Here is a 230,686-nt window from a genome sequence, read left to right on the forward strand (position 1 = left end):
TGGAAAGACGCTGTGCGCGCCGAACTATGTGGCACTGCTGCGGCTGGGTTCCGGCGGCATCGCGTGGGACAACCCCGCAGACTGGCGCATGGCGGACTTGCCCGCCGATGACGCACGAAACTACATCCAGTGCGTGTCCCTGATCATCCACGGTGTGCCGGTGGCAAAGCCCGACTATCAGCCCGACATGGCGTACCGCTGTGCGCGGGCGGCCATCGGACGCAAGCAGGGGCGCGTGGCATGGTACGCCTGCCGGGACAAGCTGACCCCGGAGGAACTGCGGGACCGGCTGGCATCCTACGGCTGGGAAGAAGCAATTATGCTGGACGGCGGTGGCAGCACGCTGTTCTTCAGCAGGGACGGCGGCAGCTGGCACTGCGACGGTAACCGGGTGCTGTACAGTTACATCGTGTTTACCCTTAAAAAGCCCGTGACGGCGCGGCCCACATCCACCGGCGCGGCCGGACTGGCACTGATCAAACAGTTTGAAGGGTGCCGATTGAAAGCGTACAAGCCCTTTGCCTACGAAAAGTATTGGACCATTGGCTGGGGCCACTACGGCCCGGACGTGAAGGCCAACCAGACCATCACACAGGCAAAGGCCGACACCATGCTGGTGGATGAACTGAAGAAGTACGAAAAGTACGTGCTGAACGCGGCGTACTGCCCGATTACCGCCAGCCTGACGCAGAATCAATTTGACGCGCTGGTATCGTTCACCTACAACTGCGGGCCGGGCTGCTTGCAGACGCTTTGCAAAGGCCGCACGGCGGCGCAGATTGCCGCCAAGCTGCCGCTGTACAACAAGTCCGGCGGCAAGGCCATCGCGGGCCTGACGCGACGGAGGGTTGCGGAACAGAAGCTGTTTAATACGTAAGTGTCCGAATCGGGCACAAATAGAACCCCCATCAGCCATTATGGTTGGTGGGGGTTCTTTGCTATTCTGCGCGGTTTAACGCCGCAATCATCTTAAAATTTTGTTCCTATAAGTGTTCCTATTTTTAAAAAAATGTTCCTATTTTAAGATGTGATTAGGCAATTCAAGCAATCATTAGATAAAAGAAAAAACGCTTAAAGCATTGCAGCTCTAAGCGCTTTCTTGGTGGAGACTGGGAGACTCGAACTCTCGACCTCCTGCGTGTGAAGCAGGCGCTCTAACCAGCTGAGCTAAGCCTCCACATCCGATATAAACTTTTCGTACCCATCAGCCGTCGTTTTCACAACGTAGGATAGGTTGGTGACCCGTACGGGATTCGAACCCATGTTACAGCCGTGAAAGGGCCGTGTCTTAACCACTTGACCAACGGGCCATATCAACTTTTTCGGAAATCCCCCACGGGACACAATGTGTCCCGTGGGAATTCTGGTAGCGGCACCTGGATTTGAACCGGGGACACTGCGGGTATGAACCGCATGCTCTAGCCAACTGAGCTATGCCGCCGAATGCAATCGTCTCATGACGGGCGAGAATTACTATATCAGATAACCTGCATTTTTGTCAAGGGGTTTCGCGAAAATTCTATAAAAAAGGAAATTGCACGACGTTATCAGCCCCCGCCGGGAGCGCCAAAGCGCTCCCGGCAAAGGGTTTTCGATTTTTTCTTAGTACATGCCGCCCATGTCGGGAGCAGCAGGTGCAGCTGCGGGAGGCTCGGGCTTATCAGCAACCAAAGACTCGGTGGTCAGCACCATGGCGGCAACGGAAGCGGCATTCTCCAGAGCGGAGCGGGTCACCTTGGCGGGGTCGATGATACCGGCGGTCACCATGTCGCAATACTCTTCCTTATAAGCGTCGAAGCCGTAGCCAACCTTGCCAGAGGTGCGGACCTTCTCCAAAATCACGGAGCCGTCCAGTCCGGCATTGGCCGCGATCTGACGAATGGGAGCTTCCAGAGCCTTGGCAATCAGACGCACACCGGTCTTCTCGTCGCCCTCCACGCTGGCAATCAGCTCTTCCACGGCGGGGATCACGTTGATGAAGATGGTGCCGCCGCCGGCAACCACGCCTTCCTCAACAGCGGCGCGGGTGGCGTTCAGGGCATCCTCGATGCGGAGCTTCTTCTCCTTCATCTCGGTTTCGGTAGCAGCACCGACCTTAACGACGGCCACACCGCCAGCCAGCTTTGCCAAACGCTCCTGCAACTTTTCCTTATCGTACTCAGAGGTGGTGTTGGCAATCTGCGCACGAATCTGGCCAACCCGGTCCTTGATCGCGGAGGAATCGCCTGCGCCGTCTACAATGGTGGTGTTTTCCTTGCTTACCTTCACCTGACGGGCGCGGCCCAGCATATCCACGGTGGCGCTCTTCAGCTCCAGACCCACTTCCTCGCTGACCACAGTACCGCCGGTGAGGGTGGCGATATCCTGCAGCATCTCCTTGCGGCGGTCACCAAAGCCGGGGGCCTTGACGCAGACCACGTTCAGCGTGCCGCGCAGACGGTTGACGATCAGGGTGCTCAGGGCCTCGCCCTCCACGTCCTCAGCAATAATCAGCAGCTTCTTGCCGGCCTGCACCAGCTGCTCCAGCAGGGGAAGGATATCGGCGATCACAGAGATCTTCTTATCGGTAATGAGAATGTAGGCGTCGTCGATGACAGCCTCCATCTTCTCCGTGTCGGTGCACATATAGGGAGTGATATAGCCGCGGTCAAACTGCATGCCCTCCACGACTTCGCTGTAAGTCTCGGCGGTCTTGGACTCCTCAATGGTGATGACGCCGTCGGCGGAAACCTTCTCCATGGCGTCGGCAATCAGATTGCCAATCTGGTCGTCGCCGGAAGAGACAGCGCCCACGCGTGCGATATCCTTGGAGCCGTCCACCTTTTTGGACTGCTTCTTCACCTCGGCAACAGCGGCCTCAACAGCCTTGGCCATGCCCTTTTTCACCACGATGGGGTTTGCACCCGCGGCCAGATTCTTCAGGCCCTCGGCGATCATGGCCTGCGCCAGCAGAGTGGCGGTGGTGGTGCCGTCACCGGCAACGTCGTTGGTCTTGGTGGAAACTTCCTTCACCAGCTGCGCGCCCATGTTCTCAAAGGGATCGGGCAGCTCCACTTCCTTGGCGATGGTCACACCGTCGTTGGTGATGAGGGGAGCGCCGTACTTCTTGTCCAGAACCACGTTGCGGCCCTTGGGCCCCAGAGTAACCTTGACGGTATCCGCCAGCGTATCCACGCCGGCCTGCAAAGACTTGCGGGCTTCCTCGCCGCGCAGAATCAGTTTAGACATATCGCATTACCTCCAAAATTTAGAAGATGTTGTTGTGATTCACGCCAATTCGCCGCAGGCGAATCAATCAAAATCATTTTTGGCAGGGCGTGTACCTGCCAAAAATTCCGCTGTCCCAGCCGCCTTGGGCGGCGGTGCCAGTGCGCGCACTGGCGAGGGGAATTTAAAGGGGAAACGAAGTTCCCTTCTTTACTCAACGATGGCCAGAATGTCGCTCTGGCGCACGACGACATACTCCTCGTCGTCCAGAGAAACCTTGCTGCCGGAATACTGGCTGGTAATGACCTTGTCGCCGACCTTCACGGTCATGACCACGTCCTTACCGTCCACATTGCCGCCGGGGCCGACGGAAATAACTTCAGCCACAGAGGGCTTCTCTTTGGCGGAGCCTGTGAGGATGATGCCCCCCTTGGTGGTCTCCTCGGTCTCAACCATTTTCAGGATGACACGATCTGCAAGCGGTGTGAGTTTCATAGAAAACTGCCTCCTTATTATATAAAAGAATTTACAAAATCAGCGTTAGCACTCAATTCCTTCGAGTGCTAACGGTGCTATCATAGTACATTGTCTTCCGTTTGTAAAGGGGGTAACTATGAAAAATTTGTGAATTAGCAAAAGCTAGGCGGGAAAAAACGCCAAAACCAAAAACGAAAGGCGGCGTTTTAATCAGCCCCGCATTCTTGGCGCCACCGATTTCCCTGTTTCACCGACGGACACCCAGCGGTTCGCCGCAGTTTGTCCCCGGATAAACAGCGGCCGCCGCCGAAAATCCGGCGGCGGCTGTTGTTCTTTTATTGAAACGCGGCTCGCAGATACTACTTTTTGTATTTCCCTGTCGAAAAATCACTTTCCGTACATAAATAAGTCGCATTTCAGCATCCCGTTATAGAGCTTGCGCTTCTTATCTGCCTGTTTGCCAAAGGTCCGCTCAAACTCTGTGTGGGACGAGAGCACCAGCACCCGCCACTTGGGCGGCAGCTCCCGGCAAGCCAGACCAAAGATACGGTACAGCTCCTCCGCCTCCGCATGCTCCATCAGCCGCTCACCGTAGGGCGGGTTGGTCACAAGCTGTCCATACTCGCTGTCCCGGTGGAATTTTCCCGCGTCAGCCACCTCAAAGCGGATGCAGTCCTCCACCCCGGCAAGCTCCGCGTTGTGCTTTGCCAGCGCCACGGCCTCTGGATCGATGTCCCCGCCCCAGATGTCATAGGTCCCGTGGAATTCCTTATCCATGGCCTCGTCCCCGGCCTCCAGCCAGAGCTTGGTGTCCATGTTTTTCCACTTCTGGGCGGAAAAGCTGCGGTCAAGCCCCGGCGCCCGGTTCTTGGCGATCAGCGCCGCCTCGATGGGAATGGTTCCGGAACCGCAGAAGGGGTCGCAGAAGGGGTCCTTTCCCCGGTAGCGGGACAAGGTCACCAGCGCCGCCGCCAGCGTCTCCCGCAAGGGAGCGACCACGCCCTGCGCCCGATAGCCCCGTTTATACAAGCCCTCGCCGGAGGTGTCAAGGTAAAGGGTTGCCACATCCTTGACGATGGAGAACTGAATCTGATAGCGGCTGCCCGTCTCCGGCAGCGTCTCAAACCCGTATTTCTCCCCCAGCCGCTTGGCGGACGCTTTTTTCACAATGGCCTGACAGGCGGGGACAGAGTGGAGCTGCGAATTAATGGTATACCCCTTTACAGGGAATTCGCCGTCCTTCGGGATATAATTTTCCCACGGCAGGGCGTATACCCCTTGAAACAGCGCCTCAAAGTCCAAGGCGGGAAAGCTGCCAAGCTCCATCAGCACACGCGCGCCGCAGCGCAGGTTCACGTTCAGCCGGGCAATATCCGCCATCGTCCCCTGACAGTGGACCCGTCCGTTCTCTGCCCGAACCTCTCGTAAATTCAGCCGTTTCATCTCATCCGCCACCAGACTTTCCAGTCCGAACAGGCAGGGCACCGTCAGCGTCATGGGCTGCGCCTCCTTAAAAATTACAAAATCCATTTATTTTTTTCTCACTATAACAGATATCCGCGAAATGTGCAACGCACCGCCAGTCTTCGGCATAATCATTTAAAAAAATTTTTGAAACCTTTTGGTTCTCTCCAGCGTCTTTTATCAATAAACTTAGTTTTCCAGTCTCTGGCGGCTTCACCAGAAGAAAGCGGTACGGCGGGCTGGTATTTCGCATGAAAATATGTTATGATAACTTCATAGGATGGAGGATGTGCTTTTTGCACATTTTTCAAACCCGAGAGATTCCTGTAAAGGAGGTTTTTACAATATGATGATTTGGATTTGGCTGGGAGGCATTGTGCTGTTCGGCGTGGTGGAAGCTGCCACGGCAGGCCTTGTGTCCATCTGGTTTGTGGCCGGAGCGGTGGCCGCGCTGATCGCGGCGATTTTGAACGTCTCCATAGGTGTTCAGTTCGCAATTTTTCTTGCCGTCTCCGCTGTGGCACTGGCAGCCACCCGTCCGCTGGTGCGCAAGCTGAAAGCAGGCAAGCCCGTTCCCACCAATTTGGACCGGGTGATTGGTTTGACCGGCAAAGTCACAGAGACTGTGGACAACGAAAACGCCACAGGAGCCGTCTATGTGGACGGCAAGACTTGGACCGCCCGCAGCGCGGACGGGACCGTGCTTCCGGAGGGTAGTCTTGTCACCATTGCGAAAATGGAGGGCGTCAAGCTCTTTGTTGAAAAAAATAAAATTTTGGAGGGAATTAAATAATGCCGAGTATTGGAACGATTGCAGTCATTGTTCTGGTGGTTTTGATTTTGTTGCTGATCGTCAGCAACATCGTCATCGTTCAGCAGTCCAAGGCGTATGTGGTGGAGCGCCTTGGCGCATTCCGCACGGTTTGGAACGTGGGTTTGCATTTCAAAGTGCCGTTCGTTGAGCGGGTTGCTAAAAAGGTGTCTTTGAAGGAGCAGGTGGCGGATTTCGCGCCCCAGCCCGTGATCACCAAGGATAACGTCACCATGCAGATCGACACCGTCATCTATTTCCAGATTACGGACCCCAAGCTGTATACTTACGGCGTGGAGCGTCCCATGAACGCCATCGAAAACCTGACCGCTACCACGCTGCGCAACATCATTGGCGACATGGAGCTGGATCAGTCCCTTACCTCTCGCGACACCATCAACACCCGGATGCGCGCCATTTTGGACGAGGCCACGGATCCGTGGGGCATCAAGGTGAACCGGGTGGAGCTGAAAAACATTATCCCGCCCAAGGAAATTCAGAACGCCATGGAAAAGCAGATGAAGGCTGAGCGGGAACGCCGCGAGTCCATCCTGCAGGCTGAAGGCCAGAAGGCCAGCCAGATTTTGGTGGCCGAGGGCGAGAAGGAATCCGCTATTCTGCGGGCAGACGCCGCCAAGCAGGCCGCTATCCTGAAGGCACAGGGCGAAAAGGAAGCCCGCATCATGGCAGCTGAGGCCGAGGCGCAGGCCATCGCTCAGGTGCAGCAGGCCACCGCCGATGCACTGAAGCTGCTGAATGCCGCCAACCCCAACGATCAGGTGATCAAGCTGCGGGCTCTGGAGACGATGATGAAGGTGGCCGACGGCCAGTCCACCAAGATCATTATCCCTTCTGAGATTCAGGGTCTGGCGGGTCTTGCCGCCAGCGCCAAGGCGCTGCTGGAAGACGACGGCTCCGCCAAAAAGTAAATATTTCCATTCCGGTGCCGGGCTGACGATTTTTGTCAGTCCGGCGCTTTTTTTGCGCAACGCGCGCTCTGCTTCTGGACAAAGCGCATAGAATCGAAAGATTATTTTCCGAATTTTCATATTCAAACCCCAAAAAAGCTGTTATAATACCCCTATTATAAAGAAATGGAATGAGGGATACCATGCGGGAGTTCTGGAAAACGCTGATTCACGGATTGGAGGGCCATCAGCCCGTGTGTCTGGTAAGTCTCTTGTCCTCCGCCGGGTCCACCCCCCGAGGTGCCGGGGCTATGATGGCAGTGCTGGCGGACGGAAGCACCGCCGGAACCATCGGCGGCGGAAATGTGGAATTTGAGGCACAGAAACTGGCGGCGGAGGTGCTGTCTTCCGGCTGCGACCAGCAACAGGATTACCGCTTTGTGCAGGGCAGCCACCGGAGTTTAGGGATGGTCTGCGGCGGTGATGTGAGCGTACAGTTTCAGTACATCTCCCCCTCAGACGAGGCCGCTCTGGGGGTCTTCCGCGCACTGGTGGAGGCCGACGCGCAGGGCCGGGACGCGTGGCTTGTTCGGCGGCTGGAGGGCAGTCGCGTCACCGCTATGGGGGGCGGCAGCGCGTCGGATTTCCGCTTTCTCCCGGAAGGTCTGCTGACGGACAGGGCGGTTTTGACCCAAGGCGATCCCGCGTGGTTCTCCATCCCAGCGGTGAAAGCGGGCTGGGTTCACATCTTTGGGGCGGGGCATGTGTCCCGGGCGCTGGCGGCGGCGCTGCATCCGCTGGGCTTTCGCTGCGCGGTGTACGACGACCGGGCGGAATTTGCGGATCCCACGTACTTTCCCACGGCGGCGCGAGTGTCGGCATGTGACTTTGAAAAGCTGAACCTGACCATCACCCCCAGCGATTATGTGGTGGTTATGACCCGGGGCCATCAGGCGGACTACGAGGTACTGGCGCAGGTGCTGCGGTCCGGGGCGCGGTATCTGGGCTGCATCGGCAGCAAGCGAAAACTGGACCTGTGCCGGGATCGGCTGCTGGAGGCGGGATTCACAGTGGAGGAATATGCCGTTCTTCACGCCCCCATCGGTCTTTCCATCGGGGCGCAGACGCCGGAGGAGATCGCCGTGTCCGTGGCGGCGGAACTGATCGCCGTTCGGGCAGGGCTGGATTGGCGGCAGGATTCGTAAACCTTGCCAAACGGCACAAAACTGTGTACAATAGAGGCACTTTCAATCTCCGGCGGATTCCGCCGGACCTTACGGGAGGGTCGTTTATGAACCGCATCAGCAAGGAAAACTATTATTTGGACATTGCGGAGACCGTTTTGGAGCGGGCCACCTGCCTGAGACGTGTCTACGGAGCCATCATCGTCAACAATGACGAGATCATTTCCACCGGGTACAACGGCGCGCCCAGAGGGCGGAAAAACTGCGTGGACATGGGGTATTGCACCCGGGAGATGGCAAAAGTCCCCCGGGGAGAACGGTACGAGCTGTGCCGCAGCGTCCACGCGGAGGCCAACGCCATTATTTCCGCCGCCCGGCGGGATATGGCGGGCGGGACATTGTACCTTGTCGGACGGGACGCCAGAACCGGTGAACTGCTGAGCGACGCCACATCCTGTTCCATGTGCCGCAGGCAGGTTATTAACGCCGGACTTCAAAAAGTGGTCATCCGGCGGACAAAAACAGAGTTTGACGTGGTTTACGTATCGGACTGGGTGGCAGAGGATGATTTTCCCGCTTTGGACTCTTTGGACCCTCTGGATGCTCCGGGCGATTTGCCGTCTCAGTTGTAATTTCAGGAAGGAGGCCTTCTCTTGAAAACGGGCCTTGTCACCTTTTTTCACATCCATCACTACGGCGCGGTTTTGCAGGCTTGCGCCACGCAGCAAGCCGTGGAGCAGTTGGGAAGCGAATGTGAGATTTTCAATTACTATGTAAATCAGAATAATGACCTGTTCCGCAAGCCCACCGGTCTTGGCTCCGCCGTGGCGGACGCACACACGGCGCTCCACTATCGCGCCATGAAGGAGCGGTACGATCGGTTTGAGGACTTTGCTGCCAGCCACCTGCGCATTTCGCAGCGGCGGTACGCCAGCTTTGAAGAGTTGAAAGGCGCTCCCCCCTGCGACGTGTATCTCTCCGGCAGCGACCAGATCTGGAACCCGAAAATTTTTCCGGACGGGCACTTTGACCCGGCATTTTTCAGCCGGTTTACGGCGGGGCGGAAAATTGCCTACGCCCCCTCCTTTGGCATCCCCCACATTCCGGACGGGATGGAGGAGGAGCTGAAGAACTATCTGGACGGCTTCTCTCATCTCTCCGCGCGGGAGGCCAGAGGACAGGCTATCATTCAGGAGATCAGCGGGCGGGAGGCCCCCGTGGTGCTGGACCCCACGCTACTTTTGCGTCAGGAAGACTGGGGCAAATTCGCGGCGGAGCCGGAGCAGTCCGGGGGTTATATCCTCTGTTACTGCATCAGCAAGCCCGGCGCGCTGGAGCCGTATATCCGCCGCCTGCAGGAGGAAACCGGCCTTCCCGTGGTGCAGCTTTGCGGCATCCGCCAGAAGGTTCATCCCAAGGCGGACTGCGTGTTTTCCGCCGGCCCTGCGGAATTTTTGGGTCTGTTCCGCCGCGCGGCCTATGTCTGCACGAATTCCTTCCACGGAACGGTTTTCTCCCTGCAATTCCAAAAGCCGTTTTTCACCGCCGCCTCCCCCGCTGAAATGGCGGCGCCGGAGCAGTCCCGCATATACAGCCTTTTAAATCGGCTGGGCCTTGCAAACCGCATCATCGGCAAGGGCGACGCTGCTGGGCTGCTGGACAAAATTGATTGGCCCGCCGTCACGGAGCGGCTGGAACGGGAGCGGCGGAAATCTTTGGATTATCTGCGCGCCGCTCTCTTTGACAAATCGGTTTCCGCCGCGCCGGAATCGGCAGAGGAATCGGGCCTTCCGGAGCTTGCCTCCCACGCAGCCTGCACCGGCTGCACCGCCTGCGCCGCCGTGTGTCCCAAGGACGCCATCTCCATGGAGCGGGACAAAGAGGGCTTTTCCTATCCGGTGATTCAGCCCGAAAAGTGCATCCACTGCGGACGCTGTGTTTCCGTTTGTCCCGCCCTGCACCAGCGGGAAAGCCGTCCCCTTCCCGCGGTCTTCGCCGCTTGGAACAAGGACGATACCATCCGCAGAGACTCCACCTCCGGTGGCCTTTTCTCCCTTCTGGCACAGGACACGCTGGAGAGCGGCGGCGTGGTCTTCGGCGCGGCGCTGGACAGCAAGCTGCACCTGCGGCACATCGCCTGCTTTGAGTTGGAGGACCTGCGGCATCTGCGCGGCGCGAAATATGTGCAGAGCGATCTGAACGGCGTCTTCCGGGAGATTCGGGAATTGCTGAAATCCCGCCCCGTTCTCTTCTCCGGCACCTCTTGTCAGGTGGACGGGCTGTATCATTTCTTGGGCTTCCGCCCGGAGAACCTCACCACCTGCGATCTGGTGTGTCAGGGCGTGCCCTCCCCCGGAGTCTGGGAGGAGATGGTACGCTCCATTGAGAGCCACAAGCGCCGTTCCCTTCAAACGGTGCGTTTTCGCAACAAGGTCACCGGCTGGAAGGACAGTCACTTTACACTTCTTTATAAGGACGGGTCGGTGGACTCTGCGCCTCTGTTTCAATCGGAGTGGGGACGGGCGTTTGGCCGGGCGCTGTTTTTGCGGCCCTGCTGCTATCGCTGTCCGTATACCTCCATGTCCCGGGTGGGCGATTTCACGCTGGGGGATTTCTGGGGCCTTCGGCCTGATGAACTGCCGGAGCAGCAGGAACGGGGCGTCTCCCTCCTGATGGTAAACACGCCTCACGGAAGTCATGTTTTCGACCGTCTCCCCTTGGCGCGTCAATCCTTCCCGCCGGAGCGGGCCATTGCGGGAAATCCCCGGCTGGCCTCTCCCATCACTCCTCCGCCGGACCGGGCCGCGTTTTTTGCAAGCTACGCGCTGGAGCCGTTTGACGAGGTGCGGAAAAAGTTCCTTCACCTCCCCTCTCTTCCGGTGCGAATTGCCTCCAAGGCGCTCAGCCCGGAGGCAAAGGCGAAAATCAAAGCAAAGCTGAAATAAAACGGCACGGTATCCACACGAATGTACGGCGGCAGAATTTGCGACATTCTTGCTTCTATAAAACAGATGAAGAGCCTCGGCGCACCATTTTTCAGGTGCGCCGAGGCTCTTTTTGCAATTCTTTCAGACGTAACCGCCTCTTTCCGGCGGATTTCTACGTCTGTCCTTACTCTCTCAGACTCATGCCCGCGGTGCGCATCACCTGCTCCACCTGACAGGCCGTGGCGTCCTCGCCCTCCTGACTGGCAACGATCACGTCGGCATATTTCGCGTACATCGACTCCCGCTGACGGTAAATCTCGCGGATGGTCATATCCCGCGGCGCAGCAATTCCCCGATCCCACAAATCCTCCGGCATCCGGCCCTCGATCTCCCGCAGGGGCGTTTCCAGCCAGACGGCGACACCGTTTTTCCGTAGATGATCCATTGCTCCGCCGGAGAGCACCATGCTGCCGCCGGTGGCGATTACCGTGTCATGCAGATCAAGGCTCTCGCCGATCTTGCCCTCCAGCACCACAAACTCGTCCACTCCCATTTCCAGCAGCAGCTCTTTCAGCGTCTTCCCCGTCCGCTCACGGATCACGTCGTCCACATCCAGAAATGTATATCCCAGGCGTTCCGCCAGGGCCTTGCCCACGGCGCTCTTACCCGTACCCGGCATACCGATCAGAATCAGATTTTTCACAAGTTCCTCCTCAAAATGCTTCGTTGGACTATCAAATATCTCTAACGGCAGATCGCCGCATCCTTCCGCATCGACCAAGGAATTGCGGATCAGCCAACATTCGACAGGAGTCATTATAATTGTTTCGCGGACAAATGTCCACCAGTAATTTACACAAAAATGCCGCGCCGCCACAGCAGACAATCCGCACAGGAACACAGCGGGGAATTCTGTGGATTTTGTCAGTTGCAGGCGGTTAAAAATACAGATATAATAGGTATGACCTTTAAGGTATTACCTATAAAAATAGCAGTTATCAAATTTGATTATGAGGTGAGCAATATGAGCAGTCAGGTTCCACAATCCCGCACCATCCGCACCCAGCTGCTGATTGCCATGCGGGAGGGGGCCTACTCCGACTGCGAACGCCTGCCCCGCGAAAGCGTTCTGGCAGAAAAGATGGGCATCAGCCGCACGCAGCTGCGAGACATTCTGGCGTCTTTGGAACGGGAGGGCTTTATTACCCGCCGCCACGGAGTGGGCACGATTATCAACCGGCATGTGCTGTGCGTTCAAACGCGCATGGACATTGAGCTGGAATTTTTGGATATGATTGCCCAAAGCGGCCACAAGGCGGCAGTGGCCTTTGTCCGGGTATCCGACGGCGAGGCGGACGAGAAGATCGCCCGCCAGCTGCAACTCACCGTAGGCACGCCCATCATCCGCATTTCCCGGCTCTGCACTGCCGACGGAAAGCCCGCCATCTACTGCGAGGACATTGTGGAAAAGGCACTGGCAAAGGCAGATTACTCCATCAAGGACTTCAAACTCCCCATTTTCCACTTTTTGCGCCAGTTCTGCGGCGTGGTTCCTTACATGGATTTGACGGATGTGCGCCCGGCGGCGGCCGACCCCAACTTGGCGGAAATCTTCTCCATTCCCATCGGCACGCCGCTTTTGAATATGGACGAGGTGGATTTCGATATCGACGGAAAACCGGTCTTTTGTTCCAACGAGTATTTCATCGACGGCATTTTCAATCTGACCGTCATGCGCAAAAAACTCTGAGAAATTCACCCGCAAAGCAGTATCCAATCCAACCTTGCGGCCCAGCCGCATGACAAAAGAGGAGAACGAATATGAAAAAAGTTGCCGTCATTATGGGCAGCGACAGCGACTGGCCCGTGGTCAAAGGAGCCTGCCAGCAGTTGGAGGGCTTTTCCATCCCCTATGAGGCTCACATTCTCAGCGCCCACCGCACCCCGGCACAGGCGGCGGAGTTTGCCAAAAACGCCCGGGCGCAGGGCTTCGGCGCAATCATCTGCGCCGCAGGCATGGCCGCCCATCTGGCGGGCGCCTTTGCAGGCAACTGTACGCTGCCGGTGATCGGCATTCCCATGAGGGGCGGGGCCATGGACGGGCTGGACGCTCTGCTCGCCACCGTTCAGATGCCCAGCGGCATTCCGGTGGCCACCGTGGCCATCAACGGCGCAAAAAACGCCGCCGTTCTGGCGGCACAGATTCTGGCAGTCGCGGACGAAGACCTTGCCGCCAAGCTGGACGCGGCCCGCACCGCCATGGCGGCGCAGATTGCGGAAAAAGAGAAGGCACTGCAAGCCGAATTGGGAAACATTTAAGCAGCAGATCGGTTCTTTATAAAATCAAAAAATATTTTTTGGAGGAACGCATGATGGAAAAGCTGGAACAGATTTATGAGGGCAAGGCCAAAAAGGTGTTCAAGACCACCGATCCCGAGCGCTATATCGTGGACTATAAGGACGACGCCACCGCCTTCAACGGCGCAAAAAAGGGCACCATCGTGGGCAAGGGCGTGATCAACAACCAGATGACGAACTTCTTCATGCAGCGCATGGAGGCGGCGGGCATCCCCACTCACTTCGTGCAGGAGTTGAGCGAACGGGAGACACTGGTGAAAAAGGTTTCCATTGTTCCTCTGGAGGTCATCATCCGCAACATCTCCGCCGGTTCTTTCGCCAAACGGTACGGCGTGGAGGAAGGCATCGTGTTCGACGCGCCCACCATCGAGTTCTCCTATAAGAGCGATCCGCTGGACGATCCCCTGCTGAACGAGTATCACGCGCTGGCGCTGAAACTGGCAACCAAAGAGGAGATTGAGACGATCAAGAAGTATGCCTTCGCCGTCAACGATGTTCTCAAAGCCTTTTGGGCCGAATGCGGCGTAACGCTGGTGGACTTCAAGCTGGAATTTGGCAAAATTTCGGACGGGTCCATTGTTCTGGCAGACGAGATCAGCCCCGATACCTGCCGTCTGTGGGACAGCAAGACCCACGAAAAGCTGGACAAGGACCGGTTCCGCCGGGACATGGGCGGCGTGGAAGATGCGTATGCCGAGGTCATGAAGAGAATGAAGGCCCATGACGCAAACTGAGAATATGATTTTCCCGGAGCGCCGCTCCGGCGCGACCGAAAGCGGCGTATTGGGGATTGATATCCCCGAACGCCATCTCCACGAGGAGTGCGGCGTATTCGGCGTATTTTGTAAAGAGCCCCGGGATGTGGCCTCTCTCAGCTACTACGCGCTGTACGCCTTACAGCACCGGGGACAGGAGAGCTGCGGCATTGTGGTGAACGACGACGGGGTGTTCTCCTCCTATCGGGACGTAGGACTGGTGGGCGACGTGTTCACGCCGGAGCGTCTCTCGCCGCTGGGACAGGGCAACATTACCGTAGGCCATGTGCGGTACGGCACCACCGGCTGCGACAACAAGCGCAATGTTCAGCCCATTCTGGTCAATCACCATAAGGGCCGCATGGCTCTGGCTCACAACGGCAATCTCACCAACGCCCACGAACTGCGCGAGGAGCTGGAGTCTAAAGGCTCCATTTTTCAAACCACCTCCGACACGGAGGTCATCGCCTACATCCTCGTGCAGGAGCGGCTGCGCCAGCCCTCCATCGAGGAGGCGGTCTACACCGCCATGGACCGCATTGAGGGAGCTTACTCTCTGGTGCTTTCCTCCCCCAGTAAGCTCATCGCCGCCCGGGACCCCCACGGGTTCCGCCCGCTGTGCATGGGCAGACTGAAAAACGGGGACATCGTGTTCGCCTCGGAATCCTGCGCGCTGGACGCCATCGGCGCAAAGTTCGAGCGGGACATCCAGCCCGGCGAGATCGTGGTGGCGGACAAGCACGGCTTGCGCTCCGATACCCGCCGCTGCAACACCGCACCGCGAAAGCTATGCGTCTTCGAGTTCATCTATTTCGCCCGGCCCGACTCTGTGATCGACGGCTCTTCCGTCCAAACCGCCCGGCAGCGGGCGGGGGCGTTTTTGGCGCTGGACCACCCCGTGCAGGCGGACGTGGTGGTGGGCGTACCCGATTCGGGACTGGATGCGGCGCTGGGCTATGCCCGCCAGTCCGGCATCCCCTATGCGCAGGGCTTTATCAAGAACAAGTACATCGGCCGCACCTTCATCTCTCCCACGCAGGCCATGCGGGAGAGCGAGGTTAACATCAAACTCAATCCCATCCGCTCCGCCGTGGAGGGCAAGCGGGTGGTTCTGGTGGACGACTCCATTGTTCGGGGAACCACCTCCAAGCGAATCGTAAATCTGCTCCGCTCCGCTGGGGCAAAGGAAGTCCACATGCGCATTTCCGCGCCCCCCTTTGTGGCCCCCTGCTATTACGGGACGGACATCGACGACCCCAGCAAACTCATCGCCAACAACCACACCGTGGAGGAAATCGCGGCGCTGATTGGCGCGGACTCTCTGGGCTATCTCAGCCTTGCGGATGTGGAAAAGCTGGCGGATCAAACCGCGCCGGGCTTTTGTACCGGCTGCTTTGGCGGGGGGTACGCCACCAGCATCCCCACCGGGGGCAAGGATCGCTTTGAAAAAAAGATCAGTGAAAACGAGGAGGACAGCCATGCGTAGTTTTTCCGACAGCTACCGCGCCGCCGGCGTGGACATCGAGGCGGGATATCAGGGCGTGCAGCTGATGAAGCGGGACGTGGAACGCACGTTCATCCCCGGCGTTGTTTCGGACTTGGGCGGTTTTGGCGGTTTGTTCGCTCCGGCGCTTTCCGGCATGAAGGAGCCGGTGCTGGTTTCCGGCACCGACGGCGTGGGCACCAAGCTGCGCATCGCCCAGCTGCTGGACAAGCACGACACCGTGGGCATTGACTGTGTGGCCATGTGCGTGAACGATATCATTTGCTGCGGCGCAAAGCCCCTGTTCTTTTTAGATTACATCGCTATCGGGAAAAACGATCCGAAAAAGGTGGCCGCCATCGTCTCCGGCGTGGCGGAGGGATGTGTGGAGTCCGGCTGCGCTCTCATCGGCGGCGAAACTGCCGAACACCCCGGCATGATGGCTGCGGACGACTATGATCTGGCGGGCTTCTCCGTGGGTCTTGTGGACAAGCCGCAGATAATCGACCAGAAAAAGATGCAGGCCGGCGACGTGATTTTGGGTCTTCCCTCCTCTGGCATCCACTCCAACGGATATTCTCTGGTTCGGAAGATTTTTAACGTGGAGCACGCTAACCTGAACCTTTATTCCAACGAACTTGGCGAGACTTTGGGCGAGGCCCTGCTGACTCCCACCAAGCTCTATGTCAAGCCTGTTCTGGCTGCGCTGGAGGCTGCTGAGATTCATGGCGTGAGCCACATCACCGGCGGTGGATTTTTTGAGAACGTCCCCCGCTCCATTCCCGATGGGCTGTGCGCCAAAATCGAGAAAGCCAGCCTGAAAACGCCTCCCATTTTTAAAATGCTGGCTTCCATGGGCAGCGTCCCGGAGCACGATATGTTCAACACCTATAACATGGGCGTGGGCATGACGGTGATTGTCTCTAAGGAAACCGCAGGCGCGGCGCTGGACGCCCTCCATGCCAACCGCTGCGCCGCCTATCCCATTGGAGAGGTGATCTCCGGCGAGGAGAAGGTTTCCCTATGCTAAAACGCATCGCCGTGCTGGTCTCCGGCGGCGGAACGAATTTGGAGGCCCTGTTTGCCGCTCAGGAGAGCGGGCGCATCCCCCACGGGGAGATTGTTTTGGTCGTCTCCGGTACTGCCGGGGCCTATGCCGTGGAACGGGCGAAAAGTCACGGCGTTTCCGCCGTGACTCTGCCCCGGAAAGAGCTGGGTCAGACGGGGTTTGAAGAGGCCCTTTCCAACCAGCTGATGGACGCCCGCGTGGATCTGATCGTTCTGGCTGGATTTCTCTCCATCCTCTCTGCGGACTTTGTGTCTTCTTGGCCGGACCGCATTGTGAACATTCACCCCTCCCTCATTCCCGCGTTTTGCGGCAAGGGGTTTTACGGCCTTCATGTCCACGAGGCCGCGCTGGCCCGGGGCGTGAAGGTCACCGGGGCTACCGTCCATCTGGTGAATGAAATTCCAGACGGCGGACGCATCCTGCTGCAAAAGGCGGTGGAAATTCTCCCCGGCGACACGGCGGAAACGCTCCAGCACCGGGTGATGGAACAGGCCGAATGGGTACTGCTGCCCCAAGCGGTGGAGCAGCTTTGCGAGCAACTCGCTCAGGAGGAAAGGAGAGACAGATGAACGAACTGGAACTGAAATACGGCTGCAACCCCAACCAAAAGCCGTCCCGCATTTATCTGAAAGGCGGCGGGGACTTGCCCATTACCGTTCTGAACGGCAAGCCGGGCTATATCAACTTTCTGGACGCGTTGAACTCCTGGCAGCTGGTAAAAGAGCTGAAAGCCGCCACGGGACTTCCGTCCGCCGCCAGCTTCAAGCATGTCTCCCCTGCCGGAGCCGCCGTGGGAAAGCCCCTTGGCGATGTGGAGCGGCAGATGTATTTTGTAGACGCTGAGGCGGAACTGACGCCCCTTGCCTGCGCGTATATCCGTGCCCGGGGCGCGGACCGCCTCAGTTCCTATGGCGATTGGGCGGCTCTGTCCGACGTGTGCGACGGGGCCACCGCGAGCTATCTCAAATATGAAGTGAGCGATGGTGTGATCGCCCCCGGCTACACCCCCGAGGCGCTGGAAATTCTGAAACGCAAGAAAAAGGGCAGCTACAACATCGTGCAGATCGACCCGAATTATGTCCCCGCAGCGCAGGAATATAAGGACGTATTCGGTATCACATTTGAACAAGGGCGAAATAACTTCAAAATATCATTTGAACTTTTGTCGAATATTGTCACAAATAATCGCGATCTTCCGGAATGTGCAAAGCTGGACATGCTGCTGGCCCTCATTACGCTGAAATACACCCAGTCCAACTCCGTGTGCTATGTGAAGGACGGACAGGCCATCGGCATCGGCGCAGGCCAGCAAAGCCGCATCCACTGCACCCGGTTAGCCGGAAACAAGGCCGACAACTGGGCCTTGCGGCAGCACCCCATGGTGCTGGCCCTGCCCTTTGTCGACGGCATCCGCCGTCCCGACCGGGACAACGCCATCGACATCTACCTCTCCGATGAGTACGAGGACATTTTGGCCGACGGGGTTTGGCAGAACACGTTTAAAATCCGTCCTGAGCCTCTAACGGCGGCGGAAAAGAAATTGTGGATTGCGGCTCAATCCGGCGTCACCTGCGGGTCCGACGCGTTTTTCCCCTTTGGAGACAATGTGGAGCGCGCCCACAAATCCGGCGTGCAGTACATAGCGGAGCCGGGCGGTTCCATTCGGGACGATCATGTGATCGCCACGGCCGACAAGTATGGCATGGTGATGGCCTTTACAGGAATGCGGCTGTTCCACCACTAACTCGTCGCAAGCTCCGCATCCCTTGCTTTCCCGCAAGCGGGAAACCGCGCTCACTCCACTGCTCCTCGTCTTCCCCGGTAAACGCTTCGCTGGTTTTCCGAGGAGAAGGGACGAAGACGCGCAAGCGCAAGCTCCGCATCCCTTGCTTTCCCGCAAGCGGGAAACCGCGCTCACTCCGCTGCTCCTCGTCTTCCCCGGTAAACGCTTCGCTGGTTTCCCGGGGAGAAGAGACGAAGACGCGCAAACTCCAAAATTGCAGCAACGGAGACGCGTGCAGACCTCGCACAACTCTATGAACATTCATTCAGGGAGGGTCTTATGAACATTCTCGTTGTGGGCGGCGGCGGCCGCGAACACGCCATCATCAAAAAGCTGAAGGAAAACCCCCGGGTCTCCAAGCTCTATGCCCTGCCGGGCAACGGCGGAATCGCCGCCGATGCGGAGTGCGCACAGATCAGCGCAACCGACATCTCGGCAATTGTGGACTTTGCCAAGTCTCGCGGGGTAGACTTTGCCGTGGTGGCTCCGGACGATCCCTTGGCAAAGGGCTGCGTGGATCGGCTGCACGAGGCGGGCATCCCCTGCTTCGGGCCGGACGCAAAAGCCGCCCGCATCGAATCCAGCAAGGTATTCTCCAAAAATCTAATGAAGCACTATGGAATTCCCACAGCGGATTACGCCGTATTCAGCGACCCGAAAGCGGCGCTGGACTATCTGAAAACCGCCCGCTATCCCATCGTGGTAAAGGCCGACGGACTGGCTCTGGGCAAGGGTGTTTTGATTCCTCAGACTTTTGCCGAGGCGGAGGCGGCGGTGAAATCCATTATGGAGGACAAGGTCTTCGGCGCGTCGGGCAACGAAATCGTGGTGGAGGAATTTTTGACCGGGCCGGAGGTCAGCGTGCTGGCCTTTACAGACGGAACCGCCATCTCCCCCATGGTTTCCTCCATGGATCACAAGCGGGCGCTGGACGGCGACGCAGGCCCCAACACCGGCGGTATGGGTACCATCGCCCCCAACCCATTCTATACGCCGGACGTGGCCAAGGTCTGCATGGACACGATTTTCCTGCCCACCCTTGCCGCCATGCGGGCGGAGGGCTGCCTCTTCAAGGGCTGTTTGTACTTCGGCCTGATGCTGACCCCCGACGGCCCCAAGGTCATTGAATACAACTGCCGCTTCGGCGACCCGGAGACGCAGGTGGTACTGCCGCTTTTGAAAACCGATCTGTTGACGGTGATGCAGGCGGTGGAGAGCGAGACGCTGGCCGATCTCAACGTGGAGTGGTCAAGCGGCGCGGCGGCCTGCGTCATTCTGGCCTCCGGCGGGTATCCCGGTACTTATGAAAAGGGAAAGGAAATCACGATCCCCAACACCCTTGCCGCCAATGTCACCCTCTATCATGCAGGCGACACGCTGGACGGCGGCAGGCTGGTCACCAGCGGCGGGCGGGTTTTGGGCGTCACCGCCTCAGCGCCCACGCTGAAGGAGGCCCTTGCGGATGCCTACGCCGCCGCCGAAACCATCCAATTTGACGGCGTTTATATGAGACACGACATCGGCCGCAAGGCGCTGGCCGTGATGGAGGAACGATGATGGTACAACGGGTCTACGCTGAAAAAAAAGAACCTCTGCGGCAGGAAGCCGCCGCGCTTTTGAGTGAATTGCAATCCGTTTTGGGCGTCTCCGCCTTGACAGGGCTGCGCCTTGTGAACCGGTACGACGCGGAGGGCCTGACAACGGAAGATTTTCAGCGGGCCGTGAGCGCCGTGTTCTCCGAGCCGCAGGTGGACGACGTGTATACCGGTCTTCCCGCAGGAGAAACCGTGTTCGCCGTGGAATCCCTTCCCGGTCAGTTCGATCAGCGGGCGGATTCCGCCGCCCAGTGCATCCAGCTGCTCACCGGCGGGGAGCGCCCCGCCGTCCGCACGGCAAAGGTTTATCTGCTTTCCGGCGCACTGACGGAACAGGCCGTGGAAAAAATTAAGAACTACGTCGTCAACCCTGTGGAGGCGCGAGAAGCCTCCCTTGACGAAGCAGGAACCCTCCGGGTGGAGCATCCCGCTCCTTCCGCTGTGGAAACCGTGACCGGATTCACAATGTTGGACGGGGCGGGCCTTGCCGCTCTGCTGGACAAGCTGGGCCTTGCTATGGACTTGGACGACCTAAAATTTTTGCAGGCGCATTTCCGGGATGAGGAACGCCGCGACCCCACCATCACGGAAATCCGCGTGGTGGATACCTATTGGTCCGATCACTGCCGGCACACCACCTTTTCCACCCACATTGACCGCGTGGAGGTGCTGGACGCCGAAGTGCAGGCGGCCTATCAGGAGTATCTCAGCGCTCGGGAGGAGGTGTACGGCGCGTCCAAGGCCGCGCTCCGTCCCCAGACGCTGATGGACATGGCCACCATCGGCGCGAAGACGCTGAAAAAGCGGGGGCTGCTGCAAAATCTCGACCAGAGCGAGGAGATCAACGCCTGCTCCATTCACGTCACCGCCACGGTGGACGGGGAAGAACAGGACTGGCTGCTGCTGTTCAAAAATGAAACCCACAACCACCCCACGGAAATTGAGCCTTTCGGCGGCGCGGCCACCTGCATCGGCGGGTGCATCCGCGACCCCCTCTCCGGTCGGGCCTACGTCTATCAAGCCATGCGCCTTACCGGCTGCGGCGATCCCCGCGCGTCCATGAGCGAGACGCTTCCCGGCAAGCTGCCCCAGCGAAAGCTGGCGCAGACGGCGGCGGCGGGCTACTCGTCCTATGGCAACCAGATCGGCCTTGCCACCGGCGTTGTGAACGAGCTTTACCACCCGGGTTTTGTCGCCAAGCATCTGGAAGTCGGCGCGGTGGTGGGTGCGGCTCCGGCGGCAAACGTGGTGCGGGAGCGGCCCGCCCCCGGCGACGTGGTGATTTTGCTGGGCGGGCGCACCGGGCGAGACGGCATCGGCGGGGCCACCGGCTCCTCTAAGAGTCACAACCAAACCTCCCTCGCCACCATGGCCAGCGAGGTGCAAAAAGGCAACGCCCCGGAGGAACGGAAGATTCAGCGTCTGTTCCGGGACGGAAACGTCACCCGCCTTATCAAACGGTGCAACGACTTTGGCGCGGGTGGGGTCTCCGTCGCCATCGGCGAGCTGGCGGACGGCCTGACCATTGACCTTGACAAGGTACGCAAAAAGTATGAGGGGTTGGACGGCACGGAGCTTGCCATCTCCGAGTCGCAGGAACGCATGGCGGTGGTGGTAGCCCCCGAAAACGCCGATGCCTTTATCGCCGCCGCAGAACGGGAAAATCTGGAGGCATATCCCGTGGCCGTGGTCACGGAGAGTCCCCGGATGGTTCTCACTTGGCGTGGGCAGACCGTAGCCAATCTGAGCCGGGAATTTTTGGACACCAACGGCGCGGTCAAGCACGCGACCGTGGAGGTTTCAGAGGGAACCCACAACGCCAGCGATCTTCACGGGGAGAACGCCTCCTCCCTCCGCACCGTTGCCGCCAGTCTGAATACCGCGCTCCAGCGGGGTCTTGGGGAGCGATTCGACTCCACCATCGGAGCGGGCAGCGTATTAATGCCCTTCGGTGGAAAGTTCCAGCGCACCCCTGCTCAGGTGATGGCAGCGCTGCTGCCCGTTTTGCCGGGACAGGAGACGGAGGACTGCTCTGTCATGAGCTGGGGCTGCGAGATTTTCCAAAAAGGGCAGCCCAACCCCTATGAAAGCGCGTTATTCGCCGTGGTGGAATCTGTGGCAAAGCTGGTGGCCGCCGGATGCGACTACAAGACCGCGTATCTCACGTTTCAGGAGTATTTTGAAAAGCTGCGGGAGGAACCCACTCGCTGGGGCAAGCCCTTTGCCGCACTGCTTGGCGCGCTGCACGCCCAGCTGGGATTAGGCATTGCCGCCATCGGCGGCAAGGATTCCATGTCCGGGTCCTTTATGGATATGGATGTTCCCCCCACCCTGATTTCCTTTGCCATCGCGCCTGAGAAGGCGAAAAATATCCTCTCCCCGGAATTTAAAGAGGCCGGACACCCCGTCTACCTCTTCGAGACGGAGCCAAATGCCAAAGAGCTGGTGGATTTGAATGGCTGCAAGGCCATGTGGGAGAAGTTCCACGCCCTGTGCCGCGCCGGGAAGGTAAGAGCGGCTTGGGCCGTGGACTCCAGCTCCGCCGCGGCGGGCGTTGTAAAAATGACCTTTGGCAACCGCATCGGCTTTGCCGGTGCGGAAAACACGGGGCTCTATTCCGCCATGCCCGGCTCCATCGTGGCTGAGTTGACGGAAGATGTGGACTTCGGCGTTCTGGCGGGCCACACCATTAAGGCGGAAACCGTCTCCATCGACGGAGAAACCGCCTCCATCGCGGAGCTGCTGGCCCTCAGCGAGGGCGTTTTGGAATCCGTCTACCCCACGCGGGCAAAAACGGCGGCAGACCCCGTCCCCGTGCTCGAGGCACCCGCGTTCCACCGCATCGCGCCGAAAGTCGGCGTGGCAAAGCCCCGCATCCTGATTCCGGTCTTCCCCGGCACCAACTGCGAGTACGACAGCGCCCGGGCCGCCGCGCGGGCGGGGCTGGAACCGGAAATTCTGGTTCTGAACAACCAGAGCGGGCAGGGTGTGGCGGACTCTGTGGAGCGGTTTGTGAAATCCGCCCGCCAAAGTCAGATTATTTTTCTCCCCGGCGGCTTTTCCGGCGGCGACGAGCCGGACGGCTCCGGAAAATTCATCACGGCGTTCTTCCGCAACGCCGCCGTGAAGGATGCGACCCACGACCTGCTGAACAACCGGGACGGACTGATGCTGGGCATCTGCAACGGCTTCCAAGCCCTCATCAAACTGGGCCTTGTCCCCTATGGCGAGATTCGGGACACCGATGAAACCTGCCCCACCCTCACCTACAACGTCATCGGGCGGCACCAGTCCAAGATCGTCCACACCCGGGTGGCGTCCAACCGCTCTCCTTGGCTGGCGAAGGCCGATTTGGGCGGGGTCTACACCGTTCCCGTGTCCCACGGCGAAGGCCGGTTCCTGTGCAGTGAAACGCTTTTACAGGAGTTGGCGGAGAACGGGCAGATTGCCACCCAGTATGTAGATATCGAGGGCAATCCCTCCATGGACGTGGAGTGGAACCCCAACGGCTCCGTCTGGGCCGTGGAGGGCATTACCTCTCCCGACGGGCGCGTCTTCGGCAAGATGGGCCACGCGGAGCGCATCGGCCCCGCCCTGTACCGCAACGTCCCCGGCGACTATCATTTGCACCTGTTCGACGCGGCAAGGGATTATTTCTCCATTTGACCGTTGCTTTTTCCTGCAAACGTGGTATCCTAAGGAACAAGAAAAATTTTTTCGCGGCGCATCTCCCCGGCTCTGCCGGGGAGATGCCGCCATTCCAACTGAAACCCGAAATTCAACGAAAGAGGTGGCCGCATGGCATATTTTTTTGAAGAGCCCTCCCATACCTTCAGTGAATATCTTCTGGTTCCGGGTTACTCCTCCGCGGAGTGCGTCCCGGCCAATGTGTCTCTGAAAACTCCCATCGTGAAATTCCGGCGGGGCGAGGAACCCACTCTCACCGCCAACGTTCCCATGGTTTCCGCCGTGATGCAGGCCGTCTCCGGTGACGAGATGGGCATTGCGCTGGCCCGGGAGGGCGGCGTGGCCTTTATCTTCGTGTCTCAGCCCATCGAACAGCAGGCCGAGATGGTGCGAAGAGTGAAAAATTACAAGGCCGGCTTTGTCACCAGCGACTCCAATCTCCGGCCCGACTGCACCCTGAACGACGTGCTGGCTCTGAAAGAGAAGTCCGGCCACTCCACCATGGCAGTGACCGAGGACGGCACCGGAACGGGGCGGCTCTTGGGCCTTGTCACCAGCCGGGACTATCGCGTCAGCCGTATGGACGGCACGGAGAAAGTCTCCGACTTCATGACTCCCATGGAAAAGATTATTTATGCTCCCGAGGGCACCAGCCTGAAGGAAGCCAACAACATTATCTGGGAGCACAAGCTCAACGCCCTGCCCATCGTCTCCGCCAGCGGCAATCTGGTGGCCTTCGTCTTCCGCAAGGATTATGACACCCACAAGGGCAACCCCTTGGAACTGCTGGACAGCCAGAAACGCTATGTGGTGGGCGCGGGCATCAACACCCGCGATTACGAGGAGCGGGTCCCCGCTTTGGTAGAGGCCGGAGCGGACGTACTGGTGATGGACTCCTCCGAAGGGTACTCCGAGTGGCAGAAGCGCTGCCTGAGCTGGGTCCGGGAAAAATACGGCGACAGCGTGAAGGTTGGCGCGGGCAACGTGGTGGACGGCGAGGGCTTCCGCTATCTGGCAGACGCCGGAGCCGACTTTGTTAAAATCGGCATTGGCGGCGGCTCCATCTGCATCACCCGTGAAACAAAGGGCATTGGCCGCGGACAGGCCACGGCGGTGATCGACGTGGCCCGCGAGCGGGACAAATACTTTGAGGAAACAGGCGTGTATATCCCCTTGTGCGCCGACGGCGGCATCGTGCAGGACTACCACATGACGCTGGCTCTGGCCATGGGTGCGGACTTTTGCATGCTGGGGCGGTACTTCTCCCGGTTTGACGAAAGCCCCACCCAGAAGGTGCTCATCGGCGGCAGCTATATGAAGGAATACTGGGGTGAGGGCAGCGCCCGCGCCCGGAACTGGCAGCGGTACGATTTGGGCGGCGACAAGAAGCTCTCCTTCGAGGAAGGCGTGGATTCCTATGTTCCCTATGCCGGGGCTCTGGCGGACGGCATGTCCACAACGCTGGCCAAGGTGCGCTCCACCATGTGCAACTGCGGCGCGCTGACCATCCCGGAGCTGCGGGACAAGGCCAAACTGACGCTGGTATCCTCTGTCTCCATTGTGGAGGGCGGCGCCCACGACGTGCTGCTGAAGGACACCACCAATTCCGGCGGCAGAAACTGATTTTTGCCCCTCTTTTCAGGAAAGAAAACGGCGCTGTCCCTTTTGGACAGCGCCGTTTTTGTTTTATCTACTTGTCAAGGAGCCGCATATTACACCGCCGCCTCGTTCTTCAATAGCTCCAGAATCGCCAGATCGGCGCTCCAAAAATAAGTGTCCTCGCCCACCAGCGCGGTAATTCCTGCCCGATCGAAATAGGAGCGGACCGCCTGTGTCATACCGCAGAACGCCACGGTCTTTCCCTGCTCCTTCAAGCTCTGGCACAGCTCCAGAACGGTTTGCACACCGGATACATCCACGCTGGGCATTCCCCGCAGGGACAGGATCACATGGTCATAGGCGGGCATCTCGCCCATGCGGCGGTTAAACTCGTCCACCGCGCCGAAGAACAAAGAGCCCGTGACATACGCTACGCCCGCAGTCTCCAGAATGGGGGCCTTTCCCTCGGCAGTGCGGAGGCGGTTCGCGTCGATGCCGGAGAAGTTGACGGCAATGCGGCTGGAACGAGCCACATGCAAAATCGCGGAGTACAGCACGCCCAGCAGAATCGCCACCGTCAGGTCAAACGCCACGGTCGCCAGCATGGTCAGAAGAAACTGGCTGATGCCGGACTTAAACCGGCGGGAGAAAATGTAGCGGATTCCCTCCCAGTCGTTCATACGCCATGCGGTGACCATCAACACTCCAGCCAGCGCGGCTAACGGCAGCTTTGCCATCACGCCGCCCAGCAAAAACATGGAGGCCAGCAAAAATACAGAGTGAAACACGCTGGTGAGCCTTGTCTGCTGGCCGGATTTCACTGCTACGCTGGTACGGGCGATGGCCGCCGTGGCGGGAACACCGCCGAACAGCGGCAGCAAAACATTGCCCACACCCTGCGCAATCAACTCCTGATCGGCGTTGAACGTCTCGTTTTTCATCCGGGCGGCGGACGCGCCGCACAGCAAACTTTCAATCATCCCCAACGCCGCAATGGTCACGATGGGTGACATCAAGTCCCCCAGCATGGTCAGGTTCAGACCGCTGAAAGAAAGCCGGTCGCTCAGCAGCAACGTCTGGGGGATGTCGCCCACCACGGCCAAGCCGTCCATTTGAAACACCGCGGCCGCCACGGCGGCAAGAATAATCCCCACAAGGGACCCGGGGACCTTTGCCCCCCATTTCTTGGGCCAGACCAGCATCACGGCCACCACCAGCACACCGATGGCAACCGCCTGCCAGTTGGGGTGAAAACCCAGCCGACCGTAGGACGCGATCTTTTCCAGATTGGAACTGCCCTCAGACACCGTTCCAAAAAAGTTATCAATCTGGCCCATGGCAATAATAACGGCAATGCCGGAGGTAAAGCCCATCACCACCGGCATGGGAATAAAGCCAATCAGCCTTCCCAGCCGCAAAATACCCGCCAACAGCAGCAGCACACCTGCCGCGAAGCTGGCGAAAAATACACCCTGAAGCCCATAAGTCCCCACAATGCCAATGAGTACGGCGCTCATGGCCCCGGTGGGGCCGGAGATCTGATAGGACGCGCCGCCCAGCAGCGCAATGACAACTCCGGCGATAATGGCTGTGACCAATCCGGCGGCCGCTGTGGCCCCGGAACTGACGCCAAAGGCAAGCGCCAGCGGCAGAGCCACGGCACACACGGTCAATCCGGCCATTACGTCCTGACCCAGCCGGGTGGCGTTATACCCCCGAAATTCATTTTTTAAATCGGACACAAACTGCGAAAACATGACAAGATTCCTCCCAAATTGTACTGAAACACGCAATTTTTAATTATAGCACAGTACCACGAGAGGAACAAGGTAAACTTTCCCCAAAAAATAGGAGCGCCGCCGTTTCTAAACGGCGGCGCTTGATGACTTTCTATGGGAAACAATTCGACCTTTACAGGTTTTCGTCCAGCACGTTGGTAAACGTCTCCGGAGGCATAACGCCCACCTTGCGGTCGAACTCTTTGCCGTTTTTCAAAAACACCAGCGTGGGAATGGACATAACGCCAAACCGCTGGGCAAGCTCAGGCTCCTCGTCAATATTTACCTTGCCAACCAGCGCTTTGCCGTCATATTCGTCGGCAATTTTCTCCACAAAGGGCGCCACCATTTTGCAGGGGCCGCACCAATCCGCCCAAAAATCCACCATTGCCAGAGGGGCCGCGTCCACCGCCGCGTCAAAATCCGCCTTCTTCAAATGCTGCAATGCCATTTTATTGATCTCCTTCTATTTTAATTTGGTTCTCTTTATTGTTTCCGCGCCAACGCATCCACATACGCTGCGGCGCTCTGACCGGCGATCAGTCCCTCGCCCGTGGCTTTTGCCACCTGCAAAGGTCCGCCGTTGCAGTCTCCCGCCGCGAACACACCGGGAAGTCCCGTCGCCATGCGGTGATCCACCCGCACATAGCCGTTTTCCATATCCAAACCGGGGAACAAGTCCGTGGGAGCCATGGCGGGACGAAGAATAAATACCCCATCCACCTTTGTTGTCTCCCCGCCGCAGGTGATTTGTTCCACTTTTCCGTCGCCGGAAATTGTGCAGTCCCGAGGTTTTTCCAGATAATGCACTTTGCAGCCAATCCCCCGCAGGAACTCCGCTTCCTGCCGGGCGGTTTCGCTGTATCCCAAAACCGCCACCGACTTTCCCCGGTACAGCATTCCGTCGCAGGTGGCGCAGTAACTCACACCGCGGCCCAAAAGCTCGGCCTCGCCGGGAAATTTTTTCCCCCGGGCCACGCCTGCGGCCAGCACCACCGCCTTTGCCTCCTGCACGTCGCTGCCCACACTCACGTACCACTGGTCCATCATGAACGAGGCCGAGATGGCCTTTCCGGTCAGAAACTCCACGCCGTCGATCTCCGCATGTTTATGCATCGCCTGCAGCAGCTCCGGCCCGGTAACGCCCGGCAGACCCAGATAGTTTTCCACACGTTCCGACCGCCACAGGGGGCTTTCTTCAATGGGGTTGGACACCACCAGCACGCTTTTTCCCCGCGCCCGAACGTTAATTGCCGCACTCAGTCCCGCCGGCCCGCCGCCAATCACCAACACGTCATAAGACATAGTTATCAACCTCTTCCTGAAACAGCGCCGCCACCAATCTGGCCACTTCCGGCGATGCCGCCTTATAATAGACCTCGTTTCCGCTGCGCTCCGCCGTCACCACACCGGCGGCCTTCAGCTTTTGCAGGTGCTGGGAAATGCAGGACTGGCTCATGCCGGTTCCCCGTTCCATACAGCCCACATTGCGGCAGCCACGATTGAGCAGGGAGTGGACGATCTGCAGCCGAGTGGGGTTGGCCAGCGCCTTCAGCAAATCCGCCTGATGGGTATAATCCGGTTCCATCGCTCACCCGCCTTTCTTTTTAATTCATTGGCAAGGAAGCCTTATTTACCCAATTTTGCTTCCATTTCGTATCATTAGAATATCCTAATATATCGATGTTGACAGTAGTTTTTGCAACATTTTAAAAAATATTTACAGCAAAAGAAAAACCGGGCGCTTTTCGCCCGGCTTTTCTTTTCAGCAGAATCATTTTATAGGAAAATATACGTGATAGAACCGTGTCTTCGGGCCAATCAGACCCGCTTCCATGCCGCGCCGCCGGGCACGTCGGTCACCTCGATGCCCTGCGCCTTCAGCTCGTCACGAATGCGATCCGCCTCGGCAAAATTCTTGGCCTTCTTGGCCTCCGCCCGCTGGAGCACCAGCGCGTCGATGGCCGGGTCGCCCTCGCCCTGCACGGTGAAGCCCCCGGCGGCGGAGGAAACGGACTTTGCGTCCTGCTCCCGCTTCTTTGCCGCTCGATCCAGAATTCCCAGACCCAGCACCGTGTCAAACTCGCCCAGCAGCTGCAGCTTCGCCCCGTCGGAGATTCCCGCCTTCAACACGTCGTACAGCGCGGTGATCCCCAGAGAGGTATTCAGATCGTTGTCCATAGCGGCCTTAAACTTGGCCCGCAGAGCGTCCACCGTATCTTGGTCGCCGACCTCTGCCCCTCCCTCTTTTAAGGCAGCAACTTTGGCTATCAACTTATCATAAGCGGTCTTAGCGTTATCCAGATTTTCATAGGAGAACACCAGCGCCTTGCGGTAATGGGACTGGAGGCAGAAGAACCGGTAGTCCAGCGGGTCGTATCCCTTCTCCTCCAACAGAGAAACGGTGAGAAACTCGCCCTTGGACTTGCTCATTTTTCCGCCGGAGGTGTTCAGATGCAGCACATGGAACCAGTAGTTGCACCAGTGATGGCCCAGATAGGACTCGGACTGGGCAATCTCGTTGGTATGGTGGGGGAAGGCGTTGTCGATGCCGCCGCAGTGGATATCCAGATCGTCGCCCAGATGCTTCATCGAAATACCGGAGCACTCGATATGCCAACCGGGATAGCCCACGCCCCAAGGAGAATCCCATTTCAAAGCCTGATCCTCAAATTTTGACTTGGTAAACCAGAGGACGAAATCGTTCTTGTTGCGCTTGTTGGTGTCCTCTTCCACGCCCTCGCGCACGCCCACGGCCAGATCGTCCGCGTCGTGGTCGTTAAACACGTAATACTGCGCCAGCTTGGAGGTATCGAAATAGACGTTGCCGCCTGCGAGATACGCATAGCCCGTATCCACCAGCTTGGTGATGATCTTGATATACTCGTCAACGCAGTGGGTGGCGGGTTCCACCACGTCGGGCCGCTTGATGTTCAGCTTGCGGCAGTCGTCGAAAAACGCGTCGGTATAATACTGCGCGATCTCCAAAACGGATTTGTGCTCCCGCTTTGCGCCCTTAAGCATTTTGTCCTCTCCGCTGTCCGCGTCAGAGGTCAAATGCCCCACGTCAGTGATGTTCATGACGCGCTTGACGTTGTACCCGGCATAGCGCAGGTACTTTTCCAGCACATCCTCCATGATATAGCTGCGCAGGTTTCCAATGTGGGCAAAGTGATAAACCGTGGGGCCGCAGGTGTACATCTTCACGATGTCGGGGTGGTTGGGTTTGAATTCCTCTTTCTTGTGGGAGGCGGAGTTATAGAGATACATGGTTCAAGCCGTCCTTTCCTTTATGGTTTTCAACTGTTGTTCCAAAGAGTCCATCCGCTGGAACAGCGCCAGCAACTCTTCCTGAACAGGGTCTTGCATATCATTAATCTGGTCCACGTCGTTGGCAAAATTAGCCACGACCTTGCGCCCGCTGACCCGCACCACCTGCGCCGGAACGCCCACGGCGGTAGAGTTGGGGGGGACCTCGCTGAGCACAACCGCGCCGGCCGCGATGCGGGAATTATCCCCCACGGTGAAGGGGCCCAGCACCTTGGCCCCGGAACCAACCATCACGTTGTTTCCAAGCGTCGGGTGGCGCTTGCCTTTATCTTTTCCGGTGCCGCCCAGCGTTACGCACTGGTACAGCAGGCAGTCGTCCCCAATTTCGGCCGTCTCGCCGATCACGATGCCCATGCCGTGGTCGATGACAAAGCGCCTGCCAATCGTGGCGCCGGGATGGATTTCGATACCGGTCCAAAAGCGGCTCCACTGGGACACGCACCGGGCCAGAAAGGGCATGTGTTTTCGATAGAAGAAGTGGGCAATGCGGTGGTTAATCAAGGCGTGAACGCCGGGATAGAGCAGGAAAACCTCCAGCTTGTTGCGGGCCGCGGGATCGCGGCGCTGATAGGCCTCCAGCAGTTCGGTTAAACGGTTCATATTCAAAAGCTCCTTTATACGGAACTTCAATTAAATTGAAGACTCGTATTCAAATTTAAAATGTCGCGGGGGGAGTCATGCCCGGGACATCGCAAAGCAGCAGTCTGCATCCAAATTCCTCCAAAAACAAAAAACGCCCCTCGTACCTCAATCGGTACAAGAGGCGTCAACGACGCGGTTCCACTCTTGTTCATACTCTGCCGGCCCATCAGCCGGGCAGCCCGATAACGGCGGCTCTGCCGGAGGCCATTACGCCTCTCGCTCCCGGATGCACTTCGCACTCCCCGCCGCAGGCCCGCTTCCAGCCGATGGCGCGCCCTCTCTGCCCTTTGGGGAAATGTTACTCTTTCCGTTCCTCACGTGACCATTATATTATCAGGATTCCCTCCGCGTGTCAAGAGGGCCGCAAAACAGGTCTGGGGCAGCCGGGCCGTCAAAGTATCCCAGACCGCCGAAAAAAGTCCCAAAGGACTTTTCCGGCGGCCCGGCGCCTGTTTATTCGTCCTTATAGCCCAGAGTCCGCACGTAATTCACGTTGTCTCTCCAGTTTTCCTTCACCTTGACCCAAGTTTGGAGGTAAACCTTCGTGCCCATAAATTTTTCCATGTCGTGCCGGGCCATGGTGCTGATCTTTTTCAGCATAGCTCCCTGCTTGCCGATGATGATGCCCTTGTGGCTGGACTTTTCGCAATAGATCGTGGCGTCGATCTCAATGACCTCGTCGTCCCGCTCGGAAAATTTTGTGATCTCCACGGCGGTGCCGTGGGGAATTTCCTTATCCAGACACAGCAGCAGCTTCTCCCGCAGGATTTCACCCATCACCTGCCGCTCCGGCTGGTCGGAGGTCTGCCCGTCCGGGAACAGTTGCGGCCCCTCCTGAGCATACTTGCCCATTTCGGTCACCAGATCGTCCAGCCCGTCTCCCGTGTGGGCGGAGATGGGAATGATGGCGGCAAAGCCGTCCCACGCCTCGTTGTATGCCGCAATCACCGGCAGCAGCTCGTCCGGCTTCACCGTGTCTGTTTTGTTGATGCACAAAATGGCGGGGATTTTCTCCTCCTGCACCCGCTGGATCAGCGCCGCCTCCGGCGCGCCCACATGGGGAATCGGCTCCACCAGCAAAAGCGCGCAGTCCACGTCGGAAAGGCTGGAGGTGACAATCTTCACCATATAGTCTCCCAAAGCGGACTTGGGCTTATGCAGGCCCGGCGTATCCATCAGAACGAACTGAGTGTCTCCCCGGTTCACCACGCCGCAGATGCGGTTGCGGGTGGTCTGGGCCTTGTTGGAGACGATGGCGACCTTTTCCCCCACCAGGGCGTTAGTCAGGCTGGATTTGCCCACATTGGGGCGGCCGCAGACGGTAACCATGGCGGCTTTCTTGATTTCAGACATAGATGATCCTCAACTTTCTTCATTTGAGCAATTTTTATTTTGATCCCGCTGTACCTTTGGGGCAAACGGGTTTGCAAACATTTAGATTTCCTGCCGCCCTTCCAGCGCGCGGGAAAGCGTGGCGTCATCGGCAAATTCCAGATGTCCGCCCACGGGGATTCCGTAGGCCAGCCGGGTAATCCTCACCTGAAACGGCTTGAGCAGACGGGCAAGATACATGGCGGTGGCCTCTCCCTCCGTATCCGGGTTGGTAGCCATAATGACCTCTTCCACGCCACCCTTGTTCACCCGGTCCAGCAGCGGCTTGATGGCCAGATCGTCCGGACCGATGTGATTCATGGGGGACAAGACGCCGTGGAGCACATGATAGTGCCCGTTAAACTCCCGCGCCCGCTCCAATGCGGCCACGTCCCGGGGGTCCGCCACCACGCAGATGACGCTTCCGTCCCGCTTGGGAGACGCGCAGATGGGACACAGCCCTCCAGCAGTGAAATTTTGACACACCGGGCAGCAGGTCACATTTCGCTTTGCGCCGATGATAGCGTCGGCAAACTCCTTTGCCTCCTCTTCCGGCAGACCCAGCACATAAAATGCAAGGCGCTGGGCGGACTTGCCGCCGATGCCCGGCAGACGGGCAAACTGTTCCACCAGTTTTTCCAGTGGCGCGGGAAAATACTCCATGGTCAGACCTCTTTATATGAATTTATGGGCGTACACGTCCACACCTGCGGCAAAATGGGGTTGGGGCGCGGAAAACACGCAAAAGCGCAGCAAAGCACAGCCAGCTGTCAAAAATCCGCTCTCAACCCAAATCCATGGCGAACAGGGCCGCCGCGCCGCCGGTGTGGACGAAAACCACCGCGCCGTCTCCGGAAAGGTTGCCCGACTCCAGCATTTGGCACAGCTTGGAATACGCCTTACCGGTATACACCGGGTCCAGCAAAATTCCCTCGTCCCAAGCCAGCGCCCGAATATAGGACGTATCCTGCGGGTTGGGAACGGCATACCCCGCCCCCACGTTTTCCACCATCTCAAAATCGCCCGGATTTCCAGCGGAGGCGCAGTCCAGAATCTCCGCCGCCCCGGCAGCCAGCTCCGGTACAATCTTGTCAAACGGATCGCCGGACACGGCCACGCCGGTGACCTTGGCCCCGGGCTGGAACAGCCGCGCACCCAGCAAAAGCCCCGCGGTGGTCCCGCCGGAGCCGGTGGCTGAGACGATGTGGTCAATCCGCACACCCGCCGCCATGGCCTGCACCGTGAATTCCCGGACACAGTTCACATAGCCCACGGACCCCAGAGGCGTGGACCCGCCCAGCGGGATCAGGCAGCCTTTGTGTCCCTGCGCCGCAAGCTCCGCGCTGCGGCGGCGCATCTCGCCGTAAATTTCCTCGTAGCTCTCAGCATCCACCATGTGGACCTCCGCGCCATACAGGTCATCCAGCACCAGATTGCCCCGGCGCTCTCCCGTTTCCCGGCCTTTCAGCACCAGCACGGCCTTCATACCCAGCCTTGCCGCGCAGGCGGCGGTGAGCGCCGCGTGGTTGGACTGAACGCCGCCGGTGGTAAACACCGTGTCACATCCGTCGGCCTTGGCCTGCGCCAGCAGAAATTCCAGCTTGCGGACCTTGTTTCCGCCAAGCGCCACGCCGCACAGGTCGTCTCGCTTGATGTAAACGTCCCGCCCGTATCGCTTGCTGACAGATTCCAGCTTGTAAAACGGCGTGGGGTACAGTCCCAGAGGCAGGCGGGGCAGATCACTGATATTCTTCATCTCTCGCCCTCTCAGCCCCGCAGCAGCTGGATGCGGGCGGGAATGTCCTCCGCCTGATACACCGCGCTGCCTGCCACCAGCACATCGGCCCCTGCGTCAATGCAGGCGCGGAAGGTGTCCGGGGCCACGCCGCCGTCCACCTCCAGCTCACAGGCAGGATTCTGTGCGTTGATGTATTCCCGGATGGCGCGAACCTTGGGCATCTGGTCGGTCATGAAGCTCTGTCCGCCAAAGCCCGGCTCCACAGTCATCACCAGAATCATCTCCACATCCTTGATAAACGGCAGCACCGCCTCTGCGGGCGTCCCGGGTTTCACCACAACGCCGGCACGCTTCCCCTTAGCGTGGACCTTTTGGATGGCCTCCCGAATGTTTTCCTCCGTGTCCGCCTCCACATGCATGGTGACAATGTCGGCCCCGGCATCGCAGAACTGGGCGGCGTACCGCCCCGGCTGGACAATCATCAGGTGAACGTCCAGCGGCAGATCCGTGGTGGGACGAATGGCCTTCACCACCGGAAGTCCGATGGAGATATTGGGGACAAACACGCCGTCCATCACGTCCACATGGACGTAATCGGCGGTAGAAATTTTCCGAATGTCCCGCTCCAGGTTTGCAAAGTCGGCAGAGAGGATAGACGGCGAAATCTTAATCATAAAAGGCCCTCTTTTCTTGAAAAATCAACGGCTCCCCGGTGGTCAACCTCTGTTGGACAGCAGGAACCGACGCGCCCAATCGGCATAGGATATTTTAAGCGGCAGAGCGCCCCGCGGCACCCCACGCGGTGTCCGGCCCCGACGCGGCGCCGCCGCTTTTTTGAATAGGGCCGGCAGGGCAGCCTGCCGGCCCACTGTTTTGTCCCTCAGTATATCAAATTGGGCGAAAAAAAGCAAGGCGGCGCTGTCAAACCGCGTGAAAGTCCGCGCGTCCCGTTTTCCCCTTCTTGACATTGCCCCGCCCATTGCAGCGCAATCATTGAAAAAGCCGCAGCCGCCCAAGTTGGGCGGCTGCGGTTTCCCCCGATCAGTCCCGCGGAAAGTCGGTCCGGCGGAGCAGGGTCACTGCTGTTTCATGGCCCGCTCCAGCAGAGCCATCATTCTCTCAGCGTGGAGGTACTCGTCCTCGCTCAGCTTATTGAGCAGCTTTGCAAGGCACGGGTCTGTGGTTCCGTCTGCGGCCCGGGCATAATTAAAACCGCCGCACGCCTCCGCGTGGTACCGCGCCCGCAGCGCAGGGCACAGCTGCCCGATATAAATGCGCTCGCAGCTGACCGCGGGATGATAGCACTGCCCGGTGATCAGATAGTACACCGTCATCAGCTGTCTGGCGTGGCTGCCCTCATCCTCCGCAGTTTCCCGCAGAGTCTGTCTGGCCCAAGAGGGGGCCTGTCGAGCAAAGGCCAGATAGTATCGCCGGTCCGCCAGCTCCTCTTCGATAAACCCCTGCAAAACCTCCAGCATTTCCATGGCTGCCGAACCCATGCAGCATGGGTTTTCCTGCGCGCCGGGAAGGTTCTCCTCCGCCTGTGTCGCGCTGTTTTGATTTCCGCTGGGCAGTTCCGGCACGGGGCACGCAGGGCCGGAGGCGGGAGGCTGGGCCGCTCCGCACTCCGAGCGCATCCCGGGATAGGGGTCCAGCGTGGGCGACACCCGCTGCCAGACCTGATCATATTGACGGTAATCGTATGTATTCTGCACCTGCTGCTGCATAAAGCACTCCATTCCGCCGCTTCGCGTCGGCAAAAGTCACGGATACGCGCATATACCCCGCCGCGCGAAGCTCTTTTCCGGCGGGGCCCGGTCTTCTCCTTCATTGTATGCGGTGGGGCCGTCCCATGTGCAATGTGGTAATTGCGGTAGATAAAATTGCCGTTTTCGGATAGAATATCCACAAGAATAGCTGGACGCATTGCTTTTTGGGAAAAAAGCTGGTAAAATAGCGGAGCGATTTGAAAAAATGCGCGAGGAGGAATGGCGCTGTGCTGGAGTTGCAACACATTAATTATTCCGTCCATGAACAGGACGGCGAACTGGGTATTTTAAAGGATATTTCCCTGACGATCAACGATCATCGCCTGATCGTCTTCACCGGACCCAACGGCGGCGGAAAGACTACGCTGGCAAAAATTGTGATGGGTCTTGTGAAGCCCACGTCGGGCCGGATTCTCTGGAACGGCGAGGATATCACCGACCTTGGCATCACGCAGCGGGCAAAAAAGGGCATTAGCTATGGGTTTCAGCAACCGCCCCGGTTCAAGGGGCTGACGGTTCGGGACCTGCTGGTCATCGCGGCGGGAGAAGAAAAGCTCTCTAAGGACCGCTGCTGCCAGTACCTCACAAAAGTGGGCCTTTGCGCCAACGATTATCTGGATCGGGAAGTGGACGCGTCACTCTCCGGCGGCGAGGTCAAGCGTATTGAGATTGCCACCATTCTGGCCCGAAACGCCCAGCTGATGATTTTTGACGAACCGGAGGCGGGCATTGACCTGTGGAGCTTCGCCCGGTTGACAGAGACTTTTGAGCAGATTCACCGTGCAGGCAGCGCCACCATGATCGTGATCTCTCATCAGGAGCGCATCATCTCCCTTGCGGATGAGGTCATCGTCATTGGAGACGGCGGCCTTCGCCACCGGGGCTCCGCTGACGAGATTCTGCCCAAGATTCTGGCGGACACCACCGGGACCTGCCCGGTTCTGACGAAAGGAGGCGCCGCGCTATGATGGATACGGAAGTGGACCGCGAACTGCTGGAAAAAATCGCGGATCTTGTGGGGAAGCCCGTGGGGGCCTTTAACATCCGAAAGGACTCCGGCTGCGACGGGCGGCAGAGCACCGAGCACATTGAAATCACCAGCAAATCCGACAAGCCCGGCATCGACATCCGGGTAAAGCCCGGCACGACGGGCGAAACCTGCCACATCCCGGTGATTATCACAAAACCGGGCATTGAAGAGGTCGTATACAACGATTTCTATATCGGCGAGAACAGCAATGTGGACATTGTGGCGGGCTGCGGCATTCACAATTGCGGTGAACAGGCCAGCCAGCACGACGGCGTACACACCTTTTACGTGGGTAAGAACTCCCACGTCCACTATACGGAAAAGCACTATGGAGAGGGCGACGGCAAGGGCGGCAAAATTATGAACCCCTCCACCATTGTGTATCTGGAGGAAGGCGCGTCCATTCAAATGGACACCACCCAGATTCGCGGCATTGATTCCACCAAGCGCTACACCAAGATCGTCTGCGGCAAGGACGCGGAGGCAGTTGTTACGGAGCGCCTGCTGACCCACGGGGAGCAGGTGGCGGAGAGTGACATGGAAATCGTGCTCGACGGGGAAAATTCCCGGGGCCGGGTAATCTCCCGGTCTGTGGCGCAGGACAAGTCCCAGCAGCTGTTTAAGCCGCTGGTGACAGGCAACGCCCAGTGCTTTGGTCATGTCCAGTGCGACTCTATCATTATGGGTACGGCGACCATTCGCTCCGTGCCGGAGATCGCTGCCAACTGTATGGAGGCCCAGCTTATCCATGAGGCCGCCATCGGCAAGATCGCGGGCGATCAGCTGTTGAAGCTGCAAACGCTGGGGCTTACCGAGGAAGAAGCGGAAGACTGCATCCTGAAGGGCTTTTTGGCATAATTTGTCCATGCCCTTGCATCCGAATTCCGATATACGAAAACCGCTCTGCGCAATTAGCGCAGAGCGGTTTTTTCATAGATTGCAGGATTCAGATTTACAAGCATAGCGTTTAGGCGGAAATTCTAAGCCCGGGTCTTCAGGCGGCGCCGCCATAGCGAATGCCGCAATGGCGCCGCATCGCGTTAAAATTCCAGCGTCATGTCATACCAAACCGCGCCGCCGTGGACCGACTGGGACACACCCTGATTTTGATAGCCGAACTTCTCGTAATAATGGATCAGCCTGTCCTTGCAGGTCAGGATGCAGCCCCGCCGTCCGGCGGTCCGGGCATCCTCTGCGGCGGCGGTGAGCAGTTGGCCCGCCAGTCCCCGGCGGCGGTAGTCGGGCAGGGTATTCACGCCGAAGATAGCCTGCCAAGCCCCGTCCTCCCGGTGCAAAGAGGCATTGGCATACATTTCATCCCGAATCGTTGGCTCGTCCGTGACCATGCCGTTGACGAAAGAGACAACCTCGCCATCCTGTTCCAACAGCCAGAAGTGATTGGGATAGATGCGGAGGCGCGCGGCAAAGTCCGCCTCCGTGGCGGCTTCCGCCACGGGAAAGCAGGCGGCTTCCACCGCCGTCAGCGCGCTCAGATCCGCCATCGTGGCAGTGCGAATGTTCATAGGGGTTCCTCCAGTCATATGTTGTTTCTGTCCGCTTGGGGAAAAGAAAAGGGCGGTCTCAATGGAAAAGGAGCGGTCCTGCGGGACCGCTCCCCACGCCAAAAAGCGGCATGAAAAAGCCGCGATCAGCGGAGCATCCTTTGCAGATATTGCCCCGTAAAACTGGACGGGCAGGCGGCCACGTCCTCCGGCGTGCCTGTGCAGACAATTTGTCCGCCGCCGTCACCGCCCTCCGGGCCAAGGTCAATCAAATAATCCGCGCACTTGATCACGTCCAGATTGTGCTCGATCACCAAGACGGTGTTTCCGCCCTCCACCAGCTTTTGCAGCACCTCCAGCAGGCGGCGCACATCCTCGCTGTGAAGTCCGGTGGTGGGTTCGTCCAGAATATAGATCGTGCGGCCCGTGGCGATTTTGGAAAGCTCCGTGGCCAGCTTCACCCGCTGGGCCTCACCGCCGGAAAGCTCCGTAGAGGACTGACCCAGCTTCACATACCCAAGGCCCACGTCGCACAGAGTCTGGAGCTTGTTTTTGATCTTCGGCAGGGCGGAGAAAAACTCCGCGGCCTCCTCCACCGTCATGTCCAGCACTTGCGCAATGTTTTTGCCCTTGTAGCGGACCTCCAGCGTCTCTCGATTGTAGCGTGCGCCCTTGCACACCTCGCAGGGGACAAAGATATCCGGCAGAAAATGCATCTCAATTTTAATGAGGCCGTCTCCTGAACAGGCCTCGCACCGTCCGCCTCGGACATTGAAGCTGAACCGGCCCGGGCCGTAGCCCCGGCTCTTTGCCTCCTGCGTGGCGGCGAACATATCCCGGATGTCATTGAAAAGACCGGTGTAGGTGGCGGGATTGGACCGGGGCGTGCGCCCGATGGGGCTTTGGTCGATGTCCACCACCTTGTCGAGAAACTCCAGTCCCTCAATGCGTTTGCACTTGCCGGGCCGGGTCTTCATGCGCATCAGCTCCGCGCCCAGCTTTTTAAACAAAATTTCATTCACCAGCGAGGATTTGCCGGAACCGGATACGCCGGTAACGCAGGTGAAGGTCCCCAGCGGAATCTCCACGTCCACGTTCTTCAAATTGTTTTCCGACGCGCCGATGACCTTCAAAAAGTTCCCGCTGCCGGTTCTCCGAATTTCGGGGACGGCAATTTTCCGCTTGCCGGAGAGGTACTGCCCCGTGAGGCTGTTGGGATTGTCCATGACCTCCTCCGGCGTTCCGGCGGCCACAATCTCGCCCCCATGAACGCCTGCGCCGGGGCCGACGTCAATCAGGTAATCCGCCGCGCGCATAGTGTCCTCGTCGTGCTCCACCACCAGAAGCGTGTTTCCCAAATCCCGCAGACGCTTGAGCGTGGCCAGCAGCTTGTCGTTGTCGCGCTGGTGCAGTCCGATGGACGGCTCGTCCAAAATATACAGCACCCCCATCAGCGAGGAGCCGATCTGGGTCGCCAGACGGATTCGCTGGCTCTCGCCGCCGGAGAGTGTGCCCGCGCTGCGGGAGAGCGTCAGGTATCCAAGACCCACGGACTGCAAAAATCCCAGCCGGTTGCGGATCTCCTTTAAAATCCGGTCGGCAATCAGCATCTGCTGCTCCGTCAGCGTCAGCGTGTCCAGCCATTTCAGCTCGTCCACCACGGACAGCTGCGTAAAATCATGGATGCTCAGATCCCCCACGGTGACGGCCAGAGCCTCCTTGCGCAGGCGCTGCCCCTTGCAGGCAGGGCAAGGCTGCTCCGCCATAAATTCCTCCAGCTCCCGCTTGACGGAGTCGCTCTGCGTCTCATGATAGCGGCGCTCGATGTTGTTACACACGCCTTCAAACGGCTGGTGCAGCACGCCCTTACCCCGAGGCTGGTCGTAGTGCAGATCCAGCTTTTCGTCCCCGGTACCATAAAAGATGATGGTCTTGATTTTCTCCGGCAGGTCCTTGAAGGGCGTATCCAAAGAGAAACGGTACTTTTTTGCCAGCGCGTCGAAATACATCCGGGAGATGCCGTCGCCACGGATATTGTTCCAGCCGGAGGCCTGAATGGCCCCTTCCAAAATGGACTTTTCCTCGTCCGGCACAATCAGCGCCGGGTCCACCTTTTGCTGCGTGCCAAGCCCCGTGCAAACGGGACAGGCGCCGAAAGGATTGTTGAACGAAAACATCCGGGGAGCCAGTTCTTCGATGGAAACGCCGCAGTCCTCGCAGGCGTAGTTCTGGGAGAACAGCAGATCCTGTTCCTCCCGCACCAGATTCACCATCACAATGCCCCCCGTCAGCGACGAGGCAGTCTCCACCGAGTCCGTCAGCCGCTGGCGCACATCCTCTCGGATGATAAGCCGGTCCACCACGATCTCAATGTTGTGCTTTTTGTTTTTATCCAGCTTAATTTCCTCGTCCAGCTCATAGAGCGAACCGTCCACCCGTGCGCGGACATAGCCGGATTTTCGAGCGTCTTCAAACGTCTTGGCGTATTCGCCCTTTTTGCCCCTTGCCACCGGGGCCATCACCTGAATCCGGGTTCCATCCGGGAGGGAGAGCACCTGATCGATGATTTGGTCAATGGTCTGCTGGCGGATTTCCTTGCCGCACTTCGGGCAGTGGGGCGTGCCCGCTCTGGCCCACAAAAGGCGCAGATAGTCATATACCTCCGTCACCGTGCCCACGGTGGACCGGGGGTTTTTCGAGGTGGTCTTCTGGTCGATGGAGATGGCGGGGGACAGCCCGTCGATATAGTCCACATCCGGCTTGTCCATCTGCCCCAAAAACATTCGGGCATAGGAGGAAAGGCTCTCCACATACCGCCGCTGGCCCTCGGCATAGATCGTGTCAAACGCCAGAGAGGATTTGCCCGACCCGGAAAGGCCGGTGAGCACCACCAGCTTATCCCGGGGGATGGTCACATCGACATTTTTCAGATTGTTGGCCCGGGCGCCCTTGACGATAATTTTATCCTGCATACGTGTCTGTTGTCTCCTTTGTCGATCTCTGTGGCCCGTTTTTGCGGGCAAAGTCTCTGCTGTGTATTCAATCAAGTTTGCTGTACATACTGCATTATTTTTTCAAGTGCCTTTTGCGCCGACTTCTGATAAAGGAACCCCTTCTTTGTCCAAATCGTGACGCAAAATATCTTGTCGGCAAGAAAAAGTTCCACTACCACCGGATTGAGCTTGGCGGCTCCACTGCCCATCACCACCTGTACGCAGTCCGGTCTGTCCGGCTCCAAGAACATGACCGGAAGATGGTTCAGCGCCACTGAAACGCTCTCCCACGAAAGGCTCTCCGCATCCCGCTGTGCACTGACAGATTGTGTTTTTAACCGGCGATAAACTTTACATGCAGATGCGTACAGCGGTGCGGAAAACAGTCTTTCGTAGCACGCGTTTAAAATCTCGCAGGCCCGCAGATTGTCCACTTCCTCATCCCTCGAAAATGATATCCGCAGTCTTCGCCCTTGTCAGTTGCAAAAGTGCGTCCGGCGGCAGCTCCACCTGCGCGCCGATCTTTCCGGCGGAGATGTATACCGTTTCAAACTCCAGCACCGTCTGATGGAACACGGTGGGAAACTGCTTTTTCATCCCCACCGGACTGCATCCGCCCCGGATATAGCCAGTGACCGAATTGATCTCCGCCACATGCACAAGCTCGATGGACTTCTCCCCCACCGCTTTGGCGGCCTTCTTCAAGTCAAGGTTCTCCGCCACCGGCACCTCGTATACATAGATGCTCTTGGACGCGCCCCGGGCCACCAGCGTTTTGAAGACCTGCCGGGCGTCCTGTCCCAGCGCTTGCGCCACATGCAGGCCATATTCCCGGTCGCCCTCAGGGCCGCCGGACTCCTCGTAAAAATGGGGCGTGTAGGGAATCTTCTTCTGCTCCAGAATCCGCATCACATTGGTTTTTTCATCTTTCTGTTTCATATGGACGACCATTCCTTTCGCTTCGCTTCAAAGCGCGAACGGCCATGAAAAGGAACGACCGTTCTGCGCATGTTTTTCGGTTGCCGCCTAAACGGCGAGAAAATGCACGGAAACAGAATAAAGTGCAACCTTGTTTCAAACGCTCACCTTAAAATCACCACGCCGGCCAGCACACACACGATTCCTGCGGCGGTCAGGCCGCTCATCGGTTCCTGAAACACTGCCACGCCCACCAAAGACGCCACCACCGGCTCCAGGCTCGCCATAATGGACGCCTTGCCGGACTCAACCTTGGAAAGTCCCGCCGTGTAGAGGAGGTACGGCGCCACGGTGGACACTGCCACCAGTCCCACCGCCGTCAGCCACATGCCCGGGACCGCCGCCGCGGCTGTCAGCTCCGCCGGGCGAATGAAAAACAACGCTCCGGTCCCGGCAAACACAAATGTCCAAACCGTCAAGGTCTGCGAATTGTACCCGGCCCGCAAGGCGTACCGGCCGAAAATACTGTACAGCGCATAGAAAAAACCTGCGCCAAGGCCCAGCAAAATCCCCGCTGGGGTGACGCTTAGATCGCCCGCAAATACGCCACACACGCAGGCGCAGCCCACCAGCGTCAATCCCAGCGCCAGCAGCTTCTTTTTCGTAATCGGCTCTTTCCATAGGACCGCCGACAGCACCACCACGATGGACGGGGCGGTATACAACAAAATGGAGGCCACTGCCAGCGAGCAAATCTTTTGGCAGGAGAAGTAGCACACGGTAAACAGCAGCACGCTCACCACGCCTGTGCCGAAAAAGTATTTCAAATGCTCTTTTTTAATGCGGAATACGCTGCGGTCCTTCACGGCAAAGATGGCCGCCAGCAGAAGCAGTCCCCCGGCGTTGCGCACCAGCACGATGGACCACGGGGAAAAGCCCCCGGCCATCAAGCGGCGGTTCCACAATCCGATGATGCCCCACAGCGCCGCCCCCGCCAAAATGCAGACATAAGCCTTCCAATCGGTGGGGTGGGGATTCTCCGATTCTCCGCGCGCCTTCTTCTCCTCCACGGATTTGGTTTCCTCCACAGGCATCGCTTCCTCCCGTCTGCCGGCTCATTGTGCCTACGCTTTTTCAAAAAGGCAGTCAAACCCGGCCAGAAATTTATGGCAGGCATGGCCGGGGGCCATCCCGCGGCCATACGGAACCAGCGGCTTTGAAAACTATTCGCCGCCCCGCAGCTCGATGATGCGATCCCGCAGAATCGCGGCATACTCGAATTCCAGCATTTTGCTGGCCTCCAGCATCTCCTTTTCCATCTTTGCGATCTCCGCCGACCGCTCCTGCGCGGTGAGTTTTGTCTTGCGGCGTTTTCGGGCAGTATCCGGATCGGCGGACTTGGAAATCTCCAGCGTGTCCCGCACTTCCTTGATGATGGTCTTGGGCACAATGCCGTGGGCCTTGTTATAAGCGTCCTGAATCGTCCGGCGGCGCTCTGTCTCATCCATGGCCGCCCGCATGGAGGGGGTAATCGTGTCGGCGTACAGCACCACCAGACCCTCGGCGTTTCGTGCGGCCCGGCCCATGGTCTGGATCAAGGATGTCTCGGAGCGCAAAAAGCCCTCCTTATCCGCATCTAAAACGGCCACCAGACTCACCTCCGGCAGGTCCAGTCCCTCCCGCAGGAGGTTGATGCCCACCAACACGTCGAACTCACCCAGCCGCAGGCCGCGAATGATTTCCATCCGCTCGATGGTTTCCACATCGGAGTGCATATACCGCACCTTGATACCGGCGTTTTTGAAGTACTCCGTCAAATCCTCCGCCATCTTCTTGGTCAGAGTGGTCACCAGCACACGCTCGCTTCTGGCGCTGCGGGCCTCGATCTCGGAAATCAAATCGTCGATCTGGCCCTCCACGGGCCGGACTTCCACCACCGGGTCGAGAAGACCCGTGGGGCGGATGACCTGCTCCACCACCTGTCCCGCCCGCTCCCGTTCATAGGGGCCGGGGGTAGCGGAGACATATACCGCCTGACCCACGCGCCCCTCAAATTCCTCGAACTTCAGCGGGCGGTTGTCGTAGGCACAGGGCAGGCGAAATCCATAGTCAATCAGGCTCGTTTTCCGGGCGTGGTCGCCGTTGTACATGGCCCGCACCTGCGGCAGCGTCACATGGCTCTCGTCCACGAAGAGCATAAAATCCTTGGGGAAAAAGTCCAGCAGCGTCATGGGCGCGGACCCGGCGGGCCGCTCGGAAATGATGCGGGAATAGTTCTCGATGCCGGAGCAGTAGCCCAGCTCTGTCATCATCTCAATATCGTATTCCGTCCGCTGGCGGATACGCTGGGCCTCCACCAGTTTATTCTGGTCTGTAAACCGCTGAACCTGTTCCTCCATCTCCTGGCGTATCTCGCCGATGGCCCGATCCATTTTATCCTTGGTGGTGACATAGTGGCTGGCGGGATAAACCACCGCGTGCTCCAGCAGACGATTGGCCGCGCCGTTGATGGGGTTGAACTCCGTGATGCGGTCGATTTCATCTCCGAAAAACTCCACCCGGATCGCCCGGTCCTTGTAGTAGGCAGGATAGATTTCCACCGTATCTCCCCGGACGCGGAACATGTTCCGTTCAAAGGCGATGTCGTTGCGCTCGTACCGGTCCTCCACCAGACGACGCAGCAGCTCGTCCCGGTCCAAACTCATCCCCACCCGCATGGAGATCATCAGCTTGGCAAAATCCTCCGGCTCGCCCAGACCATAGATACAAGAAACCGAGGACACCACGATCACGTCCCGCCGTTCCAGCAGCGCACAGGTGGCGCTGAGGCGCAGGCGGTCGATCTCGTCGTTGGTGGAGGCGTCCTTAGCAATATAGGTATCCGTATGGGGAATATAGGCCTCCGGCTGATAATAGTCGTAATAGGACACAAAATATTCCACCGCGTTGTCGGGAAAAAACGCCTTGAATTCCTCACACAGCTGGCTGGCCAGCGTTTTGTTGTGGGCCAGCACCAGCGTGGGCCGCTGAATTTTCTCAATGACCTTTGCCATCGTAAAGGTTTTTCCCGACCCGGTGACGCCCAGAAGAACCTGCTCGTCCAGCCCGTTTTCAATGCCCTGCGCCAGTTTTTCAATAGCCTCCGGCTGGTCGCCGGAAGGCTCGTAAGGGGAAACGACTTTAAATTTTGGCATAGGCCCTCCTCTCTTTGATTGGAGAAACTCCGAAGCGGCTTCCGCCTCTCCGTCCCGCCTGACGGCGTGAATCAAACTCGGCCCGTCCCGCGGGGCAGGGTCCGTTATTATCCAAAGTAGCCGGAGTCCCGCATGGAGACAAAGTCTCCGTCGGCCACAATGATATGATCTACCAGTTCAATGCCCACGCCCGCAAGGGCTGTGCGCACCCGGTCGGTGGTGGCGAAATCCTCTCCGGAGGGCAGAGCCACACCGCTGGGATGATTATGCGATAAAATCACCGCGCTGGCGTTGGCCAGCAGGGCGTTTTCCACCAGCTTGCGGATATTCAGCTCCGCCCCAGCCACATCTCCCTCGGTCAAGAGTTTGCACAGCAAGAGTTTTCCCTTTCTGTCCAGACACAACTCATAAATCAGTTCGTACTTCTTTCCGTCAAACCGGCGAAGCAGGAATTCTCCCGCCTTTTCCGTGGAATTTAGAATCGCGGGCGCGTTTTCCCGCACCCGGCTCTTCTCCGCCAGCATCGGAACCAGCCGCAGCAGCAGCGCCGCGCTCTGCCCAACGCCCTCCATCTTTTGAAGGTCTTCCACCGGCGCGGCCAGCACCGCCTCCAAAGATCCATACCGGTTCAAAAGCTGGTGGGCCAATGCGTTGGTATCCCGGCGGGGAATCGCGTAAAACAAAAGAAGTTCCAGTGCCTCATGATCGGCAAAGCCCGCAAGTCCGGTTTCCAGAAACCGGCGGCGCATCTTATCCCGATGTCCGTCATGAATGCTCATGCGTATGTCTTCCCCTCGTCGTTTTTAGAATTTACCGCATCATTTGCAAAATAAATCACTTTGTCCGTTAAATTCGGCGGCGGCGCTGAAATTCCCGCCCCACCGCGCACATCTGCCGCTTCGCAACCATTTTCCGCAGGCGCAAGGCGCTGTTGCGGCAGCTATATTAAACCTGTACTCTTGCCGCTCTGCGCCTATTGTACCACAGCCATTTTAATCGTACAAGTGTTTGTGTGCCGAAAATCTTACGGAAGCTGCGGATCGCACAGCGGCCCCGACAGCAGCAAGTGAAAAGGAGGTTTCCTTTCTTCCGAAGACCTCACCCCAATTTTCCGGACGGCCTTGCCAAGACCGTATGTCTCCTTTTTCAGGTAAATACTCAAGAAAACGATTGCAGACTGTTTGCAAGCATTTTTCCGCCGATTCTGCCGCTATTTTTCCCTTTTCTGTGATTTTACAGTTTCAAAGGTTGACAGGGTGCGATTTTTGGCATACTATGAAAGGGAAAAATTAAACAGCGTCCGGTAGGTAAGGCTACCACAGGGATATGGGTTGCTGCCGCAAAATGATGGAGACATCATGAGAGGGTTTGAACAGGCGATATCGAATTTTAAGGTATCATCTAATGCAACTTCACCGCCTTGTGAAGCTAAAGCTTGAACGGTGGAGAGGCCAGAAGGCCTTTCAGCAGTGTTTTTGAGATTTTCCTCAATCGTACCGGGTGGGACGATTGGGGGCTTTTTTATTGTTCGGGGCATTAGGCCCCATTGTAAAACGCAGAAAGGAGGACCCGCGTATGTTGGAATTTGAAAACGAGCGCACGGAACTGGTGGAAAAGATAGAGGAGTTCATCCGCCGAAAACAATATGCCGCTCTGCGGGACCTTCTTTGTCCCATTGAGGCGGCGGATATCGCACTTTTGATGGAGGATCTCCCGGAGGAGGACCTGCCGCTTCTGTTCCGTCTGCTTCCAAAAGAGCTGGCGGCGGAAGTATTCGTGGAGCTGGACTCCGACGAACAGGAGCTTTTGATTCAAGGCTTTTCCAACACAGAGCTGAAAGAAGTGCTGGACGAGCTGTATCTGGACGACGCGGTGGATATCGTTGAGGAAATGCCCGCCAACGTGGTCAAGCGCATTTTAAAGCACTCCGACCCGGAGATGCGTAAGAGCATCAACGAAATTCTGAAATACCCCGAGGATTCCGCCGGCAGCATCATGACCACGGAGTTTGTGGATTTGAAAGCCTCCATGACGGTGGAGGACGCCTTCAAGCGCATCCGCCGGACCGGACCGGATAAGGAAACCATTAACATCTGCTACGTCATTGACGATAACCGGCATCTGATCGGCCTTGTCACCATCCGAACGCTGCTGCTGGCCGAGGAAGACGCCGTGATCGGCGACATCATGGAAACCAGCATCGTCTCCGTTTCCACGCTGGACGATCAGGAATACACTGCCCGCAGTCTTTCGAAATACAGCTTTCTGGCCCTCCCCGTGGTGGACACGGAAAACCGTCTGGTCGGTATCGTCACCGTTGACGACGCCATGGACGTTTTGCAGGAAGAAGTCACGGAGGATATCGAGAAGATGGCGGCTATCCTCCCATCTGACAAGCCGTATTTGAAAACCGGTGTGTGGGAGACGTTTAAGGCCCGCATTCCGTGGCTGCTGCTGCTGATGATTTCCGCCACCTTTACCGGGCAGATTATCTCCAAATTCGAAACCGCTCTGGCTGCCTTCACGGTTCTGACGGCTTATATCCCCATGCTGATGGACACCGGCGGAAACTCGGGTTCGCAGGCAAGTGTCACCGTGATTCGCGGTATTTCTCTGAACGAGATTGAATTCCGTGATCTGCCCCGAGTCCTGTGGAAGGAAGCCCGGGTCGCCCTCTTCTGCGGCGCGGCACTGTCTGCGGCCAACTTCCTCAAGCTGATGCTGGTGGACCGAATGCTGTTCCACAATCCGCTGGTGACGCCCACCGTGGCTCTGGTGGTGTGCGGCACACTGGTATTTACCATTTTTGCGGCAAAGCTGGTGGGCTGCGCCCTGCCGCTGCTGGCAAAGAAAATTGGATTTGACCCGGCCGTAATGGCGTCGCCGTTCATTACCACCATCGTGGATGCAATTTCACTTTTAATCTACTTCCAGTTTGCCTCGATCATCCTCCACATTTAAACCTGATGTTCCACCGATAAGGGCAGGCGTCTGCGTTGCAGACGCCTGCCCTTGTTTTTAGCCGCAAGCGGGAATAAGACAATTTGACAAACCCCGGGGGGAAGGCTCTCACCGCGTATTTCAAGTCTTTTCCGGACTCGTCTCCCCTCTTCATAAACGCGAAATTATCCCGCAACCCGAGCGTACCCCTGCGGCGGAGCCGCAGGGGTACGCTTCTCTTCCAAATACGCAGCAGGGATTATTAATTACTTCTTTTTCTCCAGTTCTCTTGCAGGATCGGCAAAGTACTCTCTCACCAGTTTGACAACCACCGGCGACAGGAGCAGCAATGCGACCAGGTTGGGGATTGCCATCAGGCCGTTCAGAGTATCGGCGATGGCCCAAGCCAGATCCAGCTTCATGGTGGCGCCAACCACCATAAAGATGCAGAACAACACCTGATACGGCTTAATGATCTTGCTGCCGAACAGGAACTCTGCGCAGCGGGTGCCATACAGGCCCCAGCTGAGAACGGTGGACAGAGCAAACAGCGTCAAGCCAATCGCCACAACCACGCCGGAAGCCTTTCCGCCAAAGGTGGTGGAGAACGCGGTGATTGCCAGATCCGCGCCGGCGGCCTGCCCAAAGGGGATGTCGATGGCATTGTTGCCGGTGAACGCGCACATCACGGTCAGGGCGGTCAGGGTGCAGATGATGATGGTATCCGCGAAGACCTCAAACACGCCGAACAGGCCCTGCTTGACGGGGCTATCCGTATCGGCGGCGGCGTGAGCGATAGGAGCGGAGCCAAGGCCGGCCTCGTTGGAGAAAACGCCGCGGCCAACGCCCTTCTTGATTGCCTGAGAAATGCCGATGCCGATTGCGCCGCCCAGCACCGCAGAGGGATTGAACGCGCCGCGGAAGATATCGCTGAACACGGTGCCGATGTGCTGAGAATTGGTGACGATGACGATCAGGCAGCCCACGATGTAAATAACAGCCATAAAGGGAACCAGTTTCTCGGTGACATTACCGATACGCTTCAGGCCGCCCAGATACACCATCGCGGAGATAATCGCAACAATGATGCCGATTACCAGATAGACGATCTTCAGGGTGCTCTCGGGCAGAGCGGTAAACTGTGTGATCGCGGAGCCGACGGTTGTGGCGATGGTGTTGACCTGCGTCATGTTGCCAATGCCGAAGGCCGCCAGCATACCAAAGGTCGCAAACACAGCGCCCAGCCATTTCCAGTTTTGACCCAAGCCGTTTTTGATGTAGTACATGGGGCCGCCGACCCAGTCGCCCTTGTCGTTGCGCTCGCGGTACTTGATTGCCAAGGTTACCTCGGCAAACTTCGTGCACATGCCGAACAGTGCGGAAACCCACATCCAGAAAATTGCGCCGGGACCTCCGGCGGCGATTGCACCGCAGACGCCGGCAATATTGCCGGTGCCCACCGTGGCAGCCAGAGCGGTGGTCAGTGCCTGAACAGGCGTCACTGAGCCTTCCTTGGCCTCCACCTTATGGAAGCACTTGCCGATGGTGTGTTTCATTGCGTAGCCGAACTTGCGGAACTGCAGGAATCCGGTGCGGATTGTGAAGTAGACGCCCGTGCCGACGATGAGCAGCATCATCGGTACGCCCCAGACAAACCCATTGATTACATCGTTAATCTGAGCAATCATCTCTGCCATTGTAAAGTATCCCCCTCTTCCTTTTCGTTCGCGGTTCCTCCGCGGAATTTTTAGGTATCCACAGCTTGCGGGACATGCAAGACTGTATATACCCCTCACCGTTTTTATCTTACCACTTTTATTAAAATGTTGCAATAAATAGCTTAACGTTTTCTTTACATTTGTTTAATTGTAACAATAATTCCAAATTGAATTTCTGTATTTCACAAATTTTTCCAATTAAATGGCAGGTCACCCAAAAAACTGCATCGGGGAACGTCGCTTGTAACTGGCGATCTTCGGTCCGGCGTTAAGAACCTCGTTCAACCTTCCTAAAATTCCGTTTAGAGATTTTTACGCAGACCTCTTCGGCCATCTGCCTTTCGGACTTTTTCGGCTTTTTCCCAAAATTGTCTCCTTGTCAAATTGCACAATTTTGTGTTCTAATCCTCTTGTTTTCATGACACTTATCCTCCGTTTTGCACATTTCATTTCTTCATACCGCATATGATATTTGTTTGTTTTGTTTCCCAGTAGAAAACATTTGTAGTTCTCAGCAGGATTTTGTGAAATTTTAGGATTGTACTTTTTATGGTGAGGCGTATGATAACACCCAAATCAGGGACTCGCAGTCGGCGGCGGAGCGGCCGTCCGAGGCCGAGCCTGCGCGTTTTACCTGAGAGGGTTTGTGTGTATGAGAGAAATTCCCGCAATCAAACAATCAAGGATAAGGAGAGAGCGATCATGACATTTTCTGATTTCGTCGATCAGGTCGACGGATTTGTCTGGGGGCCTGTCATGCTGGTGCTGCTGGTCGGCACCGGTATCTTCCTGACAATCCGCACCGGTTTTCTTCCTTGGCGTAATTTGGGTTACGCACTTCACAGTGTGATGAGCAAGGAAGCCCGCACCACCCAGCACGGCACCGGAGACGTTTCCCCGTTTTCCGCACTGATGACGGCGCTGGCCGCCACCATTGGTACCGGCAACATAGTCGGCGTTGCCACCGCGCTGGCAACCGGCGGCCCCGGCGCGTTGGTCTGGATGGAGATTTCCGCCGCATTTGGCATTACGTCCAAATTCTCCGAATGCATGTTGGCGGTTAAATACCGTGAGCGCAACGAAAAGGGCGAGATGTCCGGCGGGCCGATGTATGTAATGAAAAAGGCGCTGGGCGGCAAGTTTGGCGTGGTGCTGGGCTTTTTGTTCGCCCTGTTCACGGTCATTGCCTCCTTCGGCATCGGCGATATGACGCAGGCCAACTCCATCGCCAACTCTGTCAATTCCACCTTTACGATTCCCAACTGGATCACCGGCGCGGTGATCACGGTGTTATCCCTGATCATTGTTATCGGCGGCATTAAGAGCATTTCCAAAGTTTCCTCCGTGGTGGTCCCCGTGATGGCCGTGTTTTATCTGATTGCGGGGCTTATCGTAATCTTCGGAAACCTCTCCGCCGTTCCCGCCGCCATCGTCACGATGTTTAAAATGGCGTTCAGCCCCCCAGCTGCCGCAGGCGGCTTTGCGGGCACCATCACCACCTCTATTCTGGGCGCAGCCCGGTTCGGCGTGGCCCGCGGGTGCTTCTCCAATGAGGCGGGCATGGGTTCCGCGGCGATTACCGCCGCCTCCGCCACCACGGACAATCCCGTCCGGCAGGGTTACATCAACATGACCGGCACTTTTTTCGACACCATCGTGATCTGCACCGTCACCGGTCTTGCCATCTGCTCTTCCGGAGTGCTGGGGGCAACCAATGCCGACGGCAGCGTGGTCAACGGCTCCGCACTGACCATTTTGGCTTTTCGCACCGTTTTGGGCGAAGTGGGTGCGGTCCTCGTGACAATCGGAATCGCACTGTTCGCCTTTTCCACCATTTTGGGATGGGAATACCACGGCGAAAAGGCCTTTGAATACCTCTTTGGTACAAAGCCCGTGATGCTCTACCGCGTCGCCTTTGCTCTTGTTGCCTTTGTGGGCGCCACACAGGAGCTGGCTGTGGTTTGGAACATCTCCGATATCTTCAACGCCTTGATGGCCATCCCCAATTTGATCACGCTGCTTCTTTTGTCCGGCACCATCGCCAAGGATATGAAGGAGTTCCAGCCGCAGGTCGTTTTGCAGAAGAAGGCTTGGAAAGAAGCCCGCCGCAGAGGCGAAAAAGCGGCTGCCTGAGCCGCTCTGACTTTTGTGTGAAATAGGTTCAGACCGGTGTTTAAAAGCTTCGCCCCGCGCGTTCAACCCTTCGTTCGCGCGATGGTTTTTTAAACGCTTCCCTCACAGTCTGCCTGTTTCCAAAGGCGGCGTCCCGAACGGGACGCCGCCTTTTTTCCTGCGCGGAGCCGCTTGGCCGGAAAAGGCGCGTTTTTTGCGCATACCGCGGAAGAAAAGAAAAAGAATTTGTGGACAGGGGATTAATTTTTATTGGAAACGTTGCAATTTCAGGAAAAAATGGTATGATACTGAATGTTGAGAAATCCTAAAATTTGAAAGCGAAGGACTTGATTCCATGACAAAGATCGACATTATTTCCGGCTTTCTTGGAGCTGGGAAAACAACGCTCATCAAAAAGCTGCTGGCGGAAGCCTATCAGGGAGAAAAGCTGGTGCTGATTGAGAACGAATTTGGTGAGATCTCCATTGACGGCGGATTCTTGAAAGATTCCGGCGTGCAGATCTCCGAGATGTCCTCCGGGTGCATTTGCTGCTCGCTGGTAGGCGATTTCAACAAGGCGCTCAAGGACGTGCAGCAGCAGTTTCACCCCGACCGCATTTTGATTGAACCCTCCGGCGTGGGCAAGCTGAGCGACGTGATTGCCGCCGTACAGAACACCATCGAGGAAGCTCCGGAGATGGTGCTGAACAGCTTTGTCACCGTGGCGGACGCGTCCAAGGTGAAGGTCTACATGAAAAACTTTGGCGAGTTTTACAACAATCAGGTGGAATCCGCCGGGACCATCATCCTCTCCCGGACGCAGAAGCTGTCCGCTGAAAAGCTGGACGCGGCGGCGGCCATGCTGCGGGAGAAAAATCCCAATGCCGCTATCCTCACCACCGCTTGGGATCAGCTGGATGGGAAAACCATTCTCTCCGCCATTGAAAAAGTCTCTTTGGCGGACGAGCTGCTCCAGCGCATCCGCCAGGAGCACGAGGCCGACGAGGCGGAGCACGCCCACCATCACCACGACCATGACCACGATGAGCATGAGCATCATCATGACCACGACGAACACGAGCATCACCATGATCACGACCACGCGTGCGACGATCCCAACTGCTCCTGCCACCATCACGGCCATGACGACGGGCATGAGCATGAGCATCATCATGACCACGACGAACACGAGCATCATCATGATCATGACCACGAGTGCAGCGATCCCAGCTGCTCCTGCCACCACCATCACCACGCCGACGAGGTCTTCACCAGCTGGGGTGCGGAAACGCCTAAGACCTTTACCGAATCTGCGATCCGGGACATCCTCAAGAAGCTGGACACCGGGGAATACGGCAAGATTTTGCGGGCCAAGGGCATTGTTCCCTCTGCCGACGGCGGCTGGATCAACTTCGACTATGTGCCGGAGGAAGCCGACGTTCGCAAGGGCAGCCCCGACTATACCGGCCGCCTGTGCGTCATCGGCGCAGAACTGGACGAGGGCAAGCTGAAAACGCTGTTCGGCCTGTAAGGACGAGGCGCAATTACTGTAAAGGACTTTTCATTTATGGATATTCCCGTTTATCTGATCGCCGGATTTTTAGACGGCGGCAAGACCAATTTTATCAACGGCATTCTGGAAGACGGCTTTGCCCGGGAAGACAAGACTCTTTTGCTCTGCTGCGAAGAGGGCGAGGAGGAATACAATCAAAAGGCTCTGGACAACGTCACGGTTGTGACCTTGGAGAACGAGGAGGATTTGACCTGCTCGTTCTTAAAGGAGTGCGAAAAAAAGTACAAGCCCCGTCAGGTGTTGATCGAATACAACGGCATGTGGCAGATGGAGCGGCTGTACCGGGATGTGCTGCCCGCCAACTGGGTGCTGTACCAGATCATGTGCATGGTGGAGGCGTCCACCTTTGAAAGCTATGCCAAGAACATGGGCCAGCTGATGATGGAGAAGATCACCAACGCGGACATGCTGGTGTTCAACCGCTGCACCCCGGAGCTGCGGGAAAGTCTGCGCAAGCGGAACCTGCGGATGGTGAACCGCCGGGCCGACATCTATCTGGAAAATAACGACGGCACCAGCGAGGACTATCTCACCGGAGACGAATGCCCCTTCGACATGTCACAGGACGTAATCGACATTCCCGACGACGACTTCGGCGTGTGGTACGTGGACGTGATGGACCATCCCGACCGATATAAAGACAAGATGGTTCACATGAAGCTGGTCATGTGCCACTCCAAAAACTTCCCCGGCATCGACTGCCCCGGTCGGTTTGCCATGGTGTGCTGTGAGAAGGACGTAACCTTCCTCGGTCTGATTGCCAGAGGCTCGGGATTGGATCAATATAAAAACCACGACTGGATGGAGGTCACGGCCAAAATGGGCGTGGAAAAGCACAAGGCCTATAAGGGGCTGGGACCGGTGATGAACGTTGTTTCCGTGGGTCCCTGCGAGAAGCCCGCGCAGGAAGTTGTGTCGTTCTGAGGTAGTCTTTGATTCCATTTTGTTGAACTATGTCGAAAAAATACCCTTCGTTGTCATTTTTGGCGACGGAGGGTTGTTTTTTTGACCGGCTTGGCAAAGAACACGGTTTCCGCCCTTATGAAAGGGCGTTGGAACTGCGGCGCGTTTCCTCTGTGGGGTCCGCGCCTCAGCTTCCCCGGCCTTGCAATTCTTCAAAATTCGGATATAATGGAAACACCAATTGTTGAAAAAGGAGCTTCGCTTTGAAGAAAGAAAATTTTCCCGTCCGCATGGGCATCCTCTCCTCTGTTCTGACGGCGGTGGCGCTGTCAGGCTGTATCACTTTACTGGCTCTCTGGCTTCAGCCAAATGCCTTACGCACCATCCTGTCGGTGTTTCGGGGCAGCCCTCTTTTGATTGTGCTGAACGCGCTGCCGGTAGGCCTTCTGGTGGTGCTGTTCGCATTCTTATTCCAAAATGTATTTTACAGCGCCGCACTGGTGAATCTGGTGGTGTGCGGTCTATCCATCGCCAACCGCATCAAAATTGAGGTGCGGGATGAACCGGTCTTTCCCCGGGATCTGACATTATTGAAAGAAGTCGGAAGTGCCATGGGGTCTTACGACATCCGGTTCCCCGTCTCCGCCATTGCCGTGGTCATCGGCAGCTGCATTTTGCTGCTTGTGCTGGGGATTTTTATGCGGTGTAAACCGTTCTTCCCTAACAGCACGGGCAGGCGGTGGGCCGTCCGTCTGGGCGGCGCGGCAGCGTCCCTCGCCATTTTGGTAGGGCTGATCTTCACGGTTTACGCCTCCAAAAGTCTTTACGACTCCTTCCCCGTTTCCAACGCTTACTATGTCCCTTCCGTGTTTAACGAACTGGGATTCCCCTACTGCTTCACCCACCACTTTACCACCTATACCGTGGACAAGCCCGCCGGGTTTGTCCGGAGCGAAGCGGAAGACTGGGACAGCGGTGAGACGGTCCCCGGGCAGAAGCCGCCTGTACACGTGGTCATGGTGATGAACGAGGCGTTTTCCGATTTGACGGACGACTCCGCCTTCACCTACACAGCGGAAAATGACCCGCTTCCCAATCTCCACGCTCTGCGCAGCGACCCCAACTGTATTTCCGGACACGTGGTGGTTCCCGGCTTCGCGGGGGGCACTGCCAACACGGAGTTTGACGTTTTGACGGGAATGCAGACCAACGCCCTTTCCGCCAGCACCACCTCGGCTTTCCGAGCCGTGAATCGGAATTTGGACAGCCTGTACCGTATTTTCGACGCCGACGCCTATCAAACCTCCTTCTTTCACCCCGGCGACTCTTGGTTTTACAACCGGGAGAACGTATACCGCTTTTTAGGCGCGGAGAAAATCGAATTTGCGGAGGATATGGAAAATCTGGAATACAAGGGCCGCTGGGTTACCGATGACTATATGGCGGGCCAGATCGAGCAGACCTTTGAAAACGCCGTATCCAACGGGAAATTCCTGTTTAACTACACGACCACCATTCAAAACCATATGTCCTACACCGCCGACAAGTACGGCGCGGACTCCGAATATTCTCCGGTGCAGACCTCGGCCACTCTTTCCGATGTGGCGCAGACGCTGCTCTCCGTCTATATCAAGGGCGCGCGGGATGCAGACACCATGCTGGGCCGCCTGAGGGACTATTTTTCCGCCAGCAGCGAACCGGTGGTGCTGGTGTTCTGGGGCGATCATCTGCCGTATCTGGGAGACAATCAGCTGGCCTATAAAGAGCTGGGCATGGACTTGACCCCGGAGGAAAACGGCTCCGCCAGCTTCCTGCGCTCTTATGAAACCCCATATGTGATCTGGGCCAACGACGCGGCGGCGCAGGCTCTGGACTGGGAGAAGAGCGTAACCGCTGCGGCGCTGCCCAAAGACGGAACCATCAGCGCCTGCTATCTGGGGGCAACGGTGCTGGAGCTAACCGGGCGGGCAGCGGAGTCCCCTTGGTTCCAGTATCTGACCGACCTGCGCCGGGAGCTGCCGGTCATCCAAAAGGAGACGGTGATGCTTTCTGACCAGAGTATCGTCCGGGCGGACGCACTCAGCGCCGACCAGACCGCTCTGATCGCAAAGCTGCGAAATTGGAGCTATTACAAACTGAAATACAAGGATGTAGGCTGATGGGTCAGCGAAGCCATGAGATTGCCTTTTGCGGCGTGTCCGCGGCCATAGGAACGGTGCTGCTGCTTTTGGGCGGACTGATTCCCGGAGCTACGTACTGTGCGCCGATGCTGGGGATGCTGCCGCTGCTGCCCGCTCTGGCGGAATACGGCTGGCGGCCTGCCCTCAGCGTTTACGCTGTGACGGCGGCGCTGGCGCTGCTGCTGGCTCCGGACAAGGAACTGGCGGGGGTTTATCTGTTCCTGGGGTATTACCCGGTTTTGCAGCCCGCGCTGGATCGCATTTCCAGCCGCCTTTTGCGGACAGTGTGCAAGCTGGCGGTGTTCAACGGGGCGGTTCTGGCGCTGTATTTCCTGCTGCTGCACGTATTGGGACTCAATCTTTTGGAATCGGAATTTGCCGCATATTCCAGACCGTTTCTGCTGGCCCTGCTGGCAGGAGGGAATCTGGTGTTTCTCCTTCTGGACCGGGCGCTGCGGCAGCTGGCGCTGCTATGGCGGTATCGGCTGCGAAGGCTCTTTTTCCGGCACTGAGTTTATTGTCGAAAGAAATTGCGCTCTTTTTTCCACCGGGACAGGCAGACGAAACGGCCTCTCCAAACGCCCATGGGCGTTTGGAGAGGCCGTCGCTTTTTTAATATGCGTTATCCTTGGGTGATTTCGGCGGCTTTTGCCGTCACTTCGCGGAGGTTTCGTCTCCGGCGGGCGTATTTTCCGCCTGCCCGTGGAAATGAAGATACGCCTTTTCCCCGGCGGCAGCACCGATCACCTCGGCCAGTTCCGCCGCCGTGGCGGCGCGGATGGCCTTGAGGGAACCGAAACGCTTTCGCAATGCCTCCCTGCGCTTCGGACCCACACCGGGAATATCGTCCAGCGCGGAGCGGAGCGCGTTTTTCCGGTGACTGTCCCGATTATAGGTGATGGCGAAACGGTGCGTCTCCTCTTGAATCTGCCCAATGAGGGCGAACACCGCCTGATTGGCTTGAATGCCGATCTCCATCCCCTCCGGCGTCACCAGCGCGCGGGTGCGGTGGCGGTCATCCTTCACCATGCCAAAAATGGGGATGGACACGCCGAAGTCTTGGGTGACCTCCAGCGCGGTTTTGGCGTGGACCTCGCCGCCGTCGATCAAAAACACGTCCGGCAGGGGCAAAAACTTTTCATCCCCGTCCGCCGCCCTCTGAAGTCTGCGGCGCAGGACTTCCCGCATGGAGGCATAGTCGTCCGGATGGCCCTGCACGTCCTTGATCTGAAAGCGGCGATAGGCGCTTTTCAGCGGCCTGTCGCCGCTGTACACCACCATGGAGGCCACGATCTCGCTGGAGCCGGTGTTGGAGATATCATAAGACTCCATCCGCTTAGGTGGCTGAGGAAGGCCCGTCATCTTTGCCAAAAGCTGTAAGGTCTGGCTGCTGCGCTCCTCTCGCGAGGTGGCCCGCTCCGCCTCCTCGGCGGCGTTTCGGCGGGCCATTTCCAAAAGCTCTGCCTTTTCTCCCCTCTGGGGAACGTGGACCCAGACCTTGTGCCCCGCCCGCTGGGTCAGGGCCTGAGACAGTTCCTCGCAGTTCCCGGAATCGGCAGGTATCAAAATCTCGTGGGGCAGCAACGCCCGCGGCAGGTAATACTGCGCGGTGATGGCGGAGAGCATTTCCCCCTCGTCCTCGTCACCGGGGACGGCAAAAAGCTCCGTCTCCCGCCCCGCCAGATTTCCCTCCTCCATGTGGAGGACGGCGTAACAGCATTTAGCCCCCTTGTAAATCCCCCAGATGTCCGTGTCGGCGCAAAGGCCCGCAATCACCGTCTGCTTTTTCCCCAGCGCACCGATGGCGGACACCCGATCCCGAAGAACGGCGGCCCGTTCAAAGTGGAGCGCCTCCGCCTCCCGGGCCATCTCCTCCGTCATCTCCCGGAGAAGCTGCTTGGATTTTCCCTCCAGCAATGCCGCCGCCTGAGACATACGGGCGCGGTAATCCTCCTCCGCCATGCCGGGGCGGCACCACCCATCGCACCGGCCCATGTGATAGTTGAGACAGGGCCGCTCACCGCCAATGTCCTGCGGAAATTTTCGGTTGCAGGTGGGCAGCTTCAACGCGGCGCACACCGCGTCAATGGCCTGTCGCGTTTCAAACCGGCCGCCAAAGGGGCCGAAGTAGCGCGCACCGTCCTCCGCAAACCGGTGGACCATGGAAAAGCGGGGATAGGCCCCTTTGGAAAGACGCACAAAGGGATAGCCCTTGTCGTCCTTAAGCAGAATGTTGAAGCGGGGCATGTGCCGTTTGATGAGGGAGTTTTCCAGCACCAGCGCCTCCCACTCACTGGAGACGAAGATCGTGTCGAAATGGTCTACCTCGGCCACCATTTTCCGGGTCTTCACCGTGTGGAACGCGCTGTCCTGAAAATACTGGCTGACCCGGTTTTTCAGTTTTTTCGCCTTGCCCACGTAAATGACCTTGCCGGTTTTGTCCATCATCAGATAGACCCCCGGCTTCAGCGGCAGGTCGTTGGCCTTTTCCCTCAGTTCGTCTTTCGTCATGCGCGGCCCTCCCCTCTTTTCAAAATCAGGCAAAAAGAAAACCCCGCGTCACCGCGGGGTGAAAGAGGTCACGGCGGCCTCTTTTTTTCTCTCTTTCTCCCAAAGGAGATTTCAAAGCGCGGGTAAAAAAGTTATTCGCCGAAGTTATTCTTGACCAGCTCCACCAGCGCGGAGACAGCTTCCTTCTCGTCGGTCCCGTCGGCAATCAGCGTGATGGTGGTCCCCATGACGATGCCAAGGGAGAGAACGCCCAGCAAGCTCTTGGCGTTGACCCGGCGGTCTTCCTTCTCCACCCAGATCCCGCTTTTGAACTCATTTGCCTTTTGGATAAAGAACGTCGCGGGCCGCGCGTGAAGACCCACCTCGTTGTTCACCGTGATTTCCTGCGTATACATATGCAGCACTCCTTTTCCCAAACGCCTTCATGAAACTCCGCATAACAGGCAATTTTCTTCCTTTATCATATCCGTTTTTTGCAAAAACGTCAACAGGGTTTTACAGAAACATTTTAGAAATACAACGGCAAAAGTTCCGTGTTTTCGTTGCTTTCAACAAACCGCGTCTACTATTCCGGCGTTCTTTTGTGCGTAATTTTATTTTGCCGAAAAGTTGTGAATTTCTCCAAATCCGGACAAATCAAAACCGGGGCTGTCGCTTCGCGGCAGCCCCGGTCCATCAGCGAAGAAACGGGAAATTAATAGTTGAGCGCTTTGATCTGGAAGAAGCTCTGGGGATGCTTGCACACAGGACACACCTGCGGCGCGTTTTCCGCGATCTCGACATGACCGCAGTTGCGGCAGAACCACATGACCTTTTCGCCCTTCTTGAACACTTCGCCCTTTTTCAAGTTGTCCAGCAGCTTCAGATACCGCTCCTCATGGGTCTTTTCGATCTTGGCCACGCCCTCGAACTGAGCGGCCAGCGCCAAAAAGCCCTCTTCCTCAGCGGTCTTGGCCATCTCAGCATACATCTGGGTCCACTCCTCGTTTTCCCCAGCGGCAGCGGCGGCCAGATTCTCCTCGGTGGTGCCCACGCCGCCCAGCGCCTTGAACCACAGCTTGGCGTGCTCCTTTTCGTTGCCGGCAGTCTCCTCAAAAATCGCGGCAATCTGCTCGTAGCCATCCTTCTTTGCCTGGCTGCCATAGTATGTATACTTATTGCGGGCCATGCTCTCGCCTGCAAACGCCTTCCACAGATTGGCCTCCGTCTTGCTTCCCTTCAGTTCCATAATAAAATACCCCTTTCAAAAATATGTTTAAGCCTTTTTTTCCTGTTTTCCCGCGCACTGCGGGCAGACACCATAAAACATGAGCGCGTGGCTTGTGACTTGACATCCCCCCGCACCCGCAAGAAAATCCAGCCCTGCGTCATACGGAATTTCAACATCGCTGACCTTCCCGCACGCTTCACAGGTGAAATGCGCATGAGGTTTGGTGTTGCAGTCGAACCGGACCGTGGGGCCGGGCAGTTCCTGAAGGCGGCCATCCTGCGCCATCTGATGAAGATTGCGGTAGACGGTGCCCAGACTCAACTTGGGCAACTCGGGCTTCAGGCTGGCAAATACCATTTCCGCCGTGGGATGCTCTTTGCTTTCCCGCACGATCTGATAAATCTTTTCCCGCTGGAAAGAGTAGCGATGCAAAAGCATGGATTCTCCTCTCTGAAGTTATTTAGTAATAATTTCTATTATTGTTATATCATGGTATTCTACAATATGCAAGCGCTTTTTTAAAAAGTACCCAGATTTTTTATCGCCGCAAAAAACCGCGCCCCCCACCAAACGCAGTGGGCAGCGCGGTTGAAAGCTGGAAATTGCCGGGCGGCGCTTTAAAAGTGAAATCTTCTGCGCACTTCTTCCCGAAGGGAGGGAACACGTCTCACTACCAGCAGTGGGATGCAAAGTCCCACGCAGCTGGCAGCCACGATCAGCGACCATCCCGGCGACCATACGCCGTGAAAATACAGGTCGCCGCAGGCCTCCATCCCCACGCAGAAAACGGCCACAGCGGCAAGGCTCAGCGTCACCGTGGTCAAAACGGAATGGCCCCGCCGCAGCAGAAAGCTCAATATGCAAACCACCGCCGCTGCCAGAAGCAGCATCGGCACGGCAAGACCCCGAAACCAGTCCCATCCATCCATTGCCAGCGCGATGAGCGCCACATACACCGCCACCGCGCCCACGTCCACGGTGAGCCGCGTCCAAACGGGTATCCATCGGTCTGCCAGCAGCGGCAGCACAAACCAGATCCACAGCATCGCCGCCGCGCCCACCACAAACAGGTGCCAGCTGTACTCGGGCTTTAGAGCCAGATTTAAAAGGGCACAGCAAAGGCTCACCGACGCCAGCATGGAGGTTGCCAGCAGCGCCACGGCCTTTCGCGGAACAGGAGCCACCTCTGCTTGCCTGGTGGGAAAAAAGGGCGGATGGTCCGCTGCCGGCTGGCTGGCGGGGTCGTTCACCGCCGTGCCGCACAGGGGACAGCTTTTCACGGCGGCGTCCAATTCCACTCCGCAGTGTACGCAATAAGGCATTTTATGACCATTCCTTTCGCATCGCTTCCGGGCACAAAAGGCCATGAGACGAAATGGCCCTATTGTGCCTGTTTTTCGGTTGCCCTCTAAGCGGCAAGAAAAACGCACGGAAATAAAGTCTGAACTTGTTTCAAATCCTATTCCCTTCTTCCCGTGTGCGTTCGATTGCTCTCAATGTGAACGGGAAGTCCCTCCCGCACCAGAAAACGGAAAAATTCCCGCTCCGTATCCGCGTCCACCTGTGTCCCCGCCACGGTGATCTCCATGAGATTGCCATAGCTGATCGAGGCCACATGGGGTCGGGGAACGGTGGCCTGCCCCAGCACCACCTCCATGTGGTGGATGTGGGGCTGCATGGCCTCCGGCACAGTAAACGCACCGGGGTTTGTAAATGTGGCGCTAAAGGGACGCACGCCCCGTGTCCGATAGTTGTGGGCCACAATGGGATTTTTCAGCACCCGGGGAATCAATTGCAGCGCGCGGTTGGACTGGTAGCGGACATTTCGGGTGATTTGGGCCTGCATCTCCTGCGGTGTGGTGTGCAGCTTCATATAGTGGCGCACCTGTGCCGCCACCTGCGCAAATTGGTATTCCCCCAGCGCCGGGTCGAAGCCGGGCTGAACGGTGACGAGGAAGTTTCGCAGCGTTTGCGACGGAAAATAGGGCCGCAGATTTACCGGGACCGCCAACGTCACAGGCCGCATCCGGTGGTAGTTCTCCCGCCGCTGCTTTTCCGCCAACACCCACAGCAGCGCCGCCGCCAGATATTCCGTGACCGACACCTGATAGCTTCGCGCCTTTTCCCGCAGCTTGTCCACCGGCACAAAGCCCATTGTGACATGAAACGTGTAAAACGGTTCCGCTTCCCCCCGGTTGGAGTAGGCCCGCTTCACCAGCGGCAGCCTCCGTGCGGCGGGGCCGACGTAACGGACGTAAGCATCCTCCAGCTCCTCCCGCCGGGGCGGCTCCCGCAGATCCAGCACCCCATCCCCCGCTGGAACATCCACGCCAATCTGCCGCAGATATTCCGCCAGCAGGGTGCGGAAAAAGGTCAGCGCCCCCGCACCATCCGCCAGCGCGTGAAAGGCCTCTATGGAGATGCGGTTTTGATAGTAATAAAAACGGACCAGCCACCCGGCGTCCTCATGGAACCGCACGGGCTGGCAGGGCGCAGATACATCCGCCTTCAAAAAAGGCCCCGGCGCGGTGTTGGGTTCGAAGTAATACCAGAACACCCCCCGCCGGATGCGCATGGTAAAGCCGGGAAAGCGTGGCATCACTTTGTCGATGGCGTTTTGCAGGGCGGCGGGAACCACCGGCTCCGTCATCACCGCCGAGAAGCGATACACCGCGGAATACTCCTCCCGCTGGAGCGCGGAGTAGAGCACGCCCGCATTGTCCAGCTTATACCATTGTTTCTTTTTCGCCATGGCGCGCCCTCCTTTTTTTATATATTACCATGCGAAGACCTCTGCCGCAAGAGTGAGCTGCCCGCTGTGGCCGCCCTCCAAGGCATATTTGCTTTCGGTGGGGCACAGAACGGACTGTGCCGCAACCCCAAAATAATTTGCCGGATACTATATTGTCTAACTTTTCAAGTGCTTCAAACCGAAAGCTAAGAAAAAGACGTGTGTTTTTTTGAAAACTATGCTATTATAGAGGCCCATTGATTGATTTTTATAAAGGAGGCCCGTTATGGATCCGTCCCGCAAAGTGCTCAAAGGTGCGCTGGCGCAGCAGCGCAAGTCCGCCGAGACTCGCCGCCTCGCCCCCGCCATGCGGGTGCTCAAGGCCCTTCACAGCGCCGGTGCGCCGGAGGCGCAGACAGTGGAAGAATTGGAAAAACAGCGCCGGGGGCAGGAGCTTTTGGGCAATCTCACCGCCGACATGGCGGACATGAGCTGGGAGCCCTTTGACCTTGCTGGGATGCCCGCGGCATGGATGCGGATGCAGCGGCCGCATCGGCGCAAGCGCGCCGTGCTGTACTGCCACGGCGGCGGCTACACCAGCGGAAATCTGGGATACTCCAAGGTTCTCGCCTCCAAGCTGACCAAGGCCACCGGTTATGATGTGCTGACCTTTGAATACCGTCTCGCCCCGGAACACCCTTACCCCGCTGCGGTGGAAGACGGACAGCGGGCATGGGACTATTTGATGCAGCTGGGCTACGGGGCGCGGGACGTGGTTTTGGCCGGAGACAGCGCGGGAGGCAATCTGGCTCTGGTGCTGTGCCACCGGCTGAAGGCCGCCGGGCGAATGCTGCCCGCGGCGCTGATCCTGATGTCCCCTTGGACGGATATGACCGCCTCCGGCCCGTCCTATGCGGAGCGAAAAGAGATCGACCCCATGCTGACCTTGGAATATATCCACAGCGTCCGGGCTGTGTACGCCGGGAATCAAGATCTGTGCAGCCCCAGCCTTTCCCCCCTGTTTGGGGATTTTGCGGGCTTTCCACCCACCCTCATTCAGGTGGGAACCCATGAAATTCTATACTCCGACGCAGAGCAGCTGCGAAACGCCATGCTGTCGGCAGGAGCAGAGTGCCGATTAGAGGTCTGGGAGGACATGTGGCATGTTTTCCAAATGTTTCCGATTAAAAAAGCGGCGGCGGCCATGGAACAGATTACTCGATTCCTGCTGGAACTGCTTTAAAATCCGGGCAAAAGAAAATTTGCGCCGTTCCCGTCAGATTCCAGTTGATAATTTGAAAAATTTATAGTAGAATAAGAGTGTTCTGAATCAAGTCCTCCGCTTGCAGCCGCGGAGCCGGTCTCGCGCAATGGACGCCCGCTAATCATGTCAGGCGGGGAACCGAGCAGCATCGTGCGGGATGTTCCATGTGCCGCGAGGGCGCCGGTTCCGCGGCTGCAAACGGAGGACTTGTTCTGTTTATTGAAAGGAGATGTGGGAGATGTATCAGGCGCTATACCGCAAGTGGCGGCCCAAAACGTTTTCTGACGTGATTGGCCAGTCCCACATCACCGAAACGCTGAAGCGACAGGTGGCGGAAGGCCGAACGTCCCACGCCTACCTTTTCACCGGCACCCGGGGAACCGGCAAAACCACCTGTGCGAAAATTCTCGCCAAGGCGGTCAACTGCGAGCATCCGGTAGACGGCGATCCCTGCAATGTGTGCCCCAGCTGTCTGGGCATTGAAAACGGCACGTTTTTGGATGTGCTGGAACTGGACGCCGCGTCCAACAACGGCGTGGATCAGGTCCGGGCCTTGCGGGACGAGGCGATTTATTCCCCTGCCAACGTGAAAAAACGAGTCTATATTGTGGACGAGGTCCACATGCTGTCCGTTCCGGCGTTTAACGCTCTTTTGAAAATTTTGGAGGAGCCGCCGGAGCATCTCATGTTCATTCTGGCGACCACGGAGCTGCACAAGGTTCCCGCCACCATTTTGTCCCGCTGTCAGCGGTATTCCTTTAAGCGCATCACGCCCCGGGATGTGGAGAAACGGCTCACCTTTGTCGCCGGGCAGGAAGGCATCGATCTGAAGCCGGACGGCGCGGAGCTTTTGAGCCGTCTGGCGGACGGAGCCTTGCGGGACGGACTGAGCCTTTTGGATCAGTGCGCCGCGGCAGGAGGGGTGATTGATTCCGCCGCCGTGCTAGAGGTTTTGGGCCTTGCTGGAAATCTCCAGACCGCCCAGCTGATGGACTGCATTTTGCAGCGGGACGCGAAGGCGGCGCTTCTGCTTTTGAACCAGCTGTACGCCGGGGGCAAGGACGTGGGTGCCGTTTTGAACGAGCTGTCCACCCTGACCCGGGACCTGCTTCTGCGCCGGACCGCCCCGGAGGGCGGAGCCGCGCTGCTGTCCGGCGGCTTTGACGCCGCCACACTGGACAGACTGGAACGGGACGTACCCGGCAGCCGCCTTTTGTATCTGGCCACCACCTTGCAGCGCTCCACGGCTGATCTCTATTATAGTTCCAACCGCCGCACGGACGCGGAGCTTTGTCTCCTGCGCCTTTGCGACGAAACGCTTTCCGGCGATCTCAGCGCCCTCACCGCCCGCATTCAGCGCGCGGAGGACACGCTGGCCCGTCTCCCGGCGCTGATGAGCAGCGGCGCTCTTCCCCAGCAGGAGGAGTCCGCTCCGGCCCGTTCCGCGCCGAAAGCACCTGTGCGGGAACCTGCGCAAAAGCCCGCCGTGAAAACATCTCCCGCTCCGGCGGATGCGCCCCCTTGGGACGAGGAAAAACCGCCTCTGCCAGAGGAACCGCCCTTTGACGAGGAGCGCCCCCCCCTTCCGGAAGAACCGCCGGAGACGGGTGATCCGTCTTTCCCGGAAAGGTTTACGGCAGTGGAACCACACTCAGAGCCTTTGGCTGTTCACGCCTCGGCTCCGCCTGCCGCACAGGAACCAACCGCCCCCCCGCCCGCAATCCGCGCGGCAGAATCCGCCCCGGCGGAAAGCGTCTCCGGTGCAACCGGCGGCGCGGCGTGGTGGCGAGCGTTGGCGGAGGAATGCAAGGGTCGTCTCCCGCCCATGTACCGGGCGTTTCTGGACAAGTGCAAGGGCGAGCTGAAGGACGGCACGGTCACGGTCTATGCCCCCGACGAAATTGTAAAGGGCCGGTTGGACAACGACCGGGTTCTGAGCGCTTTGCAGGAGCTTGGCGCGTTAAAGGCCGGCGGGCCGGTAACAGTTCGCTTTTCCGTGGGCAGCGGCCCCGTCTCCTCGCCGGAGGACAAACTGTTGGATTTGATCCAGATGGGAAGTCAGCTGGACCATTTCACCGTTCAGTAAAAACAGTCCGAGACTGTTTTTTGGCTGTGCGGCCCCACCGCTGCGCGGGGCCGGCGGCCGCCTATAAAGGAAAAAAACATCTTGATAAAGGAGCAGACAGTTATGAGTTACAGTGCCCGCCGCGGATTTACCAGCGGCAGTATGCGCCCCACCGGGGCCGCCCGCCAGCAGGAGATGCAGCAGAAGATTCAGGAGATGCAGGCAGCCATGACCGCCGCGCAGGACGCGGTGGAGGTTCAGGAATTTACCGCAAGCGTTGGCGGCGGCGTGGTCGAAGCCAAGGTCAACGGCAAGAAGGAAGTTCTGGGCGTGACCATTAAGCCGGAGGCGGTGGACCCCGAGGATGTGGAGATGCTGCAGGATCTGGTCGTCTCCGCTGTCAACGAGGCTCTGCGTCAGGCCAGCGAGGCCATGGAAAACAGCCTGAACACCGCCACCGGCGGCATGGATCTGGGCGGCCTGTCCTTTTAAAATTTACTACAAAAAGTCCGCAGGCTTTGCCGTGCGGGCTTTTTTCTAAATTGGAGGCAATATGCGAAGTACGCTTTTAAAATTATTCTCCGCCGCTCTGGCCCTTGTCCTGCTTACAGGACTGGGGGGCTGCGGCGGACGGAAGCCAGCATTTTCCGACGGCTCCGCAGCGCTTGCCTACGTGCCGCTGGATGACCGACCGGACAACGTGGAGCGGGCCGAATATCTGGCGGAATCTCTGGACTATGAATTGCGGATGCCGGACGTCGATCTGTATGCCACAAAGCTGGACGGCCAGCCCCGCAACGCCAACGGAACGCAGTCCGGCGACCGGGCCGCGCTGTACGAATGGGTGCTGGCCCAAGAGGACGCGGGCTGCGACCGCTACGTCCTCTCTTTGGACCAACTGCTTTCCGGCGGGCTGGTCAGCTCCCGCGCCATGACCGGGGAGCGCTCCGTGACGCTGACCGACGGCGCGACACTGACTGAGACAGAGCTTCTGGAAAACCTTATCACCCTGCTCTCCAAGGATACAAACAACCAAGTCTGGCTGCTGGACAGTGTGATGCGCCTTGCCCCCACGGTGGGATACGGCGGCTTCGGCCTCAACGAGTATAACGCTCTGCGGGATTATGGCATTGCGGCCCGGCCCCATCTGAGCGGGGACGCATTAAGCGTGGAAAACATCGTGGAGGACTACCGTCTGGGAGCCGACGGCGAGGAACTGACCATTTCTTCGGCAGAGCCACTGCCGGATGGCGCGGTGGAAACTTATCTGGCGGCCCGCGCCCGAAAGCTGCGGCTCAGCGCCCACCTGTTGGGCGCGCTGAACGGCGCGGCTCAATCCAACTTTCATGTTTTGGTTGGCGTGGACGATTCCTCCGCCGAGGACAGCATTCAGAAAAACGAGATCGCCTACCTCTCCGCAAATTTGCGGGACGGGGACGCGCTGCTCTCCGGCGTGGACGATCTGGCGTTTAAGGCCATTGCCAAGCTCTATCTGCAGGACTGCGGCTGGAACGGGGCAAAGGCCGCTGTGCGATACATCGGGGGGCTGGAGACACAGGCCGCCTGCGCCTACGACTATCAGCCGCTAAATGCGCTGGTGGACGCGCATTTGGCATTCTTTGGGATGGAGAAAACAGAAAAGCAGAAATCCGCCGATCTTCAGATTCTGGTGCTTACCGCCCCGGCAGAACCGGAACGGATTGGAGACTATGCGTGGGCGTTGACCAACGCCCTGAACGAGAATCAAAAAACCCATCTGCCCACCATTTTGATCGACGCGGCCAACGACGCCTACGGCACGGTTATTCACGACGCGATGACACAGCAGACAGACTTGGGGATGCTTCTGTCCTACTCCGGTTTTCTGGACATGGCCATCGTCACCGGAACCGCCATTTCCCACGGGGTGGCGCGGTACGCATGGCTGACCTGCACGCCGGCCCCAGAAAAAGACGACAGCGCCAATACAGCCTTTGTCAAAGCCCTGTCCGACAGCGTAGTGAAGGACTTTGCCTATCGCAACACCGTCCGCAACGACCTGTACGCCTATGTGCGGGATGAACTTGGCGGCAGCCCGGACAATTTCTATTGCCCGGAGATCGACCGCTTTGCGGTTCTCTCGGCGCTGGAGTCGGACATGGCAGTCTCCGCCGCGCCGGTTCTGGAAAATTTTAGGAGCGGAAAAATTCTTGTGAGCCTCTCCCCTTGGGCCGAGGCCGACTGCGGGACACTGGCCCTCTCGAATTACCGCTTTCCATGGAACCGGGTATTCGAGATCGGTATGGACATCAACCGCCAAACAGCGGCCGAGAACGCAGCACCCTGAGGTGTGCGGAAAAAGCGAAGTCTCCAATCGGGGACTTTGCCTCCTTTTCGGGGCGGCTTTTGTATAAAAACCATTCCGTGACTGCCGACGCTCGATGAAAGAACATTTTTTGTAAAAAACCGGCATGGGATGAAAAAAGCGGTTTTTCTTTACAAACCGGGTAAACTCCTATATAATATTTGGGCTGATGAAAATGTGGAATGGAGAATATGCCATGGCTTTGATCGAATATGACGAATACAAGCAGAAGCTGACCGCCCTCGGCCCGGAACTGGATAAGCTGGCCGCGGCGCTGGATATCGACACTGCCAAGCGGGAGGCCGCAAGTCTCGAGGCCCAAACCAGCGAGCCGGAGTTCTGGAACGATCTGGAACGCTCTCAGCAGGTGCAGCAGCAGCTCAAGCGCCTGCAGGGCAAGATTGGACGGCAGGAAAAAATGACCTCCAACTGGGAGGATTTGAAAACGCTTTGCGAAATGGGTCAGGAAGAAGACGACCCTTCTTTGCTGGATGAATTGAAAGAGGGCTATGCCAAGCTGGAGGAGGAAGTTTCCGAGCAGCGGCTCGCCACCCTTCTTTCCGGCGAGTATGACTCCAACAACGCCATTTTGTCCTTCCACGCCGGAGCCGGCGGCACCGAGGCGCAGGACTGGACGGGGATGCTCTATCGGATGTACACTCGCTGGGCGGAGCGTCACGACTTTAAATATCAGATTTTGGACTATGAAGACGGCGAGGAAGCGGGTATTAAATCCGCCGCCATCTCCATTGAGGGTGAAAATGCCTATGGCTTTTTGAAGAGCGAAAACGGCGTTCACCGTCTGGTGCGCGTCTCCCCGTTTGACGCAAACGCCCGCCGCCAGACCTCGTTCGCCGCGCTGGAGGTCATGCCCGACCTGCCCAACGACGCGGAGGTTGACATTCGCCCCGAGGACATTGAAATGCAGGTCTACCGCTCCTCCGGCGCGGGCGGCCAGCACATCAACAAGACCTCCTCCGCCGTCCGGCTGATTCACATCCCCACCGGGGTCGTGGTGGCCTGCCAGACGGAGCGCAGCCAGTTCCAGAACAAGGACAACTGCATGAAGATGCTGCGGGCCAAACTTTTGGAATTGAAAGCCCAGCAGCACGCGGAGAAAATTTCCGACATCAAGGGCGTACAGATGAAAATTGAGTGGGGCAGCCAGATCCGGTCCTATGTTTTTATGCCCTATCAGATGGTGAAGGACACCCGCACCGGTCACGAGACCAGCAATATCGACGGCGTGATGGACGGCGATCTGGACGGATTCATCAACGCCTATCTGACGCAGCTGGCTACCGGCGAGCTGAAAAAGTAAGCGTCGGCAGGCTTGACTGGCCGGCAGTTTTAACGGAAAGCATTTGCGCGAATTGCGGCGCGGCCTTCAAGCCGCGCCGCTTTCCAATTGTCATCGGGCACCCCTTCAAAGCAGACGGGAAAACGAAAGAAAGCGAGTATTTATGGAAGAAAGAAGCAAAAAATTAACTGAGAATAAAATGGGCGTCATGCCCGTGGGAAAACTGGTGTTCAACATGTCCCTGCCCATCATGATCTCCATGCTGGTGCAGGCGCTGTACAACGTGGTGGACAGCATCTTTGTCTCCCGGATATCGGAAAACGCACTAACCGCAGTGTCTTTGGCCTTTCCCATGCAGGCGCTGATGATCGCCGTGTCCACCGGTACCGCCGTGGGCATCAACGCGCTTTTGAGCCGCGCGCTGGGCGCAAGGGACCCCAAGCGGGCCCAAAGCGTGGCGCTGAACGGGATCTTTCTGGCGGGACTGAGCGTTCTCGCCTTTATTTTGATCGGATGGCTGGTATCCCCTGTGTTCTTTCGGTCCCAGACCGATGTGGCAGAGATCGTGGATGGAGGCATTACTTATCTCACCATCTGCTCCTGCGTCTCCTTCGGTCTGTTTTTCGGCATCACCTTTGAGCGTATCCTGCAATCCACGGGCCGGACGCTCTACACCATGTTCACGCAGGGACTGGGCGCGATCATCAATATCATTTTGGACCCCATTTTGATCTTCGGCCTGTTTGGACTGCCCCGGATGGGCGTGGCGGGTGCGGCTGTGGCCACGGTCATCGGCCAGATTTGCAGCATGTGCCTGTCCCTGTTTTTCTGCCTGAAGAAAAACCCCGAGGTTCCCTTAAAATTCAAGGGCTTTCGCCCCAACGGAGAAATCATTCGGGACATTTACCTCATTGGCGTTCCCTCTATCATCATGCAGGCCATCGGCTCTATCATGGTCTATGGCATGAACCGCATCCTGATCCCCTTTACAACCACTGCCGCCACCGTGTTTGGCGCATACTTTAAGCTCCAGAGCTTCATCTTTATGCCGGTGTTCGGCCTGAACAACGGCGTGATTCCCATCGTGGCCTATAACTATGGCGCGCAGAAAAAAAACCGCATTATGCGCGCATTCAAGGTGAGTCTCGCCACGGCGGCGTGCATCATGGTGGTGGGAACGCTGATCTTCCTGCTGGTTCCGGGCTGGCTGCTGGCGCTGTTTGACGCATCCGACGAAATGCTTGCCATCGGCGCGCCGGCGCTGCAGATTATCAGTCTCAGCTTTCCCATGGCCGCAGTCGGCATTGTATGCAGCGGCGTGTTTCAGGCGCTGGGAAACAGCGTCCTCAGCATGATTGTGTCTCTGGCGCGGCAACTGATCTTGCTGCTGCCCGCCGCGTGGCTGCTGAGTCTCAGCGGCAACCTGGACATGGTCTGGTGGGCGTTTCCCATCGCGGAGGTCGTCTCCTTGATTTTGACCATTGTGTTCTTCCGGTGGACGTATCACAAGCATATTGTGCCGCTGGCAGGGGCCCAGTCCTGAAAAGCAAAAAGGCAGCCGGAAAAGTCCCAAAGGCTTTTCCGGCTGCTTTCTTGATGAAACCACTGCTTTGTCTGCTCCGCAGAATGAAAAATCAGGTATTGAGATACCGCATCAAATTGTCCAGCTGCTCTATGCAGACCGTTCTTCCCTGCTGATACAGCGCCTCCAGCTTATCCGCGTGACGTTCCAACCGCCCCACCAGCACCGGGCCCGCCGGGCGGAGAAGGAACACTTTTCCCTCCCGCTCCAGCTGTTCCAGTTCGGTATATTGGGCGTTATACCGCCGGTTGCTCTCCCGCACAGTTGCAAGAAACGCAGGATACCTTCGTCCGTACAGCCGCCGGGCCGTCTCCTCCAGACCGCGGCTGATCTGCGGCTTTTTGCGATACCCCGCCGGGCGGGTCAGAACTACCACCCGCTTTTCATACCCCAGCGTTATGGCGCGGTGATAGGCGACCGGACAGGCACAGCCCCCGTCCAGATACGGTGTGCCGCCTATGTACACGATCTCGCTGAGAGCCGGCATACTGGACGAGGCCCGACAGGCCCGGTCAAAATCGGCCGGGGGAATCGTCCCCTTACGAAAATACGTCGGCTCACCGGAAATGCAGTTGGTGGCCACCGCTTCAAAAATCTGGGGGGAATCGGTAAACGTCTTCTTGTCCAGAGGGTTCAGCACATCGGCCACTTCTCCAAACAGAAAATTGAAATTGAAAACGCCGCCGTTTCGCAACAGATTGTTGAATCCCAAAAAGCGCCGGTCTGCGCAGAACGTCTCGTTGATATCCCGGGTACGGCCCGGCTGACGGGCGATATAGTTGTATCCGCACAGTGACCCGGCGGAGACGCCGTTGACATATTCAAACCAAATCTGCCCGTCCATCAACACGTCCAAAACTCCCGCCGTGAACAGGCCCCGGAGGGAACCTCCTTCCAGCACCAGAGCGCCTTTTTGCATGAATACGCCTCCCTTAGATGATCTTAAGCCAACACCGCGCAGAGATTGCATGCAGATTGCGCAGTCAGATTGTATAGGAATTTCGCCGCCATACTGACGTATGGTAAAAATTGCTGTGCAAGATGGTAAGAACTATGCAAGCAAGCTGTGCACAAAGCCGCAAGGCGTTCTTTGTGCGGTGTTGCCTTAAGTTTAACATGGAATGTTCCGGCGGACAACCCGAAAACAGCGGGATTTTACCGAACAAAAGCCGCGGCCTGCGAAAATCCACAGGCCGCGGCTTTGCGCGCACTTCCTTTAGTCCTTCAAAAATGTCTGGGGGTCCACCGCGTCTCCGTCCTTCTCCACGGCAAAGTGCAGATGGGACGCCACAGAGGCCTCTGCAATGGCGGTGTTGCCCACCGCGCCAATGATCTGCCCGGCGGAGACGGCGTCCCCGACCTTGACCGTGGGCACCGCCTGCAGGTTCGCATAGGTGGTGCGGTAGCCTCCGGCATGGTCAATCATCACGGTGGTTCCCATCAGAGGGTCGTTTTCCACGGCGCTTACCGTTCCGGCGCTGGCGGCCATGACCTGCGTGCCCGCCTCGGCGGCCAGATCCACGCCCGCGTGGGTGCGCCAGTCTCCCATTGTCTCATCATAGAGCAGTTCGTCCACGCTGAACGCAGACACCACAGCGCCCCGCAGCGGCCAGACGACCAGATTTGGTGCAGTGGCTGTCACAGGGGTATCGTCCACCTGCACCGAAGGCATCTCCACAGGCGCGTTCGCCGGGGCGCTCTCCTCATCCGGCTCCTTGATCGTCTGCGGCTCCAGAATCTCCAGTGACGGCCCCTCCGGGTCCAGATCGCCATAAAGATCCGCATCCGCCGAGGCTGCCGCAGCATCCGCCTCGGCCGCAGTGCTGCCATGAAACAGGATCATATAGCCCGAAACTCCCACGACCATCAGGCACAGGAGCAGGACTATGTAGAAGCCCGCTCCGCCCAGTGCAATTTTCGGTTTGTTCATACAAAACCGTCCTTTCCATTTGTTTGCCTGAAGTATGTCCGTGGAAAGGAAAAATTATACACAGTCTCATCCTTTTTCGGTAAAATATGGTAATCGTCGCCTCTTTTTAGGGTGAATCTCTGTAACAAAACGGTTCCGTAGGCGTTTACACTGCAAAACAGCAGGTTTTTATCCGCACAGTTCGACAGCCGGGAAAAATCCTCGTCAAAAAAAGCCTGCCGAAAAAGTCCGTGAGACTTTTTCGACAGGCCGGAATGACGCGCCGTGGTTTGCTGGGGAATTTATTTAATGATGAGGGTTGTGCCGGTCATTTCCGCAGGGGACTGGAGCCCCATCACGTCCAAAATCGTGGGGGCGATGTCCGCCAGCTTTCCGCCCCGGCGCAGCTCGCTGCCCGCACCACAGAGGATGAAAGGAACCAAGTTGGTGGTATGCGCGGTCATGGGGCTGCCGTCAGATTGCTCCATCTGCTCCGCGTTGCCGTGGTCGGCGGTAATCATGGCAATGCCGCCCATTTTCAGCGTGGCGTCCACGACCTTTCCCACACATGTGTCCACCGTTTCCACCGCTTTTACCGCCGCGCTGAACACACCGGTGTGGCCGACCATATCACAGTTGGCAAAGTTTAAAATAATCACATCGTAGGCCCCGGACTCAATGCGCTCCACGCACTTTTCGCAAACCTCTCCGGCGCTCATCTCCGGCTGGAGATCATAAGTCGCCACTCTGGGAGAGGCCACCAGCACCCGGTCCTCGCCGGGGAAGACCGTTTCGGACCCACCGTTGAAGAAGAACGTCACATGGGCATATTTCTCCGTCTCCGCAATGCGCAGCTGCGTCATGCCCAAGGAGCTGAGATATTCGCCCAATCCGTTGCGCACCAAGGTTCGGGGAAACGCCACTTCCACATTGGGCATGGTGGCGTCATACTCCGTGTTGCACACGAAGGTAAGCGGAAAATACTGGTGCGTAAACCCGTCAAACGCCGGGTCCACCAAGGTGCGGGTGATTTCCCGCGCCCGGTCGGGCCGGAAATTGAAAAAGATGACGCTGTCGTTATCGCCGATGGTGCCATCGCTGTCGCACACCACCGGTTCCAGAAATTCGTCGGTAACGCCCTTGGCATAGGAGTCCTTCACAGCGGCCACCGGGTCCGGATTTGTCGTCGCACCCTCGCCATATACCATGGCGTCATAGGCCTGTTCCACCCGGTCCCAGCGCTTGTCGCGGTCCATGGCATAGTACCGCCCCATCACGGTTGCGATCTTGCCAACGCCCAGCTCGCCGCACTTTTCCACGGTCTGCGCCACAAAATCAACGCCGGAGGAGGGGGACACATCCCGTCCGTCCAGAAACGCATGGATATAGACCTTTTCAAGACCCCTGTCTTTCGCCATTTTCAGCAGCGCAAACAGGTGGTCGATGTGGGAGTGTACCCCGCCGTTGGACAAAAGACCCATCAAATGAAGGGTCGTGCCCTTTTCCTTGCAGGCGTCCATGGCGTGCTGATAGGCGGGATTTTCAAAGAGAGAACCGTCCGCCACAGCGTTGGTAATGCGGGGCAGGTCCTGAAACACCACCCGGCCGCCGCCAATATTGGTGTGGCCCACCTCGCTGTTGCCCATCTGCCCGTCGGGCAGACCCACATCCAGTCCGGAGGCGGAGAGCGTTGTATTGGGAAATTCCGCAAAAAATTGATCGAGCCGGGGCGTTTGCGCTGCCCGGACCGCGTTTCCCCGCAGATCGCCGGACATGCCGAAGCCGTCCATAATAATCAGCGTTGTGGGAGTTTTATTCATAATCAAAGTACCTCTTTCTAACTCTGCCGATTGTTTCGACCGTTGCCGCGCGAAGCCATGAGAGGGCCGTGCCCTCGGAAATCGCTGCGTCCGCCGTCTCCCGCCCCCGTATTCCTCGTCCAAGATTTCCGCGGGGAAATCCAAGGCAGTTTCATCCGAATATCTGCCTGCGAAAAATTCCGCGGCCGCACTCGTTTTCGCTGGCTCAGGGGAGGTCGAGGGGGAGCGAGCTCCCCCTCAAATCAGTCAGTCCTGGTTTGCGGCGTTGATGATCTCCACAAACTGCTCCGGCTTCAAAGCCGCGCCGCCGATGAGTCCGCCGTCGATATCCGGCTGGGCCAACAGTTCCGCCGCGTTCTTGGGATTCATGGACCCGCCGTACTGAATGGTGACGGAGCGGGCAACCCGCGCTCCGTACAGGGCGCGGATGGTGGCGCGGATGTTGCTGCAAACCTCACCGGCCTGCTCTGCCGTGGCGGTCTTGCCGGTGCCGATGGCCCAGATGGGCTCATAGGCCACGATGCAGCGGCGCAGCTTGTCGGCGGGAACGCCGTTCAGCGCGCTCTTGACCTGCAGCGCAATCCATTCGCCGGTAACGCCGGTTTCCCGCTGCTCTAGGCTCTCGCCCACGCAGATGATGGGGTTCATTCCGGCGTTCAGAACAGCGTGGACCTTTTTATTCACGCTGGCGTCCGTCTCGCCAAAATACTGGCGCCGCTCGCTGTGGCCAACGATCACATACTTCACAGACAGATCCTTCAGCATGTTCGCGGAGATCTCGCCGGTAAAGGCGCCCTTTTCCTCAAAGTAGACGTTCTCCGCGCCCACGGAGATCCGCAGATCCTTAAAAGCCCGGGTGGCCACAGAAATGTTACAGGCGGGAACACAGATCAAGGTATCGCACCACTTGGCCTTGGGCATGATCTTCTTCATATCCTCAGCAAATTTCTTTGTCTCGGTGGCGGTCATATTCATCTTCCAGTTGCCGGCAATCACAGTTTTACGGTAACGACGATTCATGGTTTCAACTTCCTTTATGTCAATTTCAATTTATCCCGCCCGGTCACGGTGCGGTCACATGGAACGAGGCTGTGAAATGGTTTTATTTGTCCTGTAGGCAGGCCACGCCGGGAAGTTCCTTGCCCTCCAAAAATTCGAGGGACGCTCCACCGCCGGTGGAGATGTGGGTGATCTTGTCGGCAAAACCCAGCTGCTCCACCGCCGCGGCGCTGTCGCCGCCGCCCACGATGGTCACCGCGCCGCTCTCCGCCATGGCCTGCGCCATGGCGCGGGTGCCGCCGGCAAACGCGTCGAACTCAAAAACGCCCATGGGGCCGTTCCACACGATGGTTCCCGCACCCTTCACCGCGTCGCAGAACAGCTGCACGGATTTGGGACCGATGTCCAGTCCCTGCATATCGTCGGGAATCGCCATGGTGTCCACCACGACGGGCTGCGCATCAGGAGAAAATTCCTTTGCCGCCAGCGTATCCACCGGCAGAAGGAATTTCACGCCCTTGTCCTTGGCCTTGGCGATCATCTCCAGCGCATAGTCCTGCTTGTCGGCCTCCAGAAGGGACTGGCCGATGGAGCCGCCCTGCGCCTTTGCAAAAGTATATGCCATTCCGCCGCCGATAATAATGGCGTCGGCCTTGCTCAACAGATTGTTGATGACGTTGATCTTGTCAGAGACTTTCGCGCCGCCCAAAACCGCCACAAAGGGCCGCTTGGGGTCGTCCAGTGCCTTGCCCATGACCTCCAGCTCTCTGGCCACCAGAAGGCCGGAGACGGCGGGCAGATAATCCGCCACGCCCACGGTGGAGGCATGCGCCCGGTGAACGGAACCAAACGCATCGGAGACATACAGCTCCGCCATGGAAGCCAGCTCCTTGGCAAGGGCGGGATCGTTTTTCGTTTCGCCCGCTTCAAACCGGGTGTTTTCCAGCAGCATGATCTCGCCGGGCTTCAGCGCCGCGGCCTTGGCCTTGGCGTCAGGACCCACGGTATCGGCCGCGAAGGTCACGGGCTTTTGCAAAAGCTCGCCCAGCCGCTTTGCCACCGGCGCAAGACTCAGTTCCATTTTCCGCTCACCCTTGGGCTTTCCCAGATGGGAGCAGGCGATGACCGCCGCGCCGTTTTCCAGCAGATATTGAATGGTGGGCAGCGCCGCCACAATGCGCTTATCGCTGGTGATGGCCCCGGTGGCCTTGTCCTGAGGCACGTTGAAGTCGCACCGGAGCAGGACCTTTTTCCCGCTTACCTCCACGTCCTTCACTGTCTTCTTGTTATAGTTCATAAATATCCTCCCTGAAAATGTCGGTTCGATCTGTGCGGATAGATCTCAGCTTAGTATGTCCGCCGCTGGGATTTTACAGGCGGATAGGGAAAGAAATTCAGCGTTCACCGGCCATTTCCCCTTCGCTGGAAAGGCCGGGAAAGCCGGTCTGGCGCAGAGCCTCGTAAACACACACAGCCACCGTGTTGCTGAGATTCAGGCTGCGGGCCTCTTCCCGCATGGGGAGCCGAATACACCGGTCGGAATGCGCCTCCCGAAAATCCTTGGGCAGTCCCGCAGTTTCCTTTCCGAAAAACAGCCAGCAGCCGTCCCGGAATTCCGCCTCTTGATAAGAGCGGGGGGCTTTTGTCGTGGTGAGCCAGATATCCACGGCGTCTGGATTGCGATGAAAAAAGTCGTTCAGGTTTTCGTAGTCGAAGACCTGAACCAGATTCCAGTAATCCAGCCCTGCCCGTTTGACGGCCCGGTCCGAGATATCAAATCCCAGAGGGCGGATCAAATGAAGCCGCGCGCCGGTAGCGGCGCAGGTCCGAGCAATGTTTCCACAATTCTGCGGGATTTCCGGTTCCACAAGAACAACATTCAGCATTGAATCCCTCCATTTAATATGGCCGGGTCAATTGTAATCCATTACCTGCGCAAATTCAACCACTTTATATGAAAAAATCGTTTTTTTCAGAGAAAACCACTACAAAACTACGAGAAATTCTGCAAAATGCCGAAGTCAACGGCTAATTATCCGAAAAACTGTGGAAAATCTACATATTTTTTTGCTGAATCGTCGTTTTGCCGAAATAGAACCGGAATTTTCTGAAACAATTTACTAGGAAACACTGGATTTTCCTTAAATTTTTGTTATAATAGCTTTGCAACCGATCCCGCAGCGGATCTGGCCATGACTGCCGGGGTGTCCGCGCCCCGCAAATTATTCTCGAGGGAGGGGATACCGATGGATCAAAATCGCGCAGTCATTTTCCTGACAACTTCCCCGGACCCGGAACAGAAAAAACCGCTGATGCTGAAAGACATTCTGTTTTGCCCCATCCTTACGTGGGTGGTTCGCAAACTGAAGCGTGACGGCGTAGAGCGGTTTTTTGTTGTCTGCGGTCCGCAATATACCGACGAGGTTCGCGTCTGTTTTCCGGCAGACGCCGACGCAGTGATTTCCGACGAGCACCCCAAGCTGCTGGATTTTGTTTCCGGCGCGCGGCGGGTAATCGTCATTTCTCGTCCGGTGGTTCCGGCCAAGCAGGCCGGAGAGGGATATGTCTATTCTGCCGAAGGCTCCGCGCTGGCAGAGGGATGGCAAAAAGCCGCCACTGTCTTTTTCCAGAACGTGGACGGCGAGCGGGGCTGGATTGCCCTGAACTCCGACGCCGACATTCAAAATGTGGAACTGCACCTGCGGGATGAGATTGTCGCCGAGCACCTTGCAAACGGCGTGCGCATTCTGGACCCGAAGGCTGTCTATATCGACCCCCGGGTGGAAATCGGCCGGGGGACTATGGTCCTGCCCGGAACCATTTTACGGGGAGCAACCCGCATCGGCCAAGACTGCGTCATCGGCCCCAACGCCATGGTGCGGGACTGCACCGTGGGGGACGAGAGCGAGGTCAACGCTTCGCAGATCAACGAGTCCTCCATTGGCCGGCGGACCCATGTGGGGCCGTTTGCCTATGTCCGGCCAAACTGCCGCATCGGCGACGACATCAAGGTCGGCGACTTTGTGGAGGTGAAAAACTCCACCATCGGAGACGGGACGAAAATTTCCCATCTGACCTACGTGGGGGACAGCGACGTGGGCAAAAAAGTCAACTTTGGCTGCGGCACCGTTACCACAAATTACGACGGCTTCAAAAAATACCGCTGCACCATCGGCGATGAGTCCTTCATCGGCTGCAACACGAACCTTGTGGCTCCGGTCCGCGTGGGCAAGGGCAGCTATATCGCGGCGGGAGCGACCATCACCAAGGACGTGCCGGAGGATGCGCTGGCCGTGGCGCGGGTACAGCAGGAGAACAAAGACGGCTGGGCCGCGCGGCGGCGAAAGATGCACGGTAAATAAACGAATGATTCATTCACATATAACAGAAGAAAGAGGGCGTTGTTATGATTTCTCATGGCAAGGATATCAAGGTATTTTGCGGCAACTCCAACCCCCAGCTGGCGGCAGATGTCTGCAAACTGATGGGAACCAAACTGGGCGAGTCGGAGGTAGGTACCTTCTCCGACGGTGAGATTTTCGTTTCTCTGTATGAAACGGTTCGCGGCAGCGACGTGTTCGTGATCCAATCCACCTCCACCCCCGTCAACAACAATCTGATGGAGCTTCTCATCATGATCGACGCGCTGAAGCGCGCCTCCGCCGGACGCATTACCGCCGTGATGCCGTATTACGGCTATGCCCGGCAGGATCGCAAAGCCAAGGCCCGCGACCCCATTACCGCAAAGCTGGTGGCCAACATGCTCACCGCCGCCGGCGCCGACCGGGTGTTGACCATGGACCTGCACGCCTCTCAGATTCAGGGCTTCTTCGACATTCCCGTGGACAATCTGGCCGGCAACCCCATTTTCGTGGATTATTACGCCAAGAAGTTCGGCGCAAACTGCGAGAACATGATGGTGGTCTCCCCGGACGTGGGCAGCGTGGCCCGCGCCCGCGCCTTTGCTCAGAAGCTGCACATGAATCTGGCCATCGTGGATAAGCGCCGCCAGAAGGCCAACAGCTGCGAAGTCATGAACGTCATCGGCGACGTGAAGGGCATGGACTGCATTATTTTTGACGATATGGTGGATACCGGCGGATCTCTGTGCAACGCCGCGCAGGCTTTGATTGATGTGGGCGGTGCAAAGAGCGTCCACGCCTGCGCCAGCCACGGCGTTCTCTCCGGCCCGGCTATCGACCGGATCAACAACAGCGTGATTACCGAGCTGGCCCTGCTGGACACCATCGCCCCCATTGATGCAGGCAAATCCGACAAGATCAAGTACCTTGCCGTGGCGCCCATGTTTGCCGAGGCAATCGAGCGCATTTATCAGGAAGTTTCCATTTCCAAGCTGTTCCGCTGACTCGTCGGAGCAAAGTCCACTGCGTTCCGTTTCCCGCTTTGCGGAAAACTGCACTTCGTTTCCTTGCTCCTCCTCTTTCGGTCAAAACCCGCTTCGCCGGGCTTTTGACCGAATTGAGACACGGGACGGTAGACGGGGGACGAGGGACGGGAAACGCTTGGCACCTCTGCCCGGAATGCGGGACTACAATTTCAAATGATAGAAATAGACAAGGCGGGGGAGGCGACTTCCCCGCCCTGTTGGGCTTTCTTTTCTGCGGAGAATTTGGGTCGCCGTGAAATTGAGAGCACGGAATTTGATCACAGGGAGACAGGGCAATGTTGTTTGGAAACAAATCCTCCGGCGTGGACTGGCTGCTGGTCGGTCTGGGCAATCCCGGAGAAAAATACGCGAAGACCCGGCACAATATGGGCTTTCTCACCGTGGACCTTCTGGCGGAAAAACAGGGCGTCAAGCTGAACAAGGTGAAGTTCAAGGCCGCCTATAATATTCTGCATTTTGGCGGGGCGCGGGTGCTGGTGATGAAGCCCCAGACCTTTATGAATCTCTCCGGCGAAGCCGTGCACGAGGCCGCCCAGTTTTATAAAATTCCCGCCGACCATGTGCTTGTCATCTATGACGACGTATCTCTGCCCGTGGGAAAACTGCGGGTGCGGCCTTCCGGCTCCGCCGGGGGACACAACGGCATCAAAAACATCATCGCCCACTTGGGAACAGACCAGTTCCCCCGGGTGAAAATCGGCATCGGCGATCCCGGCGGGGCCGGGGAGGAGCGGGACATGATCGACTGGGTCATCGGCGTCCCGTCTCAGGCAGAGCGAAAAACTCTGCTGGACGTCTTCGCCCGCGCCATCGACGCGGCGGAGTGCGTGATTGAAAACGGCGACTGCCAGAAGGCGATGAATCACTTTAACTGAGCAAGGCTCAGAAACAGCGGCAGCAAAGGAAGATTTATGGAACAACTCCTGAAAAAACTGAATGAACTGCCGGAGCTTCGTGAAACGGTGGCCAGTCTTGAAAGCGGCAAAAGCCCCGTGGCGGTTTCCGGGCTGCAAAGTGCCCACCGCGCGGCCATCGGCGCGGCCATCGCCCACGCGATGGGCCGTCCGTCGGTCTTTCTCTGCGGGGACGAGCAGGAGGTCAAGCGCCTGAGCGGCGACCTTCATGCCCTGACGGGGGCGGAGCCGGTGACGCTGCTGGGCCGGGAGTGGCAGTTCCGAGCAGGGGCGGTGTCCTCCCGCGCTTGGGAGCAAAACCGTCTTGCCGCGCTGTATGCTCTGGCAAAGGGAAAGGCCCCTGTCTGCATCGCCACGGCGGACGCGCTGATGGCCCGCGCAATGCCCAAAAAGCAGCTATCTGCCGCCGTGCGGACACTGAAAGTCAGCGGAAAACTGGATTTGAACGAGCTGGCCGGACAGTTGACCGCCGCCGGCTACTCCCGGTGCGAGCAGGTGGAGGGCGTGGGCCAGTTTGCCATCCGGGGTGGGATTTTGGACGTGTTCTCCCCCCTGATGGAAAGCCCGGTGCGCTGCGAGTTGTTCGACGATGAGATCGACTCCATGGGCACATTTGACCCAGCCAGTCAGCGGCGGACGAAAAACATCAAGTCCGCACTGCTGCTGCCCGCTGCCGAGGTACTGCCCCATCAGGCAAACGGCGGAATCGAAGGGCTTGCCGCAACGCTTGACAAAGAGGCGGAAAAGCTGGAGAAAAAGGGCCGTGCCGCCGGCGCGGCGGAAACGTTGCGCACGGACGCCCAGCGGCTGCGCAACGGCGAAAATCTCGGCGGTGCGGACCGGTATCTCTGCGCGGTCTATCCGGAAGCAGCATGGGGCCTTGATTACCTGCCCGCCGACGCGGTGGTGTTTCTCAGCGAGACGGCGCGGGTGGAAGAGCGGGTCAAAGGCTTTGCCTTGCAGGTTCGACAGGACACCGAGGCTCTGCTGGAAGCAGGCGTTTTGACCGGGACATTTTCCCGGCTCTCACTGACCGGCGAGGAGTTTTTCTCTCATCTGGCGGAGTTTCCCACCGTGATGGAAACCTCTCTTCCCACCTCCCGCTACCCCATGTCCCCCAAGCATTTGGTGAACCTGACCACCAAGCAGCTGCCCTCCTACGGCGGAAGTCTTGAAACCGCGGCAGAAGACCTGAAGCATTATCGGACCGCAGAATACGGGGTTCTGATCCTCTGCGGCGGCGAAGCGCGGGCAAAAAACCTTTTGCGTCTGCTGGAAGAGCGGGACATTCCCGCCACGCTGGATCTCAAAAACGCGGCCATGCCCGCCCCGGGCGAGGTACGGCTCACCGCCGGTGCGTTGAGCGCGGGCAGCGAGTGGCCTCAGCTTCATCTGGCGGTGCTGACGGAGGGGCAGCTGACCCCCACCGCCCGAAAACGGCAAAAGCTGAAAAAGGACTCCAGCCGCCAAAAGCTCCAGTCCTTCACCGACCTCTCTCCCGGCGATCTGGTGGTTCACACCCAGCACGGCGTGGGCCGGTTCGCGGGACTGCGGAAAATGCCGGTAGACGGCGTGGAAAAGGACTATATCAAGATTGACTACGCCGCGGGAGACTGCCTGTATGTACCGGTGACGGCGCTGGATCAGGTGTCCAAGTATATCGGCAGCGGCGAGGACGGCGGCGAGCACCAGCGGCTCAATAAGCTGGGCGGAACCGAGTGGGCGCGGTCCAAGACCAAGGCGAAGGCCGCGGCCAAAGACCTTGCAAAGGGACTGATCGCCCTGTACGCCCAGCGGCAGAAGCAGCCCGGCTTTGCCTTCTCGCCGGATTCCCCCTGGCAGCAGGAGTTTGAAGACGCGTTTCCCTATCCCGAGACGGGCGACCAGCTCCGGGCCGTGGAGGAGATCAAGGCCGACATGGAACAGGCCCGGCCCATGGACCGTCTGCTGTGCGGCGACGTGGGATACGGCAAGACGGAGGTGGCGCTCCGGGGCGTGATGAAATGCGTGCTGGACGGAAAGCAGGCCGCCATTCTGGTCCCCACCACGATTTTGGCGCAGCAGCATTATGCCACCGCTATGAGCCGTTTTGCGGGCTTTCCCGTCAATGTGGAGGTCCTGTCCCGGTTCACAACCCCCAAAGAGCAAAAGCGGATTCTGGAGGCCACCCGCACCGGCGGCGTGGATGTCTTGATCGGCACCCACAAGCTGCTGCAAAAGTCCGTCCAGTTCAAGGATCTGGGGCTTCTTGTGATCGACGAGGAGCAGCGCTTCGGCGTGACTCACAAAGAGCGCCTGAAGGAGATGGCAAAACAGGTGGACACCCTCACCCTCTCCGCCACCCCCATCCCCCGGACGCTGAACATGGCCCTCAGCGGTCTGCGGGACATGAGCACCATTGAAGAGCCGCCCGCCGACCGTCAGCCGGTACAAACCTATGTGCTGGAGCACGACTGGGAGGTTTTGGCGGACGCCATCCGCCGGGAACTGAGCCGGGGCGGGCAGGTCTACTATCTCCACAACCGGGTGGAATCCATCTCCACCACCGCCGGTCGGCTGCAAAAGCTGCTGGGGCCGGAGGCCCGCATCGTCATCGGCCACGGAAAAATGTCGGAGCAGGAGCTTTCCGACGTGATGGGCCGGATGGTGGACGGCGAAGCGGACATTTTGGTATGCACCACCATCATCGAAACAGGCATTGATATTTCAAACGTGAATACACTGGTGATTGAGGACGCGGACAGGATGGGACTTGCCCAGCTGCATCAAATCCGCGGGCGTATCGGCCGCAGCACCCGCCGGGCCTACGCCTACCTCACCTACCGTCCCGGCAAGATTTTGCAGGAGACGGCCAGCAAGCGTCTGGGGGCCATCCGGGAATATGTGGAGTTCGGCTCCGGGTTCAAGATCGCCATGCGGGATCTGGAGATTCGGGGAGCAGGCAATCTGCTGGGTCCGGAGCAGTCCGGGTATCTGATGAGCGTGGGCTATGACATGTACCTGAAGCTCTTGGAGGAGGCGGTGCTGGAAGAAAAGGGCGAACAGCCCGTGCAGGCCGCAGAGTGTACCGCCGACCTGACGGTGAACGCCCACCTGCCCGAGCGGTATGTTCCCTCGGCGGAACAGCGGATGGACCTTTACCGCCGCATCGCCGCCATCCGCACACCGGAGGACTCCGGCGAGATTCTGGACGAACTGATGGATCGCTACGGCGACCCGCCCAAGCCCGTTTTGGCGTTGCTGGATGTGGCGCTGCTGCGGGCGGCGGCGCAGGCCGCCGGTATCACCGATCTGAGCCAAAAGGGCGACCGGCTGCGGCTGGAGCTGGGCCGGTTCTGCCCAGAGGCCTTGGCGTCGGTATGCGCCCTACCCAAGTACCGGCGTTTGCTGACGCTCAGTGCCGGGGACATTCCCATGCTGACGCTGCAGCTGCGCCCCGGCGCGGATGTGCTGGAAACAGCGACGGCGCTGGTGGAAGACCTTCGTCTGGCGTCGGACGATACGAAAGAAAAGGAGAACGGCCATGTCTGAAGAAAAGGACGGGCGGCAGGAGCTGCCCCAAAAGGCGGAAAAGCTCGAAAAGCCGGAGAAGCCGGAAAAGGGACCCAATGAGCGGGGGAAAATGACCTTTCGCCGTTTTATGCGCAGCTATGGCTACCTGTTCACCACGGTGATCGTGATGCTGGTGCTGTTTCGGGGCATTTTCCTGCTGGGCTTCGTCACCAGCGGTTCTATGGAATCAACCCTTCCTACCCACTCTGTGTTTTTGAGCTGGCACCTGAGCTACGCTTTGGGCGATCCAATGCCGGAGCGGGGCGATATCGTGCTGTTCGACAGCGACGAACTGGGGCAGACGCTGGTGAAGCGGGTTGTGGGACTCCCGGGTGAAACTGTTTCTTTCCGGGACGGGCAGGTACTGGTAAACGGCTCCGCGCTGGAGGAAACTTATCTGCCCGTGCAGGGGATCACTTATCCCCAAAACGAGGGAGACGGTTTCACCGTGCCCGACGGGTGCGTCTTTTTGCTGGGGGACCACCGGGACAATTCTCTGGACAGCCGTTTCTGGCAAGACCCCTTTATTTCCGTGACCAATATCCGCGCCCGGGCGTTGGTAGACATCTCCCTGTGGCCGGGCAATACGTGGCTCGGCGTGCGCCGGGTGGGATAAGTGCGCCCGCCTGCCCCGCCGAGAGGAAGGAGCAGGTTTATGAAACGGGCGTTGACTGCCGCGCTGGCGGCCATGCTGCTGCTCTCCGGCTGTGGAAAGCAGACGGAGCAGCCTTCCGGACTTTACTATGAGGCTTCCGGCATTGCGCCGGACGCGGTCCTGCTGACCGTGGACGAGCGCGAAGTCCCGGCAGCCCGATATTTCTATTGGCTGACCGCCGACTGCGACTATCTGGTGGATCAGGCGGCCGGCGAGCCGGACTGGTCTGAGGACGTAGGCGGGCAGACCTTGGACGAATATGTCAAGGAGCAAGCCCTGTCCTCGACGGTGTTTTACGCCGTTGTGGAATCTTTGGCGGAATCCCACAACTGTGTGCTCACCGCCGAGGACTTGGCCGCCATGGACGAAGACTGGGCAAATCAGGCGGCTGCCGCAGGCGGAACGGACGCATACCTTGCCGCTCTGTCGCAAAAGGGTTTGGATCAGGCGGGCGCGCAACTGTTCTCCGCGGATTACTATTTATACGAACATCTGCGGGCTTTGTCGCGGGCCGACGGAAGCGACCTGGCACCGCAGGATGGGGCTGTGGCCACCTATGCGCAAGCCGCCAGGCTGTACACCGCGGACACGCTGTTATTCCCCAATGCGGACTTGGCGGCGGTGGCCCGCTCCGAGCTTGAAAAGGACCCAAGTTTAGACCCCCAGACCTCAAAGGACGGCACATATGCCTCCGTCACTGCCGTGCCGGGAGACGGGACTCTCTCCTCCGCGGCAGAAAGCGCCCTCGCGGGACTTTCGTCGGATCAGTGGAGTCAGCCGGTAGAAACAAGCGCCGGGATACTCCTGCTCCGTCCCGCGCCGCTGGATGAAGACGCCGCCGCAGACCTCTGGTTTGACGCGCAGATGCAAAACCGGGCGGAACAGGCGCAAGTGACGTTCTCTAAGGAATACGACAGCTTTACCACCGCCTCGTTTTACAAAGGTGTGTGTACAGCGCGGCGCGGCGCGAAATAACCGCGCATCGGCTCTCCTAAGTCCCATTGTTTACATATCTTTCCCATGCCTGCAACCCCCTATTGCAGGGTCGAAAAATCACGGGATTTTACACGGCCCCTGCCGTTTTCGTCAAGGTGACGAAAACGGCAGGGGTTTTGTCAAAGATTTAACAAAATTTCCCCAAGTCCTATTTTAGCCATTGACGCAAGGCAGAAATTCCCCTATAATAAAAATAACGACGGCAAAGAAGAAGTTCATTTGCCAAAATTTTGACAATCATGTTATGGTTTTGACAAACTTCTCCCGCACCGCATTCCTATCGTTTTCCCGCGCGGGCGAAAAAGCGGCCCGCGTCCAATGAAGAATTTTATAAAAATGGAGGATCATCATGAAAGAACTTTATGTCGTGAATTGCTGCCGTACAGCCATCGGCTCTTTTGGCGGCACGCTGAAGAACACTCCTGCCACCGAACTGGGTTCCATTGTGGTCAAGGAAGCTCTCAATCGTGCCGGTGTGAAGCCCGAGCAGGTTGACGAAGTGATGTTCGGCTGCATTCTGACCGCAGGTCTTGGTCAGAACGTCGCCCGTCAGGTCGCCGTCAAGGCCGGCATCCCCTATTCTGTTCCCGCGTACACCGTGGGCATGGTCTGCGGTTCCGGTATGAAGTCCGTCATCGAAGGTGCCCGCTCCATTCTGGCCGGCGACGCCGACGTTATTGTCTGCGGCGGCACCGAGAACATGTCCGCCGCTCCCTATGCCGCTCCCGACGCCCGCTGGGGCGCTCGCATGGGCGACAAGAAGCTGGTCGACACCATGATCAAGGACGGCCTGTGGGATGCGTTCAACAACTACCACATGGGCACCACCGCCGAGAACATCTGCGATGTGTGGGGCATCACCCGTCAGGAGCTGGACGAGTTCGCCGTCTCCTCTCAGCAGAAGTGCGAAGCCGCTCAGGCTGCCGGCAAATTTGACGACGAGATCGTGGCCGTCCCCGTGAAGGTCAAGAAGGACATCGTCGAATTCAAGAAGGACGAGTTCCCCCGCGCAGGCACCACTCTGGAAGGCGTTGGCAAGATGAAGGGCGCTTTCCCCGTGGGTCCCGAGTCCCCCAATCCTCAGGTCGTACATACTTTTGAGGTCACCGGCGCCAAGGAAACCGACGACAAGGGTACTCAGCGTGTGACCGCAGCTTCCTCCTCCGGCATCAACGACGGCGCTGCCGCTATCGTTCTGGCTTCCGGCGAGGCTGTTGCCAAGTACGGTCTGAAGCCCATGGCCAAGTTGATTGGCTGGGGTCAGGGCGGCGTCGATCCCAAGATCATGGGCGTGGGTCCCGTGCCCGCCTCTCAGCAGGCCATGAAGAAGGCCGGCGTGACCATCGACGACATGGATCTGGTCGAGGCCAACGAGGCTTTCGCAGCACAGTCTATCGCTGTGGCTCGCGAGCTGCACTTCGATATGAGCAAGGTTAACGTCAACGGCGGCGCTCTGTCTCTGGGCCACCCCGTGGGCTGCTCCGGCGCTCGTATCATCGTCACTCTGCTGCATGAGCTGCAGAAGCGCGACGATGCCAAGAAGGGTCTTGCTACCCTGTGCATCGGCGGCGGTCAGGGTGTTGCCACGATCTTCGAGAAGTGCTGATTTTCTGATCTATACATAAAGGACGCCCGCGGGAAACTGCGGGCGTCCTTTTCGTTTGCTGACATTTTCAAATGGATTTTTTGTGGTTTATAGCAGCGTCATTCCGCAAAGATGTCGGCTAAAAGCTCCACCGTCTCCGGCAGACGCTCCTTTTCAAGCCCCGCGTAATTCACCACCAGCGTGTGCGCAAACGCCGTCTCCTGCCGCTGGGTATACTCGGACAGAAAGCCCAGCCGGACACCCCGTTCCCGCGCCCGGGCGGCAATTTCCTCGTCGGTTCGTTCGGTGTCCAGCCGCATCAGGAAGTGAAGTCCCGCCCCCTGCTCCGCTATATGAATGCACTGGGCAAAGGAGCTGCGTCCAAATGCCTCCAGCACGGCGGAGCGCCGGGCGCGATACTCCGTCCGCATTCGGGCCAAATGCTGCTCATAGTAGCCCTGCTCCAAAAATCGGGTCAGAACATATTGCTCCGTGGCTGGAACCGTGCAGGCATAAAAATCAAGCTCCCGGCGGTACTGCTCCAAAAGCCGGGGCGGCAGCGCCAAAAAGCCCACACGCATGGATGGGGCAATCGTCTGGGAAAACGTATTCAGATACGCTACCCGGCCTTCCCCGTCAATGCTTTGCAGCGGCGGAATCGGCCGTCCGGTAAAGCGCAATTCGCTGTCGTAATCGTCCTCAATAATCACCCCGCCAGTCTCATCCGCCCAACGCAGCAGCTCCTGCCGCCGCCGGATCGGCGTGGCCAGCCCGGTGGGGTACTGATGGGAGGGGGACAGGTGCGCCGCGCCTGCGCCCGCGGCGCGCAGAGCGTCCGGGTTCATGCCCTCGGCGTCCAGCGGCAGCGGGACGCACCGGACTCCGCTTTTTTCATATACCTGCCGAATTTTCGGATAACCCGGGTCCTCCACCGCCAGTACCGTGTCCCGTCCCAACAGCTGGGCCAGCAGAAGATAGAGATACTCCGCTCCCGCGCCGATCACGATCTGTTCCGGCGACACGGAAAGCCCGCGATAATTCCGCAGATCACTGCAAATCGCCTCGCGCAGGGCATACAGCCCCTGATTCGGCAGCGGAGAGAGGAGGGCAGGCCCTTCCTCTGCCAGCACCTGCCGCGTCAGCCGTGTCCATGTCGCCAGCGGAAAGCGGGCGGCGTCCACCCGGTTCGTTTTCAAATCCAGCCGCCACAATCGCTCCTGCCGGGGCTGAATATCCGCCGCAGGCCGCCGCGCCGGGGCGCTCCGCTCCACCTGAGCAACAAAAAATCCGCTGCGGGGACGGGTATGGACGTATCCCTCCGCCTCCAGCTGCTGATACGCCCCCTCCACCGTGATGACTGAGACGCCCAGATGCTCCGCCAGCGCCCGCTTGGAGGGCAGCCGCTCCCCCACATGCAAGGCCCCCGAGAGAATATCCTCCCGAATACAGCGGTATAGATACTCGTACAGGGGCAGTCCGCCCCGCTCCTCCAGAGAATATGTCAGCATCTGCTCTCTCCAATCTGACCTTATCGAAATTTTACAATTTGAGTATTTCAATCATACCATATACGCGCTACAATAAGCTCAATTGAAGCCGAGAGGAGTCAGAGAAACATGGAAAAAGCAATGAAACCCGCATCTTCTGCCGCCCCGGACACACGGGTGCGCACCATCGTCACCACGGCCCTGCTGGCGGCCTTGGCCTGCGCCGCCACAATGGTGATCCACGTCCCATCGCCCACAGGCGGTTATATGAACCTGGGCGACACAGTCGTGCTGCTGGGGGCATTTTTACTGGGTCCGTGGTACGGCGCGCTGGCTGGCGGCATTGGTTCCGCCATGGCGGACGCTCTGTCCGGTTACATGGTGTATGTCCCCGCCACGCTGATCATCAAGGCCATTATGGCGATTGTGGCCGGACTTGTGTATCGCGCCCTGCGGGAAAAATCGGTTGGTATGCTTCTCTCCGCGCTGGTTGGCGAAATCCCCATGGTCGTGGGCTACTGGCTGTTCGACGCACTGCTGATGGGCAGCTTTATCGGCAGTTCGGTAGGCATCCCCAGCAATCTGGTGCAGGCAGGCTTTGGCATCGTCGTCTCCGTTTTTCTGGCGACGGCTCTGCGGAAGAGCGGCTACGTGCGAAGCAAATTTTCCAATCTGTAACGTAAAATTTTTTTAAAATACATGCAGAGGGGGCGGAACAAAAGTTCCGTCCCCTCGTTTTCGGCGCATCTGCGGCTTGCAGCCATCAGGATCGCTTTATCCCATCATGCTTCCGTCTGCTGCAATGTGTCGAGATACCAGCTTCCCATCAGCAGCAGCGGCAGAATCAGGAAAACATGAAACGGGGGAAACAGCGCGACAGAAATTCCATACATCGCCGCGCCGCACAGCAAAAGTCGGTTTTGATTCCCAATCATTCCCGCAGCTCCAAGCAGCACGGCTAACGCCGCACAAATTAAGTGCGGCCAAACCACCCATGTGGCAATTCCACCCCACATCACGCCCCCGCTTTTCACAAGGTAGCACAGCGCACAAACCACGTATGCCGCCCCTGCCGCACAGGACAGCCCCAGTTTCATCTTCTTGGTTCCCGCCATCTTTTTTGAACATCCCACCATTTTGTTCACAGCCCTCCAATTTTGGTAATATATACAATATACATCCGTATTCATTTTCTTGCAAGGCGTTTTACTCATTTCCCATAACTTACCAAGGTCTTTTAAAGACGGTACTCCAAAAAATCTTTTCCGCGTTTTTCCGAATGGAGCGGGTTTCATCTGCGAAGACTATTGGAGTATCGCAAGAGGCGCTGTATCGGATCACACCATCTCCGCAGCACAGGCAACCGCTTATATCACATCTGAAAGGATCCATCATTTATGAAAAAGAAAATTCCGAAAAAAAGCGATATTAAGCCAGAAATCCAGTCTGTCAAGGCCATGCTGGACTTTTCTTCAGACAAGACTGATCCGCAGGGCAGTTACACCGGTTGTCCCGCAAATCCACACGAAAAGCCAGTGCAGGACGTTGACGATTTGTAATTCAGCCCGTATCCCTGTACGGATTTGAATCTTGTGCAAATATGGGGGAATATCCGGGGCACGGCGGCCCCGGATATTTTTTGCAAATTTTTCCTCTGGCTTTTTATTTATTTACGGTGCATAATTATATCACAAAATTATGGGAGGGCACCTATGAAATCACTGTATTGCATGACACAGAGCACATTCGGCGCGGAGGACGGAAACCATTACATCGCGTTCGGGATCAAACACGCCGAGGACAACAGCATCCTCTTCGATGACATTTCAACGAACCGGGAAATCGTTGAAACCATGGTACATATCCTGAATCAGCGGGAAGTGCCGACGGAAAAGGCGAAAGATGTGATCGACTGTATGGTATCAATGGATGCGCGGTACTTAAATCTGACGATGTCCCTCTGTCGTTAACCGCTGCGCGAAAAAGCCCCGGAGCCGCTGCTTGTTCAGCGCTCTGGGGCTTGCGGATTTGTTTCACAGCGTTGGAATGGCTTGAATAAGAAAAAATTTTTCCGCATTCGCCCGAAACCCAGCGCAAGAGAACACGGTCCACCCCGTTGGCTCAAAAAAGAAGATCACCCGATGGATGTTCTCCTTTGTGATAACTACGGACTTATGTTTTTGCGGTTAAGGCAGATTATGCACATAATCTGCCTGATTCTTTGGACTTTAACGGTCTATCATTTCTACTTTTGATGATCTTCCCATCAGTTCATAGTACCGCCGCCAATCGCTTAAAGACTGAAGTGGAATCGTTTCACCATTCAGTTGAATGTACTCTTCAATCTGTTCTGGGAATAATGAGCAGTCAACGTCTCTCCCATCTTTGACGATAACAAATCCAGCCATGACATCCACATCAATTCCATCTATCGTAAATTCTAAAAAGTGCCTTGTCTTATACAGCTTATCCGGCTTTGGCGGAGCCAATAAGCCCATCGGCAAAAGTTGCTCTTTCAATTTTTCCACATCGTCTTCACTGACCATAAGGTCGATATCATGGAAAAAGTCAGTCTTCCCTTTAAAATATAACAGCATGGACGCACCAACCGCCCAAACCACATTTTTTTCATTTAAAACATGTGCGATATCTGACAGTACTTTTAATTTTTTCTCTATATCATTCAATACAGCACACCCTTATCTAGAATTTATCGTTTTGTGAATTTACCATAAACCTTTGCTCTATCATTGTATAAAATTATATAAAATAAGACCTATTTTCCCCTTGACGGAAAATAGGTCTTTTGGAGCGGATAAAGGGAGTCGAACCCTCCTATGCAGCTTGGGAAGCTGCCGTTCTACCGATGAACTATATCCGCAAATTACGCGTGAGGATAGTATAACAGACCTTTTTTCATTTTGCAAGACGAAAAATGCCTCAGGGGTCATTTGTTTTTTTCTCCCCTCATAGACTGGGACAACAAGAAAAGGGGGAGCGTTATGAAAAAACTGCTGTTTGTGCTGGCGGCGGCGCTGCTGCTGACCGTACCGGCCAGAGCGCTGGAGGTGTCCGCGCCCTCGGCGCTGCTGATGGAAAAAGAGACGGGCACGGTTCTATTTTCCAAAAATGAGCACGAAAAGCTGGAGCCCGCCAGCGTTACAAAAGTCATGACCCTGCTTTTGACCATGGAGGCCATTGACAGCGGCGCGCTGCACTATGACGACGTGATCACCGCCTCCGCCCACGCCTGCTCCATGGGCGGCAGCCAGATTTGGCTGAAGGAAAACGAGCAGCTGAGCGTGGGCGACATGCTCAAGGCGGTGTGCGTAGTCTCTGCCAACGACTGCGCCGTGGCGCTTGCAGAGGAGATTGCCGGAAGTGAGGAGGCCTTTGTCGAGCGGATGAATGCGCGGGCGGCGGAGCTGGGTATGAACGACACCCATTTCTGCAATGCCACAGGCCTTCCCGCCGCGGGACATGTCACCTCCGCCAATGACATCGCCCTTATGAGCCGGGAACTGATTCTGAACCATCCGGATATCCGGCAGTACACCACCATCTGGATGGATACTCTGCGCCAAGGCACGTCCTCTCTGGTGAACACCAACAAACTCATTCGCTTTTACGAGGGGGCCACGGGTTTGAAGACCGGGTCCACGGACTCTGCGCTTTACTGCCTGTCCGGCACAGCGGAGCGGGACGGCATGGAGCTGATCGCCGTCATTATGAAAGCCCCTACCTCCGCCCAGCGGTTTGATGACGCAAAAGCCCTTTTGAGCTTTGGTTTTTCCACCTATGCGCTGGTGAAAGCCACGCCTGACGCGGCCCTGCCGCCGGTTCCGGTATCTCTGGGATCGCAGGCCACGGTGCAGCCCGTTGCGGCAGAAAGCTCTTTGCTTTTGGAAAAGGCTAAAGCAGCGAAGCTGGAAAAGTCTGTGACGCTTGTCCCGCAGGCGGAAGCCCCCATTGCCAAAGGCGATGTACTGGGCACTCTGACCGTCTCTGCCGATGGTGAAACGTTGGCCGAAGTGTCGCTGGTAGCAGGGGAAGATGTTCCCCGCGTGACTTGGGGCGCATTGGCCCTTCGGTTTTTGCGAACGGCGTTTTTAGGCGGCTGAACAACCACGGGAAATTTTCGCCGTATTTCCCATTTTTTTACTTGTGGCTGACAGGCGAAACTAGTATAATGACGGTATCATAAGGATCACGCATGTGATCTGGAAGGGATCGTTATTATGCTGGACGTTAAAACTTTCCATATGGACTCGTTTATCCCCATGCCTTATGAAGAGGCACTGTCTCCCCGGTTGAAACTGGCTCAGGATAAGCTGCAAAACGGCAGTGGTCAGGGCGGAGAATTCACCGGCTGGGTTCATCTGCCCCGGAATTACGATCAGGCGGAGTACGCGCGCATCAAAGCAGCCGCCGCTAAAATCCGCAAGAATTCCAAAGCGCTGGTGGTCATCGGTATCGGCGGGTCCTATCTGGGCGCCCGCGGCGTGGTGGAATGCCTGCAGTCGCCCAACTATAATTTGAAAAAGAAGGACACTCCCAATCTTTACTTTGTGGGCAACGCCCTCAGTTCCGACGCCATGGGCGAAGTCATGGATCTGATCGACGGTGTGGATTTCTCCGTCAATGTCATTTCCAAGTCCGGCACCACCACAGAACCTGCCGTCGCCTTCCGCTTCTTCCGAAATCTTCTGGAGGAACGGTATGGCAGAGAGGGCGCGCGGGAGCGCATTTTTGCCACCACCGACCGGCTTAAGGGCGCGCTGAAATCTCTGGCAGACAGCGAAGGATGGGAGACGTTTGTGGTCCCCGACGACATCGGCGGACGGTACTCCGTCCTCACCGCCGTGGGCCTCTTGCCCATCGCCGTTTCTGGAGTAGATATTGACGCGCTGATGCGCGGCGCGGCAAGCATGATGGATCAGTGCGCCGTCCCCGGGTACGAATGCCCCGCGTGGCGGTACGCCGCCGCCCGATACCAGCTGTACCGGGACGGAAGAGCCGTTGAGATTCTGGGCTGCTTTGACCCCGCGTTCCGCATGATGGCCGAGTGGTGGAAGCAGCTGTTCGGCGAGAGCGAGGGCAAGGAGGGCAAGGGCCTCTTCCCCGCCAGCGTGGAATTCACCGCCGATCTCCACTCCATGGGCCAGTACATCCAGCAGGGCAAGCGGCTGATGTTTGAAACGATTGTGCGCTTTGGCTCCTCCGCCCGCCAGCTCAACGTCCCCGAGGATGCGGAGGATGGCGACGGGCTGAACTTCCTTGCCGGCCGCTCCATGGACTTTATCCGGGACAAAGCCACCGAAGGAACGCTTTTGGCCCATACCGAGGGGGGCGTACCCAACCTGATTGTGGAGGCAGGAGAACGGAACGCGGAGACGCTGGGCCAGCTGATTTACTTCTTTGAATATGCCTGCGGCCTCAGCGGATATCTGCTGGATGTGAATCCCTTTGACCAGCCCGGCGTGGAAGCCTATAAAAAGAACATGTTTGCCCTTTTGGGAAAACCCGGATACGAGGCACAAAAATCGGAACTGGAAGCAAAATTGCAAAAGTAAACGAATGCCGGGGATGGTTTTTGTTCCATCCCCGGCATTATCCACAAAGTTTTTACAGGAATTTTTCGTTGTCTTTTCTTTGAATCTATGCTATGCTGAAGACATAGAAATCCACCCCGCGATTTCAGATGAACAGGAGTGATACACTATGGTCAGATTGATTATGGGCGTTAAAGGTTCCGGAAAGACCAAGCAGCTCATCGACCTCATCAACAGCGCGGCAAAGGACGAGCCGGGCAACGTGGTTTGCATTGAGGCAAATTCCGCTCTGACTTACGACATCCACTATCGCATCCGCCTGATTGACGCGCAGGAATATAAACTGAACAGTTACGAGTCTGTCCGCGGCTTTGTCAGCGGCCTGTACGCTGGTAATTACGACATTTCCCATGTGTTCATTGACAACCTGTGCAAGGTGGTCGGCGGCGAAGTGGGCCACGAGACTGAGGAACTTTTGAACTGGCTGGACGCTTTCGGCGAGAAAAACAGCATCAAGTTCACCGTCACGGTCAGCGGCGATCCGGAGCTGGCCACCGACGGTATGCAGAAATTCCTGTAAGCACGCCGGAAAAGGCTCTTTCTCAATAACCCGATAGGAAAAAAGCAAGCGTCTGCTGTGCAGGCGCTTGCTTTTTAATTTCGGACAAAAAGACTTATCTGCCGCCTTTATTGCAGTCCGGTAAGAATTCCGTTCTCCCCGTTTAACGGACCTGCAAGGTCGCTGATGCACAGTCCGCCGCCGCCAAAAAACGCCAGCAGCTGACGGCGGGCCTGCGCGGACCGGACGTCGTTATACCAGACCACCATACGAACGCCGGATTCCGTATAGCTGAGATAGGGCGCGGCGTACCGGCTGGACCAATAGCTGGTAACGCCGGAGGAAGATTGCAGCTGGGTGATCTTTGCCGCGGAGATATCCTGAATGGCCATGTTTCCCTGCCAAGCCGTTCCCGTGGCCGTCAGCCAAAGGCCCCGTTTTTCGGCCGGAATAGCGCCGGCAACGGTTTCCAGTGCGTAATAGACCTCCTCCAGCGGCTCCCGCGGCGAGGTTGGGAAATCGGAAACCAGCTGATTGTAGGAGGCAGCCCGCAGAATCACCCTGTCCGCCTGAGCCGCCAGCGCGGCAAAGTCGTACCCGTTATAGGCCGTTGCATTCTGCCAGCTGGGGGCTTCTGCCGTTACATAGAGCAGACTGTCCGTTCCCATAGCCGCGCGCAGCGCGGTGACAAGGGCGGAATAGGTCTTCTTCTCTGTGCCTTGCAGCTTGGGAATGTCCAGCAGTACGCCGTCCCAGCCGTCTTTTTTCGCGGCGGCGGCGATTTTTTCTGCCAGCGCGGTCGTGTCGGCATCCGCAAAACCGGTGCTGCTGCCGGAAACCTGCATCAGCCGCCGCTTCCCCTCCGCCGCCGCGAAAACGGCGGCAGCTTCCTCTGCGGAGAGATCACGGGTCAGCTGCATACTGCCGTTGTAAACCAGCTTCATAGCAGGCACTGCCACGGACCCCACGCCTGCAAGGCTTAAGTCGTTTGCCGTTCGCGCCACGCCGCAGACATCCGGCGTTTGGGCGTTGAGCTTGTCATAAACGCGCATCAGCACTGCCGCTGCCTGCTCCCGGGTGGCGGTTTTGTCCGGCTGGAACGCGCCCCGGGTATTGCCCGTCATAATCCCCAAATCATTGGCCAAAACAAGATAGCCAAGGCTGGAGGTCACGTCGGTAAAGGGAGATTTCCGCTCGCCCGCAAGGCTGGCCAGCGTCCCGTATCCCAGCGCGCGCACCAGCATCACCGCCATCTCCTGGCGGGTGATGGCGTCATGGGGGCGGAAATTCTCCTCCTGTTGGGTGACCGCTCCGCGAAGACACGCCGTCTCCACCGCACGGTAATACCACTTTGCGGAATCCTGATTGTCCGGGAAGGACCCGGACGCGGGGCTGACCAGTTCCCACTGGAACAGGCGGCACAGCACCGTGACAAACGCGGCGCGCGTCATGGGCTGGCCCAGACCAAAGGTTCCGTCGCTCCGTCCGCTCACCAGCCCCAGCTTTGCAGCGCGGGTGATGGATTCTGCCGCCCAGTGGGACGCGGGCACATCGGAAAATCCGGTCGCCGCGCGAGCCGGAACCGGCAGCACCGTCAAAAGGCACAGGCAGGCCAAAAGGGTCGCCGCCATTCGCTTCATGTTCTTTCGCAAATCAAATCATCTCCTTGAAAAAATTTCTCCGAGAAAGGATCGCCCGTCCTTATACGGGCGAGTCATCCGAACCTGTGTTAAAATATTCCAGAACGCATAACCTCGGATATTTTAGCAGAATCTGGCCATGCCGTCAAATTTGCCCCCCATGAGGGCAGAATTTTCTTTACGTTTCCCGGGAACTTTGATATAATAGTTAAGTTATTTTGGAAAATAGCACGTTTATGCCGCAAAATCTGTCGGAAGGAGGGACGCCGGAATGAAATTTGAGAAATGGAACATCGGTGCGCCCGCTCCCGGCGTGGTGGATGCTCTGCGCCAAGCGGGATACCCCGCGCTGCTTGCCGCGGTTCTGGCGGGTCGGAGCGTCTCCGACCCCGCGCAGGCCGCTCAGCGGCTGGAGTGCGACGACGTGCTGTCCCTCTCCCCCTTTGCCATGGCGGACATGAAGCGGGCGGTGGAGCGCATTCGCCGCGCCGTTTCAGAGAACGAGACTGTGGCGGTTTTTGGGGACTATGACGTGGACGGGATTACCTCCACGGCGTTGTTGCTGGACTATTTAAAGGGCTGCGGGGTTAAGTGCCTGCGCTACATTCCCCGGCGCATTGAGGACGGGTACGGCCTGAGCTGCGATGCGATTCAGGCTCTTCGGGATCAGGGGGCCACGCTGATGGTGACGGTGGACTGCGGCGTCACCGGCGCGGAGGAAGTTGCTTTCGCCAATTCCATCGGCTTGGAGGTGGTGGTGACTGACCACCACGAATGCAAAGGTCCTTTGCCCGACGCCGTGGCCGTGGTGGACCCCCACCGGCCCGACTGCCCCTACCCGTTCAAGCATCTGGCGGGCGTGGGCGTGGCGCTGAAGCTGGTACTGGCGCTGGGCGGCTCGGGCAACGAAGAGCGGCTCTTCTCCCGGTACTGTACGCTGGCGGCCATCGGCACCGTGGCTGATGTGATGCGGATGGAGGGCGAAAACCGGATTATTGTCCAACGGGGACTGGACGCGCTGCCCCGGACGGATTTTGTGGGCATCCACGCCCTTTTGCGAGAAGTGGGACTGGAGGGAAAACCCGTCACCTCCGTTCAGATCGGCTTTACGCTGGCTCCCCGGATCAATGCCGCCGGGCGCATGGGCGCGGCGGACTTGGCCGCCGACCTTTTGGAGACGGAGGACCCCGCCAAAGCGGAAGAATTGGCCCGGCAGCTGTGCGATTTGAACCGGGAGCGGCAGGCGGTGGAGCAGGGCATCTGCGCCGACGCTCTGCACCAAATTGAATCCCTGCCTGAATCCGCCCGCTCCGCACTGGTTCTGGCCAGCGAGACATGGCATCAGGGCGTGGTGGGGATCGTTGCCTCCCGCCTCAGCGAAAAATACGCCTGCCCCAGCTTTATGATCCATGTTCAGGAGGGGCTGGGTAAAGGCTCCTGCCGGTCTTACGGCGGATTTAATTTATTTGCCGCGCTGGAGGCCTGTTCCAGTCTGCTGGAGGGGTTCGGCGGCCACGAGCTGGCCGCGGGCTTTACCATCCGGGAAGAGAACATCGTCCCCTTCCGGGAGAAGATGAACGGCTATGTCCGCGCCCACTGCGGCAAAGGCGTGCCGGTGTCCGCGCTGGAAATTGACGCCGCCGTGGGGGACCCGATGGACCTGACCATGGACGAGGTGGAACAGCTGGGCCGTCTGGAGCCTTATGGCGCGGGGAATCCCCGGCCCGTGTTCGCCCTTCTGGGCGCGCGGGTGGAGTCCCTGCAAAGCGTTGGTCAGGGGCGGCACCTGAAATTGCAGTTGGGCAAAGGCCCCTGCCGATTTGACGCCATCTTTTTCTCCGTCACGGCGGAGGAATGCGGCATCCGGGTGGACGACCGGGTGGACGCCGCCTTTTATTTGCAGGGCAACACCTTCCGGGGCCGAACCACCCTGCAATTGCAGATGATTGATCTGCGCCTGAGCCGCGCGCCCAGCCGCCACGAGGCGGAAAATCTGGAACTTGTCCGGCGGCTGAGCCGGGGCGGTATCCTGACGAAACAGGAGATTGACCGGCTGAACGCCCCGCTGGATCAGTTCCGCGCGCTGCTGAAAGCCATGCGCCGTCTGCTGCCGGATGGGCAGGCGCGGGTAGCAAAACTGCCGTTTTTCCGAACCACCGGCGAGCTTGCCGGCGGCCGGGAGCCGTTTTTGCGCGCCGCGCTGGCTCTTTTGGTATTTGAGGAGCGAAGACTCCTGCGCATTACCGCCGTGGATGAAGAACTTTTGGATATCGCGCTGCTCCCATGGGAAGGCAGCGTGGACCTTTACGCCTGTCCCCTTCTGCAAAAATTGCGGGCCGGGGCAGAGACTTGGGAGGGGAGGGAGGCCCTGTGACCATCACAGAGCAATATCAAAAACTGGAGGACACCGTCCGGGCCTATAACCCCTCGGCGGATTTTGCCCACATTCGCTCCGCCTTTGAATATGCGGAAAAGAGCCACAACGGCCAGACGCGCAAAAGCGGCGAGCCGTATATCATCCATCCTCTGGCAGTGGCCCAGATTGTGGCGGAGGAGCTGAAGCTGGACTCAGAATCCATCGAGGCCGCCCTTTTGCACGATGTGATCGAAGACACTCCCGCCACCCACGACGAGGTGGCAAAGCTCTTTTCCCCCACGGTGGCCGATCTGGTGGAGGGCGTTTCCAAGCTGACCCGCATCCAGTACGCCACCAAGGAAGACGAACAGATGGAAAACCTGCGAAAAATGCTCATCGCCATGAGCAAGGACATCCGGGTGATTCTCATCAAAATTTCCGACCGGCTCCACAATATGCGCACCATGGAGTATCAGTCTCCGGAAAAGCAGAAGCAGAAATCTCTGGAAACCATGGAGATTTACGCCCCCATTTCCCACCGTTTGGGTATGCAGCGCATCAAGTGGGAACTGGAAGACCTGTCTTTAAAGTATCTGGACCCGGTTGGCTTTGAGGAAATTGTTTCAACACTTGACGAAAAGCGGGCAGAGTACGACGATTTCATGAAGCGCACGCAGGAGCAGATTGATCTGCGCTTGGCGGAGATGGCAATTCACCACACCGTCTATGGGCGGATGAAGCACCCCTACTCCATCTATCGCAAAATGTTCAATCAAAACAAGTCTCTGGACGAGATTTTTGACCTGTTCGCCTTCCGGGTAATCGTGGACAACGTGGGCGACTGCTACAACGTTCTGGGTGTGATCCACGACATTTATAAGCCCATTTTGGGCCGGTTCAAGGACTATATCGGAACACCCAAGCCCAACGGTTATCAGTCCCTTCACACCACCGTCATGGGCGGAGACGGCATCCCCTTTGAGGTGCAGATCCGCACACAGGAGATGCACGACATCGCGGAATACGGCGTGGCCGCTCACTGGAAATACAAACAGGGCGGACAAGGCGCGGGAGCCGAGGGAAAATACGAGTGGGTTCGGCGGCTTCTTGAAAATCAGGAGGGCACCGACGCCGAGGAGTATATCCGTTCCCTAAAGGTGGATATGTTCTCTGATGAGGTGTTTGTGTTTACTCCCGGCGGCGACGTACAAAACCTGCCCGCCGGAGCCACCCCCATCGACTTTGCCTATTCCGTTCACTCCGCCGTGGGCAATCACATGATCGGGGCCAAAGTCAACGGGCGGATCGTCACCTATGATTTTCAGCTGAAAAACGGCGACATTGTGGAGATTCTTACTTCCAAAACCGCCAAAGGTCCCAGCCGGGACTGGATGAAAATTGCCAAGTCCAGCGAGGCCCGCAGCAAAATCCGCCAATGGTTCAAAAAAGAGCGCAGAGAGGAAAACATCGCCAACGGCCGGGCCGCCTTTGAAGCGGAGATGAAGCACTGCGGCATTGCCATGAAGGACGTGCTGGCGCTGGAAAATCTGCCGGAGCTTTTGAAGCGGGTATCCTACGGGACTCTGGACGAGATGTACGCCGCCATCGGTTATGGCGGCTTCTCCGCGCAGAAGGCCGTTAACCGGATGCAGGGAGAGCTTCAGCGTATTCAGAAGCTGCACCAGCAGGAAAAGGCGCTGGAAGAGGCCGCTCAGGAATCTGCCAAGGCCGACGACGGGGCAAAATCCCTCCTGCCTAAGCGCACCCGCAGCGAACAGGGTATCATCGTAGAGGGTCTTTCCAACTGTCTGGTCAAGTTTTCCAAGTGCTGCACCCCCGTCCCCGGCGACGACATCGTGGGCTTCATCACCCGGGGATACGGCGTGTCCGTCCACCGGTGCGACTGCCCCAACGCCTCAGATGAGCGCCGCAGCCAGCCGGACCAGAAGGACCGCTGGATCAAAGTCACTTGGGGAACCGATACCAACGACAGCTACCACACCTCTTTGGAGATTATTGCCAAGGATCGGAACAATCTGGTGCTGGATATTTCCGCGGCACTGTCTGTCACCAACACCCGCGTGGTGGCGCTGAACTGCCGCACCACCGAGGACAATTTTGCAGTCATCACGCTGGAGGTAAACGTCAAGGACGGCAAACAGCTCCAGTCCCTCATGACGAGACTCAATCAGGTATCCGGGGTTTTGAAAGTCACGCGGCCCGCCGGATGACGTCGGCCGCCGCCCTTGCGGAACGCGATCCCGCCTGCGGGCAGGCCCGCTTATCCCTGCGTGCGCGGCCTCCTTTTTCGAGGAAAATTACCGTGTAATTTTCCTCGATGAAAGACAGGGACGTGAAAAACAAATTCCGTATCCTTCGCTTCCGCGCTTTGCGCGAAACCTCTCTCACTCCATTGCCCCTCCTCTTTCGGAAAAAACCACTCCGTGATTTTCCCGGGAGGGGACGAAGCGCCGGCGCAAACTGCGCATTCCTCGTATGGTCCTGTGGACCAAACTCAAGTGTTGACAGCGGGTACCGCTGAAGTTGAAAGGAGCGTTTTTATGCGCGCAGTCGTCACACGGGTCCGCCACGCCTCCGTGGCCATCGACGGAGCCGTCAAGGGCCAAATCGGCCCCGGCTTTCTCATCCTTCTGGGCGTGACCCATGAAGACACGGAAGCCGAAGCCGTGAAACTGGCCCATAAAATCTGCGGCCTTCGCATTTTTGAAGATGAAAACGGCAAAATGAATTTAGGGCTGGACGCGGTGAACGGAGAACTGCTCATCGTCTCTCAGTTCACGCTCTATGGCAGCTGCAAGCGGGGCCGTCGGCCAGACTTTCTGGCTGCCGCCCGACCGGAGGTTGCCATCCCGCTGTACGAAAAGTTTATTGCCCTGTGCGAGAGCAAGGGCCTTTCTGTCAAAACCGGCGAATTCGGCGCGGACATGAAGGTGGACTCTTTGAACGACGGCCCCCTAACCCTGATTCTTGACACCGATACGCTGTAAGGAGCTTTTACCATGAAGACGATCACTTTGCAGGTCGGCCCCATTATGACCAACTGCTATATCCTGTGCGACGAAGAGGCAAAGGTCTGCGCCGTGGTGGACCCCGGTGCGGACGCGGAGCGAGTGGCGCAGGCCGCCGCCGAAACCGGTTGCACACCCGTATGCATTCTGCTGACCCACGGACACTACGACCACACCGGCGCGGTGGAGGAGCTTTTGAAAAAGTTCCCCGGCATTCCGGTATATCTGAACCGACGGGACGTATGCGACGGGTCCGACCGCCGCATGGCCCAGCTTTTCCCGCCCCTGCCCACCGCAGTGGATTACGACGAAGGGGATACCGTTTCCGTGGGAAACCTGACGGTTTCCGTACTGGCCACGCCCGGCCACTCCGCCGGGTCTGTGACACTGCTGTGCGAAGACGCCATGTTTGCCGGAGACACGCTGTTTGCCGGTTCCTGCGGCCGGACGGACTTGGCTGGCGGCAGCACGGACGATATGCTCAAATCTCTTTCACGCCTTGGAAAGCTGGAGGGGGAATACCGCGTGCTTCCCGGCCACATGGACGCGTCCGTTCTGAGTCGGGAGCGGGCGTTCAACCCCTATCTGCTTCAAGCTTTGCGAGGCTGAGTTATGCGTCTGATTTTTGAGGGGCATCATGAGGTTTACGCCATCGAACAGACCCTCATGGCTCTTTTGCCGGAGGAACGGCCCATCTACGAGGGAGAAGACCCCAGCTGGGCCAAGGTCATTTTGACCCAGACCGGGGATAGGGCCAGCGCGGTGACAGAGATGTGCTATCGGGGCGACATGGGCCGGGGCGAATGTTCTCGGACGCTTTGCGGCACCGACTATGAGAAAGAAGGCCAGCGCCGCCGCCTTCTGCAAATGTGCTTTTTCAAGGCTGCACAAAGCGCGGCTCATATCACGCCCCCTTGGGGAAGCCTCACCGGTGTGCGGCCCGACAAGGTGGCGGTGGAGGCTCTGGACCGGGGAGAAACGCCGGAGGAGGCGCAGCGCACGCTGGAGGAGGACTATTTTGTCACCCCCCGCCGCGCCATGCTTGCCGCGCAGACCGCCGCCGTCACCCGGCGCGTGCGGGAGGATCTCGGGCCCAAGGATATCGGACTGTACGTCGGCATCCCCTTCTGCCCCACTCGCTGCGCCTATTGCAGCTTTGTCAGCTCCAGCGTGGAAAAGAGCTTTCATCTGGTGGAACCGTATCTGGCCGCACTGAAAGCAGAGATCGCCTCCGCCGGAAAGCTCTGCCGGGAGCAGGGCCTGCGGGTTCGGGCGTTCTATATGGGCGGCGGCACTCCCACCACGCTGACGGCCGTGCAGATGGACGAATTACTTGCCAGCCTCACGGATTCGTTTGACTTTGCGGTTTGCGGCGAGTATACTGTCGAGGCTGGCCGTCCGGATACGGTGACCCTTGAAAAGCTCAGGGTTTTGAAGCGCCACGGCATCACGCGGATTTCCGTGAACCCCCAGACCATGGACGACCGAGTGCTCAGCGCCATTGGCCGCCGCCACTCGGCGGCGCAGGTTCTCACCGCCATGGAGCAGGCGGCCGCCGTCGGCTTTGAACACATCAATATGGATTTGATCGCTGGTCTTCCGGAGGATGACCCGGAGGGCTTCCGCCGGTCGCTGGACACCTGCTTGCAGCTGGGGGCGGACAACATCACCGTCCACACACTGAGTTTGAAAAAGGGAAGCCGCATCACGCTGGAGGGCTTACGCATTCCCACCGCCGAGGCAGTGGGCCAGATGCTGGACTACGCCGATCCCACTTTGCGCGCGGCGGGCTACGGGCCTTATTATCTCTACCGGCAGAAATACATGTCCGGCAGCTTTGAAAACGTGGGCTGGTGCAAGCCCGGAAGCGAAAATCTCTACAACATTTATATCATGTCGGAGCTGTGCTCCATTCTCTCCTGTGGCGCGGGCGGGTCCACAAAGATGGTGGGCGCCGGACCGCGGGCGATCCACCGGGTATTCAACCTGAAATACCCCGTGGAATATACGGCAAGGTCCGAAAAAATTGCGGAAAATCAAGCAGCCTTTGCCGCTTTTTATGAGGAGCCGTCCGTTCCCGCCCCGCTGGGGGCCGGACAGACGGATTAAATCTAGGGAATACAGCGGCGTTTCGCCGCATTCCCGCACTGAAAGGGGTTTGCAAACATGGCGTATTCTCTCAACGATATCAACGAGGCGGTCCGCAGCGATCCCGAGGGGTTTTCCCAGCGCTGCGACGAGGATTTCCAGAAAAAAGTGCAGATGGCGGCAGAAAAAATCGCCGCGCACCGGGAGGAATCCCATATCATCCTGCTGTCCGGCCCCTCCGGGTCCGGCAAGACCACCACGGCCTTGAAAATTGAAGATGCTTTGAAGGCCATGGGCGTGATGACGCATACGGTATCCATGGATAACTATTTCAACACCGTCGATCCGGAGACTGCGCCCCGGAATCGGGAGGGCGGCATCGACTATGAGTCTCCCTTCTGTCTGGACATTGAGCTTTTAAACCGCCATTTTGCCATGCTGGACCGGGGTGAGACGATCCACGTTCCCAAGTATGAGTTTGCCCGCCAGATGCGCTCCGACATCATGTCCCAGCCTCTGCATCTGGGCCGCGACGAGCTGGCGATTTTTGAGGGCATTCATGCCCTGAACGACGTGATCATTGGCAAGAATCCAAAGGCCTTCAAGCTGTATATCGCCGCCCGCAGCAATGTGCTGGATGACGGGAAGGTGGTCTTCGACCACGCTTGGCTGCGTCTTTGCCGCCGAATCGTCCGGGACCACAAATTCCGGGGCAGCAACGCGGAGTTCACCATGAAGATGTGGGAAAACGTCCGTCGGGGCGAGAAGCTGTACATCTCCCCCTACAAGGAGAACGCGGACCTGATGTTCGACTCCTCTCTGGCCTGCGAATTCTCCGCGCTGAAGCCCTATGTGGTCCCCCTGCTGGAGGAACTTCCCCGGGGCAAATACCCCGTGGCAGAGCAAATTTTGGCGGCCTATGAAAAGATTGACGCCATGGTGGACACCTTCCTGGCCCCCGACTCTCTGGCCCGGGAATTCGTGGGCGGCAGCACCTACACGTACTGAGGGAGGCGCAGGATATGGATGAAAGATTGCAGGACATTCTGGACACCGTGCAAAAGACCGCCGTGGAGATGAGTTCCGCCGCGGGCGAGCTGTTCACTGCTGCGGGGCAAAAGGCATCCTCTCTTCTTTCCGTCAGCAAACTAAATGTCCGTGCGGCCGATTTGAAGGCCCAGCGCGCCGCCCTTTTGCAGGAGGTAGGTTCCATGGTATATGGAACCCACACCGGCGCGGTTGCTGACTCCGACACCCTGCTTGCCAAACTTCGGGAGATTGACGTTGTGAATCAGGAGCTTGACAAAATTGACGCGGAAATCGCGCGTCTGCGGCAGTCTGTGCGGGTATGTCCCCTGTGCGGAGCGGACGCAAAGCCCGGTGACGCGTTTTGCCGTCACTGCGGAACCCATCTTTAAGAACGTATTCATAAGCGCAGACAGCCGTCTGTGGGGCAGAAACTGCCCCATACCGCGTTGGAGGGACTTGAGATCCGATGGGATATCCGCGTCCTGCCGCCTTGTCTGGAATGCATTCTGTGCCCGCATCCAGCTGCCCCGCCTGCGAATGCGGGCATGCATTCGGAATGACGGTGCGCGGAGCGCATATCTTTGTTGAAGGAATATCTTCAACTCTGTAAAAAATTGAGGTAACTTCATGGCAGATCATGCGAAAAAGCAGTCCTTTTTGGGCGGCGCGGCCACGCTGGCCGGCGCTGTGGCGGTGGTAAAGCTCATCGGAGCCGTCTACCGTCTCCCGGTAAATAATATTCTCAGCGCCGAGGGCAAAACCTATTTCAACATTGCCTATAATGTCTATAATGTCCTTTTGACCATCTCCACAGCGGGACTGCCTTTGGCCATCTCTAAGCTGACCAGCCAGGCCCACGCTTTGGGGCGGAAAAATGAGCAGCGCAAGCTGCTGCGCACCGCCATCTGGCTGTTTTTGGGTCTGGGTGTGGTGCTGACACTACTGATGTTCTTCGGCGCGCCCCAGCTGGCGGAACTGATGCACCAGCCCAAGGCGGCTCCCTCCATCCGGGTGCTGGCCCCGGCGGTGTTCTGCATGTGTCTTTTGGCCTGTATGCGGGGTTATACCCAAGGCCAAGGCAACATGACTCCCACTGCCGCATCGCAGGTGATCGAGGTTCTGTTTAAGCTGGGTGTGGGCCTTCCCGTCGCTTGGTACGTAGTCAAGACCCTGAAAATGGGCGTGGACTACGGCGCAGCAGGCGCGATCCTAGGCGTCACGGTCAGCGAAATTGTGGCGCTGGGCTTTATGGGCGTTTATCTGTTCCGCCATCGGGACAGGTCCCTCTCCGACGACGTGCCGCCTCCTGCGGGAACGCTGATGAAGCAGGTGCTGACCATCGGCGTACCCATTACGCTGAGCAACTCCGCTATGAGCATCATCACCCTGCTGGACACGCAGATCGTTTTGAGCCGGCTGGATTCCATTTCCGGGCAGCTTACCTCCTCTCCCGCGGTACTCTATGGGCAGTATGGCCTTGGCACCGATCTTGTGAACCTGCCGCCCAGCTTTGTCTTCCCCGTGACTATGAGCCTAATCCCCTTTGTGGCGGCGGCTCTGGCCCGGAAAGAACACCAGCGGGCCAACCGGGTGGTGTCTTCCGCGTTCCGGCTGATCGCCCTGTTGGCGATCCCGGCGGGAATCGGTTTGAGCGTACTGTCGGAGCCGATTTTGCTGCTGCTCTATCCGGTGCAGCCCCAGGATGCGCTGGCCTGTGCGCCCCTTCTGCGGGTACAGGGCATTGCGTGCATCTTCATCTGCCTAATGAACCTGACCAACGCCATTTTGCAGTCCTACGGCAAGGAGAAGCTGCCCATCTGGACCATGATCATCGGCGGCGTGACCAAGATCGTCATGAACTACTTCCTCGTGGGCAATCCGGACATCAACATCATGGGCGCTCCCATTTCCACCCTGTGCTGCTATCTGGTCATCGCCGGACTGAACCTGTTCTTTGTGTGGAAATACTCGCCGGAAAAACCCAAGTACCTCTCCATTTTTGCGAAGCCCGCGATTGCTTCCGTGCTGATGGGTGTGGCGGCGTGGTCCTCCCATGGGATTTTGAGCCGGATTATCCGCGGTGAATCTTATTTCCGGAGCGCTCTTTGCACGCTGGGGGCCATCTGCGTCGCAGTTGTTGTTTACGGAATTCTTGTCATTGCCCTGCGGATTATGCGGGCAGAGGACCTCGAATCCATTCCACACGGAAAAAAACTGGCCAAAATTTTGAGACTCAAGTGAAAAAAACCTGAGAAATCAATGATTTCCCGCGAATTTATCTTGCAAAGGCAGAGAAGTTATGGTAAATTTTCAATGTAAGCCACATTATGATTACGAGGACCTTCTCCGCATTATGGAGCTGCTTCGCGCACCGGGCGGCTGCCCGTGGGATCGGGAGCAGAGCCACAAGTCTCTCCGCAGGAATTTTTTGGAGGAGAGCTGCGAGGCGGTGGAGGCCATTGACCGGGGTGACAAAGCCGCTCTTTGCGAAGAGCTGGGAGACGTGCTTTTGCAGGTCGTGTTCCACGCCCAGCTGGAAAAGGAACAGGGCGGCTTCACCATGGACGACGTGGCGGACGGTATCTGCAAAAAGCTGATCTACCGCCACCCCCACGTATTCGGCACGGTGGAGGTCAAAGACACCGCCGAGGAGCTGGACCGCTGGGAAGTTCTCAAGCGCAAGGAAAAAGGCCAGCAGTCCGCCGCAGACGCGGTGGACGCCGTGGCCAAAACGCTTCCCGCCTTGTGGCGGGCCGAAAAAATACAGAGCAAAGCCGCCAAGGCCGGGTTTGACTGGCCGGACGGCGCGGGTATCTTGGACAAGCTGGACGAGGAAGTCGGTGAACTGCGTCAGGCCGCAGAAGATTCCGCCCGTTCTCTGGACGCGCCTCACGGCGTGAAGGAGGAAATTGGCGACGTGCTGTTTATTGCCGCCAAGATCGCCCAGCGCAGCGGTGTGGACCCCGAAGAGGCTCTGCACGCAAGCTGCGATAAATTTGCCCAGCGATTTCGTTTTGTGGAAGAACATGCCTCCGCCGGACTCGATTCCCTTTCTTCCGAGGAAAAGCTGGCCCTGTGGGCGCAGGCCAAACAAGTGAAATCTTAAAAGCGGATCCCGCTTTAAGAGATAAAATCAAAGATGTGAATTTTATAGGAGGAAATACAAATGAACAAAGCTGAACTGATTAACGCTGTCGCCGCCAAGACGGAGGTTTCCAAGAAGGAGACGGAAGCCGTCATCGCAGCTACTCTGGACGCCATTACCGCCGCCATGCAGCAGGGCGACAAGGTGCAGCTGGTTGGTTTTGGTTCTTTCGAAGTGAAGAACCGTGCTGAGCGCATTGGCCGCAACCCCAAGACCAAGGAGGAGATCAAGATCCCCGCTTCTAAGATTCCCTCTTTCAAGGCTGGCAAGGCTCTGAAGGATTCCGTCGCGAAGTAAGCACCGTCTCCGCCAAATTATATCAGACGTTTCGCGCGGGGGGACAGTTGTCCCCCCGCGCATTTTTCCATTGCGAATTTTGCCGGATTTTAAAAGGAGGCGCAATTTATGCGGCTGGACAAATATCTTAAAACAGCGCGGCTGATCAAGCGGCGCACCGTGGCAAACGAGGCCTGCGACAACGGCTTGGTCTGCGTGAACGGAAAGCCCGCCCGTGCAAGCTACGACGTGAAAGTGGGAGACGTGATCTCTCTGCGGTTTGGCGTGCGCACCGTGACGGTGGAAGTTCTGTCGGTGGCGGAGAACGTCCGGCAGGCGGATGCCGCCGGTCTGTACCGCGAAGTGTCCGGCGGGGCATAATCCGCCGCCCCGTCCCATAGAATGGTGTGACCGCCGGAAAATCGGCGCGCAGACCGGGGAGGGACGGAAAATGAACGACTATGGAAATACCATGCCGCAGGCTCACCACATTGAGCTGGATGGCCGGGAACACTTGATCGTCTCCGGCGTGGAGGATGTGGAACGGTTCGACGAGACGGGGATTGTAATGTCCACCGCCGCAGGAACACTGATTGTCACCGGCGAGGATCTGCACATTGGGCAGCTGTCCTTAGAGGGCGGAGAACTGAAGGTGGACGGAAAGATTGATTCTTTGTCCTATGAAGAGCCTTCTGCGGGCCGAGGAGGGCTGCTGCGGCGGCTGCTGGGGTGATATGCGAAACTTTGTGGACCAGCAGCTGGAAGTCTTCCTCCAATCCATTCTCCTTGGGCTTTCCGTGGGCGTGGCCCATGATCTGCTGCGCCCCTTCCGGCTCCGTCTGCCCCGCTTTGCTTGGGCGCTGGATTCCGGATATTGTCTGTGCGCGGCTGCGGCACTGTTTTTATTCTGCCTGAACCGGACACAGGGGCAGCTGCGCATCTATGTGCTTTTGGGCGCAGCTGGGGGTGCGGCGCTGTTTTTCTCCCTGTTTTCAGACCTCCTGCGGCCGATTTGGGACTTTTGGGCCGATACTTTGGCCTTTTTGCTCCATCTGCTGCAAATACCGTGGATTTGGTTGAAAAAATTCGGTAAAAAAATTCACCAACATCTTAAAAACATCTTTCTTTTTACAAAAAAATGCTATACAATAAAAGAAATTGCGTATCGACGTTATCAGATTGGCAAAAGGAGGAACCGTCGTGGCAAAGGCAGGCAAACAGAAAAAAAGCCGCCAGCAGATTCGGCTGGGTCTTTTCGGAAAGCTCCTTCTTCTGCTGCTGCTCGCTGCGCTGGGGTGGCAGCTGTACCATCTTCAGGATCAGCTGGAGAGTGCCCAAGCCCAAAAGATTCAGCTGACTGCGCAAGTTCGCAGCCAGCAGCAAAGCAACGACAAGCTGCAAGAGGCCATCGACGGCGGCGGCACCCAAAGTCAGATGGAGGAGATCGCCCGCGATGAGCTGGGTCTTGTGGCCCCGGGCGACCGGGTGTTTTACGATGTGAGCAACTGAGCGGCATGGGGCGTTTTGCCCCGCGCCGGTCTTTTGAATACCCGCCGGTCATTTCGGCGGACAAACGAAACCTGAGAAGGGAGAAACTGGACACGGTATGGGAGTAGAGCCTGAGGTTGGGAGCATCATGGAGGGCAAGGTAACCGCCATCATGAAGTTTGGCGCGTTTGTCGCCCTGGAGGGAGGCCGCTCCGGCCTCGTACATATCTCGGAGATTGCGAACAGCTACGTAAACGACGTACATGACTACCTGCAAGAGGGGCAGACCGTCAAGGTCCGCGTTTTGGCCTCGGAAAACGGGAAAATCAACCTTTCTATTAAAAAGGCGCTGCCGCAGGAGGAAAACCGCTCTTTTGCGCCCCGCTCTGCGGGAGGTCCGCGTCCCATGGGCGGCGCTCCGCGAAGCGCTCCCTTCCGCCCGGCGGGAGGTCCGCGCCCCATGGGCGGCGCTCCGGCCCATGCGGTGCCGGGAAACCGGCCCGCTCATCCCCAGCCCATCCCACCTTCGGGCGATGTGGACTTCGAGGACAAGCTGAAAAAGTTTCTCTCCGCATCTGAGGGAAAGATGGCCGATTTGAACCGCAGCGTGGACGGAAAACGCGGCGGAGGAAAAAGACGGAAATCGTAAAAAAGAAGAACCTGCGGCTTTCACGATAAAAGCCGCAGGTTCTTTTTTAGTTTTCGCTCGACCGTTTTCCCCAAAAGCAGTGGAAAACCAACCAATTCCACCCCTTGCATTTTCCTGCCGGTTGCAGTACGATAATCGAGGAAGCTTTCCAATATCCCACCCGTTGGGCCGTCGGCGTTCAATTCGCTGGCGGCCCCTTTTTTTACTGAATTGCGGCGCACACCCGCAAACCTGAGGCAATGCGCCTCTTCAAATCCAGCCTCTCAGATAAGCTCAGTCCAATCCTCAAAAGAGCGGATGTAGTAATCCGCCTCCGCCTTCATGGCATCCTGATCCGGTTCCGACGGGTCATAGACCGCCACCGTCCGAAATCCGGCGGCTTTGGCGGTGCGCAGCGCAAACAGCGCGTCCTCAAACACCACCGTCTCCTCTTTCCGGCAGCGCAGACGGCGCAGCGCCATCTCATACACCTCAGGGTCCTCTTTGCCCCGGCCCGCGTCGCCGCAGGTGACCATTCCACGAAAATAATCCGTCAGACCGGCGTGATCCATAGCGATTTCCACCAGCGGATGATCGGTGGCAGTGGCCACATACATCCACACGCCCTCCATCTTCATCAGGGACAGCAGCCGCTCCACGCCTGCCTTCGGGGCAACGCGGAACCGGTAAAAATCCTCTATCTCCGCCCGCATCAGCTGCATGACTTCCTCCGGCTCCAGAGCCAGACCGTACCGCCTCACGCAGTAGGCAGCCCCCTCCTGAAAGCTCATCACCCGCAGCATTTCGTCAAGGTCCTCATCCGGCTCTTTCCCCTGCCGCCGGAGAAAGCTGGACCCCAATGATTTCCATGCCTGCATAGAGTCCACAAGCGTCCCATCCATGTCGAAAATCGCGCCCTGCAATCTCATAGTAGTCTCCATTTCTCTATTTTCGGTAATACCGCCTGTGTCGGCGGATTTCTCTCGCCCTCTTTCGCCCTCACAGGCCCCTCAGGAGGCTCAGCATCTCCTCATCAGGGTCCAGCAGGGGGAGACGCGTCCGAGCCGCCAGAGCGGCCTTAAAATACGGAAAATGCGTACAACCGAGGATCAGCTTCTCCGCGCCGCAGCTTTGAAACCAATCCGCCAGCGCCGCCAAATGATGGCGTTCCACCAGTTCCTCCGGCAGTTCCCCCGCCTCCACCGACAGCACGGCGGGCAGCGCGCAGGCCCCGTAAAGGTCCAATTGCGGATTGGCGGTCAGCAGCGTCCGCTCGATTCCCGCCAGCCCTTGGGCGTTGGCTGCAATCACACCAAGCCGCCGATAGGCTCCGGCCGCGCGGCGATAGACATCCATGGGTGTCACCACCGGCAGACGCAGTTGCTTTGAAAGGCTTGAAAAATCGACGGCGGCAGACATGGAGTTGCAGTATACCAGCGCTTTACGGCATCCCTGCTCCATACCGCGCCGCAAAATTTCCGCCACGGCCGCCTGTTTTTCCGCCTCGGGCAGAATCTGAAACGCAGTTTGTGCCCGAGGGTCCTCCGACACCGGGAAGGGGATTCCGGTCAGGCCGGCCTTTCGCAGAACTTCAACACCCATCCAGGTGTCCACCGGCGTCCCCGCCAAAACAGCAATTGGCTCGTTCACCCTCCCGCGCCTCTCAGTTGCCAAGATTCCGGGGGAAGTTTCCGTCCACCTGAACGCCGGACTGGAACACGACGAACGCGTGGGGGTCCAAGGAGTGAACCGCGCGGCGCAGTTCCTCGATCTCATATTTGGACAGGCACACATACAACACATGAACGCCCTCGCCGGTGTAAGCGCCCGTTCCCGTCCAATAAGTGACGCTGCGTCCAAAGTTTTGAATAATAAACTGGGACAGCTTTTTTTCGTCCTCCTTGGTGAAGATCATGGCCTGCATGGAAATGTTCTGCTGATGCAGCCGATCCATCACAATGGCGGTAAAATAGTTGTAGATAACCGAGTAAATGGCAATTTCCGGGGTAAACAGGAACAGGCATGCGCCGTACAGCACGGCGTTGAACCCAATGCTGAACCGCCCCACCGTGATGTTGCTGCCTCGTTTTGAAAGGCACAGCCCCACCACGTCCAACCCGCCGCTGGAACAGCCACAGGTGAGAATAATTCCGCTGGCCACACCCGCGATGATGCCGCCGAGCAGGCAGGAAGTCAGCATATCGTCAATAATCGGCGCAGTGGGCACGGGGATTAGGGAATAAAAGAGGGAGTAGGTCAGCGTGCAGATCAAGGTCCGCACCACCAGCCCCCGGCCCAGCGTCCGCCACGCATAGAGTAAAATCGGGATGTTTACGATAAAATAGAAAATACCTGCCACGTCATACTGGCCGAAATTCACGCCCATATACTGGGCCATCAGTGTCCGCAGGAGCTGGCAAAAGCCCATGGCGCCGCCGGTATACAGATTTAGCGGAACAATGAAAAGATTCAGCGCCAGCGCGGAGAGAAGTTCTCCGAATACGGCGCCCAGCAGGCGCAGCCAGCGGTTGTGCAACGCGGTGTAAATCATGAAGATCCTCCTTAATTGCCCTTTGATCCTCGCGGGAACACTCAAGGGTTAAAATGCGTCAATACAAAGCTATTATACGTGGCGTCCCGCAAAAGCACAAGGGGGATTGCAGGTAAAATGTACCGAAAATTCAGGCAAACCAAGCTCTGTTTTCCGGGGGTCTGCCTTCCTTCAAATATCCTGCGCCAGAGCGCTCACAGCGCGTATTGCAGCGCCCGGTGCAGCCGCGCCTTTGCCCGGGACAGCGTTCGCGACACGGTGGAAGGATCCACGCCCGCCTCCTCCGCAATCTCCCGCATACTCAGACCATCGTCGAAGTACCGCGTGAGAAACTGACGCTGGCGTGGCGTCAGCTCCCGCTCCCGAGCCGCCCGCAGCTGACGGCGAAGGCGGAGCATCTGGTCATGGTTGTCCTCCCCGTTTTCTCGCAGCCACACGGTCATGTCCCCAATCCATTCACTGGAGCGGGTGGAGTAGGCGTTAGAAACAATACTTTTCATTTTTGTGGTACCTCCGGTCGTAATAGCGGGCGGTTACCACCGCCAGTTCCCGTGCCTCCCGCAGCAGCGGCTCCAGTTCCGCGATCCGCCGGTCTAATCGGCGGGCGGCCTCCGGGTCCGTCTGGCGCTTTCTCTCCTCGCGCAGCTCTGCAATGCGCCCAAAAAGCGCCTCCGCGCTGGCCCGGTAAGTAACGGACAATTCCATCAACGTCTTCAAATCTCTCTCTCCTCTCCCCGCACACGGCGAAACGGCTCCAACTCAGCCGCGGCAAAATCCGACAAACACATGGCGCAGATGATCGCGCCATTGATTTGCCAATAAGACTCTCCCCGGCAAATTCCGTCTCCGCATTCACTGCAGCACAGCAGGTTTCGCGGCCCGCGAAAAAAACTTTTCAAAAAATCACGCTCCTGTCGAAAAATAAGGTTGACAAAGTCTCGATGGTCTGCTAATATAATCCTTGCTGTTGGATGCGCTGGTGTAGCTCAGCTGGTAGAGCAGCTGATTTGTAATCAGCAGGTCGGGGGTTCGAATCCGTCCACCAGCTCCAAGTGAATATGGGAGAGTTCCAGAGCGGTCAAATGGGGCAGACTGTAAATCTGTTGCCTTCGGCTTCGGTGGTTCGAATCCACCCTCTCCCACCACATTGTCGCGAGCCGTTTGGCTTGCGACAATTTTTTGATTATTTTACTGCTTTTTTGCTCACCACTTTTTCAATCCGCCTGCTCAGGCGGGCTTTCCGTTGGGTTCAGTTCAGCCTATGGGGCTTGTCCTCGTCAACTGTACCATATCTTCCAGACACCCCGCGCGTCCGGACTTGCGGTGGTTTTCTGGAGCTTTGCAGGCACTGCTCCAAACGAAAAATTATTTGGAATCTCTTTTGCGGCTTTTGACGCACCCATAGCGTTATACTGGTATACATCACAAGATTTCTGGGAACAGTTACAAGTTATCACAAGTATATTGTTTTGTCAAGGGTGTTTTTACAAGATTCTTGTTTTTATGATTGACAAATGCCAACGAGCACGGTAGGATATAGAAGAAAGAGTATCGAACTTTATTGAAAAACTTGCAGGGGGGCGCGGAAGATGAGTTTTGGAGAGCGACTGCGGGAACGGCGGGAGCAGCTGAATATGTCCCGCCGGGAACTGGCGGACGCGCTGGGCGTCTCGGTTTCGGCCATCGGCAATTATGAAACAGGAGTCAGCGCGCCGAAGGAAGAGGTGCTCCTGCGTTTATTTGACTGCTTGCAAGCAGACCCCAACACGCTGTACCGCGACCATTTCCGAGGCGGGAAAAACGTTATGACCCACGATGAGCAGGAGCTTCTGGACCGATACCGCAGCCTTTCCGCCGTTGGGCGAGACACGATCCGCTCCGTCATGAGCGCGCTGTGCGCCTATCGGGATGAAATCGAGATGGCCCGTCCTCTGGTTGAGGAACGGCGCATACCCCTCTATTGCAGCCCCGCCGCAGCAGGATTTGCCGCGCCGGTATTCGGAGAAGATTTCGACTATATTTCTGTGAGTGGAGACGTACCCCCGGCGGCGGAATTTGCCGTGCGCATTCAAGGCGACTCCATGTCCCCGTGGATTGCCGATGGTTCGGTGGTGTATGTCAATCGGGATCCGCTTCAAATCGGAGACGTGGGCATTTTCTGCGTGGACGGCGGGATGCTGTGCAAGCAATATTACCGGGATCCACTGGGAACCGTATACCTCTTTTCCCTGAACCGGGCACGGGCGGACGCGGACGTGGTGCTGACTGCCGACAGCGGACAGACGCTGATATCCTTCGGACGGGTTATGATGCACAGACTGCCTTTGCCGGGGAAGGGTAAAAAATAAGCGGCCCTAACCGGGCCGCTACGGAAAACCAGAGAAAACACACCCGCAAGTGCTTGTTATAAGAAAAACCCGGCGTGGCTATAAGCCACGCCGGGTCCCTTTCATTTCGTGATTATTTCGCATTTTCCACTCCGCTGTGTTTTCAGGAACCGAAGAAAATGCGCACTGCCAGCGCCGAGCCGACAAACCCCATCAGATCCGCCGTCAGCGCTGCCGGAATGGTATGTCTGGTCCGCGTAATTCCGGCGGCGCCAAAATACACGGCAATGGTGTAAAACGTCGTCTCCGTGCTGCCAAGCATGACTGCCGCAACGCGACCCGCGTAACTGTCCGGGCCGGAGGTCTTCATAATCTCGCTGCCCACCGCCAGCGCTCCGCTGCCGGAGATGGGGCGAATCAGCATCAAAGGCATCAGATCCGCCGGAATGCCCAGCCGCTCCAGCAGCGGTGCGCACAGCCCGGACAGCCAGTCCATGGCTCCCGAGGCCCGAAACATGGCCACGGCGGTCAACAGTCCCACCAGCGCCGGCGCAATGCGCAGCAGGATGGTCAGCCCCTCTCCCGCTCCGGCGGTGAGCGCACCATAAACATCCACACGCCGCCACAGGGCAATGATCGCAGTCGCGGCCAATAAACCGGGCACCAGCATTGCAGACGGACTCATGAGATCCTCCTACTGAAACGTGCTAAAATTTTTGCCGCCGTCAGCCCTGCCGTTACGCTCAACACCGATGCCAGCCATACCGCCGGTACAATATCAAACGGGGAGGCCGCGCCCGCAGCGGCGCGCACAGAGGCAATGGTAGCTGGAATCAGCTGGATGGATGCCGTATTCAACACCACCAGCAGACACAGCTCATCGCTGGCCACGCCGTCCTGCCCCCGCGCCATTCGTCTGGCCGCCTGAATTCCCAGCGGCGTGGCGGCATTTCCCAATCCCAGCAGGTTCGCGGAGACGTTGGCTGATACAGCGGAAAGCGTGGCATCATCCCGGCAGGCGTTGGGCAGTAGCCGCTGCAAAAGCGGCCGAAACGCACGGGCCAGCTTTGCCGACATTCCGCATCGGTTCATAATCTCCATAACCCCGCTCCACAGGCAGAGTACGCCTGCCATGGACAAGCAGAGCTGAATTGCACTCGAAGCGCCTTCAAGTGCAGCTGCGGAGACTGCATCCATTTTCCCGTTCACCAGTCCAAACGCAAACGATAAAACGACCATTCCGGTCCATAAAGCTGCCATTGCCAATTTTCTTTCCTCCTTCTCTTTTTTAACATCATTTTATAAAGAAGATCGCCGCAAAATCCATCCTTGTACTGTATCGCCAAAAATTGTTTTCCCAGCGAAAACAATAATATGAAAAAAGTATGAATTCTTGTAAAAAACGCCGAAAGGAATTGACAAATTATGACATTCTATGGTATTGTCAGATGTCCGAAGAATTTGTTAAATCACTGCGTAAAAGGAGATAAACTATGAAATCAACCGGTATTGTGCGGAAAGTGGACGAGTTGGGGCGTATTGTTCTTCCAATTGAGATGCGACGCACACTCGATATTGCTGAAAAGGATGCATTGGAAATCTATGTGGAAGGTGCCTCCGTCATTCTCAAAAAGTACAAACCCAGCTGCATCTTTTGCGACAGCAACAAGGACGTTATTCAGTTCAAGGGGAAAAATGTCTGCCCGAAATGTCTGCGTGAACTGAACGATCTGTAACAAGCGGCTTCTGTGTGCATATCCAGCGCATTGAAATCGGCTGCCACGGAACGTTCGCACACGCGCTCCCGCTTTCAGCCTTTTACATAATAGCGATGCAGTAAGAAGTTACTGCATCGCTTTACTTGTTTAGGTCCCCTTTCTCTGCCGCAAGGCACTCTCTACACAGCCAGAGCAACGGCGGCGGCTGCCCTGTTGGCAGCCGCCGCCGTTTGCGAATTCCAGCATTACTTTCGATGAATGGGTATGTGGATGGTCGGCAGGCGTGTGCAAGAAACCCCCATCCGCAATTTAATTGGCCGCGTCAAAATGAAATTACCCGGCGCAGCCTGAGCCGCGCCGGGTCGCTGTTGCAATTGAGTTTTCATGAAATACAGCCTGCCCACGGCGTTGCTTCATCCGCCGCGTTGTCTGAGCGGTGGGCAGACCGCCCTCATTTCAAATCTGCGCCGCCGCCATTTTGCCGCTCCAGCAGATCCAGCAGTGCCAGCGGAGACGCCTCTTCCTTCGCCGCGTCCTGATTCGCGTCCATGGCCTTGCGCAGCTCATTGCGCAGAATGGTCATGCTGCGCGGCGCGTCAATTGCCAGCCGGACCCGCCCCCCAGCCTCGACAGAAACCACGGTCACCTCGATCTCGTCTCCGATCAGCAGGGATTCGCCGGGCTTTCTCTGTAAGATCAGCATGGCGACGCCTCCCCCGACCGAAACTCCGACAAGCGGTGGCGCATCTCATAGTCCCCATCCTCCAAAATCGTCTGCAATGCCGCCCCGGTATCCTCATTCACCGCCACGGGGCATTTCAGATTCACCGTACTCTCAGACACGGGGCTGCGCACCACACACAGCGCATAGAAACTCAGGTCCTGACTTTTCTCGACCCCCAGAGATTCCAACTCCGCCTTTTGCAGCAACGGCGCGTAGTCCGGTTTTAGGGAAAACGGATTCATTGCCACAAAAGCAAGCTCCGGCGTTGCCACGCTCTGAAAGCACAGCAACGTCCCCCCGCCATCCGCAAAGGGGAGAAGCAAAAACTGCTTCTCCTGCTCAAAGCCAAACAGGCCGTTTTGAAAATGGAGCACATCGCCGGCCTCATACGTGACCTGCCCAAAATATTTCGTTCTGATCTGCATGAGGTCTCCTTTCTTTTTGCGCGGGACTCAGGCTTCCACGTCGATGGGCGTGTAGTCGGGGTCCGCAGAGGGGGGCACATACAGCGCTCCGCCCACATATTTGATGAGGACATCCGGCTGCTGCGTTACGGTGATCTGGATATCCCCGGGAGTAAATTTGAAATCTCCATGTTGATTTCGCCAATCAAAGTTCATTTTATCCATTTCATAGCGAATATTCAATTCACCCTTGTCCCAGGAAATATCGGGGCCTTGCGTGGGAATAAACCGAATGCCCACATTGGTCTTTAGATTTTTTGTCTGGGCATCGGCGGCAAATTTCGTAATCAATTCCTCTCCGATCTTCGCCTTCAGCAAGAGCTGCCCCTGCTGGGCATATGTGGCTGTCGCCTCATATGCGGCCTGTTTTCCGGCCTGCGCGCTATTTCTGATCTGCGTGGCCAAGGTCGGCATCACCGAGTTGCGGGCTTCAAACGTATCCAGATTCACGCGGATAGGCTTGCTCCGAATGCTCATGCCACCCTTGTCCCGGGTGATTTCCATATCCACCGCGGATCGGCTGTACTCCAATTTCGCATCGGTAACCCGCATCTCAATCTCGATTGGTACTGATTTGATTTCAATCAATGGGTAGGTCATTGCTTTCACTCCTTCTCGTGCTCAAAAAAGCCATCTTTAAAAGCTCTCTCACCTTTTAAAAACGCATTTATGCGCCCTATAATGAATTGCAATTAATTCATATAGTCGATCAGTGACTGAGACAAAATGCTGTTTCCCACCTTCAGCGCCGCGTTATAGCAATACTGCGCCCAAGAAAAGTCCGTGATGGCGGAACCCAGATCCGCCTGCTCAATCCCAAGAATCTGTTTGTTGAGATTGTCGGCCATCTCGGTGAGACGCGTCTCGCTGGTGGTCAGGTAAGAGGTTCGTCCGTCCAGTGCCGTCCACTGGTTCGTAACTTCACTGATGCCGTCCGTCAGCTTTTTCGTCAGCCGGGTGGCGTCCTCCTTGTCCTGATCCGAAGCCCAAGCGCCGGTGTCCGAATCGCACCGCTTAAAGATATCAGACAGCTCCAGCATGATGGACCCCATGTTTTTGGGGTCCCCGTCCTTGTCCTCGCCGTAGCCAATGAAACTGATGCCGGTCAGCGCACCGTTGAACGCGCTGGAGGAAATCAGCTCCCCGTCTACCTCTGTCAAACCGCTGCCCACGTCCACATAGCTGGTTTCCTGCGTCATGGCCTTCAGTTTTGCGTAATCCTCGGTTCCCTCCGCAGCGTTTACATTTACGCCGCGATAGGTGATGTATCGGCTTCCGTCGTCCGCGGTTGCCAGCTGGAACGGCGCCTCGCCCAGCGAGTCCTTTCCGCCAAAGATGAACGCCGAACCGTACTGCGAGTTCATAATCTGCACAATGGACTCCGCCGAGCTTTCCAGCACTCCGCCCAAGGGCTGGCGGCCGGAGGCGTTGGCATCGTTCAGTCCGGCCAGCGCCGAGATTTTCGCCTGCCCGTCCGCCAGATCACCCTTCACACTGCTCAGCGCGTCGCAGGCGGTGGCAAATTTTTTATTCAGTGCCTTTGTGCTGTCCAGCTGTGCATGGGTACGGGAAAAGGAACGCCGGAGCTTGAACGCCTGCGTCGCCGCTGCGGGGTCCTCCGCATAGCTGGAATAATTGCTCTGGGTCAAAACCTTGTTGCGTGCGGCATTCAGTGTGTTGGTTGCCCGCATCAGGCTGGACTTGTAGCCGCGCATAGTCCCGTTTGTGGTGACTCGAATCATGGGTATCCCTCCTTATCTGCCGGTCACGCCGGTGCCGTTGATGAGCTTATCCAGCGTCTCATCCAGCGTCGTCATCAGGCGGCAGGCCGCGCTGTACGACTTCTGGAACTGCATCAAATTCATGGCCTCGTCGTTCAAATCCACGCCGGCAACGCTCTCCCGGCTGACATTCAGCTGCGTGGACGAGACGGAATAGTTGTTCAGCATCGTTGTGGTGCTTTTCACGTCCGCCGCCAGAGTTTCTTCCACGTTGGTGAACATCTCCTCAAAGCTGCCGTAGAAAAACCGATCTCCCTGCGCCGCGCTGCCGACCACGTCGGTAGGCTTGTACTCCTGCTTTCCGTCAAACTCGGCGATGATGTGGAGGATGTTCCGGTTGTCGCTGCTGCCTACGACATTTTTGCCGTCCAACGCCTGAAAAGAGTTCTGAAGAAGCGACGCATTGGCGGACCAGCTGGAAGAGATGGAGATGTTGGCTGCGGTGATTCCTGTGGTATCGTCGCCCTTGGTGCTGTTGCTGAACAGCACACCGCCAAGCGCCTTGCCGTCCGTCTCCAGCTGTGTTTTCTGAGCGTCTGTCAGCGTATCCTTGAAGGAGAGGGGGCCTTTCACGGTCGTTCCGTCAGCCTGCGGGATATCGAATTTAATCTCCACGCCGTCCTTATCCACGTAATTTCCCGAGCTGTTATACATATAGCCGGTGTTTGCCGCGTTCAGCACGGATGCAAACTTTTGTGCCAGGGAATCCAGCGCGTTTTGATAGTAGGGGATGCCCCGTTTGGTGGATGCGTCCGGATCTGCGGCCAGCATACCTGCGTTGGTATACTCGCCCGACTCGGTCAAAAGCTCCCGACTGGATTGCAGCGAGCCGTACAGCTCCGTGTCTCCGAACTGGTAGGGCTGAGAACCCGTCAATTCGACACCACTTTTGTCCGAAAGCGCGGAAATAGTCACCGCATAGGGCAGCTTTGCCGCATCCGCAGCATCGTCGGTAGTCGTGCCATCGTTTTTCAGGTAACGGGGATTTGCAGCGCTGTTAACCGCAGTAGAGTCGAATGCGGGATTCTTTTGCAGACCGTCTCCCATGGTCAGTTTTCCTGCGTAGTTCCCGTCCACCAGCGTAATCGGGTTATCACCGGAGGTCTTGATAACCAGCTTGTCCACGGTCTTTCCCGCGCCCACGCTGACCGGCGAATAGGTCACATCGATCTTCATGTACTGGGAGAGGCTGTCAATCAGCAGGTTTCGCTGATCCCGCAGCTCCAGAGCAGAATCCCCGTAAATTTCACTTTTTAAGATATTCTCATTCAGATTCTGGATGCCCTTGAGAATGTCGTTGACGGCGGAAACATCGGTTTTAAGGCTGCTCTCCTGATTTTTCTTCACCTCGCTGATCCGGTCGGCGTAGTTGTTCAGCAGCTTTGCAAGAGAGTCGGCGGAGCTGCGCACCAGCGTCAAAAACTCATCCTCCGTTGCCTGATCGCCGGTCAGCTTCGCCAGCTGATCCCGCAGGTCCTGAAACTGGGCCGCCAGAATGCCCTCGCCCTTTTCACCATCATCTCCAGTTCCAACCTCGTCCAGAATGCCGCTCAACTGCTCAAGGCCGGCCAGTTTGGTATCCATGGCACCCACGTTGGAGTTTTCAGTGCGGTAGCGGATATCCAAATAGGGGTCCCGGAACTGGGACATCCCTGTGACGAGCACACCGGAGCCGCTGACTCCGCCGTTTGCGGAGGCATAATGGTTCGTCGCGCCCACGCGCAGGCTGACCTGATCAACAGTCTGCCGGCAATAGCCTGTGGTATTGATGTTGGAAATATTGTGCCCCGTGACCTCCAGCGACTTTTGTGCCGCGTAGATTCCCAGTCGGGCAGTGGTAAACGCTCCAAACGTCGTAATATTCATAAATTCCTCCCTGCCTTAGAAGTGTGGGCCGTCAGGCTCTGAAATCCGTCCTCAGACGGGGTGGGAGCTGCGGGGCCGTTTCCTGATATCCCGGCTGCATATCGCCATCGGAAGACTCCATATGCAGTACCTTTTCAATTTGATGCAGATTGCACTCCAGCGTGTCCTGAGCCACCTCAAAGGCGCTGCGAAACAGCGCGTACTGCCGGCAAAGCTGCTCCACCGTCTTGCGCGTCTCCTCCCGGTCCTCCGGGGGCGCGTGGTCCAGCAAGTCCCGCAGGGGAACACCTTCCAGACCCAGCAGCAGCAGCATTGCGTCCCGCTTTTGATCGCAGGACCGCAGGGTCATCGACAGCGCCTGCTCTCGTTTCATGCACTCGTTCAATCCATCCAGATCGTCCATGCGGACGAACTTTGCCTTTTCCTGCTCCACGGTCGTAATTTCGCCCAACGTGACGCCCAAATCCCGCAAAAATGCGAGATATTCCTTAAAATCCACTTCATTCATGGGCTTAACCTCCCAGCAGCATTGCGGAGGCAATTGACGAAGCATCCAGCCGATATGCGCCGCTGGCAACCTGTTCGTGCAGCTGCTGGATGTCTCCGGTGGTGGTGGCTGTGCGAACCTCCTGCACCAGACGGGCGGCCAGTTCCTTCTGGAACCGGGATTCGCCGGAGGATGCACCGGAGATATTCACCTGATCGAACGCGCCGCCGGACTCCTGATTCTTTCCAACACCGCGAGCGGTCTGAAAATTCTGCGCGCCGGACAGGGACTGTGCGTAGGCCGCCGCTCCGGCGGCCTCAGTTGTAATTCTCATCATTTTTCGCCTCCTTCGTTTAGTAAGATGTTTAGATTGCTTTTTGGCTGAAGTAGCTTTTCGGTTACTTTTTTCATATTTTTGTTCCTTTATCGAGGCATTCCGCCCTTTTGGCGGCATAATAACTTTCATCTACCTTTTATTTCGGCATCTCACAAAAAAACATAAGATGAAAACTGCAAAAAAACATTGATTTTATCCATTTATTTACCAACCGCCCTTCTTCTCCGGCATAAAAGGAAGAGCCTCCGGCATAGCCGGAGGCTCTTCCTTCCTGATTCGTATCAAATGCGGATTCCTCTGCTCTTGGCTCACAGGCTCTTCAAATACCGCAGCAGCACGCCGGCGATATTTTCGCAGGACGCCTGAATCTGCACTGCGCCGATATCAAAGGCCACCATGGGCATTCCGTATACCACCGAAGACTCCTTATCCTGCCCGATGGTATAAGCCCCGGCCTTGCGCATGGCCAAAAGCCCGTCAGATCCGTCGTGGCCCATGCCGGTCATAATAACACCCGCCATTTTGCCCTTCACGCTGTCCGCCATGGACTGAAACAGTACATCTACCGACGGACGGTGGCCGCTGACCTTATCCCCCGGCTTGCAGGACACCCGATACCGGTTTCCAATCCGCACCACGCGGCACTGGAAATCGGCGGGAGCCACCAGCGCAAGGCCGCGGTGCAGCTCGTCGCCGTCCACCGCCTCCCGCACCTCCATGGCGCACAGGCGGTCCAGCCGCTCGGCATACATCTTGGTAAACCCGACGGGCATGTGCTGCACGATTACCATAGGCGGAATGTCCGCCGGAAGGCGCTTCATCACCTCCAGCGTGGCCTCTGTCCCGCCGGTGGAAGCACCCAGCCCGATCACTGCCTGATCCAGCGTCAGCTTCGGTCCCAGCAGAGGAACGGCTCCCGGCGTTACCACGGTCTGCGCCGCCCGGGCCGGCGCGCTGGGCCGGACCTTGGCATAGGCGGCCACCACGATCTTCTGGCTGAGGGTGGTGATAAACTCATCCTTGCTCTGGCTTCCGTCGGGCTTGCGGACAAAATCCACCGCTCCGGCGCCCAGTGCATCGAACACCCGCAGATTCAGCGACGACACCAAAATCACCGGGACCTGATACACCGGCAGCATCTTTTTTAAAAGATCAATTCCGCTCATATCCGGCATTTCCACATCCAGCGTCATCACATCCGGACGAAGCTCCTGTACCTTGCGTTGGGCGTCCGCCGCATTAATGGCATAACCCACCACCTCAATTCTCGTCCTTGCGGACAGGCCGCTGATAATGTAACTCCGCGCAACGGCGGAATCGTCCACCACCAGCACACGGATTACTCTTCCAGTCAATGCCATGTCTTTTTCTCCTCCCCGCAGCAAACGGCGCTGTGCGCAGGACCGTTTGCAGTTCCTAACGCTTCTGGAAAGTTGCGGGTGCCAAATAACGATATCCGGGGTTGCGCCCCATCGTCTCTGAATGGCCGATTAAAAGATACCCGCCGGGTTCCGTCGCCTCGCAAAAGCGGGCGACCAGTTCGTCCTTTGTCTGCTGATTAAAATAGATCATCACGTTTCGGCAGAAAATCACATCAAATTTCAACCGAAAACGGATGGGGTCCATCAGGTTGAACGTCCGAAAAATCACGTTGTCCCGAATCACAGGCGCCACCTGAAACTGTCCCTCCGCGCCGGAGGGTATAAAAAATTTGGACTTCCATGTGGGCGGAATGGTGTCCGGCAGGTTATACGTTCCTGTCTGCGCCTTGGTCAGCGCCTGCTGGGAAATGTCGGTGGCCAGCACCCGGGTATCCCACTTTCCGGCTTCGGGGCCAAGGAACTCCTTGATGTACATGGAAATGGTATACGGCTCTTCGCCCGAAGCACAGCCCGCGCTCCATATAGACAGGGACTTGTCCTTCTGATGACGTTGAACGATGTCGGGCAGAATCGTGTTGCGGAAGAAATTGAAGTGTTCCTGCTCCCGCATAAAAAACGTATAGTTGGTAGTCAGCTTATTGAGCACCAGCTCCACGTCTGCCGGGTCCTGTTTCTGAAGCAGATGGTCAATGAAGGGACCAAAGCTGTCGTAACCTTTGCTTTTAATCGTATAGGAGAGCCGCCCGGAAATAAGCTGCTGCTTTTTGCTCAGGTCGATCCCATAGTGCTGCTGGATAAAATTCACCAGACGGTGAAAGTCCTTGTCGGTAATCGCCAGTGGGGCAAAGGAGGACTCGCCGTTCTTCAGCTCCGTTTCGCCCATACTCAATTCTCCAGCAGGGCTGCGCTATCCAGCTCCAGCATGGTTCCGCCGCTTGGCAGAGAACTCATGCCGCACATCAGCTTTTGTCTGTTGGTGGAGGGCATGGGCAGGATGGAGCTGCGTGGCAGCTTCACCATCTGATCGACTCTGTCCACCAAAATGCCCAGCTGCGTGCCGCTGATATTCAGCACGATGATGGACTTTTCCTCTGCGCTGGGCTTGCCCAGCCGCAGACGGACGCTGACGACGGGAACCACCTCGCCGCGCAGGTTGATGATGCCGCAGACATAGTTTGGCAGCATGGGAAGGGAGGTGATGCTCTGGTTAATCAGAGTCTCCACCACGCAGTCCACCCGGACGCCCACCTGCAGCGCGTCGCACTGGAATACCAGAAACTGCTCAAGCTCCTCCTCCATTTGTGCCCGTGCGGAGGTTCCGTCGTTCATCGAATTCATGGTTGCATTCGCCATATCTCATGATCCTCTCTTTCTGTTCCGCGCCGCGCTCACTGTACGGCCGAGTAGAGATTGGACACGTCCAGAATCACGCTGATGTTGCCATCGCCCAAAATCGTGCAGCCGGTGATCCCGTGTTGCTTGATGTTAAAAGTATTGATATAATTGGGAAGAGGCTTCACAACCACCTGCTGCTCGCCCATCAGCTCGTCCACAAACAGGCAGTAGGTACACTCGCCGGACTCCACCCACATCAGGATGCCGTCTTCAATTTTATCGCACCCGCTGTCCAGCCCATAGGCGTCCTTCACGCGGATCACGGAATAGAAATTGTCCATGACCTTTACCATCTCGCCCCGTGCGGCGTCGTGGATAATGTCGCTGTCGCTCATCTTGAAGGACTGGCGGACGTTGTTGATGGGAATTGTGAAGATCGAGGAGCCGACGGAAACCTCCATCCCGTCCAAAATCGCCATGGTCAGGGGGATCTTCAGCGTGGTGGTCATGCCCTTGCCCGGCTCGCTGGTCAGCACCACGGTGCCGCCCACTTCCTCCACGTTTTTCTTGACCACATCCATGCCAACGCCCCGGCCGGAAAATTCCGTCACCTCGGTGTTGGTGGAAAAGCCCGGCATCAGCAGGAAGTTGATGATTTCCTTGCGGCTGTATTCGATCTCGGGATTGGCAAGCCCCGCGTCGATGGCCTTTTTCAGCACCTTGTCATAGTCCACGCCCTGACCGTCGTCCTTCACCTGAATGATGACTTCGCCGCCGGTATGGCTGGCGGAGAGGATGATTTCGCCTTCCGGGTCCTTGCCTGCGGCGATGCGCTCCTCTTCCGTTTCCTCGATCCCATGGTCCATGGAGTTGCGGACAATGTGCATCAGCGGATCGCCGATGCCGTCTACAATGGTCTTGTCCACTTCCGTGTCTTCGCCCACAAGAGTCAGCCGCACCTTTTTACCCAGCTTTTTGCCCATATCGCGAACGATGCGCTGCATCTTCTGGAAGGTGGCCAGCACCGGCACCATGCGCAGGGACATGGAAACGTCCTGCAGTTCATCCGTGAGCTTGCGCAGCTGCCGGGCGGACTTTGTGAAGTTATCCAGTTTCATGCCCTTCAGATCGGGAGACGCCGTGACCATAGACTCTGTAATTACGATTTCGCCAACCACGTCCATCAGCTGGTTCAGCTTGCTGAGGTTCACGCTGATGAGGCTCTCTTTCGGATGATTTCCCATTCCCTGCCCGGCGGCGGGGGCGTCAGCGGCGGCAGGCGCACGCTTGTCGGTCGTTGTTTTCTGCGCGGGCTTGGGCGGGGTTGCACTGCTCTGCCTCGCGGCGGGCTGGCTTTTTTTCTCCGCCGCGGCGGCGGGTTCGGATTCCTTCTCCTGTTCGTGCGCAGTCGCGGGGCCATCAAATGCCTGATACCCCCGGACAGAACCGGACCCGGACACCACCTGAATGGCTCCGGCGCGATCCACCGCCTTTTTGAAAGACAGCACGAAGCCTTGCGCTACAATTGTCTCGGCCGTGGCGGGATTGGACTCCACATCCTCAGGGGAACATGTGAAGTTTTCCTCACCGCAGATACTGCGAAGCTCCGTCACCAGCATGAACGCCCGCAGATTCTCCATCCCCACGCCCTCGTCAAAGAAGACGCGCAGTCCATATGGGAATCCCGCTTCCGTCGTCTCCGGGGCGGCGGGCGCGGCAACGCTTGCAGGCGTAGATGCATCCGCATGTTCGCTGCTGTCCGCGTCGCCTTGAATTTTAGCGATCAGACTATTAATTTTTCCCAATAGTTTGTCGATGTCATTTGATAGAAGCTGACCGTTCTGGATCTTTTCCACTTCGCCGCGGAAAAAGTCGATTGCCATAAACATCATATCGAACAGCAGCGCCCGATCCGGGTCCGGCACCACGTCGATTGACTTTTCGCGGATGATGAAGAACATGTCCTCAATCCGATGCGCCACTGTGGCCAAAGATTCATACTCCATCATGGCGGAAGCGCCCTTAATGGTATGCATGATGCGGAAAATTTCGTTGACGTCGCTTTCCGTGAACGTGTCTGCCTGTTCCGCCGCAAGGACAATGCTGTCTAACTGCTCCAGCAGGGTATTTGTCTCGTACAGGTATGTGTCCAGGATGCTTTCGTTTCCACTATTGTCCATAAAAAGCCGCCTTTCTCTCTTTATCAGGGCAGAATGTTGGGGCCGCCCAAAATATCCGGTATTTATGTTGTATATCGTCAGCTTACGGAAAAAGTTAACACCTTCGGATGAGATTTCCGAAAGCGGATTTCCCCGTATCCAAGAGTTGCTAAATTCTCCTGTATTTTACATAGTATAATGTTTTTCGCGCCCGTCGTCAACGAATTGATTCTAAAATCATTTTGCAAGTGCAAAATTTTCAAAATAATGAAACGGAGCTGAGTCTATGCCGGAAATTATGAACGTCACCAATCCCGTCCCCGGGTATGATACTGCTGCCAGCAGCCGTGCGATTCCCAACGCGGCCAATGATCCCAACATTCAAAACGTTCCCAATCCGAGCCGGGTCAACCGTCCGGATTCCAACAGCGGCCAGCAGCACAGCGCCGGTGAGGACTCCGGCTCCTTCCCTCTGCGGTACGACTCCAACTTCCAGTCCTTCCTCCAGCGGGTCACAGAGAGCGGCGACAGCGTCTCGGCCGATCTGCTCCGTTCCCTGATGGGCGGGTCCCAAACCGTGGTGTCTTCCGGTCTGCGGGCCGGAACGGCGGGGGACCTCTCCCAGATTCTGCACATGCTCCAGATGAGCGAAGGGGAATTTTTGCAGTTCCTCCAGGATCAGGTCACCTCCGGCAGCCGCTTCGGCGGGCCGCTGTTCGGTGTTTTGCGCAACGCCTACCGCTCCAGCGACTCGCAGAGTCTGCGCAGCGATATCCTTCAATTCCTCAAGCAGTACAGCGATTATTCCTCCACCGGTCACATCGAGGATAATCTTCTGCGCAGTCTGAACCGAATTACCGCCTCCCTTCCCCGCAGCTGGGGCGCGCAGGTGGCGGATTTTATGGGGCAGCTGCAAAACCGGATGGCTGCCGGCGACCGGGCCGGGGCGCTGAAGCTCCTTCAGGGGCAGATTCTTCCCTACCTCTCGGACTATGTCTCCCGGTCCCACGACATGGGCCGGGTTCGCTCGGCCCTGTCCATGCTGACGCTGGATATCGCCCGGTATGAAAACGGATCGCAGGAAGGGGTTTTGCAGGCCCTGCGCCAGCTTTTAAACTACGGCTCTCTGCGGGACGCTCTGGGCGGCGATCTGCGGGGCGCGGGGGACGCGGTTCTTCTTCAGTTGCTCAAGAGCACTCCCTTTGAGCGGGTGGGACGCACCAACGTCTTTGCCGATCAGTTGGCGTCCGCCGCGGATTTGGCTCTGCGGGGCGCCGCCGGAACAGAGGCGCAGGCCCAGTTTCAGGCCATGGTTTCCTCCATGCTGGTGAATGAAAGTGTGTATATGACCGTCAACCATTATATTCTTCCGCTTGTATGGAATGGAAGAATGATGTATTCTGAGATGTGGGTAGATCCGGATGCGGACAAGGACACCGATCAGCCCTTTATCCAGCGGGACGGGGAGCGCACTCTCCGCTTTTTGCTGAAGGCCGATATCCAGTCTTTGGGGCTTTTTGATATCGTGGTCACCAGCCGCGCAAACTCTGTGGATCTGGCGGTGCGGTGCCCTGAATCCGTGGCCCCGTTCTCCGAGATCATCCGCGGGTCCCTGACGGCAATTTTGTCGGATAACGGACTGAGCATTGGGTCCGTGGACGTGAAAAAAATGACCAAGTCCTTGACGGTTTCCGAAATTTTTCCTAAAATCTTTGATGGAAAGGACAGTATTAATGTCAGAGCCTGAGAATAAAAGAGCGTCCGCCGGGCGGGCCGTCGCCCTCCAATATGGGAGCAATTCCGCGCCGGTGGTGGTGGCCTCCGGCATGGGATATCTGGCGGAAAAAATTGTGGAAGTGGCCGCGGACAGCGGCGTTCCCGTCTATGAGGACAATTCGCTGGCCACCATGCTCTCCCAGTTGGAGCTGGGGCAGGAGATTCCTCCGTCCCTTTATCAGGCCATCGTGGACATTTACGTGTATTTTCTGGAGTTTGACCCCGCCCATCCCGATCAACCGAGACGGCCGCATACGCCGCCATCCATTCCACAAAAGGGGGAGTGACCAATGCCCGGTTACCGATACCGCTACATGATCTCTGACAGCCAGAACGAACCGCTGGCCCGCGCCATTCTGGAAACACCGCCAAACAGCAAAATTTGGAACATTCAAATTCTGGATGATGATTTGGAGCAGGTTTTGGAGCATGAAATCATCAACCTGATTTCCTTGAACGCGGATCATCCGGATATGACCGGCCGCATTCTCTCCAGCGATCATGTCAATATGATCAAGGTGGAGCCGGTGAACCTCTTGGGGGAATCTCTGCGGCAGAATCTGCGGGTTCCCGCTCGGTTTGACAGCTTTCTCTATCCCGTCTCCGGCTCTTGGACCGGACGCGTTCCCATCATCTGCCACGATTTGAGCTGCGGCGGCATCGCCTTTTTCTGCTACTTCCAGCTCCGCATCGCGGAGGAGGTGGAGCTGGTGATCCCCATCACCTCTCAGCCGGTGATTTTGCGGGCGCGGATTCTGCGCCTGCGGCCCTCCAACTCCAACATTCCCCTTTACTCCGCCAAGTTTTTAGGTCTGATCCACGATGAGGAAGTCATCGTGCGGGAGGCTGTTTTTTCCCAGCAGATTGCAAATCGAGGCGCGCGGAAATAACGCCGCCCTCCATAGAGATAAAACGCACTTGAGATCAGAAAGGAAAGCCTCACTATGAAAATGAACGGAACCCGTCTGCACCGCATTGGAACGCGGCTGCTGTCCGCCATGCTCTCTTTGGTTATGGCGCTGTCTGTGCTGTCTGCGTCAATCGCCCCCGCCTCCGCGGCGGACTGGATGGAACCCTATCTTGAAAAACTGGTGAGCTGGGGGGTCATGCGGGGCGATTCCTCCGGCAACCTCCATCCCGACCGGACGCTGACCCGCGGAGAGTTCGTGGTGCTGGTAAACCGGGCTTTCGGATACGATGATACCAGCGCCGCCATTCCGTTTAAGGACGTGAAGGCTTCCGACTGGTACTATGACGACATCAATATCGGTTACACAACCGGTTACTTTAACGGAACCAGCAAAACCACCGCCGCTCCCAAAAACTCCGTCACCCGAGAGCAGGCCGCGGTGCTGCTGGCGCGCAACCTGGTGCTGGACGATGAACCCGGAGCAAGCCTCGACTTCACCGACAGCAACAATCTGTCCAATTACAGCCGCGGGCTCATCCGCAGCGCCATAACCGAGGGCATCGTCAGCGGCTATGGCGACGGGTCCTTTAAGCCCAAGCAGAGCATCACCCGCGGACAGATGGCCGTTCTTCTGGTGAAAGCCATCGGCACCCCCGTCAACAAATCCGGCACGCAGACGCTGGGCGGTGTGTACGGCAATGTCACAATCTCCACCTCCGGCGTGACGCTGCGGGACACCACCATTGCCGGAAACCTGTATATCACCGGCGGTCTGGGTCTGGGTGATGTGACGCTGGAAAACGTGAACGTGCTGGGCAAAATCGTTGTTTGCGGCGCGGGTGAGAGCGAAAAGGGCAAAAATAGTGTGATCCTCCGGGGCGTTACCGCGCCCACCCTCATTTTAGACAACTTGGCCAACAATGTGGTTTCTATCCGGGCGGAGGGCAGCACCAAAATCGGCAACACCTCCATCCGCACCCCCTCCTACGTGGAAGACACCACCGCCGACGGCTATGGTTTTACCAGCATTAAGGTTGAAGGAGAGGCCGGGACCACGCTCTCCGTGGCCGGAAACCTGAAAGAGGTCGTCACTGTCTCTCCCAATTCCACCGTCACCGTGGCCAAAGGCTCTGTCCACTCTCTGACTGTGGACGAGGCGGCCAGCGGGTCCACCGTTTCCGTCCTGACGGGCGCGGTGGTTGAAACGCTGAATCTGGATACCGGCACCAAGGTCACCGGCAAGGGCGATGTGGACAAGATGAACGTGAACACCGCCGGGACCACCTCCACCGTGCTGCCCGACACCATTGTGATCCGTCCCGGCGTTAACGCCAACATCAACGGTCAGGTGATGGACACCACGCTGGCGGCCGAGTCCTCCGCCGACCCCCGGCTGCTGGCCGGTTACCCCAAGGTCACCGATCTGGCCCCCACCTCCGCCAAGGGTCTGATGCGCACCAACAAATCCGGCACGCTCTATTGGGCCGTCACCTCCGTAACCGACGGGTCCGTGGGTGAAGCGGACTTGCTGAAGCCCAGCAACAACGCCAGAATTTTGAAAAGCGGCAATTTGAAAGCCGCCGCATCCAGCACGGACTATAACGCCGCAATTTCCGGCCTCACCTCCGGCGGGTCCTTCTATTTCTCCGCCGTGCTGGTGGACGCCCGGGATCAGCGCAGCCCGGTCAAAACGATTTCTTTCAGCACCCCGGACAACACCACGCCCAACTTTGCCACCGGCTTCCCTTACATGTCCAAGATCACCAGCAATTCCGGCGACGTCACCGTGATGCCCACCAAGACCTGCCGCCTTTATTACGCGCTGCTGCCCAAAAACGCCACTGCTCCCACCGCGCAGGACTTCAAGGCCAACGCCGTATCCGGCAATCTGGGCTTTGGCTCCCGGGACGTGACGAAAAACGTGACCGACACCTTCCGCGTCAATCAGAACGCGCTGGAAGAGCTGGGCAGCTACGATCTGTACCTCTGGCTCACCGATGTGGACGGCTCCCACAGCTCCGCCGTGAAAAAGGTTTCCTTTTCCACCATCGACGGAACGCCCCCCATCTTCCTCTCCGGCCCCACGGTCAACTCGATTAAAGAAACATCCGTGGGAATGAACGCCACACTGAACGAGGCCGGCACCATTTACTGGGTTGTGGTCAAAGAGGGGGAAGAATACCCCAAGCCCATGAACGGCCAGACCACAAAGCCGGAGCTGACCAGCGACGCGGCAAAATTGCAGGTGGCCAACGGCATGAACGCGCTGAAATCCGGCAAGGTCAGCGCAACAGCCAACAAAGACGCCGCCATCAATCTCTCCGGCCTCACCTCAGAGACGGCCTACGACGTGTATTATGTGGCGCAGGACAAGGCGGGGAACTACTCCACCCCCGTTGGCAAGCTGACCGTCCATACGCTGGATACCAACCCGCCCACCATCACACAGGAGTTCACCCGCACCAACGACACGGCGGGCACCTCTCCTCTGGCGGACACCGATGTCCGCCTCGTGTTCAGTGAGAGCATTCAGGATTCCAATACCAACCAGCAGCTGCTGGCCCTTTATCAAAAGTCCAAGGATACCACGCTCACGCAGGCAGAGCGCGACTCCGCCGCCGAGACGCTGACCGGGATTTTGCGGGACGATATCCAGCTCTACTCCGCCGACGTAACCCCGGCGGCTCTGGTGGTAGACCGGAGCAGCGACAGCGTATCCAACTGGGTGATCGACTACCGCTACGCCACCGTTACCGCCGAAGAGGGCAAAATTGTTGTCACCTTCAAGGCAAATGAAGCCTTGAAGCTGAAAAGCGGCGCAAAATACTTTTTCAAGATTCAAAACATTGCGGATACCTCCACCAATAAGAACATCATCAAGCCCAATCCCACCACCCTGCCGACATTCACCACCGTCTTTGCCCAGATTCAGTTCTCCAGTACGGATGCTTCCGCCACGGTGGATGGTGCGGCGGTGAACTTTGACATGTCGTTCCGCGCCGTCCCCGTCTCCACCGGCAACGCGGGAGAGGGCGTGTACTGGGATTTGCTGTTCCGCATGAACATCCCCGCCAAGTTTGAGCTTTACCAAAAGGTGGGCGACGGGGCATGGAAAAAATTCGACACTGTCGCCGAAATCAACTCCACCAATGGGACGCTGTACGGCACCAGTTACACCCGGAACTTCCGGGAGGGAAACACCAGTTCTTCCACCAATGCGGAGCTTCTCAAAGATGTGACCTCCCCCCGGTATTACGGCATCCGCTTTACCTCCATCAAAAACGTGAATACCCGGGAGACTTGGAGCGGGAAGGTTGAGATGCAGGTACAGGCCGTGGCCGGGTCCAGTTTAAGCGCTCTGCACAATTTGGCCGTCAGCAACATTGAGGACGATGCGCTCACCGAGGCCGTCAAAGACGGGATGGTGCAGGTGGGCAGTCCCACCAACTACACGCTCAAGCACACATTCAGCGACACGATGATCCCGGAATTTGAGCTGGGATATCCCAAATTTGACGCCAGCGATGTGAGCGGTTCCATCAACGTTCAGCTCACCCGCACCACGGGAAAAATTTATTATGTGATCGCTCCCGTAGCCACCATTACCACCAAGCTCACGAAGGATCTGAGCGGCAGCACCTCCCTCACCGCCGCCAACTGGGAATTTCTCCCCACAACAACCAGCGCCGACGACCCGGTGCTGTCCTCCGTTCCCACCAGCGGCAATATCATGACGCCGCCCTATAACGACCCCTCTATTATCAAGGGCAGCCTTTCTTATTACGGCAGCAATGTGTCCATTCCTATGAAGGGGCTGAACCCGGAGACAAAATACGTGGCCTACTTCGTTTTGCAGGGCAGTTCTTCCACGATCTACTCCGCAAATCCCTACGTCTTCGGCTTTAAAACCACCGAAGTCTCCCGCCCCATCATTGAGCTGACGGTCAGCAACCCCAGCGTTACGATCAAAGTGGACGCCACTTCGGATGTGGACTATCTGCTGGCGGTCAACGGCAACGAGCCGGGCAATCTTCGCCACCCCATGGCCAATTACGTTCTGGACGCGGACAAGCCGCTTTTCCAGTCCGGCGGGACCTATGGTTCCGGCACCGGCACCGGCGGCGTTTACACCGTGCTGGACGCGATGAGCAACAGCGCCTACAAGGACGGTAAATTGATCGGTTCCGTGTTCGACCGGTATGCCACGCAGGACGCCAAGGACGATTTCGCGGAATTTATCCGCTCCCAAACCACCACCAGCGGCGACGTGGTTATGAGCGGTACGGCTGCGGAAATTCCCGCCAACAGCTCCAAAACCATTAACTGCGCCTCCGCCATGGTGGGCACGACATGGTATACCTTCCTGGCCGTGGGCAAGAGCACCGCCAATTCCGGCGATGCGTTCCGGGCCATTCGTCCCGTGTTCAATATGGACGCCACACCCCCCATGATCACCGCGTGCAACTTTGTCATGACGAATACCACGCCCATTACCTCCCTGACCGGCATCTGCAAGGGAACGCTGACCATTCAGTTTGACGAGCCGCTATACTGGGTGGAAAAATCAGGCGTGAACCAAACCGTTATACCCATCGTCTCCTCGGCCGGTTCCTCTTCCAATGTCTACTCTGCTTCACTGGCCTTTGCTACTTACGGAGGCATCAGCTATTCCCCCGGTACCGGAACCAGCGCCATCGCTTCCGCGACGTTCGATATCACCGCAGGGCGAAACGGCTCCTACATCGTGGCGGAAACCAATGTTGGCGATAAGAGCGGCAACGTGCATACCGTTCCTCTGAACATCCAACTGAAATATGCTGCCAATGGCGACGGCACCTATACGCCCGAATTTGTTGTCGCCAAGGACTGGGACGGCCGCTGACAGCTTCTTCCGTATCATCTGCAAAGGAGTACGATATGAAAAAAACATTTTCACGCAGGGCTCTTTCCCTGCTTTTATCCATGATTTTGTGCGTCTCCCTCGCTCTCCCCGCTGTGGCGGCGGAGGGCGAGGCGGGCGGCAGTCCCGTCCCCGATTTTTCCAAACTCTCCGTCAGTCTTGGCAGCAACGCAGAGATGATTTTGAACGACAACAATCTCACCCTGTCCGCTACGATATCCGGTGTACCGGAAAATGTGACCCCCACCTACACCTATGAATGGTCCAGCGGCAACACCGCCGTGGCCACGGTGAGCGGATCGGACAGCACGGTGTCCATCGTCCGGGGCGGCACGCCGGGGCGCACCAAAATCTCCGTCTCCGTGACCGCCGCCGCAACTCTGGCTGACGGTTCCACCGTCACCAGCCCGGCATTTACCGCCTCCCGCGATGTGCTGCTTCCCGGCATCACACTGAGTCCCTCCTCCTTTTCTCTGAAAACAAGGGAAACTCAGCAGATCACCGCCAAGCTCTATGTGCCTTCCGGCAGCGACGAAACCGTGACATGGAAATGCAACAACGAGTATGTTGCCACCGTCTCCTCCGGCGGTCTGGTGACCGCCGCCAGCGCCGGAACCACCTTCATCACCGCCACGGCGGGCGCCTATTCCGCCGAGAGCACGGTCACGGTCAACGAGGTTCTGGCCACCACCATCACCGCCAGCGCCACCGCCGACGCCCCTTTGCCCTTTTCCTCCATCCTCGGGCAGATCGACGCCCAGTGCCGCCGGGTTTTGAACGCCCCCCTCAGCTATGCCACCAGCCTTTCCGTCCCCACCTCCGCCGGAACGCTGTACTACGGGTACACCTCTGAAAGCGAGCCGGGATCGGGTGTGGGTACCAACGAGAATTACTACTATTATGGCAGCGGAAACCGGGTGCTTTCCGACGTAACCTTTGTGCCGAAGACGGACTTTTCCGGCTCTGCCACCATCCGCTATATCGGGTACGACAGCTCCGGCAACTCCTTTCAAGGGGACATTGCCGTCTCTGTTGCCGCCACCACCGGCATCAGCTATTCCACCGTGGGCCGCGGCCGGGTAGACTTTATCGAAAGTGACTTTTCCGCCGTGTGCCAGTCCCGAACCGGCCATGAACTGCAATATGTCACGTTCTCCCTGCCCTCGTCCTCTAAGGGAACGCTGTTTTATAAGTACACCGGCAACGATCTGGACAACAAGGTGGCCTCCGGCACAGCGTATTACCGCAGCAAGACCCCTCTGCTCTCCGACGTGACCTTTGTGGCGGCGGACGGATACTCCGGCACCGTCACCATTTCTTACACCGGCCGGGACACCAACAACAACTCCTTCAGCGGCTCCGTCTCCATCGTGGTTTCCAGCGGCGCGGGCGGCAAGGGAAACATCCACTACTCCACCTCGAAAAACCGGGAGGCGGAGTTCGATGTGGACGACTTTGACGATCTGTGCGAGGACGTGCTGGACGTTCATCTGCGGTATGTCCGCTTCACCCTGCCCTCGTCCTCCATCGGAACGCTTTACTACAACTACACATCCTCCAACAGTTATGGAAGCAAAGTCTCTTCCGGGACCAACTATTACCGCTCGTCCTCCCCGTATCTGGACAACGTGTCCTTTGTCCCTGCCTCCGGCTGGACCGGGACGGCGGACGTGGCCTTCACCGGATACGGCACCAACAACCAGCGCTTCACCGGCACCGTCACCATCGAGGTGACGAATTCGTCTTCTTCCGGCAGGCTGACCTACTCTACCAAGCAGAACACCGCCGTGCGGCTGGACGTGGACGATTTTAATGATTACTGCGATAACCAGACGAATGAGCGTCTGAACTATGTCCGCTTTATCCTGCCCTCGTCTTCCTACGGAACCCTGCGCTATAACAGCAGCAACGGCAGCGCGATTTCCTCTTCCACCAGCTATTACCGTTCTTCCTCCCCGTATCTGGACAATGTGTACTTCGTCCCCGCCTCCGGCTATACCGGCACGGTGGACATCAGCTTCACCGGGTACTCCACCAGTGGTCAGCGCTTCACCGGAACGGTTCGGATCACGGTTCAGGGCACCAGCTCCGGCGATATCACCTATTCCACCGCACAGGATACCCCGGTGAATTTCAACACGGACGATTTTGATGCCCTCTGCAAGAATGTGACGGATCGGCATCTGAACTACGTGCGCTTCACTCTGCCCTCGTCCTCTTATGGAACGCTGCGGTATAATTACAGCTCTTCCAGTAGCACCGGCAGCACGGCGTCCTCCTCCACCAGCTATTACCGCTCCTCTTCGCCGTATTTAAGTAACATCACCTTTGTTCCGGCCTCTGGCTATACCGGCACGGTGCGCATCAGCTTTACCGGATACGACACCAGCGGCCAGCGCTTTACCGGTACGGTTGCAATCACTGTGAAAGCCGCGGCCTCCGCAGGCATTATCTACTATACTGTGGCCGCCGGGAAGAATGTGCCCTTCCTCCTCAGCGCGTTTCAAAACGCTTGCAGCGCACGGGGCGCAGGTACATTTGTCAGCGCATCCTTCTCCCAGCCCTCTTCCAGCGCAGGCCAGCTGCGGTATCAATATCTCTCAGCCAGCGAGCCGGGAACCGCCGTGGTTTCCGGGACGGCCTATTCCGCCAGTTCCGTCCCGCTGGTGTCCAACGTCTCTTTTGTCCCTGCCGCTGGCTATTCCGGGACCGCAACCTTTGCTTACACTGGGCGGGACAGCGGCGGCGCCACCTATTCCGGCTCCGTCGTCGTCACGGTCACGGCCGACACGAAAACCAGCTCTTTCACTGACATGGCAAATTACAGCTGGGCCAGCCCGTCTGTGGAATACCTGTACGCCAACGGTGTGGTTTACGGCACAGGAAACGGCGGATTTTCCCCTGGCGCATCCATCACCCGGGGCAGCTTTATGCTGATGCTGAATCGGGCATTTCATTTCAGTGCCTCGGGCGGCGCAGGCTTTGCCGACGTACCGGCTGGAAGTGTGTATGCCGACGCGGTGAAGATTGCGCAGGCGCTGGGCATCGCGCAGGGCAGCGGCTCCAACTTCTACCCCACCCGCCCCCTCTCCCGCCAGCAGGCGGCCGTGTTTTTGGCCCGCGCCATGCGGGCTGACGGCTGGACCATCTCCACGGGAAGCCGGTCCGAGCTCTCCGCCTTTTCCGACAGCGCCGCTGTCTCCGACTATGCGGTGAATGATCTGGCCTCTATGGTGCGTCTTGGCGTTTTTCAGGGCGACAGCAGCGGAAGATTGAATCCCCAAGCTCCCCTTACCCGCGCGCAGATGGCTGTGATCCTCTGCCGTGCAATCACTTTGTAATCTCATTTCAAAAGGAGCTGCAAGCTATGGCGTTCGCAACCACAGGCGCAAAAGGGAGTCCCGAACCCCTCTCCCAATCTCATCTGAAGGAACTGCGGGGGGCCGTGGGCCATCTTTGCGAGGTACGCAAGCCCGACAACACGCTCATTTTTTTGGGCCGTGTGCAGGACTTTGACGGCAGTTCGCTGAGCGTCTGGCCCGCCGGAGGACGGGAGGCTCCCCCCGTCATCTACAACGATGAATTCAAGCTGATCCTGCACATTCCCCGAAAGCCGGCCTTGGTATGGATGGGAAATATCTGCGGCAGCTCCCGCTCCTTTTGGAAGCTGAATCGTCTTGTCAGCTGCCACCGCAAGGAACAGCGCGTTAACTTCCGCCAGCCTGTCTCTCTGCGGGCAAACGCCCTTTGCATCAACGCACTGTATCCCGGCAGCCCCCGGGGAAAAGATGAGTATTTTGCCCGTCTGTGCAAGGTTGTAGACGTGAGCTTGGGCGGCATTCAGCTCCGGGGACAGGATGTCTATCAGCCCGGCGATCACCTGCTTTTGATGAATCTCTGGCTGGACCAGTCCCAGTCCCAGCCCTTTGTGTTCACCGTTCAGGTCCGATGGAGCGCGCCAATTAGCACTGTGGAAACGCGGCTGGGCTGTTCCTTTGAGTCCATGAGCATTCGGGACGAGGATCGGCTGTGCGCTGCCATTCTGGAGCTTCAGCGGCTGGATCTCGCCAGCCACAAAAATTGACGGCCATCCCTTTAAAAAACCGCAGCGGCAGGAGTGAGTATCCTGCCGCTGCGGTTTCCTATTTTATAAAAATTCAGTTTTTGTAAATATGTAGTCATAATATACCCGCCGGGACCATTGTATTTTTGCAAATCCCATGATAAAATTTCAATAAAGACTTATTTTGAGGGTGCAGCATCGGAGAGGAGTGGCCGTCGTATGTTCCATTTTTTCAAAAAAAGCGTCTCCCAGATCACAGAGGAGCCGGAGCCGCAGAACGAGTTTGAACGGGCCGCGCGCTATCACTGCGAGGTACGCGGGCTGGACGACCGGCCCATTTTCTTGGCAGATGTAAAGGATTACGACGGAGACTCGTTCCGCCTGTTCCCCACGCTGGACAGCGACGCGCCCTCCGTGATCTATAACAACCGCTATAAGCTGGTATTTCGCACACCCAGTCAGCCCACTCCCGTTTGGACCGGGCGCGTCCGGGGCAGCACCTATGAATTTTGGAAAATGGACGAATTGACCCGCCTGCGGGACGAACAGCGGGCCAGTTTTCGCCAAAGAGTCTCTCTGTCCGCCGTTGTGCGAAATCTGCTGGGCCTGCCGGAAAACGGCGAAATCCTGACTTCTGCCTACTACTCTCAGGACTATGATCAGTGTGAAGTGCTGGACGTTGGCATGGGCGGGTTGCAGATTTCATCCAGCCATCCTTTCCGGCAGAATGATCTTCTGGCGGTGACGGGGCTGCGGCTGCATCACGACCCGCAGCCCTTTGCCCTGCCTCTTCAGGTTCGGTGGGTCGCCGCCGAAGACGGGACTTATCGCTGCGGCTGTGCGTTCCACGCCGTTCCCGAGCAGGAGGAGCGGCGGCTGTGTGCCGCGATGTTCAGCCTGCAGCGCGCCAGTTTGGGCCGGATGTAACCTACCTATCAAAAATCGCTGCCCATCGGGCAGCGATTTTTTTAACCATTTTATTCAGCGCGAAACACATGGATATGAAACCCAATGCGGACACTAAGTCGATCCAATGCCGCCAGCCGCTCCGATCCCGCCTTCGGCGTCTTCCAGTAATAGGGCGTCATCTGAAACAGAGCGTGAATCTCCTCCTGAGAACAAAGCTCGATGCGCCCTTCCACGGCCGCCACAGTCTCATAGGCAAAGCCCTCATAGGGCGTTTGATGTTCCTCGTTGGGATAGGGCGTGTCGTAAAGAACCTCTTTCAGTTCCCACAGATGCTCCGCCGAAGGAACCACATAGAGGAACGTGCCGCCGGGGCGAAGCACCCGCCGGAATTCTTCAATTGCCAGCGGGGAAAAGCAGTCCAGCAGCAATTCCACGGACCCATCCGCCAACGGCAGGCGGAAGGAGGACGCCACGGCAAACTCCACGCTCTTTTCCCGCTTTGCCGCCAAGCGCAGAATGGATTTGGAGATATCCGTCCCCGCCATGCGGGGGCGCTTTCCCGCCGCGCAGAGGGCCTGATAGATCCCTGCGGTGTAGTATCCCTCTCCACAGCCCACATCCAGCAGCGTTGGCTCTGCCCCCGTGTGGGAGAGTGCCAGATCGCACAACGCGTCCAGCAGCGGGCGGTAATAGTCCTTGGAGAGAAAGTCCCGCCGGGCGGCCGCCATGCCGGGGTCATCGCCGGGCGCGGCGGAGTGCTTTTGGTTCACCGGCAGCAGATAAGTATAACCCTCTCTGGCAATGTCAAAGCTATGTCCGGCGGAGCAGGCGTAGGTTCGCTCCATCCGCTCCAGAGGCCCGCCGCACAGAGGACAGCGAAACAAACTGGTCACGCGTACTCACTCCCCCTCATGGATCGTCACGTCATTGATCCACTTCCGGCTGTGCAGCCGGATAATGCCCAGCGGCATTTTGCAGGTGTTCTCCGAGTAGATGCCAAAGCACACCAGCCAAATGGGCGCATCCAGCACCAGTCCCGTCAGCGCCGTCAGCGGCACCGACACCAGCCACAGCGGACAAAGATCCAAAATCGCCGCCATCCGCGCGTCGCCGCCCGCCCGAAGCACACCGGTGATGTTCGAGATATCATAGGATTTCAGCGGCATCATCACAATATAGACCACACACATGGTCACTGCCACTTCTGTGGCTTTCTCCGTCAGGCTGAACAGCGGGTAGAGGTACGGGATAAACACCGTGGGCAATACAATAAGCAATGCCAGCGCGATTACCGCGCCCAGCAGGAAGGACACCAGCAGCAGGCAGCAGCTCAGGTTATAGACTTCCTCCTTGTCCGCCCGCTCCCCGATCCGCTTGCCCACGATGACGGCAGTGGCTCCCGCCACGCCGAAGCAGGCCACTGTGGAGAATTTATCAATGTTGCCCATGATCGCGTAAGCCGCCAGCATGTCTGCACTGATGACCATGTGGCCCATGATGGCGGTCATCACCGTGGTGCCAAGCCCCCACAGCGTCTCATTCAAAATCACCGGCCCGGCATAGACCGCCGCGCTTTTCAGCATTGCCCGCCCGGGGCAAAACAGCGCCTTTGGAATCAGCGGGACCCGCTTGTTGCAAATGGCGTACACCAGAACGATGATAAATTCCACCACGCGGGAGGCCAGCGTTGCCGCCGCCGCACCGGTAATTCCCAGCCGGGGCGCGCCAAAATTGCCGAAAATCAGGCAGTAGTTCAAAAACGTGTTCAACAGCATGGACGTTGCGAACACCAGCATGCCAAAGCCGGGATTCTCCGTGCTCCGCTGCATACTCACATACACGGAGCTGACGGCGTTGAACACATAGGACACGCCCACAATGCGGACATAGGGTGCCCCCAGTTCGATGAGCTGCGCGTTGTTGGTGACAAGGGCCATCACGCCCTCCGGGAACAGAAACAGAAGCAATGCCGCAACGCCGGAAATGGCGATCCCGACGTACATGGCAACGCCCATCACGCGGTTGATGGAGGCCGCGTCCCCTTTTCCCCAGTATTGGCACACCAGCACAGTCAGCCCGCTCATCAGGCCGAAAATGATGACCTGCACCAAAAAGATGGGCGTGTTTGCGGCGGTGACAGCGGAAAGCTCTTCGTTGCCCAGAAGGCCCACCATGAAGGTATCCACAAATCCCAAGGATGTGGTAATTAGATTTTGCAGGATAATGGGAAGCGCCAGCCTCCATAACCGACTGTAAAAGCCGGGCTTTTGACGAAGTACGGAAAACATAGTTACCTCAAACAAATTTCTAAAGATTTCAAGTACGCCTTAGCCGTTGGGCAAAGCGAGGAATGCGCGGCTTGCGTGTCTTCGTTCCCCCGTCTCTCTCCTCGCCAAACCAGCGCAGCGTTTGGCGGGAAAAAAGGAGCCGCAGCGGAGCGAGTGAGCTGTGCCCGCAGGGCAAAGCGAGGGATGTGCAGCTTGCGGCGACGTTACAGCATGGGAAACCGCGTGTCGTGATGCTTTTTCAGAGCCTCTGCCGCCGCGTCGATCTCCTCTCTCGTCGTCTCCGGGCCAAAGCTCAGCCGCACCACGCCCGCCGCCACCTTTTTCTCAAGGCCCAGCGCCGCCGTCACCTGACTGGGCTTTCCCTGATGGCAGGCGGACCCGGCGGAAATGCAGATCCCCGCGTCGGAAAGATCGTTCACCACGTTTTGGCTGGGATAGCCGGGCATGGACACCGACAGCACATGGGGCGCGGTTCCCTTGGAGATGAGCCGCAAATCCGGGATCTCCGCCAGCCGCTCCATAGCATAGGCCTTGATCTGCGCCATATGCTCCAATTTCTCCGTCAAATGTTCCGTCCGCAGTTCCACAGCCTTGGCAAATCCCGCGATCTGGGCGGTGGCCTCCGTTCCTGCCCGGAAGCCGGACTCCTGTCCCCCGCCGGGAAGCAAGGGGCGGGGATTACGCACCCGTTCGCCGATGTAAAGCCCGCCAATGCCCTTTGGCCCGCCGATTTTGTGGGCAGAGAGGGAGATGAAATCCGCGCCCAGCGTTTTCGCCGCAAACGGCACCTTCAAAAAGCCCTGCACCGCATCGGTGTGCAGCAAGGTCTTCTCGTTTTTTGCTTTCAGTCCGGCGGCAATCTCCGCCACGGGATAGACGTTCCCCGTCTCGTTATTCACCAGCATCACGCTCACCAGCGCGGTGTCGGTCCGGACAGCCGCCAGCACCGCGTCCGCCGAAATATTCCCGTCCCGATCCGGCGTCAGATACGTCACCTCGTATCCGTCCTGTTCCAGCCAGCGGCACCGCTCCAAAATGGCGCTGTGCTCCACGGCGGTGGTCACGATGTGCTTTCCCACCCGGCGGTTCTGCCACAGGGCGGCGGTAAACGCCCAGTTATCGGACTCGGTTCCACAGGCGGTAAAGTATAGATTTTTTGCGGCGCAGCCCAGCCCATCCGCCACGGTTTGGCGTCCATCCGCCACCAGCTGCCGGGCCTGTCGGCCATAGGCGTACTGCGAGCTGGGATTGCCGTATTCCTCGCGCAATACGCGATACATCTCGTCCGCCACGGGCTTTGGCACCGGCGTGGTGGCAGCGTGGTCCAGATAGATCATATAACTATGCACTCCTTTGATTGGGACTTGCCCCAGCGGGAAATAAAACGTATAATAAAGATAAAACCACGGAAGAAAACACAGTTTTTGCTGCAATCTTATTATTATATAGAAAGCTATTTAAAATAGCAAGGAGAATCCATGAAAATCGCCATTTACACGCTGGGCTGCAAAGTCAATCAATACGAAACCCAAGCCATGGAACAGGAACTGCGCCGCCGGGGCCACGAGATCGTGCCCTTTACCGACAGCGCGGATGCCTATGTGGTCAACACCTGCTCTGTCACCGCCGTCAGCGACCAGAAATCCCGCCAGATGCTTGCTCGCGCCCGGAGGGAACATCCGCAGGCAGTGGTGGCTGTGTGCGGATGCTATGCCCAGACTCATCCGGAGGATGTGCGGAAGTTGGACGTGGACCTGATCGCGGGAACCGGCGACCGGATGGGCTTTCTCGATCTTTTGGAGCTGGAGCTGGAGGATCGCAGGCCCATGGAATCCATGGACCGGGCCTTTGACCGCCGGGGCTTTGAGATTCTCCCTGCGGGAGGGCTGGAGGGCCGCACCCGCGCCATGCTGAAGGTGGAGGATGGGTGCGTCAACTTCTGTTCTTACTGCATCATCCCCTATGCCCGGGGCCCCATTCGTTCCCTGCCGCTGGAGACAGCGGTGGAACGGACCCGGGAATTGGCGGCGGCGGGCTATCGGGAGATCGTTTTGACCGGCATCGAAATCTCCTCTTGGGGGCACGATTTCAAAAACGGCCAGAGCCTTATCGACCTGATGGAGGCGCTCTGCGCCGCCGCGCCGGAGCTGCGGCTGCGGCTGGGCAGTCTGGAGCCCCGAACCGTCACGGAGGACTTCTGCCGCCGTGCGGCGGCGTTGCCGGGCCTTTGTCCTCAATTCCACCTGTCCATGCAGTCCGGCTGCGACGAAACGCTCAAGCGTATGAACCGGAAATACGACACCGCCCGATATCTGGAATCCGTGACCCTGCTGAACCGGTACTTTGACCGTCCCGCCGTCACCACCGACATGATCGTGGGCTTTCCCGGCGAGACGGAGGAGGAATTTGCCCAGTCCTTGGCTTTCATTGAGAAATGCGGCTTTGCCAAAATGCACATTTTCCCCTATTCCATTCGTCCCGGCACTCCGGCGGCGGAGATGGAGCAGATGCCGAAATCCGTGAAGGAAGACCGGGCAAAGCGGGCCGCCACCGTGGCGGACAAACTCCACCAGACATACCTCTCCGGCTGCGTGGGGCAGGTTTATTCCGTGCTGTATGAACAGGAGCGGAACGAAAAATTCTCCGGCCACGCCCCCAACTATATGGAGGTTCTTGTGGATGGCGGCAAAGCGCTCCACAACCGGGTCCTTTCCACCCGCATTGTCGATACAGATGGCTCGGCCCTGCTGGGAATTTTGGAGGAAACGCCATGAAAAGTCATTTTTTTGCGTATCTTTCCCGTCTGCGGTTTATCTCCCGCTGGGCGTTGATGCGCAACACCGCCCCGGAAAACGTACAGGAACACAGCCATCAAACGGCGGTGCTGGCCCACGCGCTGGCGGTCATCCGCAACGAGAACTTCGGCGGTCAGGTGGATGCCGGAGCGGTTGCGGTGGCGGCGCTGTATCACGACGCGTCGGAGATTTTGACCGGCGACATGCCCACCCCCATCAAATATTACAATCCCGCCATTCGTTCCGCCTATCAGGAGGTGGAGGCGGTGGCCAATCGAAAGCTGCTGGAAATGCTGCCAGCCGAGCTGCGAACAGTCTATGAGCCGGTTTTGGAAAGCCCCGACCCGGAAATTCATACCTTGGTGAAAGCGGCAGACAAGCTCTCCGCCTATATCAAGTGCGTGGAAGAGGTCAAGGCGGGCAACGGCGAGTTCCGGGACGCCGCCGCCCAGACCCGCGCCGCGTTGGAGGGGTTTCATCTGCCGGAGGTGCGGTATTTTCTGGACACTTTCATGCCCAGCTTCTCCTTGACGCTGGACGAACTGAAGTAATCCGTTTTTTCATGTGGCCCCATGTAAAAAGACGCGAACCCCGGAAATCCCGGGGTTCGCGTCTTTATTCCTTTACATAGCGATGCGGACAGGACGCACGCAAGGCCGCAAAACGGACCCTGCGATGCGTTGTCTCAAATTTTTACCAGCTCATATTCCCGGGTGCCAAGGCCCAGTTTTTCCGCGTGCTCAAGGCAGACCCGCCAATCGGTATTCGTGTGGGCGGCGGTGAGGTTGTCGCCGCAGGTGCAGTCGTACCCCTCGTCAAACAACACAGAGCCGGGCAGTGCGGGCTGGGCATTCACCGCGTCCGCGCAGGCCTGATCCAGCGCCACCGGGTCAAAGGAGGCAAACATGCCCACATCCGGCGTGATAGGCGCATCGTTCTCCCCGTGACAGTCACAGCAGGGGGAGATATCCCGCACCAGCGACACATGGAAGCAGGGCCGTCCGTCCACCACTGCCTTGGAATACTCGGCGATCTTCTTGTTCAAAATGGCCGGCGCCTCATCGTTGTTGCTCTGCACCGCGTCCTTGGGACATACCGCAAGACACCGTCCGCAGCCCACGCACTTATCTTGGTCAATCGAAGCCCTGCGGTCGGTGATGTGGGGCGCGTCGTGCGCGCAGATCTTGACGCAGGCTCCGCAGCCAATGCAGTCCTCCTGATGGACAAAGGGCTTACCGGCGTTGTGCATTTCCATCTTGCCCGCCCGGGATCCACAGCCCATACCGATGTTTTTCAGGCATCCGCCCATGCCGGTCTGCTCGTGGCCTTTAAAGTGAGTCAATGTGACGAATACGTCCGCGTCCATCACAGCGCGGCCAATCTTGGCCTCTTTCACGTATTCGCCGCCCTCCACCGGGACCAGCACCTCGTCGTGGCCCTTCAAGCCGTCTCCGATGAGAATGTGGCAGCCGGTGGAATAGGGTGTAAAGCCATTGACATAGGCGGATTCAATATGATCCAGCGCGTTTTTCCGCCCGCCCACATACAGCGTGTTGCAGTCCGTCAAATAGGGCTTTCCCCCCTGCGCCTTGACGAGGTCCACCACGGCTTTCGCCCAGTTGGGCCGGAGGTACGCCAGATTTCCCGGCTCACCGAAGTGCATCTTGATCGCCACGTACTTCCCATCCATGTCGATGTTTCCAAATCCGGCGGTCATCATCAAGCGGGCCAGCTTCTGGGGCAGATTTTCCCGCCAGCTGGGGGCGCGAAAATCCGCAAAATAAACCTTTGCCTTCTCTGCCATAATGGCTTTCCTCCTCATTTTCCCTCTGCGGCGCGGCCGCGTCTTTTACTCGTCCAGATTTACAGAAATATTGTCCGTCCCGTGCTCCTCAAATTCGCCCATATAAGCGTCGATACGCTGCATCAGCTCGTTGTAGTTCTCCCGGGTCATCGGCTCCCCGTCCATGTCCCGCAGCGCCAGCTCCTCCGCCAAAATTTCATAAAAGATCACGTCCTCATAGTCCGCGATTGCCTCATGGATTCCACCGTCGGCAAAGGCGCGGGAGGGGATAATCTCCCCGTCCAGCCGCTCCACCAGCTTGCGCATCCCGTGGAGGGGGCACTGGGAGAAAATCAGACTCTCCACCTCGTCATATTCTTTGATGCGATCATCCTCCCGGGTGGAGTTGAGCACCCAATTTCCTATGTACACCAAGTCCAGCAGATAACGATACTGCTGTTCCGTCAGCTCGATCTTCACGGCAAACACCTCCCTGTTCCGGCTCCCTAGACCGAATCGCTGATTCCTTTCAGCATTATATCAAATTCACTTCTGAAATTCTACCTAAAAAACCGGGAAAAAAGCCTAAAATCTGACTTGCCGGGGGCAAATATACATAGTATAATAGTCAAGTTAAGGCTATATGATAAGATATCTCTGACCCCGCAACAGATTTGGAGGCACTTTGCATGGACATTCGACCCATCGGCGTATTCGACTCCGGCCTTGGCGGACTCACCGCCGTCCGCTCTTTGCGGAAAATTTTGCCGGAGGAGGACCTGATCTACTTTGGAGATACCTCCCGCGTCCCATACGGTGGACGGTCCCGGGAGACGATTTTAAAATATGCCCGACAGGACATCCGCTTTCTGCGCTCCTTTGACCTGAAGGCGATTTTGATCGCCTGCGGCACCGTGTCCACCACGTCGCTGCCAACGCTCCGGGCCGAAAACGACCTGCCCATGGTGGGCGTGGTGGAGCCGACCTGTGCCCGGGCCGCCGCTGTGACAAAAAACAAGCGGGTGGGCATCATCGCGACCCAAGCCAGCGTTCGCGCCGGAGCCTATAAAGAGACGCTGGCAAAGCTGGACGGGGACATTGAGGTGTTCGCAAAGGCCTGTCCCCTGTTCGTTCCGCTGGTGGAAAACGGGCGGTTCCGCACTGGAGACGTGGTAATTGAAACCATTGCCCGGGAATATCTGGAGCCGATGCGCCAAACCCGCATCGACACCCTGATTTTAGGCTGCACCCATTATCCCCTGCTCACGGAGATTATCGCAGACGTGATGGGGCCGGATGTAGAGCTGGTATCCGCGGGTGAGGAATCCGCCTTTGAGCTGAAGCGGATGCTGAAGGCTCAGGAGCTGCGAAACAGCGAGTCCCGTCAGGGGGAAGCCACATATTATGTCAGCGACCGGGTGGAGAGTTTCGAGGAGACTGCTTCCTGGTTTTTGCAGGAGGACTTGCGCCATGGAGCCAATCAAATTGACATCGACCGCTACTGATCCAACGCCGTTTCCGGTGGTTCTCTCCGTCCGGGGCGAGCAGTATTTTGACGGCTGCGACCCCGACAGCACGGAACTGATGACCGAGGGAACCATGACGCTGCTGCCGGACGGGATGCTTCTGCGCTATGACGAGAGCGCCCTCACCGGAATGGAGGGCACCACCACCACCTTTGAGCTGCGCGGCCCCCGGGTTCTGCTGACCCGGTCCGGCAAGGTGAACTCCCAGATGGTTTTTGAGGAAGGACGGCAGCACACCTCCCTCTATGAAACGCCCTTTGGCGAACTGAGCGTGGACATTCAAACCAGCCTGCTGCGCCATAATCTCACGGCGCGGGGCGGTCTTTTGGAAATCAAATATTCGATTGCGGTTGAACACACCGCGACGGGGAAGAATACGTTTAAGATCCGTGTGCGCCCCAGAAGCTGACGCATGGCAATCCCGTGCAGTCCGCAGCCAGCCCTTTTGGCGCGGGAGCACCAAAAAGCGCAGCCACCTTTCGGCCATGAGGCCCCTCCATTTTAAATGACGACACAAATGAAAGAGGTACGTGAACCATGATCCATATGATTCAGCGAGCAAAAGATCAGGCGGCGGAGCTGGCGATGAGCGCCTACCGCAAGGCCGTGTCCGACGGAGTTCTGCCCGAGGCGGAAATCGCCAAGGCCCCGGTGGAGATTCCCAAAGACACAAAAAATGGCGACTTTACCACAACCTTTGCGCTGGCAGCGTCCAAGGCGCTGCACCAGCCGCCCCGGACCATTGCCCAGGCGCTTTTGGAGCGGCTGGCTCTGGAGGGCAGCTATTTTGACTCGGCGGAGATCGCCGGTCCCGGTTTTCTGAACTTCCGCCTGGGAAAGGCGTGGTTCCGGGACGTGCTTTCCGCCGTGGAGAGTGAGGGCGGGGAATACGGCACCTGTGACGATCTCAAGGGCCAGAAGATCATGGTGGAGTTCGTCTCCGCCAACCCCACCGGCCCCATGCACATGGGAAACGCCCGCGGCGGCGTGCTGGGCGACACACTGGCCTCTGTCCTCTCCGCCTGCGGAGCGGACGTGAGCCGCGAGTTCTACGTCAACGACGCCGGTCATCAGATCGACAAGTTTGCCCAGTCCATTGAGGCCCGCTATCTCCAGCTGATTCAGGGAGAGGACGCAGTTCCCTTCCCTGAGGACGGGTATCAGGGCGAGGACATCCGGGATTTGGCCGCCGCCTATCGCGCGCAGCACGGGGACGCGCTGGCACAAGCAGACGTGGAGCAGCGGCGCGACACGCTGGCTCGGTTTGGTTTGGACATGAACCTGCCCAAAATGAAAACCGACCTCCAGCGGTACAAGATCAATTACGACGAGTGGTTCTACGAGTCCACACTTCACGAGTCCGGCTACGTGGCCGAAACGGTGGACAAGCTCACCGAGGCTGGGTTCACCTATGAAAAGGACGGTGCGCTGTGGCTGAAGACGGCGGAGATCCTCGCCGCCAACCTCCGCAAAGCCGGAAAGAAAGAGGCGGAGATTGAAAAGCTGGACCTGAAGGACGACGTACTCCGCCGCGCCAACGGGTTCTACACCTATTTTGCCGCCGACATTGCCTATCACCGGAACAAGTTCGCCGTCCGGGGATTTGACAAAGTCATCAACATCTGGGGCGCGGATCACCACGGGCATGTGGCCCGACTGAAGGGCGCGCTGGACGCGCTGGGTCTCAACGGCTCTGAAAAACTGGACATCGTGCTGATGCAGCTGGTGAAGCTCCTGCGGGACGGCGAAGCCGTTCGCATGAGTAAGCGCACCGGAAAGGCCATCTCCCTCAGCGATCTTCTGGACGAGGTTCCGGTGGATGCCGCCCGGTGGTTCTTCAACTCCAAGCCCGACACCCAGATGGAATTCGATTTGGGCCTTGCCGTTCGGGAGGACAGTGAAAATCCCCTGTACTACGTGGAATATGCCCACGCCCGCATCTGCTCTCTCCTGCGGGCTATGGAGGGCGAAGGACTGCGCGTTCCCGCCGCGGTGGAAATTGATATGACGCAGGTGAACGGTGAAACGGAACAAGCCCTCGTCAAGCAGCTGGCCCAATTCTGCGAGATCATCCGCATCGCCGCCCGGGACTATGATCCCTCCTTCATCAACCGGTATCTGCAAGAGCTGGCGGGCTGCTTCCACCGCTTCTATACAGCATGCCGCATCAAGGGAGAGCCTGCCGACGTGGCGGGCGCACGACTGAAGCTGGCGGACTGCACCCGTGCCGTTCTTCAAATGGGCCTGCGGCTCATCGGCGTGGACGCGCCGGAGAAAATGTAAGAACCCGCATTTGCAAACAAATTTTGAGCAACGGCAGCCGCGCCGGTCCATCCGGACCGGCGCGGCTTTTCCATTCAGGCTGAACGGTTCCGTTTGCGGCCCATGCCGAAAACCGTGCGGCACTTCCAAAAAAGAGAAGGGGTCCTTTATGAGTATTTTTGAAGCACTGATGTTGATCTGCTTCGGCCTGTCTTGGCCAATGAACATCTGGAAGTCTTGGACCACCCGGTCCGCGGTAGGCAAGAGCCTGCCCTTTCTGCTCATCATCGAGGTGGGCTACATCTGCGGGATGCTGAACAAGATTCTGGTTCACTTTGATTGGGTATTTTTCCTGTATGTGTTGAATTTCCTGATGGTGGGAACCGATGCGGTTCTTTACTTCCGCAATCGGCGGCTGGATCGGCTGCGGGCAGAACAGGAGGTCTGACGTGGGCAGCACTCCCTCCCATGAAACACCGCAGTGGAGGACCGCCCTCCGCGCCGCGTTTCCACACACCATCCCGGTTTTGACCGGATACATGTTTCTCGGGATTGCCTACGGGGTCTTGATGAACGCAAAGGGATACGGCCCCCTGTGGTCCGTTCTGATGAGCGCCATCGCCTTTGGCGGCAGTATGCAGTTTGTGGCAATCTCTCTCTTGACCGTGGCCTTCGACCCGGTTCAGGCATTCCTTCTTTCCTGCATGGTGAACGCCCGCCACCTTTTTTACGGGCTTTCCATGCTGGAAAAATACCGGGGTCTTGGCAAGGCCCGCATCCCGCTGATCTACATCTTGAGCGACGAAACGTTTTCCCTCGTCTCCACCGTGGAGCCGCCGGAGAACGTGGATCGCAGGCAATTCTATCTCTCCATCTCTCTGCTGGACTATTTTTACTGGGTCGGGGGCACGGCTCTGGGTGGTTTTTTGGGGGATTTTATCTCCTTTGACACCACGGGTCTGGATTTCGCGCTGACGGCGCCGTTTGTCGTGTTGTTTTTGGAGCAGTGGAAAAAGAAGGAGAACCGTCCCGCCGGGGCCATCGGGATTGGCGCAACCGTCCTGTGCCTTCTTCTGTTCGGCGCGGATAACTTGGTAATCCCCGCCATGGCGGTCATTGTGGCAATTTTGCTGGGCGGGAGGAAAAAGCTATGTACCTGACGCCGCTGCAAACCCTTGCCATGATTCTGGCCGTGGCTCTGGGCACACAGCTGACCCGGTGGCTGCCGTTCCTTCTCTTCCCAGAGGGAAAGGCCGTTCCAAAAACGGTGACGTATTTAGGAAAGCTTCTGCCTGCCGCCGCCATGGGCTTGCTTGTGGTCTATTGCCTGCGAAACGTCTCTCTCACCGCCGCACCCCATGGGATTCCGGAGGCGGCGGCAATTCTCGCCGTGGTTCTGCTCCACCGATGGAAAGGCAACGTGCTGCTGTCCATCGCCGGAGGGACTGCCCTCTACATGGTACTGGTACAGGCAGTTTTTGTAGGAATGTGAAAAAGCGGCGCTCCGCAGTCCAACTGGACTGTGGAGCGTCGCTTTTAGTTAGCACCCGGATTTAATTCGCACCTTTGGCGGTCTGTGTGGCGAGATAACGTTGGAACATCGCCGCAGCGGCGGCGCGGGTAACGGTGGCGTTGGGAGCCAGGGTCCCATCGGACCGCCCCGTGAGAACACCGTTGACCGAGCACCAAGCCACGCTCTCATAGGCGTACTCCGAAATGCTCTCCCGGTCCGGATAATCCAGCTGGAACATCCACGCTCCTTGGAATCCGCCGCCCCGGTGCTGCTCCCACCGGTAGAGGAACACTGCCAACTGCTGGCGGGTCACAGGGGCGTCAGGCCGGAACGTGTTGTCGCTGTATCCGCCCACCAGCTTATTACCCACTGCCCAAGTCAGCGCGTTGATGTAGTCTCCGCCGTTTTGCACGTCGGTAAATTTGGGCATGGACTGGATCACCACAGGGCTGCCCGCCATCTGATACAGAGCTTTCACCATCTCCGCCCGAGTCAGGGCTTCCGAGGGACGAAAGGCCAGCATCTTGTCGCAGCTGAGCAGTCCCTTGGACGAAGCGGAAAGGATGTCGTCATAGGCCCAGTGGTCGGCCGTTACATCGGTGAAGGGCAGGCCGTCGTAAGCAAACAGCATTGCTTTTTCAACGGCGCCGTTGCTGCTGTTCCATGCGAGGAACCACGTCCCGGGGATCAGGTCGCGGAAGGTCACTATATTTTTAGTCAGATAAGGCGTCACCTTGGCTGAGGCAGGAATCGTCATCTGCTTTCCCTCTTGGGTAGTGACAGTAATCCCGTCATCATTCACTACGTTCACCGCCGCTACCCGTTGATAGGACGGAACGGCAAAGTCGGCGGGAATCTTCGTCAGGATCAGCACCGCGGTGGTCTGGGGCGGCAGGCTCAGCGTCATGGCGGGACCGGCATAGACATAGGCTGTCTCTCCGTCTCGAATTTTGTCCAGAGCCACCGGCTCGCCGGAGACGGCGTTCAGAATGCGAGTCTCGTCGCTAATATGAAGGATCGTGTCTCCGCGCTCCTGATTGCTCAACAGCAGGGAACCTTTCTCTCCTTGGCTCAGTGTCCCCGTCAGCAATACGGGGCCAAGCGGAGCAATTTGTGTTTCCTCCGTGGCCACCGCGGCGGCGGGAATCGCCAGCATAACAGCGCACAGCAACAAAGACACCAGCTTACAGATTCTCTTTTTCATTGTTTCCGATTCCTTTCCAGTCAAAGATTTTTGTAGCACCTTATCGCTTTAGACGGCGCAACCCTTCAAAAGGTTCCCGTTGGTTGACACTTTAGGAAAAATCCGTTAAACTCTTTTTAGAAAAGCAGCTTTTTCCCATGCTCTGTGCTGCGGCATATTCGGAAAGGGGTACCGCTCATGGCAAAAACCACCGTTCTTGTGAAATTTCCCGGACAGGCCCTATGCTATACACAGGTCCCCACCGACCGCATTGAGGAAATCCACAAAAGCATTGCCGGTCTTCAATCCGCCGAGGTGGACGTCTTTTCTCTGTATCGCAATTTCTATTACATCCTGCTGGACAGAGATCGCATGAAGAAGCGCCTGCCCTCCAACATGACCGCCTTTTTGGTGGACGGAGCCGGAGAATCAACCATGATGGACATAGCCGGCGTTTTTGTCATCTGCAAGCTGCCAAAGGGGACGATGCATCCCCTTTCCGATATGACTCCGCAGGACGTGGAACAGGTACTCAAGCTCCTGAAAAAATAAATTGATTCTAAAAAATCCCGCGGGAGTATGCTCCCGCGGGATTTCTGCTTTTTCAGGTCACTCGGCAAAAACCGCGTTGCCTGTTTTATTTCTTGCCGTGGAGGGACTTCATGCGCTTTTCGTGGTCAAGAATCCGCTTACGCATCCGCAGACTCTTGGGGGTCACTTCCAGCAGCTCGTCGTCCGCCAAAAACTCCAAGCACTGCTCCAAGCTCATCTGCTTGGGGGGCACCAGACGCAGCGCATCGTCCGAGCCGGAGGCACGGGTGTTGGTCAGCTGCTTCTTCTTGCAGATGTTGACGTTGATATCCTCGCCGCGGGGGGAAACGCCGATAATCATACCGCCGTACACCGGTACGCCTGCGCCAATGAACAGAACGCCTCGCTCCTGCGCGTTGTACAGGCCGTAGGTAATGGACTCGCCAGTCTCGAAGGAGATCATGGAGCCGGTTCCCCGGCGCTGAATATCGCCCTTATAGGGTGCGTAGGAATCAAACACAGAGGCCATAATGCCCTCGCCCTTGGTGTCGGTCAAAAAGTCGTTCCGATAGCCGAACAGACCGCGGGCGGGAATCAGGAATTCCACCTTCATCCGGCTGCCCACCGGGGTCATCTCCAGCATGTCGGCCTTGCGCTGGCCTAGCTTTTCGATCACGGAACCCACGCAGTCACCCGGCACATCCACCACAAGGCGCTCGATAGGCTCGCAGTGCTTGCCGTCGATCTCCTGATACAGCACACGGGGAGGAGAAACCTGAAACTCATAGCCTTCCCGGCGCATCGTCTCGATCAGGATGGACAAGGACATCTCGCCCCGGCCCGCCACGTTGAGGGCAGTATCGGTGTCGGTTTCGGTGACTCTCAGGGACACATCCTTCAAAGTCTCCCGCATGAGACGGTCACGCAGCTGGCGAGAGGTGACGAACTTGCCCTCTCGTCCGGCATAGGGAGAATCGTTGACAGAGAACGTCATCTCCAAGGTCGGCTTGGAAATCTGAACGAAGGGCAGTGCCTCCACATTGTTGGAATCGCAGATGGTATCGCCAATGGTGATATCAGGGATACCGCTCATGGCAATGATATTGCCGGCGGTGGACTCGGTCACAGGATTTCTTGCCAGACCCTCAAACTCATAGATCGCGGTGGCCTTGGCCTTGCGCAGCACGTGTTCGGGATCATGGTAATTGCAAACGGCGATCTCCTGATTCTGCTTCAAAGTGCCCTGCTCAATGCGGCCGATGGCAATCCGGCCCACAAACTCGTTATAGTCGATGGAGCTGACCAGCATCTGGAAGGGCTTTTCCACGTCGGCCTCCGGCGCGGGGATATACTCCAAAATCGTCTCGAAGAGGGGCGTGAGATCGGTGCCCAAATTCTCCGGTGTATAGGAGCAGATGCCCTGACGGGCCGCTGCAAACAGCATGGGAGAATCCAGCTGCTCAGGGGTGGCGTCCAGATCCATCAGCAGCTCCAAGCACTCATCCACCACCTCGTGGATGCGCTGGTCGGGCCGGTCGATCTTGTTCACAACCACGATGACCCGGTGGCCCAGCTCCAGCGCCTTGCTCAACACGAAACGGGTCTGGGGCATGGGGCCTTCTGCGGCGTCCACCAGCAGAATGACGCCGTTGACCATCTTCAAAATGCGCTCCACTTCGCCGCCGAAGTCCGCGTGGCCCGGGGTGTCTACCACGTTGATCTTCACATCCTTGTAGCGGATGGCGGTGTTTTTCGCCAAGATCGTGATGCCGCGCTCCCGCTCCAGATCGCCGGAGTCCATGACGCGGTCCACAACCTCTTGATTTTCACGGTAAACGCCGCCCTGCTTCAGCATCTCATCCACCAAGGTGGTCTTGCCGTGGTCAACGTGGGCGATGATGGCGACGTTTCTCAGTTTTTCATTCTGCATAGCTGTTCTTCTCCTCCTGTATGGCGGGATATGATGATCTCCCGCGCCATGCGCCGCGGCAGCGGCGCGCGTATTCTTCACTATTTGCACAGCCTTATATTATATGGCAAGTTTCTCCATTTTGCAAGCAGAAAATTACAAAAAATCGAAAAATATTGCAAAACGTCGGACTTTTTTCGTGGCAAGAGGTGTAAAACCGCTCTCCGGCATAAGAAGTAATACCTTTTTCACAAAAACCCACCGCGGAGAGAGGTGGATTTCGCCTTTTCGCTGATTGACTGGAAATTTTCACCGTCCTATACTGAAGATGCTGCCACGGAAGCGGCGCTGAGCGCCGCACGTTCCGCCGCAAGTATTGCGGTCCGCTGGGACCGCCTTGGAGGCAAATTGCCATGTATCACATCAAGACATTCAACAAAATCTCTCCCATGGGACTGAGCAAGCTGGACCGGGAAACCTATGTGGTTTCCGACAGCGAGGAGAATGAGGACGGCATTCTGGTCCGCTCCGCAAAACTCTTGGATTATCAGTTTCCCCGGAATCTACTGGCCATTTCCCGCGCGGGCGTGGGCGTGAACAACATCCCCATCGACCGGTGCTCTGAAAACGGCATCGCCGTGTTCTCTACGCCGGGGGCAAACGCCAACGCCGTGAAGGAACTGGTGCTGTGCGCCATGCTGCTTTCATCCCGGGACGTGGAGGGTTCTTCCAACTGGGTCCGCAGTCAGGCCGCCGCAGGGGTGGACGTGACCACCGTGGTGGAAAAGGGAAAATCCGCCTTTGCAGGGCCGGAGATTTATAAGAAAACCATGGGCATCATCGGCCTTGGCGCCATTGGCGCGCTGGTGGCCAACATCTGCCTGTCCATGGGCATGAACGTGTACGGCTATGATCCCTTTCTCAGCGTGGACTCCGCGCTGCGGCTGGACCGCCACATCCATGTGGTGAAGGACGTGAACGAACTGTACCGTCGGGCGGATTATATTACGCCCCACATCCACTTTACCGAAAAAACCTATCACACCATCGACGCCGCCGCCATTGCAAACATGAAGCGGGGCGTGCGGATTATCAATCTGGCCCGGGGAGAAATCGTGGATGACGACGCCATGCTGGCGGCCCTTGATACCGGGAAAGTCTCTTGGTATGTAACCGATTTCCCCAACAACAAGCTGCTGCAAAGCAAACGGGTCATCCCCTTCCCCCATCTGGGTGCATCCACGCCGGAGAGCGAACAGAACTGTGCGGTAATGGCGGTGGAAGAACTGACGGAGTATTTGGAAACCGGCAATGTCCGCAACAGCGTGAATCTGCCACCGGTAAACTTTCCCCGCAGCGGCGTTATGCGGATGTGCATCATCCACAAAAACATTCCCGCCATGCTGGCGAATATCACGCGCCTGCTGAGCAAAGACAGCGCAAATGTAGCGAATCTGAGCAACAAATCCCGGGGGGACTACGCCTATACCGTGGTGGATTTGGACACCGAAATCGACCACACGGTGATCGACGACGTGACTGCCCTGAGCGGCGTGATCCGCGTCCGGGTGATTGAGTAAGCATCTCGGGGCAAAGTCAGCCGGCTTCTCTGCCGCCTGCGGCAAAAGTTGTGCCCCCTTCCCTTTTATAAAAACCGGCGTTCGGAACTTTCCCGAACGCCGGTTTTCTCGTTATGCGCCGGTATAGGGCGCCATGCTCAGGCGGATAAAGTACCCCTTGTCATGGTCGCACACCGGGCATTTTTCCGGTGCGCCCTTTCCGGTGAAGACATACCCGCAGTTCAGGCACATCCATCCGCACTCCACATCGGAGAGGAACAGCTTTCCCTGCTCCAGCAGATCCGCCAGGTTGCCGAACCGCTCACCATGGGTCTGTTCAATCTTTGAGATCATGTCAAAGGAATTGGCAACCTTTGCAAACCCCTCCTCTTTGGCCGTTGCGCCAAAGGCCGGATACACCGGATCAAACTCCTCAAACTCGTTGTGCTGGGCCATCCGCAGCAGCTTTGCCATATCCTGCGCCGCGTCCACGGGGTAGCCGCCGTCGATTTGAATCGTCTCTCCGGAAAGCTCCTTGAGATGGTTGTAAAAGATCTCCGCGTGTTCCTTTTCCTGATTCGCGGTGAAGGTGAACACCGCCTCAATCACATGGAGCTTTTGCTGCTTGGCCTGCCCCGCGGCAAAGGTATAGCGGTTTCTGGCCTGACTCTCTCCCGCAAAAGCCCGCATCAGATTGATTTTTGTCTCGCTGTTTTTTAATTCCATAGAAATGAAAACACCCCCTTTGCGTCAGAATGCGCAAAAGGGGCATTTTTATGCAGATCGTCCTTTTAAAATTAGAAAAATAACCCATCCGGCACGTAAATGTCCGTTTTGGGCACCTTTTCCCAGTCAAACTCCGGCAGCAGGCTCTCCGGCGATCTTGGCTCCGCACCGGGGTTCAGCCCCGCCAGATACGCAAGGCCGCCAATCATCGCCTGCGGCGTGCTCCGCTCCAGCAGCGCATCCAGACTCAAATCACCGTCCCGCTTGGAAAGGCGCCGCCCGTCAGGCGCAAGCAGCAGCGGCACATGATAAAATTCCGGCGGGGTCAGTCCCAGCAGATTGTAGAGGTACAGCTGTCGGGGCGTGGAGGAGAGCAGATCGCTTCCACGCACCACCTGCGTGATTCCCATGGCCGCGTCGTCCACCACCACCGCCAGTTGATAGGCCCACAGGCCGTCCGACCGGCGCAGGAGAAAGTCACCGCAGTCCCGCTCCAGATTTTCGGCATACCAGCCGAGGTTCCCATCCAAAAAGCCGATCTCCCGATCCGGAACCCGCAGACGCAAGGCCGGGGCACGCGCGGCGCTCCGCGCCGCGATCTCGTCGGCGGTCAAATCCCGGCAGGTACCGGGGTAAATCGTCTGCCCATCGTCCCGGTGCGGGGCAGAGGCGGCATGGAGCTGGGCGCGGGTGCAAAAGCAGGGATAAACCAGCCCCTTTTGCCGGAGCCGTTCCAGCGCGGCGGCGTATTGCTCGTTTCGCCGGCTTTGGTAATAGGGGCCGTCAGGTCCGCCGGAGCGGCCGCCTTCGTCCCAGAAAAGGCCCAGCGCCCGGTAGTCCGCCTCCACTCGTTCCGCATAGGTGCGGGTGCAGCGCTGGGCGTCCAAATCCTCGATCCGAAGGACCATCCGCCCCCCTTGAGACTTTGCGGAAAGCCACGCGAGAAGGCTGGAAAAGAGATTTCCAAGGTGCATTCGCCCGCTGGGAGAGGGGGCAAAGCGTCCCGTTGTTCCCTTCGCCATCACACCAGTTTGCGCAGGTCCGCCGTCAGGCGGCCGTCCTCAATTTTTACCACGGCGTAGGTGGGCTTGCCCCAGTATCCAATGCTGCCGGGATTGAGCAGCAAAGACTCTCCCGCCCACTCCTGCGTGGGAACGTGGGTGTGTCCAAAGCACAGCAGGTCCGCTTTTTGCTCCCGTGCCGCATAGCCCACATCCATCAAACCCTCTTTCACCCGGTAGGTGTGTCCGTGGCACAGCAGGATGCGCTTGCCGCCAAGACTCACCAGCTTCACCGCAGGCTCCGTCATGCGGAAATCGCAGTTGCCCGGCACCTGTTCCAGCGGAATGCCCGGGAACATGTCGTGGATACGCTCCGCATCCTGCCAGCCGTCTCCCAGATGAAAGATGTGGTCGGGACGCTCCCGCTCCACGGCCAGCGCCATATTGTCCACGTTGCCGTGGGAATCAGAAAACACCAATAGTTTCATAAAAGCCTCGTTTTTTGACAACCTGTATTCACAACCAAGAGATACCAGATGGGCAAGATGCTTTTTCGCCACACAAGGCAGAAACCCGCCGCCTTAACGCAAGGAAGCAGCTGACAAAGACCCAATGCCGAAAACACAGCCATGTGGGCGTTTGATGTAAGGCAGCACCGCGTAAAGAACACCTAGCGGTTTTGCGCACATGACGAAAAAAGTCCATTGCTCAAAGAAAGACGCCGCGCTCCAGCAGGTGGCTTTCCAACTGGTGGATATGCTGCGCGGCTCCCTTTTTTCGAGCCGCCCCCATGGCTCGGCAAATCAGGCTGATCAAGGACAGGCAGCCGGCATAACTGGGGAAATAATAGCCGGAGGCTATGCTGCAGTGGAATGCCAAATCCGCGTAAGGATGGCAGGGCGAAAGACCGGTATCTGTAATCAGCGCAATGGGGATTCCCGCTTCATGAAGATCGCGGATTCCGTCCACCACCTGCGCGGTGTATCTGGGAAAGCTCAATGCAATCACCAAGTCCTCCGGCTCTACCATGGAGAGCCGATCCAGATAATCACCGGCAAAGTTAATTGAAAACACTTTTAATCCCAGATAGCGCAAAATATTGGCAAAAATGTCCGCCATCATTCCGGAAACGCGACCGCCTGTAATGTAAATGTGTTTCGCGCGCTCCATCATCTCCAATAGCTGCGGCAGATTTTGCTGGTTGGAGGGATCGGTCAGCGTTGCGCGGATCGCCGCGGTATCATCCCCTAATCCCATGGCAAACAGGCTATTGTCGCTGGCTGTTTCTTCGCTGTCTGACAGCTTGTTATACATCACCAACTCAGAATGCGCATACTCGGAAAACATTTTTTTAAATTCTGCAAATTTATCATAACCCAGTTGATTGCAAAATTTAATCACCGAATTGTTGCTCACTCCAATATTTCTCGCCAATGCTGTAATGGATAAAAACGGTATCAAATGGTAGTTTTCCAATACATAGGCAGCGACCTGTCTTTGCGTGGCAGATAGAGAATCCTGTATCTGTTGAATCTTATCTAATGTTTCTTGCAGTGCCATTTCCATTCGCCCTCCTCTGTGCATTATGATCTGCAGAGCGTTCTTTTTTGTTTTTTTGAATCGCGAAATAAATTTTTTATCACGGCAGAGCCGCAGACCCAAGGTGCTGCCCGCAGCCACGCCGCAAAACTCGGCCTTCCTGATCACCGAAATTTCAAATAGCACGTTTTTTCCTGTAAAACGTGAGTTAAACGCACACGATCCATACTTTTTGCTAATTCCATAGACATTATAGCAAAAAGATATGCAAAAATAAAGAAATAAAAAATATTTTTAATTACCTATTGAAATAAAATAATTTATATGTTAACATTTAGAAAATAAATTTTTTATCGTCGCAGGAAGTTCTATTCCTACCTGGCAAATTTCAGAGCGGGACATCCTTTTGGCTGGGAGCAGACACAATCTGTGTGGCCACCAGATTGCCACTCTGCTGCATCATCTGCATTACCCAGAGACTTGCCCAAAACCTCTGAATTTGAGTATATCTTCATTCTTTGGACTTTAGAAGGGAGAAAAGCCATGGTACCCGTCGAAAAAATTGCAAGCGGCACATTGAATAATCTGCTTTTGTATGTGGCAATCGCAGGACTTCTACTCTTGGTTGCAACGCTGATCCGCCTGAAAGTTTCCTTCCTCCGAAAAGCATTTATTCCCGCATCTCTGCTGGCCGGTCTGATCGGATTGATGCTGGGACCCTATGCGTTAAAAGTCATCCCCGCCGACATGATGTCGAGTATCGGCGCACTGCCGACCCCCATGATTACGATTGTCTTTTCCTGTATGCTGCTGGGTATTAAAAAGGGAGAGACGGATAAGGGCATGATTCGTGATGCCGTAGCCGGTCTGGGCTGGTTGTGGTCCAACAGCTTCATGCAGGTGGGTGTTCCCTGTCTGCTGTGCGCCTTTATCCTGACGCCCGTATTCGGCGTCAACCAGCTGTTTGGCTCTCTGTTTGAAATCGGCTTCGCCGGAGGACACGGCACCGCAAGCGGCATGGCCACTGTTTTTGAAGATCCCTCTATGCTGAATTGGGCGGATGGCGCGGCGTTGGCTCCTACCACCGCGACCATTGGCCTGCTGGTCGGCATCTTTGTCGGCATGATTCTCATCAACTACGGAGTTCGCAAAAAGTATACCAAGGTGCTGACGGAACCCGCGACGGCCAGTGACGTAAAAGAAGTATTTCCAGAAGAAGAGCGCGAGCCCGCCGCGCACATGACGATCAGCCAGGATGTTGTGGAACCGTTTGCTTTCCATCTGGGCGTCATCGGTCTTGCCATTCTCATCGGACGAATCATTGTCTGGGGCTTTGGACAAGTATTTGGCTATGCAGGTCTGCCGCTGTTTCCCTTTGCGATGATCGGCGGCTGGATCATTAACTCCATTGTGATGCGCACCTCTTTGCGGAATCTCTTTGACCGTGCAACCTTCCAGCGGATTCAGGGTATGGCTCTTGAAATCCTGGTGGTCGGGGCCATGGCGTCCATTAAGGTTCCGGTGGTAATTGCCTATTGGGCTCCTCTGCTGATCACCTCCGTGGTTGTGGTGCTGCTGATGCTGGTGTGGTTCTTCTGGCTCAGCCCCCGCATTTTCTCCGACTGCTGGTTTGAACAGGGGATCATCCGCTTTGGCGCTTTCTGCGGCGTGGCGGCTGTGGGATATATGCTGCTGCGCACAGCCGACCCCAAGATGAAGACCGACGCGGGTTCCATCTATGCGCTTGATTGCCCGTTTATGAGCCCCTTCATTGGCGGCGGACTGATTACCACCATGTATCCGTATATGATTCAGAATATGGGTGCTTTGAAGACGGGATTGGTTCTTTGCGCCGGTTCGCTTGTCATCCTCCTTTTCCTGCGGCTGTTCTTCTGGAACAAGCAGGTGAAACTGGAGCAGCGTTGAGCGGTTGACTCCGCTTCTTTCCCACAAAGCGCACAATTTCCCGTCTTTCGGAAAACAGATTGACAAATAGGTTATTTATAAAAGATTGAGGGTATTTCGAACATTATGGAAACAACAGTTGCAATTATCGGCGCAGGCAACGGCGGTTCCGCCATTGCCGCTTATCTGGCAAGCCAAGGCGTTAAAATTCATCTATGCGACCTGTTCCCCCAATATTTAGAGGGAATTCAAGCCGCCGGCGGAATTGATTTGACCTTAGACGGCAAAACGTCCCATCATCCGTTGGAGATGGTAACGGGAGATGTTCCCGAAGCCATTCGCGGCGTACATTTGATTATGGTGGTCACGCCTTCCTTCACCCACAAAATGATCGCCGAAGCCTGTTACAGTGCTTTAACAGACGGTCAGGTGGTTGTTTTGAATCCCGGACGCACCGGCGGCGCGTTGGAGTTTCAAAACACCATTCGCAGCAAGGGCTGCACTGCCAACATCACCATTGCGGAAACGCAAACGCTCATTTATTCCTGCCGGAAAACCGGCCCCGCCTCCGTAGAAATTTACGGCGTGAAAAAGGAAGTGGAGCTGGGCGCTTTTCCCTCCAGCCAGACACAGCGGGTACTGGATTTGCTGCAGGGCTACTATCCGCAGTTCACTCCTGCCCAAAACTGCTTGGAAACCAGTCTCTCTAATATCGGCGCTCTGTTTCACCCCGCTCCCGTGCTGCTGAATATCGGCCGCATTGAAAGCGATTCCAAGGGCTATCGCTATTACTGGGATGGGATTTCTCCTTCTGTCGCTGTGCTGGTAAAGGCCATCGACAAGGAGCGGATGGCCGTTGCGCAGGCATACGGCGTGCGGATTCTCAGCGCCGAGGAATGGCTGCGCCAATCCTATGATACATACGGCGACAATCTGTACGATCTGATTCAACACAATCAGGCCTATGGAGATATCATGGCGCCCACGACCATTGAAGCCCGCTATGTTACCGAAGACGTTCCCATGAGTCTGGTCCCCATTTCCGAATTGGGGAAAGCCGCGGGAATTTTCACCCCCACCATTGATTCGGTGATTCAGCTCACCAGCACAATTTATAAGCGGGATTTTCGCGCGGAAGGCCGATGCGCCAAGAATCTGGGAATTGAGGGAATGAACAAAGAACAAGTGGCTCATTATTTTGAAACTGGAAAGTGCTGACGCACTCACGGATAAAAGGGAAGGAAGATTTTGCAGTATGAGTAAAGTCGATATTCTGTTCCTGAACAACAAGGACATGGAAACATTGGGCGTTGGCGATATGCCTGCGGCGATTCACGATGTGGAGCGGGCGTACATGCTGGTGGAACAGGGCAATGTGATTACCCCGGGAAAACTGCCGATGCGCTGGGGAAAAACAGCAGAGGATGAAAACGTGTACGGTCGGATTAACGCCATGCCCGGCTATCTTGGCGGCGAATATGACATGGCCGGGATCAAGTGGATCGGCAGCGGTCCCATGAACTATAAAAAGGGGCTTCCACGCGCCAGCGTCACCGTCATTCTCAACGACCCCGACACCAAGCTGCCCGTCTGCATTGCCGACGGCACCGAGGCCAGCGCCAAGCGCACCGGCGCTTCCGGCGGTGTGGCGATGAAGCTGCTGTCTAATGCGGACACTTCCGTCATGACCATTTGCGGCGCAGGAGCCCAGGGCCGCACGCAGTTGGAGGCGGCTTTGATCGTCCGTCCCGGCATTCAAAAGGTCTATGTATACGATATTCGTCTGGAAAGTTCTCAACGCTTTGTAGAGGAGTCCTCCGCAAAGTATCCCTATGTGGAGTTCATTGCCGTTGCCGAACCCAAACAAGCGGTGGAGGAGAGCGACATTGTCGTATGCGTCACGTTGGCCAATGATCCGTTTATTCAGGCCGACTGGCTGAAAAAAGGCGCTCTGCTTCTGAATTTGGCAGACTTTGAGGTCACCTATGACTGCGTAAAAAAAGCCGACAAAATTGTGGTAGACAACTGGGAAACTATTAAGCACCGCATGATCAGCACGGTGGCCCTGATGTGGAAAGACAGGATCATCAAGGATACGGACATTGACGCCCAGCTGGGAGAAATTCTGATGGAAACGAAAAAGGGCCGGGAAAACGACGAGGAAATCATCTATTTCAACGCCGTTGGCACCGGAATTCTGGATTTAGCCGTCACAACCCGCTGCTACCGCAAGGCTCTGAAAGAGGGCGTTGGCACCAAACTGGCTTACTGGGAGTAAAGATTTCCACTGTTGCAGCCGAAAAGCCGTTGTGTGAATGCCGAGGTAAATACAGCCGGGAACTCAAAAATTTAAACTACATCTAAAAATCACCAGCCGCCAAGCGGACCCTTTTTCGGTCCGCTTGGCGGCTGCTTGCGATGAATCTGTATTTCTTACGGGCGTGTGACTTGCGATATGTTCTTGCGTCGCGCGCCTATTGGTGCGCAGTGGTTTTGCCGGTCAAAGTTCCTCGTTTTGAACCATCACTTTTTCTCCGCGATGATGATGCGGACACGGCCGCCGGCCGTGGAGCCGAAGTTATCCACCCAGCCGGTGAGCTTATAATCCGTTGCATTCACAGAGGACAATGCGGTTTGGTAATACCCCATCGTAAGGGTAGCGCTGTCCCGCTGGCGCAGATAGACCTGTACGCCGGTATCCAGTGTATACGTGCTGCCGTCGCCCATGGCGCTGACGGAACTGAGACTATCCAGCGTCACAGAGCGCAGCTGGCGCATATTCTTCACCGTGCCGTCCGTGTTGAACTGAACGCCTGCGCCGCCGCCCGCAATGCTGAAATACTTGCCGTTTGCATCCAGAGTGGTGGTCTTTCCGTCCTTAAGTCCGGCATAGCTGACCTGAAGCGAGCCGTCCACCTTTTCGGGAACGGTGGTCATGTAGTAGAAGCTCCAGGTGTCGCCGGTAACGTCGTCCAAAAGCAGGTAACTGATCTGCCCGTCGCTGTTGGTGATGTAATAGCGCACGTCCGCCGCGTTGAGGGTATAGCCCGCCAGGCGGCTGGGGTAAATTTTTGCCCACGCGCCGGTATTGGTGGTATCCAAAATCTGCACGTCGGCGGCAAGGGTCAGATTGCCCAACTTTGTGCCGGCCTTATCCACCGTGCCGCTGAGCGTTTTGGGCGAGAGCGCCTTGATGGTGGTGCCGCCGTCCGCCATGCTGACGGAAACCAAACTGCCCACGGCAAAACCGCTGCGCTCGCTCACGGAGAAGGTGTGCGCCACGCCGTCCGTGCAACCCACGGTCACGTTCACCACTGCGGCGGCATTGGTTCCGGACGCCTTGCCCGTGCCGATGGAGGAAACCACACCATAATAAATGGTATCTGCCGCGCTGCCGTTGACCACGTCCACCACCTCGCCGTTCATGCCCAGCAGCAGCAAGGCCGTGTCGCCGACCTTAAACCCGCCCATGGAGGAGAGCTTGTAGGCCGCGGTGGCTGTTCCAATGGTGTAGCTGGTAGTCCCCACGGTGACGGCGGTGGGCGCCGCCGCGCTGGGCGTCAAAGCGGAAATCGTGCCGCCCGCCCGGTCCGTGTAAATCCACACGGTCTGCATTCCGGCATTGTAATAATAAACATCATACTCCTGCACGGAGGACAACGACGAGAGCGTCCCGTTTCGATAGACCTTTGCCGCCGTGGAGGCAAAGGGCAAATCCAAACTGCGCCCGGAGGAGACATAGGGGCCGCTGAGATTGGCGGACACCACCGCCGCATAATCCACATGCCCGTTGGTAACGGTATAGCCCAGTGTGGTCGCGTAGATTTTACCCTCACTGTTTTGCGCCGTCAGCGCGTTGTAGAGAAGGTACACGCAGTCTGACCGGGTCATGGTTCCTCCCCGGCTGAGGGTGATCTGATCCCGCAGTCCCAGAGAAGCCGCCTTGCTCAACTGCGCGGTGGGAAACGAGCCTGCCAGCTTGGAGGAGTCGTATCCCAGCAGACGCAGTACGCTGGTGCAGGCCTGCTCCAGCGTAATGGACTGGCTGGGCCGGAACGTGCCGTTGGTATATCCCACCATCCAGCCCTGCGTCACGGCAATTTTAATGTATTGGGACGCCCAGTGGTCACTCTTTACGTCCTTAAACAGGGAAACACCCTCGCCATCTCCCACACTGTCCTTATAGGACGAGGCGTTTACCAGCATTTTGGCGAATTGGGCACGGGTGACACTCCCCTCCAGATTCAGGTTCCCATTCACATCGCCCACCAGAATCCCCAGTGCGCGAATGGTCTGCACTTCTCCGCTGTCCGCTGCCGCCGTGGCCCCGGCGGGGACAGTGAGCAGCGTTACCGCCGCGCACACCGCCAGCAGCAGCGCCAATATCCGTCTTTTCATCATGTTGATGACCATTCCTTTCTGCTTCGCTTTTGGGCGCAGGACGACCGCTCTCCGGTCGCCCTGCGCGTTATTTCTAATGACCGCATCCACGGTGAACAGATTTCCGTCTGAAGCCTCTCTGTATCCCCATGCCGCCGTCAGTCATACCGCAGCGCGTCAATGGGATTGAGCCGGGCGGCTTTTTTCGCTGGAAGATAACCGAAGATAATGCCGATGGCGGCGGACACGCCGACCGCCAGCACAATGGAGCTGACGGAGGGCACAATGCTCAGTTCTGTTCCGGTAAGCGCCACAATTAAAAATGTTCCAATGGCGGAAAAAATGTAGCCAAATAGAATGCCGATAGAGCCGCCCAGCGCGGAGGTGACAATTGCCTCGATGACAAACTGCTCCATGATGTAACGCTCCTTGGCGCCCAGCGCCTTGCGAATACCGATTTCCCGCGTCCGCTCAGTGACGGAGACCAGCATAATGTTCATGATGCCGATGCCGCCCACCACCAACGAGATGCCGGCAATCACCGCCAGAACCATAATCATCATGTTATTCATGCTGTTCATCATATCCATCACCTGCGCCATAGACATGACGGTATAGGCATCCTCCGTGCGGAAGACCTTATAGAGTGCATTTTCCACCGTTTGTTTGGATGCGGAAGCGTTTTCCACACTGGGAATGGAGACCACATAGCTGGTCAACGTCCCAAGCTGGGCAATACGCGCCGCAGTGGAGTAGGGCATAAAAATCGCATCATCTGTGCCGCCCTTCTCCATTTTTTTGTTTTGCTGTTCCATCACGCCGATGATGGTCATGGTGTTTTGACCAATTTTGATGGTCTTCCCCACGGCATCCCCATCGTAATAGGTCTGCGCCACGTAGTTTCCCACCACACAAACATCCTTACGGGTGGTCATATCCACATATTCCAGCGCCCGCCCCTGCGTCATTTTGTAGCTCTTCATGGGGAAATACGCCTCGCTGACACCGGTGACGGAGGTGGTTTTCGCCTCAGTGGTTCCAATTTTCACCTTACCTGATACTGTCACCACGGGGGATAGGTTACTAAGAAGCGTCGGATTGTCCGCCACTAACTGATACATATCCGCCTCTGAGACAGTGCGGGAGGTTCCTCGCCCCCTGATGGTCACGTTGAGCGTATTGGAGCCCATTTTTGCAAATTCATTTTTTGTGTAGATTTGCATCCCATTGCCCATGCCCACAATGGTAATTACGGCGCTGATGCCGATGATGATGCCCAGCATGGTCAAAATGGTTCGGGTTTTGTTTGCCCAGATATTTTGCAGCGCCATGCGGACGGCTTCCATAATATTCATACGGTTTCCGCCTTTCCAGCAAGGCCCGGCGAAACCACGGCCTCCGGCGCGTGGGCGTCGCCGTCATAGACGATGCAGCCATCCTCCAACCGGATAATGCGCTGTGCCTGCATTGCAATGGAGTTGTCGTGGGTGATGAGCACCACGGTGTTTCCCGCCTCGTGAAGGTCTTTCAGCATTTTGAGCACTTCCCGTCCAGTACGGGAGTCCAGCGCACCGGTAGGCTCGTCTGCCAGAATCACTGCCGGGTTTCCCGCTAGTGCCCGGGCAATAGACACCCGCTGCTGCTGTCCGCCGGAAAGCTGAGAGGGTTTGTGCTGCAACTTGTCGCCTAAACCCACCATGGTCAAGGCTTCCCGCGCCCTTTCCCGACGCTGGGCACGGGACATCCCCGCATACATCAGCGGCACCTCCACGTTTTCCAAAAGCGACAGCCTTGGCAGAAGATTGTATTGTTGAAATATAAAGCCCAGCATTTCATTGCGGATTTCGGAAAGCTCATTTTTATCCAGCTTTCCCACGTCCCGTCCGCCCAGCAGATAGACACCCGAACTGGGAACGTCCAGACAGCCGATGATGTTCATACAAGTGGATTTTCCGGAGCCGGACTGTCCCACGATTGCCACAAACTCGCCCTTGTCGATTCTCATGGAGACGTGGTCGGCGGCGCGTACCACAGTATCGCCCATCTGGTAAGTCTTGCAAACGTCCAGAAACTCTATCAGCGCACTCATCCCTGCGGCCCTCCGCCGGATTCTCCGCCAGGGCCGCCGTCGTTTTCAGGTTCGCCCTGCATTTCCTCCCTCATCATCTGCTCATAGCTGTTGGTGGTGGATGCCGTGGGGGGGATGTAGGCAATGGTGTCGCCATCTTGTAAACCGGAGATGATTTCAATATAATCATTGTCGCTGATGCCGGTCTGCACTTCCACGTAGGCATAGCCCTTCGGCGCGGCGCCCTCCACTGCCTTAGACGCACTGGGAGAATCCGCTGTCACCAGCACCTTGTTTCCCCGCTCCACGGCACCGCTGGGGATAGACAGCGCATTGTCACTCTTGGCAACAATAATCTTGGCGTTAACATTCATCCCCGGCCACAGTTCGGTTCCTTGATCCACCCGCACAGTCACCGGATAGGAAGTGGTGCCGTTATTGGTGGTTCCGGCAACGGAGACCTTGGTAATGGTTCCCGTAAAAGTCTTCCCGCTCACCGCATCCGCCGTTAACTCCACGGTCTGCCCGACCTTCACCTTGGTCACATCCAACTCATCAATATTGATGATCATTTCCAGATAGCTCAAATCGTAAATGGTGCACATGGCCTTTCCTGTTTCCACCCGATCCCCTGCCTTATAGACCTTGCTGACCACCTTGCCGTCAATGGGGGACTTAATGGTATACTCCTCCATCTGATCCTGGGTGGTCTTCATGGTCAGCTCGGCGCTCCGCAGATTGTCGGAGGCGGACTGCACCTGATCGTTCTGTGCATTGCTGGAGAAGGTGACAATTGCCTGCCCGGCGGACACTTTTCCGCCCTCTTTCACGTTGATGGCGGAGACTGTGCCTCCTGCGGAGGCGGTCACTTCCACCGCCGCCTTGTATTGCAGCGTGGCGCTCTCGCTGGAGCCGCAGTTGTTAATGGTGGCCGTCGCCGCCTGCGTATCGGTAAGACCACCGGGATTGGAGACGGAGATTGTCACGTAGCGCACGATGCGGTTGCCGGTGAGCACCGTGTCGGCGGCGGAAACCATGGTCACCTTGCCGGTCAGCGTCTCAAAAGAATTGTCCAGCGTCACCGCGGCGCTCTGTCCCACCGAAAAACCCGCCGCATCGTCAGAGGCAAAGGGTACCTTCAGTGTCATGGTGGAGTTGTCCCGCACAGTAGCTACCGTCTGACCCGCCTGCACATTGTCTCCAGCCCGGACATTCAGCGAGGCTACCACACCCGCCACGGGAGCCTGCGCGTAAGCCGCTTTTTCGTAGCTCCGCTGGGCCTGATCCAAAGAAAGCTGCGCTTTTTCCAGATTGGACGCAACATCGGAGCTATCCAGTTCATAGAGGACAGTGTCCGTGGTAACCGTGTCGCCCTCCTCAAAATCCGCCCGCAAAATCTCACCCTGCTTCAGCGTGGTTACAACATAGGAGTTGGCGGGCTGCAGTGTGCCGCTTCCGGAGAGAGTCTGTGTGATGGAGCGGTACGCCGTAGGCTCCTCGGTATAAGCGGTCTGTACCGCCGCCTGCTTACTGCCGCAGCTTCGCAGTGCCAGCACGGCCATAATCACCGCGATAACCGCCAGCACAATCCACTTGCGCCGCTTTTTGTTTTTCCAAAGCTCTTTCAGCTTTCTGATAACACCAAATCTTTTCTTTTTAACCGACGCAGCGTCCGGCTCCTGTGTCCCGGTCTTCTCCTGCAATTCTTTGTTCATATGATTCCTCATTTCCTTACATCGTCACCTTCGGCTCAAAGCCGTGTTACACACCATGAGCCAGTTTCCATTGTTTACCTTAAACAGAACTTGAATTCCACGCCTCACCCTGCCAAATTCTTCTGCGTAAGAGCGGAAGCGCCCCGCCTAATGTACTAAGCTCGTAATACATTAACACAGATTTTTTAAAAGTCAAGTCTTTCCAGTTTAATTTTTTAACGCACGTTCTCCCGCAAGACAAACCGCTGAAGTTTCCGGTCACTTTATCCGCACTAAAATCTCCTTGTTTGAATGAAAATGTTTTAATCAAGCTTTCATCAATGCGCATCCGGTCTTTCACCAAAATTCATTAGTAACAAATTAATATCCATCGTTCAGTCATCATATTTTTATGAAACCTTAGCGTTGTGTTTTATCCAATATGAGCGGGGTTTTCATCGCTGACAGTATATAAATTTCACAGCGTTGCCTTGTGCCAAATTGCATTTTTATGCACTTTATATGTAATATTTTTTTATTTTTATCTCACAAGAAGCCGCCAAAAGCGAGTTTAAAAAAGGAGTGCGAAAGAAAAAAGCCTTTTGCTTTCAAGCGTTGAAAAATATGGTCAAAAAAACCATAAATGTTAAAATTTATCAAGGAAAAGTCTAGAGAGAGAAGGGTATACAGAAAATGGAAGATTTGACTTTTTACAGAAGTTCAAATGAGTAGTTGTTGTGAAACAACCAAATTTCATGGGAAATAAATGGTATTCGACCAATTATTTTCAAATATTGTATAATTCGACAAAATATGAAGATTTTTGTTGCTTTTCACGTGGGAACAATCTATAATTACAAATATTAATCTGCGTCATTCAAATGGGTGGAGCGCCCTATGCACTCCGGCGATATATTCAGCGGCGTGCATATGAAAAGCGGGAGGAGCTGGGAAAATGGATTTTATTACGAGCAATTCCGAGTTGATGATGGAAGGCTCGATGCGTTTTTTGTGGTCAAAGCAGTCTGCCATTTTGGACAACATCTCCAATGCCGAGACACCGGGCTACAAAACGAAATATGTCACCTTTGAAGAGTCTCTGAAAAAAAGCCTGCAATCCGCCTCCGGCTCGGCCAGTCCCTCGGGGGCGTTTCGTCAGGCGCTGGAAAGCGCCCGTCCCGTGGTCCACACCTCCGCCAGCGAGAGCACGCGCATGGACGGAAACGGGGTAAACCTGACGGAGCAGGGTGTAGAGCTTGCGCGGAACACCTATCAGTTGCGGTACGCAATGAACGCCATCAACAGCAATCTGAATATCCTGCGCACGGCGATCAAGGGCTGATCGCGGTCCGCGTCTGCGGAACAAACCTTTGGGGAGGAAACAGCATGGCATTTTTAAGCTCTATGAATATTATCGGTTCCGGCCTGACTGCGGAACAGCTGCGGTTGGACGTGGTTTCGGAAAATATCAGCAATATCAATACCACCCGCACAGAGGGCGGCGGAGCCTATCGCCGCAAAATGGTGGTGTTCGAGGCACAGGACGGACGGGATAGTTTTCGCAGCATTATGGCGAGCCGTTCTCGCGCCTCCAACGCCGGGTATAACACGGCGGGCGGCGTTCGCGTGACGGAGATCGCCGAGGACCCGTCCGATCTGAAGCTGGTCTACGATCCCACCCATCCCGACGCCAATGGGGACGGATATGTGGAGATGCCCAATGTGACGCTGGTGAAAGAGGTCACGGACGCCATGGCCGCCACGCAGGCATACTCCGCCGGAGTCACCGCGCTGAACTCCCTGAAGTCCGTGATCAATCAGGCGCTGGAGATTGGCAGATAACAGCAAAACACGCCGCCGCAAAGGCGGACGGCAAAAGGTATCGGGATATGATTGAGGGGGTCTTTTAATGAATACGGAGCCGATTTCCGGCATCAAACCAATTCAAAACGCAGTCGCGCTGAACACCACGCAAAAGGCGGGTGGAAGCGCGACCTCTGTGTCTGACGGAATTTTTGCGGACATCTTTCAAACCGCCATTAACAATGTGAAAACCACTGACGCGGACATGAACGAGGCGCAGTACCTTCTCGCAACCGGTCAGTTGGACAACCCTGCGGAAGCGACGATTGCCGCCGCAAAGGCAACCTCCGCTGTGGAACTGCTGGTCCAACTGCGGAACAAGGCGCTGGACGCATACAGCGAGCTGACGCGCATCAGTCTGTGACCGGTGGTTGCACAGAAGTTTAGGTGGGGGTAACGGAATTGCAGGAGAAGCTGAAGGGCTTTGGCACAAAACTGAAAGAGTTTTTTGCTAAAATGGGCAAAAAGACGCGAATCATTCTGGGCTGCGCGTTGGGCGCGCTGATTTTGGTTGGCGTAATTTTTGCCATTAGCATGAATAACCGGCCTTACGCCGTCCTATTCACGGGCCTGAGTACAGAGGAAATCTCTTCGATTTCCACATATCTGAACGACAACGGCACCACGGATTTCAAGATTCAGGGGACGGACACCATTTTGGTGCCGGAAGCGCAGGAGGCCCAGCTGAAAGCAAACCTTCTGATGGAGGGATATCCCAAATCCGGCTTTGCCTATGAGACTTATCGCAAGGGCGTGGGCACCATGTCCACGGACTCTGACCGGCAGATGGCGTATCTTCAGGATTTGCAGGATCGTATGGCGGGAGTCATCCGGTGTATGGACGGCGTGAAATCGGCGGTGGTCACCATCGCCCAAGGCGAGGACCGGCGCTATGTGCTGGACAGCAGCAATCTGGTGGACGCCTCCGCGTCCGTCATGGTAACCATGGAAAACGGCGGGACCCTTTCCGACCAGCAGGCCACCGCCATTCGCAATTTGGTGGCCCATGCGGTGAAGGGACTTGAAATTGATAACATTGCCATTTCCGACACCTTGGGCAATGTTTACTCCGGCGGCGACGGCATTGCCAGCGCGTCGGACGCCTCCAAGCTGAAACTTCAGCTGGAGGAGCAGGTGAATAACAAGGTTCGTATGCAAATTATGACGGTGCTGACTCCGATTTACGGCGCGGACAATGTCCGGGTGGCCGTTGCCAGCACCGTGGACCTGAACCATACCGTGGGCGAGAGCACACAGTACACTCTTCCCGACTGGGCCAGCGACGGTTCCACCGGAGGCGCGGGAATCATCGGCTCCAAGGTCTACGATCAGGAAATCGTCCGCGGAAACGAAGGGGCTGTCGGCGGCGTGGTTGGCACCGAGTCCAACTCCGACATCAGCACTTATGTTGAAAACCAGGCCACGGCCAACGGCGATGAAACCTACATCCGCAATCAGGGCGAGACGAACTATAACGTGGACACCAGCAAACAGCAGGTGGAGCGGGTCGCCGGAGTCGTCTCCGATCTCATGGTTTCCGTCAGCATCAACAGCGCCGCCTCCGGCAGCGTGAACACGACGGAACTGGTGAGCCATGTGGGTCACGCCGCCGGAATCGCGCCCAATGAGCAGACCGATAAGATTTCGATCCTGCTGGCGCCGTTCTACAATCCGGACGACGGCATCGTTTCCCCCACCGGAACGCTGAACCTGCCCGAGTGGGCGTTGTTTGCCGCAATTGGCGGCGTGGTGCTGCTGCTGTTGCTACTGGTGATACTGGCCGCCCTGCAAAGCAAGCGCAAGAAGGTGAAAAAGGCGGAGCTTGCCGCCATGACTCAGGCTGCGCAGACTCCTGTAATGCAGCCGATTGATGCGGTCATCCCTGAAGACGGCGCGGACATCATGACGATCAAAACCGAAAAGAGTATCCAGCTGCGTCAGGAGATTCGGAAATTTGCCGAGGAAAATCCCGAAATGGCAGCCCACATGCTCAAAACCTGGCTGAGGGGAGGGGACGACAATGAGCAGTAGAAGCAGGAGAGCCAGCACTGCCGCCTCTTCCGTTGTCGAGAAGACTGAGGCCGCAGCCGCCAACTTTGGAGGCGAGACAAAAACGGAGGGGGCAAAGGCTCAGAATCCGCCTCCAATGCCGCAAAAGGAAAAGCTGCCCCCGCTCACCGGCCCGCAGAGGGCTGCGGCGGTCATCGTGTCGCTGGGCGCTGACAAAGCCTCTCAGATTTATAAGTACATGGACCCCGAGGACGTGGAGACGCTGACGCTGGAGGTAGCCCGTCTGGGCTATCTGGACTCCCGGCAGACCGAGGAGATTCTGGGCGATTTCTACGAAATGTGCCTGACCAACAAAGCCATCACCGAGGGCGGACTGGAATACGCCAGAACGGTTCTGGAAAAGGCGTTTGGCGAGCAGACCGCCGCCCAACTGCTGGAAAAAGTGGAAAAATCCATGAAGAACCGGGAATTTGCGTTTTTGGACAAGGCGGACGCCAAGTCTTTGTTCTCTGCTTTGCAGTATGAGCGGCCTCAGACGATTGCACTGGTACTCTCCTATGTCAGCCCCGCAAAATCCGCCAACGTGGTGGAGCAATTGGACCCGGCCAGACAAATCAGAGTCGTGGAGAACATGGCCAAGATGGAAAGTCCATCTCCTTCCACGATGAAGATCATCGAAGCGGAGATGGGCCGCCGGTTCTCCACCATTATCAGCAGCAAAAACGTCAAAGTGGGCGGCGTCGACTTTGTCGCAAGCCTCATGAACAACATCGACCGCACCAGCGAGAAGAGCATTTTCGACGGACTGTCTATTTACAATCAGGATCTGGCGGACGAGATCCGCAAGCGGATGTTCGTGTTCGAGGATCTGGTCAGCATGGACGACCGTTCGGTTCAGCGTTTCCTGCGGGACTGCGATCCCAAGGACATCGTGCTCTCCCTCAAGGCCACGACCGAAGATGTGGCCAACAAGCTGCTCTCCAACATGTCCACCCGCATGGCGCAGAACATCCGGGACGATTTGGAGATCACCACCAATGTCCGCATGAAGGACGTGGAAGAGGCGCAGCAGCGCATCGTGGATGTGATCCGCAAGCTGGAGGAACAGAACGAAATTATCATCATCAAGGGTGGAAAGGACGACATCATTGCGTAACGGGAGTGTCCTGAAAAATTTTATACGGCCAAAGGCGGAGCTGTATCAGTTTCCGGACGATCTGACGGACGAGGCGCCTGTCGCCGCGCCGACAGAAGCGAACGAGGACCTGCTGGCAAGCCTTCAGGATGAGCTTTTCGTGGACGGCGCGCCAAAGCAGGCGCGCGCCTCAGGCTCTTCCTCCCCAGAGGCGGCGGAGCAGGCCGGCCCACCGGAGGACGCGCCCTCAGCCGAAAATCCGATTTCCTTCGCCAACGTGCAGGCCGACGCTATTTTGAGCGCGGCCCGGGCGGAAGCGGAGCAGATTAAGGCCGCCGCCGTGGCCGAGGCCCGGGCACAGGCGGATCAAATCCGGGAGAACGCTCGACAAGAGGGCTACCGTGACGGTTATGCCGCGGGCATCGGCGGAGCCGATCTGGATTTGGAAGAACGGCGGGAGGCGCAGGCCGCCCAGATGGAACAGCAGCTTCAAACCTTTTTGGAAAACGTGTCGCTGGCGCAGGACGAGTTGATGGACAGCGCAAAGACCGATATGCGCAATCTGGCCGTCACCGTGGCGGAAAAGGTGGTGCGCATCAGCCTGAAAAGCTCCAGCGGCATCATCGCGAAGATGATTCAGGACGCCACCGAGAAAATGAAACGCAGGGAGTGGGTCCATATCTATGTTTCCGGCTGTGACGCCAAAGGTCTTGCCCAAATCACACCCCGGCTGACCCGGGCACTGGCCGGTCTTTCCGATCACATCCGCATCATTCCCATGGCCGAGGAGGAAAGCGGCACATGTATCATAGAGACTCCCGACACCATCATCGACGCCAGCGCCTCCACCCAGATGGCCAATATCCGCTCGATGTTGGAGAACATTTCCCCTGACGACGTCCCGCCCCGGAATTTTGGACGGCGGCTGGGCGACCAGTGAAAAAAGGAGCAAACCTGTGTTTGGACAGATGATTCAGCAGATTCAAAATGCCGACACCTTCAGCCTGACGGGAAGGATCGAAAATATTGTCGGCATGTCCATCGAGGCCTCCGGCGGAAATGCCGCCGTGGGCGACATCTGCCGAATTTACAACGGCGACACCGGAGATCAGGTAACGGCGGAGGTGGTCGGCTTTAAGAATGACCGCATCCTCCTGATGCCCTACTCCGACATGAGCGGCATCTCCGCGGGCAACTTTGTCCGCAACACGGGGCGGCAGCTCACCCTCCCCATGGGGCCGTTTCTTCGTGGGCGTATTATCAACGCTCTGGGCCAGCCCATCGACGGCGGCGCTCCCTTTGAAAGCGGCTTTTCCCACTGCGTGGAGGGCAAATACATCAACCCCCTCTCCCGCCCCGCCATCACGGAGCGGATGGAGTTTGGAATCAAGGCCATCGACGGGCTTTTAACCATCGGAAAAGGCCAGCGTATCGGCATCTTCGCCGGTTCCGGCGTGGGCAAGAGCACCCTGATGGGCATGATCGCCAAAAATGTGAAAGCAGACATCAACGTCATCGCCCTTGTGGGCGAACGTGGACGCGAGGTTTTGGATTTTGTCCGCAAGGATTTGGGCGATGAGGGCATGGCACGCTCCATTCTGGTGGTGGCCACCTCTGACCAGCCCGCCATGCTTCGCAAAAAGTGTCCCTCCGTTGCCACCGGCATCGCGGAATATTTCCGGGATCAGGGGTACGATGTGCTGTTGATGATGGATTCCCTGACTCGGTTTGCCATGGCCCAGCGGGAGATCGGCCTTGCCGTGGGTGAACCGCCCGTGGCGAGAGGATATACGCCCTCGATCTACGCGGAGCTTCCCAAGCTGCTGGAGCGCAGCGGCAATTTTGAAAAGGGGTCCATTACCGGGGTCTATACCGTTCTGGTGGAGGGTGACGACACCAACGAACCGATTTCCGATACCGTCCGCGGCATTCTGGACGGGCATATCGTTCTCTCTCGGCGGCTGGCCGCCGCCAACCACTACCCCGCCATCGATGTGGGAGCCAGCATCTCCCGTCTGATGACGGATATCGTCCCGTTGGAGAGCCGCCGGGCGGCGGGACGCATCCGGGACATTATGAGCATCTATGAAAAAAGCTCCGATCTGGTATCCATCGGTGCGTACAAGGCGGGAACCAATCCCAAGCTGGACTATGCGCTGGGCAAAATCGACGCCATTGACACTTTCCTCAAACAGGATGTGGACGAGTCGTTTTCCTATGAGGAAACGGTGGAGCAAATGGAACAGATTCTTCACTAAAAAATCTGAACGCCGAGAAAGGGGGCCTGTATCATGAAAAAGTTTCGGTTTTCACTGGACACTGTGCTGGATTACCGCCAGCAGGTGCAGGACTCCCTTCAGGTGGAGCTTGGCGCCATTACGGCGGAAGTCCACCGGCAGGAGGGCGCGGTGAACACGGCTCAACAGCGATTCATGGAGATTAATCAGGAGTACCGGGAGAAAAAAGCCGCGGGGCTGCGAATTGCAGATATCCGGGGCTATGAAACCGCTTTGGAGGTTCAGACGGCGGTCATCGCCAGAGAACTTCTTCAACTTCAAAAGCTGCAAAAGCAGATGGAGTCCAAACGGCAGGAACTGGTCAGCGCGAAGCAGGACGCCTCGTCCGTGGAAAAGCTGCGGGAGAAAAAGCTGCGTGCTTATCGGAAGGATCTTGAAAAAAGCGAAGAACAATTTATTGATGATTTAGTGGGCGCCCGGAGCGCAAACGCACAGGGCGCGTCACTGTAATCATAAATAGCAAATCCCATTCCATATAAAGGAGGTGAAAACATGAATACGATGAACGAATTGCTGCAAACCATGCAGGCCATGTCCGCGGCGCAGACCCAGCGGCCCACCAAGGCGGATTCCGGAGAGAAAACCGGCGGCAGCCGTGATTCCAGCTTTGACACGCTGTTGAAGGACCGTACCAAATCAGCGGATTCCACCACGCAGCTGAAACCCGGGGCAAACGAACAGACCGCCGGAGCGGAGCAGTCGGAGGGACTTCCGGATGAAACGCTGAAAGAAGTGGCGGCGGCGATGACGATGCTCATGGCACAGGCCGCGCCGGTGCAGGTCCACACGCAGGAAATTCTGCCGGAGGGACTGTCGGCCCAGATCGCAGCACCGGCGGAGATCGCAGTCAATCAGCAGCCCGAAGCAGGGAAGACCTTTCTTCAAGGCAGCGCGATTGAGACGATTTCCCAGCCCGTGGAGCACCCTTTAACCGAGAACGCGGAAGTCTCTGGCCAGAGCATCTCCCAATCCGCGCAGAGCGCCGACGCCTCTCAGTCCGCGCAGGGAATCCCTGTGACCGCGCAGTCCTCTGAACTGCAAAACAGTGAGAGCGCCGATCAGCAGCCTGACGCCGGTTTGACCGGGCAGGGCAGCGACAGCAAGACGCCTCAGCTGGAAAACGCAGCTGTGGAAACCACCCAGCCTTTGTTCCGCAATGTGGAGAGCGTTCCCGTGAAGGTAGGCGAGACTCCGATTGCGGACACGACCCAGCCGGAGCTGGACGCCCAGCTTTCCAAGCAAATCGGCACAGCCCTGAAAGACGGCGCGCAGCAGGTGAAGATTCAGCTGGCTCCGGAGAGTCTGGGAACGCTGACCATTGACTTGACCCAGACGCAGGACGGCGCGCTTCAAGTCGTGCTCCACACCACCACAGAAAAGGCGGCCGCTCTTTTGGGCCAGCACGCGGAGAATCTGGGCGCCCTGCTTCAAAACAGCACCCAAACCCCGGTTCAGGTGGAGGTTCAGCGGCAGGAGCAGAATCAACAGTTCCAGCAATTCCAGCAGAATCAGCAGCACGGGCAGAATCAGCAGCACAACCACCGTCGGCAAAATGGAGAGGACTTTCTCCAGCAGCTTCGATTGGGCCTTGTGAATCTGAATGAGCAGGTGAGCTGACGGGCCTTGCATTTTTAAGGAAAGGAGCAGTCCAATGAGCGATTACATCGGCGATATTGCATCGCTTAGCAAGTCTAAAAACGTCGCGACTGTCAAAAGCAAATCCGATTCTATGAGCCTCAACATGCAGGATTTCCTGCAAATGATGGTGGCACAGTTTCAAAATCAGGACCCGGAAAACGCCGCCTCCACCACCGACATGCTCAACCAGATGGTGCAGATGTCCATGATTCAGGCAATCACCAACATCACAGATGCCGTCAGCCTCAGCTATTCCGCATCGCTGGTAGGCAAGGAAGTCACCGTAGGTACTTTCGACGCCAACGGAAATCTGAAGGAAATCGTGGGAACTGTGACCGGTACGGGAACCTACAATGGCAGTCCTGTGATTTTTGTCAACGGAGAAACATACAGCATGAGCAGCATTATGGCGGTTGGCCGTCTGCCTGATTCAAAAGATCCCCCCACATCTCCCGACAGCGGCGACAACGGCGGTGACAGCGGCAGCAGCGGCGACACCAAACCCACCTAAGTTTTGATTGATCAAAGGGTCAAAGGAGTGAGAACATTGATCGACCGGATATCCTCTTTGCAAAACAGCGGCCTCTCCGCAAAAAAGAGCGGAAATGCGGGCGCGGCGCAGACCTCCTTCAGTGCGCAGCTGCTCCAGCGCCAGCAGGAGAGCCAGTCCGTCGCGTTCTCCAAGCACGCCCGTGAACGGGCGGAGCAGCGCGGCATTCAGGTGGACGACCAGCTGATGAATCAGCTGAGCGGCACCGTGGAAAAGGCCCAAGCGAAGGGCGCCACCAACATTTTGGCGTTTGACACCACGCGGGCTTTTATCATCAACGTCCCCAACGGGCGGGTGATCACCACCATGTCCCCGGAAGAGATGAAGGAAAACATTTTTACAAACATTGACGGCGCCGTGATCCTGTAACAAACAGAGAGCAGGACCGGAAGGATGCTCTGGGGGAAATCCGATTGACTGTCCCCCGGCGGCGCCAACCGAAAGGAGTTTTTTTACCATGACAGGCGCAATGTACGCGGCCATTTCGGGTTTAAAATCCCACATGCAAAAGCTCAACGTCATCGGCAACAACATCGCAAACGTGAATACTTACGGCTACAAATCAGCCCGCACCACGTTTCAGGAGTCCCTTTACACCACACTGACCGGCGGCTCCAACGGAACGGCCACCGTTGGCGGCGTGAACCCCTCCCAGATCGGCTACGGGTGCAGCCTCGGCACCATCGACTTGGATATGAGCACCAAGAACTATTCCCCAACCGGAAACGGAATGGACTGCATGATTAACGGCGACGGCTTTTTCATGGTGGGCAATAAGCCGGCCATGGGAGCCGACGGCAAGCTGGCCACCGTGGAAGCCAAGGATTTGACATTGACCCGAGTGGGCAATTTCAAATTTGATTCTCAGGGCTATCTGGTGGACGGGCAGGGCAACGTGGTTTATGGATTTGTCACGCAATCCGGAACCACCACCGCCGGAGTGATTGCCGATGCGGATAAGCCCACCGTCAGCACCCAGCTGGTTCCTATCCGTCTGCCTATGGCAGCGGGCATTCCGGCAGACGCCGCTGCCGGCCCCGCAGAAGGCACGGCGCTTTACCCCGGCGTGACCGCCGGCGAACTAGGCGTCTATCCCACCGTGGACGCAAAGGGCAACGCCCTGCAATCAATTCAGGCAGACTCCATCCAAATCGACGGCGCTACCGGTAAAATCACCGCCGTGAACAAAGCGGACAGCAAAACCGTGGTGGTTGGCTATATTGCGATGGCCAGCGTCAGCAATCCCAACGGCGTGAGCCATATTTCCGGTCCCTATTATCGGGCAGGCGAGGGCGCCGGAGAGTGCAGCGCCGCATCTATTGGCGGCGCGGTCACGGGATATTTGAACAATCTGGCTGCCGACGCCGCCAATGCAAAGTCCATCAAGAACACGGGCAAAACCGAGCTGATTACCGGCGGCCTTGAGTCCTCAGGCACGGACCTTGCCACCGAAATCTCCGAGATGATTACCACCCAGCGCGGCTATCAGGCCAACACCCGTATTATCACCGTGACCGACTCCATGCTGGAGGAACTGGTCAACATGAAGCGGTAATCTGAGGCGGTGCCATTCGTATAAACCTTTCCGGTGCGGCCGGGCGCGGAAAAATTCCGCGCCCGGCAAGCCCCGAATCCTGAAAGGAGGAACCCCATGATCGTCCTGACCAAGATGAACCACGAGAAGTTTCTGGTGAACCACTTGCAGATCGAATGTATTGAGTTGATTCCGGAAACAAAAATTGTCATGATGAACCGCAGCTACTATCTGGTCCGGGAAACGGCGGAAGAAATTGTCCAAAAAATTGCTGAGTACAACGCCAAGGTTCAGGATATCGCCCGTGCAGTCAAGGTAATCGGCCAGCGCTGAGAGCCGGATTTTTCCGGCTTATAAAGGGCCAGCCTGATCCGCGTGCATGGAAAACACGGCACAGCCGTGCACGGGAATCAAGCGGGCGCTTTAGAAAAAAACGGACGGTGGCAGACCTTGCGCCTGCCCTCCGGCAGAGGTGAGAGAGACAGATGAATTTAACGTACATTATTGGCACAGTAATCGCCCTTGGAGTCATGATAGTGGGCATGATGTTCACCAGTGTGAACGGTCATTTTACGGTAGCTCCCGGGCAGATCATGAACTTCTTTGATCCCTCCAGCATTCTGATCGTCTTCGGATGCACGTTTGCGGTGGTGGTGGCCAGCTTCCCCGGGAAAATGCTTAAGGCATTGCCCAAGCATTTCAAAATCATGCTGGACACCAAAAAGTATGATCCGATGTATTACATAGACCAGTTGGTGGAGCTGGCGCAGGTGGCCCGAAAAAACGGACTTCTGGCGTTGGAGGAAAAGGCCAATCAGCAGGACGACCCCTTCTTCAAGCAGGCAATCATGCTGATCGTGGACGCGAACGACGCGGACAAGGTCCGGGGCATTCTGAATAACGACATTGAGTGCATGTCTGCCCGGCACGACAGCGTGGCGGGTATGTATGAAAAGGCGTCCTCCGTGGCCCCGGCCTTTGGTATGGTGGGTACGCTGGTGGGCCTGATCAACATGCTGAAGAACATGGACCTCTCGGGTGAAGGCGGTTCCTCCAGCATCGGCACCGATATGGGCACGGCCCTGATCACCACGCTGTATGGCTGCGTGTTGGCCCACATGATTTTTAACCCCATTGCCTCCAACCTGAGAATCCGGGACGAAGAAGAAGTTCTGTGCAAGATGATTATTGTTGAGGGAATCATGTCCATCCAATCCGGAGAGAACCCCAAGTCTCTGCGCGAAAAGCTGCTGACCTTTGTGGATCAGAAGCAGCGCGGAGACGACGGAAGCGCCTCCAAGGCTAAGGGTGAGAAAAAAAGCAAGGGTAAGAAAGAGAAATGATCCCAGAGGAAATCGGGAGGCGGGTGACACATGAAAAAGCGTAAAGGGGGCAGCGGCGGGGCCAGCTGGATGGACACCTACGGCGATATGGTAACGCTGTTGCTGTGCTTCTTTGTCCTGCTGTACTCCATGTCTTCCATCGACCAGCAGAAATGGGTTCAGCTGGTACAGAGCTTCAACCCCGACGCCGTCCACGAGGCAACGGAGATGAAGGGAAACGCCGGGCAGCTTGCGGACCCCACCGGAGGCCCGGATGGCGGCAGCGGACAACAGACGCAAGAGGAGATTGACACCACAATCGAACAACTTTTTATTGATCTGCAAACATACGTCGCCCAGCAGGGCGCGGCGGAAAACATTTCGGTCACCAAGGGGGACGGATACGTCTTCATCTCCTTCAACGACGCGGTGTTCTTTGACGGGGACAGTTATGTGCTGCGGACAGACGGCGAGGAGATTCTGAACGAAGTGGGGACGATTATCGGAAAAGCCCGTTCTTCCATCGACGAGCTGCGGATCTTGGGGCACACAGCGCAGGGCGACCCCAGCAAGCCCAACAATCCAACCGTTGACCGCTTTTTGGCGTCTGACCGCGCCACGGTGGTTTTGGTATACCTTCAGGAGCTGAACATTCTGGACCCGGCGCGCATGATCAGCATGGGCTATGGGCAATTCCGCCCGGTGGCCGACAACGCCAGCAGCGAAGGCCGGGCGAAAAACCGGCGTGTGGAGCTGATCGTTACCGGTCTGGATGTGACCAGCACGCTTGGGGACGGAATTGAGCAGTATTATACCGAGCGGGGTACAGAGTCCCCCGTTTCCGCGGAAACCAGAACGGGCACCGCCGCCATCGGTTGATCCGGCGCGGAGTCCAACGCTGCAAGGCGGTGAAAAAAGAGAGGGGGGATGCCCATGTCTGAGGTACTGTCACAAAGTCAAATTGATGCTCTGCTCAGCGCTGCGAGGAGCGGGGAGAACCTCGAGCCTGCGGAGGATACGTCCAAGACCAAGAAGTATCGAAAGTACGACTTCAGAAGTCCTCGGAAGTTTACCAAGGATCGTCTCAAAATGCTGGACAGCATTTTTGAAAACTACTCCAGAAACCTGAATTCCCGCGTGAACGCCCTGATGCACACCAGCTGCGAAATCAGCGTGGAATCGGCAGAGGAACAGCGATATTACGAATTTTCCAACGCTTTGATCGAAGGCGATGTTCTAACGCTGTCCTATGTACGCTATGGAGATGTTCGGGAAGATACCCCGACACTGCTGCACGTCAGCAAGTCCCTGATGCTGAGCATGATTGACCGCATGATGGGCGGCGAGGGCGATGTGGATGACGATCTTGACCCGGAATATACCTTTACTGATCTCGAATTAAAGATCAGCGAGGGTCTGACCCGGTATTTTGTTGAAAATCTGGGCGAGAGCTGGCAGAACTATCTTCCATTGGACTTTGAGTTTGGCCGGGTAGAGCCAAACCCAACGATGATCCAGCCGTTGGGTATGGATGAAATCGTGGTCATTATGGATCTGATTGTGAAATTCCCGAATTGCGACGGGCACATGAGCATCTGCCTTCCCGGCATGGTGCTGACCAACGTTTTCAGTGAGATGAGTCGCCTGAACACAGCCCACAAGGGTCAGGACGAAGCATCGGCAAGGGAGATTTTCGAATCTCTGAAGAACACGGAAATTGATCTGGTCGCTGAAATGTGCCGCACGAAATTAAAACTCAGCGATATCTACCACCTGAATGTGGGAGATGTGATTGACCTGAAGCGGCCCAAAAACTCCCCGGTTTACATCAACATTGGCGGAAGGCGCTGGTTTGACGGGGTTATGGGTGTACACAACAAAAACATGGCGGTCAAAATAGGGAAAACCTATTATGAGCCCGAGGGAAGGAACGTCGAACAGGATGGCAGATAACATTTTTAACTCCATGGAGCTGGATGCAATCGGGGAAGTGATGAACATCAGCCTCGGTTCCTCCGCAACCGCTGTGTCCAATTTGCTGGATCACCGCGTGGAAATCACAACGCCCAGAGTCTCTGTGTGCGATGTAGATAACTTTAGCATTGGGGAGCTTCAGCCTGCTATCGGCGTGGAGATCCGCTATGTGTCCGGGTTGGAGGGCAGCAACATTATGCTGCTCAAGCGCAGTGACGTGAAGGTCATTGTGGATATCCTCATGGGTTCCGAGACGCCGGACGAAGAGTTTGAGCTGAACGAGCTGACCATTAGTGCCGTGTGCGAGGTTATGAATCAGATGATGGGCGCAGCCTCCACGGCACTATCTGATTTTCTGGGTTTCCCGGTCAACATCTCCACGCCCGAGTCCTTTGAGCTGGAGGATTTTGACACCTTTAAGAAAGAACACTTCCCCGTACAGGACGGCAACTGCGTGGTCGTCCGATTTATGCTGAACATTGAGGGGACGCTGCAAAGCGAGTTCATCAACGTCATGTCTGTGGACTTAACGCGGGAGCTGCTCTCCGGTCTGGGTCTTGGCGACGACGAGGATGCCGCTCCGCCCGAATCCACCTCTTCGGAACAGGTAGCCTCTCCCTTGGAAAACAGCCCGAAGCTCAGTCAGGAAGAGATCGAACGGCTGATGACCGAAACGCCCTCCACACCGCAACCCACGCCTCAGCCAACTACTCAACCTTCCGGTGGAACCATGAGTCAGGCGGAAATCGAGCGGCTCATGAGCGGTGTGCAGACCGAACCCCAGCCAACACCGCAGCCCTCTGGCGGGACCATGAGTCAGGCGGAGGTTGAGCGGCTTATGAGCGGTATGCAGACCGAACCCCAGCCAGCGCCGCAGCCCTCTGCCGGGACCATGAGTCAGGCGGAGATTGAGCGGCTTATGAACGGTATGCAGACTGCACCGCAGCAGACCCCGCCTCCCCAACAGCCTGCAAAACCGGCCTATCCCACATCTGAGATGCAGACTCCGCCCGCGCCTGCCGGAACTTATCCGATGCCGCCGTACGGGCAGTATGCTCCGGGATATTATCCGCCTCCCGGTTATTATCCCGCTCCGCCCCAGATGGCTCAACCGGCCCAGCCGGCGCCAAGGATGATTCAGTCCTCTCCGGCAGAGATGCCAAGGCTGGCCAGCGGCGACGCGCTGGACGAACAGCAGGCCGAAAATCTGGATCTGCTGATGTCGGTTCCGCTGGAAGTCTCCGTTGAAATCGGGCGGGCCCGCAGAAAGGTGCAGGATGTTCTGGCGTTTACAAAAGGCTCGCTGGTCATGCTGAACAAACTGGCTGGCGATCAGGTTGACCTGTTCGTAAACGGACAGTGCATCGCCAAGGGCGATGTGGTGGTTGTTGACGATAATTTTGGAATCCGCATTACCGAAGTTTTGAAATCCCCTGATCCCAACGAGCTGGTCAACGGATAACCGACGGCCGACAATTAGGAATTGAAATTCCAAACGACAGATCAGAGAAAAGGAAGGTTTTAAATATGGCTAAAATTTTAGTGGTTGACGACGCAGCTTTCATGCGCAAGGTCATCAAGGATACTCTTTCCAAGAGCGGATATACCGAGCTTTTTGAGGCGGTAGACGGCGCAGACGCGGTGGAGAAGTACGGTGAGGTCCACCCCGATCTGGTCATCATGGACATCACAATGCCCAACATGGACGGACTGGAGGCCCTGAAGGCCATCCGCGCCAAGGACGGAGCGGCCAATGTGGTCATGTGCTCCGCCATGGGTCAGGAGAGCATGGTCATCGACGCAGTGCGCTCCGGCGCGAAGGACTTCATCGTCAAGCCGTTTAAAGCCGACCGCGTGCTCAAGACGGTGAATTCCATCATCGGCAATCCCTGATCCATGCCTTGGGCGGAAATCGGCACCCTTTTGGGGATGCTGGCGGCAGTCGTCGTCATATTGCTTCTGGCGTGGCTGTTTACCCGGTATCTGGCTGGCCGGGCTCCGGGGACAATGCGCTTTTCCCGGAGCCGGGAAGGACAGCTTGAACTGCTGGAACGGCTGCCGCTGGGCCGCGAACAGTATCTGGCGGCAGTTCGGACAGGGGATACCATCCTTCTTCTCGGCGTTACCGGAAGCCAGATTACGCTTCTCCGGGAGTTGAGCGCCGAGGAGGCGTCCGCCTGGACGGAGCATACAGCCCCGCCGTGCGGCGAAACCGGAACCCCGATGCCCTTTCAGGATGCATTGCGGGAAGTCTGGAAGCAGAGAAAGAAGTAGGAGGATCATAATGTGACAGACGCGCTGGTCAATGTCAACGGGGATAACGTGCAGGCACTTCAAATCCTGTTCCTGACCACGGCCATCACCTTGCTCCCATCGCTGATGGTGATGATGACCTCCTTCACCCGCTACATTGTAACATTTTCCTTTCTCCGCTCCGCCATGGGCACGCAGCAGACTCCGCCCAACGTGGTGCTGATCGGCCTTGCGCTGTTTTTAACGCTGTTTACCATGAACCCTGTGTTCTCCAGCATCAAAACCAACGCCTATGATCCTTACGTGGCCGAAGAGATCACCCAGACGGAATTCATCGAGCGGGCGGAGGTTCCCTTGAAGGATTTCATGCTCCGCAACACCGAGACGTCCTCCCTGAATCTGTTCTGCGATCTGGATGGCACTGCGGAGCGGCCCGCGGACGAAGCCGCGGCCAAGGCCCTGCCGATGCACGTCATCGTCCCCGCCTTCATGACAAGCGAGCTGAAACGGGCGTTTGAAATCGGCTTTTTGCTGTACATTCCCTTCATGCTGATCGACGTGGTGGTGGCCTCCACCCTGATGTCCATGGGCATGATTATGCTGCCCCCGTCCATGATCTCCACCCCCTTCAAGCTGTTGCTGTTCATTGTGCTCAACGGGTGGGAACTGCTGTTCTCAACGCTGGTACAGGGTTTTCACTAGAGCCGGGTTTTGAAAAGGCGGCCGCAAGAAAGACACGATCCGGCAAGTTGGCGCAAGGCGGAGGACGCATCCTTGCTGACGCAGGGAGCGGCAGCACCGCGCCAGATGGTTGGAACGCGGAACCGCTGTGGATACTTTTGAATCTTGCTCTGGAAAGGGGTGGTGACGAATGGACCTGAACGCAGGCGAAATTCTCCGGCAAGGTGTTTTTGTGGTACTTCGGCTGGGCGGGCCCATTCTGTTTCTAAGTATGGTGGTGGGTGTGCTGGTGGCCATTTTTCAGGCGGTCACGCAGATCCATGACCAGACGCTGGGCTTTGTTTTAAAGCTCTTGGTAACGGTGTTGATTCTGTTTGTCGGCGGCGGCTGGATGATGAACACGCTGGTGGAATACACACAGCACCTGTTCACTCTGATGCTGTGAAAAGCGGGGCGGTTCCATGATTGATTGGGGCAGGCTCACGCTGCTGCTTTACATTTTGATGCGGATGAGCGGTTTCGTGCTGTTCAACCCGCTGCTGGGGCGGCAAAACGTTCCCGGCATCTACCGGGCGGGATTCGCTCTGGTTCTCACTTGGTTCGTCGCGTCTTTTACGGGCGGGGGCGTCCCCGTCCCGGTGAATCTGGTGGAGTTCAGCGTGAAGCTGCTGCTGGAACTGGGCGTTGGATTTATGGTGGGAATGGCCGTCCAGTTTTTTATCTACCTCATTCCCCAGCAGGCCGGCGAGATCATTGATAACCAGATGGCCATGACCATGTCCCGGGAATACGATCCCGGCTCCCAAATCTCCATGTCCGTCACCGGCACGCTGCTGACCATTTTGATGACGCTGCTGTTTTTTACGGCCAACGGTCACAACACACTTCTGCGGATTTTGCTGACCTCCGGGGAGATCGTCCCCTTTGGTCAGGCAGCTTTGGGACAAGCCGCCATGCAGGCAGGGGTGGAGTTATTCATCGAGTGCTTTTTGCTGGCAGTGAAGCTGGCGGTCCCCATTCTGGCCGCAGAACTGCTGGGACAGATCGGAATGGGCATTTTGATGAAGGTCATCCCCCAGATCAACGTGTTTTCCATTAATATTGAATTGAAGATGATCATCGGTCTGGGCCTTTTGATGCTGTTTATGACACCGATCAGCGAGTTCTTGCTGAACGCGGAAAACGGAATGCTTCTCGCCGTGCGGGATACGCTGACGACGCTGGCTCCATAGCGGGAACGTCTGGAAACAAAGGGGGGAGCGCCTGTGCCGGAGGGCAATAAAACAGAAAAAGCAACCCCGAAAAAGCGACGGGACCAACGAAAAAAGGGCAACGTCTTTCTCAGCAACGACGCGGTATCTGTGGTAACGCTGCTGGCCGGCTACGCGGCGCTGCGCATCACCATGCCAAGTGCGGTGGAGCATTTGAGCAGTTTTTTCCGCCTGTGTCTGTTTTCGGCGCAGACTCTCTCTGCCTCCGCTCTGGCGGGGCAGCTGCCGGAGATTCTCAAAGAAGGGGCCTTCACCCTTTTCATGGCGGTTGGCCCCACCATGCTGGTGATCGTGGCGGCAGCCATGGGAGCCACGTTTTTCCAGACCAAGCTGCTGGTGTCCGGGCAGTCTATCCAGCCAAAGTTCAGCCGCATCAATCCGCTGGAGGGCTTTAAAAAACTGTTCTCCCTGCGCAGCGTGGTCGAGGCGGGAAAGGGCATTCTCAAGATCACCATTCTTCTGGTGATCATCTATCATTTTCTCAGCGGCTGCATATCCGTCTTTGTCAACTATATGAACACGGATATTACCGCCGTTTCCAAGGATATTCTCAGCCGTCTGAGCAGCATGATCCTTCAGATTATCATCGCGTTTATCGTCGTCGCCGCCGGGGATTTCCTCTATCAATGGTGGGATTATGAGCGCCAGATGAAAATGACCAAGCAGGAAATCAAGGAAGAGTACAAACAGACGGAAGGCGACCCCCAGATCAAGGGCAAAATTCGGGAGGCCCAGCGAAAAATGTCCCAGTCCCGCATGATGCAGCAAGTGCCTCAGGCGGACGTGGTTATTCGAAACCCCACCCATGTGGCGGTGGCCCTGCGCTACAAGCCGGAGACGGACGCAGCCCCCGTGGTGCTGGCAATGGGGTTGGACGAGCTGGCGCTGCGCATCGTGAAGGTGGCGGAGGAACACAAAATTCCCACCGTGGAAAATGTTCCCCTTGCCCGTTCCATTTACGCCTCCGCAGAACTGAACCGGCAGATCCCGCCGGAGCTGTATGGCGCGGTGGCGGATGTACTGGTATACATTTACCGACTGAACAATCGGGATTTGAGCAAGGAACTGAACCAAACGGACCAACATGGCGCAACTTGACCGCCGGAGAACCGGCCAAAAGGCAATAAACTCTGCATATAACACAGGAAAGGCGGTGCGGCGATGAAGCAGCTCACCAATAACATCATATCCATCTTCGTGGTCGTAGTCGTCCTGTTTTTAATCCTGCCGCTGCCCACGCAGCTAATGGATATTTTGATTATCATCAACATCTCTTTGTCCATTGTGATCCTGCTGATCACCATGAACATCTCTGACGCATTGGAATTTTCCATTTTTCCATCGCTGCTGTTGGTGACCACATTGTTCCGATTGGGTCTGAACGTGTCCTCCACCCGACTCATCCTCTCCAACGGGGGCTATGCGGGAACGGTCATTAAGGCCTTCGGCCAGCTGATTACCCGCGGCAACATCGTCATCGGCATCATCATCTTCCTCATCATCGTGCTGATGCAGTTCATCGTCATTACCAAGGGCGCCGAGCGCGTGGCCGAGGTGGCCGCCCGGTTCACTCTGGACGCCATGCCCGGCAAGCAGATGGCCATCGACGCAGATCTCTCCTCCGGTCTGATTAACGAACAGGAATCCAGAATCCGCCGGGAAAAGGTTCAGCGTCAGGCAGATTTTTACGGCGCTATGGACGGCGCAACCAAAATTGTCAAGGGCGACGCGGTGATGAGTCTTATCATCACGCTGATTAACTTTGTCGCGGGTCTGATTATTGGCATCGTGCAGGGCGGGGGAGACTTTGCCGGCGTGATGCAGGTCTATTCCATCGCCACCATCGGCGACGGTCTGGTTTCTCAGCTTCCCGCCCTGATGATCTCCACCGCCACGGGCATGATCGTTACCCGCAGCGTGTCCGAGGGAAGTCTGAACAGTGATGTCCTCCAGCAGTTCAAAGCCCAGCCCCGGGCCATTATGGTGGCGGGTATTGTGCTGCTGTTTTTGGCCGCTATGCCCCAAACACCGCATCTGGCGCTGGCGCTGGTGGGCGTGGCGCTGGTGGTTTTGGGCCGCCGCGGTCTTTTGCGCATGGAAAAGGAAAAGGCCGAGTTGGCCGTTCAGCAGGCGGAAGCATCTGAGGCTGCCGAGCCTGCCAAGGCCCCCAGTGAAAACGAGTATTACAAGGATATCAACAACATCTATTCCCTGCTGGACGTGGAACCTATCGAGATGGAGTTCGGATACAGTCTGATCCCTCTCGTGGACGAGGCGCGGGGCGGCCGACTCATCAGCCGCATCGTGATTTTCCGCCGCCAGTACGCGCAGGATATGGGCTTTGTGGTCCCATCGGTGCGGCTGCATGACTCCGCGACGCTGGGAACCAATCAGTATGTGATTAAGATCAAGGGCGAAGAGGTGGCAAAGGGCGAGATTCTGGTGGATTATTATCTGGCGCTGGAGCCGGTGACCCCCAGCGGGGAAATTGACGGCATCGAGACAATCGAACCGGCGTACGGCATCCCCTCCCGGTGGATTCTGCCGGAGAGCCGGGAGATGGCGGAGATTTACGGATACACCGTCATCGACCCCCTCTCCGTCATGCTGACCCATCTGTCTGAGACGATTAAAAAGCATGTATACGAGCTGCTGGACCGGGAGGAGACCATCCGGCTGGTGGAAAACCTGAAAAAGGCGGCGCCCCAGCTGGTGGAAGAGACGATTCCCTCCCTCATTTCTTACGGGCTTCTGGAAAAGATTCTGCGCAGTCTTTTGAAAGAGGGCATCCCCATCAAGAATCTGGGTACCATCGTGGAGACTGCGGCGGACGCCATGAACAACACGCGCGACGCGGACCTGATTACCGAAGCGGTCCGCGGCGCACTGGCCCGAACCATTACCCGCCGCTTCTGCGAGCACGGGCAGCTCCGTGTGGTGACGCTGGACGCGGAGGTGGAAAAGCAGATCGTCTCATCTCTCACGAAGAACGATCAGGGCGTGTATCTGGCCATGGGCGCGGATATGATGCAGTTAATTGTTTCCCAGCTGGGCGAGTGCGTCAAAAAGTTTGCGGAGTTGAACCAGACGCCGATTATTCTCACAAGCCCCATTATCCGCGTGTATCTGGGACGAATGCTGTCTCAGTTCTACCCCAATTTGTACGTGTTATCTTTTAACGAAATCACTACGGAGATTCAGATTCAGGCCCTTGGCAACATTACAATGGAGCGCAAGAAGGAGACGGTGGATAAGGGTTAAACCGGTTCGATTGACCGCGGCGCTTTGTGCCCGCGTTTTCAGAAAACTCCCCGAAAGGATTGGACAGGAACATGAGTGAAATGGCTCTGCCGAAAAATTTAACAGCAGAAGCCAACCCGTCCGCCGTTTTGACGGAACGGGAAATCGAGGCACTGCCAACCGACGAGCTGCTGAGTCTCTACAAGCGCACAGGGATTCAGGAGTATAAGTGGCCGCTGGTGCTGCGGTATGAGGGGCTCATCAAGAGCATCGCACTGCAAATCTGCGGCGTGTACAACGGATTTGCGCAGGTAGACGACATTGTAAACGAGGGAATCATCACCTTGATGAATTCCGTGGACAAGTTCGACCCCGCTATGGGAGTGAAGTTTGAGACATACGTATCCAAGCGTATCCGGGGCATGATCATTGATCTTGCCCGGCAGCAGGACTGGCTGCCCCGCAGCGTGCGCAAGCGCTCTAAAGAGATTGATCAGGCGGTGAGCAGTCTCAGCAATCATCTCAGCCGATTTCCAACCGATCAGGAGATTGCCAATCATCTGGGGGTCAGCGTGGAGAAATACCGCGAAGACGCGGCGGCCACGGCTCTTTGCAACATTGTCTCGTTAGAGGCCATTTTTGAACGCCGCGGCGAGGGGGACACGGGCATCTCGCTTCCGGCGGGAGACGCAGACATGCCCGAGGCCAACCTCCAGCAAAAGGAGCTGCGGGAGCAGCTGGGCGCCGGTATTCGGACTCTGCGGGAAAACGAACAGCTGGTGCTGTCTCTCTATTACGAGCGAGGGCTGAACATGCGGAATATTGCGCAGGTCATGGAAATCAGCGAACCCCGCGTATCCCAAATCCACAGCAGGGCAATTCAAAAACTGCGCGTTTATCTGGACCCCTATCTCGGGGGGAATCCGGAGCGCAATGAGAAAAGGGCGTGTTCAAATGTTTAAAGGGTTTTACAATCTGACCTCCGGGATGGTGTCGCAGGGCAGGCGGCTGGACGTGATCTCCAACAATATGGCAAACGTCTCCACTTCCGGTTACAAGGCCGACACTTATACCGACAGCACCTTCCGGGAATACATGGTCAGCCGCGTCGGCAACAAGGATAAGCGCAATTCCGCCGAAATCGGTCCGGCCAGCTACATTCTGGCTCCCAGTCAGCTTTATACGGACTATGCACAAGGCTCTTTGGAACAGACGGGAATGCCCTTGGATTTCGCCATTGAGGGCGACGGCTTTTTCGCCGTGCAATCCGGCAACGGCGTGGCCTATACCCGGGCGGGCAGCTTTGCTCTGGACGACGAGGGATACCTCTGTCAGCCGGATGGCAGCCGGATTCTGGACCCCAACGGAGAGGAGATTTCGCTGGGTACCGACAAAATCCACGCGGACGCCTCCGGTGTGATCTCCACAGAGGATGGCCTGTATCTGGGTCAGATTGGGGTCTACTCATTTGCCGACAACGCACAGCTTCAGCGCAACGCGCAGGGCTATTTTACCGGGGGCGGCGCACAGGCCGCCACGGGCGCCTCGCTCCACTGGAAGACACAGGAGCGCTCCAACATTGATTTAATTCAGCAGATGACCGGCATGATGACTGCCCAGCGGGCTTTCCAGAGTGCTGCGGAAGTGAGCAAGATGTACGACCAGTTGATGACCAAGGCCGCCACCAATCTGGGCAATGTTTAAGGAAGGGAGCGAGCGGATTTGAACAGTTCTTTCTATACCGCCGCAGTGGGCGCAGCCCAGCAGCAGCTTCGTCTGAATGTGCAGGCAAACAACATCGCCAACGTGAACACCTATGGATTTAAGGCCCAAAAACCCTCCTTCTCGTCGCTGATGTACGGTAATGTGAACGGCATCGACGGGGAACAGCTTCCCCGGGGCTCCGGTGCAAAAATGGCCATGGCGGGAACGGATTTCGGCGCGGGCGCCATTGCCGACACCGGCCGCAAGCAGGATTACGCCATCATTGGCGAAGGATTTTTCGGACTCTATGACCCTGCTAACGGCGAGGTATCCTACACCCGGGACGGGTCCTTCTCTCTCTCGGAATTTCAGCGCCAAAAGCGCACCGACGACGGGGAAGCGGAACTGGATGAAAACGGGCAGCCGGTGATGGAGACGGTTTACATGCTCTCCGACGGGATGGGGCGGTTCGTTTTGAATAACCGCGGCGCGGTGACGGAGGTCACCGACTCAGAAGCAAAGCAGCCGGTGGGCGTTTTCGACTTCACGAATACCGACGGAATGATCCGCATGGGCGGCAATCGCTACATCCCGGCAGCCAAGAACGGACAGGTCCGCTTTGGCACGGGAACGGTTCAGCAAGGCTCTTTAGAGGCTTCGAACACGGATTTGGCGGAACAAATTACAAAAGTGATTGAAGCGCAGCGCTCTTTCAGTTATAATTTAAGAATGGTAACCACCTCGGACGAGCTGGAGAGCACCGTGAACAATCTGAGAACCTAAATTTGTGATCCTGAAGCGGAAAGGGAAATCGTATGGAGATTAAAAATTACGGAGACCTGAGCGGACTGGAGATCGACACTCTCAAGGAAATCGGCAGTATCGGCACGGGAAACGCCGCCACGGCGCTGTCTCAGCTGATCGGCAAGGAAGTGCGCATCACACTGCCGGAAGTCCGCATCATGGGATATAACGAGGCCATCGAGTGGATCGGCGGACCGGAATCCATCACAGCGGGCGTTTTGAGCCAGTTGGGCGGCGAGATCAACGGCATCATGCTCTCGGTGCAGCAGATGGACTTTATCAACCTGGTGCTTTCCAACGTGCTGGGTGTGTCGGTGGCCGATTTTAACAAGCTGCAGGAGATGCAAATCTCCACACTGGTGGAAGTGGGCAACATTATGATTTCCACGTTTATCAACGCTCTCAGCGGTTTGGCGGATATCTCCATCTCGCTGACGGTTCCCGCCTTTGCGGTGGACATGCAGGGCGCGATTCTGACGGTACCCATGGCGGCTTACGGCGGCCAGTCTGATTACATCATGACCATCGGCGGCAATTTCGTTTGCGACAACAAGCAGGTTCCCTGCCGGCTGCTGCTGTCGCCGGACATCCGGTCCCTCAATTTCCTCCTGCGAAAGTTGGGCGTTATGGATGAATGATAAGCTGATCGTTGGGATCGCTGATATGAAAATGGGCAGAAACGGCGAGAAAATAATTACCTATGCGCTGGGTTCCTGCATTGGGATCTGCCTGTATGAGCCTCACCTCAAGCTGGCCGCATTGGTGCATATCATGTTGCCCCTGAATATGGAAACCGGGCGCAAAAACACTTATAAATATGCCGACACCGGCATTCGCGCCGCCTTGCGGGAGATGGAGCTAAAGGGCGCGCGCCGCGCCGCCATCACGGCAAAAATTGCCGGGGGCGCCCGGATGTTTGAGGTTTCGGGCGGCAGCCTCGGCAACATCGGCCAGCGCAATGCCGAGAGCGTTCATCAAATTCTGAGAATGGAAAAGGTCCCTCTGCTCTGGGAGGACGTGGGCGGCACGGTCGCCCGCACAATGGAGTTTGACAGCGCCACAGGAACCGGAGTTATTCGTTCCTATGGCCGTCCGGAAATTAAATTTTAAGGTTAAAATGATAAGGGGCTGCCCTTTCATCAAATAAACAATGTGCGCTGCGCCGGATAACAAATCGCCTCCGCTCCTTGTGCGGAGCACAGTGAAAGGAATGAGTGTTACGGGACAGAATAACAGTAATATCCTGTTGGAGTCGGGAACCAACGAGATCGAGATCATGGAGTTCACTATTAATGAGAACCTCTATGGCATTAACGTGGCCAAAGTGCGGGAGATCATGCTGTCCGCGCCTGTGAAATCCATGCCCCATGTCCATCCGGCCGTGGAAGGCATTTTCAAGCCCAGAGATCAGGTTCTCACCGTGATTAATCTGCCCAAGTACCTGTCCGGCGAGGACGCGGAAAAGCAGCCCAAGGATCTGTTTATCGTCACGAATTTTAACAAGATGTTTATCGCTTTCCGGGTCCACAGCGTGGTGGGCATCAGCCGCATCTCATGGCGGGATATTCAAAAACCGGATAACGCAGTCTCCGGGGGTGCGGACGGAGTCGCCACCGGCATCGCCCAGTGCAACGGCGACTTGGTGACTATTTTGGACTTTGAGAAGATCGTGGCAGAAATTGCTCCGGAAACCTCGATCCAGCTCAGCGAGATCGACCAGCTAGGCCCCCGGGAGCGCAGCAGCCAGCCGGTTTACATCGCGGAGGACTCCCTTCTTTTGAGCCGGATGATTCAAGAGGCGCTGGGCAAAGCGGGCTATACGAACCTGCATATGTTCCCCAACGGGCAGGAGCTTTGGGATACACTGACGGATATGAAGACTCAGGGGACCGCGCCGAATGAAGTGGCTCTGGTCATCACCGATATCGAAATGCCGCAAATGGACGGCCACCGCCTGACAAAACTCATCAAGAGCGACCGGGTGCTGTGTAAGATCCCGGTGATCCTGTTCTCGTCCTTGATCTCCGAAGAAATGCGGGTCAAAGGCAAGCAGGTCGGCGCGGACGAGCAGCTCTCCAAGCCGGAAATCGGCCATCTGGTGGCTGTGATGGATCAGCTTTTGCACAAGGCAGCTCCGGCGGAAAACGCATGAAAGCGAATGAGTGTGCATGAAAAAGGATCGGAATAAAAACAAATATATCGTTCGCCAGCCGATTCGCAACGCCCAGAAGCAAACGGTCGGATACGAAATTTTATATTACGGGGAGAATCAGGCCTTTGACGGGATGTTGAGCGACAAGGAATTTGCCGCCGCCGACACCGTGTATAATTTTCTCACCCAGAACACAGGCAAGGTTCTCAAGGGTTCGTTTAATTTCATGACCTTCACGGCGACGCTGCTGCTGAAAAAAACGCCGGACCTGTTTGACCGCTCCGAGCTGGTCATCCAGATCGACGACAGCGTAATCATTCACCCCGCAGCCTTGGCCGCTGTGCAGGAGTATGCATCCAAAGGGTATCGGATCGCGGTAAACGAATTCCAGTTTCTTCCCCGGTATCTGGGGCTGCTGGACACCATTGATTATCTGAAGCTGAATTTCACCACCATGAGTGAAAAGAAGCTGCGCAACATCATTGAGATTGCCCACAGTTTGAAAAAGCTGTGCATTGCCACCAGTATCGACACAGAGGAGCTTTACGCCAAGGCGGAGGAGCTGGGTGTAGACGCCATGGAGGGGACTCGCGTGGCTGAAAAGCTGTCTACGAAGACCCACAGCAGCGGCTACATGCAGAGCAATTTCTTCCGGCTGATCATCGCCATGAGCCGGGAGGAACCGGATATCAGCGAGGTGGAGGAATTGATCTCCATCGACGCCACGCTGAGTTATGCGTTGCTGCGTCTGGCAAACTCCTGCTACTTTGCCCGCCGCCATCGGGCAACCACCGTGCGTCAGGCCATTATGACCGTGGGGCTGAATCAGCTGCGCCAGTGGATCTATCTGCTCAGCGCCAACAACGCGGAGAACGAGCTGGACAAGGACTCCGAGGAGTTCCTGAAGCTATCCCTCCTGCGGGGAACTTTCTGCAGCAAGCTGATGAAGTATGCCAAGGATATGCCCATCTCCAATTCCGACGCATACCTCATGGGCATGTTCTCCACCCTGCACTATCTGATCGACGCACCGCTGGAGGAAATTCTGGCGGAGATCCCGGTCCCCGAAGAGGTCAAGGCCGCGCTTCTGCGCCGCGAAGGCAAAGCCGGTCAGCTGTTTGAGCTGGCATTGTGCTATGAACAGGCGGACTGGAATGGTGTTGCCGCAGCAACCGAGGCGCTGGGCATCCCGGCAAATCTGCTGACCGGAACCTATTTCGCCTGTGTGGACGATGTGAACAGCATTTGGACGCAGGTGACCAATCCCCGTCCGGACGATACCTGAGCCTTTGGAGTGAGGGAACCGCAAGGCGGGGCCGGGCAGTGAATTTTGCCTTTCGCCCAAATCGGACCGACAAACCAATATATTGACAAATACCCGCCAAAGCAGCGCCACCGTGCCGCTTTGGCGGGTATTTTCTGTCTGCTGCATTTCGCTTCCATGCTTATGCCGCGCCATGTGCGCAGCTTTGGCTTGTCAGCTGTAAAACTTATAGCTACTAGAAACGGAAACTATTACTGGTTTTGCAGGGTAAACTTGACATGCCGTCATATTTCTAATAAAATAAAAAATGAACGGTATGACAACGGGGACGGAACGCTGGTAGAAAATTTCTGCGCTTCCGGCCTCTTTTTTTGTAAGAGGGAGATGCCTATGGAAGAGATCCTGCGCATGGAGCACATTACAAAACAGTTCGGCAGCGTCTATGCCAACCGAGACATCAATCTGGAAGTTCGGCGCGGTGAGGTACATACCCTTTTGGGGGAAAACGGCGCGGGAAAAAGCACGCTGATGAACGTGCTGTTCGGCCTTTATCAGCCCACCGCGGGAAAGATTTACTTAAACGGAGCGCCGGTTAAAATCACTTCCCCCGCTGAGGCGGTGAAAAAGGGCATCGGCATGGTCCATCAGCATTTCATGCTGGTGGAGGCTATGACGGTCTTTGAAAATATCATTCTGGGCGACCAGCGCACAAAAGGGATTTTCATCGACAAAGAGGCCCGCCGCAAGGAGATTTTGGAACTGGCGGAGCGCTATGGATTGGAAGTGGAACTGGACAAGCCCGTTACCGATATTGCCGTGGGCGCGCAGCAGCGCGTGGAGATTTTGAAGGCTCTTTACCGCGGCGCGGAGCTCTTGGTACTGGACGAGCCTACTGCGGCTCTCACCGACATCGAGGCGGAGGGCCTGTTTGCCATCATCGAAAAGCTGAAGAGCGAGAACAAGAGCGTCATTTTCATCAGCCACAAAATGCGCGAGGTGCTGAAAGTCTCCGACCGAATCACTGTTTTGCGGGCCGGTCAAACCGTCTGCACCGTCTCATGCAGCGAAACGGACGGGGCGGGGCTTGCCAACCTGATGATGGGCCGGGAACTGACGCCCTCCCACTATGAAAAGGTGGAGCAGCCCGGCGAGCCGGTAATGGCGCTGACGGACGTGAGCTATCAGAAGGCGTTTAAGCACAGCGGCCTCAACGGCGTGACCATGCAGGTCGGCCGGGGAGAGATCGTGGGCATCGCCGGTGTGGATGGCAACGGGCAGAGTCAGCTGGCGCAGATTGTCACCGGTGTTTTAACACCGGACGAGGGCGAAGTGGACCTGAAAGGCTCCAAAATTGCCCGTTTTACCCCCAACGGCTTTATTTTGGAAAACGTCTCCCACATCCCGGAGGACCGGAACAAAATGGGCCTGATCGGCAACATGTCCGTACAGGATAACATCGTATTGAAAACCACGGAGCAGCCCCAGTTTTCCGACGGACACGGCTTCCATCTGAAAAAGAAAGCCATCCACAGCTATGCCCTCGCCATGCAGGAAAAATATGACATCCGCTGCGAATCTGTGGAGCAGGAGGCCCGCAACCTCTCCGGCGGCAACCAGCAAAAGGTGATTTTGGCTCGGGAGCTGGAGGGTGAACCCGACCTGCTGGTGGCGGTACATCCCACCCGCGGTCTGGATATCGGCGCCACCCGGTATGTGCACGACGCGATGATTGACGCCCGGGGCCGGGGCTGCGGCGTGCTGCTGATTTCGGCGGACTTTGATGAGGTACTGGAAATCTCCGACCGGATTATCGTCATGTTTGAAGGACAGATCATGGGCGTCTACTCCGGGAAAAATCCTCCCATTGAGGAAATCAGTCTGGCTATGGCCGGTAAGTAAGGGGGAGGGACGACATGAAAATCAAGAAAAGTCTGTTGAGTGTTCTAGTGCCGCTGGCCTCTGTGCTGCTGGCCTTTGTCATCGGCGCGATTATCATTGCGGCACTGGGCGGAAGTCCCACGCAGGCCGTAGCCTATCTTTTCCGAGGCGCTTTCGGCACGCCCAACAACTTCGCCTCCACGCTGGTGAAAGCAACGCCCCTGATCTTCACCGGCCTTTGCGCCTGCTTTGCATACCGCTGCGGCGTGTTCAATCTGGGCGGCGAGGGACAGTTCATCATGGGTTCCATCGCCACCTGCTGGGTGGCTACCACATGGGGCCTTGAGGGGCCGGGAGCCACGGTGTTATGCCTGCTGTTCGGCGCGTTGGCCGGCGGAATCTGGGGCGCAATCCCCGGCATTTTGAAAATCACCCGGGGCCTCAACGAAATGATCGTATCCATCATGCTGAACTATGTGGCGACACTTTTCATGGGTCTTCTTTACACCAGCGTCCTGCGGGAGGGCAACGTTCCTCAGACTGCCGCCGTGCCGGACGCAACCCAGCTCCAGCGCATCGTCCCCGACCTGCGGGTCACTTGGGGAATCGTGATTGCGCTGGCGGTGGCAGCGGTGGTGCAGTATTTTCTGTTCAGCACCTCCAAGGGCTTTCAGCTGCGGGCAGTGGGTTTGAATATGACTGCCGCCCGGTTCAACGGCTTCAATGTGAAAAAGTACATCCTGTTCAGCTTTATCGTCTCGGGCGCTATTGCGGGCTTGGGCGGCAGTGTGGAACTGCTGGGCACCCAATACCGCCTTATCAGCGGCTACGCCGTGGGCTACGGTTTTGATGGCGTGGCCATGGCGCTGATCGCCCAACTCAACCCGGTGGCCACGGTGGTGGTGGCCTACTTCTTCGCAGTGCTCCGCACCGGAGCCAACACCATGCAGGCCGGAACCGGCGTACCCACCTCGGTGATCGACATCATTCAGGCGCTGGTCATTGTGCTGGCGGTGGCGGGCTTCGCGTTGGTCAAGCTGCCCCAGATCCGCCAATGGCTGGCAAACCACACCGGAAAGAAAAAGGAGGGGAAGTAAGATGGATATCGGCGAACTGATCCTCTCCACCGTCCGCATGGCCACCCCGATTCTGCTGGTGGCGCTGGCGGAGCTGTATTCCGAGCGGGCGGGCCTTGTCAACATCGGGCTGGACGGCATTATGTCCTTCGGCGCGCTGACCGGTTTCATGGTCTGCTTCCTCACGGGAAGCCCTCTTCTCGGCATTGTGGCCGGAGCCTGCGGCGGCATTCTGGTCAATATGATCTACGCCTACTGCACCATTTCCCTGTGTGCCGAACAGATTGTCTATGGCATGGCCATTAACATTTTTGCCCCCGCCGTGGCATCCTTCATCTACCGGATTTACTTCGGCGTCAGCTCCACGCTGGCACAGGGGACGCTGATGAAGACCGTGGCAATTCCCGTTTTGAAGGACATTCCCTTTTTGGGAAAGCTCCTTTTCGACCAGACACCCATGGTTTATTTTGCCTATCTGATGGTGATCTTCACCGGCATTTTCTTCAACAAAACAAAAAAGGGCCTGAACTACAAGGCCGTCGGCGAGTACCCCAAGGCGGCGGAGACGCTGGGCATCAACGTTGTGCGCCAGAAGTATGTGGCCTGTATCATCTGCGGCGCGCTGGCGGGCATTGGCGGCGCGTACCTTACCACCTGCTATGTTAACACCTATTCCGACGGCGTGGTGGCTGGGCGCGGCTTTATCGCCCTGTCCGCCGTAATCTTCGGGCGGTGGTCTTCCGGCGGCGTACTGCTGGCGTGCCTGCTCTTTGGCTTTTGCGACGCGCTGCAGCTGCGGCTGCAAATTCTCAGCACATCCACTCCTTATCAGCTCTTCCAGATGATTCCCTATGTCTGTACGTTGGTGGCACTGGCGATGTTCGGCATTAAAAAGGCCGGGCCTAAGGCCAACGGCAAGCCGTATCTGCGCGAGGAGCGCTGAACCGGTTCATCAGGCGCAAGCCTTTTGATTACATCCCATCGAAATCTGAACTATGGAGGAATATGAAATGAAGAAAGTCTTTGCATTGGTTCTGGCTGCGGCCCTGTCCCTGTCTCTGGCAGCCTGCGGCTCCGGCGGCAGCACGCCTCCCGCCGCGTCCGGTTCCGGAGCGGCAGCTTCCGGCAGCGCGTCCACCGCCACCTACAAAGTGGCCATGGTCTGCGATTCCAGCATCTCCGACGGCGGATGGGGCGCCGCCTGCTACAACGCCATGGTGGATGCAGCGGAAGATCTGGGCTGGGAAACCGCCTACGCCGACAGCGTGGCCCAGTCCGACTACGCAAGCTCCATCACCAGCTACTGCGATCTGGGCTATAACATGATCTTCCTGCCCGGCAACCAGTATTCCGACGCCACCGTGCAGGTCGCCAAGGACTATCCCGACATCTGCTTCGCGGTTCTGAACGGCGCCGAGAGCCTGCCCACCGACAACATCACCTCCATTCTGCCCGACGCCGACGAGATCGGTTACATGGCCGGTGCTCTGGCGGGTCTGATGACCAAGACCAACGTGCTGGGCTTTATCGGCGGCATGGAGATTGACACCACCAAGGCAAAGCTGGCCGGCTATGAGGCCGCCGCCAAGGCCGTCAACCCCGACATCACCGTTCTCTCCGCTTATGCCGGTTCTTTTGACGACACCGCCAAGGGCATGGAGCTGGCCAACGGCATGATCTCCAAGAAGGCGGACGTGTTCTTCGGCGACGCTTCCGCCGTGGACTCCGGCGCGCGTCAGGCCATCGACACCGCCAACGGCAGCGGCGAGATCGCCATTTACGACATCGGTCAGCCCGCCGATCTGGTTCCCCAGAATCAAAACGCCTGCCTGATCGGCTCCGTGGTCACCGACAACGCCGGGATGCTGAAGCTGGCCATGCAGGACGTGGAGGCCGGAACCTTTGGCAACAAGACCATCTATGGCTCCTTCGAAAACAGGTGCCTGAGCGTGGGCACCTTCAACGACGAGCTGGTTTCCGCCGAGATGCAGACCGCCTATATGGGCTTCATTGACCAGATGTCCGCCGGAACCTTTCCCGGCTAAAAGCTAAGAAGCCGAATCCCAAATCAATGTCCAGCGGGTCTTGATTTGGACAAAGCCCCTTAAGAGCGCCAAAAGAGCTGCCAGCCGCATCTCTTTTCCAGACGGCCTCTTAAGGGGCTTTTCTGCGTCTTACCAAAAATACCACCGCAGTCTGTGTTCGCTTTGTTTAGCCGACATGCAATAAAAGTGGGAAAAGCAATTCAAATTTCGTTTCCAGTGTGATACAATCAATCGGCAAACACGACAGGCCTCTCTCCGCACAGGATTTTCAGCCGGAAACGAGGCATACTACAAAGGAATGATCGAGGTGGATTCATTGAGTGACCTTATGAAAATCGCCGTTGGTGTGGCGATTCCCTTTATTGGAACAACGCTGGGCGCGGCGATGGTCTTTTTTATGAAGGGAGAAATGAGTGCGCGCCTGCAAAAGCTTTTGCTTGGCTTCGCCTCCGGCGTGATGATCGCAGCGTCGGTCTGGTCGCTGCTGATTCCGGCCATCGACATGGCAGAGTCGGCAGGGACGGCGGCATGGCTCCCGGCACTGGTGGGATTTCTGGCAGGCATCGGTTTTTTGCTACTGCTGGACACCATCATCCCGCATCTGCATCTGAATTCCGACAGTCCGGAGGGCCGTCCAAGCGGGCTGGGCAAATCGCTGATGCTGGTGCTGGCCGTGACACTGCACAACATCCCGGAGGGGATGGCCGTGGGCGTTGTGCTGGCGGGAATGCGCTCCGGCGGCGCGGTCATCACCACGGCGGGCGCGTTCGCGCTGGCCGTGGGAATCGCCATTCAGAATTTTCCGGAGGGCGCCATCATCTCCATGCCGCTGGTTGGCAGCGGCCTTTCCCGTGGAAAAGCGTTTTGTTACGGTTTTCTCTCCGGGGTGGTGGAACCCGTTGGAGCCATCGTCACCATTCTTCTCACCGCGTTGGTAACGCCCATTTTGCCGTATATCCTCGCCTTTGCCGCAGGGGCGATGATCTATGTTGTGGTGGAGGAGCTGATCCCGGAAGCACAGGCGGGGGAGCACTCCAACATTGGCACCATCGGCGTGGCGCTGGGCTTTGCGCTGATGATGGTGCTGGATGTGGCTCTGGGGTGAAACGCATTCGGCCCACAAGCTGCCCTGCTTTGCAAAAGCGATGGTAGCAAACAGAAAAAGACGCCTATGGGCGTCTTTTTTTGTGAATTCATCAAAGCAGATTGCATACAAGGGGATATCATTCCCGTTCGCAAATGCTCACCTGCACATAATCCCCGAGCTGTTTGCCGATTTCCGCGCGGATGGCTTTTCGAACGCCAATCATATAGCGCGCACTTCCATCGGCATGTCTGCCCATGCTGACAACGCTTCCGTTATACGCCATTCCGTCAAAGGTGGCGTGGACTTTGACACGGCCCTTTCCGAACTCCGTTTTGATGTCGTAAGGAACTTCAACATATGCGCCGTCAATATCCGGGACTTTTTTTATCTCCGTAAGAAATTTATATATTTTGGGATTCATTTAACCATCCTTAGCATCAATTTTGTTGAAGATAGGATTCTCATCCATTCATAGATTATCAATCGTTTTCTCTACAGAGAACTTGTAAATTAAGACGTTTATGGGATTTAAATCACATATACATAAACTTAGGAGTAATTGGGAGTGAAGTGTATGGTCATTCATGTTCGGCATTCAAAAATAATGGCAACGGGCTTTCTCTTGGTTCTCTTCGCTTTTATTTTGACCGCTTTTTTGAAACAAAATTGCCTTCACGATTCAGCAGGCACAGCCATGGCGGCTTTTGAAGAGCAAGACATCAGGGATCAACTGCTGGTCTATCTATTCTTAGATAATCTGCAAGAGCAGAGTGACCTATTTTACGAGCCATACTATACGCTTAATCCAGAAATTGTTTATTACTTAACCACAGTGAAAGAAGTAACAAGCGATGGTCCCTACACTTGTATTAAATTTGTAACACTGCCCTATTTAGGGCCACACGACACAATCGGAGAGGACGAAATCAGTTTTTGTATTAACCATTCAGGGGAAGTAGTCTCTACAGAGTTTCGTCACCTGAATAGTTATACTTTACCGGATTATCTTCGCAGCTTAGAAAAGGGTGCGTTGCTGCCAACCTCGCAGTAATCACCAAGCCTCACCAACCCTATATTGTGCGGGCATCTGCTTTGCCGACGCACAGCTAGTCTATTTCATTGTAATTTCAAGCCTTTCTTCATTGAAAAAAGCCGCATCTCAGCCCTCATTCAGAAGGTCAAGATGCGGCTTTTCATTTGGTGCGCCTGAAGGGACTCGAACCCACACGTCTTGCGACACGAGAACCTAAATCTCGCATGTCTACCAATTCCATCACAGGCGCAAATAGGAGAAGCCGGAAAAATTCCGGTACTTTTTTATTATATCAACCATTTACCGAGATGGCAACATCTAAATCCTGCATATTGGCCGCAGACGCAGAGCGCCGTTGCGGTAGATTGCGTGAATCGATAAAATAGCTACTCTGGGGCTATTTTACCACGAAGCGGCCACTTGAACAATAGGCAGATTTGCCGTATACTTAGACAAAACAGATAAAAATTTTCCCCGCCTGTAATAGACGCAATAGAAAAGAGGAACCGCCATGTCTACGCCCCGTATTGCTGCAATCCACGATCTGTCCGGCTTTGGACGGTGCTCCCTCACCGTTGCCCTGCCGATTTTGTCCGCCATGGGAACACAGTGCTGTCCGCTGCCCACCGCCTTTCTTTCCACGCACACCGGCGGATTTGACGGTTTTACCTTTCTTGACATGACCGATGAAATGCCCCGGGTGGCCGCCCACTGGAAGTCCTTGAATTTGCAGTTTAACGCGATTTACAGCGGATTTTTGGGCAGCGAGCGTCAAATTGATCTGGTGGCGGAATTTTTCCGCGACTTCCGCCGCCCTGAAACCGTGACGGTGGTGGACCCGGTCATGGGCGACCACGGCAAAGTCTATCAGACCTATACCCCCGCCATGTGCGCGGGAATGATTCGCCTTGCCCGTCTGGCGGACGTGATTACCCCGAACCTGACCGAGGCGGCCCTGCTGCTGGATCTGCCTTTGGACACGCTCCCCTCTCCGCAGGAGATGGTGGAGCGGCTGAGTCTGGACGGCAGGCGCTCCGTGGTTCTCACCGGGGTTTCCATGTCGCCGGGAATGACCGGGGCGATGTGTTTCGACGCAAAAACAGGCCGGTCCGAGGCGGTGCAGACTGCGTTTGTCGCTCACGAATTTCACGGGACTGGCGACGTGTTCGCCTCTGTTCTCACCGGTGCGCTGGTGCAGGGCCGGAATCTGAACGACGCGGCAACGCTTGCCGCCAAATTTGTCCGGGCCTGCGCGGAGCGGACCGCGAAAGAGGATTTACCCATCCGGGAGGGCGTCGAGTTTGAGCCATTGCTGGGCCTTTTGACGGGGGAGACGCCATGAGCGGCACGTCTTTGCCGTCCGGGCAGCGGGTAAACACCATGTATTTCCTGCTTCAGATCTGGTTTTGGGGCATGATGGCCGCATTCACCGGCTATCAGACAGCCATCGTGCTAAACCGGGGATTTTCCAGCGGACAGGCAGGCGTTTTTATTTCATTAGGCTGCCTGTCCGGTATTTTTGCTCAGCCGCTGCTGGGTGCTTGGGCAGACCGGCATCCGGCGGTGCCGCTGAAGCGGATTTTTGGCGGGTGTATGTTGGCGGCGCTGCTGATCCACGGCGGATTTTATTTTTCCCGCCCCGGTTTTTTCGGCACCGCGCTGATTTTTCTGGCTCTGGGCGCGCTGGAAACCAACGCCTATCCTCTGATCGACGCCATGGCGATGCAGTTCCTCAACGCCGGAATCGACGTGCGGTACAGCTTGGGCCGGGGACTGGGGGCCTTTGCCTATGCCATTGTGTCCGTTCTGGTGGGCCAGCAGGCGCGCCGCTTCGGGGTGGAGTCCGCTCTGGTGACTCATGGCGCACTGGTCCTCCTGATTTTGACGACTCTGGCCGTTTTCCCCGCATTTGCCCCGTCCGCTGCGCCTGCGGCGCATACGCGGACACCCGCGCACTCTCCTTTTTACATTTTAAAGCACAATCCGGCGTTCACCGTGATGCTGCTGGCGGGCTTCTTTGGATTAATGGCGGTCATGCCTATTGTCAATTTTCTGGTCAGCCTTGTAAATGACCGGGGCGGCGACAGCGGCTCTCTGGGGCTTGCTCTGTTTCTGATGGCTGCGTCAGAACTGCCGGGAGCGATTTTATTCCAGTGGCTTTGGAAGAAGACAAATCTTGAGCGGATCATGGTGATCTCCGCGGTGTTCATGGCGCTCAAGCCCCTGCTGTTTCTGTTCTGCGGGGATCTGCGGCTTTTCCTGATGATGCAGCCGATCCAGATGCTGGGATATGGACTGTTCACCCCGGGGAACGTTTTCTTTGCCAACGAAAATGTCCCGCCCGAGGACCGCATTCAGGGACAGTCCCTCAAAATGGTGGCCACCAACGGCCTCAGCGGCGTGGTGGGCAACCTGATCGCCGGGGGCATCATTGACCGGGGCGGTGTGAACGCCATGCTGGTGTTTTGCTTTTTCAGCGGCGCGATCGGCGTGGCATTGGCATTTTGGGCGGTGCGTCTGCGCAAATTCAGAAAAAGCGCTTGACTTTCCCCCTGCTGGAAGGTGTATACCCAAGTTATTGAGTTCATTCGCCCTTGGGGCGGGAAAGGAATCAAATATGAGAGGAATTTTGAAAAAACGGCTGGCGGCGCTGGGACTGGCGCTGACCATGGCCGTGAGTCTTGCCGTCCCGGCGATGGCGGCGGAGGTAAAACGCGCCCCGGCTTCCGAGGCGCGGCAGAAATCCGCCCAAACAGCGGTGGGCTACGCCATGCAGTACGGCGGGGCCATCGGCGCGTCCTATGCCCTGTGGGAGGACGGCGTTTTCACCATCAGCGGGGAGCAAATCAATACCCCCGCCTCCCTGAAGGATTCCCACATGGCAATGTTGGGGGCCGTGGGCGGCGGACTGTACGGCATCGGCTCCGTCAGCAAAATGTACACCACCGCCGCCGTCATGAAGCTGGTGGAGGCGGGAAAAGTCAAGCTGGACTCCCCAGTCACCGCTTATTTAAAGGACTTCAAAATGGCGGACAGCCGCTATACAAAGATCACCGTGCGGATGCTGCTGAACCACTCCTCCGGTCTGATGGGGACTTCTTCCACCAACGCCTTTCTCTTTAACGACGACGACCAGCAGGCCACCGACGAGCTGCTGGAGCGCCTTTCCACGCAGAAGCTGAAAGCCGCCCCCGGCGCGTTCTCCGCCTACTGCAACGACGGGTTCACGCTGGCGCAGCTGGTGGTGGAAGCCGTCAGCGGAAAGGACTTTATGGACTATGTCCGTTCCGCCCTTCTGACTCCGGTTGGGTTGGCGAATACCTATGCGCCCTCGGACGGCAACGAGGTCCTGAACCGACTGGCCCTGACCTGCACCGCCGATGCACAGCAGCGTCTGCTGCCCAAAGACACCATCGGCATCGTGGGCACGGGCGGGCTGTACGCCACAGCGGAGGATTTAGCGGCCTTTGGCGGAGCCTTTACCGGTACATCCATGCTTTCCGCCAGTTCCACCGCCGCCATGGCCGCCCCCGAGTATGACCGGGGCATCTGGCCCGACGAGCCGCTGGGTATGGTGAGCTACGGCCTTGGCTGGGACGCAGTGGAATTCCGGCCGTTTGAGCAGAACGGCATTCAGTGCCTTGTCAAAGGTGGAGACACCCTGCGTTTTCACGCGGCGCTGCTGGTTTTGCCGGAATATAACATGGCCGCGGCGGTGCTGACCTCCGGCGGCGTGTCCGTCTATAACGAGCTGGCCGCCGCCCAGATGCTGGCGGACGCGCTGGAGGCAAAGGGCGTGAAGCTGGACCGCTCCGAACCCGCCCTTCCCACCGCCTCGCCCGCAACAATGCCCGCGTCTCTTGCGGGCGAGTCCGGGTATTACGGCACCACCACCCAGCAGCTAAAGGCTACTATCTCCGCCGATGGCAAGCTGACTCTCCATCAAATGAGCATGGCGGGCATTCCTGACCAGACATTGACCTATTACAGCGACGGCTCCTTCCGGGATTCCACCGGCGCGGCGGCGGTGAAGCTGGTGAAGGAGTCCAACGGCTCCACCTACTTCTATCAGCAGAGTTATGCGCCCCTGCCTAATCTGGGCGTGCTTTCCACCAGCGACTATCTACTGGTAAAGATGCCGGAAAATAAAGTCTCCGCCGAGACACAGGCGGCATGGGACAAATTGGCCACCGTAAGCGCGGTCCCGCTGGCTGAAAAATACTCCTCTCAGCTGTATCTGGCCCTGTCGGACGCTTCCTCCGCCGCGCAGGTGACCTCGGCCCTGACTGCGGGCGTGGAATACGTCCCGGGCTATGTCGGCGGAGAACGCATCGTCAGCCCCACCGAACTGCTTTACGACCTGCCCATCGGGCGCGATGCGGGTACGGTCACCGTGGACGGAAGCCTGCTGTGGATCAACGGCGCGCCCTATCAGACCGAGAACAGCTTGAAAAACATCTCCACGAAAAGCGGCGCTTACTCCACCATCCAGTCCACGGGTTATGCCCGCTGGTACAAGGTGGGCGCGGCGGCAGGCAAAACCATGGCGGTTACCTTCCCCGAAGACGCCGGGTTCTACGTCTACAACGGCGACGGCACGCTGGCGGCCTCCTCTCTCCTGTGGGGAGACACCTCCGTCAAACTGCCGGAGGGCGGCATGATCGTCTTTGCGGGGGATTCCGGTGCCCGCTTCCAGATCAACTTTGCCTCCTGACATGTAAACGATTAACGCGGCCCCGAAATGGGGCCGCGTTTTTTTGCCTTTGCGGGGCGGAAACGTAAATTCTTTTCTTTCTTTCTTGTGCAGACAACCAAAAATAGCAGCTCTCCAAAATCAAACATTGTGCTGTGTGCCAAATTATTGTATAATGATTCCATTGAGCGATAGCATTTCCGGTTTCTCGCCCAAGCAACAAATCGAAGGGAGTACAAACATATGACTGCAAAGGACATTCGCAATATCTGCTTACTGGGCCACGGCGGAAACGGCAAGACCTCTTTGGTAGAGTCTATGCTGTATCTGACCGGCGGCACGGATCGACTCGGTAAAGTGACCGATGGAAATACCACCTGCGATTACGACCCAGAGGAAATCAAGCGGAAAATTTCCATCTCTTTGAGCATTGCTCCCATCGAATTCAAGGGCGTGAAGATCAATGTGATCGACACTCCGGGATATTTTGACTTTTCCGGCGAGGTGCTGGAGGCTCTCCGCGTGGCGGACGCCGGCATCATCGTCTGCTCCGCCAAGGGCGGTATTTCCGTGGGCACCGAAAAGGCGTGGAAATATCTGCAGGAGCGGAATATGCCCCGCGCTATCTACATCTCCAAGAGCGATGAAGAGGGCGGGGACTTCAACGGCGCGTGGGAATCCCTGCGTGAAAAATTCGGCCGGGCCGTGTGCCCCACCATGATGCCCATGTGGGACGAAAGCAAGAAAGTCGACGCGCTGATCGACGTGGTCTATAAAAAGGCCTATGAATTGAAGCCCAATGGCCGTCGGGAAGAGGTTCCCATTCCCGCCGACAAGATGGAGGTCGTGGAGAACTTCTATCAGCAGCTGTGCGAATCCGTGGCGGAGACCAGCGAAGAAAAAATGGAAAAATTCTTTAACGGCGAACCGTTTACACAAGAAGAAATTTTGGAAGGTCTGCACGCCGGTGTGCGGGATTTGATTCTCTGCCCCGTGATGTATGGCAGCGCCTTTACCGGCATCGGAACCCAGACCGTGCTGGACACCGCGGTCAAGCTGTTTCCCAACCCTGTGGAAATTCCCAACCGCAAGGGTACCGACGCAGACGGTCAGCCTGTGGAAATCGACCTGACCGAGGACGGCAATCCCTATGCGTTTGTGTTTAAAACCACCTCCGATCAGTATGGCCGGTACTCTTATTTCAAGGTTATCTCCGGAAAGATCACGGCGGACATGACGCTCACCAACGCCCGCACCGGCGAGGCCATGAAGCTGGGCCACCTGTACACCATGCGCGGCAAAAAGGCCGTCGAGGTCAAGGAGGTCTGCTGTGGCGACATCGCGGCAGTGGCCAAGATGGAAAAGCTGAAAACAGGGGACACCCTGTGCTCCGCAAAGAGCGTGGTAAATCTCACCGGCATTCCCTTCCCAACGCCCTGCTATGCTCAGGCCATCGCCCCCAAGACCCGCGGACAGGACGATAAGGTGGCCGGCGGTCTTGCAAAGCTGGCGGAAGAGGACCTCACGTTCTCTCTGGTGAACAATGCCGAGACGCATCAGCTGGTCCTCTCCGGCACCGGCGACATCCATCTGGATGTTTTGAAGGCCAAACTCCTGTCCCGTTTCGGCGTGGAGACTGTGTTCTCCCCCGTTCGGGTGGCCTACCGCGAGAAAATTCGCAAGAAGGTCAAGGTGCAGGGCCGCCACAAGAAGCAATCCGGCGGACACGGCCAGTTTGGTGACGTGTGGATTGAGTTTGAACCGCAGTCCGAAAGCGAGGACATGATTTTTGCGGAGAACGTGTTTGGCGGCTCCGTACCCAAGAACTTTTTCCCTGCCGTTGAAAAGGGCCTGCGGGAAAGCTGCGTCCACGGCCCGCTGGCGGGTTTCCCTGTGGTGTTTTTAAAGGCCACGCTGGTGGACGGCTCCTATCATCCGGTGGACTCCTCGGAAATGGCATTTAAGACCGCCGCGTCTCTGGCGTTCAAGGCCGGTCTGGAACAGGCGAACCCCGTTTTGCTGGAGCCGATTGGCGAACTGCACGTCTATGTACCCGACAACTTTACCGGCGACGTGATGGGTGATTTGAACAAGCGCCGGGGCCGCGTTATGGGAACCAATCCTATAGCGGACGGCGAGACGGAAATCGTGGCTGAGATCCCCATGGGCGAAATGGGCACCTATGCCATTGACCTGCGATCCATGACACAGAGCCGCGCCCGCTTCACCTTTGACTTTGTGCGCTATGAAGACTGCCCTCCTGCGGCGCAGGACAAAGCCATTGCCGAGGCAAAGGCCATGGCCGCTGCGGAATGAGCTACCCAAACATGTGCAGCGTGAGCGCTTTTCGGCCATAAAAAATCGGGCGACGCAAAAAGCAAATTTTATACTGCCCCGGCGCGGTTTCAACCGCGCCGGGGCAGTTTCTTTTTAAAAAGCCCAGCCAATATGCAAAATTTTTTCTCCGCGCCGCATTTGCTGTTATTGAAGGGCAGTTTTTTCCACAATCACTTGCTTTATTACACAGCCCGCTGTATAATATTATACAGCGGGCTGTGTAATTGAAGAAGGAGGATATTATGGTGCGCCAAGCGGAAAACGAACTGGGCCGGTTGATCTTAAAACTGGCGAACACAATCATCAAAAACCGAAACCGTCATTTGCAGGCTCTGGACCTGACATCGTCGCAGGCCGACAGTCTTCAGTTCTTTCTAGCGCACAAAAATGCGACAGCGACGGATCTGAAGGACGAGTTCGGCATCACCCACCAGACCGCCCGGGGCATTGTCACGCGCATGGCGGAAAAAGGGTGCGTCACGCTGAAACGGTCGGAAGAAGACGGGCGGTGTCAAATCGTCGTTCCCACGGAATACGGAGTGGAACTTGGAGAGAAAATGAAGCAGAACCGTATGCGTACCGGTGGGAAACTGCTGGACGGTATGGGACAGTCGGAACAGGAGCTGTTTATCCGGTTTCTGAATCAGGCGTTTGAAAACGTCAAGAACGATTAAAAAAGAGGGGGTTCCACTTGGGGCAGTCCAACCAAAAAATTGATATTTTTGAGCGTATGCCGGTGAAAAGGGCAGTCCTCAAGCAGATTGCCCCGGCCATTGCCGGACAGATGATTACGCTGATTTACAGTCTGGCGGACACCTATTTTGTTGGGATGCTGAACCAGTCCGCCGCGACCGCCGCCATCACGGTGGCGTTTCCCATGTTTTTGATGCTGACAGCCATCTCCAATCTCTTCGGCGTGGGCGGTGCCAGCGCAATTGCGCGGGCGCTGGGCAAAAAGGATTTGGAAAAGGCGCGGCAGATCGCGGGCATTTCCTTTTGGAGCGGGCTTGTCGCGGGAATTTTGTATTCGTGCGTCTTCCTATTTTTAGGGGAGCCGGTTCTGCGGCTGTGCGGCGCGACGGAGCGCACCTTTGCTATCGCGCTGGGCTATGCCAGATGGGTGATCCTCATCGGCGGGCCTTTCACCATCCTCAATACCCTGCTGGCAAATCTGGTGCGCGCAGAGGGAAGCGCCATGCACGCCTCCGTCGGCGTGTCCATGGGCGGCATTCTGAACACCATTCTCGACCCCATTTTTGTATTGCCCCAGTTTTTAGGGCTGGGCGCGGTGGGCGCGGGCGTGGCCACCGCGATTTCAAACGCGGCGGCAATGGCCTATTTCATTTGCTACGCAGTCAAGAAAAAGAACGCAACCGTAGTAAGTCTCTCCCCGAAAAATCTTCGGTATACCGGCAGACACATCAAGGAAATTCTTGCCGTGGGGTTTCCCTCGGCGGTTCAATTTGCACTGACGGTGGTATCCATTAGCGTGCAGTCAAAATTTGTCTCGCGATACGCCACAGAGGCAGTTGCAGGACTCGGCATTGTCAAAAAGCTGGACCAGCTGCCTCTCTACTTCACCATGGGCGTATCCAACGGTCTTCTGCCCCTGCTGGCTTATAACTATTCCGTCGGCAATCAGGAGCGGAGAAAGCAGGCGTTCCACTTTGGCTGCACGATCTCGCTAGGCTTCTCGGTTCTGTGCCTCATCTGTTATGAGGCGTTCGCGCCGCTGTTAGCGGGAATCTTTATCGAGGACCCCGCGACCATCCAGTACGCTTCCGGATTTTTGCGCATTATGGTGACGGCAATGCCGATGATGTCACTCTGTTATCCGATCATCGTCCAGTTTCAGGCAATGGGAAAGGCCAAGCCGGCGCTTGTCTGTTCTGTCATTCGCAAGGGAATTCTGGACATTCCGATTTCGTTTGTTATGGATGCCCTCATTCCACTCTATGGTCTTATGTGGGTGCAGCCCATTGTGGATACGATTTCTTTAGCCGTGGCAGGCATCCTATATCGAAAGCAAAACCGCCGAGGTTAGACTTCCGTCTCCAGATCTTTTGCAAAGTCTCTGCACATTGCGCCCGCCTCGATGTCAAAGGTCCCAAGGCCCTTCCAATTCACGCGGCAAAGATAGCTTTTCAGCGGGAGGACCAGAACCTTTTCGCCGATCTGACAGCGAAGGCTGTAAAAACTTTGCAGAATCTCCTGCGCAAGAATGAAATTGTTGTCCAGACGCACAGAAATTCTCTCCAACTCTTCGATATCCTCAATTGGCACTTCGATAGGACTCCCGGCAATCCCGTTAATTCCCTTGAGATCAGGCTCAAAATCGTGAATTGCGTCTCTTCCCGTCGCCGCGATTGGCCGGCCGGGCAAAACCATCGCGTGATAGGAATACGAATCGCTGCCGCAGGAGTCCACAATTTCCTCCCCATCCTTGAGAACGGACAGGCGGAATTGATGGCACGGCGCCAGTTGGGTTGCAAGGTCAGGCACAAGTTCAAACGCAAGTTTCATTGGATTGACCCCTTTCATGATCGGGACGGTTGCCCCTGATACGGATACGGATGGTATTCGTATCATATGAAGCGGGACAAAAACGTGTGAAGCAGGTTCTTACCGCGCGGGCGTTTTTAATCCTGTTTTCCATCGCTTCTCCGTCCTTTTTCGCACACATTTAGCCCCACAGGCAAAAAAAGCCGCCGACTTTGTTTTTAACAAAATCGGCGGCTCAAGCAGATCTCTATTTGATCCGAGAGGGGGCGGCGCTATGAATGTCGCGGGCCATGTGCTTAGAAGAACAGGCCAAAAATCTGGGCAACCACTGCGGCATAAACCAGACGCAGGAAGCAGCCGATAAGAGCGGCACGCATGATTTCGCCGTTTTTCAGATCAACCACACCGTTCCACACGGCGGGAATCTGGCCCAGAGGGACCTGAATCGGCCATGCGGAGTTTGCCAGAATGAAGGAGCCGACAATCAGCTTTTTCACAGCGGCGGTCGTTGCAATGATGGTTCCATCCGTCAGATAAGTACCCAAGTTCTTCATAGCGAGCGTGCCTGCGGTCATGATGGTATCAACGCCGGTCATCGGCTCGATTCCGATCATGGAGAAAAAGCCGCCCAGCACATCTGTGACAACGGGCCAAATGCCGAAATATTCCATAATTCCGATCAAGGCAAACACCACGCAGCCTGCGGGGAGGATGAAGAGGAACACCAGCTGGGCGCCTTCGCGGGCGGAACCGAACAACGTGTCCATGGCGCTGGTGTTAGGCGTGAAACGCGGAAGATCCTTGATGTCGGCGGCCTTGGTGTTGCGCCAGAAGAGCTTCAGCAATGCGGGAACCAGAACGATGGGAAGGAAGATGCCCACAATCATCACAGGAAGGGGATTGATGCCCGCGGCAGAGAGAGCGATGATGCCCAGCACGATGATGGAGAAGGAGCAGGGGGCATTGCACATGGTGGCAATGGCGATCTTCTGCTCGTCCTTCGTGCAGCCGGCTTTCATGACCACGGGACCGGCGATCCGTCCGGCGGCGTTCACGTCGCCCAGAATGTTGTAGATCACACCGACGACCACGGCCGCATTGACCTTGATGAGCTTCATAACGGGCAGGAACAAACGCATCAGTGCGTCAGTCAGGCCCAGACGCTCCAACACGCGGCCCGTCATAACGGAAACCACGATGGCGGCGCCCAGCTTAGAGGCTCCGAACAGGTAGAATTCAAACATCTTGTAAGCGCGGGTGAACATTGCGTCGAACATGCCGGAGAATTCCTTGTCGAAGAAAAAGACGCAGGCGAGGATGACGATTAGAAGGACCAGTCCTACATACTCAATGGGCTGCCATTTTTGACGCTGAAGTTCGCTCTCGGTCTTAGTCGCAGTCTTGCTCTCGGTGATCGGTTCTTTCAAAGTGTTCCCTCCTCAAATCTTTTATGTTTCTAAGCCACACAGCTTATTTGCGATGCAGATATTCCCCGGCGATTCTGGAGCCGTATTCCCGAATACCCTCGGACCCGATCAGCTCCAGCGGAACGCTGGTCATCCTCTCTCTGAATACCACAACCTCCACATCCGGCAGGTGATTTTTCAGAGCATTTGCGAGGGGAACGCCATTTTCAAAAATTTCCATGGCATGTGAATTACCGCAGACGAAGTTCAGCCCCAGCTCCTCCGCCTTTTCGATCAGAGGGTGACCGGGATAGACTCTGCTGATGGAGGCCAAAAGGGTATCAACCTCAGGATTCTCCGCGATAATTTTTTCAAGGTGCTCCGGCGTGAAGCCGCAGTGGGGGAAGATATGTACTACTTTTTTCATGGGAGAATCCACGGAGCCCACCAGAATTTTTGCTCTGGCGGCAACGCTTGTCTCCTCAATTCTGTCGCACTGTCGATGGTTGCGCTCCAGGGCCAGCATCTTTTCGTCGGAACTGGCATTCATCAGCCGGTCCAGTCTCGCGATCATGTCGCCCACCGTGCTGATTTCAGGAAAAACGTCTCCCACATAAACGATATTTCCCGGAATCCCCCCGTAATTTACCGAGGCAAAATGGGGCTTGTGCCCATGCAGCCAAGGAATTCCCGGATGAAGCCCATGAAACGCCTCGTGCAGTTCAAAGCAGGTCAGTCCGTAGAGTCCCAGATAGTATTTCAGCAAAACACCGCCGGAATTGGATGCGTCGCCAATGGGGTGATGGGCAATCATCGCATCCACGCCTGTTGCGGCGGCAAGCTCGATTGCGCTCTCTGTCATGGTCATCATGACGGCAATTTTTTTGACCGGCTTTTCGGGGTCCCCCCAAACAAGACCCGGCATCTCCACAATCGCCTTTCCCGGTATGTTCGACGACTTGGTGACGACCCAGGGATTTTTCCCTGACGCCCAGTCATAGGGAGACTTTAGGCAGCGGCCGTTGGTCAAATCGTCCAGCGCGGTTAGGACATCCTTTACAAGTGTCATCTTCAGGTCCCTTTCTTTCTGGTGTGTACATACATTTGCCAAGTATGGAGAGCACCGCGAAATCAGACGGGGAGATTTGCACGAAATTCAATTTTGCAGCGCACTCCTGGATAAATGCGGGCGATTGTCTTAGCCGTGGTGATAATTCGGGACGTTTACACAAGAGTCAATGTACTCCAGCAGCTGGTTGATGCCGAATACCGGAACCTGCGCAATTTCCTGAATCATTTTGGTAAACGGGGAATAGTTGGTGCATTCCAAAAGGATGGCGCCCGTGTCGGGATACTGCTCCATGTGGCGGGCCGTCATCTCCCGAATGCTGGCCGCCATGTGTTCCCAGTTCCCCTCTGGGTTATCTCCGATCACCAGCTTGGAAAAAGCCGAATCAGGAGTCATGCCGGTGACATTGACCGGGATGTCCTTGGCGGACCAGCCCGCCTGATTGAAGTGAGACTCGGTCATGGTGTCGGCACACTCTGTAAAAATTCCGATAGACCGGTTGCGGTTGAGCACCGCGCGAATCATAGGCGCCAGCAGAAGCGTGGATGTGAACACCGGAATATTCACGGCGTCTACCAGCTGACGCTGGAAGCCGCCCAAAAATCCACAGCTGGTGGCAATTGCCTTGCAGCCCTCTGCCTCCAGTTCCCGTGCAGCGTCAATGAAGGGCTGAAGCAGCCGTTCATTGGCATTTTTTTCGGTCATATTCAGGGCGTCCACGTCAACGATGCGGTAGCGCACAGGCATGGAAAAGGTTCTGGCATTTCCAATGTCGCCCAGCAGACGGGGAAATACCGTGCGCATCATCAGGATGCCGACGTCTTGGCCATAGTTCGTATAACCGCCTTTGATTAAAGTCATCGTTTCATCTCCTTTTAGTTGTGACCTGTTAAATGGGGACATGCGTTCCGTGCATATTTAACAATTTTTCTTGCCGGTCGCATTCGCTTTTGTCTAAAATATCAGATGAAACGGGAAAAATCAAAGATTTCACAAAGGCTTTAGCCAAGTTGTGCTCAAAATTTCAAATTGGTAGATACTTTGTCCATTTCTAAAAAATAAAGTAATCATGAAATAGCAGGGCAATAGACATGTAAATACGGGTATAGTAATCATCCAGATTCAAATTTCCAATGGATGAAATTTTATCCAGTCTTTTAATAAGCGTATGCCGGTGGACAAAGAGCTGGCCGGCGGTCTGCGTCATATTTCCGCTGTTAGATAGGTAAATACGCAGCGTCTGAACGTAATTGGTGTTATTTACCTTGTCGTAGTTCAGCAAAAGCTGAAGGGACTGGTTGTCCAGCACAACGGAGGAGTCCTTGCGGTGCAGATGACCGAACATCTTCAAAAAACGGATGTTATCATAAGAGCAAACGCCCCGCCGCGCCTGAATGATTGGCAGGGTTTCCAGCGCTTCCACCGCGTGATTCAGCGAGAGCATGAGATCGTCCGGAGCGTGGAGACGCTCCGCGCCCAGATAATAGTTGGTGCCACACTGTTCAGAGAGAAATGTGAACCGGATATTTAATTCATAAAACATGGAGAGGCATTTTTCGTCAGAGGCATAGGACGTGAGAAATACATATTTATGCTGGGGCATTTCCTTCCAAAGGCAGACCTGACTGCACGACTGGATAAAGGAACAGATCTGCGTCAGGCATTTCCGCCAGACCTTTTCCTCAACGCCGGTATAGTTCACCGGGGACAGCAGCAGCAGATGAACATGCCGCGAGTCATTGTCCGGAAAAAGCTCGCTCTGACAGCCGTGGATGCTCCGCTCCAAAAAGAGATAGGACTGCTTGAGCACGTTTCCATCCCAAGCCTCCTGAGGGCCCGGAGAGATAATCTGCATCATGGTGTGCAGGATTTCTGAGAAGGTCAGCTCCTTGGGCAGCGACATCACCGGAAAGTTCAGTTCCTCCGCCTGCTCCAAAATATATTTGGGGACGCTGTCCAGATAATAGCCCAGTTGAATGGCAACCCCGCTCACGCCGCGCTTGACCAGCCACGCAATCAAATCCCGATGCGACTCCTCCTGCTGCAATCCGTAGCCGGTGGTAAACAGCAGCTCGCCCGGCTGCACGGATTTCGGCGTGTCCAGAATCTCCATGATATTGATCCACTGTATCTCATTCTTATTTCCTTTTTGTCCCGCCAGCAGTTTTACATCCGGGAAAACTCTCTGGCTGATCAAATCCTGAATCGTCAATGCCATCGTCCATTCCTCCGTCGCATTAAAAATTTTGCCAAGACTCTTTACGCTAAATTGCTACCGTGTTATAAGCATCACAAATAGTATTCTAACGTAAATGCAGGAAATAGTCACGAAGAAAAATGATAAAATGTCCACCAACCTAAAAGATTAGCGTGTATTTTGTCCGTTGTGGCAGATGTCGAATTCTTGTATAATATCAACAAAAGGAGGCGGTGTAAACATGGCATATCAAGTGCTGATTACCGAACCAGTCAATGAAAAAGGGCTGGATTTTTTAAGAGAACAGGGATATACCCTGATTACAGGAACCGGTCCTGATGAAGAAACGCTGCTCAGAGAGTGCCGCGACTGCGACGGCGCACTCACCCGAAACGGGAAATTTACGCAGCGGGTCTTTGAAGGCTGTCCCAAACTGAAAGTGGTGTCTATGCACGGAGTGGGCGTGGACGGCATCGACGTGGAAGCCGCGACCAATCTGGGAATCCAGATCTGCAACGCGGCAGAATCCAACCAAAAATCCGTGGCGGAGTACGCCGTGGGTCTGATTCTGATGCTGGCAAAGCACTCCGTCGTCTACAATAACGGGCTGAAAAGCGGCGACATGTCGGTGCGCAACCTGTATGGCAACGATGTCAGCGGAAAGACGCTGGGCATCATCGGCATGGGAAACATCGGAACACAGGTGGCCAGAATGGCCTGTAACGGCCTTGGGATGAAGGTGATCGGCTACAACCGCCACATCACCAAAAAGCAGAAGGCCGACTTCGGATACCTCACGCCGGACATGGACGAAGTCATTTCCTCCGCCGACTTTCTCTCCCTCCATCTGCCCGGCAATGACAAAACCCGCCACACCATGGACGCCCGCCGTCTGGCGCTGATGAAGCCCAGCGCGTTTTTAATCAACACCGGCCGCGGCGAGGTCATTGACGAAGCCGCCCTGATAAAAACGCTTCAAGAGGGAAACCTGCGGGGCGCGGCGCTGGATGTGTTTGAAGGAAACCTGCCCAAGGCGGACAATCCGCTTTTGTCCATGGACAATGTGATTGTGACCCCGCACACGGCAGCGTTTACCACCGAAGCGCTGGAGCGGATGAGCTATCAGGCGGCTCTGGGCATCGTTGAGGTGCTTGAGCATCGTCCCGTGACCTATGCTGTCAACAAAATGAAAGACAGCTTTGAAGAAAACAAGGACATCGCGGCCGTCATGAATTTCTTCCGCCACGAGTTCAATTATAATTAAGGAGAGGATCAATATGCACATCAGAGTATATGGCGTACAGGCCGATGAGCTGGCCGCCTATGAAAAGGCAGAAGGCAAGTACGGCTTCACATTTGAATTCGCGGAGGCCCCGCTGAATGAGGACACCGTGGATCAGGTCCATAACTGCGATGGTATCATTCTGGTCACAACCTGCAATGTGACTGAAAAGGTTGTAAAAGAACTGTCCGAGCGGGGAGTCAAATATCTGGCCACCCGGTCTGCCGGCAGCGACCATGTGGACTATGACGCTGTGGTGAAATACGGTCTGCACTGCGCCAACGTCCCGTTTTACGCTCCCGAGGCCATCGCGGAGCACACCATTCTCATGGCCCTGTGGGTCCTGCGTCACGGCAAGAAATCCTATGAGATGGTGAAATCCGGCGACTTCACCATGAAGGGCCTGAAAGGCCGCCAGCTGGGCCAGCTGACAGCTGGTGTTCTGGGCACGGGCCGCATCGGCCGCACCACCATGACGCTTCTGAACGGCTTCGGCACCAAGGTTCTCGGCTGGGACCCTTATCCCAACGCAGCGGCGGAAAAGCTGGGTACATACGTCTCCAAAGAGGAGCTTTTTGCGCAGAGCGACATCGTCTTTCTGCACTGCCCCCTGACGGACGACAGCTACCACCTCATCTGCGATGAAACGCTGGCGCTGATGAAGCCCGGCGCGGTTCTGGTGAATACCGCAAGAGGGGGCCTTGTGGACCACGCGGCGGTTTTGAAGGCGTTAGAGAGCGGAAAACTGAGCGGCTTTGCATTCGACGTGTATGAAAACGAGGCGGAGTTCGTCCGCAAAAAGCTGCCTGTGGATCAGATCTCCGACCCGGTGTTTAAGGCCCTGTTTCAGCGGGAAGACACTGCGTACAGCGCCCATGTGGCGTTTTACACGGATGGAGCCATCAACAGCATGATCGAGGTCACGCTGGACAACCTAAAGGAATATGAGACGACCGGCCAGTGCCGCAACGAGATCAAGGTTGAAGGCGGCGCGGTATGAGAGACTTCGTATCCGAAAGCGCCAAACGGCTGGAGGCATCTCCCATTCGGGCAATTCTGGACCGTGCAGCCGCGCTGCGCGCCAGCGGAAAGGACGTGATTCCTTTCAGCGCCGGCGAGCCTGATTTCCCCACACCCGAACCGATTAAGCAGGCAGCCATGAAGGCGATTGCGGACAATTACAGCCACTATGCTTCTAACCGCGGCCTTCCCGCCCTGCGCAAGATTCTTTCCCGCATGATTGAGACAAGCACCTCCGTTTCTTACGACCCGGAGTCCGAAATCCTCATCACCTCCAGCGGAGCGGAGGCACTGAACAACTCGCTTCTGACCTTTATCAATCCCGGCGACGAGGTCATCATTCCCACGCCCGCCTTCGTCTCCTATAAGAATCTGGTCAAATTCGCGGGCGGTACATTCGTGGATGTCCCCCTCCGCGCAGAGAACGGTTTCCAGCTGGACGCCGATGAGATCGAGCGTCACATCACCCCCAGAACGAAGATGATCGTTCTGAACAACCCCAACAATCCCAGCGGCGCGGTCTATGAGCGGGCCGCGTTGGAAAAAGTGAGCGAGCTTGCTGTCCGCCACGATCTGCTGGTCATCTCTGACGAGATGTACAGCCGACTGGTCTATGACGACGCGGAGTTTATCTCCATGGCGGCGCTGCCCGGTATGCGGGAACGGACCATCGTCATCAGCGGTTTTTCAAAATCCTACGCCATGACCGGCTGGAGACTGGGCTACATCGCCGCCGACAAGGCACTTACCGGCATGATTTTGAAGGTTCACCAGTATTCCACCACCTGCTCTCCCACGTTTATTCAGCAGGGGCTTGTGGATTCGCTGGAACTGCCGGAAACGGAAGCAGCGGTAAAGGACATGCTGTCCGCCTTTACCCGTCGGCGGGAGGCGATTGTCAAGGGCCTTCAGGCCATCGACGGCATCACCCCCGTGGTTCCCAAGGGCGCGTTTTATGTCCTGGTGGATGTTTCCGCCACAGGGCTGACCGGCGCGGACTTCGCGCTGAAGCTGCTGGAAGAATTCTCCGTCGCCACCGTGCCCGCCATCGGGCTTGGCGACAGCTGCGGCGATTATATCCGTATTTCCTACGCCGCGTCGGATGAGAACATCGCCGAGGGACTGAAGCGGTTGGAAGCATTCATGAAATCATTGAAAAAAGACTGAGTCAGGGTAAAAAAAGAAAGACCAGAGGCAGTTTAAAAAGGAGGAGCCGTTTTGGCTCCTGAACGGGTAGTATGTGCCCTCTTTAAGGGCGTTTACGTTAAAAAGTTGAAAGGGGATTATTATGAAAGTTATCGTAGTTGGTGGAGGCTGGGCAGGTTCCGGAGCGGCAATCGCCGCGAAAAACGCGGGAGCCGAGGTCACGGTTTTGGAACGCACCGATATGCTGCTGGGCACCGGTCTGGTCGGCGGTATTATGCGCAACAACGGCAGATTCACGGCCACGGAGGAGGCAATCGCTCTGGGTGCCGACGAGATCTTCGACGCGATTGACAATCACTGCCGCCACAAGAACATCAATTTCCCCGGTCATGAGCACGCCAGCCTTTATGATATCGCCACCATCGAGCCGGCGATTAAGAATCTGCTTCAGAGCAAGGGCATTGAGGTTTTGACGCAGGCTCGTGTCAAGGACGTGGAGATGGACGGCGATAAAATCGTCTCCGTAATCCTCACCAACGACGAAAAGCTGTCCGGCGATGTGTTTATCGACGCCACCGGCAGCGCCGGCCCCATGAACAACTGCGGCAAGTATGGCAACGGCTGCGCCATGTGCGTACTTAGATGTCCCACCTTCGGCGGCCGCGTGAGCCTTGCGGGCAAGGCCGGCGTCACCGAGAAGATCGGCAAAAAGGCCGATGGCTCTTACGGCGCCATGAGCGGCTCCTGCAAGCTGTTCAAGGAGTCTTTGGACCAGAGCATCGTTGACACCCTCAACGCCACCGGCGTTGCCGTCATTCCCATCCCCGAGGAGCTGCGTAAGGGCGAGGGCATTCTGGCCACCAAGGCCTGCCAGCAGTACGCTCTGAAGGAATTTGCGGAAAACATCATTTTGCTGGATACCGGCCACGCCAAGCTGATGACGCCTTACTATCCGCTGGATATGCTGCACAAGGTGCCCGGCTTTGAAAATGCCAGATTTGAAGATCCCTATTCCGGCGGTGTGGGCAACTCCATGCGTTACATGGCGCTTGCTCCCAGAGACAACGCCCTGCATGTCGATGGCGTGAGCAACCTCTTCTGCGGCGGCGAAAAGGCCGGGTTGCTGGTGGGCCATACCGAAGCCATCATCACCGGAACTCTGGCCGGTTACAACGCCGTGCGCTGGGCCATGGGCGAGGACGTTCTGGTTCTGCCCACCGAGCTTGCCGTGGGCGACGCCATCGCCTATGTGAAAGAGGCGATGGAGACGGAAGAGGGCATGGGCAAGAAGTATACCTTCTCCGGCTCTGTCTACTTCAACCGCATGAAGGAGCTGGGCCTCTACACCACGGATGTTTCCGCAATCAAGGCCAGGGTGGAAAAGACCGGTCTGACCGGCGTTTTCTCCGGAAAAATTTAATAAACAGTCCAACCCTTGCAGGCGCCCCAAATCCAATTTGAAAGGTTGAGACCATGGAATATGCACTGACTTACATGCATTACATCTACCTGGCCGTTATCATCCTTGTCATTGTACTCATGATCGCCAAACACGACGTCGTGATTCCCTGTGTTTTGGGACTGTTTGTCATCGGCTTTTGTTATAACAATTTTAATGTGATTGCCGGCGCGCAAACCATATTTAACGGAATGATGGTTGCGGGAGCAGATTTGTTTGACATCATGCTCATCATAGCGTTGATGGTGGCTATGCTAAAATCCCTGACTCACATGAAAGCCGACCAGTTGATGATCGCACCGGTGGTCAAGCTGCTGAAAAAGCCCACCACTGCGTTCTGGGTGCTGGCGGCAGTGATGTACATCTGCGCCACCTTCTTCTGGCCCACGCCTGCCACCGCGCTGGTGGGAACGATCCTGATCCCTATCGCCATGACCTGCGGACTGAAGCCGATGCTGGCCTGCATTGCCATTAATCTGGCGGGGCACGGTATGGCTCTTTCCGGAGACTTGGTGCTTCAGGGCGCTCCCGCCCTCACTTCCGGTGCGGCGGGCGTACCAATCGAATCTGTTTTGAAGTACGGCGCCATCTTTGCTTTTGTCACCGGCATTATCGCGCTTGTCAGTGCATTTGTTATCAACCGCAAGGATTTTGTCGTGGATCAGACCTCTGCCGCAAAAGCGGCTGCCCTGCAAAACAGCGACCCGAGCAACAGCGAAAAGACTCCGCCCTATGCAAAGTTCTTTGCCATTCTCGTTCCGGTGGTGTATATCGCCATCGTGATCCGAATCCTGATGGGCGCCACCATAGAGGGTGTTGCTTCCATCTTTGGCGGAGACGCCACGGCCCTGCTGGGTGGAAGCGCCGCCTTGCTTCTGGTGGTCGCCACCGCTGTGGACTGCAAGAAGGACTTTCTGGAAAAATGTGTGGAATATCTGCGGGACGGGATGCTGTTTTCCATCAAAATTTTTGCCCCCGTTATTCCCATTGCCGCGTTTTTCTTCATGGGCAATCCCGAAAGCGTCCAGAGCATTTTGGACAGCAACGCACCCGGGTTCCTGTTTGATCTGGGCGGCGCGTTCGGAACGGTCCTGCCTTTGAACGCACCGACGCTGGCAATCGGCATCGCGCTTGTGGGCGCAATCACCGGTCTGGACGGCTCCGGCTTTTCCGGCATTCCTCTGGTGGCGGGTCTTGCCGCCGCGCTGGCCGGTCCTGCTGGATACAATGTCGCCGTTCTGGCAAGCCTTGGACAAGTGGCGGCTATCTGGGTTGGCGGCGGCTGCTTGAGCGCATGGGCGTTTGGCGCGGTGGCCAGCGCCGGCGTCGCCGGAATTTCTTCGGCGGAGCTGGTACGGAAAAATCTGGTTCCCGTGGTGGGCGGCCTTGCCGTTTCCACGATCATCGCAATCATCCTGCTTTAGAAACGCGTTTATTCACCGTTCCGTTAGAAAGAAAGGTTCTTCCTCCGCTGTGAACCGTAAACCCCGCCCCATCTGCCGGTTTGGGTCCATCCCTCCCGGCAGGTGGGGTCTTTTATACCGGAGAAATGCCAATGGCATCTCTTCAAAAACAGTTAAGCAGGCAGGGACGGCGCACATGCGCCATCCCTGCCTGCTTGGCTCTCCAATTCAATTTTTAAAAGAAGACCCGCCGTCATCCGGCGTTTCCGCTCTCTTTTTATATCGGGCGGGTATCTGGTACTCCCGAATCTTGTATTGCAGATATCTGCGGGAGATTCCCAGATACTCTGCGGCTTTGGTGCGGTTGCCGCCCATCAGTTCCAAGGCGGCCAGCAGCTCTTCCTTCCCAAGCCCCGCCCGGCGGGAGGTGGATTGGCCCTCCGGTCTTTCCGGCGCAGGGTGATACACACTGGCCTCGCCCGCCAGAATCCCGGTGGGAATGCTGGTGATCTCGGTGGTGGCATAGGGGGTCATGACCACCATCCGCTCCACAAAGTTGCGGATTTCGCGGACATTTCCGGGCCAGTCATACGCCTGCGCCTGGGCTAGGACCTGCTCGGAAAAACTCTTTTTCAGATTGTACTTGTTGCAGAAATAGTCCAGAAAATGCAGGCACAGCGGGATGATATCGTCCTTCCGGTTGCGGATGGACGGGATCGTCAGCGGAATTACATGGAGGCGGTAATAGAGGTCCTCCCGGAATTTTCCCGCCCGGACTAACTGGGAAAGTTCCTGATTTGTGGCCGCAATCAACCGGAAGTCCACTTTTTTGGGATTGAGCGAGCCGATCTTCTGTACACTTTTTTCCTCAATCGCCCGCAAAATCTTGCTCTGCACACTCATGGGAAGTGAGTTGATCTCGTCTAAAAACAGCGTCCCGCCGTCCGCGGCCTCAATCAAACCGATCTTGCCGTCCTTGCTGGCGCCCGTAAAGCTCCCCTTCTCGTATCCGAACAGCTCCGACTCAATCAGATTTTCCGGAAAGGCCCCGCAGTTAACGGTAATCATCGGCTTGCTTTTCCGGTCGCTGTGCTCATGGATAAACCGGGCGAAAACCTCCTTGCCGCTGCCGGATTCCCCGTAAATCAGCACATTGGAATCCAACGGAGCAATGCTTTCCGCCACGGAGAGAAGCTGCTTAAGCTCCTTGCTCTCCACCACGATGCCGGTGTTTTGATTTGCCGTGGCCTTGCTGACCACAGGCTGCTCTGTTAAAATCTGACTCTGCTTGAGCAGTTTGTGATAAAGCGACTCAAAATTCTGAATATCCTGAAGCATGGTAATGACATATTTAATATTTCCCGCTCCATCATAGATGGGGGTCCCGGTCACAATCCGCATCCGGGCGGGGCCGCTGACGGCCTCGATATCGTGGTAGAATTGCAGGCGGCTCACCCGCTGTTTTTTTCCTTTACCAAATCGTAAACGCAGACGTCGATAAATCGGGTGAAATCGTGTACGTTCATTTTCAAATATTCGCTGCGGGGAATATTTCTCCATTTAATCATCACGGTGTTGACGAAAAGAAAGTTTCCGTCCGCGTCGTACACCGCGATTCCGGCGTCCACATTGTCTAAAATGGCGGCCCACGGCAGATGCTCCTGCGCGTCGCGGAGGCAGAATGACTCTTCCATATAAACTCCCTCCTGTGGAGATGATCGGCCGGAGGCCGTGCGGCCCGCCGCGTACGCGGCAGCCGTCCTGCGGCTATTGTACCATAATCTTTGCGGGAGTTGAAGCAAAAACCGGATTTTGCTTCATTTTACACATTTATGCGAAAATACAGTCTCCCGCGGCATATGGCTTACCGCGGGAGACTGTATTTATGGGGGAATGAGGTGACATGAAATTTGGGGAAGCGGTCTTCCCGGAGGCTCAGAGCATTTCGCGGAAGGTCTGAATTTTGGTGCGAACCTGCTCATAGCTGGTGTTTTGCTGGTCGATTTCAACCGTCAGGCAGGGAATGCCCGCACTGCGCAAATCTTTTTCGTAATAGGGCTGATCGTATTCTTCGGGATCGCAGAACTTCATCATGCAGGAGATCACGCCGTCGGCGCCGGTGCGCTTGCAAAGCTCAGTCAGCATGGCCCCTCTGGGTTTTCCCTCCTCGTGGATGAGACTGCAACCAAAGCGGTTGTTCCATTGCAGAGCCAGCCGCTTCAGTCCGCCGCCGCCCTGAGCGGGAGTATCCGTGCGGTACTGCCGCATTTCCTGCGCCAGATCGTCGCCCACCACGGCGACGTTGTTTTCCTGCAGAATATCCAGCACCTCGTCCGGCTCGCACATGATACCCGCCAGAACCACCTTTTTGCCCGGATGATCGTAGACCGGCAGCTTTTTCAGCTCCTCGACAATTTCACGCACGATGGCGGTGTGCTCGCTCTTTTCATAGAAGAAGGCGCTTTTCATCACGGCGTGGCGAACCCTGGGGGTAATCACGTCCAGATGCGCATTCGCCGTCTCGGCAAAATCCCGCATCACCGCGTTGTGCTCGTTGTAGATCTCAATGGCGCGGCACAGCGCCTTCTCATTCATCATCTGGCCGGTGAGGGTGCTCAATTTGGTCAAAACACTCTCATACTCACTGATGAGATAGTCCACGCTGGCGGGAGACTTGCGGTTCTGGGGATAGACGATGGGAGCCACCGGAATGCCGGGAACGCCGAAGCGCCAGTTCTGCGTCATGCAGCGCAGCGTGTCGCACAGGGCGGGAATGATCACCGCGGACAGGCCCTCATAGGCACCGGAGAGGCCGAATTCCATGTTGGACTGCATGATCGGGCAGGCGAAAGCGGGCAGATAGCTCTTGGCGCGCATCAGCTCGGTGCGT

211 protein-coding genes, 7 tRNA genes, 1 other RNA gene, 1 pseudogene and 1 riboswitch (1 of these 221 cut by a window edge) are annotated in these 230,686 nt (G+C 57.0%); of the genes and pseudogenes, 131 read left to right on the top strand and 89 right to left on the bottom strand.

Annotated elements, in window-relative coordinates:
- Positions 1 to 877 (top strand): glycoside hydrolase family protein (locus ON16_RS15275; RefSeq protein WP_081579597.1); only part of this gene is annotated, 877 nt, incomplete at its 5' end.
- Positions 878 to 1,100: 223 nt separating this feature from the next.
- On the opposite strand, the gene ON16_RS04615 is transcribed toward ON16_RS15275, so the two are convergent.
- The 7 genes from ON16_RS04615 to ON16_RS15525 all read right to left on the bottom strand — a co-directional run bounded on the left by ON16_RS04615 (position 1,101) and on the right by ON16_RS15525 (position 5,459).
- Positions 1,101 to 1,177: transfer RNA gene (locus ON16_RS04615), tRNA-Val, on the bottom strand.
- Positions 1,178 to 1,235: 58 nt separating this feature from the next.
- Positions 1,236 to 1,310 (bottom strand) — tRNA-Glu (locus tag ON16_RS04620).
- A 54-nt stretch (positions 1,311 to 1,364) separates the two neighbouring features.
- A tRNA-Met gene (locus tag ON16_RS04625) sits at positions 1,365 to 1,441 on the bottom strand.
- A 161-nt stretch (positions 1,442 to 1,602) separates the two neighbouring features.
- The gene (gene groL, locus ON16_RS04630) at positions 1,603 to 3,228 is read right to left on the bottom strand and encodes a chaperonin GroEL (protein WP_040659939.1); all 1,626 of its coding nucleotides are present in this window, start codon (positions 3,226 to 3,228) and stop codon (positions 1,603 to 1,605) included.
- A gap of 189 nt (positions 3,229 to 3,417) precedes the next feature.
- Positions 3,418 to 3,702 (bottom strand): co-chaperone GroES, encoded by a 285-nt coding sequence (locus ON16_RS04635; RefSeq protein WP_040659940.1) that lies wholly within the window; start codon positions 3,700 to 3,702, stop codon positions 3,418 to 3,420.
- Between the two features lie 369 nt (positions 3,703 to 4,071).
- Positions 4,072 to 5,181 (bottom strand): THUMP domain-containing class I SAM-dependent RNA methyltransferase, encoded by a 1,110-nt coding sequence (locus tag ON16_RS04640; protein ID WP_081579623.1) that lies wholly within the window; start codon positions 5,179 to 5,181, stop codon positions 4,072 to 4,074.
- Between the two features lie 98 nt (positions 5,182 to 5,279).
- The gene (locus tag ON16_RS15525) at positions 5,280 to 5,459 is read right to left on the bottom strand and encodes a hypothetical protein (RefSeq protein WP_144032051.1); all 180 of its coding nucleotides are present in this window, start codon (positions 5,457 to 5,459) and stop codon (positions 5,280 to 5,282) included.
- 35 nt (positions 5,460 to 5,494) lie between these two features.
- Between ON16_RS15525 and ON16_RS04645 the strand changes: the two genes are divergently transcribed.
- The 5 genes from ON16_RS04645 (at position 5,495) to ON16_RS04665 (ending at position 10,996) form a co-directional block, all read left to right on the top strand.
- Positions 5,495 to 5,941, top strand: a complete 447-nt coding sequence (locus ON16_RS04645; RefSeq protein ID WP_040659942.1) for an NfeD family protein — start codon at positions 5,495 to 5,497, stop codon at positions 5,939 to 5,941.
- A complete protein-coding gene (locus ON16_RS04650; protein ID WP_040659943.1) occupies positions 5,941 to 6,888 on the top strand; it encodes an SPFH domain-containing protein in 948 nt (315 codons plus the stop codon). Before ON16_RS04645 ends, ON16_RS04650 begins: the two co-directional genes overlap by 1 nt.
- 182 nt (positions 6,889 to 7,070) lie before the next feature.
- Complete coding sequence (locus tag ON16_RS04655) at positions 7,071 to 8,072, top strand: XdhC family protein (RefSeq protein ID WP_040659944.1); 1,002 nt, start codon at positions 7,071 to 7,073, stop codon at positions 8,070 to 8,072.
- 86 nt (positions 8,073 to 8,158) lie between these two features.
- Positions 8,159 to 8,683 (top strand): deoxycytidylate deaminase, encoded by a 525-nt coding sequence (locus ON16_RS04660; protein WP_040659945.1) that lies wholly within the window; start codon positions 8,159 to 8,161, stop codon positions 8,681 to 8,683.
- A gap of 21 nt (positions 8,684 to 8,704) precedes the next feature.
- On the top strand, positions 8,705 to 10,996 hold the full coding sequence (locus tag ON16_RS04665) for a polysaccharide pyruvyl transferase family protein (RefSeq protein ID WP_040659946.1): 2,292 nt from the start codon (positions 8,705 to 8,707) through the stop codon (positions 10,994 to 10,996).
- A gap of 166 nt (positions 10,997 to 11,162) precedes the next feature.
- Here ON16_RS04665 and ON16_RS04670 read toward each other — a convergent pair whose 3' ends face one another.
- Complete coding sequence (locus ON16_RS04670) at positions 11,163 to 11,681, bottom strand: shikimate kinase (RefSeq protein ID WP_040659947.1); 519 nt, start codon at positions 11,679 to 11,681, stop codon at positions 11,163 to 11,165.
- A 321-nt stretch (positions 11,682 to 12,002) separates the two neighbouring features.
- Here ON16_RS04670 and ON16_RS04675 point away from each other — a divergent pair, with 321 nt between their 5' ends.
- From ON16_RS04675 to ON16_RS04720, 10 genes are all read left to right on the top strand, one after another.
- Positions 12,003 to 12,728, top strand: coding sequence for a GntR family transcriptional regulator (locus tag ON16_RS04675; protein ID WP_040659949.1), 726 nt, complete (start codon positions 12,003 to 12,005; stop codon positions 12,726 to 12,728).
- Positions 12,729 to 12,799: 71 nt separating this feature from the next.
- Positions 12,800 to 13,297 carry a 5-(carboxyamino)imidazole ribonucleotide mutase gene (gene purE / locus ON16_RS04680; protein ID WP_040659951.1) on the top strand — a complete coding sequence of 166 codons (498 nt, stop codon included), beginning with the start codon at positions 12,800 to 12,802 and terminating at the stop codon, positions 13,295 to 13,297.
- 53 nt (positions 13,298 to 13,350) lie between these two features.
- Complete coding sequence (gene purC / locus ON16_RS04685; protein WP_040660876.1) at positions 13,351 to 14,070, top strand: phosphoribosylaminoimidazolesuccinocarboxamide synthase; 720 nt, start codon at positions 13,351 to 13,353, stop codon at positions 14,068 to 14,070.
- Positions 14,057 to 15,577, top strand: coding sequence for an amidophosphoribosyltransferase (gene purF / locus ON16_RS04690; protein ID WP_243441768.1), 1,521 nt, complete (start codon positions 14,057 to 14,059; stop codon positions 15,575 to 15,577). The genes purC and purF overlap by 14 nt, the downstream gene beginning before the upstream one ends.
- Positions 15,570 to 16,604 (top strand): phosphoribosylformylglycinamidine cyclo-ligase, encoded by a 1,035-nt coding sequence (gene purM, locus ON16_RS04695; RefSeq protein ID WP_040659952.1) that lies wholly within the window; start codon positions 15,570 to 15,572, stop codon positions 16,602 to 16,604. The genes purF and purM overlap by 8 nt, the downstream gene beginning before the upstream one ends.
- Positions 16,598 to 17,212, top strand: coding sequence for a phosphoribosylglycinamide formyltransferase (purN, locus tag ON16_RS04700; protein ID WP_040659953.1), 615 nt, complete (start codon positions 16,598 to 16,600; stop codon positions 17,210 to 17,212). The genes purM and purN overlap by 7 nt, the downstream gene beginning before the upstream one ends.
- A complete protein-coding gene (locus tag ON16_RS04705) occupies positions 17,209 to 18,387 on the top strand; it encodes a phosphoribosylaminoimidazolecarboxamide formyltransferase (protein WP_040659954.1) in 1,179 nt (392 codons plus the stop codon). The genes purN and ON16_RS04705 overlap by 4 nt, the downstream gene beginning before the upstream one ends.
- Positions 18,388 to 18,705: 318 nt before the next feature.
- The gene (gene purD, locus ON16_RS04710; protein WP_040659955.1) at positions 18,706 to 19,983 is read left to right on the top strand and encodes a phosphoribosylamine--glycine ligase; all 1,278 of its coding nucleotides are present in this window, start codon (positions 18,706 to 18,708) and stop codon (positions 19,981 to 19,983) included.
- The gene (locus ON16_RS04715) at positions 19,983 to 23,687 is read left to right on the top strand and encodes a phosphoribosylformylglycinamidine synthase (RefSeq protein WP_040659956.1); all 3,705 of its coding nucleotides are present in this window, start codon (positions 19,983 to 19,985) and stop codon (positions 23,685 to 23,687) included. Before purD ends, ON16_RS04715 begins: the two co-directional genes overlap by 1 nt.
- A 132-nt stretch (positions 23,688 to 23,819) precedes the next feature.
- Positions 23,820 to 25,331, top strand: coding sequence for an IMP dehydrogenase (locus tag ON16_RS04720; RefSeq protein ID WP_040659958.1), 1,512 nt, complete (start codon positions 23,820 to 23,822; stop codon positions 25,329 to 25,331).
- Between the two features lie 89 nt (positions 25,332 to 25,420).
- On the opposite strand, the gene ON16_RS04725 is transcribed toward ON16_RS04720, so the two are convergent.
- The 11 genes from ON16_RS04725 to ON16_RS04780 all read right to left on the bottom strand — a co-directional run bounded on the left by ON16_RS04725 (position 25,421) and on the right by ON16_RS04780 (position 35,893).
- Positions 25,421 to 27,064 carry a SulP family inorganic anion transporter gene (locus ON16_RS04725; RefSeq protein WP_040659960.1) on the bottom strand — a complete coding sequence of 548 codons (1,644 nt, stop codon included), beginning with the start codon at positions 27,062 to 27,064 and terminating at the stop codon, positions 25,421 to 25,423.
- Between the two features lie 154 nt (positions 27,065 to 27,218).
- The gene (gene trxA, locus ON16_RS04730; RefSeq protein WP_040659962.1) at positions 27,219 to 27,536 is read right to left on the bottom strand and encodes a thioredoxin; all 318 of its coding nucleotides are present in this window, start codon (positions 27,534 to 27,536) and stop codon (positions 27,219 to 27,221) included.
- 35 nt (positions 27,537 to 27,571) lie between these two features.
- Positions 27,572 to 28,390: an NAD(P)/FAD-dependent oxidoreductase gene (locus ON16_RS04735; protein ID WP_040659964.1), complete on the bottom strand. Its 819-nt coding sequence runs from the start codon at positions 28,388 to 28,390 to the stop codon at positions 27,572 to 27,574.
- Positions 28,380 to 28,673 carry an ArsR/SmtB family transcription factor gene (locus ON16_RS04740; protein WP_040659966.1) on the bottom strand — a complete coding sequence of 98 codons (294 nt, stop codon included), beginning with the start codon at positions 28,671 to 28,673 and terminating at the stop codon, positions 28,380 to 28,382. The genes ON16_RS04735 and ON16_RS04740 overlap by 11 nt, the downstream gene beginning before the upstream one ends.
- A 233-nt stretch (positions 28,674 to 28,906) precedes the next feature.
- Complete coding sequence (gene cysS, locus ON16_RS04745; RefSeq protein WP_040659968.1) at positions 28,907 to 30,355, bottom strand: cysteine--tRNA ligase; 1,449 nt, start codon at positions 30,353 to 30,355, stop codon at positions 28,907 to 28,909.
- A 3-nt stretch (positions 30,356 to 30,358) separates the two neighbouring features.
- A complete protein-coding gene (gene epsC / locus ON16_RS04750) occupies positions 30,359 to 31,015 on the bottom strand; it encodes a serine O-acetyltransferase EpsC (RefSeq protein ID WP_051131540.1) in 657 nt (218 codons plus the stop codon).
- 495 nt (positions 31,016 to 31,510) lie between these two features.
- Positions 31,511 to 32,410 (bottom strand): GTPase Era, encoded by a 900-nt coding sequence (era, locus tag ON16_RS04755; protein WP_040659971.1) that lies wholly within the window; start codon positions 32,408 to 32,410, stop codon positions 31,511 to 31,513.
- A gap of 81 nt (positions 32,411 to 32,491) precedes the next feature.
- The gene (gene recR, locus ON16_RS04760) at positions 32,492 to 33,091 is read right to left on the bottom strand and encodes a recombination mediator RecR (protein WP_040659972.1); all 600 of its coding nucleotides are present in this window, start codon (positions 33,089 to 33,091) and stop codon (positions 32,492 to 32,494) included.
- 121 nt (positions 33,092 to 33,212) lie between these two features.
- The gene (locus ON16_RS04765) at positions 33,213 to 34,184 is read right to left on the bottom strand and encodes a 1-aminocyclopropane-1-carboxylate deaminase/D-cysteine desulfhydrase (RefSeq protein ID WP_040659973.1); all 972 of its coding nucleotides are present in this window, start codon (positions 34,182 to 34,184) and stop codon (positions 33,213 to 33,215) included.
- Between the two features lie 11 nt (positions 34,185 to 34,195).
- Positions 34,196 to 34,840 carry a ribulose-phosphate 3-epimerase gene (gene rpe, locus ON16_RS04770; protein WP_040659974.1) on the bottom strand — a complete coding sequence of 215 codons (645 nt, stop codon included), beginning with the start codon at positions 34,838 to 34,840 and terminating at the stop codon, positions 34,196 to 34,198.
- Positions 34,841 to 35,242: 402 nt separating this feature from the next.
- Positions 35,243 to 35,893 (bottom strand): ferritin family protein, encoded by a 651-nt coding sequence (locus ON16_RS04780; RefSeq protein ID WP_040659976.1) that lies wholly within the window; start codon positions 35,891 to 35,893, stop codon positions 35,243 to 35,245.
- A 269-nt stretch (positions 35,894 to 36,162) separates the two neighbouring features.
- Between ON16_RS04780 and ON16_RS04785 the strand changes: the two genes are divergently transcribed.
- Positions 36,163 to 36,903 carry an ABC transporter ATP-binding protein gene (locus ON16_RS04785; RefSeq protein ID WP_040659977.1) on the top strand — a complete coding sequence of 247 codons (741 nt, stop codon included), beginning with the start codon at positions 36,163 to 36,165 and terminating at the stop codon, positions 36,901 to 36,903.
- Positions 36,900 to 37,823 carry a SufB/SufD family protein gene (locus tag ON16_RS04790; protein WP_040659978.1) on the top strand — a complete coding sequence of 308 codons (924 nt, stop codon included), beginning with the start codon at positions 36,900 to 36,902 and terminating at the stop codon, positions 37,821 to 37,823. The genes ON16_RS04785 and ON16_RS04790 overlap by 4 nt, the downstream gene beginning before the upstream one ends.
- A gap of 182 nt (positions 37,824 to 38,005) precedes the next feature.
- Here ON16_RS04790 and ON16_RS04795 read toward each other — a convergent pair whose 3' ends face one another.
- From ON16_RS04795 to ON16_RS04825, 7 genes are all read right to left on the bottom strand, one after another.
- Positions 38,006 to 38,488, bottom strand: coding sequence for a GNAT family N-acetyltransferase (locus ON16_RS04795; protein ID WP_040659979.1), 483 nt, complete (start codon positions 38,486 to 38,488; stop codon positions 38,006 to 38,008).
- A gap of 125 nt (positions 38,489 to 38,613) precedes the next feature.
- Positions 38,614 to 41,439, bottom strand: coding sequence for an excinuclease ABC subunit UvrA (uvrA, locus tag ON16_RS04800; protein WP_040659980.1), 2,826 nt, complete (start codon positions 41,437 to 41,439; stop codon positions 38,614 to 38,616).
- 71 nt (positions 41,440 to 41,510) lie between these two features.
- Entirely contained in the window at positions 41,511 to 41,894 is a 384-nt protein-coding gene (locus ON16_RS15745; RefSeq protein ID WP_158441603.1) for a hypothetical protein, read from the bottom strand.
- 4 nt (positions 41,895 to 41,898) lie between these two features.
- A complete protein-coding gene (ybaK, locus tag ON16_RS04810) occupies positions 41,899 to 42,399 on the bottom strand; it encodes a Cys-tRNA(Pro) deacylase (protein WP_040659982.1) in 501 nt (166 codons plus the stop codon).
- A gap of 143 nt (positions 42,400 to 42,542) precedes the next feature.
- Entirely contained in the window at positions 42,543 to 43,466 is a 924-nt protein-coding gene (locus tag ON16_RS04815; protein WP_243441769.1) for a DMT family transporter, read from the bottom strand.
- Between the two features lie 135 nt (positions 43,467 to 43,601).
- Complete coding sequence (uvrB, locus tag ON16_RS04820; protein WP_040659983.1) at positions 43,602 to 45,572, bottom strand: excinuclease ABC subunit UvrB; 1,971 nt, start codon at positions 45,570 to 45,572, stop codon at positions 43,602 to 43,604.
- Between the two features lie 107 nt (positions 45,573 to 45,679).
- Positions 45,680 to 46,351 carry a JAB domain-containing protein gene (locus ON16_RS04825; RefSeq protein ID WP_040659984.1) on the bottom strand — a complete coding sequence of 224 codons (672 nt, stop codon included), beginning with the start codon at positions 46,349 to 46,351 and terminating at the stop codon, positions 45,680 to 45,682.
- 513 nt (positions 46,352 to 46,864) lie between these two features.
- Positions 46,865 to 47,028, top strand: a riboswitch (M-box (ykoK) riboswitch).
- 119 nt (positions 47,029 to 47,147) lie between these two features.
- Between ON16_RS04825 and mgtE the strand changes: the two genes are divergently transcribed.
- Positions 47,148 to 48,533: a magnesium transporter gene (mgtE, locus tag ON16_RS04830; RefSeq protein ID WP_040659985.1), complete on the top strand. Its 1,386-nt coding sequence runs from the start codon at positions 47,148 to 47,150 to the stop codon at positions 48,531 to 48,533.
- Positions 48,534 to 48,778: 245 nt separating this feature from the next.
- On the opposite strand, the gene ON16_RS04835 is transcribed toward mgtE, so the two are convergent.
- Complete coding sequence (locus ON16_RS04835; protein WP_040659986.1) at positions 48,779 to 50,209, bottom strand: alanine/glycine:cation symporter family protein; 1,431 nt, start codon at positions 50,207 to 50,209, stop codon at positions 48,779 to 48,781.
- A gap of 723 nt (positions 50,210 to 50,932) precedes the next feature.
- On the opposite strand from ON16_RS04835, the gene ON16_RS04840 reads away from it, so the two are divergent.
- The 5 genes from ON16_RS04840 to ON16_RS14930 all read left to right on the top strand — a co-directional run bounded on the left by ON16_RS04840 (position 50,933) and on the right by ON16_RS14930 (position 57,510).
- Entirely contained in the window at positions 50,933 to 52,363 is a 1,431-nt protein-coding gene (locus tag ON16_RS04840) for an alanine/glycine:cation symporter family protein (protein ID WP_040659987.1), read from the top strand.
- A gap of 334 nt (positions 52,364 to 52,697) precedes the next feature.
- Positions 52,698 to 53,873, top strand: coding sequence for a CobW family GTP-binding protein (locus ON16_RS04845; protein ID WP_040659988.1), 1,176 nt, complete (start codon positions 52,698 to 52,700; stop codon positions 53,871 to 53,873).
- 36 nt (positions 53,874 to 53,909) lie between these two features.
- Positions 53,910 to 54,839 (top strand): TIGR03943 family putative permease subunit, encoded by a 930-nt coding sequence (locus ON16_RS04850; RefSeq protein WP_040659989.1) that lies wholly within the window; start codon positions 53,910 to 53,912, stop codon positions 54,837 to 54,839.
- A gap of 242 nt (positions 54,840 to 55,081) precedes the next feature.
- On the top strand, positions 55,082 to 56,977 hold the full coding sequence (locus tag ON16_RS04855; protein WP_040659990.1) for an LTA synthase family protein: 1,896 nt from the start codon (positions 55,082 to 55,084) through the stop codon (positions 56,975 to 56,977).
- The gene (locus ON16_RS14930) at positions 56,977 to 57,510 is read left to right on the top strand and encodes a hypothetical protein (RefSeq protein WP_051131541.1); all 534 of its coding nucleotides are present in this window, start codon (positions 56,977 to 56,979) and stop codon (positions 57,508 to 57,510) included. Before ON16_RS04855 ends, ON16_RS14930 begins: the two co-directional genes overlap by 1 nt.
- A gap of 142 nt (positions 57,511 to 57,652) precedes the next feature.
- On the opposite strand, the gene uvrC is transcribed toward ON16_RS14930, so the two are convergent.
- The 6 genes from uvrC to ON16_RS04890 all read right to left on the bottom strand — a co-directional run bounded on the left by uvrC (position 57,653) and on the right by ON16_RS04890 (position 63,471).
- Positions 57,653 to 59,509 (bottom strand): excinuclease ABC subunit UvrC, encoded by a 1,857-nt coding sequence (gene uvrC / locus ON16_RS04865; RefSeq protein WP_040659991.1) that lies wholly within the window; start codon positions 59,507 to 59,509, stop codon positions 57,653 to 57,655.
- Positions 59,510 to 59,640: 131 nt separating this feature from the next.
- The gene (locus ON16_RS04870; protein ID WP_014119995.1) at positions 59,641 to 59,904 is read right to left on the bottom strand and encodes an HPr family phosphocarrier protein; all 264 of its coding nucleotides are present in this window, start codon (positions 59,902 to 59,904) and stop codon (positions 59,641 to 59,643) included.
- Positions 59,905 to 60,203: 299 nt separating this feature from the next.
- Positions 60,204 to 60,737 carry a rubrerythrin gene (gene rbr, locus ON16_RS04875; protein ID WP_040659995.1) on the bottom strand — a complete coding sequence of 178 codons (534 nt, stop codon included), beginning with the start codon at positions 60,735 to 60,737 and terminating at the stop codon, positions 60,204 to 60,206.
- A 27-nt stretch (positions 60,738 to 60,764) separates the two neighbouring features.
- Positions 60,765 to 61,157: a Fur family transcriptional regulator gene (locus ON16_RS04880; RefSeq protein WP_040659997.1), complete on the bottom strand. Its 393-nt coding sequence runs from the start codon at positions 61,155 to 61,157 to the stop codon at positions 60,765 to 60,767.
- A 179-nt stretch (positions 61,158 to 61,336) separates the two neighbouring features.
- Positions 61,337 to 62,041, bottom strand: a complete 705-nt coding sequence (locus ON16_RS04885) for a DUF6320 domain-containing protein (protein WP_040659999.1) — start codon at positions 62,039 to 62,041, stop codon at positions 61,337 to 61,339.
- A 137-nt stretch (positions 62,042 to 62,178) separates the two neighbouring features.
- Positions 62,179 to 63,471 carry a hypothetical protein gene (locus ON16_RS04890; RefSeq protein WP_040660001.1) on the bottom strand — a complete coding sequence of 431 codons (1,293 nt, stop codon included), beginning with the start codon at positions 63,469 to 63,471 and terminating at the stop codon, positions 62,179 to 62,181.
- Positions 63,472 to 63,736: 265 nt separating this feature from the next.
- Here ON16_RS04890 and ON16_RS04895 point away from each other — a divergent pair, with 265 nt between their 5' ends.
- The 7 genes from ON16_RS04895 (at position 63,737) to ON16_RS04920 (ending at position 71,966) form a co-directional block, all read left to right on the top strand.
- The gene (locus ON16_RS04895; protein ID WP_040660002.1) at positions 63,737 to 64,693 is read left to right on the top strand and encodes an alpha/beta hydrolase; all 957 of its coding nucleotides are present in this window, start codon (positions 63,737 to 63,739) and stop codon (positions 64,691 to 64,693) included.
- Positions 64,694 to 64,804: 111 nt separating this feature from the next.
- Positions 64,805 to 64,904, top strand: an RNA gene (gene ffs / locus ON16_RS15280) — signal recognition particle sRNA small type.
- A gap of 48 nt (positions 64,905 to 64,952) precedes the next feature.
- Positions 64,953 to 66,800: a DNA polymerase III subunit gamma/tau gene (gene dnaX, locus ON16_RS04900; protein WP_040660003.1), complete on the top strand. Its 1,848-nt coding sequence runs from the start codon at positions 64,953 to 64,955 to the stop codon at positions 66,798 to 66,800.
- 102 nt (positions 66,801 to 66,902) lie between these two features.
- Entirely contained in the window at positions 66,903 to 67,271 is a 369-nt protein-coding gene (locus tag ON16_RS04905) for a YbaB/EbfC family nucleoid-associated protein (protein ID WP_144032053.1), read from the top strand.
- Positions 67,272 to 67,332: 61 nt separating this feature from the next.
- Positions 67,333 to 69,105 carry a DUF4127 family protein gene (locus tag ON16_RS04910; RefSeq protein ID WP_040660004.1) on the top strand — a complete coding sequence of 591 codons (1,773 nt, stop codon included), beginning with the start codon at positions 67,333 to 67,335 and terminating at the stop codon, positions 69,103 to 69,105.
- Positions 69,106 to 69,319: 214 nt separating this feature from the next.
- The gene (prfB, locus tag ON16_RS04915) at positions 69,320 to 70,444 is read left to right on the top strand and encodes a peptide chain release factor 2 (protein ID WP_193372942.1); all 1,125 of its coding nucleotides are present in this window, start codon (positions 69,320 to 69,322) and stop codon (positions 70,442 to 70,444) included.
- A gap of 142 nt (positions 70,445 to 70,586) precedes the next feature.
- Positions 70,587 to 71,966: an MATE family efflux transporter gene (locus ON16_RS04920; protein ID WP_040660005.1), complete on the top strand. Its 1,380-nt coding sequence runs from the start codon at positions 70,587 to 70,589 to the stop codon at positions 71,964 to 71,966.
- 91 nt (positions 71,967 to 72,057) lie between these two features.
- Here the strand turns inward: ON16_RS04920 and ON16_RS04925 are convergent, their stop codons facing one another.
- From ON16_RS04925 to ON16_RS04950, 6 genes are all read right to left on the bottom strand, one after another.
- Positions 72,058 to 72,924 (bottom strand): patatin-like phospholipase family protein, encoded by an 867-nt coding sequence (locus tag ON16_RS04925; protein WP_040660006.1) that lies wholly within the window; start codon positions 72,922 to 72,924, stop codon positions 72,058 to 72,060.
- Positions 72,925 to 73,221: 297 nt separating this feature from the next.
- Positions 73,222 to 73,935, bottom strand: coding sequence for a M23 family metallopeptidase (locus ON16_RS04930; RefSeq protein WP_040660008.1), 714 nt, complete (start codon positions 73,933 to 73,935; stop codon positions 73,222 to 73,224).
- 281 nt (positions 73,936 to 74,216) lie between these two features.
- Positions 74,217 to 75,734, bottom strand: coding sequence for a 2,3-bisphosphoglycerate-independent phosphoglycerate mutase (gpmI, locus tag ON16_RS04935; RefSeq protein ID WP_040660010.1), 1,518 nt, complete (start codon positions 75,732 to 75,734; stop codon positions 74,217 to 74,219).
- A gap of 246 nt (positions 75,735 to 75,980) precedes the next feature.
- The gene (gene tpiA, locus ON16_RS04940) at positions 75,981 to 76,754 is read right to left on the bottom strand and encodes a triose-phosphate isomerase (RefSeq protein ID WP_040660011.1); all 774 of its coding nucleotides are present in this window, start codon (positions 76,752 to 76,754) and stop codon (positions 75,981 to 75,983) included.
- 82 nt (positions 76,755 to 76,836) lie between these two features.
- Entirely contained in the window at positions 76,837 to 78,030 is a 1,194-nt protein-coding gene (locus ON16_RS04945) for a phosphoglycerate kinase (RefSeq protein ID WP_040660014.1), read from the bottom strand.
- Positions 78,031 to 78,127: 97 nt separating this feature from the next.
- Positions 78,128 to 78,619, bottom strand: a complete 492-nt coding sequence (locus ON16_RS04950) for a tRNA (cytidine(34)-2'-O)-methyltransferase (RefSeq protein ID WP_040660016.1) — start codon at positions 78,617 to 78,619, stop codon at positions 78,128 to 78,130.
- Positions 78,620 to 78,979: 360 nt separating this feature from the next.
- On the opposite strand from ON16_RS04950, the gene ON16_RS04955 reads away from it, so the two are divergent.
- The 7 genes from ON16_RS04955 to ON16_RS04985 all read left to right on the top strand — a co-directional run bounded on the left by ON16_RS04955 (position 78,980) and on the right by ON16_RS04985 (position 88,864).
- A complete protein-coding gene (locus ON16_RS04955) occupies positions 78,980 to 80,095 on the top strand; it encodes a DapH/DapD/GlmU-related protein (RefSeq protein WP_040660017.1) in 1,116 nt (371 codons plus the stop codon).
- A 44-nt stretch (positions 80,096 to 80,139) separates the two neighbouring features.
- Positions 80,140 to 81,099 carry a ribose-phosphate pyrophosphokinase gene (locus ON16_RS04960; RefSeq protein ID WP_040660019.1) on the top strand — a complete coding sequence of 320 codons (960 nt, stop codon included), beginning with the start codon at positions 80,140 to 80,142 and terminating at the stop codon, positions 81,097 to 81,099.
- 317 nt (positions 81,100 to 81,416) lie between these two features.
- Positions 81,417 to 82,016: an aminoacyl-tRNA hydrolase gene (gene pth, locus ON16_RS04965; protein WP_040660021.1), complete on the top strand. Its 600-nt coding sequence runs from the start codon at positions 81,417 to 81,419 to the stop codon at positions 82,014 to 82,016.
- A gap of 36 nt (positions 82,017 to 82,052) precedes the next feature.
- Positions 82,053 to 85,586, top strand: coding sequence for a transcription-repair coupling factor (mfd, locus tag ON16_RS04970; RefSeq protein ID WP_040660023.1), 3,534 nt, complete (start codon positions 82,053 to 82,055; stop codon positions 85,584 to 85,586).
- Positions 85,579 to 86,223, top strand: coding sequence for a signal peptidase I (lepB, locus tag ON16_RS04975; RefSeq protein WP_051131542.1), 645 nt, complete (start codon positions 85,579 to 85,581; stop codon positions 86,221 to 86,223). The genes mfd and lepB overlap by 8 nt, the downstream gene beginning before the upstream one ends.
- 39 nt (positions 86,224 to 86,262) lie before the next feature.
- Positions 86,263 to 87,237 (top strand): peptidylprolyl isomerase, encoded by a 975-nt coding sequence (locus ON16_RS04980; RefSeq protein ID WP_040660025.1) that lies wholly within the window; start codon positions 86,263 to 86,265, stop codon positions 87,235 to 87,237.
- A gap of 370 nt (positions 87,238 to 87,607) precedes the next feature.
- Positions 87,608 to 88,864 (top strand): acetyl-CoA C-acetyltransferase, encoded by a 1,257-nt coding sequence (locus ON16_RS04985; RefSeq protein WP_040660027.1) that lies wholly within the window; start codon positions 87,608 to 87,610, stop codon positions 88,862 to 88,864.
- 98 nt (positions 88,865 to 88,962) lie between these two features.
- On the opposite strand, the gene pdxR is transcribed toward ON16_RS04985, so the two are convergent.
- Complete coding sequence (gene pdxR / locus ON16_RS04990) at positions 88,963 to 90,351, bottom strand: MocR-like pyridoxine biosynthesis transcription factor PdxR (RefSeq protein ID WP_040660028.1); 1,389 nt, start codon at positions 90,349 to 90,351, stop codon at positions 88,963 to 88,965.
- A gap of 108 nt (positions 90,352 to 90,459) precedes the next feature.
- On the opposite strand from pdxR, the gene ON16_RS04995 reads away from it, so the two are divergent.
- Complete coding sequence (locus tag ON16_RS04995; RefSeq protein ID WP_051131543.1) at positions 90,460 to 91,008, top strand: ECF transporter S component; 549 nt, start codon at positions 90,460 to 90,462, stop codon at positions 91,006 to 91,008.
- A 104-nt stretch (positions 91,009 to 91,112) separates the two neighbouring features.
- Here the strand turns inward: ON16_RS04995 and ON16_RS05000 are convergent, their stop codons facing one another.
- Positions 91,113 to 91,445: a hypothetical protein gene (locus ON16_RS05000; RefSeq protein WP_144032054.1), complete on the bottom strand. Its 333-nt coding sequence runs from the start codon at positions 91,443 to 91,445 to the stop codon at positions 91,113 to 91,115.
- Between the two features lie 282 nt (positions 91,446 to 91,727).
- Between ON16_RS05000 and ON16_RS15900 the strand changes: the two genes are divergently transcribed.
- Together ON16_RS15900 and ON16_RS05005 are read left to right on the top strand one after the other, a co-directional pair.
- A complete protein-coding gene (locus ON16_RS15900) occupies positions 91,728 to 91,889 on the top strand; it encodes a hypothetical protein (RefSeq protein ID WP_162829293.1) in 162 nt (53 codons plus the stop codon).
- A 153-nt stretch (positions 91,890 to 92,042) separates the two neighbouring features.
- Positions 92,043 to 92,300: a hypothetical protein gene (locus ON16_RS05005; protein ID WP_040660032.1), complete on the top strand. Its 258-nt coding sequence runs from the start codon at positions 92,043 to 92,045 to the stop codon at positions 92,298 to 92,300.
- Positions 92,301 to 92,558: 258 nt separating this feature from the next.
- On the opposite strand, the gene ON16_RS05010 is transcribed toward ON16_RS05005, so the two are convergent.
- Together ON16_RS05010 and ON16_RS05015 are read right to left on the bottom strand one after the other, a co-directional pair.
- Positions 92,559 to 93,017: a nucleotidyltransferase domain-containing protein gene (locus ON16_RS05010; protein ID WP_040660034.1), complete on the bottom strand. Its 459-nt coding sequence runs from the start codon at positions 93,015 to 93,017 to the stop codon at positions 92,559 to 92,561.
- 120 nt (positions 93,018 to 93,137) lie between these two features.
- A tRNA-Gly gene (locus ON16_RS05015) sits at positions 93,138 to 93,211 on the bottom strand.
- A gap of 121 nt (positions 93,212 to 93,332) precedes the next feature.
- Between ON16_RS05015 and ON16_RS05020 the strand changes: the two genes are divergently transcribed.
- From ON16_RS05020 to ON16_RS05030, 3 genes are all read left to right on the top strand, one after another.
- On the top strand, positions 93,333 to 94,451 hold the full coding sequence (locus tag ON16_RS05020) for a D-alanyl-D-alanine carboxypeptidase family protein (protein ID WP_040660036.1): 1,119 nt from the start codon (positions 93,333 to 93,335) through the stop codon (positions 94,449 to 94,451).
- 117 nt (positions 94,452 to 94,568) lie between these two features.
- Positions 94,569 to 95,903: a glucose-6-phosphate isomerase gene (locus tag ON16_RS05025; RefSeq protein ID WP_144032055.1), complete on the top strand. Its 1,335-nt coding sequence runs from the start codon at positions 94,569 to 94,571 to the stop codon at positions 95,901 to 95,903.
- A gap of 148 nt (positions 95,904 to 96,051) precedes the next feature.
- Complete coding sequence (locus ON16_RS05030) at positions 96,052 to 96,462, top strand: P-loop NTPase family protein (protein ID WP_040660040.1); 411 nt, start codon at positions 96,052 to 96,054, stop codon at positions 96,460 to 96,462.
- Positions 96,463 to 96,569: 107 nt separating this feature from the next.
- On the opposite strand, the gene ON16_RS05035 is transcribed toward ON16_RS05030, so the two are convergent.
- Positions 96,570 to 98,093 carry an S-layer homology domain-containing protein gene (locus ON16_RS05035; protein ID WP_040660042.1) on the bottom strand — a complete coding sequence of 508 codons (1,524 nt, stop codon included), beginning with the start codon at positions 98,091 to 98,093 and terminating at the stop codon, positions 96,570 to 96,572.
- Positions 98,094 to 98,352: 259 nt separating this feature from the next.
- Here ON16_RS05035 and recJ point away from each other — a divergent pair, with 259 nt between their 5' ends.
- The 15 genes and pseudogenes from recJ to ON16_RS05115 all read left to right on the top strand — a co-directional run bounded on the left by recJ (position 98,353) and on the right by ON16_RS05115 (position 112,141).
- Positions 98,353 to 100,455, top strand: a complete 2,103-nt coding sequence (gene recJ / locus ON16_RS05040) for a single-stranded-DNA-specific exonuclease RecJ (protein ID WP_040660044.1) — start codon at positions 98,353 to 98,355, stop codon at positions 100,453 to 100,455.
- Positions 100,452 to 102,668 carry a RelA/SpoT family protein gene (locus ON16_RS05045; protein WP_051131544.1) on the top strand — a complete coding sequence of 739 codons (2,217 nt, stop codon included), beginning with the start codon at positions 100,452 to 100,454 and terminating at the stop codon, positions 102,666 to 102,668. Before recJ ends, ON16_RS05045 begins: the two co-directional genes overlap by 4 nt.
- A 330-nt stretch (positions 102,669 to 102,998) precedes the next feature.
- A complete protein-coding gene (gene dtd, locus ON16_RS05055) occupies positions 102,999 to 103,445 on the top strand; it encodes a D-aminoacyl-tRNA deacylase (RefSeq protein WP_040660048.1) in 447 nt (148 codons plus the stop codon).
- Between the two features lie 12 nt (positions 103,446 to 103,457).
- Complete coding sequence (locus ON16_RS05060; protein WP_040660050.1) at positions 103,458 to 104,075, top strand: MBL fold metallo-hydrolase; 618 nt, start codon at positions 103,458 to 103,460, stop codon at positions 104,073 to 104,075.
- 3 nt (positions 104,076 to 104,078) lie between these two features.
- A complete protein-coding gene (hemZ, locus tag ON16_RS05065) occupies positions 104,079 to 105,575 on the top strand; it encodes a coproporphyrinogen dehydrogenase HemZ (RefSeq protein ID WP_040660052.1) in 1,497 nt (498 codons plus the stop codon).
- Positions 105,576 to 105,632: 57 nt separating this feature from the next.
- Positions 105,633 to 106,562: a uridine kinase family protein gene (locus ON16_RS05070; protein ID WP_040660054.1), complete on the top strand. Its 930-nt coding sequence runs from the start codon at positions 105,633 to 105,635 to the stop codon at positions 106,560 to 106,562.
- A gap of 14 nt (positions 106,563 to 106,576) precedes the next feature.
- A complete protein-coding gene (locus ON16_RS05075) occupies positions 106,577 to 106,972 on the top strand; it encodes a zinc ribbon domain-containing protein (protein ID WP_040660056.1) in 396 nt (131 codons plus the stop codon).
- Between the two features lie 238 nt (positions 106,973 to 107,210).
- Positions 107,211 to 108,824: a putative polysaccharide biosynthesis protein gene (locus ON16_RS05080; RefSeq protein ID WP_040660057.1), complete on the top strand. Its 1,614-nt coding sequence runs from the start codon at positions 107,211 to 107,213 to the stop codon at positions 108,822 to 108,824.
- Positions 108,825 to 108,882: 58 nt separating this feature from the next.
- Positions 108,883 to 109,689 (top strand): nucleoside triphosphate pyrophosphohydrolase, encoded by an 807-nt coding sequence (mazG, locus tag ON16_RS05085; protein ID WP_040660060.1) that lies wholly within the window; start codon positions 108,883 to 108,885, stop codon positions 109,687 to 109,689.
- Positions 109,690 to 109,749: 60 nt separating this feature from the next.
- Positions 109,750 to 110,025: a non-specific DNA-binding protein Hbs gene (hbs, locus tag ON16_RS05090; RefSeq protein WP_040660061.1), complete on the top strand. Its 276-nt coding sequence runs from the start codon at positions 109,750 to 109,752 to the stop codon at positions 110,023 to 110,025.
- 108 nt (positions 110,026 to 110,133) lie between these two features.
- Positions 110,134 to 110,385 (top strand): RNA-binding S4 domain-containing protein, encoded by a 252-nt coding sequence (locus ON16_RS05095; protein ID WP_040660063.1) that lies wholly within the window; start codon positions 110,134 to 110,136, stop codon positions 110,383 to 110,385.
- Positions 110,386 to 110,455: 70 nt separating this feature from the next.
- Positions 110,456 to 110,737, top strand: coding sequence for a YabP/YqfC family sporulation protein (locus ON16_RS05100; protein WP_040660064.1), 282 nt, complete (start codon positions 110,456 to 110,458; stop codon positions 110,735 to 110,737).
- A 1-nt stretch (position 110,738) separates the two neighbouring features.
- A pseudogene (gene yabQ / locus ON16_RS16340) lies at positions 110,739 to 110,990 on the top strand (spore cortex biosynthesis protein YabQ); the annotation flags it as partial.
- Positions 110,991 to 111,204: 214 nt separating this feature from the next.
- The gene (locus ON16_RS05110; RefSeq protein ID WP_051131545.1) at positions 111,205 to 111,513 is read left to right on the top strand and encodes a septum formation initiator family protein; all 309 of its coding nucleotides are present in this window, start codon (positions 111,205 to 111,207) and stop codon (positions 111,511 to 111,513) included.
- 97 nt (positions 111,514 to 111,610) lie between these two features.
- The gene (locus ON16_RS05115) at positions 111,611 to 112,141 is read left to right on the top strand and encodes a S1 RNA-binding domain-containing protein (protein ID WP_040660066.1); all 531 of its coding nucleotides are present in this window, start codon (positions 111,611 to 111,613) and stop codon (positions 112,139 to 112,141) included.
- A gap of 263 nt (positions 112,142 to 112,404) precedes the next feature.
- Here the strand turns inward: ON16_RS05115 and ON16_RS05120 are convergent, their stop codons facing one another.
- The 6 genes from ON16_RS05120 to ON16_RS05145 all read right to left on the bottom strand — a co-directional run bounded on the left by ON16_RS05120 (position 112,405) and on the right by ON16_RS05145 (position 115,570).
- Positions 112,405 to 113,049 (bottom strand): HAD family hydrolase, encoded by a 645-nt coding sequence (locus ON16_RS05120; protein WP_040660069.1) that lies wholly within the window; start codon positions 113,047 to 113,049, stop codon positions 112,405 to 112,407.
- Between the two features lie 70 nt (positions 113,050 to 113,119).
- Positions 113,120 to 113,770: an aspartate/glutamate racemase family protein gene (locus ON16_RS05125; RefSeq protein WP_040660071.1), complete on the bottom strand. Its 651-nt coding sequence runs from the start codon at positions 113,768 to 113,770 to the stop codon at positions 113,120 to 113,122.
- Positions 113,771 to 113,783: 13 nt separating this feature from the next.
- Positions 113,784 to 114,671: a YitT family protein gene (locus ON16_RS05130; protein WP_040660074.1), complete on the bottom strand. Its 888-nt coding sequence runs from the start codon at positions 114,669 to 114,671 to the stop codon at positions 113,784 to 113,786.
- Between the two features lie 194 nt (positions 114,672 to 114,865).
- Complete coding sequence (locus tag ON16_RS05135) at positions 114,866 to 115,171, bottom strand: sigma-70 family RNA polymerase sigma factor (RefSeq protein WP_040660076.1); 306 nt, start codon at positions 115,169 to 115,171, stop codon at positions 114,866 to 114,868.
- On the bottom strand, positions 115,152 to 115,388 hold the full coding sequence (locus ON16_RS05140) for a hypothetical protein (protein WP_243441770.1): 237 nt from the start codon (positions 115,386 to 115,388) through the stop codon (positions 115,152 to 115,154). The genes ON16_RS05135 and ON16_RS05140 overlap by 20 nt, the downstream gene beginning before the upstream one ends.
- Positions 115,385 to 115,570, bottom strand: a complete 186-nt coding sequence (locus ON16_RS05145; protein WP_040660078.1) for a hypothetical protein — start codon at positions 115,568 to 115,570, stop codon at positions 115,385 to 115,387. Before ON16_RS05145 ends, ON16_RS05140 begins: the two co-directional genes overlap by 4 nt.
- Positions 115,571 to 115,646: 76 nt before the next feature.
- On the opposite strand from ON16_RS05145, the gene ON16_RS05150 reads away from it, so the two are divergent.
- The 3 genes from ON16_RS05150 to ON16_RS05160 all read left to right on the top strand — a co-directional run bounded on the left by ON16_RS05150 (position 115,647) and on the right by ON16_RS05160 (position 117,019).
- Positions 115,647 to 115,722, top strand: a tRNA-Thr gene (locus ON16_RS05150).
- A gap of 9 nt (positions 115,723 to 115,731) precedes the next feature.
- Positions 115,732 to 115,816 (top strand) — tRNA-Tyr (locus ON16_RS05155).
- A 444-nt stretch (positions 115,817 to 116,260) separates the two neighbouring features.
- Positions 116,261 to 117,019 (top strand): XRE family transcriptional regulator, encoded by a 759-nt coding sequence (locus ON16_RS05160; protein ID WP_040660080.1) that lies wholly within the window; start codon positions 116,261 to 116,263, stop codon positions 117,017 to 117,019.
- Between the two features lie 142 nt (positions 117,020 to 117,161).
- On the opposite strand, the gene ON16_RS05165 is transcribed toward ON16_RS05160, so the two are convergent.
- Positions 117,162 to 117,683 carry a spore maturation protein gene (locus tag ON16_RS05165; protein WP_040660081.1) on the bottom strand — a complete coding sequence of 174 codons (522 nt, stop codon included), beginning with the start codon at positions 117,681 to 117,683 and terminating at the stop codon, positions 117,162 to 117,164.
- Positions 117,680 to 118,258 carry a spore maturation protein A gene (locus ON16_RS05170; protein WP_243441771.1) on the bottom strand — a complete coding sequence of 193 codons (579 nt, stop codon included), beginning with the start codon at positions 118,256 to 118,258 and terminating at the stop codon, positions 117,680 to 117,682. The genes ON16_RS05165 and ON16_RS05170 overlap by 4 nt, the downstream gene beginning before the upstream one ends.
- A 233-nt stretch (positions 118,259 to 118,491) precedes the next feature.
- Here ON16_RS05170 and ON16_RS05175 point away from each other — a divergent pair, with 233 nt between their 5' ends.
- Positions 118,492 to 118,734: an AbrB/MazE/SpoVT family DNA-binding domain-containing protein gene (locus ON16_RS05175; protein ID WP_040660085.1), complete on the top strand. Its 243-nt coding sequence runs from the start codon at positions 118,492 to 118,494 to the stop codon at positions 118,732 to 118,734.
- 433 nt (positions 118,735 to 119,167) lie between these two features.
- On the opposite strand, the gene ON16_RS05180 is transcribed toward ON16_RS05175, so the two are convergent.
- The 11 genes from ON16_RS05180 to ON16_RS05230 all read right to left on the bottom strand — a co-directional run bounded on the left by ON16_RS05180 (position 119,168) and on the right by ON16_RS05230 (position 129,272).
- Complete coding sequence (locus tag ON16_RS05180; protein ID WP_040660087.1) at positions 119,168 to 119,419, bottom strand: carbon storage regulator; 252 nt, start codon at positions 119,417 to 119,419, stop codon at positions 119,168 to 119,170.
- The gene (fliW, locus tag ON16_RS05185; RefSeq protein ID WP_040660089.1) at positions 119,413 to 119,865 is read right to left on the bottom strand and encodes a flagellar assembly protein FliW; all 453 of its coding nucleotides are present in this window, start codon (positions 119,863 to 119,865) and stop codon (positions 119,413 to 119,415) included. The genes ON16_RS05180 and fliW overlap by 7 nt, the downstream gene beginning before the upstream one ends.
- 27 nt (positions 119,866 to 119,892) lie before the next feature.
- Positions 119,893 to 120,504: a DUF6470 family protein gene (locus ON16_RS05190; RefSeq protein ID WP_040660091.1), complete on the bottom strand. Its 612-nt coding sequence runs from the start codon at positions 120,502 to 120,504 to the stop codon at positions 119,893 to 119,895.
- 92 nt (positions 120,505 to 120,596) lie between these two features.
- Entirely contained in the window at positions 120,597 to 121,646 is a 1,050-nt protein-coding gene (locus tag ON16_RS05195; protein ID WP_040660093.1) for a flagellin family protein, read from the bottom strand.
- 12 nt (positions 121,647 to 121,658) lie between these two features.
- Positions 121,659 to 123,551 (bottom strand): flagellar hook-associated protein FlgK, encoded by a 1,893-nt coding sequence (locus ON16_RS05200; protein ID WP_040660095.1) that lies wholly within the window; start codon positions 123,549 to 123,551, stop codon positions 121,659 to 121,661.
- Between the two features lie 31 nt (positions 123,552 to 123,582).
- Positions 123,583 to 124,059: a flagellar export chaperone FlgN gene (locus ON16_RS05205; RefSeq protein WP_051131547.1), complete on the bottom strand. Its 477-nt coding sequence runs from the start codon at positions 124,057 to 124,059 to the stop codon at positions 123,583 to 123,585.
- A 4-nt stretch (positions 124,060 to 124,063) separates the two neighbouring features.
- Complete coding sequence (locus ON16_RS05210) at positions 124,064 to 124,375, bottom strand: flagellar biosynthesis anti-sigma factor FlgM (protein ID WP_051131548.1); 312 nt, start codon at positions 124,373 to 124,375, stop codon at positions 124,064 to 124,066.
- 308 nt (positions 124,376 to 124,683) lie between these two features.
- The gene (cheB, locus tag ON16_RS05215) at positions 124,684 to 125,736 is read right to left on the bottom strand and encodes a chemotaxis-specific protein-glutamate methyltransferase CheB (RefSeq protein ID WP_040660099.1); all 1,053 of its coding nucleotides are present in this window, start codon (positions 125,734 to 125,736) and stop codon (positions 124,684 to 124,686) included.
- Positions 125,737 to 125,791: 55 nt separating this feature from the next.
- Positions 125,792 to 126,640, bottom strand: coding sequence for a CheR family methyltransferase (locus ON16_RS05220; protein WP_051131549.1), 849 nt, complete (start codon positions 126,638 to 126,640; stop codon positions 125,792 to 125,794).
- A gap of 2 nt (positions 126,641 to 126,642) precedes the next feature.
- On the bottom strand, positions 126,643 to 127,110 hold the full coding sequence (locus tag ON16_RS05225; protein WP_040660101.1) for a chemotaxis protein CheW: 468 nt from the start codon (positions 127,108 to 127,110) through the stop codon (positions 126,643 to 126,645).
- A gap of 35 nt (positions 127,111 to 127,145) precedes the next feature.
- Complete coding sequence (locus ON16_RS05230; protein WP_040660104.1) at positions 127,146 to 129,272, bottom strand: chemotaxis protein CheA; 2,127 nt, start codon at positions 129,270 to 129,272, stop codon at positions 127,146 to 127,148.
- Between the two features lie 265 nt (positions 129,273 to 129,537).
- Here ON16_RS05230 and ON16_RS05235 point away from each other — a divergent pair, with 265 nt between their 5' ends.
- The 7 genes from ON16_RS05235 (at position 129,538) to ON16_RS05265 (ending at position 141,827) form a co-directional block, all read left to right on the top strand.
- Complete coding sequence (locus tag ON16_RS05235; RefSeq protein ID WP_051131550.1) at positions 129,538 to 130,998, top strand: hypothetical protein; 1,461 nt, start codon at positions 129,538 to 129,540, stop codon at positions 130,996 to 130,998.
- Positions 130,985 to 131,314: an EscU/YscU/HrcU family type III secretion system export apparatus switch protein gene (locus tag ON16_RS05240; RefSeq protein WP_040660106.1), complete on the top strand. Its 330-nt coding sequence runs from the start codon at positions 130,985 to 130,987 to the stop codon at positions 131,312 to 131,314. The genes ON16_RS05235 and ON16_RS05240 overlap by 14 nt, the downstream gene beginning before the upstream one ends.
- A gap of 3 nt (positions 131,315 to 131,317) precedes the next feature.
- Positions 131,318 to 131,917, top strand: a complete 600-nt coding sequence (locus ON16_RS05245) for a PilZ domain-containing protein (protein ID WP_040660108.1) — start codon at positions 131,318 to 131,320, stop codon at positions 131,915 to 131,917.
- Between the two features lie 54 nt (positions 131,918 to 131,971).
- On the top strand, positions 131,972 to 136,819 hold the full coding sequence (locus ON16_RS05250) for an S-layer homology domain-containing protein (RefSeq protein WP_051131551.1): 4,848 nt from the start codon (positions 131,972 to 131,974) through the stop codon (positions 136,817 to 136,819).
- Between the two features lie 35 nt (positions 136,820 to 136,854).
- Positions 136,855 to 140,178: an S-layer homology domain-containing protein gene (locus ON16_RS05255; RefSeq protein ID WP_051131552.1), complete on the top strand. Its 3,324-nt coding sequence runs from the start codon at positions 136,855 to 136,857 to the stop codon at positions 140,176 to 140,178.
- 26 nt (positions 140,179 to 140,204) lie between these two features.
- On the top strand, positions 140,205 to 140,921 hold the full coding sequence (locus ON16_RS05260) for a PilZ domain-containing protein (protein WP_040660110.1): 717 nt from the start codon (positions 140,205 to 140,207) through the stop codon (positions 140,919 to 140,921).
- Positions 140,922 to 141,119: 198 nt separating this feature from the next.
- Complete coding sequence (locus ON16_RS05265) at positions 141,120 to 141,827, top strand: PilZ domain-containing protein (RefSeq protein WP_040660112.1); 708 nt, start codon at positions 141,120 to 141,122, stop codon at positions 141,825 to 141,827.
- A gap of 50 nt (positions 141,828 to 141,877) precedes the next feature.
- Here the strand turns inward: ON16_RS05265 and ON16_RS05270 are convergent, their stop codons facing one another.
- The 3 genes from ON16_RS05270 to ON16_RS05280 all read right to left on the bottom strand — a co-directional run bounded on the left by ON16_RS05270 (position 141,878) and on the right by ON16_RS05280 (position 145,434).
- Positions 141,878 to 142,702 (bottom strand): putative RNA methyltransferase, encoded by an 825-nt coding sequence (locus ON16_RS05270; protein WP_040660114.1) that lies wholly within the window; start codon positions 142,700 to 142,702, stop codon positions 141,878 to 141,880.
- 6 nt (positions 142,703 to 142,708) lie between these two features.
- Positions 142,709 to 144,097 carry an MATE family efflux transporter gene (locus ON16_RS05275; RefSeq protein WP_040660115.1) on the bottom strand — a complete coding sequence of 463 codons (1,389 nt, stop codon included), beginning with the start codon at positions 144,095 to 144,097 and terminating at the stop codon, positions 142,709 to 142,711.
- Positions 144,098 to 144,300: 203 nt separating this feature from the next.
- On the bottom strand, positions 144,301 to 145,434 hold the full coding sequence (locus ON16_RS05280) for a cysteine desulfurase family protein (RefSeq protein WP_040660117.1): 1,134 nt from the start codon (positions 145,432 to 145,434) through the stop codon (positions 144,301 to 144,303).
- A 141-nt stretch (positions 145,435 to 145,575) separates the two neighbouring features.
- Here ON16_RS05280 and mtaB point away from each other — a divergent pair, with 141 nt between their 5' ends.
- The gene (mtaB, locus tag ON16_RS05285) at positions 145,576 to 146,871 is read left to right on the top strand and encodes a tRNA (N(6)-L-threonylcarbamoyladenosine(37)-C(2))-methylthiotransferase MtaB (protein WP_040660120.1); all 1,296 of its coding nucleotides are present in this window, start codon (positions 145,576 to 145,578) and stop codon (positions 146,869 to 146,871) included.
- Positions 146,868 to 147,443, top strand: coding sequence for a 5'-deoxynucleotidase (gene yfbR / locus ON16_RS05290; protein ID WP_040660122.1), 576 nt, complete (start codon positions 146,868 to 146,870; stop codon positions 147,441 to 147,443). The genes mtaB and yfbR overlap by 4 nt, the downstream gene beginning before the upstream one ends.
- 134 nt (positions 147,444 to 147,577) lie before the next feature.
- Here the strand turns inward: yfbR and ON16_RS05295 are convergent, their stop codons facing one another.
- Positions 147,578 to 148,696, bottom strand: a complete 1,119-nt coding sequence (locus tag ON16_RS05295) for a DUF362 domain-containing protein (RefSeq protein WP_040660124.1) — start codon at positions 148,694 to 148,696, stop codon at positions 147,578 to 147,580.
- A gap of 45 nt (positions 148,697 to 148,741) precedes the next feature.
- The gene (locus ON16_RS05300; RefSeq protein WP_040660126.1) at positions 148,742 to 149,155 is read right to left on the bottom strand and encodes a hypothetical protein; all 414 of its coding nucleotides are present in this window, start codon (positions 149,153 to 149,155) and stop codon (positions 148,742 to 148,744) included.
- A gap of 209 nt (positions 149,156 to 149,364) precedes the next feature.
- Between ON16_RS05300 and murI the strand changes: the two genes are divergently transcribed.
- The 6 genes from murI (at position 149,365) to ON16_RS05330 (ending at position 153,955) form a co-directional block, all read left to right on the top strand.
- Positions 149,365 to 150,180: a glutamate racemase gene (gene murI, locus ON16_RS05305; protein ID WP_040660128.1), complete on the top strand. Its 816-nt coding sequence runs from the start codon at positions 149,365 to 149,367 to the stop codon at positions 150,178 to 150,180.
- Positions 150,146 to 150,610, top strand: coding sequence for a YwiB family protein (locus ON16_RS05310; RefSeq protein ID WP_051131553.1), 465 nt, complete (start codon positions 150,146 to 150,148; stop codon positions 150,608 to 150,610). Before murI ends, ON16_RS05310 begins: the two co-directional genes overlap by 35 nt.
- A gap of 128 nt (positions 150,611 to 150,738) precedes the next feature.
- Entirely contained in the window at positions 150,739 to 152,484 is a 1,746-nt protein-coding gene (argS, locus tag ON16_RS05315; RefSeq protein WP_040660129.1) for an arginine--tRNA ligase, read from the top strand.
- Positions 152,485 to 152,632: 148 nt separating this feature from the next.
- Entirely contained in the window at positions 152,633 to 152,911 is a 279-nt protein-coding gene (locus ON16_RS05320; RefSeq protein ID WP_040660910.1) for a hypothetical protein, read from the top strand.
- Between the two features lies 1 nt (position 152,912).
- Positions 152,913 to 153,623, top strand: a complete 711-nt coding sequence (locus tag ON16_RS05325) for an AzlC family ABC transporter permease (RefSeq protein WP_040660130.1) — start codon at positions 152,913 to 152,915, stop codon at positions 153,621 to 153,623.
- Positions 153,614 to 153,955 (top strand): branched-chain amino acid transporter permease, encoded by a 342-nt coding sequence (locus ON16_RS05330; RefSeq protein ID WP_040660132.1) that lies wholly within the window; start codon positions 153,614 to 153,616, stop codon positions 153,953 to 153,955. The genes ON16_RS05325 and ON16_RS05330 overlap by 10 nt, the downstream gene beginning before the upstream one ends.
- 61 nt (positions 153,956 to 154,016) lie before the next feature.
- Here the strand turns inward: ON16_RS05330 and ON16_RS14935 are convergent, their stop codons facing one another.
- Positions 154,017 to 155,180, bottom strand: a complete 1,164-nt coding sequence (locus ON16_RS14935; protein WP_051131554.1) for an S-layer homology domain-containing protein — start codon at positions 155,178 to 155,180, stop codon at positions 154,017 to 154,019.
- A gap of 177 nt (positions 155,181 to 155,357) precedes the next feature.
- On the opposite strand from ON16_RS14935, the gene ON16_RS05340 reads away from it, so the two are divergent.
- Positions 155,358 to 155,711, top strand: coding sequence for a hypothetical protein (locus ON16_RS05340; protein WP_040660134.1), 354 nt, complete (start codon positions 155,358 to 155,360; stop codon positions 155,709 to 155,711).
- Positions 155,712 to 155,796: 85 nt separating this feature from the next.
- Here ON16_RS05340 and typA read toward each other — a convergent pair whose 3' ends face one another.
- Positions 155,797 to 157,620 carry a translational GTPase TypA gene (gene typA / locus ON16_RS05345; protein WP_040660136.1) on the bottom strand — a complete coding sequence of 608 codons (1,824 nt, stop codon included), beginning with the start codon at positions 157,618 to 157,620 and terminating at the stop codon, positions 155,797 to 155,799.
- Between the two features lie 392 nt (positions 157,621 to 158,012).
- On the opposite strand from typA, the gene ON16_RS05355 reads away from it, so the two are divergent.
- Positions 158,013 to 159,179 carry a phosphoglycerate dehydrogenase gene (locus ON16_RS05355; protein ID WP_040660140.1) on the top strand — a complete coding sequence of 389 codons (1,167 nt, stop codon included), beginning with the start codon at positions 158,013 to 158,015 and terminating at the stop codon, positions 159,177 to 159,179.
- A 111-nt stretch (positions 159,180 to 159,290) separates the two neighbouring features.
- Here ON16_RS05355 and rbr (ON16_RS05360) read toward each other — a convergent pair whose 3' ends face one another.
- From rbr (ON16_RS05360) to ON16_RS05375, 4 genes are all read right to left on the bottom strand, one after another.
- On the bottom strand, positions 159,291 to 159,884 hold the full coding sequence (gene rbr / locus ON16_RS05360) for a rubrerythrin (protein WP_040660142.1): 594 nt from the start codon (positions 159,882 to 159,884) through the stop codon (positions 159,291 to 159,293).
- Between the two features lie 71 nt (positions 159,885 to 159,955).
- Complete coding sequence (gluQRS, locus tag ON16_RS05365) at positions 159,956 to 160,906, bottom strand: tRNA glutamyl-Q(34) synthetase GluQRS (protein ID WP_040660144.1); 951 nt, start codon at positions 160,904 to 160,906, stop codon at positions 159,956 to 159,958.
- Positions 160,906 to 161,373, bottom strand: coding sequence for a metallophosphoesterase family protein (locus ON16_RS05370; protein ID WP_040660146.1), 468 nt, complete (start codon positions 161,371 to 161,373; stop codon positions 160,906 to 160,908). The genes gluQRS and ON16_RS05370 overlap by 1 nt, the downstream gene beginning before the upstream one ends.
- Before the next feature lie 220 nt (positions 161,374 to 161,593).
- Positions 161,594 to 162,445 (bottom strand): MurR/RpiR family transcriptional regulator, encoded by an 852-nt coding sequence (locus ON16_RS05375; RefSeq protein ID WP_158441604.1) that lies wholly within the window; start codon positions 162,443 to 162,445, stop codon positions 161,594 to 161,596.
- A 522-nt stretch (positions 162,446 to 162,967) separates the two neighbouring features.
- Between ON16_RS05375 and ON16_RS05380 the strand changes: the two genes are divergently transcribed.
- The 3 genes from ON16_RS05380 (at position 162,968) to ON16_RS05390 (ending at position 166,607) form a co-directional block, all read left to right on the top strand.
- A complete protein-coding gene (locus ON16_RS05380) occupies positions 162,968 to 164,350 on the top strand; it encodes a sodium/glutamate symporter (RefSeq protein ID WP_040660150.1) in 1,383 nt (460 codons plus the stop codon).
- A 105-nt stretch (positions 164,351 to 164,455) separates the two neighbouring features.
- Complete coding sequence (locus ON16_RS05385) at positions 164,456 to 165,547, top strand: NAD/NADP octopine/nopaline dehydrogenase family protein (RefSeq protein ID WP_051131555.1); 1,092 nt, start codon at positions 164,456 to 164,458, stop codon at positions 165,545 to 165,547.
- Between the two features lie 37 nt (positions 165,548 to 165,584).
- Complete coding sequence (locus tag ON16_RS05390) at positions 165,585 to 166,607, top strand: ornithine cyclodeaminase family protein (protein ID WP_040660154.1); 1,023 nt, start codon at positions 165,585 to 165,587, stop codon at positions 166,605 to 166,607.
- A 245-nt stretch (positions 166,608 to 166,852) separates the two neighbouring features.
- Here the strand turns inward: ON16_RS05390 and ON16_RS05395 are convergent, their stop codons facing one another.
- From ON16_RS05395 to ON16_RS15535, 5 genes are all read right to left on the bottom strand, one after another.
- Positions 166,853 to 168,730, bottom strand: coding sequence for an S-layer homology domain-containing protein (locus tag ON16_RS05395; RefSeq protein WP_158441605.1), 1,878 nt, complete (start codon positions 168,728 to 168,730; stop codon positions 166,853 to 166,855).
- A 137-nt stretch (positions 168,731 to 168,867) separates the two neighbouring features.
- Positions 168,868 to 170,064 (bottom strand): ABC transporter permease, encoded by a 1,197-nt coding sequence (locus ON16_RS05400; RefSeq protein WP_040660156.1) that lies wholly within the window; start codon positions 170,062 to 170,064, stop codon positions 168,868 to 168,870.
- Positions 170,061 to 170,798 carry an ABC transporter ATP-binding protein gene (locus tag ON16_RS05405; protein ID WP_040660158.1) on the bottom strand — a complete coding sequence of 246 codons (738 nt, stop codon included), beginning with the start codon at positions 170,796 to 170,798 and terminating at the stop codon, positions 170,061 to 170,063. The genes ON16_RS05400 and ON16_RS05405 overlap by 4 nt, the downstream gene beginning before the upstream one ends.
- Positions 170,795 to 172,492: an efflux RND transporter periplasmic adaptor subunit gene (locus tag ON16_RS05410; RefSeq protein ID WP_051131557.1), complete on the bottom strand. Its 1,698-nt coding sequence runs from the start codon at positions 172,490 to 172,492 to the stop codon at positions 170,795 to 170,797. Before ON16_RS05410 ends, ON16_RS05405 begins: the two co-directional genes overlap by 4 nt.
- A 79-nt stretch (positions 172,493 to 172,571) precedes the next feature.
- Entirely contained in the window at positions 172,572 to 172,820 is a 249-nt protein-coding gene (locus tag ON16_RS15535) for a hypothetical protein (protein ID WP_144032058.1), read from the bottom strand.
- A 606-nt stretch (positions 172,821 to 173,426) separates the two neighbouring features.
- Here ON16_RS15535 and flgB point away from each other — a divergent pair.
- The 36 genes from flgB (at position 173,427) to ON16_RS05590 (ending at position 206,267) form a co-directional block, all read left to right on the top strand.
- Complete coding sequence (flgB, locus tag ON16_RS05415; protein ID WP_040660160.1) at positions 173,427 to 173,813, top strand: flagellar basal body rod protein FlgB; 387 nt, start codon at positions 173,427 to 173,429, stop codon at positions 173,811 to 173,813.
- Positions 173,814 to 173,857: 44 nt separating this feature from the next.
- On the top strand, positions 173,858 to 174,313 hold the full coding sequence (gene flgC / locus ON16_RS05420) for a flagellar basal body rod protein FlgC (RefSeq protein WP_040660162.1): 456 nt from the start codon (positions 173,858 to 173,860) through the stop codon (positions 174,311 to 174,313).
- Positions 174,314 to 174,380: 67 nt separating this feature from the next.
- Positions 174,381 to 174,698 (top strand): flagellar hook-basal body complex protein FliE, encoded by a 318-nt coding sequence (gene fliE / locus ON16_RS05425; RefSeq protein WP_040660164.1) that lies wholly within the window; start codon positions 174,381 to 174,383, stop codon positions 174,696 to 174,698.
- A gap of 38 nt (positions 174,699 to 174,736) precedes the next feature.
- Positions 174,737 to 176,365 carry a flagellar basal-body MS-ring/collar protein FliF gene (fliF, locus tag ON16_RS05430; protein ID WP_040660166.1) on the top strand — a complete coding sequence of 543 codons (1,629 nt, stop codon included), beginning with the start codon at positions 174,737 to 174,739 and terminating at the stop codon, positions 176,363 to 176,365.
- A gap of 115 nt (positions 176,366 to 176,480) precedes the next feature.
- Positions 176,481 to 177,500: a flagellar motor switch protein FliG gene (gene fliG, locus ON16_RS05435; RefSeq protein ID WP_040660918.1), complete on the top strand. Its 1,020-nt coding sequence runs from the start codon at positions 176,481 to 176,483 to the stop codon at positions 177,498 to 177,500.
- Positions 177,493 to 178,419: a FliH/SctL family protein gene (locus ON16_RS05440; RefSeq protein WP_051131558.1), complete on the top strand. Its 927-nt coding sequence runs from the start codon at positions 177,493 to 177,495 to the stop codon at positions 178,417 to 178,419. Before fliG ends, ON16_RS05440 begins: the two co-directional genes overlap by 8 nt.
- 16 nt (positions 178,420 to 178,435) lie before the next feature.
- Entirely contained in the window at positions 178,436 to 179,737 is a 1,302-nt protein-coding gene (locus ON16_RS05445; protein WP_040660167.1) for a FliI/YscN family ATPase, read from the top strand.
- Between the two features lie 33 nt (positions 179,738 to 179,770).
- Entirely contained in the window at positions 179,771 to 180,226 is a 456-nt protein-coding gene (gene fliJ / locus ON16_RS05450) for a flagellar export protein FliJ (RefSeq protein WP_040660168.1), read from the top strand.
- 42 nt (positions 180,227 to 180,268) lie between these two features.
- A complete protein-coding gene (locus ON16_RS05455) occupies positions 180,269 to 181,393 on the top strand; it encodes a flagellar hook-length control protein FliK (protein ID WP_040660171.1) in 1,125 nt (374 codons plus the stop codon).
- A 34-nt stretch (positions 181,394 to 181,427) separates the two neighbouring features.
- Complete coding sequence (locus ON16_RS05460) at positions 181,428 to 181,925, top strand: flagellar hook assembly protein FlgD (RefSeq protein WP_051131559.1); 498 nt, start codon at positions 181,428 to 181,430, stop codon at positions 181,923 to 181,925.
- Between the two features lie 27 nt (positions 181,926 to 181,952).
- On the top strand, positions 181,953 to 182,333 hold the full coding sequence (locus ON16_RS05465; RefSeq protein ID WP_243441772.1) for a TIGR02530 family flagellar biosynthesis protein: 381 nt from the start codon (positions 181,953 to 181,955) through the stop codon (positions 182,331 to 182,333).
- Positions 182,334 to 182,421: 88 nt separating this feature from the next.
- Positions 182,422 to 183,519 (top strand): flagellar hook-basal body complex protein, encoded by a 1,098-nt coding sequence (locus ON16_RS05470; RefSeq protein WP_243441773.1) that lies wholly within the window; start codon positions 182,422 to 182,424, stop codon positions 183,517 to 183,519.
- A 96-nt stretch (positions 183,520 to 183,615) separates the two neighbouring features.
- A complete protein-coding gene (locus ON16_RS05475; RefSeq protein ID WP_040660175.1) occupies positions 183,616 to 183,831 on the top strand; it encodes a flagellar FlbD family protein in 216 nt (71 codons plus the stop codon).
- Positions 183,832 to 183,983: 152 nt separating this feature from the next.
- Entirely contained in the window at positions 183,984 to 184,841 is an 858-nt protein-coding gene (locus tag ON16_RS05480) for a motility protein A (protein WP_040660177.1), read from the top strand.
- A gap of 30 nt (positions 184,842 to 184,871) precedes the next feature.
- Positions 184,872 to 185,699 carry an OmpA/MotB family protein gene (locus ON16_RS05485; protein ID WP_040660179.1) on the top strand — a complete coding sequence of 276 codons (828 nt, stop codon included), beginning with the start codon at positions 184,872 to 184,874 and terminating at the stop codon, positions 185,697 to 185,699.
- Positions 185,700 to 185,753: 54 nt separating this feature from the next.
- Positions 185,754 to 186,773 carry a flagellar motor switch protein FliM gene (locus tag ON16_RS05490; protein ID WP_040660180.1) on the top strand — a complete coding sequence of 340 codons (1,020 nt, stop codon included), beginning with the start codon at positions 185,754 to 185,756 and terminating at the stop codon, positions 186,771 to 186,773.
- On the top strand, positions 186,763 to 188,256 hold the full coding sequence (fliN, locus tag ON16_RS05495; protein ID WP_040660183.1) for a flagellar motor switch protein FliN: 1,494 nt from the start codon (positions 186,763 to 186,765) through the stop codon (positions 188,254 to 188,256). The genes ON16_RS05490 and fliN overlap by 11 nt, the downstream gene beginning before the upstream one ends.
- A gap of 65 nt (positions 188,257 to 188,321) precedes the next feature.
- The gene (locus tag ON16_RS05500) at positions 188,322 to 188,687 is read left to right on the top strand and encodes a response regulator (protein WP_040660185.1); all 366 of its coding nucleotides are present in this window, start codon (positions 188,322 to 188,324) and stop codon (positions 188,685 to 188,687) included.
- A gap of 3 nt (positions 188,688 to 188,690) precedes the next feature.
- Complete coding sequence (gene fliO, locus ON16_RS05505; RefSeq protein ID WP_040660187.1) at positions 188,691 to 189,068, top strand: flagellar biosynthetic protein FliO; 378 nt, start codon at positions 188,691 to 188,693, stop codon at positions 189,066 to 189,068.
- Between the two features lie 12 nt (positions 189,069 to 189,080).
- Positions 189,081 to 189,749, top strand: coding sequence for a flagellar type III secretion system pore protein FliP (gene fliP / locus ON16_RS05510; protein WP_040660189.1), 669 nt, complete (start codon positions 189,081 to 189,083; stop codon positions 189,747 to 189,749).
- Positions 189,750 to 189,918: 169 nt separating this feature from the next.
- Positions 189,919 to 190,173, top strand: coding sequence for a flagellar biosynthetic protein FliQ (locus ON16_RS05515; protein WP_040660190.1), 255 nt, complete (start codon positions 189,919 to 189,921; stop codon positions 190,171 to 190,173).
- 16 nt (positions 190,174 to 190,189) lie between these two features.
- A complete protein-coding gene (locus tag ON16_RS05520) occupies positions 190,190 to 190,960 on the top strand; it encodes a flagellar biosynthetic protein FliR (RefSeq protein WP_040660192.1) in 771 nt (256 codons plus the stop codon).
- A gap of 33 nt (positions 190,961 to 190,993) precedes the next feature.
- Positions 190,994 to 192,097, top strand: coding sequence for a flagellar biosynthesis protein FlhB (gene flhB / locus ON16_RS05525; RefSeq protein WP_040660194.1), 1,104 nt, complete (start codon positions 190,994 to 190,996; stop codon positions 192,095 to 192,097).
- Positions 192,098 to 192,160: 63 nt separating this feature from the next.
- Positions 192,161 to 194,260: a flagellar biosynthesis protein FlhA gene (flhA, locus tag ON16_RS05530; RefSeq protein WP_040660196.1), complete on the top strand. Its 2,100-nt coding sequence runs from the start codon at positions 192,161 to 192,163 to the stop codon at positions 194,258 to 194,260.
- 71 nt (positions 194,261 to 194,331) lie between these two features.
- The gene (locus ON16_RS05535; RefSeq protein WP_051131561.1) at positions 194,332 to 195,201 is read left to right on the top strand and encodes a sigma-70 family RNA polymerase sigma factor; all 870 of its coding nucleotides are present in this window, start codon (positions 194,332 to 194,334) and stop codon (positions 195,199 to 195,201) included.
- A complete protein-coding gene (locus tag ON16_RS05540; protein ID WP_040660197.1) occupies positions 195,194 to 195,943 on the top strand; it encodes a flagellar hook-basal body protein in 750 nt (249 codons plus the stop codon). The genes ON16_RS05535 and ON16_RS05540 overlap by 8 nt, the downstream gene beginning before the upstream one ends.
- Before the next feature lie 18 nt (positions 195,944 to 195,961).
- Complete coding sequence (locus ON16_RS05545) at positions 195,962 to 196,726, top strand: flagellar hook-basal body protein (RefSeq protein ID WP_040660199.1); 765 nt, start codon at positions 195,962 to 195,964, stop codon at positions 196,724 to 196,726.
- A gap of 32 nt (positions 196,727 to 196,758) precedes the next feature.
- On the top strand, positions 196,759 to 197,385 hold the full coding sequence (locus ON16_RS05550; RefSeq protein WP_040660201.1) for a chemotaxis protein CheC: 627 nt from the start codon (positions 196,759 to 196,761) through the stop codon (positions 197,383 to 197,385).
- Positions 197,378 to 197,857 (top strand): chemotaxis protein CheD, encoded by a 480-nt coding sequence (locus tag ON16_RS05555; protein WP_040660203.1) that lies wholly within the window; start codon positions 197,378 to 197,380, stop codon positions 197,855 to 197,857. Before ON16_RS05550 ends, ON16_RS05555 begins: the two co-directional genes overlap by 8 nt.
- A gap of 100 nt (positions 197,858 to 197,957) precedes the next feature.
- Positions 197,958 to 198,899: a chemotaxis protein gene (locus ON16_RS05560; RefSeq protein WP_040660204.1), complete on the top strand. Its 942-nt coding sequence runs from the start codon at positions 197,958 to 197,960 to the stop codon at positions 198,897 to 198,899.
- 16 nt (positions 198,900 to 198,915) lie between these two features.
- The gene (locus tag ON16_RS05565; protein ID WP_040660206.1) at positions 198,916 to 200,184 is read left to right on the top strand and encodes an EAL and HDOD domain-containing protein; all 1,269 of its coding nucleotides are present in this window, start codon (positions 198,916 to 198,918) and stop codon (positions 200,182 to 200,184) included.
- A 369-nt stretch (positions 200,185 to 200,553) separates the two neighbouring features.
- The gene (locus ON16_RS05570) at positions 200,554 to 202,062 is read left to right on the top strand and encodes an ABC transporter ATP-binding protein (protein WP_040660208.1); all 1,509 of its coding nucleotides are present in this window, start codon (positions 200,554 to 200,556) and stop codon (positions 202,060 to 202,062) included.
- 14 nt (positions 202,063 to 202,076) lie between these two features.
- Complete coding sequence (locus tag ON16_RS05575; RefSeq protein WP_040660209.1) at positions 202,077 to 203,138, top strand: ABC transporter permease; 1,062 nt, start codon at positions 202,077 to 202,079, stop codon at positions 203,136 to 203,138.
- 1 nt (position 203,139) lies between these two features.
- Positions 203,140 to 204,060 carry an ABC transporter permease gene (locus ON16_RS05580; RefSeq protein ID WP_040660210.1) on the top strand — a complete coding sequence of 307 codons (921 nt, stop codon included), beginning with the start codon at positions 203,140 to 203,142 and terminating at the stop codon, positions 204,058 to 204,060.
- 67 nt (positions 204,061 to 204,127) lie between these two features.
- Positions 204,128 to 205,162 carry a BMP family protein gene (locus ON16_RS05585; RefSeq protein WP_040660212.1) on the top strand — a complete coding sequence of 345 codons (1,035 nt, stop codon included), beginning with the start codon at positions 204,128 to 204,130 and terminating at the stop codon, positions 205,160 to 205,162.
- Between the two features lie 328 nt (positions 205,163 to 205,490).
- Positions 205,491 to 206,267, top strand: a complete 777-nt coding sequence (locus ON16_RS05590) for a ZIP family metal transporter (RefSeq protein ID WP_040660929.1) — start codon at positions 205,491 to 205,493, stop codon at positions 206,265 to 206,267.
- A gap of 118 nt (positions 206,268 to 206,385) precedes the next feature.
- Here ON16_RS05590 and ON16_RS05595 read toward each other — a convergent pair whose 3' ends face one another.
- Positions 206,386 to 206,670, bottom strand: coding sequence for a DUF1905 domain-containing protein (locus ON16_RS05595; protein WP_040660214.1), 285 nt, complete (start codon positions 206,668 to 206,670; stop codon positions 206,386 to 206,388).
- Between the two features lie 153 nt (positions 206,671 to 206,823).
- Between ON16_RS05595 and ON16_RS05600 the strand changes: the two genes are divergently transcribed.
- On the top strand, positions 206,824 to 207,300 hold the full coding sequence (locus ON16_RS05600; protein ID WP_040660216.1) for a hypothetical protein: 477 nt from the start codon (positions 206,824 to 206,826) through the stop codon (positions 207,298 to 207,300).
- A gap of 147 nt (positions 207,301 to 207,447) precedes the next feature.
- On the opposite strand, the gene ON16_RS05605 is transcribed toward ON16_RS05600, so the two are convergent.
- Positions 207,448 to 207,532, bottom strand: a tRNA-Leu gene (locus ON16_RS05605).
- A gap of 261 nt (positions 207,533 to 207,793) precedes the next feature.
- Between ON16_RS05605 and ON16_RS05610 the strand changes: the two genes are divergently transcribed.
- The 6 genes from ON16_RS05610 to ON16_RS05635 all read left to right on the top strand — a co-directional run bounded on the left by ON16_RS05610 (position 207,794) and on the right by ON16_RS05635 (position 216,356).
- Positions 207,794 to 208,624, top strand: a complete 831-nt coding sequence (locus ON16_RS05610) for a pyridoxamine kinase (RefSeq protein WP_040660218.1) — start codon at positions 207,794 to 207,796, stop codon at positions 208,622 to 208,624.
- Complete coding sequence (locus ON16_RS05615; protein ID WP_040660220.1) at positions 208,621 to 209,826, top strand: MFS transporter; 1,206 nt, start codon at positions 208,621 to 208,623, stop codon at positions 209,824 to 209,826. The genes ON16_RS05610 and ON16_RS05615 overlap by 4 nt, the downstream gene beginning before the upstream one ends.
- A gap of 73 nt (positions 209,827 to 209,899) precedes the next feature.
- Positions 209,900 to 211,996, top strand: a complete 2,097-nt coding sequence (locus ON16_RS05620; protein ID WP_040660222.1) for a serine hydrolase domain-containing protein — start codon at positions 209,900 to 209,902, stop codon at positions 211,994 to 211,996.
- 222 nt (positions 211,997 to 212,218) lie between these two features.
- Positions 212,219 to 214,291: an elongation factor G gene (locus ON16_RS05625; protein WP_040660224.1), complete on the top strand. Its 2,073-nt coding sequence runs from the start codon at positions 212,219 to 212,221 to the stop codon at positions 214,289 to 214,291.
- A gap of 263 nt (positions 214,292 to 214,554) precedes the next feature.
- A complete protein-coding gene (locus ON16_RS05630; RefSeq protein WP_040660226.1) occupies positions 214,555 to 214,986 on the top strand; it encodes a MarR family winged helix-turn-helix transcriptional regulator in 432 nt (143 codons plus the stop codon).
- Positions 214,987 to 215,003: 17 nt separating this feature from the next.
- The gene (locus tag ON16_RS05635; RefSeq protein WP_040660228.1) at positions 215,004 to 216,356 is read left to right on the top strand and encodes an MATE family efflux transporter; all 1,353 of its coding nucleotides are present in this window, start codon (positions 215,004 to 215,006) and stop codon (positions 216,354 to 216,356) included.
- Here ON16_RS05635 and ON16_RS05640 read toward each other — a convergent pair.
- From ON16_RS05640 to ON16_RS05660, 5 genes are all read right to left on the bottom strand, one after another.
- A complete protein-coding gene (locus ON16_RS05640; RefSeq protein ID WP_040660230.1) occupies positions 216,353 to 216,835 on the bottom strand; it encodes a hypothetical protein in 483 nt (160 codons plus the stop codon). The genes ON16_RS05635 and ON16_RS05640 overlap by 4 nt on opposite strands.
- A gap of 275 nt (positions 216,836 to 217,110) precedes the next feature.
- A complete protein-coding gene (locus ON16_RS05645; RefSeq protein ID WP_040660232.1) occupies positions 217,111 to 218,241 on the bottom strand; it encodes a hypothetical protein in 1,131 nt (376 codons plus the stop codon).
- 43 nt (positions 218,242 to 218,284) lie between these two features.
- Complete coding sequence (locus ON16_RS05650) at positions 218,285 to 219,289, bottom strand: Nif3-like dinuclear metal center hexameric protein (RefSeq protein WP_040660234.1); 1,005 nt, start codon at positions 219,287 to 219,289, stop codon at positions 218,285 to 218,287.
- A 129-nt stretch (positions 219,290 to 219,418) separates the two neighbouring features.
- On the bottom strand, positions 219,419 to 220,150 hold the full coding sequence (locus tag ON16_RS05655; RefSeq protein WP_040660236.1) for an aspartate/glutamate racemase family protein: 732 nt from the start codon (positions 220,148 to 220,150) through the stop codon (positions 219,419 to 219,421).
- Positions 220,151 to 220,340: 190 nt separating this feature from the next.
- Positions 220,341 to 221,507, bottom strand: a complete 1,167-nt coding sequence (locus tag ON16_RS05660; RefSeq protein WP_040660238.1) for a PucR family transcriptional regulator — start codon at positions 221,505 to 221,507, stop codon at positions 220,341 to 220,343.
- Between the two features lie 220 nt (positions 221,508 to 221,727).
- On the opposite strand from ON16_RS05660, the gene ON16_RS05665 reads away from it, so the two are divergent.
- The 5 genes from ON16_RS05665 to ON16_RS05685 all read left to right on the top strand — a co-directional run bounded on the left by ON16_RS05665 (position 221,728) and on the right by ON16_RS05685 (position 227,817).
- The gene (locus ON16_RS05665) at positions 221,728 to 222,750 is read left to right on the top strand and encodes a hydroxyacid dehydrogenase (protein WP_040660240.1); all 1,023 of its coding nucleotides are present in this window, start codon (positions 221,728 to 221,730) and stop codon (positions 222,748 to 222,750) included.
- A gap of 13 nt (positions 222,751 to 222,763) precedes the next feature.
- Positions 222,764 to 223,768, top strand: a complete 1,005-nt coding sequence (locus ON16_RS05670; RefSeq protein ID WP_051131563.1) for an NAD(P)-dependent oxidoreductase — start codon at positions 222,764 to 222,766, stop codon at positions 223,766 to 223,768.
- Complete coding sequence (locus ON16_RS05675; RefSeq protein ID WP_040660242.1) at positions 223,765 to 224,955, top strand: pyridoxal phosphate-dependent aminotransferase; 1,191 nt, start codon at positions 223,765 to 223,767, stop codon at positions 224,953 to 224,955. Before ON16_RS05670 ends, ON16_RS05675 begins: the two co-directional genes overlap by 4 nt.
- A gap of 121 nt (positions 224,956 to 225,076) precedes the next feature.
- On the top strand, positions 225,077 to 226,354 hold the full coding sequence (locus ON16_RS05680; protein ID WP_193372943.1) for an FAD-dependent oxidoreductase: 1,278 nt from the start codon (positions 225,077 to 225,079) through the stop codon (positions 226,352 to 226,354).
- A gap of 74 nt (positions 226,355 to 226,428) precedes the next feature.
- The gene (locus tag ON16_RS05685) at positions 226,429 to 227,817 is read left to right on the top strand and encodes a hypothetical protein (RefSeq protein ID WP_243441774.1); all 1,389 of its coding nucleotides are present in this window, start codon (positions 226,429 to 226,431) and stop codon (positions 227,815 to 227,817) included.
- 207 nt (positions 227,818 to 228,024) lie between these two features.
- On the opposite strand, the gene ON16_RS05690 is transcribed toward ON16_RS05685, so the two are convergent.
- From ON16_RS05690 to ON16_RS05695, 3 genes are all read right to left on the bottom strand, one after another.
- Positions 228,025 to 229,251, bottom strand: a complete 1,227-nt coding sequence (locus ON16_RS05690; RefSeq protein ID WP_243441775.1) for a sigma-54 interaction domain-containing protein — start codon at positions 229,249 to 229,251, stop codon at positions 228,025 to 228,027.
- On the bottom strand, positions 229,248 to 229,490 hold the full coding sequence (locus ON16_RS16120) for a PAS domain-containing protein (protein WP_243441776.1): 243 nt from the start codon (positions 229,488 to 229,490) through the stop codon (positions 229,248 to 229,250). Before ON16_RS16120 ends, ON16_RS05690 begins: the two co-directional genes overlap by 4 nt.
- A gap of 241 nt (positions 229,491 to 229,731) precedes the next feature.
- Positions 229,732 to 230,686 carry the 3' portion of a 2-hydroxyacyl-CoA dehydratase subunit D gene (locus ON16_RS05695; protein WP_040660245.1) on the bottom strand. The gene runs 173 nt beyond the window's last position, so only the last 955 of its 1,128 coding nucleotides appear in the window; its start codon lies beyond the right edge, outside the window; the stop codon is at positions 229,732 to 229,734.

Origin of the sequence: Oscillibacter ruminantium GH1, assembly GCF_000307265.1 — a bacterium.
GTDB classification, from domain to species: domain Bacteria; phylum Bacillota; class Clostridia; order Oscillospirales; family Oscillospiraceae; genus Oscillibacter; species Oscillibacter ruminantium.

Bases quoted from the DNA above. Each gene is read 5' to 3' on its own strand.
- groL (WP_040659939.1), bottom strand. From the start codon at position 3,228: ATGTCTAAACTGATTCTGCGCGGCGAGGAAGCCCGCAAGTCTTTGCAG.
- ON16_RS04635 (WP_040659940.1), bottom strand. From the start codon at position 3,702: ATGAAACTCACACCGCTTGCAGATCGTGTCATCCTGAAAATGGTTGAG.
- ON16_RS04640 (WP_081579623.1), bottom strand. From the start codon at position 5,181: ATGACGCTGACGGTGCCCTGCCTGTTCGGACTGGAAAGTCTGGTGGCG.
- ON16_RS04645 (WP_040659942.1), top strand. From the start codon at position 5,495: ATGATGATTTGGATTTGGCTGGGAGGCATTGTGCTGTTCGGCGTGGTG.
- ON16_RS04650 (WP_040659943.1), top strand. From the start codon at position 5,941: ATGCCGAGTATTGGAACGATTGCAGTCATTGTTCTGGTGGTTTTGATT.
- ON16_RS04655 (WP_040659944.1), top strand. From the start codon at position 7,071: ATGCGGGAGTTCTGGAAAACGCTGATTCACGGATTGGAGGGCCATCAG.
- ON16_RS04660 (WP_040659945.1), top strand. From the start codon at position 8,159: ATGAACCGCATCAGCAAGGAAAACTATTATTTGGACATTGCGGAGACC.
- ON16_RS04675 (WP_040659949.1), top strand. From the start codon at position 12,003: ATGAGCAGTCAGGTTCCACAATCCCGCACCATCCGCACCCAGCTGCTG.
- purE (WP_040659951.1), top strand. From the start codon at position 12,800: ATGAAAAAAGTTGCCGTCATTATGGGCAGCGACAGCGACTGGCCCGTG.
- purC (WP_040660876.1), top strand. From the start codon at position 13,351: ATGGAAAAGCTGGAACAGATTTATGAGGGCAAGGCCAAAAAGGTGTTC.
- purF (WP_243441768.1), top strand. From the start codon at position 14,057: ATGACGCAAACTGAGAATATGATTTTCCCGGAGCGCCGCTCCGGCGCG.
- purM (WP_040659952.1), top strand. From the start codon at position 15,570: ATGCGTAGTTTTTCCGACAGCTACCGCGCCGCCGGCGTGGACATCGAG.
- purN (WP_040659953.1), top strand. From the start codon at position 16,598: ATGCTAAAACGCATCGCCGTGCTGGTCTCCGGCGGCGGAACGAATTTG.
- ON16_RS04705 (WP_040659954.1), top strand. From the start codon at position 17,209: ATGAACGAACTGGAACTGAAATACGGCTGCAACCCCAACCAAAAGCCG.
- purD (WP_040659955.1), top strand. From the start codon at position 18,706: ATGAACATTCTCGTTGTGGGCGGCGGCGGCCGCGAACACGCCATCATC.
- ON16_RS04715 (WP_040659956.1), top strand. From the start codon at position 19,983: ATGGTACAACGGGTCTACGCTGAAAAAAAAGAACCTCTGCGGCAGGAA.
- ON16_RS04720 (WP_040659958.1), top strand. From the start codon at position 23,820: ATGGCATATTTTTTTGAAGAGCCCTCCCATACCTTCAGTGAATATCTT.
- ON16_RS04725 (WP_040659960.1), bottom strand. From the start codon at position 27,064: ATGTTTTCGCAGTTTGTGTCCGATTTAAAAAATGAATTTCGGGGGTAT.
- trxA (WP_040659962.1), bottom strand. From the start codon at position 27,536: ATGGCATTGCAGCATTTGAAGAAGGCGGATTTTGACGCGGCGGTGGAC.
- ON16_RS04735 (WP_040659964.1), bottom strand. From the start codon at position 28,390: ATGTCTTATGACGTGTTGGTGATTGGCGGCGGGCCGGCGGGACTGAGT.
- ON16_RS04740 (WP_040659966.1), bottom strand. From the start codon at position 28,673: ATGGAACCGGATTATACCCATCAGGCGGATTTGCTGAAGGCGCTGGCC.
- cysS (WP_040659968.1), bottom strand. From the start codon at position 30,355: ATGTATCTCTATAACTCCGCCTCCCACAAGAAAGAGGAATTCAAACCC.
- epsC (WP_051131540.1), bottom strand. From the start codon at position 31,015: ATGAACCGTTTAACCGAACTGCTGGAGGCCTATCAGCGCCGCGATCCC.
- era (WP_040659971.1), bottom strand. From the start codon at position 32,410: ATGTCTGAAATCAAGAAAGCCGCCATGGTTACCGTCTGCGGCCGCCCC.
- recR (WP_040659972.1), bottom strand. From the start codon at position 33,091: ATGGAGTATTTTCCCGCGCCACTGGAAAAACTGGTGGAACAGTTTGCC.
- ON16_RS04765 (WP_040659973.1), bottom strand. From the start codon at position 34,184: ATGAAGAATATCAGTGATCTGCCCCGCCTGCCTCTGGGACTGTACCCC.
- rpe (WP_040659974.1), bottom strand. From the start codon at position 34,840: ATGATTAAGATTTCGCCGTCTATCCTCTCTGCCGACTTTGCAAACCTG.
- ON16_RS04780 (WP_040659976.1), bottom strand. From the start codon at position 35,893: ATGCAGCAGCAGGTGCAGAATACATACGATTACCGTCAATATGATCAG.
- ON16_RS04790 (WP_040659978.1), top strand. From the start codon at position 36,900: ATGATGGATACGGAAGTGGACCGCGAACTGCTGGAAAAAATCGCGGAT.
- ON16_RS04795 (WP_040659979.1), bottom strand. From the start codon at position 38,488: ATGAACATTCGCACTGCCACGATGGCGGATCTGAGCGCGCTGACGGCG.
- uvrA (WP_040659980.1), bottom strand. From the start codon at position 41,439: ATGCAGGATAAAATTATCGTCAAGGGCGCCCGGGCCAACAATCTGAAA.
- ybaK (WP_040659982.1), bottom strand. From the start codon at position 42,399: ATGAAACAGAAAGATGAAAAAACCAATGTGATGCGGATTCTGGAGCAG.
- uvrB (WP_040659983.1), bottom strand. From the start codon at position 45,572: ATGCCAAAATTTAAAGTCGTTTCCCCTTACGAGCCTTCCGGCGACCAG.
- ON16_RS04825 (WP_040659984.1), bottom strand. From the start codon at position 46,351: ATGAGCATTCATGACGGACATCGGGATAAGATGCGCCGCCGGTTTCTG.
- mgtE (WP_040659985.1), top strand. From the start codon at position 47,148: ATGTTGGAATTTGAAAACGAGCGCACGGAACTGGTGGAAAAGATAGAG.
- ON16_RS04835 (WP_040659986.1), bottom strand. From the start codon at position 50,209: ATGGCAGAGATGATTGCTCAGATTAACGATGTAATCAATGGGTTTGTC.
- ON16_RS04840 (WP_040659987.1), top strand. From the start codon at position 50,933: ATGACATTTTCTGATTTCGTCGATCAGGTCGACGGATTTGTCTGGGGG.
- ON16_RS04845 (WP_040659988.1), top strand. From the start codon at position 52,698: ATGACAAAGATCGACATTATTTCCGGCTTTCTTGGAGCTGGGAAAACA.
- ON16_RS04850 (WP_040659989.1), top strand. From the start codon at position 53,910: ATGGATATTCCCGTTTATCTGATCGCCGGATTTTTAGACGGCGGCAAG.
- ON16_RS14930 (WP_051131541.1), top strand. From the start codon at position 56,977: ATGGGTCAGCGAAGCCATGAGATTGCCTTTTGCGGCGTGTCCGCGGCC.
- uvrC (WP_040659991.1), bottom strand. From the start codon at position 59,509: ATGACGAAAGACGAACTGAGGGAAAAGGCCAACGACCTGCCGCTGAAG.
- ON16_RS04870 (WP_014119995.1), bottom strand. From the start codon at position 59,904: ATGTATACGCAGGAAATCACGGTGAACAACGAGGTGGGTCTTCACGCG.
- rbr (WP_040659995.1), bottom strand. From the start codon at position 60,737: ATGGAACTGAAGGGAAGCAAGACGGAGGCCAATCTGTGGAAGGCGTTT.
- ON16_RS04880 (WP_040659997.1), bottom strand. From the start codon at position 61,157: ATGCTTTTGCATCGCTACTCTTTCCAGCGGGAAAAGATTTATCAGATC.
- ON16_RS04885 (WP_040659999.1), bottom strand. From the start codon at position 62,041: ATGCCTTATTGCGTACACTGCGGAGTGGAATTGGACGCCGCCGTGAAA.
- ON16_RS04890 (WP_040660001.1), bottom strand. From the start codon at position 63,471: ATGGCGAAAAAGAAACAATGGTATAAGCTGGACAATGCGGGCGTGCTC.
- ON16_RS04895 (WP_040660002.1), top strand. From the start codon at position 63,737: ATGGATCCGTCCCGCAAAGTGCTCAAAGGTGCGCTGGCGCAGCAGCGC.
- dnaX (WP_040660003.1), top strand. From the start codon at position 64,953: ATGTATCAGGCGCTATACCGCAAGTGGCGGCCCAAAACGTTTTCTGAC.
- ON16_RS04905 (WP_144032053.1), top strand. From the start codon at position 66,903: ATGAGTTACAGTGCCCGCCGCGGATTTACCAGCGGCAGTATGCGCCCC.
- ON16_RS04910 (WP_040660004.1), top strand. From the start codon at position 67,333: ATGCGAAGTACGCTTTTAAAATTATTCTCCGCCGCTCTGGCCCTTGTC.
- prfB (WP_193372942.1), top strand. From the start codon at position 69,320: ATGGCTTTGATCGAATATGACGAATACAAGCAGAAGCTGACCGCCCTC.
- ON16_RS04920 (WP_040660005.1), top strand. From the start codon at position 70,587: ATGGAAGAAAGAAGCAAAAAATTAACTGAGAATAAAATGGGCGTCATG.
- ON16_RS04925 (WP_040660006.1), bottom strand. From the start codon at position 72,924: ATGCAAAAAGGCGCTCTGGTGCTGGAAGGAGGTTCCCTCCGGGGCCTG.
- ON16_RS04930 (WP_040660008.1), bottom strand. From the start codon at position 73,935: ATGAACAAACCGAAAATTGCACTGGGCGGAGCGGGCTTCTACATAGTC.
- gpmI (WP_040660010.1), bottom strand. From the start codon at position 75,734: ATGAATAAAACTCCCACAACGCTGATTATTATGGACGGCTTCGGCATG.
- tpiA (WP_040660011.1), bottom strand. From the start codon at position 76,754: ATGAATCGTCGTTACCGTAAAACTGTGATTGCCGGCAACTGGAAGATG.
- ON16_RS04945 (WP_040660014.1), bottom strand. From the start codon at position 78,030: ATGAACTATAACAAGAAGACAGTGAAGGACGTGGAGGTAAGCGGGAAA.
- ON16_RS04950 (WP_040660016.1), bottom strand. From the start codon at position 78,619: ATGCTGAATGTTGTTCTTGTGGAACCGGAAATCCCGCAGAATTGTGGA.
- ON16_RS04955 (WP_040660017.1), top strand. From the start codon at position 78,980: ATGGATCAAAATCGCGCAGTCATTTTCCTGACAACTTCCCCGGACCCG.
- ON16_RS04960 (WP_040660019.1), top strand. From the start codon at position 80,140: ATGATTTCTCATGGCAAGGATATCAAGGTATTTTGCGGCAACTCCAAC.
- pth (WP_040660021.1), top strand. From the start codon at position 81,417: ATGTTGTTTGGAAACAAATCCTCCGGCGTGGACTGGCTGCTGGTCGGT.
- mfd (WP_040660023.1), top strand. From the start codon at position 82,053: ATGGAACAACTCCTGAAAAAACTGAATGAACTGCCGGAGCTTCGTGAA.
- lepB (WP_051131542.1), top strand. From the start codon at position 85,579: ATGTCTGAAGAAAAGGACGGGCGGCAGGAGCTGCCCCAAAAGGCGGAA.
- ON16_RS04980 (WP_040660025.1), top strand. From the start codon at position 86,263: ATGAAACGGGCGTTGACTGCCGCGCTGGCGGCCATGCTGCTGCTCTCC.
- ON16_RS04985 (WP_040660027.1), top strand. From the start codon at position 87,608: ATGAAAGAACTTTATGTCGTGAATTGCTGCCGTACAGCCATCGGCTCT.
- pdxR (WP_040660028.1), bottom strand. From the start codon at position 90,351: ATGCTGACATATTCTCTGGAGGAGCGGGGCGGACTGCCCCTGTACGAG.
- ON16_RS04995 (WP_051131543.1), top strand. From the start codon at position 90,460: ATGGAAAAAGCAATGAAACCCGCATCTTCTGCCGCCCCGGACACACGG.
- ON16_RS05000 (WP_144032054.1), bottom strand. From the start codon at position 91,445: ATGGCGGGAACCAAGAAGATGAAACTGGGGCTGTCCTGTGCGGCAGGG.
- ON16_RS15900 (WP_162829293.1), top strand. From the start codon at position 91,728: ATGAAAAAGAAAATTCCGAAAAAAAGCGATATTAAGCCAGAAATCCAG.
- ON16_RS05005 (WP_040660032.1), top strand. From the start codon at position 92,043: ATGAAATCACTGTATTGCATGACACAGAGCACATTCGGCGCGGAGGAC.
- ON16_RS05020 (WP_040660036.1), top strand. From the start codon at position 93,333: ATGAAAAAACTGCTGTTTGTGCTGGCGGCGGCGCTGCTGCTGACCGTA.
- ON16_RS05025 (WP_144032055.1), top strand. From the start codon at position 94,569: ATGCTGGACGTTAAAACTTTCCATATGGACTCGTTTATCCCCATGCCT.
- ON16_RS05030 (WP_040660040.1), top strand. From the start codon at position 96,052: ATGGTCAGATTGATTATGGGCGTTAAAGGTTCCGGAAAGACCAAGCAG.
- recJ (WP_040660044.1), top strand. From the start codon at position 98,353: ATGAAATTTGAGAAATGGAACATCGGTGCGCCCGCTCCCGGCGTGGTG.
- dtd (WP_040660048.1), top strand. From the start codon at position 102,999: ATGCGCGCAGTCGTCACACGGGTCCGCCACGCCTCCGTGGCCATCGAC.
- ON16_RS05060 (WP_040660050.1), top strand. From the start codon at position 103,458: ATGAAGACGATCACTTTGCAGGTCGGCCCCATTATGACCAACTGCTAT.
- hemZ (WP_040660052.1), top strand. From the start codon at position 104,079: ATGCGTCTGATTTTTGAGGGGCATCATGAGGTTTACGCCATCGAACAG.
- ON16_RS05070 (WP_040660054.1), top strand. From the start codon at position 105,633: ATGGCGTATTCTCTCAACGATATCAACGAGGCGGTCCGCAGCGATCCC.
- ON16_RS05075 (WP_040660056.1), top strand. From the start codon at position 106,577: ATGGATGAAAGATTGCAGGACATTCTGGACACCGTGCAAAAGACCGCC.
- ON16_RS05080 (WP_040660057.1), top strand. From the start codon at position 107,211: ATGGCAGATCATGCGAAAAAGCAGTCCTTTTTGGGCGGCGCGGCCACG.
- mazG (WP_040660060.1), top strand. From the start codon at position 108,883: ATGGTAAATTTTCAATGTAAGCCACATTATGATTACGAGGACCTTCTC.
- hbs (WP_040660061.1), top strand. From the start codon at position 109,750: ATGAACAAAGCTGAACTGATTAACGCTGTCGCCGCCAAGACGGAGGTT.
- ON16_RS05095 (WP_040660063.1), top strand. From the start codon at position 110,134: ATGCGGCTGGACAAATATCTTAAAACAGCGCGGCTGATCAAGCGGCGC.
- ON16_RS05100 (WP_040660064.1), top strand. From the start codon at position 110,456: ATGAACGACTATGGAAATACCATGCCGCAGGCTCACCACATTGAGCTG.
- ON16_RS05115 (WP_040660066.1), top strand. From the start codon at position 111,611: ATGGGAGTAGAGCCTGAGGTTGGGAGCATCATGGAGGGCAAGGTAACC.
- ON16_RS05120 (WP_040660069.1), bottom strand. From the start codon at position 113,049: ATGAGATTGCAGGGCGCGATTTTCGACATGGATGGGACGCTTGTGGAC.
- ON16_RS05130 (WP_040660074.1), bottom strand. From the start codon at position 114,671: ATGATTTACACCGCGTTGCACAACCGCTGGCTGCGCCTGCTGGGCGCC.
- ON16_RS05135 (WP_040660076.1), bottom strand. From the start codon at position 115,171: ATGAAAAGTATTGTTTCTAACGCCTACTCCACCCGCTCCAGTGAATGG.
- ON16_RS05160 (WP_040660080.1), top strand. From the start codon at position 116,261: ATGAGTTTTGGAGAGCGACTGCGGGAACGGCGGGAGCAGCTGAATATG.
- ON16_RS05165 (WP_040660081.1), bottom strand. From the start codon at position 117,683: ATGAGTCCGTCTGCAATGCTGGTGCCCGGTTTATTGGCCGCGACTGCG.
- ON16_RS05170 (WP_243441771.1), bottom strand. From the start codon at position 118,258: ATGGCAGCTTTATGGACCGGAATGGTCGTTTTATCGTTTGCGTTTGGA.
- ON16_RS05175 (WP_040660085.1), top strand. From the start codon at position 118,492: ATGAAATCAACCGGTATTGTGCGGAAAGTGGACGAGTTGGGGCGTATT.
- ON16_RS05180 (WP_040660087.1), bottom strand. From the start codon at position 119,419: ATGCTGATCTTACAGAGAAAGCCCGGCGAATCCCTGCTGATCGGAGAC.
- fliW (WP_040660089.1), bottom strand. From the start codon at position 119,865: ATGCAGATCAGAACGAAATATTTTGGGCAGGTCACGTATGAGGCCGGC.
- ON16_RS05190 (WP_040660091.1), bottom strand. From the start codon at position 120,504: ATGACCTACCCATTGATTGAAATCAAATCAGTACCAATCGAGATTGAG.
- ON16_RS05195 (WP_040660093.1), bottom strand. From the start codon at position 121,646: ATGATTCGAGTCACCACAAACGGGACTATGCGCGGCTACAAGTCCAGC.
- ON16_RS05200 (WP_040660095.1), bottom strand. From the start codon at position 123,551: ATGAATATTACGACGTTTGGAGCGTTTACCACTGCCCGACTGGGAATC.
- ON16_RS05205 (WP_051131547.1), bottom strand. From the start codon at position 124,059: ATGAATGAAGTGGATTTTAAGGAATATCTCGCATTTTTGCGGGATTTG.
- ON16_RS05210 (WP_051131548.1), bottom strand. From the start codon at position 124,375: ATGATGAGAATTACAACTGAGGCCGCCGGAGCGGCGGCCTACGCACAG.
- cheB (WP_040660099.1), bottom strand. From the start codon at position 125,736: ATGGCATTGACTGGAAGAGTAATCCGTGTGCTGGTGGTGGACGATTCC.
- ON16_RS05220 (WP_051131549.1), bottom strand. From the start codon at position 126,640: ATGGGCGAAACGGAGCTGAAGAACGGCGAGTCCTCCTTTGCCCCACTG.
- ON16_RS05225 (WP_040660101.1), bottom strand. From the start codon at position 127,110: ATGGCGAATGCAACCATGAATTCGATGAACGACGGAACCTCCGCACGG.
- ON16_RS05230 (WP_040660104.1), bottom strand. From the start codon at position 129,272: ATGGACAATAGTGGAAACGAAAGCATCCTGGACACATACCTGTACGAG.
- ON16_RS05235 (WP_051131550.1), top strand. From the start codon at position 129,538: ATGCCGGAAATTATGAACGTCACCAATCCCGTCCCCGGGTATGATACT.
- ON16_RS05240 (WP_040660106.1), top strand. From the start codon at position 130,985: ATGTCAGAGCCTGAGAATAAAAGAGCGTCCGCCGGGCGGGCCGTCGCC.
- ON16_RS05245 (WP_040660108.1), top strand. From the start codon at position 131,318: ATGCCCGGTTACCGATACCGCTACATGATCTCTGACAGCCAGAACGAA.
- ON16_RS05250 (WP_051131551.1), top strand. From the start codon at position 131,972: ATGAAAATGAACGGAACCCGTCTGCACCGCATTGGAACGCGGCTGCTG.
- ON16_RS05255 (WP_051131552.1), top strand. From the start codon at position 136,855: ATGAAAAAAACATTTTCACGCAGGGCTCTTTCCCTGCTTTTATCCATG.
- ON16_RS05260 (WP_040660110.1), top strand. From the start codon at position 140,205: ATGGCGTTCGCAACCACAGGCGCAAAAGGGAGTCCCGAACCCCTCTCC.
- ON16_RS05265 (WP_040660112.1), top strand. From the start codon at position 141,120: ATGTTCCATTTTTTCAAAAAAAGCGTCTCCCAGATCACAGAGGAGCCG.
- ON16_RS05275 (WP_040660115.1), bottom strand. From the start codon at position 144,097: ATGTTTTCCGTACTTCGTCAAAAGCCCGGCTTTTACAGTCGGTTATGG.
- ON16_RS05280 (WP_040660117.1), bottom strand. From the start codon at position 145,434: ATGATCTATCTGGACCACGCTGCCACCACGCCGGTGCCAAAGCCCGTG.
- mtaB (WP_040660120.1), top strand. From the start codon at position 145,576: ATGAAAATCGCCATTTACACGCTGGGCTGCAAAGTCAATCAATACGAA.
- yfbR (WP_040660122.1), top strand. From the start codon at position 146,868: ATGAAAAGTCATTTTTTTGCGTATCTTTCCCGTCTGCGGTTTATCTCC.
- ON16_RS05295 (WP_040660124.1), bottom strand. From the start codon at position 148,696: ATGGCAGAGAAGGCAAAGGTTTATTTTGCGGATTTTCGCGCCCCCAGC.
- murI (WP_040660128.1), top strand. From the start codon at position 149,365: ATGGACATTCGACCCATCGGCGTATTCGACTCCGGCCTTGGCGGACTC.
- ON16_RS05310 (WP_051131553.1), top strand. From the start codon at position 150,146: ATGGAGCCAATCAAATTGACATCGACCGCTACTGATCCAACGCCGTTT.
- argS (WP_040660129.1), top strand. From the start codon at position 150,739: ATGATCCATATGATTCAGCGAGCAAAAGATCAGGCGGCGGAGCTGGCG.
- ON16_RS05320 (WP_040660910.1), top strand. From the start codon at position 152,633: ATGAGTATTTTTGAAGCACTGATGTTGATCTGCTTCGGCCTGTCTTGG.
- ON16_RS05330 (WP_040660132.1), top strand. From the start codon at position 153,614: ATGTACCTGACGCCGCTGCAAACCCTTGCCATGATTCTGGCCGTGGCT.
- ON16_RS14935 (WP_051131554.1), bottom strand. From the start codon at position 155,180: ATGAAAAAGAGAATCTGTAAGCTGGTGTCTTTGTTGCTGTGCGCTGTT.
- ON16_RS05340 (WP_040660134.1), top strand. From the start codon at position 155,358: ATGGCAAAAACCACCGTTCTTGTGAAATTTCCCGGACAGGCCCTATGC.
- typA (WP_040660136.1), bottom strand. From the start codon at position 157,620: ATGCAGAATGAAAAACTGAGAAACGTCGCCATCATCGCCCACGTTGAC.
- ON16_RS05355 (WP_040660140.1), top strand. From the start codon at position 158,013: ATGTATCACATCAAGACATTCAACAAAATCTCTCCCATGGGACTGAGC.
- rbr (WP_040660142.1), bottom strand. From the start codon at position 159,884: ATGGAATTAAAAAACAGCGAGACAAAAATCAATCTGATGCGGGCTTTT.
- gluQRS (WP_040660144.1), bottom strand. From the start codon at position 160,906: ATGGCGAAGGGAACAACGGGACGCTTTGCCCCCTCTCCCAGCGGGCGA.
- ON16_RS05370 (WP_040660146.1), bottom strand. From the start codon at position 161,373: ATGAAACTATTGGTGTTTTCTGATTCCCACGGCAACGTGGACAATATG.
- ON16_RS05375 (WP_158441604.1), bottom strand. From the start codon at position 162,445: ATGGCACTGCAAGAAACATTAGATAAGATTCAACAGATACAGGATTCT.
- ON16_RS05380 (WP_040660150.1), top strand. From the start codon at position 162,968: ATGGTACCCGTCGAAAAAATTGCAAGCGGCACATTGAATAATCTGCTT.
- ON16_RS05385 (WP_051131555.1), top strand. From the start codon at position 164,456: ATGGAAACAACAGTTGCAATTATCGGCGCAGGCAACGGCGGTTCCGCC.
- ON16_RS05390 (WP_040660154.1), top strand. From the start codon at position 165,585: ATGAGTAAAGTCGATATTCTGTTCCTGAACAACAAGGACATGGAAACA.
- ON16_RS05395 (WP_158441605.1), bottom strand. From the start codon at position 168,730: ATGATGAAAAGACGGATATTGGCGCTGCTGCTGGCGGTGTGCGCGGCG.
- ON16_RS05400 (WP_040660156.1), bottom strand. From the start codon at position 170,064: ATGAATATTATGGAAGCCGTCCGCATGGCGCTGCAAAATATCTGGGCA.
- ON16_RS05405 (WP_040660158.1), bottom strand. From the start codon at position 170,798: ATGAGTGCGCTGATAGAGTTTCTGGACGTTTGCAAGACTTACCAGATG.
- ON16_RS05410 (WP_051131557.1), bottom strand. From the start codon at position 172,492: ATGAACAAAGAATTGCAGGAGAAGACCGGGACACAGGAGCCGGACGCT.
- ON16_RS15535 (WP_144032058.1), bottom strand. From the start codon at position 172,820: ATGCGCATTGATGAAAGCTTGATTAAAACATTTTCATTCAAACAAGGA.
- flgB (WP_040660160.1), top strand. From the start codon at position 173,427: ATGGATTTTATTACGAGCAATTCCGAGTTGATGATGGAAGGCTCGATG.
- flgC (WP_040660162.1), top strand. From the start codon at position 173,858: ATGGCATTTTTAAGCTCTATGAATATTATCGGTTCCGGCCTGACTGCG.
- fliE (WP_040660164.1), top strand. From the start codon at position 174,381: ATGAATACGGAGCCGATTTCCGGCATCAAACCAATTCAAAACGCAGTC.
- fliG (WP_040660918.1), top strand. From the start codon at position 176,481: ATGCCGCAAAAGGAAAAGCTGCCCCCGCTCACCGGCCCGCAGAGGGCT.
- fliJ (WP_040660168.1), top strand. From the start codon at position 179,771: ATGAAAAAGTTTCGGTTTTCACTGGACACTGTGCTGGATTACCGCCAG.
- ON16_RS05455 (WP_040660171.1), top strand. From the start codon at position 180,269: ATGAATACGATGAACGAATTGCTGCAAACCATGCAGGCCATGTCCGCG.
- ON16_RS05460 (WP_051131559.1), top strand. From the start codon at position 181,428: ATGAGCGATTACATCGGCGATATTGCATCGCTTAGCAAGTCTAAAAAC.
- ON16_RS05470 (WP_243441773.1), top strand. From the start codon at position 182,422: ATGACAGGCGCAATGTACGCGGCCATTTCGGGTTTAAAATCCCACATG.
- ON16_RS05475 (WP_040660175.1), top strand. From the start codon at position 183,616: ATGATCGTCCTGACCAAGATGAACCACGAGAAGTTTCTGGTGAACCAC.
- ON16_RS05480 (WP_040660177.1), top strand. From the start codon at position 183,984: ATGAATTTAACGTACATTATTGGCACAGTAATCGCCCTTGGAGTCATG.
- ON16_RS05485 (WP_040660179.1), top strand. From the start codon at position 184,872: ATGAAAAAGCGTAAAGGGGGCAGCGGCGGGGCCAGCTGGATGGACACC.
- ON16_RS05490 (WP_040660180.1), top strand. From the start codon at position 185,754: ATGTCTGAGGTACTGTCACAAAGTCAAATTGATGCTCTGCTCAGCGCT.
- fliN (WP_040660183.1), top strand. From the start codon at position 186,763: ATGGCAGATAACATTTTTAACTCCATGGAGCTGGATGCAATCGGGGAA.
- ON16_RS05500 (WP_040660185.1), top strand. From the start codon at position 188,322: ATGGCTAAAATTTTAGTGGTTGACGACGCAGCTTTCATGCGCAAGGTC.
- fliO (WP_040660187.1), top strand. From the start codon at position 188,691: ATGCCTTGGGCGGAAATCGGCACCCTTTTGGGGATGCTGGCGGCAGTC.
- ON16_RS05515 (WP_040660190.1), top strand. From the start codon at position 189,919: ATGGACCTGAACGCAGGCGAAATTCTCCGGCAAGGTGTTTTTGTGGTA.
- ON16_RS05520 (WP_040660192.1), top strand. From the start codon at position 190,190: ATGATTGATTGGGGCAGGCTCACGCTGCTGCTTTACATTTTGATGCGG.
- flhA (WP_040660196.1), top strand. From the start codon at position 192,161: ATGAAGCAGCTCACCAATAACATCATATCCATCTTCGTGGTCGTAGTC.
- ON16_RS05535 (WP_051131561.1), top strand. From the start codon at position 194,332: ATGAGTGAAATGGCTCTGCCGAAAAATTTAACAGCAGAAGCCAACCCG.
- ON16_RS05540 (WP_040660197.1), top strand. From the start codon at position 195,194: ATGTTTAAAGGGTTTTACAATCTGACCTCCGGGATGGTGTCGCAGGGC.
- ON16_RS05550 (WP_040660201.1), top strand. From the start codon at position 196,759: ATGGAGATTAAAAATTACGGAGACCTGAGCGGACTGGAGATCGACACT.
- ON16_RS05555 (WP_040660203.1), top strand. From the start codon at position 197,378: ATGAATGATAAGCTGATCGTTGGGATCGCTGATATGAAAATGGGCAGA.
- ON16_RS05560 (WP_040660204.1), top strand. From the start codon at position 197,958: ATGAGTGTTACGGGACAGAATAACAGTAATATCCTGTTGGAGTCGGGA.
- ON16_RS05565 (WP_040660206.1), top strand. From the start codon at position 198,916: ATGAAAAAGGATCGGAATAAAAACAAATATATCGTTCGCCAGCCGATT.
- ON16_RS05570 (WP_040660208.1), top strand. From the start codon at position 200,554: ATGGAAGAGATCCTGCGCATGGAGCACATTACAAAACAGTTCGGCAGC.
- ON16_RS05575 (WP_040660209.1), top strand. From the start codon at position 202,077: ATGAAAATCAAGAAAAGTCTGTTGAGTGTTCTAGTGCCGCTGGCCTCT.
- ON16_RS05580 (WP_040660210.1), top strand. From the start codon at position 203,140: ATGGATATCGGCGAACTGATCCTCTCCACCGTCCGCATGGCCACCCCG.
- ON16_RS05585 (WP_040660212.1), top strand. From the start codon at position 204,128: ATGAAGAAAGTCTTTGCATTGGTTCTGGCTGCGGCCCTGTCCCTGTCT.
- ON16_RS05590 (WP_040660929.1), top strand. From the start codon at position 205,491: ATGAAAATCGCCGTTGGTGTGGCGATTCCCTTTATTGGAACAACGCTG.
- ON16_RS05595 (WP_040660214.1), bottom strand. From the start codon at position 206,670: ATGAATCCCAAAATATATAAATTTCTTACGGAGATAAAAAAAGTCCCG.
- ON16_RS05600 (WP_040660216.1), top strand. From the start codon at position 206,824: ATGGTCATTCATGTTCGGCATTCAAAAATAATGGCAACGGGCTTTCTC.
- ON16_RS05610 (WP_040660218.1), top strand. From the start codon at position 207,794: ATGTCTACGCCCCGTATTGCTGCAATCCACGATCTGTCCGGCTTTGGA.
- ON16_RS05615 (WP_040660220.1), top strand. From the start codon at position 208,621: ATGAGCGGCACGTCTTTGCCGTCCGGGCAGCGGGTAAACACCATGTAT.
- ON16_RS05620 (WP_040660222.1), top strand. From the start codon at position 209,900: ATGAGAGGAATTTTGAAAAAACGGCTGGCGGCGCTGGGACTGGCGCTG.
- ON16_RS05625 (WP_040660224.1), top strand. From the start codon at position 212,219: ATGACTGCAAAGGACATTCGCAATATCTGCTTACTGGGCCACGGCGGA.
- ON16_RS05630 (WP_040660226.1), top strand. From the start codon at position 214,555: ATGGTGCGCCAAGCGGAAAACGAACTGGGCCGGTTGATCTTAAAACTG.
- ON16_RS05640 (WP_040660230.1), bottom strand. From the start codon at position 216,835: ATGAAACTTGCGTTTGAACTTGTGCCTGACCTTGCAACCCAACTGGCG.
- ON16_RS05650 (WP_040660234.1), bottom strand. From the start codon at position 219,289: ATGACACTTGTAAAGGATGTCCTAACCGCGCTGGACGATTTGACCAAC.
- ON16_RS05655 (WP_040660236.1), bottom strand. From the start codon at position 220,150: ATGACTTTAATCAAAGGCGGTTATACGAACTATGGCCAAGACGTCGGC.
- ON16_RS05660 (WP_040660238.1), bottom strand. From the start codon at position 221,507: ATGGCATTGACGATTCAGGATTTGATCAGCCAGAGAGTTTTCCCGGAT.
- ON16_RS05665 (WP_040660240.1), top strand. From the start codon at position 221,728: ATGGCATATCAAGTGCTGATTACCGAACCAGTCAATGAAAAAGGGCTG.
- ON16_RS05670 (WP_051131563.1), top strand. From the start codon at position 222,764: ATGCACATCAGAGTATATGGCGTACAGGCCGATGAGCTGGCCGCCTAT.
- ON16_RS05675 (WP_040660242.1), top strand. From the start codon at position 223,765: ATGAGAGACTTCGTATCCGAAAGCGCCAAACGGCTGGAGGCATCTCCC.
- ON16_RS05680 (WP_193372943.1), top strand. From the start codon at position 225,077: ATGAAAGTTATCGTAGTTGGTGGAGGCTGGGCAGGTTCCGGAGCGGCA.
- ON16_RS05685 (WP_243441774.1), top strand. From the start codon at position 226,429: ATGCATTACATCTACCTGGCCGTTATCATCCTTGTCATTGTACTCATG.
- ON16_RS16120 (WP_243441776.1), bottom strand. From the start codon at position 229,490: ATGGAAGAGTCATTCTGCCTCCGCGACGCGCAGGAGCATCTGCCGTGG.